This is a genomic window from Bradyrhizobium sp. SZCCHNS3002, assembly GCF_032377435.1.
Lineage (GTDB): Bacteria > Pseudomonadota > Alphaproteobacteria > Rhizobiales > Xanthobacteraceae > Bradyrhizobium.
Genome location: NZ_JAUHHY010000001.1, coordinates 742,129 through 961,342, shown reverse-complemented (window position 1 = coordinate 961,342; position 219,214 = coordinate 742,129). Strand labels below are relative to the sequence as shown.

Here is a 219,214-nt window from a genome sequence, read left to right as displayed (position 1 = left end):
AGCGCGCTCTCGACCTCGCCGGCCTCGATGCGGAAGCCGCGGATCTTGACCTGATGGTCGGCGCGTCCCAGGAACTCGAGCGTGCCGTCGGCGCGCCAGCGGGCGCGATCGCCGGTGCGGTACAGCCGCCTGCCCGGCGGTCCGAATGGATCGGCGATGAAGCGCTCCGCCGTCAATCCGGGACGATTGATGTAGCCCCGTGCCAAGCCCGCGCCCGCGACATAGACTTCGCCCACGACGCCCGGCGGCAGCGGATTGAGGGCGTCATCGAGAATGACGACGGAGCGATTGGCAAGAGTGCGCCCGAGCGGAAGGGGTGACGTGATCGCGGCCACGTCAGACAGAGCATGCCGCGTGACGAAGGTCGTGGTCTCCGTCGGACCATACGCGTTGGAGACCACCGTGCGGCTGTATTCGAGCACGCGGCGCACCACATCCGGCGACACGGTCTCGCCACCCGTCAGCACCTCACTCGCCCCGTCGAAGCAGTCGGGATGCTCCTCCGCGATCGCTGCGAACAGTTGATAGGTCAGGAACAGGCGCGTGACGCCATGCTGACGGATGGCCGTGGCCAGCCGGCGCGCGTCGAATGCGCCGGTTGGTCCGATCGCGATCGTGTGGCCGTGGAGCAGCGGCACGAACAGCTCGAAGGTGCTGGCATCGAAGGCGGGATTGGAATGCAGCAGGATCGTCTGCGGTCCGTCGTCGTGCCAGACCGGGTCGTCCGCGAGCGAGAGGATGTTGCGATGGCTGATGCCGACGCCTTTGGGATGGCCGGTCGAGCCCGACGTGAACATGACATAGGCAAGATCATCGGCCGCGCCGGCGACGCCGGGATCCCGATCATCGAAGGCGTCGGGACGAGGTGAAAGAATGCCGAGGCCGCCATGGCCGGCAAGCTCGGCCACGAGCGCGGGCGCGGCCAGGGCAAAGCGGGCGCCGGTCTCGCGCAGGATGAAATCGCGCCGATCCCTCGGCTGGCCCGGCTCCAGCGGAACATAGGTCGCGCCGGCCTTCAGCACCGCCAGCACGGCAATGACGAATTCGGATGAGCAGGCGAACAGCAGCGCGATCGGGTCCTGCGGCCGGACCCCGGCCGCGATCAGGTCGTGCGCGAGCGCGTTGGCGCGGCGGTCGAGATCGCGATAGGTGAGCGTATGGTCGTCGGTGCGAATGGCAATCGCGTCGGGGATGCGGCGGACCTCGGCCGCGAACCGCGTGGCAAGCGTTTCGCGCGGCGCGACCGCCGTGAGACAGGGGGGCGCGCCGGGACCATCGGCCCGCGCCAGATCGGGGGCGGCCAGCGCCAGCCGTGCCGCCGGGATTGCGGGGTCATCGGCGAGCCCGCGCAGCAGCATCTCGAACGCGCCGGCCCAATGCGCAACCGTCGTCCGGGCAAACAGATCCGGATTGAACTTGAAATTGCCGAACAGCGCCTCGTTCGCCTCATACAGCTCGAGCACGAAATCGAACTGCCCGAGCTGCTGCGGAAACTGGTAGACGCGCGCTGCCAGCCCGCCCCACGTGCTCCAGCCGTCATCCGCCAGCGGCGCGATGAGCCCTTGGACGGCATGCTGTCCGCGCAACTGCAGGAAGTTGAAGCAAGCCTCGTAGACAGGGGTCCGCGCCGGATCGCGCTGCGTCTGCAGCCGCTGAGCGAGCACCGCGAATGGGTAGTCCTGATGCTCCGCCGTTTCGGCGGCCGCCCGTCTCGTGGCGTCGAGAAAGGCGGCGAGGCTCTGGCCGTCCACCAGGCGGGTGCGATGCACGACCGTGTTGACGAAATAGCCCACCGTCGGATCGAAGGCCGGCTGGGTGCGCCCGGCCACCACCGCGCCCAGCAGGATGTCGTCCTGCCCGCTCAACCGGTGCAGCAGCAGGCTGTAGGCGGCGAGCAGCACGACGGACAGCGTGGTCTCGTGGCGTCGCGCCAGCGCCTTGAGCCGTACAAGCAGCTCCGGCGCGATGGCGAGGTCGATCTGCTCGCCGCGCTGGCGGCGCTGCGCCGGCCGCGGATGATCGAGCGGCAGGTCGAGCACGGGAAGCTCGCCGGACAGCAGCCACTGCCAGTACGACCACAGCTGCTCGCCGCGCGCCCCGCTGAGCATCGTGCGCTGCCAGCGCACGAAATCCGCACAGCTGCGCTCCACGCGAGGGAGCTGAGGGACCTCGCCGCGGGCCCGTGCCTGATAGCTGCGTCCGATTTCGTCGAGCAGGATGACGATCGACTGGCCATCGATGACGATGTGATGAGCCAGCGGCAGCAGGACGTGATCCTCGCGTCCGCGGCTGATGAGCACCGCCCGGAACAGCGGGCCGCGCTCGAAGTCGAACGGTTCTTCGTAGGCGTCCTGCACCGCCCGATCGAGCTCAGCCGGGTCTGCGACCTGCACGTGGCGCAGCTCGGCCGCGCGCGGCGAGACGGTCTGGATCGGCGTCCCGCCACGCCAGGCGAAGGTGGCGCGCAGGGCAGGGTGGCGCTCGATCACATCCTGCATGGCCTGCCGCAGCGCTGCGACATCGACCGCACCGCGAAGCCGGATGGGAAATGCGACGTGATAGGCGGTGCTGGTGGCATCCAGCTGATGCAGGAACCACAGCGCCTGCTGCCCATACGACAGGGGATGATGAGCCGCCTCGGTCCCGCGTCGGCGCAACAGCTCGGCCGCGAGTTGCCGCTTGCGCTGGAGTTCGTCGCCGTTGCCGGCGGCCGGAGTCTCGATCGGGCTGTCCTCAGCCGGCAGGCGCTCCGATTCTGCGCGGGATGGATCCCATCGATCGTTCACGATGCGTCACGCTGCAGACGGGTCGGCGGCATCTCGCTGGCGGCGGAGACTGAGCGGCCGCATGTCGGTCCAGGCACCCTCGATGAACGCGAGGCATTCCGCTTTGCCGCCCGTCGGTCCGGTCTGCCGCCATCCAGTCGGGATGTCCTTGAATTGCGGCCAGAGCGAATACTGCTCCTCGTCGTTGACCAGCACGACGAAGACGGTGTTCTCGTCGTCGAATACATTCACCATGTCGACACCAAGGGCATAGAACGGCGTTCCCTGAACCGCGCGGTACGGGTGATGCAGATCAGCGGCCGCAGCAGGCGGCCGTGTGCAAGCGGCTTAAGCGGTCGCCGTCTCGGCGGTCGTACCCTTGCGGGTCAATCCGCGCTTGACCTGCTCCTTCATCGTCTCGAGATCGACCGACAACAGATCTCCGCCCTTTTCGAAATGATTGACGAAGACCCGGCCGATGGCCCAGGTGAGCGCCGAGGCGAATGCCGGCACGACGGCGATGCCGAGCAGTGGACCGATGAACGGAACGTAGCGGGCCGCGCGGATCGCGACGCCGGACAGCGGGCTGACCGGCACGATGCCGCCAATCAAGGCGGCCACGTACGACTTCACGGCGTTCTCGTTGAACGGAATTTCATAGACCTCGGCGAGCTCGCTGATCATCTTGATCTGAATACCTGTCAGCGCGAAAACATCGAGCAAAGGCAAAGGGATGAGTCCGGTGATGGCACCAAACCCGGCGTTGCGCTTGACGATCGCCAGCGCCTGCTTGTGATGCTCGGGGGACACGGGGGCGGGGGAAACAGCTTGGTCGCTAGCAGCCAAATTTGTCATGATGATTGATTCCCAATTATTAGTTGAAAGGTACCATCCTTCCACCTCCCTTGGAAGGGCCGTCCGCTCGCTTCTCGCGGACTGTCACCAGATAATGCCCAGGTGATTGATACGGATGTCGAGAGACCGATCAAAAGAAGCTTAGACTTATCAGGACGTAGCAACGCCGCAGGGGGCTGAGAGGTGCGGGCAATGCACAATGAGGTGCGGATTCATGGGAATCCCCTCGATTGTCCTGTGAGCATCGTCGGCGCGGCCGCATCTGGAGGTGCGGCAGCATCGGCCTGTCATGATAATATGCGACAAATTTGAAGTGGGTTGATCGATGCCTGATCGCTGGCAGCATTCGTTTGCTGATGAGTGGCTTCTTTGTTTCAAGCCGAGACCTGCGGCCCGCCGCCGGCTGGTCTGCTTCGGGCCGGCAGGAGGCGGCGCGTCATTCTATCGGCGTTGGCCCGATCTGGCGCCGCCCGATGTCGAGGTGCTGGCGGTCCAGCTTCCAGGTCGGGAGACGCGCCTTGGCGAGGAGCCGCGTCGCGACATCGTGGAGTCCGCCGAGGAAGTCGTCCGCGCGCTGCTCGCCAGGCCGGATCTGCCGACCGTGCTGTTCGGCCACAGCATGGGCGCGCTGCTGGCGCTCGAAGCGGCTCGGGGACTTCGCCGTGCGGAATATGCGCCCGAGCTCCGTCTGGCGGTCTCCGGCCGGGAATCCCCCGATCTTGCAATGCAAGATACCGGTTTCATGACGCTGGCCGATGATGAGTTTCTGATCGCCGTCGATCGCCGCTACGGCGGCATTCCGCCGGCCGTGATGGAGGTCGCGGAATTGCGCGAGCTGATCGCGCCGGCGCTGCGCGCCGATTTCGCGGCCGTGCTCGGCTATCGCATTCCATCGCCCGATCCGCTCGACATCGATCTCACCGTCATGCGCGGACGCGATGACCCGCAGACGGCGGATGAGCGGATCGCAGGATGGGATCGTGTCTCACTCCGGCCCGTTCGCCGCTGCGATTTTCCGGGCGGGCACTTCTATTTGTCCGATCGTCCTGAGGCGGTGCTGTCGGAGCTGCTGGCCGACCGCTTCGTCGCCGCGCCGTCCTGAGGCGCGGTTCGATCAGGTTGCATATTGTCCGATTGGTTTATTTGTCAGCCTTGCCGTGCCCTCTTTGCCGTGGACGCTGGTTGTGATCAAACACGTTGCAGCAGGATTCGATGTTGCCCGATGTGCCGGACGAGCTTCGTCGTGATCGCCGGCGCTGTTTAGTGGCGGAGTGCTGCGCCCGCCGTCGGCATTGGGGCCTTGAGGGATTTCAGCGTGGACAGAAGGCGGTTTGAACCTTGGACCTGATACGCTTCGTCCTCGCATCCGCGGGTCCCATCCGCTTTCGCCTGATCGCAGGCATGGTGCTGACCAGCTTCGCCATGGGCGCGCTGATGGTCGTCACCAACACGGCCACCGCGCCGGAGTCGAGCGACGGGCCGGCGCTGGAGATGGTGCTGCTGTTCCTGGTCCTGGCGGCGCTCGTGATCGGCTCGCACCGCTACTCCATGCGCATGGTCACGGCCCTCAGCGAGGCCATCCTGCGCCAGATCCGTGACAACTACGTGCTGCTGGTCCGGCGGATCGAGCTCGAGGCGCTGGAGCACACCGGCGTCGACCGGATCTATGACGTGGTCGCGCGCGAGACCATCCTGATCTCCGACGCCGCGCCGCAGATCGTCACCGGGATCATCTCGGCGATGACGTTCCTGCTGCTCGGCGCCTACATCGCCTACCTGTCGCTGTTCGCGATCACGCTGCTGGTGTTCGCCTTCGTCGTGACCGTGTATTTCTACCGCTACAGCCAGCGTGGCTCGCGGGCGGCCCTGGTCGCCGCGAGCGCGCAGGAGACGCGGTTCCTCGACCTGATGGGCCATCTGCTGCACGGCTTCAAAGAGGTGCGTCAGAACGCCGCGCGCGGTTACGACCTGGAGCAGGATCATCTGCTGCCGGCCTCGGAGCAGATCGACGTCAAGAACACGGTCGCGATGGACCACATCGCCTCCGGCATGAGCATCTCCTATATCGGCTTCTACAGCCTGCTCGCCGCGGTGGTCTTCATCCTGCCGGGCTACATCAAGGAGCACCGCACGGTTCTCCAGGTTCTCTACACCGTGCTGTTCATGCTGTCGTCGCTCGACAACGTCCTGCGCTCGGCCGCGGTGCTGGCACGCGCCAACCTGTCGATGGAGCATCTGCTCGACATGGAGAAGCGGCTGCTGGCCGCCGCGCGCGAGCCCGAGCCGTCACCCGATGCCGCGCATCAGGTGTTCGAGCGGGTCGAGCTGCGCGCGATCACCTATTCGCACACCGGCCGCGACGGCAAGCCCAGCTTCACGCTCGGGCCGTGCGACCTCGTCGTTCGACCCGGGCAGATCACCTACCTGATCGGCGGCAATGGCAGCGGCAAGTCGACCCTGATGCGCCTGCTCACCGGCCTCTATGACCCGGCGGGCGGTGTCATCCTGTGGGACGGCGAGCCGGTGGACCATGCCCTGCGCGGCAAATATCGCCAGTTGTTCTCCTGCGTCTTCGCCGACTTCCATTTGTTCGATCGCTTCTACGGCGCGCGCACGATTGATCCGGCCAAGGTGAATGCCATGGTGGCCGACTTCGGACTGGCTGAGAAGACGGCGTTTCGCGACGGCGGCTTCACCCAGCTCGATCTGTCGACCGGACAGCGTAAGCGGCTGGCGCTGATCGTCGCCTTGCTCGAGGACCGGCCGATCTACCTGTTGGACGAGGTCGGCGCCGATCAGGATCCGTCGTTCCGGCACCGCTTCTATACCGAAATCCTTCCCGACTTGCGGGCTCGCGGCAAGGCCGTTATCGTCATCAGCCACGATGATCGCTATTTCTCGATGGGCGATCGCGTTCTCACGATGCGGGACGGCCGGCTCGAGCAAGCCGAGGCTTTGACATGAGCGTGGCCTATCCCGATCGCAGCCTTCGCAACTCGCCGTCTCCGCTCAGGCCGACGCGCGGCAGACTGCGCGATCGCATCGAAGCCTATGTCGTCGGCACCATCGCCTTCGCCGGCCTGCTGGTCCTGTTGCTGTGGCGGACCGTGATCGTCGTGGTTCCCGCAGGCCATGTCGGTGTGCTTTACAGCCTGCTCGGCGGCGGCACCGTCATCAACGACGTCTATCGCGAGGGGCTGGCGCTCAAGCTGCCCTGGAACAGGATGTATCTGTTCGAGACGCGCGTCCAGTCGCTGGCCCTCGACGTCGAGGCGCTCAGCCTCGAAGGCCTGCGCGTCGACGTCAAGGCCAACCTCATCTTCCACGTCGATGCCAACTCCGCGCCCCGGCTCCTGAAGGAGGTCGGCACCGACTACGTCAATCGCCTGGTCATGCCGGTGGCACTCGGCGTCATCAGGCGCGTGATCGGCAAGTTCGACAGCCATCGCCTCTACACGCTCGACAGCGAGCTCCTGACCGGCCAGATGCTGGACGCCCTGCGCGGCGAGCCCAAGAGCACGATCCTGCTCTATGACGACATGGTCGTGACCCGGGTGATGCTTCCCGACGGGATGCGCAAGGCGATCGAGGACAAGCTGACGCAGGAGCAGTACGCCGCATCCTATGAGTTCATCCTTGCACGGGCCCGCTCGGAGGCCGAGCGCCAGCGCATCGAGGCCATCGGCCTGGAGAATTACTATGCGACGGTGTCGCGGTCGCTGTCGAAGGACGTGCTGACCTGGACCGGTATCCAGGCAACGCTGGACCTCGCCCGCTCCAACAACAGCAAGGTCGTCGTGGTCGGCGGCGGCGCCAATCAGATGCCGCTCATCCTGGGCTCGGATATCTCGTCAGGCAGCGCCACAGCGCCGAACCCCTCGATCATGGACTTCGACAGCACCAAGCTCAGCTTCCCCAAGATCCAGCAGCCGCCGCGGGACGTCTTGGAGAATCCGAGCGGCGTCGATCTGCCAGGACAGGCCCGCATGACTCCCCTCGGGTCGCCGCCGGCGCCGGTACGGCAGGGATCCCCCATTCCGGCGGCTCCGGTGCAGAATGCCCGCTAGCTCCGCGCCGCCCACCGTTTTCGCCAGCATGAGGAGCATCGCCTGATGTCTGCCTTCGTCATCATCATCTATGTGCTGCTGTGCCTGTTGAGCGGCTATTTCGGCCGCGACTCCCGCATGGGCTTCTGGGGCTGCGTGTTTCTATCGGCCATTCTCAGCCCCGTGCTGATGCTGCCGGCACTGTTCCTGCTGGGCGGTGGCCGGCGGCCAGCCTGATCCGAGTCGAACCTGCGCGGCGCGCCGCGGCCTCGGCGATCAAGGTCCTGCACCCGACGGGCAGTTGCCGCATGCGTGTCATGTCCGAACAGCCCGTCGTGCCAGTTTGTCGCGCACTTATCACTTGCACCGTCGGGCAAATCACCTCCACATTTCCGCGCATCCCGGCTCGCTGAAGAGGGACGTTTCGCGATCGTCACGAACGTCGAGCCGGGGATGCGATGGGCGTGTCGGTCCGCAGCGTGATCTCGATTGCGCGGACGAACGGAACGATGCGACGGCGAAATCGTGTGGTCCTGGCGCCCCGAAGCTGGCGCCAAGTCGGCGGTCATGATGATCCGTCGGCGACGGGGGCAATCAAGCCGGTCCCCGGGGAGATCACGTATAAGCCGTCAAACCATCGCGCAGGGAAGGCCGGGATGTCCCAGCCGAACCTGTGGTTCCTGCCCCGTGCATTCTTTCCGCACGGGGGCCATGGGGGCGGCAGGCTCCCGGCCTTCCTTGCGCCTCTTCTCGCTGGAGAGGAGGACGAACGGAAGCAAAGCTCGGGCGAAACACGCCGCGAGATCGCGATGTCATGTGGAATCGTTCGAGATCGGTTTCGGAGCAGCCGCGTCGTGTAGAGTGGCGGCCAGCCGATCCGTGTTGGTCAGGGCCGGTCCGCAAGAGAGGCAGCGCGCGTGCAGAGTTGGCGATGAAGGCGATTGCAGAGCTGTTTGACGGTCCGGTCGTGGTTGCGGCATCGAGCCTCTCGCTGGCGGAGGATGAGCTGTTTCCCGAAGAGCGCGCGCATATCCAGGCCGCGGTCGCCAAGCGGCGCGCCGAGTTCGCGACCGCGCGGATCCTGGCGCGCAGGGCGCTGGCGTCGCTCGGAGCTTCGCCGGTCGCGCTCGTTCCGACGCCGGATCGCGCGCCGGTGTGGCCGCCGGGCTATGCGGGAAGCATCTCCCATTGTGCCGATCATTGCGCTGTGGCCGTGGCCCGAAGCAGGGATGTCCCGTCGCTTGGACTGGATGTCGAGGACCTGCGCGAGCTCGATCCGTCGATGCGCGATCTCGTGCTCACGCCGGCCGAGCGGCGATGGCTTCGCGCCCAGCCCGATGCGCTGCAGCCGATGCTGCCGATCGTGATCTTCAGCGCCAAGGAAGCCTACTACAAATGCCAGTACCCGATCACGCGCGGCTTCCTGGATTTCCAGGAGGTCGAGCTCGCGATCGCATGGCCGGCGGGCACGTTCGAGGCGCGTGTCATGAAAGAGGACTGGCCGGCCGCCGTTGCTCGTCTCGCCGGACGTTTCCGCGTCGCTGACGGCCGGGTGAGCTGCGGCGTGACGCTCGCGCAGGCCTGATGGCGCGAACGCAGCCTGGGGTTGGGGTGGGCCGTTGTCGTTGCCGCCGCGCCGGAAAGCTGTGGGGGCGCGATCTCAGGAAATCTTCATCGGATGAGCTGCTTACCGCAGTCGCTAAACAGGATGCGCTGCGAATTGCGAGGAAATGCGCTTGACATGTTTAGTCGTTCGCAATCTACTAAACAAAATACTTAACTCGGACAGTCGATCCGGGACCATGAGGAAACGCTTGCGGCTCGCGCTGTCGTTGTGACGGCGCCTCTCGCCGCGGGCCAACACCGCCGTCATCAGCGCAAAGGCAGGGGCGGCGCCAACAGGGAGGGAGTGCCAGATGAAGTTGCTGCAGACATTTGCACTGACGGCGACGGTCGCCGCCGCGACAGTGCTCGGCGCGTCCGCGCCGGCACGCGCCGAGGGAAAGACGATCACCTTGTGCTGGGCCGCCTGGGATCCGGCCAACGCGCTGGTCGAACTGTCCAAGGACTTTACCGCCAAGACCGGCGTCAACATGAAGTTCGAGTTCGTGCCGTGGCCGAACTTCGCCGACCGCATGCTCAACGAGCTCAATTCCAAGGGCAAGCTGTGCGATCTGATGATCGGCGACTCCCAGTGGATCGGCGGCGCCGCCGAGAACGGCCAATACGTCAAGCTGAACGAGTTCTTCGACAAGGAAGGCATCAATATCTCCGACTTCATGCCCGCCACCGTCGCCGGCTACGCCGAATGGCCAAAGGGCTCGCCGAACTACTGGGCGCTGCCGGCGATGGGCGACGCCAACGGCTGGACCTATCGCAAGGACTGGTTCGCGCGGCCGGAGATCCGCGAGGAGTTCAAGAAGAAGTTCGGCCGTGAGCTCGAGGTGCCGAAGACGCAGGAAGAGCTGAAGGACATCGCCGAGTTCTTCCAGAAGCGGGTGATCGACGGCAAGACCGTCTACGGTGCGGCGATCTTCACCGAGCGCGGCTCGGAAGGCATCACCATGGGCGTCACCAACGCGCTCTATCCGTTCGGCTTCAAGTATCAGAACCCGAAGAAGCCGTATGACATGCAGGGCTTCGTCAACTCCGACGACGCGGTGAAGGGCCTCGAATTCTACAAGGCGCTGTACAAGTGCTGCACGCCGCCCGGCTATTCCAACGGCTACATGCAGGAGGGCCTGGATGCCTTCAAGTCCGGCCAGGTCGCGCTGCAGATGAACTGGTTCGCCTTCTTCCCGGGCCTCTACAAGGACCCCAATGTCGGCGGCGACAAGATCGGTTTCTTCGTCAACCCCGCGCAGAAGGAGAAGGGCTCGCAGCTCGGCGGGCAGGGTATCTCGGTGGTGGCGTATTCGCCGAACCGCGCCGAGGCTTTAGCCTACATCAAGTGGTTCGCCTCGCTCGACACCCAGAAGAAGTGGTGGGCGCTCGGCGGCTACAGCTGCCACAAGGGCGTGCTCAACGATCCCAACTTCAAGAACACCGCGCCGTTCGCCGCCGACTTCCTGGTGGCGATGGACCAGGTGGTCGATTTCTGGGCCGAGCCGTCCTACGCCCAGCTCCTGCTCGCGATGCAGAAGCGCGTCCATGACTATGTCGTCGCCGACCAGGGCACCGCCAAGGGCGCGCTCGACGGGCTGATCGCCGACTGGACCAAGGTGTTCAAGGAGGACGGCAAGCTCTGATGGAAGCAGCGTCTCGCGTGCAAGCGGGATGCGCCACGACGGTCCCTCCGGCGAGCTTCGGCTTGCCGGGCGGACCAGCCAGTCTCACCACCAGCCAGAAGCAGCCAGTGAAGCAGCCCCTCGCATGACCGACCAGACCGGACTGAGCAGCCTCGTCGACCGCGCCGCCCTGGTGACGCCGCCCGCCGTGGCGGGGCGCGTGCGTGGCCTCTCCGAGCGTGCCATCGCCTGGCTGTTCATCACGCCGACCATGCTGCTGCTGCTCGCGATCAACATCTTCCCGCTGATCTGGACCATCCGGCTGTCGTTCACCAATTATCGCGCCAACCGGCCCAATGCGACGGTGCTCGATGTCGGGCTCGCCAACTACCAGTCGATCCTGACCGATCCGGACGTCTGGGCGGCGATGACGGTGACCGCGCGCTTCGTGTTCTGGACCATCCTGATCCAGACCGTGCTCGGTTTCACGCTGGCTTGGCTGATCGACAAGAAGTTCCGTGGCCACGGCCTGTGGACCACCTTGATTCTGCTGCCGATGATGCTGTCGCCGGCCGTGGTCGGCAATTTCTGGACGTTCCTGTACCAGCCGCAGATCGGGCTCTTCAACTACGTCATCGCTGCCGCGACCGGCGCGCCGGCATCGTCTTTCCAGATGCTGGCGCAAGTGCCGCTCGCGCCGTGGGCCATCGTCATCGTCGACACCTGGATGTGGACGCCCTACGTGATGCTGATCTGCCTTGCCGGTCTGCGCTCGATTCCCGACTACATCTACGAAGCAGCCGAGGTCGACCGCACCTCGCCGTGGCGGCAGTTCTGGTCGATCACCCTGCCGATGGCGCTGCCCTTCATCATGCTGGCGGTGCTGTTCCGCGGCATCGAGAACTTCAAGATGTTCGACATGGTCAACCTCCTGACCGGCGGCGGACCCGGCTCGACCACCGAGGTCGCCTCGATCACGCTCAAGCGGGAGGCGTTCGAGAAGTGGCGCACCGGCTATTCCTCGGCCTTCGCGATCATCCTGTTCGTCACCGTGTTCGGTCTCGCCAACATCTACGTCAAGGCGCTCAACCGGGTGAAAAGCCGATGACCGGTCTCGCAACCGCCCATTCCGTTGTCGATCCCTCGCCGCTGACCAAGCGGATCGCGGCGAGCGTGGTGATCGCCTATGCGCTGATCACCCTGGTGCCGCTGCTGTGGATCTTCATGACCGGATTCAAGTCGCCGTCCGATGCGATCGCCTATCCGCCGAAGCTCGTCGCCGAGCCGAGCCTGGAGGGCTATTGCAACCTGTTCACGACCCGGACGCGGCAGACCCCGGAATACATGGCCAAGCTGCCGCCGGCCGCCAATCTGTGCGACCGCATCTCGCGCGGCCGCAACATGGTGGTCGCGGGTCCATCGAACTACATCCCGCGCTACGTGAACTCGCTGGTGATCGCATTCGGCTCGACCGCGCTGTCGGTCGTGCTCGGCACGCTCGCGGCCTATGCGTTCTCGCGCTTCAAGGTGCCGCTGAAGGATGATCTCCTGTTCTTCATCCTGTCGACCCGGATGATGCCGCCGATCGCGGTCGCGATCCCGATCTACCTGATGTATCGCGAGCTCGGCCTGTCCGACACGCGGCTCGGCATGATCCTGCTCTATACGTCCGTCAACATCTCGCTCGCGGTCTGGCTGCTCAAGGGATTCATGGACGAGATCCCGCGCGAATACGAGGAGGCGGCGATGGTCGACGGCTACACCCGCCTGCAGGCCTTCTTCAAGGTCGTGCTGCCGCAGGCCACCACCGGCATCGTCGCCACCGCGATCTTCTGCCTGATCTTCGCCTGGAACGAATATGCCTTCGCGGTGCTTCTGACCTCGGGCACGGCACAGACCGCGCCGCCCTTCATTCCGATCATCATCGGCGAGGGCGGCCAGGACTGGCCGGCGGTCGCTGCCGGCACCACGCTGTTCCTGATCCCGATCGTCGTGTTCACGGTGTTGCTGAGGAAGCACCTGTTGCGCGGCATCACCTTCGGAGCAGTGCGCAAATGAGCCGGTCGATACGAAATAGGCCTGCCGATGTCGCGGTTACGCGCTGGCCACGGGCGCTGCGGCGCGGCCCGATGGAGACGTTGGCGACGATCCTGATTGCCGCCGGCGTGTTGATGCTGCTGCAGCCGTTCGCGTTGGTGCTCTACACCTATTCCTTCATCACCATGCTCGCCGGTGTCGCGATGTTCACCATCGTCTCCAAGTTTCCGGACTGACGCCATGGCCGAGATCCGGATCGAGAACCTGTTCAAGGAGTTCGGCGGCTTCGCCGCCGTGCGTGGCACCAGCTTCACGATCGCCGATGGTGAGTTCTTCTGCCTGCTCGGTCCGTCCGGCTGCGGCAAGACCACCACCTTGCGCATGATCGCAGGCCTGGAGCTGCCGACCTCGGGCACGATCAGGCTTGGCGGCGAGGACGTCACCTTCCGCCGTGCGCGTGAACGCGACATCGCCATGGTGTTCCAGCTGTTCGCGCTCTACCCGCATATGAACGTGCGCAGCAACATCGCCTTTCCCTTGGTCTCGATGGGCGTGCCCAAGGCGGAGATCCGGCGGCGGGTCGAGGAAGCCGCGCGCATCCTGCGCATCGACCATCTGATCGACCGTCCGGTCAGCGGGTTGTCGAGCGGCGATCGCCAGCGCGTCGCGCTCGGCCGCGCCATCGTCCGCGAGCCCAAGGCGTTCCTGATGGACGAGCCGCTCGGCGCGCTCGATGCGGAGTTCCGGCACATCATGTGCGGCGAGCTGCGCGCCTTGCACGACCGGCTCAAGGCCACCACCGTGTTCGTCACGCACGACCAGCTCGAGGCGATGTCGATGGCCGACACGATCGCCGTGATGAATCGCGGCGTCGTGGAGCAGCTCGGAACGCCGCAGGAGATCTATGACCGTCCCGCCACCATGTTCGTTGCGGACTTCATCGGCTCGCCGGCGATGAACTTCATCCGCTTCGCGGGCCGACTTGGCGCCGGCACGAACTGCGTGCGCATCGACGGTGCCGAGATCGGCGTGCCCGAGCTGCGCGAGGATGCCGGGAGCGACGAGCTGGTTCTCGGCGTGCGGCCGGAGCAGGTGACGCTCAGCGCCGAAGGCGGGCTGCGCGGCGAGGTGTTTGGCACCGAATATCTCGGCACCACCCAGATCATCACCGTCACGACGGCGCACGGCACCGTCAAGGCACGCGCGCCCGCGGCGCTCCGCGTGGCGCGTGCGGAGCCGGTCGGGCTCAGCTTCCGCGCCGACCGGCTGTCGCTGTTCGACGCCGCCACGGGCCGTGCGGTCCGCACGGCGCTGTATGAACAGCCGGTGAGAGGAGGACGACATCATGGCTGAGACGCGGCTCAACGCCGTCAGCAAGTCGTTCGGCCCAAAGCCGGCGGTGCGGGATTTGTCGCTGACCATCCGTGATGGCGAGCTCGTGGTGCTGCTCGGGCCGACCGGTGCCGGCAAGACCACGACGCTGCGCCTGGTAGCGGGCCTCGAGCAGCCGGATCGCGGCAGCATCACCATCGGTGGCGTCGACCAGACCAAGGCGACGCCGGCCGCGCGCGACGTCACCTTCGTGTTCCAGCAATATTCGCTCTATCCGCATCTGTCGGTGTACGACAATCTGGCTTTTCCACTGCGCTCGCCGGTGCGCAAGATTGCGGAGGCCGAGATCAAGCGCATCGTCCGTGACGTCGCGGGGATGCTGCGGATCGAGGACAAGCTCGGCAATCGCGCCACTCAGCTCTCGGGCGGCCAGATGCAGCGCGTGGCGATCGGCCGTGCCCTGGTGCGCCGGCCTGCGATTGCATTGCTCGACGAGCCGCTGTCCTCGCTCGACGCCAAGCTGCGTTCGGAGCTGCGTATCGAGCTCAAGCGCATCCAGCAGGATCTCGGCGCCACCATGCTCTACGTCACCCACGACCAGATCGAGGCGATGACGCTCGCCAACCGCATCGGCGTGATCGACCAGGGCCGTCTGGTGCAGGTCGGCAGCCCGCGGGAGGTCTATGAGGATCCGGACAATACCTACGTGGCGACCCGGCTCGGCAGCCCCGGCATCAATCTTCTGCCGCGTCGGCTGTTCCCGGATCTCGCAATGCCGGGCGACGTCGCGACGATCGGCGCGCGCACCGAGCACATGACGGTCCGGCGCGCCGAGACCCGTGCAGACGCGCGGGTGAAATGGATCGAGCATCTCGGCGATCAGAATCATCTGCATATCACGCTGCAGGACCAGACCATCGTCAGCCTGGTGGAGCCGGATACGGAATTGAAAGTCGGCGACTCCGTCGCTATCGAGTTCACCCGGCCGCTGCTGTTCGACCGGGCGGGCCAGCGGGTGAGATAGACAATGGACCAGGCGTTCAAGCGTAAGCTGATCGTGGCGATGGCGGATGCCATGATCGCCCATGCCGAGGAGCTGACCGCGCTGGATTCGGCGATCGGCGACGGCGATCACGGCCTCAATATGAAGCGTGGCTTCGAGGCCGTGCTCGCCGATGCGGACAACATTTCCGCCAAGCCCCTTCCGGAGGCCCTGAAGGCGGTCGGCATGGCGCTGGTGATGAAGGTCGGCGGCGCGTCCGGTCCGCTCTACGGCACGCTGGCGATGGGACTTGGCAAGGCGCTGCCATCAGAGCCCTCTGCCGCCGACGCGGCGGCGGCGCTCGGTCGCGCCATCGCGGACGTCAAGGCACGGGGCAAGTCGGAAGCAGGTCAGAAGACCATGCTCGACGTCTTGATCCCCGTGCAGGCGGCTTTTGCGGCCGGTGGCGACGATCTCGGTTCCCGGCTGCCCGCGATCGCCGCTGAAGCTGCCGATGCGACGGTGCCGATGCTGGCGATCCGCGGCCGCGCCTCGTTTCTCGGCGAGCGTTCGATCGGGCACATGGATCCCGGCGCGCGCTCGTCCAGCCTGCTGGTGCAGGCGATCTGCAGCGTCTTCAATGAGGCCTGAGCATGAGTGAGCAGAAGAATGTCGGCATCGTCATCGTGTCGCATTCCGCCAAGGTGGCGGAGGGCGCGGCCGACATGGTCCGGCAGATGGTCGGCGACAGCGTGCCGCTCGCAGCGGTCGGCGGCAATGCCGATGGCGGGCTCGGCACCGATGTCGGCGCCATCATGGGCGCGATCGACAGGGCGTGGTCGGAGTCGGGCGTTGCGATCCTGGTCGATCTTGGCGGCGCCGAGACCAACAGCGAGATGGCGGTGGAGATGATGCCGGAGGAGCGGCGCGAGCGCATCGTGATCTGCAATGCGCCGCTGGTCGAAGGCGCCGTGATGGCGGCGACGGAGGCCTCCGGCGGCTCGCCGCTCGATGCGGTGCGCGCGACCGCCGAAGAGCTGATGGGCGGATGAGCAGGAACGACGATGGCTGACGGTGGAGAGATCGGCATGCAGGAAGCGAAGGCGCATGCGCTGCTGACCAACGAGGTCGGGCTGCATGCGCGGCCCTCGGTCAAACTGACCCAGCTCGCGAAGCGCTTTGCGTCGAGCATCGAGGTCGCGATCGCCGCCGACGGGCCCTGGACCGATGCCAAGAGCCCGGTGAAGATCATGCGCGTCAAGGCGGCCAAGGGTGAGACGCTGTTCCTTCGCGCCAACGGAACCGATGCCGAGGCGGCCATCGCGGCGCTCGTCGATCTGGTCGACCGCAAGTTCGACGAGGAGTGACGATGGAGCGGCGCGTTTTCGGGCGTGGGGCATCGGACGGGTTGGCCATTGGGCCGGCCGCGATCCTGCGTGCGCTGGAGGGTGCGAGCCGGAGGAAAGGGGCGATCGCCGAGGAGCATGCAGCGCTCGCCACAGCGGTCGCGCATGCACGCGAGGCCGTGGCCGAGCTGATCGGCAGGCTCGAGGGAGACGCGGCCGAGCTAATCGGCTTTCAGCTCGCGCTGCTCGAAGACGATGCGCTGACGGAGGCGGCTTACGTTCAGATCGAGGGCGGTGTCGCTGCGGATGCGGCCTGGCGCGCGGCGATGGCGGAGGAGATCGCGGGCTACGAGTCCGCTGACGACGAGTATTTTCGTGCTCGCGCCAGCGACCTCGGCGACATCCGGGACCGCGTGCTGCGGCACTTGTTTGGCCTGCCGCAGAACGGCGAAGTGCCGAAAGGAGCGATCGTCGTCGCGCATGATCTGGCGCCATCGGCGTTTCTCGCCATCGACTGGACCGGGGGCGGCGGCGTCGCGCTCGGCGATGGCAGCCCGACCAGTCACGTCGCGATGCTGGCGCGCGGCCGCGGCGTGCCGATGGTGGTCGGGCTCGGCGGCGATTGGGAGACGCTGGCAGGGGATCTGCTGGTCGATGGCGGTCGCGGTGTCGTCATCGTCGATCCCGGCGCGCACATTGTCGCCGCCGCGCGGGCGGAGGACGAGACGGTCTCGCGCCGCAGGGCGGAGGCAAGGGCGCGGCAGCACGAACCGGCACTGACGCGCGACGGCACCCGCGTCTCCGTCCTCGTCAACATCTCCGGCCCCGCCGACATGACGCTGCTTCCGGCGGCAGCCTGCGACGGCATCGGTCTGGCACGCACCGAGTTTCTCACCGGCAACCTGCTTCACGACGAGGAGGCGCAATATCACGCCTATGCCGAGCTCGTGCGCTGGGCCGAAGGCCGGCCGGTCACGATCCGCACGCTCGATGCCGGCGGCGACAAGCCGATTCCGGGCTACACGATCGATGGCGAAAGCAACCCGTTTCTTGGTCTGCGTGGCCTCCGCCTGTCCTTGCGTCATCCCGAGATCTTCCGCGTCCAATTGCGCGCGCTGGCCCGCGCCGCTGCGCTCGGACCGCTCAAGGTGATGTTGCCGATGGTGACCAATGCAGCGGAACTGGACGTGGCCCGTGACCATCTCCGCGCCGTGCTCGCCGAATTGGCCGGCGGCAACGTTGCGTTCGCCGCGCCGGCCTTCGGAATGATGGTCGAGGTCCCGGCCGCTGCGCTGGCAGCGCACGACTTCGCTGCGGACTTCTTCTCGATCGGCACCAATGACCTGACCCAATATGCGACCGCTGCCTCGCGCGACGGCGCCGAGGTCGCCGACTATGCCGACGTGCTGCATCCCGGGGTGCTGGCGATGATCGCCCATGTCGCGCGCGCTGGTCGCGCACGGGGCGTGGACGTCTCGATCTGCGGCGACGCCGCCGGTGATGTCAGGGCGATTCCCGCCTTGCTCGAGGTCGGTATCCGCGCGCTGTCGGTGTCGCCTGGCCTGCTGCCGCAGGTGAAGGCCGCGATCCGTGAGCTCGACCTCGCCAAGTCAGCAGAGGGCGCATGAGCGAGCCGGACGCATCGGGGGCTGCAAGCCCGCTCGCCGAGTACAAGGCGATCCTGCGCGCGGTCATCGACAGCCGTCCCTCCGGCACGCGGCAGCGGCTGGCGGAGGCAATCGGCAAGAACCGCAGCTTCATCTCGCAGATCGTCAATCCGGCCTATGCGACGCCGATCCCGCTGCAGCATCTCGAGACCATCTTCCACATCTGTCACTTCTCGCCGCATGAGCAGCAGGCGTTTCTGACCGCCTACCGCGCCGCGCATCCGGGCCGGCTGGACGAGGCCGAGGCGCAGCGGCCGATGCGGCGGCTCGTGGTCGAGCTGCCGGACTTCGGCGATCCCGCGCTCAACGCCCATGCCGACCGCATCATCACCGGCGTCGCGCGCGGCATCACCGCGCTGATCTCTGCCAACGAAAACCAGGACGAATCCGAGCCGGGAGGGAAGCCATGAAGAAGCTGATCAACGCCGTCGACGACGTGCTGACCGAGAGCCTGCAGGGATTTGCCGCCGTGCATGGCGACATCGTCACGCTTGGTGAGGACAACAAGTTCATACGCCGCAAGAGCCTCAAGCCGGGCAAGGTCGCATTGATCTCCGGCGGCGGCTCCGGCCACGAGCCGCTGCATGCCGGCTTCGTCGGGCCGGGCATGCTCGATGCCGCCTGTCCAGGCCAGGTCTTCACCTCGCCGACGCCGGACCAGATGCTGGCGGCCGCGCAGGCCGTGGACACCGGCGCGGGCGCGCTGTTCATCGTCAAGAACTACGAAGGCGACGTGATGAATTTCGCGATGGCCGCGGAGATGATGGAGGGCAAGGTCGCGACCGTGATCACCGACGACGACGTCGCGGTCGAGACCTCGACCTATTCGACCGGCCGCCGCGGCGTTGCCGGTACGCTGGTCGTGGAGAAGATGCTCGGCGCCGCGGCCGAGCAGGGCCGCCATCTCGACGCGCTGAAGGCGCTCGGTGACGACGTCAACAGGCGCACCCGATCGATGGGCGTGGCGCTGACGTCCTGCACGGTGCCGGCCGCCGGCAGGCCGACCTTCACGCTCGGCGAGGACGAGATGGAGATGGGCGTCGGCATCCATGGCGAGCCCGGCCGCCGCCGGGTCAAGCTGGCCTCCGCGGACGCCATCGCCGAGGAGATGATGGGCGCGATCCTAACCGATCTCGCAGCGAAGCCGGGAACGCCGTGCCTGCTGCTGGTCAACGGCTTCGGGGCCACGCCGGCGATGGAGTTGTACGTGATGGCCCATGCGGCGCGGCGCATCCTGGAAGGGCGCGGGCTCGCCATCGCGCGCGGGCTGGTCGGTTCCTACGTCACGTCGCTCGACATGGCCGGCTGCTCGCTCACCGTGACCGCGCTCGATGATGCGTCGCTGGCGCTGTGGGACGCGCCGGTGCACACCGCGGCGCTGCGCTGGGGCTGCTGACGCGATGCGTGCTCAGCGGATCTCGTTCGAGTAGTAGTGCTGCGCCGTCGTGGCGCGGTGCTGGCTGAGGATCGCCAGCGCGCCGGTCTGGTCGTAGGCTTCCTCGTCGATCACGAGCACGGCGCTCGGAGAGGGCAGGCCGAGCAGCTTGCGGTCCTCCTTGGTGGCGACCTCGGCTGTCACCTTCTCGCGCACCGCGGCGATCCGGATGCCATAGGCCTCGAGCAGATGGCGGTAGATCAGGGCAGGGACCTTCTTCGGCTCGCGCGCAAATCCCGGCACGCGGCTCCCGACCATCGAGATCCGCGAATGCAGCACCGGTGCGCCGGCGACGCGGCGGATGCGATGAAGATGCAGCAGCGGCTCGCCATCGGCCACCGCGAACAGCGCCGCTTCGTCCCGTTCGGCGGCGCGTGTCGTCACCGACAGCACCTCGGCCTCCGAGTGCAGCAGGCTGCCGTCCGCGCCGAGCAGGCGGAAGTACTGGAAGAAGAAGCTGAGCCCATGCTGCGACGCGCGGCCCGTCACCACCGTGCCGGTCTTGCGCCGGCGCATCAGCATGCCGCCCGCGGTGAGATCGGCCAGCGCGCGGCGGATGGTGCCGACGGCGACGCCATATTGATTGGCGAGCGCGACCTCGCCGGGCAGCACCGTGCCGGGCGGCATGTCGCCGATCAGGATCGCCTCGGCGATCTGGCGCTTGACATGCTCGTAGAGCGGCACCGGAAGGGCGCCCGGACCCGCGCCGACCCCGTCTGCCGCTTTGCTGGCCACAGCTGCCTTTTTCATGGAATTGACAAATGCCGCGTCGTGAATTCTATTTCTATATAGAATATAGGATTGAGCAGACCGCAAATGATTTCTGAGGGCATTCCAGCGGACCGGGGCGCGCGCAGTCTCGCCGGCGCTTTTGCCGCGATCGACGCCATGGCCGAGACGGCGGTCGAGGACCTGCGGAAGATGGTGGCGGTCGACACCAGCTTTCCGCCGGGGGCCGGCTACGATGCCTTTGCCGACGTGATGGAACAGCTTGCTTCGCCGCTGGCGCTGAATTGCGAGCGCGTGATCGTTCCGGAGGAGCTGTGGCGCGCACCGGGTTCGCACGGATCGCGCACCAATCTGGTCGCACGGCGTCGCTCCGGCAAACCGGTGCTCGGGCTCTATTTCCACGTCGATACGGTGCCGCCTGCGCCAGGCTGGGCCACCGATCCGCTGCAACTGGGCCGTGACGGTAATCGTCTGATCGGACTCGGCGCAGCCGACATGAAGGGATCGATCGCGGCGGCGCTGCTCGCGCTCCGCGGCGCGCAGCAGACCGGATTGCCGCTGGCCTATGATCCGATGTTGTTGCTGTGCACCGACGAGGAGGCAGGGCTTTATCCCGGCGTGCGTTACCTTGCCGAGCAGGGCCGTCTCGAAGGTCACATCCTCAACTTCAACGGCAGCGCCATGCCGCGGATCTGGGCCGGCTGCTTCGGCCTGTTCACGCTCACGGTGCGGGTTCACGGCAAGCCGGCGCATGCCGGCGAGCAGCGCCGCTCCGGCGCCAACGCGATCGAGGCGGCGCTGCCGATCCTCAATGCGCTCGCGGCCCTCAAACCGGTCATCGCGCAGCGGACGTCGGCATTGCCGCCACCGCCGCAGGCAGCCGGACCTCTCGCGGGGAGCCTGGACATCTCAGCCATTCATGGTGGCCAATGCGGTGGACAGATCCCTTCGCTGGTCGAGATTCTCGTGTGCCGCCGCTATGCGCCCGAGGAGGACTTCGCCACCGCACGCCGCGAGATCGAGGCGGCAATCCAGCGGGCCGCCGATGTCCTCGACGTCGAGATCATCCTCACCGGCCATCTGATGCCGACATCCGATCCCGGCGGGCCGCATTGGCCGCGCTGGCAGCAGGCGCTGTCGGCCGGCTTCGGCTACGCGGCGGAAGACTTCGCGCGCTGGGGGGCGTCCGGTTGCTCCGATTTCGGCTGGGTGCAGCAGGCCACGGGCGTGCAGGAGGTGCTGCTCACGGGCCTGGGAAAGCCCGATAGCCGCATTCATGCGCCAGGCGAATCCACGACGCTCGCCGACATCGTCGCATTGGCAAAGTCGGTGCTCGCCTATCTTGCAGCCGAGTTCCGTCCCGAGCTCTCTCCCGAAGCCATCACGCCTGAAAAGGACTTCGCCTGATGCCGTCCGTGACCCGTCGCCATTTTCTTGCCGGCTCCGCGCTCGTGCTTGGTGCTCTGCCGCAAGTCTCTCTCTCCGCCGAGGCGCCGAAGCGCGGCGGCGTGTTGCGGATCTCGGTCGATCAGGGCGCGGCGGTCATTCATCCGCTGCTCGCGCGTGTCAATCCGGAATACCTCATCACCGAGCTGCTCTATTCCAACCTGACCCGGTTGAAGCCGGACATGTCGGTCGAGCCGGACCTCGCCTTGTCCTGGCAGGCCGGCGCGGGGCTCACCGAGTGGACGTTCAAGCTGCGGCCCAATCTCAGCTTCCACGACGGCTCGCCGCTGACGGCGGAGGATGTCGTTTCGACCTTCAAGGCAATCCTCGATCCGAAGACCGCGTCACCGGCGCGCACCAATGTCGGCCCGATCAAGGACGTCGTCGCCGTCGATCCGTCGACCGTTCGGTTCACACTGTCGGTTGCCTTCGCCGATTTTCCGGTCGCGCTCGCCTACAACAATGCGCGCATCGTGCCTGCGAAGGTCGTTGCCGCTGATCTCGCCAGCCTTGCCACCAAGGCGAATGGTTCGGGGCCGTTCAAGCTCGTGTCCTACGAGCCGGACCGCAAGATCGTCGTCGAGCGCAACCCGGCCTATTACGATCCCGCGCGACCCTCACTCGATCGCGTCGAGATCCTCGTCTATCCCGACCGTACGGCTGAGGCGTCGGCTCTGATTTCGGGCGACATCGATCTCATGTTGTCGACCACGCCCGGCGAATATGACCGGCTCGGCAAGGCCAGTGGCGTCAAGGCGGTGCGGATTCCCTCGGGGCAGTTTCTGAACGTCAACATGGGCTGCGACCAGAAGCCCTTCAACGACGTTCGCGTGCGCCAGGCGCTGGCGCTGACTATCGATCGCGAGGCCATGGCCGGCTTCGTGGCCGGCGGCTATGGCACGCCCGGCAACGATACGCCGCTGAGCCCCGCCTACCGCTTCTATCAGGACAGCAAACTGAAGAAGCCCGACATCGCCAAGGCCAAGCAACTGCTCGCCGATGCCGGCTATCCCTCCGGGATCGACCTGACGATGGTGGCGTCCGACAAGCCGGACACGCGCACGCAGCTCGGTGTTGCGATCCGTGAGATGGCGGCGCCCGCGGGCTTCCGTATCAACGTTCAGACGATGCCGCACGCAACTTATCTCGACCAGGTCTGGAAGAAGGGCAATTTCTACGTCGGCTTCTACAACATGCAGTCGACCGCCGACGCGATCTTCAAGCTGCTCTACACTTCGGATGCGGCCTGGAATGAGACGCGCTGGAACAATGCGCGCTTCGACGAGATCGTCAATGCGGCGCGCAGCGAGACCGACGATGCCAATCGCGCCGCGCTCTATGCGCGGGCCCAGACGATGATGAGCGAGGAGGTGCCGTCGGTGATTCCGGTCTTCTTCGACATCCTGGCGGCGCAGCGCGCCTATGTGGAAGGATACCAGCTGCATCCGCGCGGGTCGGTGTTCCGGCTCGATCTCGTCTCGCTCGGCGCAGGCGCGCCCAAGCGCAGCTGAGGCGGGATCCGAGCGGTGTCATTCGCCTGGCTGCTGCGGCGGCTGCTCCTGATGGCCTACACGGTCGTCATCGTCAGCGTGCTGGTGTTCGCCATCACGCAGGCGCTGCCGGCTGATGCCGCGCAGACGCTGCTTGGCGAGAACGCCTCGCCGGAGGCGCTGGCCGCCGTTCGCGGCCGGCTCGGGCTCGACGACCCGGTCTGGCTGCAATTCGCGCATTGGGTCGCGCACGCGGCCATCGGCAATTTCGGCGTCTCCATGCGCACCGGCCTGCCGGTCGCGCCGGAGATGCTGACGGCGCTGTCTCGCTCGCTGCTGCTGGCAGCCGGCGCACTCGTCGTCACCCTTCTGATCGCGGTCCCGCTCGGAATCTTCGCGGCGCTCCGCAGGGGGCGGCCGGCGGATACGGCCGCCAGCGTGGTCGCCTATCTCGGGGTCTCCCTGCCGGAGTTCGTCACCGCAACCGTGCTCGCGCTGCTGCTGACCGACATCCTGCCATGGCTGCCGGCGACCGGCTACGTGTCGCCGCTGGAGGATACCGGGCTGGCGCTCCGCCACCTGATCCTTCCGGTCCTGACGGTGTCGGTCATTCTCGTCGCGCATGTGATGCGCATGATGCGGTCGGAGACGCTGGACGTGCTGCAGTCCGACTACGTCCGCGCGGCGCGGCTGAAAGGCCTGCCCGAGCGGACGGTGCTGGTGCGGCACGTGATGCGCAACGCGCTGCTGCCGGTCATCACCATCGTCGCGCTCGACGTCGGCTATCTCTTGGGCGGCATCATCGTCATCGAGGAGATCTTCGCCATTCCCGGCATCGGCCGCGCATTGATGATCGCCATCACCACCCGCGATCTGCCGTCGATCCAGGCCGGCGCGATGATCATGGCGGTCACCTATGCCATCACCAACACGCTGGCGGACGTCGTCTACGCGCTGCTCGACAGGCGGATCAGCTATGACTGAGCTGCTCGGCCGCATGATCCGGAAGCCGCAGGGCGCGATCAGCGTGACGCTGCTCGTTGCGCTCGCCGTCGTCTGCATTCTCGGCCCGTGGCTCGCGCCCTATGGGGCGGAGAAGATGGATTTTCTCGGCCGCTTCCGCGCACCGGGATGGCAGAACTGGCTGGGGGCCGACCAGTTCGGCCGCGACGTGCTGAGCCGCCTGTTGTCCGGAGCGCGCGCCACCGTTCCGATGGCGCTGGCGGCGACGCTCGCCGGCAGTGCGATGGGCGCCGTGATCGGCGTCGCATCGGCCTATCTCGGCGGCAAGGCCGACGAATTCATCATGCGCACCAACGATGCGGTGATGGCCATTCCAGGTCTTCTGATGGCGCTGCTGCTGGTCAGCACGCTAGGCAATGGGGCTATCAACGCGGTGATCGCGATTGCCTTTGCGTTTGCGCCGGGCATGGCGCGGGTCACGCGCTCCGTGGCGCTTGCGGTACGCAATCAGGACTACGTCAAGGCTGCCATCGCGCGCGGCGAGGCGGCCTCGCAGATCATTTTCCGCGAGATGCTTCCGAACGTGATGGGCCCGATCATCATCGAGGCCACCATCCGCGTGTCATTCGCGGTGATGCTGTTCGCGACGCTCAGCTTCCTTGGCCTGGGCGCGCAGCCGCCGGCGTCGGAATGGGGGCTCATGGTCGCCGATGCGCGCCAATACATGCGCCGGGCGCCGTGGCTCCTGATCGCGCCCTCGGCCGCGATCGCGCTGTCGGCGATCGCCTTCAATCTCGTCGGCGATGCCCTGCGCGACGCGCTGAATCCGCGGGACGATCGATGAAGCCGGCGCTCGCCATCACCAATTACGGGCTGGACTATGTCACCTCGGCGGGCGCCGTCGAGGTGCTGCGCGACGTGTCACTCGAGATCGCGCCCGGCGAGGTGCTCGGCCTCGTCGGCGAATCCGGCTCCGGCAAGAGCTCGCTGGCCTGGGCGTTGATGCGGCATCTGCCGGCCAATGCCCTGGAAGTCTCGGGTTCGCTGCGTCTGGGCGACCTCGACCTGCGGTCCCTCAGCCCGAAGCGACTGACCGCGGTCCGTGGCCGCCGCATCGGCATGGTGTTCCAGGACCCGTCGACAGCGCTCAATCCGACATTGACCATCGGCCGTCAGATCACCGAGGCGCTGATGCGTCATCGCGATTTGAATGCGCGGGCCGCCAGGGATCTCGCGATCGATCTGCTCGGCCATGTCGAGCTCCGCAATCCCGCGGCGGTGCTGCGGCGCTATCCGCACGAGATCTCGGGCGGAGAGAAGCAGCGTGTGATCATCGCGACGGCCTTCGGCTGCCGGCCCGATGTCATCCTGTTCGATGAGCCCACGACGGCGCTCGACGTCATCACCGGCGCCCGCATCATCGAGCTGTTTGCGCGGTTGCGGGCGGAGACCGGTGTCGCTGCGCTCTACATCTCGCACGATCTCGCGATGATGACCCGCGTCGCCGATCGCGTCGCAGTCATCCAACACGGCCGCATCGTCGAGCAGGCGCCCGCGTCCGATATCTTCCGCACGCCGCGGCACGACTACACCAAGGCGCTCATCGCCGCGGTGCCGCGTCCGGAACGGCGGCTCGTGAACGATCAGCCGGGCGCGGCCCTGGTGCTCGACGCACGCGGCATTGAGGTTCACTACGGCCGAGGCGGGCTGTTCCGTGCGGCGCCGCCGCCGGCGACCAAGGCCGTCGACGTCCACGTCCGCGCCGGCGAAATCGTCGGCCTCGTCGGTGAATCCGGTTCGGGAAAGTCGTCAGTCGCTCGCGCCCTCACCGGGCTCGCCCGCTTCGACGGCACGATCAGCTTCGACGGCCGGACGCTGCGCGGGGCTGGCGACATGAACCGGGCCTATCGTCGCGATGTTCAGATCGTGTTCCAGCACCCGGATTCCTCGCTCAATCCGCGCCATCGGATCGGTGAGATCCTGTCGCGTCCCCTGAAACTCTATGGCGGCGACGTCGCCGCCGTGCCGCGGCTCCTGGAGCAGGTGCGACTGCCGGCCTCCTATGCGATGCGCTGGCCGCACCAGCTCTCCGGTGGCGAGAAGCAGCGCGTCGCGATCGCGCGCGCGTTTGCGGCACGGCCGCGGCTCGTGATCTGCGACGAGATCACGGCGCCGCTCGACGTCTCCGTCCAGGCCCGGATCATCGAGCTGCTGCTGGCGTTGCGCGCCGAGACCGGCGCGGCCTATCTGTTCATTACCCACGACCTCAATCTGATCCGGCAGATCGCGCACCGCATCTTCGTGATGCGTCATGGCCAGCTCGTCGACAGCCGCGCCGCTGATGCTTTCGGCGCCGAAGACGTTCACCCTTACACCCGCGAGCTGATGGCGGCCTCGCCAGCGCCGGTTGGCTGACCGCAAGGATTGACCCGATGGACCGCAACGACCTGCTCGCCCGCATCGATATTCCCGCCTCGCTCGCGCTGCTGTCGCGCATGGTACAGCACAAGAGCTATTCGAAGACCGAGGGCGAGAAGCAGCTCGCGGCCTTCATGGCCGAACAGATGAGCGCGATCGGCCTGGATGCCGCCCTCGCTCCGTTCGGGGCCGAGGGCCGGGTCAACGCGGTCGGCCGCTGGCACGGCACCGGCGGCGGCAAGAGCCTGCTCTTCAACGGCCATGTCGATACAAATCCGGTGACCGAGGGCTGGACCGTCGATCCCTGGGCGGGGAAGGTCGACGACGACTTCATCTACGGCATCGGCGTGTCAAATATGAAGGCCGGCGACGCCGCCTATTTCTGCGCGGTCAAGACGCTGATCGAGGCCGGCGTGAAGCTGCGGGGCGATGTCATCCTGACGTATGTGGTCGGCGAGCTGCAGGGTGGAGTCGGCACCTATTCGCTGCTGGAGCAGGGGCTGCGCGCCGACTATTTCATCAATTCGGAGCCGACCGACCTCAAGGCGATGACGATGCATGCCGCGGCCTTCATGTTCATCATCGAGCTCGTCGGCAACACGCGGCATCTGTCGAAGCGCGAGGAGGCGGTGGACGCGATCACCGCCGCCTGCGATCTCATTCCGCGTCTCAACGCGATGCGGTTCTCCGGCGCGCGTTCGCCGGCACATGAGGCCATCAACCGCGTCCATGTCGGCGTCGTGCACGGCGCGCTCGGTCGTGAGTTGCACGAATGGCGCACGCCGCAGGTCGCGGATTTCGTCCGCATCAAGGGTTCCGGCCGTTACGCTCCAGGGCAGACCGAGCAGGGCGCGCTCGCGGACATGCGGCGCGAGCTCGATGCGCTGGAGGGGCGTTTTCCCGGCCTGAAGGCCCATCTGATGTCGGAGGACCGCGCCGGCGTGCCGACCATGCCGCCGTTCGAGGTCGCGCCGGACAGCCCGATCGTCCGTGCCGTCAACAATGCCTATCGCGTCGTGCGTGGCGCCTCCCAGCCGACCGGCCCGGTGGCGCCGAGCTGCTTCTACGGCACCGATGCCGGCCATCTCTATACGTATGGCGGCATGGAGGGCATCGTCTGCGGGCCGGGCGGCCGCTACAACACGATGCCGGACGAGCGCGTCGACATTCCCGATTATCTCGACATGATCCGCATCTACATGCTGGCCATTCTCGATATCTGCGACTGAACCTGCGCTCAGGCGGCGGTCGTCTGTTGCTGGAATTGCTCGAACGCCGCAATCGCATCGGCGGCATACATCAACGACGGTCCGCCGCCCATGTAGATCGCCATGCCGAGCGTCTCCTCGACCTCCTGCCGGCTTGCACCGAGACGGACGAGCGCCTCCGCGTGGAAGCCGATGCAGCCGTCGCACCGGACGGCGACCCCGATCGCCAGCGCGATCAGCTCTTTGGTCTTCTTGTCGAGCGCGCCATCAGCGGCGGCGGCCCTCGCCAATGCAGAGAAGCCCTGCATCACGTCCGGAATGTCCTTGCGCAGCGTCTTCAGGTTACCCGAGATGTCCTTGCAGATCTCGCTGTACAGTTTGGTCATGATAGCTCCTACGACATCTTCGTGGTGGGTTTGCCGGGCTCGCGCAGCGCGATGTAGATCGCGGGGATCACGAGCACGGTGAGCAGGGTGGAGGAGGCCAGACCGAACAGCAGCGAGATCGCCAGACCCTGGAAGATCGGATCGAGCAGGATCGTCGCAGCACCGATCATCGCCGCCAGCGCCGTCAGCAGGATCGGCTTGAAGCGCACGGCGCCGGCCTCCAACACGACGTCGCGCAGGGTCTTGCCCTCGCCGCCGCTGTGGCGGATGAAGTCGACCAGCAGGATCGAGTTGCGGACGATGATGCCGGCCAGCGCAATGAAGCCGATCATCGACGTCGCGGTGAACGGCGCGCCCAGCAACCAGTGGCCGAGCAGGATGCCGATCAGTGTCAGCGGGATCGGCGTCAGGATCACCAGCGGGAGCCGGAAGCTCTTGAACTGCGCCACGACCAGAACGTAGATGCCGAGGATGGCCGCGCCGAATGCGGCGCCCATGTCGCGGAAGGTCACGTAGGTGATCTCCCATTCGCCATCCCACAGCAGCGTCGGACGGGACTCGTCCGCCGGCTGGCCGTGGAAGCCGATCACCGGCTTCGGCAGCTTGCCCCAGTCATGGGCGTCGATCCGGTCGGCGACCGCGAGCATTCCGTAGAGCGGCGCCTCGAAGCGGCCGGCGAGTTCTGCCATCACCATGTCGGCAAAGCGGCCGTCGCGGCGGAAGATCATCGGCGACCCCTCTTCCATGGTGGCCTTCACCACCTGGCCGAGTTCGACGACAGTCTTGCTGCCGGGCAACGTGTTGGCGGGCACCGGCGTCGATGCCAGGGCCTGACTCCAGCTCTTGTCGTGCTTCGGCAGACGCACGGCGATCTCGATCGGATTGCGGTCTTCGCCGCGATGCGAGTAGCCGACCGAGACGCCGCCGAACAGCGTCTGGATCGTGTCGTAGACGTCTCGCTGCTCGACACCGAAGAACTCGAGACTGTCCTGGTCGATCGACAGCCGCAGCCGCGGCCGGCGCTGGCCGATGGAATCGTCGATATCGACGATGAAGGGAACGTCGGCGAAGACCTTCTTGAGTTCGGTGGTGACGGCGCGCCGGGTCGCCGCGTCCGGACCGTAGATCTCGGCGAGCAGGGTCGCGAGCACCGGCGGCCCGGGCGGCACTTCGACCACCTTGATGCTGGTGCCGGCAGGCACAGGGATGCTCTTCAGCCGCTGCCGCAACTCGAGCGCGATGTCGTGGCTCGCGCGCTTGCGGTCGCCGCGCGCGGCGAGATTGACCTGGAGCTCGCCGAGCTCGGGCCGTTCGCGCAGATAATAGTGCCGGACGAGGCCGTTGAAGTTGAACGGCGCCGCCGTACCGGCATAGCTCTGCACATTCGTTATCTCGGGCAGCCCATGCGCGATATCGGCGGCCGCGAACAGCGTGCGCTCGGTATCCTCCAGGCTCGCGCCCTCGGGGAGATCGACCATCACCGCGATCTCCGACTTGTTGTCGAACGGCAGCAGCTTGACGGTGACGGACTTGGTCGCGAACAGCGTCATCGACAGCAGTGTGGCGATGCCGACGCCGAGCAGGAAGATCCAGGCGGAGCGCTTGCTGGCGACGATCGGGCGCGCGACGCTGCGATAGATGCGTCCGAGACGGCCTTCGCCATGCGCGTCATGAGAGTCCGCAGAGGCGCTGGTCGACCTCGGCGCCAGCCGCAGCATCAGCCACGGCGCCACCACCATGGCGACGAAGAACGAGAACAGCATCGCCGCCGAGGCGTTGGCCGGGATCGGCGCCATGTAGGGACCCATCAGTCCCGACACGAACAGCATCGGCAGCAGGGCGGCGACCACGGTCAGGGTCGCGACAACGGTCGGATTGCCGACTTCGGCGACGGCCTCGATGGTGGCCTGCAGGCGCGGCCGGCCGTCATGCATGCCCCAATGGCGGGCGATGTTCTCGACCACGACGATGGCGTCGTCGACCAGGATGCCGATCGAGAAGATCAGCGCAAACAGGCTGACCCGGTTGATCGTGTAGCCCATCAGATTGGCGGCGAACATCGTCAGCAGGATCGTGGTCGGAATCACCACGAAAGTGACGAGGGCCTCGCGCCAGCCGATGGCGACCGCAATCAGCACGACGATCGAGATCGTGGCGAGGCCAAGATGGAACAGCAGCTCGTTGGCCTTCTCATTGGCGGTCTCGCCGTAGTCGCGCGTCACCGTGACGGCGACGTCGCTCGGAATGAGACTGGCCTTCAGCCCTTCGAGGCGCTGCGCGATGTCGTGCGACACCACCACGGCATTGGCGCCGGCGCGCTTGGCGAGCGCAAGACTTACCGCCGGCACCCGGTGCCAGTCGCCCTTGTCGTTGCGGGCGTCGTCCCAGACGCGGTGCTCGGCGAGATTGGGGCCGATGACCACGGTGGCGACGTCGCGCACATAGACGGGACGACCATCGCGCGTCGAGATCAGCAGCAGGCCGATATCCGGGATGCCCGTGAGCGTCTGGCCCGCGGCGACATTGCGCACGATGCCGCCGTCGCGAACGTCTCCGGCCAGGAACGAGCGGTTCGCGTCCTTCACCTTGGCGACGAGCTGCTGCAGGGTCACGCCGAACAGCGACAGCTTTTCCGGATCGGGCTCGACCCGGATCTGCTGGGCGCCGCCGCCGGAGATATAGGTCAGGCCGATATTGTCGACCTTGGTCAGCTCCGCCCGCAGCTTGTCGGCGAGCTCGTAGAGGTCCTTGTCGGACCAGCGCCCGGCGGCCTCCGGCTTCGGCGACAGCGTCAGCACGGTGACGGCGACGTCGTTGATGCCGCGGCCGACGATCAGCGGCTCGGGAATGCCGACGGGGATGCGGTCGAGGTTGGCGCGCAGCTTCTCGTGGACGCGCAGGATCGCGTCCTCGAACTTGGTCCCCACCAGGAACCGCGCGGTGACCATGACACGGTCGTCCTCGGTCTGGCTGTAGACGTGTTCGACGCCGTCGATCGCCTTGACGATGGTCTCCAGCGGCTTGGTCACGAGCTCGACGCCGTCGGGCGCACGCAGGCCGTCGGCGTTGACACGGATGTCGACCATCGGCACGCTGATCTGCGGCTCTTCCTCGCGCGGAATCACGACGACGGCGATGAGGCCGACCACGAGCGCCGCGAGCAGAAACAGCGGCGTCAGCGGCGAGGCGATGGTCGCCTGGGTAAGCTTGCCTGAGAGTCCGAGTTTCACGGCTGCACCAACTGGTCGCCGGCGCGCAGGCCGGACAGGATTTCAAGTCCATCGGGGAGATCGGCGCTCGGCAGAGCGCGTCCGCGCTGCACCGGAACGCTCACCTTCTGCGTCCCTTGCTGCAACTGGACATAGTCGATGCCGAACCGGGTCGTGACGTAGCGGGACGGAATCACGAAGGCGTCGCGCTGGCCGCCGGAGATCCAGACCCGCAGCCGGTCGCCGACGAAATACTGGCCGAGACCCGAGACGATCGCGTCCGCCACGACCCGGCCTTCCTCGATCTGCGGATAGACGAGGTCGATCACGCCCCATTTGTCGGAGCTGTCGCCGAACTCGGCGCCGTCGACCCGGACCTTGTCGCCGGCCTTGAGAAAGAGAGCGTGGCGCTCGGGCACGCGCAGTCGCAGCTTGAAGTTCTGCTGCGCCACCGTGACCACGGGATCGCCGGGCAGCACCACCGACCCGACGGCAACCAGCTTCTTCAACACGCGGCCGTCATCGGGAGCCAGCACCTGGCCTTCGCTCATCTGCTGGTTGACCACGGCGCGCTCGGCCGTCTTGGCCCGCAGCGCGTTCTCGGCGACGTTCAGCGCGGTGCGCGTCTCGTCGAGCTTGACCCGGGGCAGGGTGCCGCGCTCGACGAGGCCCTCGGTGCGGGTGAAGTCGATCTGCGCCTGGTTGGCTTGCGCCTGCAGCGCTTCGATCTGGGCGTCGAGCGATTTGATCTGCAGGGCCAGTTTGTCGTCGCCGATCAAGGCGATGGGCTGGCCGCGCTTGACCGGGTCGCCTTCGCGCACCGAAAGCTGCACGATGGTGCCGCCGATGCGGCCGCGGGCAGGGACCACGCTGATGCTCTCCACCGTCGCGAACACCGCCTTCTCGTCGGCGACCTGCCGCGGCGCCACCGTCAGCGTCTCCGCAAGGGCCGGCGCTGCCTGCCACGCCATCGCGGCGACCAAGCTCAGGACCGATAATCTGCGCATCCGCCTATTCCTGTCTGGTTTGATTCGATTTGTGAGATTGGGCGAGCCGTCCGCGGTCGGCTGCAGACATCTCACCTGGATGGGGGTTCCCGTTTGATATTGGTCAAGATGCCGGTCCGGCATCCTCATAGTCTCGGTCGCGGTCTCGGCCCGCAGTACACCTGATAGAGCGTCTTGAGGACCTCGCGGGCCGGATCGCTTGTGATCGAATAGTAGATCGTCTGCCCCTCGCGCCTGGCGGTGACCAGGCCGTCCTTACGCAGGAGCGCCAGGTGCTGCGACACGGTCGAATCGCGCAGGCCGAGAAACTCGGCCAGTTCTCCAACCGACCGCTCGTCGTCGACCAGCTGGCAGATGATCAGGAGGCGATGGCGGTTCGACAGCGCCTTCAGGAGGTCGCTGGCCTGGTCCGCCGCCGCTTCCATGATGTCAGCATCAATTTTCATAGTTGCGTATATACAGATATTCGAATATATAGTCAAGGCCGGCGGCGGCGCCGCGGTGACATGAAGCAAGAATGAATCAAGTGCGGATGGAGGATCCCAATGGCGGAAATCGTGGTGATCGGGGCGGGGCTGAGCGGCTCGCTGATGGCTTATGAAATGTTGCCGCAACTGAGGAGGGAGGATCGCGTGACCGTTGTCTCGCAGGGATCCTCCTATCATTTCGTGCCATCCAACCCATGGGTGGCCGTGGGCTGGCGCAAGCGCGACGAGATCGAGATCGATCTGGTCGACGTCATGCAGCGCAAGGGCATCCGGCTGCTGACGCAGGGCGCCAAGCGCGTGCATCCAGCCGAGAACCAGGTCGAGCTGACGGATGGCGGCATGGTGGCATACGATTATCTCGTCGTCGCCACCGGTCCCGAACTCGCCTTCGACGAAATCCCGGGACTTGGACCCGATGGGCATACGCAATCCGTGTGCCATGTCGACCACGCCGCTCATGCCAAGGCCGCCTTCGACAGGCTCGCCGAGAAGCCCGGGCCGGTGATTGTCGGTGCGGTACAGGGCGCCTCCTGCTTCGGCCCCGCTTACGAATTCCTCTTCATCCTGGAAACCGAGCTGCGCCGGCGCAAGATGCGCGACCAGGTGCCGATGACCTTCGTGACCTCCGAGCCCTATATCGGCCATCTCGGCCTCGACGGCGTCGGCGACACCAAGGGCCTGCTGGAAAGCGAGATGCGCGAAAAGCACATCAAGTGGATTACCAGCGCGCGCGTCACCAAGGTCGAGGATGGCCGCATGTTCGTGGAGGAGGTCGCCGACGACGGCACCGTCCGTAAGACGCACGAGCTGCCGTTTGCCTATTCGATGATGCTGCCCGCCTTTCGCGGCGTGGGAGCCGTCCGCGGCATCGACAAGCTCACCAATCCCCGCGGCTTCGTCGTCGTCGACAAGCATCAGCGTAATCCGACCTTCCCCAACGTGTTTGCCATCGGCGTCTGCGTTGCGATCCCGCCGATCGGGCCGACGCCGGTGCCGGTCGGCGTGCCCAAGACCGGCTTCATGATCGAATCGATGGTGACGGCGACGGCCTTGAACATCGGGGCGCTGCTGCGCGGCCAGGAGCCAAAAGCCGAGCCGACCTGGAACGCGATCTGTCTTGCCGATTTCGGTGATTCCGGCGTCGCGTTTCTGGCCCAGCCGCAGATCCCGCCGCGCAACGTCAACTGGTCGTCGAAGGGAGAGTGGGTGCATTACGCCAAGGTCGCCTTCGAGAAGTACTTCCTGCGCAAGATGAGGCGCGGGACGCCCGAGCCGTTCTACGAGAAGTTCCTGCTCGACCGGCTCAACATCGCCAAGATCAAGGAGGTCAGGACCGGGACATGAGCAACGGTTTGCAGATCGTGTGCGGCCATTGCGGGCAGATCAACCGTCTGCCCGCGGACCGGGCGCCGACGCAGGGGAAATGCGGCAAGTGTCATACGCCGCTGTTCGGCGGCCATCCGATCGAGGTCGACCAGGCCGCGTTCGAACGTCATGTCGCGCATAGCAGTTTGCCGCTGCTCATCGACGTCTGGGCGCCGTGGTGCGGTCCATGCCGTGCGATGGCGCCGATGTTCGCGCGCGCGGCCCAGGAGCTGGAGCCGCGTGTTCAACTCTTGAAGCTGAACTCGGACGAGGCGCCGGAGGTGTCGGCACGGTTCGGCATCTCCGGAATTCCGACCATGCTGCTGTTGCAGCAGGGGCGGGAGCTGGCGCGGATCTCGGGTGCGATGGACTCGCAACGAATCGTCGCCTGGGCACTGTCCGGCCTGCGGCAATAGCCGTACCGCCGGGCAATCACTTGCTTGATTACGCTCAAATGCAACCATGAAGGAATATGTCATGAACGTCGACAAAGCGGTTCTCACCTTCGCAGGGATCGTCGTCCTGCTCAGTCTGGCGCTGGGTTGGTACGTCAGTCCCTACTGGTTCTTGCTGGCGGCCTTTGCTGGCGTGAACATGATCCAGGCCTCGTTCACGGGCTTCTGCCCGGCAGCGATCGTCTTCAAGAAGCTGGGGCTCAAGAGCGGCAACGCGTTCTCCTGAACCGATCGGAAGGACGGCAAGATGAAGCGGGGATATCATGGCTGACTCGGACGACACCTATATTGTCGGGCCGCTCTACAAGGCGCGCGACAAGGTCTATCCGGCGGCCGTGCACGGCCGCTTCCGGCGCATCAAGTGGACGATCCTGTGCATCACGCTCGGCATCTACTACCTGCTGCCCTTCGTCCGCTGGGATCGCGGACCCGGCATGCCGAACCAGGCGGTGCTGGTCGATTTCCCGCACCGCCGGTTCTACTTCTTCTTCATCGAGCTGTGGCCGCAGGAGGTCTACTACTTCACCGGCCTGCTCATCATTGCGGCGGTCGCCCTGTTCCTGATGAACGCGGTCGCCGGCCGGCTGTGGTGCGGCTATCTCTGTCCGCAGACGGTGTGGACCGACCTGTTCTACGCCGTCGAGCGCTGGGCCGAGGGCGACCGCCGTGAGCGCATGCTCAGCGACAAGCGCGGCTGGACCTTCACCCATATCCGCCAGGTTGCGCTCAAGCACTTCCTCTGGATCATGATCGGCTGGTGGACCGGCGGCGCCTGGGTGCTGTATTTCGACGATGCGCCGACCCTGGTGAAGGACCTTGCCACCTTCCAGGCGCCGTTCACCGCCTATCTCTGGATCGGCATCCTGACGGCGACGACCTACGTGTTCGCCGGTCACGCCCGCGAGCAGGTCTGCATCTATATGTGCCCGTGGCCGCGCATCCAGGCGGCGCTGACCGACGAATGGGCGCTCAACGTCACCTACAAGGGCGACCGCGGCGAACCGCGCATGTCGGTCAAGAAGGCGGAAGCCGCACGGCTGCAGGGCGCACCCGCCGGGGACTGCATCGACTGCCACCAATGCGTCAACGTCTGCCCGACCGGCGTCGACATCCGCCACGGCATCCAGCTCGGCTGCATCCAGTGCAGCCTGTGCATCGATGCCTGCGACAGCGTGATGACCCAGATCGGCCGTCCGACCGGCCTGATCGGGTACGACACCGACATCAACGTCCAGCGCCGCAAGGAAGGCAAGCCCGAGATCTACCGGATCATCCGGCCGCGCACGATCATCTATGCGAGCTTCATCGCGATCGTCGGCGGGATCATGCTGTACTCGCTGGCGACGCGCGGCACGATGGGCATCAACGTGCTGCATGAACGTAACCCGCTGTTCGTGCAGTTGTCGGATGGCGGCGTCCGTAACGACTACACGGTCCGTCTGCTCAACAAGCGCGGGCCGCGCGACTTCGTGCTGGACGTCGTGGGGCTTCCGAACGCGAAGGTGACGGTGGCCGGGGAGACGCGCGAGCAGGACGGTCGCATGGTGATCGATGTCGGTCAGGATCAGACCCGCGAGATCCGCATGTCGATCGAGGCCAAGGGGGCCGACCTTCCCTCCGCGCCGGTGGACATCGAGATCAAGATCACGGATCCGGCGACCGGGACGTCGGTCAGCAAACGCGATCACTTCGTTCCAGCGACACGATAGAGCAGTGTCGTTCGATCGCCGACCGCGAGGCATCGCCGACAGTCCGTCGGCTCATCGGGACTGATCGAGGGAGGAGCGGTCGCTCCTCCCTCGATTGCTGAGTCCGGTTGTTCCAAATCAATGCCGCCTGGAGGCCGCAGGCAGAGCATTCTCGCGTCAAGGGATCGAAAGCTTTCCTACTGGCGGAGAAGGACAGATGTTCAAGGTCGCAATTCTCATCTGGGTCATGCTGGGCACGGTGCTGGCCGGCAGCGCGGTGACGGCATTGTTGACGGTGCAGGGGCTGGTCGCGAGTCCGATGAAAGACCTGCCGTTGGCGGCGCTGGTCGGATTCGTCGTCGCCATGCCGCTATCGTATCTCGTCGCCGCGAAGATCAAGGGCGGGCGCGGCCGGACGGCGTGACGGTCATCGACGATGGGCCGGATCATCGTAATGGTCCGGCCTGATCGTCGTGCAGCAGTCGCGGGAGTGCCAGTCTGGCGCCGTCCATGAAGAGGTCGATCGCATCACGGACGGTCTGCTCGAGATCGGATGGAACGGGTGTTTCGTAGATGAACTTTCGGATCGCGAGATAGAAGATGCGTCCGTGCAGTCCCCAGAACATCTCCGCCTCGCGGCTGCCGAGGGGGTGGGTCGCGGTGTCCGGAAGCTGCAGTTCATGCCGCAGCTCGATCGCGGCAGGCTCGATGATCTCGCGCCGGACGAGGTCGAGATAGCGGCCGGTGATGCCGAACGACTTCATGCCGGAGAACACGAAGATCCGCACCCAGTTGTATTCGAACACGCGCGCCACGTAGTCGAGATAGAAGCCGGTCAGTCGCGCCTTGAGCGGATGGCTGCGATCGCGGATCAGCGGGCCCCAGTCCTGCGACCAGCGGCTCAGATAGACCTCCTGATAGACGCGTTCGATGAGGGCTTCCTTGCTGGGGAAGTGCCGGTAGATCACCGAATGCGCGATGCCCATGCGCTTGGCGAGTTCCCGCGTCTGGCCTTCGAAGCCGCGCTCGGCGAAAAAGCGGATCGCTTCATCCACGATCAGGCGCTCGCGGTCGGCAGCGCGCATGTTGCGGCGCCTCGCCTGTGGGCGGCCGTCGGTTTTGCGCGGGCGTCCACCAATGCGGCCCTTCGTCTCAACGCTCGCTGTCTTCGGAGTCCTGGCCATGGTCTCAATCGATTGTGGCGACAAGCCTGTCTGATACCCGAAAGCAGATTTGTGACCAATCGTTCGTTTCTGGTTGACCGCACTGCCGCCGCGTGCAATTCTTTTGAGACCAGATGGTTACAAATCTGGAATTTCGGGCTGGCGAGCCCTGGCGGCGAGGAAACGGATGAAAGCGAGGGCTTTCAGCTATTTTCGTGCACACACGATCGGCGAGGCGCTCGAAGCTCATGCGAGCGCCGGCGACGATGCGCGATTCATTGCCGGTGGCCAGAGCCTGGTTCCGGCGCTGGCGTTGCGTCTCCAGGCCCCGCGAACTCTGATCGATATCAACCACATTGCAGAGCTGCGCGGCATCACGCGGGACGGCGAATGGTTGCGGATCGGCGCCTTGACCCGACACTGCGAGATGCTGACCGATCCCTTGATTGCCGAGTTTGCCCCGCTGTTGCGTGCCGCGGCGCCGTTCGTCGCGCATCCTGCCATCCGCAATCGCGGGACCTTTGGCGGCAGCGTCGCGCTGGCCGACCCGGCCTCCGAATTTCCGGCGATGGTGCTGGCGCTCGACGCCGAAATCGAGATTGCCGGCGCGTCCGGCCTGCGCCGCGTCAAGGCCGACGACTTCTTCACCGACCTTTTTGAGACTGCGATCGCGCCCGGCGAGCTCCTCGTTGCGGTTCATGTTCCTCTCTTCAAAGCCGGTCAGCGCATCGCGTTCGATGAGCTGGCCCGCCGGCGCGGCGACTATGCACTGGTCGGTTGCGGTTTGCTCGCGACCTGCCGGGGCGATCTGATCGAGCGCCTCCGCATCGCGTTCTTCTCGGTCGGCAATATCCCGACCCGTGCGAGACGGGCGGAGGCAGTCCTCACGGGCAGCCGGATCGATGCGGCACGGATTGCGGCCGCGCAGGCCGCGCTCGACGACGATCTCGCGCCTGCTGACATCGACGATGTTCCGGCGGCGATGCGCCTGCATCTGGCGCGCGTTCTGCTCGGCCGGCTGCTGGGACGGATCGGAGAAGCCGCATGAACGCGCCGGTCGACGTCGAGACCGAGGAGCAGGTCCGTATTCGCCTCATCGTCAACGGCCGCAAGGTCGCGTGTGACGTCGCGCCCCGCGACACGCTGGTGGATTGTCTTCGCCAGCAGCTCGAATTGACCGGCACGCATGCCGGTTGCGAGATGGGCGCCTGCGGCGCCTGTCTGGTTCAGCTCGACGGCGCTGCCGTGCATGGTTGCCTGATGTTTGCCGTGCAGGCCGATGGTGCGCGCATCGAGACCATCGAGGGGCTCTCGGAGAGCGGCGTGATCGCCGACCTGCAAGCCGAGTTTCATCGGCGCAATGCGCTGCAATGCGGGTTCTGCACGCCGGGCATGCTGATCACCGCTCATGAGCTGTTGACCCATTCGGCACAGCCGAGTCGCGAGAGCATCCGCGACGCGCTTTCGGGCAATTTCTGCCGCTGCACCGGATATGAAGCGATCGTTGACGCCATTGCCGCGGTCGCCGAGGCACGGGCGGCAACGGCATCGCAGGGCGCGGAGGGCTCGTCGCCATGACCGCGCCGCTGACCTCGCTCGACCGTCCGAATTCCTATATCGGCCGCTCCGTGCCGCGTCCGAATGCGAAGCGGCTGCTCGCCGGACGCGGGCACTATGTCACCGACATTCGCCTGCCGCGCATGCTGTACGCCGCCTTCCTGCGCAGCCCTTATGCTCATGCACGCATCACCGGCATCGAGGTCGATGCGGCGCGGGCGTTTGCGGGCGTTCATCTGGTCGCGACCGGCGCTGATCTGGCGAAGATCTGTACGCCATGGACCGGAACACTCGATCATTTCAAGGGCATGACGTCCGAGCCGCAGCTGCCGTTGCCGCCCGATCGCGTCGTCTGGGCCGGCCAGGCCGTGATTGCCGTGGTTGCCGAGAGCAGGGCGATCGCGGAGGATGCGCTGGAGCTGATCTCGGTCGGTTACGAGGAGCTGCCGGCGGTGGTCGATCTCGACGCCGCGCGCCAGCCGGGGACACCGCGGGTCAATCCGGCTTCCGCGTCCAACGTCTGCTTCCGCACGCAGCTCGACAGCGGCGGCGTCGACGAGGCCTTCGCGGCAGCCGCGCACGTGATCGAGCAGGAATTCAGCTTCGGCCGTCATACGCCGGTGACGCTCGAGCCGCGCGCCATCGTCGCGGACTATGATCCCGAGGGCGGTGCGCTGACGGTGCACCATGCGACGCAGACGCCTTATCAGTTCCAGGATCTGTACTCCCGCCATTACGGCATCCCGGAAGCCAGCGTGCGCGTGATCGCACCGGATATCGGCGGCTCGTTCGGCATGAAGCTGCATGTCTATCACGAGGACATGGCGGTCGTCGGATTGTCGATCCTGCTCGGGCGCCCGGTCAAATACGTCGCCGATCGCATCGAGTCCTTCGTCTCGGATATTCATGCCCGCGATCACCATGTCCACGCGCGCATGGCCGTTGGTACCGACGGCAAGATCCTCGCCATGGATGTCCACGATGCCACGGCGATCGGCGCGTTCTCGACCTATCCGCGCACCAGCGTCGTCGAAGGCAACCAGGTCATCCGCCTGATCGGTGCGCCCTATGATTTCAAGTCCTATCGCGCCGCGCTCGAGGTCGTATTCCAGAACAAGGTGCAGACCAGCCAGTATCGCGCGGTCGGACATCCCATCGCCTGCGCGGTCACCGAGCGCATGGTGGATCTCGCCGCTGCCCGCGTCGGGCTCGATCCAATCGCGATGCGCGCCAGGAACGTGATTGCCGACAATGCCTATCCGACGGCGTCGCCGACCGGCTACAGGTTCGAGGCGCTGTCGCACGAAGTCTGCCTGCGGCGGCTGCGCGAGATCATGGACTATGACGCGCTGCGGGCCGAGCAGGCCGAGCTGCGCCGGCGCGGTATCCATCGCGGCACCGGCATCGCGACCTTCGTCGAGATCACGAACCCCAGCCCGGCCTTCTACGGCGTCGGCGGCGCGCGCATCTCGTCGCAGGATGGCGCGACCGTCAGCCTGACGCCGTCGGGCGAGGTGCGCTGCGCGATCTCCGTGACGGAGCAGGGGCAGGGCACCGAGGCGATCATCAGCCAGATCGTCGCCGAGCAGCTCGGCCTCGCCCAGGAGCACGTCAAGATCATCACCGGCGATACCGAGGTCACGCCGCATGGTGGTGCGACCTGGGCCTGCCGCGGCGCGGGCATCGGTGGCGAGACGGCACTGCAGGCCGCGCGGAAGCTCAAGGCAAACATTCTGGAGATTGCCGCGCTGGTGCTGCAGGAGCAGCCCGCCGCGCTCGACGTCGTCGATGGCCAGATCGTCAGTGCCGCGACGGGGCAGCCGCGTCTGCCGGTCGCCGAGATCGCGCGCATCGCCTATTTCCGCTCCGACACCTTGCCGCCGGGCACCCAGGCGCAACTGACGGTCAGCCATCATTTCGCGCCGCAGGGCTACCCCTTCGCCTTCACCAACGGCATTCAAGGCTGCTATCTCGAAGTCGATGTCGAGACCGGCTTCATCAGGCTGCTGAAGCACTATGTCGTCGAGGACTGCGGCCGCATCATCAATCCGATGCTGGTCGACGAGCAGTTGCGCGGCGGTGTCGTTCAGGGTCTGGGCGCGGCGCTGTTCGAGGAATGCCGTTACGGTGAGACCGGCCAGTTGCTCAACGGATCGCTGGCCGACTATCTGGTGCCAATGGCGATGGAGATGCCGGACATCACCATCGATCACGTCGAGACGCCGACGGCGGACACCATTCTCGGCGCAAAGGGCTGCGGCGAGGCCGGCACCGCCGCTGCCTCGGCCTGCGTGCTGAATGCGGTCAATGATGCGCTGATGCCCTTCGGCGCGACCATCAACACCATCCCGATCACGCCCGCGCGCGTGCTCAAGGCGCTCAACCGGTTCTAAGAAAAACGAATGAGGGAGGAGATCATGCCAAGCTACGAGACGAGGCTGCGACGCCCAGGAATATCCCGCCGCACGGCGTTGATGGGAATCTCGGCCGGTGTCGCCACGCTCGCGATGCCGCGCCTGGGACGCGCCGCCGATGACACCATCCGCATCGGCTTTCCGACGCCGCTGACCGGCCCGTTCGCCGCCGAGGCCCGTGACCAGGTCAAGTGCGCCGAGCTCGCCGTGAAGCTGGTCAACGACAAGGGGGGCATCGCCGGCCGCAAGGTCGAGCTCCTGGTGCGCGATGACAAGCTCAACGCCGGCGAGGCCGCGACGCGGACGCTGGAGCTGATCGAGAAGGACAAGGTGCACGCCGTCGTCGGCGCGCTCTCCAGCGCCGTCCAGCTCGCCGTCAACGAGGTGACGCGCGCCCGCGGCGTGATCTACGTGTCGATCAGCCAGTCCGACACCATCAACGAGGCCAAGGATTTCAGCAAGTACACCTTCCACGAGGCGCTGAACCCGCACATGACCACGGCGGCCGTGGCCCGCCAGACCATCAAGAAGGGCATGAAGGTCGCGCATCTCGTGGCCGACTATGCCTACGGCCATGAGATGCTGCGCGGCTTCAAGCGGGCGCAGACCGCTGTTGGCGCCGAGAGCGTCGGCGAGATCCTGCATCCGTTCGGTGCGGCCGACTATTCGACCTTCATGCCGCGGCTGATGTCGCTGCGGCCGGACGTGCTGTGCATCAGCAATTTCGGCCGCGACCAGGCCAACGCGATCAAGCAGGCCGTCGACTTCGGCATCAAGCAGCAGATGAAGATCGTGGTGCCGGTGATCCTGCACAACCAGCGCCTCGCCGTCGGGCCCGACGTATTCGAGGGCGTCGTCGGCGGAGCCAACTATTATTGGGGTCTCGAGACCCAGAACAAGACCGCGGCCGAGTTCAACAAGGCGTTCCGGGCCGCCAATGGCGGCGCGATCCCGACCGATTACGGCGCCTATGGCTACTCGGGCGTCGGCTCGCTGCTGCAGGCGATGCAGGCCGCCGGCGGCACCGGCACCGACAAGGTCGTCGCGGCACTGGAAGGACTGCAATACGACCTGACCAAGGGCCCGCAGCACTACCGCAAATGCGACCACCAGTCGGTGCAGTCGGTGCTGGTGCTGGAGTCCAAGAAGAAGTCGGCGATGGCGAACGAGAACGACCTGTTCGCGATCGTGGCCAGCGATCCCGGCGCGGACGAGATGCTGCGAAGCTGCAGCGAACTGGGTCATCCCACCTGATCCCGATCGCATGGACCTCTCGCTGATCATCATGCAGCTGTTTTCCGGCATCGCCCTTGGGGCGGTGCTGGTTATCACTGCGCTCGGTCTCACCATCGTGTTCGGCATGCTGGGTGTCGTCAATTTCGCCCACGGCGCGTTGTTCATGATCGGGGCCTATGCCGGCCTGTATGTGGCGTCGCTGACCGGCAGCTTCTGGTGGGGCTTGCTGCTCGCGCCAATTCTGGTCGGCGCATTCGGCATGCTGATCGAATACGTCCTGGTCCGTCGCCTGTATGGCCGCTCGATCGATGATCCTCTGCTGCTCACTTTCGGTCTCAGCTACATCCTGGTCGAGGGCGTGCGCATCGTATTCGGCAGCGATGGCATTCCGTTCCCGACCCCGTCGCAGTTGGTCGGCGTCGTCGATCTCGGTGTCGGCTTCTTTCCCAAATATCGTCTGTTCGTGATCGCGCTGGTGGCCGTCGTGCTGCTGGTGCTCTGGCTGATGCTCGAGAAGACCCGGGTCGGTCTGATCGTCCGGGCCGGCGCGCGTGATCCGCTGATCATGCGGGTGCTCGGGGTCGACATCGGCAAGGTGTGGCTCGCGATCTTCGGCCTTGGCGTCGGTCTCGCCGCGCTCGGCGGCGTGCTGGCGGGACCCATGCGCAGCGTCAATCCGGAGATGGGAACGCTGGTGCTGGCGGAAGCCTTCGTCGTCACCGTGATCGGCGGCCTTGGCTCGATCGTCGGTGCTGTCGTCGCCGGGCTGATGGTGGGGATCTGCATCAGCATGGTCGCGCTGTTCGCGCCCGAGATGGCGACGATCGTGATGTTCGCGCTGATGGCGGCCGTGCTGCTGGTGCGGCCGCAGGGTCTGTTCGGCCTCAAGGGGAGAGCGTGATGACGGTGCAGTCGACCGGCGAAGCACCGCCGCTTCCTCAGGCGCAGCGTCTCGTCGCGGTTCTCGCGGATCACCGCGTGCTGGTTTCGCTCATTGCGCTGGCGCTGCTGCCCTGGCTGCTGCCGTCGAAGGCGCTCGCCGTGAACGTCCTGATCTACGGCGTCGTGGTGATGGGCTACAATCTGCTGTTCGGCTACACCGGGCTGCTGTCGTTCGGCCACGCCGCCTTCTTCGGCACCGGCGCGTATCTGACCGGCATCGCCATCGGCCGCTGGGGCCTGCCCTGGTTCGTCGCGGTGCCGCTGGCGATCGCCGCGAGCACCTTGCTCGCCGCGTTGATCGGCACGATCTCGACGCGCACCCGCGGCATCTATTTCTCCATGGTCACGCTCGCGCTGGCGCAACTCGTCTACTACGTCGCGCTCCAGGCCTCCTCCTTCACCGGCGGCGAGAACGGGCTGCGCGGCTTCACGGTCGAGCACATCGGTCTGTTCGGCGCGCAGATCAACTTCCTCGATCCCGTGAACAAATATTACGTGCTGATGGTGCTCGCGGCGATCGCGATCTGGGTGCAGTCGCGCATTCTCAACTCGCCGTTCGGCGCCGTGATCGAGGCGATCAGGGAGAACGAGCAGCGCGCGCGGGCCTGCGGCTACGACGTCGAGCGCTGCAAGCTGATCGTGTTCATGCTGTCGGGCGCGATCTCCGCCGTCGGCGGCTGCATGTCGGCGCTGCATCTGTCCATCGTTCCGCTCGACATCCTGCACTACCAGACCTCCGGCATGATCGTGATGATGGTGCTGCTCGGTGGCGCACGCAGCTTCTTCGGGCCGTTCGTCGGCGCCGCCACCTTCCTGATCCTGGAGGACGTCGTCTCGCTGTGGACGCCGCATTGGCAGATCGTCGTCGGCGCCATCTTCGTCGTGTTCGTGCTGTTCCTGCCCAAGGGCATCTGGGGCACGTTCCTCGATGTGCTACCGATCGCGAGGCAACGCCGATGAGCACCGAACTGCTGCGCGCGGACGGGATCGGCCGTCGTTTCGGGGCCTTCGTCGCGCTGGAAGGCATCTCGGTCGCGTTCGCGGCCGGCGAGCTGACCTCGATCATCGGCCCGAACGGGGCCGGCAAGAGCACCTTCTTCAACATTCTCTCCGGCACGCTGTCGCCGAGCAGCGGCACGTTGCGGTTCAAGGGCCGCGAGCTGAACGGCCTGCCGCAGCATCGCTTCGTGCATCAGGGCATCTCGCGCTCGTACCAGATCACCAACATCTTTCCCGATTTGTCGGTCCACGAGAATGTCCGGGTCGCCGCGCAGGCCAAGCGCGTGAGCTACGACATCTGGCGCAAGCGCGCCGATCTTGCCGAACTCGGCGAACGCGCCGATGCAGCCTTGATGGCGGTCGGCCTGATCGGCCGGCGCGGCGAGCTCGCCAAGTATCTCGCCCATGGCCAGCAGCGCGCGCTGGAGATCGCGATTGCGCTGGTCTCCGAGCCGGAGCTTCTGCTGCTCGACGAGCCGACCGCGGGCATGGGGCCGGAAGAGACCAAGGAGATGGTGGCGCTGCTGGAGCGGCTCGCGGAGAAGCGCACGGTGCTGCTGGTCGAGCACAAGATGAAGATGGTGCTCGGCTTGAGCCAGCGGGTGCTGGTGCTGCATCACGGCCGGCTGCTCGCCGATGGTCGTCCTGAGGACATCCGATCCAATCCGGACGTGCGCCGGGTCTATCTGGGACAGAGTGAGGGCTATGGCTGAGACCGCGTTGCTCGAGCTCGACAATGTCCAGGCCTGGTACGGCGCCAGCCACGTGCTGCACGGCATCTCGCTGCGCGTGAACGAGGGTGAGGTGGTGGCGCTGGTCGGCCGCAACGGCGCCGGCAAGACCACGACCTTGCGTACCGTCATGGGGCTGATGCCGAAGGCCTCGGGCAGCGTGCGCTTCGCCGGCCAGGGCCTGCTGCCGCTGGCCGCGCACAAGCGCTTCCATCTCGGCCTCGCCTATGTGCCGGAGGAGCGTCGCATCGTGCCGGGCCTGTCCGTGCGCGAGAATCTGCGGCTTGGGCTGGTCGCCGCCAAGGCCGACATCGACGAGCGCGTGGCATTCGCCGAGATCGCCGAGACCTTTCCGCGATTGAACGAGCGGCTGGACCAGGAGGGCGTCACGCTGTCGGGCGGCGAGCAGCAGATGCTGGCGATCGCGCGCGCCTTGATCGCGCGGCCGCGCATGGTGCTGCTCGACGAGCCCTCCGAAGGCATCATGCCGGTGCTCGTCGAGGAGATGGGCGTGCTGTTTCGCCGGCTGCGCGACCAGGGCAAGACCTTGCTGCTGGTGGAGCAGAATGTCGAATGGGCGCTGCGGCTCGCCGATCGCGCCGTCATCATTGACCAGGGCGAGGTCGTGCATGAGAGCAGCGCCGCGGCGCTGCTGGCCGACAAGGACATCCAGGATCGCTACTGCGCGGTGTGACGTTGCGCGGTTCGCCGGCATCATGACGGGTCATCTCGGCGGCGGCAGTTGCGGCAGGCGCGCAAGCCCGATGCCCGCGACCCGAGACCATCTCACGGGCTTTCTCAGCGTCAGTTCTGAGCGTCATCATGTACGATATACGCCCGCAATGGATGACCGTTTTGATGCGGAGATCGTCGTCGATCTGCACCGGCTTGCGCCGGCTGCGTCGTTGGCTATGGTCGTGCCAGGCCGGCAAAGCGAGACGAGGGAACACGTCATGGCGCGCATCCGCTGTATCACCGAGATGGGAATGGGCGTCGACGTCCACGGCCGCGACGCCACCAAGGCGGCCAGGCGGGCGGTGTCCGATGCGATCCGTCATTCCAGCCTGGGCTTCTTCCGCATGGTCGGCAAGACGCCGCAGGACATGTTCGTCGACGTCACCATCGGCGTGCCGAACCCCGAGGCGGTGGACACCGCGGCCGTCGCCAAGGAGCTGCCCTATGGCACGGTCACCGTCACCGCCGTGAAGGGCGGGCTGGAGATTCCGGCCGAGGCCGGCAGCGACGCCATCATCATCGCCAATGCGGCGGTGCTGGTGCATCTCGACGATGGCAAGTAGGCTGGGCCAGGACGTGTAGGCAAGCCAGCCGGCGCCTGCATCGGCGCGGGCGTGTCTGATCCAGATGTCAAACAGCGCGATGTGCGGTCGCGATCCCGCGGCGCGTTGCGCGCCCGGGTGATATCAGAACGATGTCCCTCTCCGAAGAAAGGGCGCAGGGAAGACCGGGTATCCGCTGATACCCGCGGCCCCCGTGCGTGAAGAAGTGCACGGGGCAGGAACCACAGGCTCAGCCGGACGACTCCGGCCTTCCCTGCGCAACGGTTGGACGGCTTATACGTGCTCTCCCCGGGGACCGGCTTGGTTGCCCCCGTCGCCAGCCGGTCATCATCTCGGCCGGCTTGACCTCAGCATCGGGAGGCCAGGACCACACGATTTCGCCGGCGCCTTCTGCCGTTCGTCCGCACGGAGAACCATGCTGCGGCAGCCTGCGCCCGTCGCATCACCGCCTCCACGTTCGTGACGATCGCGAAGCGCCCCTCATGGCGAGGCGGGACAGGCGGAGTATTTCATAGAATTCGGAAAAACGAAAGCGAAATTTTCGTGGACGCGGCATGCGAACCCCGATCGCATTGGAAAGGCTGGTGTTTGGCGCCGAAGATCGGCTTCGTCTGGGCGCAGGCGATCTCGCCCGGGCGCGGCCGGATCGCCGTGGAAGTTGCCGGCTGGCCTGCGCCCGGAACCGGGCCAGGCCAGCCGATGCGCATGCTCAGCGTCTTTGGCCTTTGCCTCGGCCGGGTCCCGTCGTGTCGAGAGCCTGGCGGCAATCCGCTGAGACTTTCTCGCGGTTGGTCTCGAGGCAGGCGCGAACCTGGCCTGCGCCGTGCTGCTTGCCGGAGCAGAAGCTCTGGATGTCAGCGGCGCATTGCGTTGCCACCGGCCCGGTTCCCTGAGCGAAAGCGGGCATGGCCGCGGTGGCGGCGATGACGATGGCGAGTTGCAAGGACGTCCTCATTCAAGCCTCCTTGGGGAGTGGTGTAGGCACGGTAGCGAGGTAGCGTGTGTCCTGCGTCCGTTCGTTGCGCAGGATCAAGCCGAAGGGGATCGCGCCGGAGGAACGGCGTCGCGTTCCGGGAATCGTACCTGGACGAGACGGCGTGACTGCCAGGAAGCTGCTCCACGATGATGATATCGCCGACATCGAGAGGCAGTACCAATACCTGCTGCGTCAGCAGCATGACCGCGATGGCTTCGATCTCCTCGAAGGCAGCCGGCACATCGGTGACGATGTCAGCGGCCCTGCGGAAGCTCACCCCCGTCGACCTGAGGCCACCGTCCTACGCTCACCCCGCCGCTCGATCGGCTCGCTCGCACGCCCCTGCGGCTGCGCGCTGCGATGACTAGACGGGTCTCAGAAGCCGGTCCGCGCACTCAAGACAAGCTGATCTCGGTTTCGCCGTCCGGCCCGATGAGCGTCAGCACTCCGGGCGTGCCCTCGCCACCGGAGAGGTAGTGATAGCTATCAAGTGCATGTCCGCTGGGAATGCCGAGAAGCTCAGCGAGGCCCGTCAACCTGTCTTCGGCAAACATGAACGGCCTGGCTGGGGACGGCGTGGCGACGATTGCGGCAGGCCTTGTAGCCATGCGCTTTTCGATGTCGGCGAGATATTGCTCGAGGCTCGGCGGATTCGGCATCTTGGCGGCAATCATCGGATAGGCCTCGATCGCTTTCTTACGGACCGCGTTGCGAGGTGCGGCGTCGCGAACGTGGAGGTTGGTGATGAACGATCCCATGGCTCCCTTCCGCAGTTCGGCTGCCCAAAGTCACGTTTGGCTCGAGAGCGCCCGTCACTGGGCGCCACAACTACGGAGCGTAGGCACCATGGGCGGCTGTGATACTCTCGCAGATGACGTCGACATATTCGTCATAGAACATGATGCGAAAATGTCGGCAGCGGGCAAGATGCCGCTGGGAGAAGCTCATCAGCCAGGCTGATCGTCCCAGGTCCACCACGGCGGCTTGATCGATCGCGGGCCCCCAATCGACGGTTTCACGGGAATAGTCATGGACTTCCTCTGGGGTGACTTGATGCACTTGAGTCTTGTGAAGGATCAAGTGTCGCATATCGTCCTCGGAAGCCCAGTCCGGGTTCAGATAGTCGAGGGCGATCAAGTTCAATCCGTGGCCGAAAAAGTGCGCTCGTCGCAGCTCTGGTCCGCGTCCGTCAGCCCAGATCCAATCGCGCAAGACCGGCTTGTACATCGCAGAAGATCGCCGTGGTTGGTTGTTGAGCGGCTCACAGCCGCGGATCGATCGGCTCGCTCTCCAGTGCCAGAACTGCGAACACGCATTCGTGCACGCGGCGCAGCGGCTCGCGGGCGACGAAGCGGGTCAGCGCCTCGTGGCCGAGCGCGAACTCGCGCAGGGCCAGGTTGCGCTTGCCCTCGAGCTTGCGCTGGCGCAGCCGGACGATGTGCTCCGGCGCATCATATTCCGGGCCGTAGATGATGCGCAGATATTCCGGCCCGCGCACCTTGAGCGCCGGCTGAATGAGGCCCTTCGGTCCGCGCGCGACGAAGTTTTTCGGCTTCACCACCATGCCTTCGCCGCCGCTTCCCGTGAGCTGCTCCCACCACGCGATGGCGTCGGCGACGGCCGTGTCGTCGGCCAGCACAACAGTGCGCCATTGCGTGCGAGTGACGACGGATGCTGATGCGGCGGCCAGCCGATCGGCGAGCGTCATGTGCCAGACGTGGTCCTGATCGAACCAGACCCGGCCCTCGCTGGCGAGCAGATGAAACGGCGCGACCTTGAGATCGTCGATGCCGCCGACCGGCCAGACGTAAGGCGCCCAGGCAGCGCCATAGCGCTTGGCGCGCGCGACACGATCGCGGAAATGGTCGCCGAGCGCGGCGACATCGAGGCCACGCGCGGCGGCGCGCGCCACTGCGTCGGCTGCTGCTTCGAGGCCGGCGACCGATGACGCCGCGACCGGCGCGTACTGGCTCTCGATCAGGCTGCCGGCCTTGGCCGACCAGGGCATGATCTCGGCGTCGAGCAGCAGCCAGTCGGATTGCAGCTCCTGCCACAGGCCGGCGCTGTCGACAGCGTCACGCAGCCGTGCCAGCAGCGCCTCGGTCATCGCGGCATCGTTGAAGAAGGCGCGGCCGGTGCGGGTCCAGATCGCGCCGCTCTCGTCGCCTGCGATGCCGAAGCGGGCCCTGGCAACATCGGCGCTGTTGCATAGCGCAATGACGGCGCGCGAGCCCATGTGCTTCTCCTCGCACACGACCTCGGCAACGTTGCGGGCGCGGAAATGCGCGAACGCCTCCTCGGGCCGTTCCAGCCAACCCTCGCGCGCGCTCGTCTCCGATGGCGACATGGTCGGCGGCAGATAGACCAGCCATTGCGGCGGCAGCGCGAAGCGGCTCATCACCTCCAGCGCGGCGGCCGCGTTCTCCTCGGCCACGACCATGCGGCCGCGCAGCGTGGTGTCGATCCAGCGGCGGCCGCTCACATCATCGATATCGAGCAGCTGATCGGCCTCGGCCTGCGCGGAGGCGCTGCCGGCGCGAGGCGCGAGCGGACGGACCGGCTCGCACCAGACGCGCTCGGCCTCGACCTCGACGAGCTCACGCTCCGGCCAGCGCAGCGCTGTCAGCCGGCCGCCGAACACGCAGCCGGTGTCGATGCACATGGTGTTGTTGACCCATTCGGCTGATCGCACCGGCGTGTGACCGTAGACCACGGTGGTCGGTCCGCGGTAGTTCGCGGCCCAGTCGGCGCGCAAGGGCAGGCCGAATTCGTCGATCTCGCCGGTGGTTTCGCCATACAGCGCGAATTCGCGCACTGCGCCGGAGCCGCGGCCGATCATCTCCTCCTTCAGCCCGGCATGCGCCACCGCGAGCCGGCCGCCGTCGAGCCAGACATGGCTGCGCAGCCCGTCGAGAAAGCCCGGCAGAGTGTCGCGGAAGCTTCGCTCCTCGCTGGCGAGCTGATCGATCGTGGCCTGCAGGCCGTGCGCGATCGTGACCTTGCGGCCCGCCAGCCAGCGCTGGAATTTGCGGTCGTGATTGCCCTGCACGGCATAGGCGGTGCCGGCCGCCACCATGCTCATGACGATGCGCAGCACATCGGGTGACTGCGGGCCGCGGTCGACGAGGTCGCCGACGAAGACGAGCTTGCGGCCCGCGGGCGGCGTCACTGTGACGGCGCGTCGACCCTCTGTGTCGCTCCATGTGACCTGATAGCCGAGCTTCGCCAGCAGCGCCTGCAATTCGGCCGCGCAGCCGTGTACGTCACCGATGTTGTCGAACGGTCCGGCGTCATGCCGCTTGTCGGTCCACAACGGCTGCCGCGCGATGGTCGCGGCCTCGATGCGCGCGACGCTGTCGAGCTTCCACACCTGGCGAAAGCCCTCGCGCTGCAGCCCACCGAGACCACGGCGGATCTCCGAGACCATGCGCTGCACGACGGGGCCGCCGAAGGCGCGCTCGGGACGCGTCCTGTTTCTGTCGATGCAGACGTCGATGCCGGGATCGAACACGATCGCGACCGGCAGCGCATGCCATTTGCGCGCGAGCTCGACCCAGCCCTTCCGGTCGGCAGGGCGCACATTTGTGGCGTCGATGACGGCGAGCCTGCGGTGCTTCAGCCGCTTGCCGGCAATTTCGCGGACGATGTCGAACGCGTCGGCGGAGACGCCCTGGTCGGTCTCGTCGTCGGCGACCAGCGCGCGGCAATGGTCCGAGGAGATCACCTCGGTCGGAAGGAAATGCCTGGCGGCGAAGGTCGACTTGCCGGAGCCGGTCGAGCCGATCAGCACGACCAGCGCGAAATCGGGGATTTCGATGTTCATGGAATTGCTCAGCGAGTGAAGACGGCCATCTGCGTCGGCGCGCCATGGCTCTCGTCGTGATGGCCGATGCCGGAGAAGGCGGCCTGATAGTTGAAGGTTGCGCAGATCCGCTGCGCCCAGTCGGCAAACTCGGCGCGCGACCATTCGAAGCGATGGTCGCGGTGGCGAAACTGTCCGGCGGGCAGGCTTGGAAACAGTGCGTTGTAGTCGGCGTTCGGTGTGGTCACGATCACCGCGCGCGGCCGCGCGGCGCCGAACACCACGCGCTCGAGCATCGGCAGCCGGTCGGGATCGAGGTGCTCGATCACCTCGACCAGAACAGCGGCGTCGGCCTCCGCCCAGCGCGCGTCGCGATAGGTCAGCGAGCCGTGCAGCAAGGTGACGCGGCCCTCGGGCGGGCCACCGGGGAAGCCCAGCTTGAGCCGCTTGGCCGCGCGCTCCAGCTCGCCGGCCGCGGGATCGAGCCCGATCAGTCGTTCGACCCAGCGTTCGCGTACCAGAAGCTGCAGCAGCCGGCCTTCGCCGCAGCCGAGATCGGCGATGGTCTTGGCACCGGTGGTCCGCAGCGCCTCGATGACCGCCGTCATGCGCAGGTCGTTGAGCCGGATCGGCGCCTCCAATTTGTCTTCTGTCAGGCTGCGCGCCTCGGGCTCGGCCGTCTCGTCCTGCGTCTCCGGCGCGAGCCGTGCCAGCGCCGCACGCGCGAGCACGCCGCGGTGGCGCAGATAGCGGCGCACGATCAGCTCCTTGGCAGGATGGGCGTCGAGCCAGCCTTCGCCGCGCTTGAGCAGCTTGTCGATCTCCTCGTCGCCGACCCAGTAATGCTTGGCATCGTCCATCACGGGGATCAGCACGTAGAGATGGTTGAGCAGTGCGCTGAGCCGCGCAATGCCGCGCAATGTCAGTCGCACGTAGCGGCTCATCGCATCGCCCTGTGGTCCCGCAATGGGTGCGAGTTCGACCTGCCAGCCCAACGGCTCGAACAATTGCCGCAGCACGGCTTCGCCGCCGCGCAGGGGCAGGGGTGTCACGACCGCCTCCAACGGAATGGCGCTCTCGGCGAGCGCCTGGCGCGCGCTGCTGACGCCGTTCATCGCGGTCCGGAACGCCTTGTTCAGCGCGACCGACAGGAACGACGACGCGGCATAGGGGCGGTCGTTGACATATTGATCGAGCAGCCCGTCGCCTTGGCCCTTGCCGCGGACGAGGCCGATCGGATCGACGTCGAGCACCAGCGCCGCCTCGCAGCGATCATTGCTGGCCTCGGGATAGAAGATCAGCGCCTTGCCATAGGTGAGCGCGAGCTCGTGCAGCCGCTCCGGATGCTTGTTGAGCAGGTAGCCGAGATCGGTGGCAGGCTGATGGGTCGTGGCGATGGACAGGTACATGGCGTCACTTAAACGGGGGCGCGTGGGGTGGTCCACTGTTTGTGGAAGAAGACCCGGGCGCGTCTGTGGCGCGTCCGGGTCGTTTGTCGTCAGTGCAGGGTCGCGCCGCGCAGAATCTTCTCCTGCGCCGCGATCCAGGCGATCACGGCCTCGGAGAAGCCGTCGACCCGCGTCCAGGGCCCGTAGCCGACCCCGTGCTGGTACGACGCCACGTTGACCACGGTCCCGCGCGCCCTGGGCGGCTGCACCGCATCGTGGCTCTGCTCGTCGGTGAAGACGATCAGGCGGTCGCCCTTGCGGTCGACCTCGCCGACCGCACGGCCGAGATAGGTCCCGGAATGCGGCTGCGACCCGAGGATCGCATCGCGCAGCGCAAAGCCACGCCGCGGCGGCACCTTCACGACCTCATTGCTGAACGTGAAGATCTCCACCTCGTCGCAGACCTCGCGGGCCAGGATCGCCAGCCCGCACGCCGCGTCCGCGCGCGTCATCTCCGACCTCGCGGACAGCGCCGCGAACATCGAGCCGGAGACGTCGATCAGGAGCCGCGTGCGGCCCTTGAGCCGCGCGTAACCCTTGATCGACCTGAACATCGCGGCCTCGAGCTCGGGCTCGAAGGCCGGCGCATGCCGGGCCGCCGTGATGAACCGATACGGCAGCACCCGGTCCGTCCGCATCGTCGCGATCGCCTGTGCGATCGTTGCGCGCGGCACTCCGGCCTGCCGCATCAGGCGCAGGTTGCGCAACAGCGCCAGCGCTCCGAGCCTGTTCTCACCGAGCAGCCGCTCGAAGCTCGCACGCTTGTCCGCACCGGCCGACAGCGCGACCTCCCAGGTGTCGGGCGAGGGCAGCTCGCCATCGACGAGCTGCTTCCACACCGCCTCCTGGACGGCATCCCTGGGCCTGGCGTGAACCAGGAAGAGGACGTCGCGCAGCCGCACCGGCCCCTCGCGGTCATACTTCGCGAGCTGATAGGCGTCGAACTTCGAAAACGCCTTCGCCAGCCCCTTCTTGACCTGCGCCGAGACCGGCTGCCGCTTGCGCTGCTGCTGCGGACCGAGAGCGTCCGCCCAGTAGATCGCGAGCAGCTCGGCCATCTCGTCCGGCCGCTGGATGATGCGCGACAGCGTCTCGGCGACCAGCGCGCGGTGCGACGGCAACCGCGCCATCTCGCGGGCGACGAGCAGCGGCGCGTGCCGCAGCTTCATCTCCTCGCGCGCACGGACCGCGAGCTGAGCCACCTCGCGCGGCTCGACCTGCGGCACCAGCGCCTTGATGCGATCGGCGATCGCGACCCCGTCCTCGTAGAACTGGTCCTCCCAGAGCAGGCAGCTCATCAGCGTGCGCTGCAGCGCCTGTGCCGGCGCGAGCTGTCGGGACGGCGCACCCTCGTGGGTGAAGGCGCGCAGGAACGTGTTGAGCTTGACCATGCCAGGGCCTCCTCTTGGGTTAATGGTCGATGGATAAATGGCCGGGAGCATCGGCCGGCACGCGCGATCTCGTTCGAGATCAGGCGTGATGGGAACCACGCGCCGGGAACGGGCGAATGCTGATCGGCTAGTGCTCTACCGCTGAGCTACCGGCGCATGGAACGCCGGATGGGAGTCGAACCCACGACCTCTCGATTAGCAATCGAAGTATCAGCACTCTTCACCACGGCGCGTGGAAGACGGCGGCACAGCCAGCAGCTGCGCCGTAACGACGTGACCGCCTGTTGGCGGACAGCCACCGGTTGAGATGGATCACGAGCCGGGAACGGGCGATGACTGAGATCCGGGCCACTTGCATGGCCCGGACAGCGCTCTGACCTCTAAGCTACCGGCATGACGCCGGGCGGGATTCGAACCCGCGACCTCTGGCGTGGAAGGCGAAGTAACAGTCATCTTCACCACGGCTCGCGAATGAGTTCGGCGGGGAATGGGTGATGCTGTTGCTGCCCCAGTGGGGCGCTCGGTTTCAACGAAGTAACAGGCATCTTCACCACCGCCTTGGCCGCACGGCTGCGGGATGCGGCCGGGCGGCATTGATGGCGTGCTGGGGAACGGGCGATCACGGCGATACGACGATCGAAACGCAGGCTTGGCATCAGCCTCGCCGCAACCCGCGACTCACCCATCTCGCTTGACGGATTCCACGGTACGATCGATCGAAGGCGGCGCGCGGCCGCATTGGCGCGAAGGAGCCGCGATCTTCACCACCAGCAGCTCCCGGCTGCGAACGGCCGGGAATTCAATTGGCTTGTCTGCGGCGCTGCACGGCGCCGCGTGTTGCGAGCTCCAGGGAGCTCGCTCTGTCATCGGTGTCCGGCGTTGCCGCCTCGTTCCCTCCGACAGGCCCCGCGCGCGCAGGCCACGCGCATCACCTGCGCGAGCCCCGGGATCCGGGTCTCCCGTTCCGGCTCGAGGCCGGGACATCTGGTTGTTCGCCGTGCAGCCGGCTCACGTGAGGGCAACAAAAAACCCTCCGGAGCGGCGGGCTCGGGAGGGTCCGTGTGATGCGGACTGTTGATCTTGCGCTATGCAAGATCGCTCCCCCGAACATGGCGTGCGCCATCCACCGGCATGACGCCGTTGGACGTGCGGATGAAGTGTTCGTAGCCGAAGGACATCGTCTCGCTCATGTTTGTCGCGGGCGCAGTCGCTCGCGAGGCCGCGGGACATACGCCGCTTTGTTGGTGCTGTCAACAGCATGGCGTTGATGTTTTGCCGGCTGCTGCGGCGGCCTTGATCTGCAACAACGCGCCGATGCGGAGCATGCTTATCGTGAGCATATCGAGATGCGGCGAGAATTGCGGGCGCAGAGTCATGAACCGACGGCGGGTCCTGATAGGAGGCGGCAGCGCGCTTGCAGCGGCTGCGCTCGGCGCCGGCTCCTGGCGCGCCGCGACCGGCACGATGCGCGCATATGACGACTATAGTGCCCGGTTGCGCGCGCCGTTGTCGTCCGACATCACCGATGTCATCCGTTACGCGACGCTCGCGGCCAACAGCCACAACACGCAGCCGTGGCGCTTTCGCGTGACGCGGGATGCGATCGAGATCATGCCCGATCCGTCACGCCGCACGCCGGTGGTTGATCCGGACGACCATCATCTGTTCGTCAGCCTCGGCTGCGCGGCCGCCAATCTCGCGATCGCCGCCGATGCGAGCGGCCGTCCGGGCGAGATCAGCAGCGACGGCCGGATGGTGCGGTACAGCTTCACGAACGGCACGGCGCATGACGATGCGCGGCTTGCGGCCATCGTCCGCAGGCAGTCGACGCGCGCGGAGTATGACGGACGAGCGGTGCCGCTAGGCGATCTCGCCGCGCTGCAGGCGGCCTCGGCGATGCCGGGCGTCGATCTTGCGATCATCACGGCTCCCGCCGCAATCGCTGCCATTCGCGATCTCGTCGTCGCCGGCAATGATGCGCAGATGCACGATGCCGCGTTCATGCGCGAGCTGAAGAGCTGGCTGCGGTTCAATCCGCGGAGCGCGATGGAGACGGGCGACGGCCTGTTCGCGCCCGCCAGCGGCAATCCGTCATTGCCGACCGCGCTCGGCGGCCTTGCCTTCGATCGGCTCTTCAATGCCGCATCGGAGAACGACAGATATGCGCGGCAGATCAGCTCGTCGGCCGGTGTCGCCGTGTTCACCGCCGAGCAGGCCGACGCCTCGCATTGGATCAGGGCCGGGCAGGCGTGCCAGCGCTTCGCGCTCGAAGCGACGCGGCTGGGGCTGAAGCTCGCCTTCGTCAACCAGCCGGTCGAAGTCGCCGCGTTGCGGCCAGAGCTGGCGCGCGTGGTCGGAACGACGAGGCGGCCGGATCTCGTGCTGCGCTTCGGCTACGGGCCGGCGCTGCCGTTTGCGCCGCGGCGGCGCGTTGCCGACGTGCTGGGTTCATGAGTCGTTCCTGTCAATCTTGACGGATTTGCGACTCGGTGCATTGCTTCGCTGCATGTTCGAGAACACCCGATTGGCACGCATGAGCGACGGGCATTATTGCCTGGTGCGCGACCTTGGCCTGGTCAAGGGCGGCAAGGGCATGCGCCATCACGAGGTGGTGGTGGATTTCAGCTATCGCGGCATCAAGGTGTTTGCCAGGCAGGGCGTGTCGTCGCTGATGCGCCGCGTCGCGGCCAAGCTCGCGCAGCACGACGCCACCTCGAAGCTGCCGGCACTGCTGCGCGTGCGCCTGCGCGAGCCGCAGTAGCGTCAGCGCTTGCGCCGGAGCTTGCCGCGCTGCGCTGTCGCGATCGGTCGTTTCGGCTCGTAGGGGCTGTCCGGATTGACGTCGAGCTCGACCTCGGCGACGCAATATTGCGGCCGGCGGTGGCTGCGCCCGGAATGCCAGCGCCCCTGGCGCAGCTCGACCTCGCTCATGCCGGTGACATCGAAGCACTTGCATTGGCCGCCCGGCGGCAGGCCGCTGCTCGCGCCGCCCGCGAACTGGAACGCGAGCACGCGCTCGCGGCCGGCGGTGTGGCCGAGGATGATCGGGCAGATCGCGCGGGCGAAGCCGCCATAGATGCACAGAATCTGCTGGCGCGTGAGCATCGCCTGCATGATCAATCGGTAGGTCGGGCTCGGCATGCTGGCCTTCTGCACGATGCAGCAACATAAGATCGCCGGCCGCGGCCAGTTCCGCATCGAACCTTGCAGCGGCGGTTCACGGGCTTAGATTGAGCTCTCAACGAGACAGCGCGAGCAAAAAGCCATCATGTCCGATCTCTCCAGCTTCCCGATCACCGCGCGCTGGCCGGCGCGGCATCCCGACCGCATCCAGCTCTATTCACTGCCGACGCCGAACGGCGTGAAGGTCTCGATCATGCTGGAGGAGACGGGCCTGGCCTACGAGCCGCATGCGATCGATTTCGGCAAGGATGATCAGAAGACGCCGGAATTCCTGTCGCTCACTCCGAACGGCAAGATTCCCGCGATCATCGATCCCGACGGTCCCGGCGGCAAGCCGCTCGGCCTGTTCGAATCCGGCGCGATCCTGCAGTACCTTGCCGAGAAGACCGGGAAATTTCTCCCCGACGATCCGGCGCGGCGGTGGCAGACCATCCAGTGGGTGCATTTCCAGATGGGCGGCATCGGCCCGATGTTCGGGCAGCTCGGCTTCTTCCACAAATTCGCCGGCCGTGAGTACGAGGACAAGCGGCCGTTGCAGCGCTACGTCGCGGAGAGCAGGCGGCTGCTCGGCGTACTCGACAACAGGCTCGACGGCCGGCAGTGGATCATGGACGCCGACTACACCATCGCCGACATCGCGACGCTCGGCTGGGTGCGCAACCTGATCGGGTTCTACGGCGCGCGCGACATCGTCGCCTTCGATGAGCTCAAGCACGTGCCGGCCTGGCTGGAGCGCGGCCTGGCGCGGCCGGCGGTGCAGCGCGGGCTGGAGATCCCGCAGCGGCCGTGATCGTCAGCGAGGCCGATTTCGAACGTTGCATCGCCGAACTGCTGGCCGCGCCGGCGATGCCGGGCGACGCCGTGCTGCCGTCCGACAGCGTGATGTGGCGCGTGCATCGCGAGGCCGCGCTGTTTCTCGGCGCCGGCCGCGCGCTGCTGTTGCAGCTCGCCCATCCCTGGGTGGCGGCCGGCATTGCCGAGCAGTCCAGAGTGTTCGCCGATCCGCTCGGCCGTTTCCACCGCACCTTCAGCATCGTCTACACCATGGTGTTCGGCACGCGCGCGCAGGCGGTCGCGGTGGCGCGGCGGCTGTATAGGCGGCACGCCGCGGTCGATGGCCTGATGCCAGAGACGGTCGGACCGTTCGCCGCCGGCTCGCGCTATCGCGCCAACGACGTCGACGCGCTGCGCTGGGTCCATGCCACCCTGGTCGAGACCGCGATGATGTCCTACGGCCTGCTGTGTCCGCCGCTCGGCGATGCCGAGCGCGAGCAATATTGGCGCGAGGCCATGCGGTTCGCGGGCCTGTTCGGAATTCCACACGAGGCCATGCCGCCGGACTGGACGTCGTTCAAGGTCTATGCGGCCGAGATGATGGCGTCGGAGACGCTCACGGTTGGCACGGCCGCGCGCGACATCGCGCAACGCATCTTCTCGGGCGAGGCGACGTGGATCGCACCGCCGCGCTGGTTCACGGCGCTGACGGCCGAGATGCTGCCGGAGCGGCTGCGCCTTGCTTTCGCGCTGCCCTATGGCGAGCGCGAACGCCGCAGCGCGGCGCGGGCCAAACGGTTTCTGCCACGCGCCTACGCGTTGCTGCCGGAGAGATTGCGTACCGTTGGCCCCTATCAGGAGGCGATGGCGCGCATCGAGGGGACGACGTGTCCGCCGTTCACACGGCTGCTCAACCGTGTCTGGATCGGACAGCCCAGCATGGCGAGCCCGTTCGAGCCGCGTGCAGACCGTGCGCGGAGCGGGACGCTCTGAGTCCGGCGCGCCTGCCGCCGCGACGGCGGATCACGGCCGCGGAGCGAGCTTGAGCGTGACGCCGCGAACCTCCTGCGGCGTCGGCGCGCGGCTGCCGCCGGGTTGGCTGATGCTGAGGCGGATCGACAGCCGTCCGCCCTCGATGGCCTCCTTCGGCACCGGGAGCGCATAGGTCCCGGCCTCCGCACCAGTGCGAAGGCCGAATGGCGAGATGGTCCCGAGCGGCATCCCGGATGCGGTCGTCACCGTCACCTCCTGGCCTCGCCCCAGTGCGCCCAGGCTGATCTCGACGACCGCAGCGTCGCTCGCATCCAATGGCCGCGGCACGACCAGATCGACCGCTCTGAAGGGCTCCGCCGCCAAGGACGAGGCCGGTCGCAGCAAGGTATAGAGCAGCACGGTACAGAGCAGCACGGCGCAGGCCCGCAGCGCGGCGCGCCTGCCGTTCATCGGCGCAGCGGCCCGACCGAGAGCGCTTTCAGGGTCGGCGCGGTGCCGACGCCGCCCGAAGGCACGACGCGGATGCTCAGCGGCTGGTTGGGCGCGGCCCGCAGGGCGGAGAACGCCTCCTGCTTCGTCGGCAGCGGCACCGCGAAGGTCGCATCCATGGTCATGGCCATGCCCGGCATCATCGATCCGAAGAAGGCGATGGTGCCTGCATAATACGGGCTGTCAGCCGTGACCTTGGTGACGTTGGCGGGCGCGTTCACCAGGACGTCGAACTCGCGCACGGTCGAATAGCCGCTCGGGCGGGGCAGCGTGATCTGCGCCATCAGCGGCTGCGGCCGCGTTGCCGCCAGGTGCGCTTCGAGCGCGTCGCCAGGAATCTTCACCGTGCCCGCATTGGCCTTGACCGAGCCCTGCTGCGGCTTGATCTGCGGCGCCGAGGCGACCGCGGGCGGACCCACGATGTCCTCGCCGAAACCCGGCGCATAATCGTAGTCGAAGCGATCGGTCGAGATGTAGTCGCCGGCCTTGCTGGGGCCGACATAGCCGCCCTTGCCATCGGCGTAGAACAGGAACGGCTCGTCCGAGAATGTCTTCAGGTCGGCCCCCTGCGGCAAATAGGGTAGCTTGAGCCGCTGCTGCTTGCGTGTCCAGACATCCCAGAGCCGGTCCATGTTCGAATGATGCAGGAAGAAGATCGGATCGACCGGCGACAGGAAATTGGTCATGTTGCCATAGGGGCCGGGATCGAGCGGGCCGACACCGCCGATGTAGTTGTGGACCTTGTTGTGCGGCAGACCTTCCAAGGTCGAGAACTTGGTCGCGCCATTCGGCTGGGTGTTGTGCGAAGCGGTCTTCGAGCTGGTGAAGCTCAGATAGTTGTCGGGGTTATAGAAGTCGGTCGGCAGCAGGCCCGCCATGATCACGAACGGCGAGACGTCGTAGGTGGTCTTAGCATCGAGCTTCGGATTGTCGCGCGACAGATAGCGTGAGGCGCAGGTGGTCGCAAATGCCTCATTGCCGGAGATGCCGGCATTGGCGGACGGCGAGAAGCCGGTGACGTCGTTCCAGAGATCGTCGATCGACTTGTAGCCGCGGATCTCGAGCTGGCCGCGCTGGTCCTTCGACAGGCCGTTCCAGTAATCCGTCAGCGCCGGCTTGATGAACGAGGTGAAGACCGCGAGATTCCCGGTGAACGGCTGATACGCCTTGTCGGTCGGCGTCAGCACGCCGTCGAACATGCCGGCAGGAATTTCCGGCAGCTCGGTCCAGTCCCAATAGGGCAGGGCGAAACTGTCGTCGCCGCTGAGCGCGCGGATCGATTGCTCGAAATAGCCGAGATAGCCGCGATGCCAGACATAGAACCACCAATTGCCGTGCGGGCAGTCCATCAGATGAATGAACGCGTTGCGGAACCAGTTCTGCGGATGGTTTGCGGGAAGCTGCAGCATGGCGGCGACGCCCTTGGCGTAGCTCGCGAGCATCTTCTGGCCTTCCGCGCTGGTGACGTTGGCGCGGCGATATTTCGCGGCGGCGTGGCCTGGTCTCGGCGAGATGACGGTGCCGGCTGCCGCCATCGCGGCCGTCGCCAGGAACGTTCGGCGGGTCTGTCGCAATCCCATGCTCATCTGAAATGAATCCTGGATGGAAAAACGCCATGTTGCGTTCTCACGATTGCAATCTCAAGTAGCAATTCCGTGTGATGGCCGTATGATGCCGCCCGAGAGGGTTGCCGATGAACGCGCTGACGCTGCTGATCATCCGTCATGCCGAGAAGCCTGACGGCGACACGACAGGCCCGGGCCTGACCCACACGGGCAAGCCGGATTCGAAGTCGCTGGTGATCTTCGGCTGGGAGCGGGCAGGGGCCTGGACCGCGCTGTTCGGCAGCGGGCTGGGCGGCACGGACTATCCGACACCGCAGGCGGTCTATGCCGCCGATCCCGACAGCACCAAGGACGGCTCCGACCCGAGCCGCCGGCCGTACGAGACGGTGCTCGAGCTCGCGGCGCGCATCGGGCTCGACAAGCCGAACACGTCCTTTGCGAAGGGGCAGGAGGCGGCGCTGGCCGAAGCCCTGCTACCGCTGTCCGGCACCGTGCTGGTGGCGTGGGAGCACAAGGCGATCATCTCCGACATCCTGCCGCGGCTGCCGGTGAGCAATGAAGGCCAGTTGCCGACCCACTGGTCCGGCAAACGCTTCGATGTCGTGCTGCGCTTCGACCGCGCCGCGGGCGGGGCCGATTTCAAGTTCACAGAGCTGTATCCCTGCCTGATGCCGGGCGATTCCAACACGCCGTTGAAAAGCGATCCGAAAGACGATTGAGCACCCGATCGCGGTTCGCCTGCTCCAGGGAGATATCCCGCGGACGGGTGCGTTGGAGCGACGTCCGCAGCAGTGGCGTGGGTAGGGTCGATCGCGCGGGCCGTTTCCTTTCGCGGGTCAGGTCAGGCCAGCGCAACCCGCTCGCGGTCGCTGATCTCCTCGACCCAGGCATGGGCGGCGAACCATTCATGGTAGATGCGGCAGTGCGGGCAGTAGGCGCGCGAGAAGAACACGGGCATGCGCTGAAAGCGCGCAGCGTCCATTTCCATCCCCGTCTCGATGCTGCGGCCGGTCTGCGGACAACGTACCATGATCTTGCCCATCGCGGTCTCCTGTTCGTGGGCCAGATACGCCGGGGATGCGAAGAAAATGTAATGCTCAGCCGACAGTTTCGTGGCAAAGGTCGGAGTGAATTCCGACCGCGGAACGCGTGGCCTCCGCCGCATCAAAAGCGGGTGAATCGCACTGCAAAATGCAGGGCCGATTGTCGCAACGTGGGACATCCATCACCGTCGGACACGATTGTTTGAGGACGCGTGGCATGAGCATCACGATCTACGGAATCAAGAACTGCGACACGATGAAGAAGGCGCGCGCCTGGCTCGACGATCACGGCGTCGCTTACGAATTCCACGACTACAAGACCGCCGGAATCGACAAGGCTAAACTCAAGGCGTGGAGCGACGAACTCGGCTGGGAGGTGCTGCTCAACCGCGCCGGCACGACGTTCAAGAAGTTGCCCGACGCGGACAAGGACGGACTCACCGAGAGCAAGGCGATCGCGCTGATGCTGGCGCAGCCGTCGATGATCAAGCGCCCGGTGCTCGATCTCGGCGGCCGGCGCGTGGTGGGCTTCAAGCCGGATCTCTACGCCAGGGACGTGAAGGCCGCGAAGTAGTTGGAGCCGGCGATCGCTGCGCGCGTGCGGGAAAATGCCGGTGGCATGATATTCTATGTCAACGGGAAATACCGGCAGATTTCAACGCAAGGTCCGCCGGCCGCCTTGCGACGTCGTTGCCCAGCTTTCCGCCTTGCCTAACTCACTCGATTGACGGCATATTCCGCCGCGAAGCGGTCGCGGGTGGCGGCGAGGAATCGTTCAGCCGTCCAGCAGAGCCGTCGTACAGGAAGAAGCGAGGGCCAGGCACTGAAGGCGCCGGCTTGGGGGGAATCTTTGGCTGACGAGTTCATTCTCGAGACCCACGGATTGACGAAGGAATTCGCGGGATTTTTTGCCGTTCGCGATGTTTCGCTCAAGATCCGCCGGGGCACCATTCACGCGCTGATCGGCCCGAACGGGGCCGGCAAGACCACGTGCTTCAACCTGCTGACGAAGTTCCTGACGCCGTCTGCCGGCAAGATTCTCTATAAGGGTCAGGACATTACGGCGACGGCGCCGGCCGACGTGGCAAGGCTCGGCCTGGTCCGCTCGTTCCAGATTTCGGCCGTGTTTCCGCATCTGACCGCGTTGGAGAACGTCCGCGTCGCTCTGCAGCGGCAGCATGGCTCGTCGTTCGACTTCTGGCGCTCCAAGAGCGTTCTGAACCGCTTCAACGGCCGGGCGCTCGAGCTGCTCAACGACGTGGGCCTGAGCGAGTTCGCCAATATTCCGGCGGTCGAAATGCCCTACGGACGCAAGCGCGCGCTGGAGATCGCAACCACGCTGGCGCTCGATCCGGAGATGATGCTGCTGGACGAGCCGATGGCCGGCATGGGCCACGAGGACATCGACAAGATCGCCGCGCTGATCAAGCGCATCTCCGCCAAATACACGATCCTGATGGTCGAGCATAATCTCAGCGTCGTCGCCAACCTCTCCGACACCATCACCGTGCTGACGCGCGGGCAGGTGCTGACGGAAGGGCCGTATTCGGAGCTCTCCAAGGACGAGCGCGTCAAGGAAGCCTATCTGGGAGCCGGACATGCCTGAGGTGATGACGGCCACGAAGCCAGGCGCGGCGGCTGCGACCAGCACCATTCTCGACGTCAACAACCTCGAGAGCTGGTACGGCGAATCCCACATTCTCCATGGCATGAACTTCAATGTGAATGCCGGCGAGGTGGTCACCCTGCTCGGGCGCAACGGCGCCGGCAAGACCACGACGCTGAAGTCGATCATGGGGATCATCGGCAAGCGCACCGGCTCGGTTCAGTTCAACGGTCAGCAGCTGATCCGCATGACCTCGGACAGGATCGCGCGGCTCGGCATTGCGCTGTGCCCGGAGGAGCGCGGCATCTTCGCGAGTCTCGACGTGCGCGAGAACCTGCTGCTGCCGCCGGTGGTGCGGCCGGGCGGGCTGACGCTCGATCAGATCTTCGAGCTGTTCCCGAATTTGAAGGAGCGGCTGAAGAGCCAGGGCACCAAGCTGTCCGGCGGCGAGCAGCAGATGCTGGCGATCGCGCGCATCCTGCGCACCGGCGCCAGCTTCCTGATGCTGGACGAGCCGACCGAGGGTCTCGCGCCCGTGATCATCCAGCAGATCGGCCACACCATCGCGCGGCTGAAGAAGGAAGGCTTCACGATTCTCCTCGTCGAGCAGAACTTCCGTTTCGCCTCGACGGTCGCTGACCGCTACTACGTGGTCGAGCACGGCAAGGTTATCGACGGCTTCGCCAATGCCGATCTGTCGGCCAACATGGACAAGCTGCATACTTACCTCGGCGTCTGACCGGCGCCGGCGATGTCGGCTCGACGGTTTGATCGTTAGTGTTGCGGCAGTTTTCTCGGCAGTTGTCTTGGAAAGTTCTGGAAGTTGGAAATGAAGAGCAAATTCATCGCGTCGCTGCTGCTGGGAACGGCACTCACGCTCGCCGCTGGCAGCGTCGCTTCGGCCGGCGACAAGACCATCAAGATCGGCGCGCTGTCCGATCAGTCGGGTCTTTATGCCGATCTGGGCGGTCCCGGCTCGACGCTCGCGGCGCAGATGGCGATCGAGGATTCCGGTCTCACCGCGAAGGGCTGGAAGATCGACGTCATCTCCGGCGATCACCAGAACAAGCCGGATATCGGCACCTCGATCGCGCGGCAGTGGTTCGACGTCGACAAGGTCGACGTCATCGTCGACGTGCCGAACTCGGGCGTGGCGCTGGCGGTGAACAACGTCGTCAAGGAAAAGAACGGCGTCTACATCAATTCGGGCGCTGCGACCTCGGATCTCACCAACGCGCAGTGCTCGCCCAATACGGTGCACTGGACCTACGACACCTACATGCTCGCGCACACCACCGGCCAGGCGCTGGTCAAGGCGGGCGGCTCGACCTGGTATTTCCTGACCGCCGACTACGCCTTCGGCGCGGCGCTGGAGCGCGACACCACGGCGGTCGTGACCGCCAATGGCGGCAAGGTGATCGGCAGCGTCAAGCACCCGCTCAACACCTCCGACTTCTCTTCCTTCCTGCTGCAGGCGCAGTCGTCGAACGCCAAGGTCATCGGCCTCGCCAATGCCGGCGGTGACACCACCAATTCGATCAAGCAGGCGGCCGAGTTCGGCATCACGAAGGGCGGCCAGAAGCTCGCGGCGCTGCTGTTGTTCCTGACCGACGTCAAGTCGATCGGGCTCGACATCGCGCAGGGCCTCAACTTCACCGAGACCTTCTACTGGGACATGAACGACCAGACCCGCGCGTTCTCGGACCGCTTTGCCAAACGGATGAAGAACGGCGCGCCGCCGACCATGGTGCAGGCGGGCGTCTATGCCGGCTTGATGCATTACTTCAAGGCGTTGGAGGCGCTCGGCGAGAACCCGCATGACGGCGTCAAGATCGTCGACAAGATGAAATCGATCCCGACCGACGATGCGCTGTTCGGCAAGGGCGAGATCCAGCCGAACGGCCGCACCATCCACACTGCGTATCTGTTCGAGGTCAAGAAGCCCTCGGAGTCCAAGGGCCCGTGGGATCTCTACAAGCTGGTCGGCTCGGTACCGGGCGACCAGGCCTTCACACCGCTCGACAAGAGCGCGTGCGCCTTGTTGAAGAAGTGAACCGCTGCCGTCCCGGCGGCTGATCCCGCCGGAACCGCTGTCTTTAGGAAACGCCGAGAGAAAACAGAAACAAGACGATGCAGGCCCTCTACGCACAGCTCCTGGTCGGACTGATCAACGGCTCGTTCTACGCGCTGCTCAGTCTCGGGCTTGCCGTCATCTTCGGCATGCTCAACATCATCAACTTCGCCCATGGCGCGCTCTATATGATGGGCGCGTTCTGCGCCTATTTTCTGCTCAACCTCGGCGGCATCAATTATTGGTGGGCGCTGCTGCTGGCGCCGATCATCGTCGGCGCCTTCGGCATGATCCTCGAGCGCACCATGCTGCAATGGATTGCCGGGCTCGACCATCTCTACGGACTGCTGCTGACGTTCGGACTGGCGCTGATCATCCAGGGCGTGTTCCAGAACTTCTTCGGCTCGTCCGGCCTGCCTTACGCGATCCCGGATCAGCTCCGTGGCGGCATGAACCTCGGCTTCATGTATCTGCCGGTCTATCGCGGCTGGGTCGTCATCTTCTCCCTGGTCGTCTGCCTGGCGACCTGGTTCCTGATCGAGCGCACCCGGCTCGGCGCCTACCTGCGCGCAGCCACCGAGAACCCGACCTTGGTGCGGGCCTTCGGCATCAACGTCCCGCGCATGATCACGCTGACCTACGGCCTTGGCGTCGGGCTTGCGGCGCTGGCCGGCGTGCTGTCGGCGCCGATCAACCAGGTGCGGCCGCTGATGGGCGAGCACATCATCATCGTGGTGTTCGCGGTGGTTGTGATCGGCGGCATGGGTTCGATCATGGGCTCGATCATCACCGGCTTCCTGCTCGGCGTGATCGAGGGACTGACAAAGTATTTCTACCCCGAGGCTTCCAACACCGTGGTCTTCGTTCTGATGGTCCTGGTGCTGCTGGTGAAGCCGACGGGTCTGACCGGACGGGCGGCCTGACATGACATCCATCACCGACGCGACCCTGCCGATCACCCCGCGCGCGATGCGCGACGAGATGATCGTGTTCGTCATCATGGCAGCGCTGCTGGCGATCGTGCCGTGGACCGGGCTGTACCCGTTCTTCGTCATGCAGGCGCTGTGCTTCGCGCTGCTCGCCTGCGCCTTCAACCTCCTGATCGGCTATGGCGGCCTGTTGTCGTTCGGCCACGCGATGTTCCTGGGAACGGCCGGCTATTGCAGCGCCCACGCGTTGAAAGTGTGGGGGCTGCCGCCCGAGCTCGGCATCCTCACGGGCGTTGCCGGATCGTTCGTCCTGTCGGTGATCACCGGCTACATCTCGATCCGCCGGCAGGGCATCTATTTCGCGATGATCACCCTGGCGCTGTCGCAGCTCTTGTACTTCATCTATCTGCAGGCGCCGTTCACCCATGGCGAGGACGGTATCCAGGGCATTCCGCAGGGGCGGATGTTCGGCATCCTCGACCTGTCCAAGCCGACGGTGCTGTATTACGTCGTGCTGGCCGGTTTCCTCGCCGGCTTCCTGCTGATCTTCCGCACCATCAACTCGCCGTTCGGCGAGGTGCTGAAGTCGATCCGCGAGAACGAGCAGCGGGCGATCTCGCTGGGCTATAAGACCGACCAGTACAAGCTGCTCGCCTTCATCCTGTCGGGGACGCTGGCTGGCCTCGCCGGTGCGCTGAAGGTGTTCGTCGCCCAGAATGCCTCGCTGACCGACGTCGAGGTCGGGATGTCCGGCCAGATCGTGCTCATGACCCTGGTCGGCGGGCTCGGCACCGTGTTCGGCCCCGTCGTCGGCGCCTTCGTGATCGTCGGCATGCAGCAATATCTGTCCGGCTTCGGCCAGTGGGTGACGGTGATCCAGGGCGGCATCTTCGTCGCCTGCGTGCTCACCTTCCGCCGCGGCGTGGTCGGAGAAATCGCCCATCTGTTCAAGCGATCCCTCTAAGCTATTGATCTGTAAAGAGATTGTCGAAAGGGCAGAAAGCGGTGGATGAACCGGCCACCGCTTCTGCTGGTGCGCGATCCGGAGTATGACAGTTCTGTGACGGGCCGGCCCTGGCCCGTTTCGGAATGGATGGATCTCGTCCCATGCTGCACTGGTTTCGCGCCGTTCTCCCGCGGGAGGAGCGGTTTTTCGATTTGTTCGCCCGCCACAACAAGGTGGTGATCCAAGGCGCGCATGCGCTGCAGGACATGCTTAAGGGCGGTGACGACATCCTCAGGCACTGCCAGCGCGTCAGCCAGCTCGAGAACGAGGCCGACAACATCACGCGGGAGGTGCTGACCGCGGTCCGCCGCACCTTCATCACCCCGTTCGACCGCGGCGACATCAAGAACCTGATCACCTCGATGGACGACGCCATCGACCAGATGCAGCAGACCGCCAAGGCCGTGGTGCTGTTCGAGGTCAAGGAGTTCGAGCCGACCATGCGCGAGATGGGCACCTTGCTGGTCGATTGCGCCAATCTGATCGGGAAGGCGCTGCCGCTGCTGCAGGCGATCGGCCAGAACGTGCCGATGATCACCGCGATCACCGAGGAGATGACCAAGCTCGAGGGCCGGGTCGACGACCTCCACGACATCGGGCTGAAGGAGCTATTCCTCAAGCACCGCAACGCCAACACGATGGACTTCATCGTCGGCGCCGAGATCTACGACCATCTGGAGAAGGTCGCCGACCGCTTCGACGACGTCGCCAACGAGATCAATTCGATCATGATCGAACAGGTCTAGGGTAGGGCCGCGCCGTGGACGCTCAACTCGGCCTTCCGATCCTGGTTGGCCTCATCGCCGTCGCACTCGCCTTCGATTTCCTGAACGGCCTGCACGACGCCGCCAACTCGATCGCGACCATCGTCTCGACCCGCGTGCTCCGGCCGCAATATGCGGTGTTCTGGGCCGCGTTCTTCAATTTCGTGGCGTTCAGCGTGTTCGGACTGCATGTCGCGCAGACCATCGGCACCGGGATCATCGATCCCGCGATCGTCGACGCCCACGTGATCTTCGCGGCCCTGGTCGGCGCGATCGTCTGGAACCTGGTCACCTGGGCGGCCGGCATTCCGTCGTCGAGCTCGCACGCGCTGATCGGCGGCCTGGTCGGGGCAGGGGTCGCCAAGGCCGGCATCTCGGCCACCGTGTGGAGCGGCCTGTCCAAGACCGTGCTCGCGATCGTGCTGTCGCCGCTGGTCGGGCTGGTGCTGGCGATGATCCTGGTTGCGATCGTGTCCTGGGCCTCGGTGCGCTCGACGCCGTTTGCCGTGGACCGGGCCTTCCGCATCCTGCAATTCGCTTCGGCCTCGCTGTATTCGCTCGGCCACGGCGGCAACGACGCGCAGAAGACGATGGGCATCATCGCGGTGCTGTTGTACTCGCAGGGCCATCTCGGCGAGCAGTTCACGGTGCCGTTCTGGGTGGTGCTGTCGTGCCAGGCCGCGATGGCGCTGGGCACGCTGATGGGCGGCTGGCGCATCGTCCGGACCATGGGCCTGCGCATCACCAAGCTGAATCCGATGCAGGGCTTCTGCGCCGAGACCGGCGGCGCCATCACGCTGTTCCTGGCGACGTTCCTCGGCGTGCCCGTCTCGACCACCCACACCATCACCGGTGCCATCGTCGGCGTCGGCGCCGCCCGCCGCGCCTCGGCGGTGCGCTGGAACGTCGCCGGATCGATCGTCTATGCCTGGATCTTCACGATTCCGGCCTCGGCCATCGTAGCGGCACTGAGCTTCTGGCTGGTGTCGGTGCTCAGGCACTAAAGACGGCGGGACCGTCCTGAAACGTTGGGGCCTCATGGTTCGAGACGCGCCGCAAGCGCGGCGCTCCTCACCATGAGGGTTTGGGGCTGGATCTGGTCCGCAAAACGGACTCCGCTACAGATTCAGACCTCGTCCTGAGGAGCGCGCCGCTTGGCGCGCGTCTTGAAGGACGGCCGTGGGCGGGATGCGGGGTCCGGGCGGGCCACGGTCAGGCCGGTTAACTCCCCGGTTGGAGTTGCGGTGCAAAACGCCTATATGGAGGGCGCGCGGCGGCCGTGATCCCGCGCCTTTTCATCACATAGCGCTCTCTCTGGCCTCAAAACGACGTCCGCCGCCTCATGTCCGATTCCGCCGTCACCACTGAACAGCCGTCCCGCTCCGCGCTCTCCGATGAGGTCGCGCGCCGGCGCACCTTCGCCATCATCTCGCATCCGGACGCCGGCAAGACCACGCTGACCGAGAAGCTCTTGCTGTTCGGCGGCGCCATCAACCTCGCCGGCCAGGTCAAGGCCAAGGGCGAGCGCCGCAACACCCGCTCGGACTGGATGAAGATCGAGCGCGAGCGTGGCATCTCGGTCGTCACGTCGGTGATGACCTTCGAGTTCGAGGGCCTCGTCTTCAACCTGCTGGACACGCCGGGCCATGAGGACTTCAGCGAGGACACGTATCGCACGCTGACCGCAGTCGACTCCGCCGTCATGGTGATCGACGCCGCCAAGGGCATCGAGGCGCGCACGCGCAAGCTGTTCGAGGTCTGCCGCCTGCGCGACATCCCGATCATCACCTTCATCAACAAGATGGACCGCGAGAGCCGCGACACCTTCGACCTGCTGGACGAGATCGAGAAGACGCTGGCGCTCGACACCACACCGATGACCTGGCCGGTCGGCCGCGGCCGCGACTTCATCGGCACCTATGACGTCAGAGACGGCGGCGTGCGCCTGCTCGAAGGCGGTGGCGCCAAGACCGGCGCGGCGCAGCAGATCGCGATCTCCGAGCTCGGCAAGCTCAACGCCAATCTCGACATGGGCCAGATCACCGACGAGCTTGAGCTGGTCAAGGAAGCCTGCAAGCCGTTCGACCTGGAGGCGTTCCGCGAGGGCCATCTGACGCCGGTCTATTTCGGCAGCGCGCTGCGCAATTTCGGCGTCGGCGATCTCCTGGAAGGTCTCGGCCGCTACGCGCCGTCGCCGCGCGCGCAGGAGTCCAACCTGCGCAAGGTCGACGCCGCCGAGCCGCGCATGAGCGCCTTCGTCTTCAAGATCCAGGCGAACATGGACCCGAACCATCGCGACCGCATTGCGTTCGCGCGGCTGTGCTCGGGCAAGCTCAACCGCGGCATGAAGGCCAAGCTGGTGCGCACCGGCAAGACCATGCCGCTGTCGAGCCCGCAATTCTTTTTCGCGCAGGACCGCTCGGTCGCGGACGAGGCCTTCGCCGGCGACGTCGTCGGCATTCCCAACCACGGTAGCTTGCGCATCGGCGACACGCTGACCGAGGGCGAAGACCTGACCTTCGTCGGCGTGCCGAGCTTCGCGCCGGAAATCGTCCGCCGCGTCCGCCTCACCGATGCGATGAAGGCCAAGAAGCTCAAGGAAGCCTTGCAGCAGATGTCGGAGGAGGGCGTCGTGCAGGTGTTCCGTCCGCGCGATGGCGCGCCGGCGCTGGTCGGCGTGGTCGGACCGCTGCAGCTCGACGTGCTCAAGGCGCGGCTCGATGCGGAATATTCACTGCCGGTCGAGTTCGAGATCTCCGAGTTCTCGCTGGCGCGCTGGATCTCCTGCGACGACAAGAAGAAGCTCGAGGCGTTCATCGCCGCCAACAATTCCGGCGTCGCCGACGACGTCGATGGCGACCCCGTGTTCCTGGCCAAGAACGAGTTCTATCTCGGCTACACCAAGGAGCGCGCGGAGGGCATCGTGTTCTCCAACGTCAAGGACGTGAAGAAGAAGGCGTGAGGGCTGGCTCCGTTGTCAGCCGTCATTCCGGGGCATCGCGCAGCGATGAACCCGGAATCCATCTTGCCTCTGGTTCTGTCGCCCGATGGATTCCGGGCTCGCCCTGCGGGCGCCCCGGAATGACGTGGGGAGAGAGTTCCCTGCAAAACTCGGGGCTGCTCACAGCTCGATGATGCCGCGCCTTGCCGCGTGCGCCACCGCATCCGTTCGCCCGGTGGCGTCGAGCTTGTCGAGCAGCGAGCCGACGTGGAATTTCGCGGTATGCACGGAGATGCCGAGGCTGCGGGCGATCTCCTTGTTGGAGCGGCCCTCGGCCATCAGCGCCAGCACGTCGCGCTCGCGCGCGGTGAGCTGAAAATCACCGATCGCCTGGCCGTCGATCCTGTCGTCGCCGCTGCGCGCCTCGTCACTGCCATGCAATGGCGCGATGGCGACGTCGGCGCTCTCGCCGGGCGCGACCAGCGTCAGGCCCGTGACATCGCCGAGCAGCGCCGCCAGCCGGTCGGCGAGCTCGGCATCGTCGACCGCGATTGCGATCCTGATCGGCCCGCGCGCCTCCTCGCTCACGCCGGCCTCTCGCCGATGGACAGGGCGAACTGCACCGGCTCGCCGGCACGCAGCGCTGCGACCTCGACGACGGCGCCGACGCTGTCCGGACCGAGTTCGCGCATCATCGCGCGCATGCCCCTGAACGGCTCCTTGTTGAGAGCGGTGATGACGTCACCCTGGCGCAGGCCGGCGGCCGCGGCCGGGCCGCTCTTGTCGAGGCTCATGATCATCGCACCGAGCCCGTCATCGAGCCGGACCGGCTGCAGGCCGGCGCCGAGATAGCCGCGCGCGATGCGACCATGCGTCTCGAGCTTGCTGGCGACCCGCTCGATCGTGGCCGCGGGTATCACGAGCGTCCGGCGCGGGCCGCGCACGGCCATTCCGATCGCGTGGCCTGCAGCGTCGAGCACGAGGCCGCCTTCGGAGCTGTGGCGCAGCCGGGTGTCGAGCTCGATCCGCGCATCGATGTCGCCGCCGCGCAGGCTGCGCCACGGGCCGGCGGATTTCGAGACCATGGCGAGCGCTGCGACCGGCGTGCCCTGGTCGGCGGCGGCGATGACCGCGAGCGAGCCGAGCGCGGGCACCTCGCCGGAGAGTTTGACTGGCGCCGCCGCGCCGCCATCGAAGCGGAGCAGGGCGATGTCGGTGGTGTGATCGCGGCCTGCCATCCCGGCGGGACGTGTGGTGCCGTCGGCGAAGACGATAGTGACGTCGCCTTCATCGGCCAGCGCCTCATCGGCGGTGACGATGAGGCCTGATTTCCGGACGAAGCCGGAGGCGCGCAAGCGGTGCGAGTGGACCGAGACCAGAGACGGTGCGACCGCGGCGACGGTCGTCGAAAGCGCTGATGAGAGCGAGGAGAGGGTGGACAGATCGGACATCGCGGGCTCCATAGGTTGATCCCAATGTGGAGCGTCGGTCGGCGTTTCGGAACTCCCCGGATGGGCAGGCTATGAGTTGAACTCAGAGCGTCTTCCGCGACTTCGGCAGCGGAAACGCGAGATCGCCGTGTTTCGACGTCTTCAGCCCCAGCCCGACCAGCGCCTCGGCGAAGCGCACGGCGGCGGCGACGCCGTCGATCACGGGAATGCCGAGCTCGGTCGAGAGATCGCGCGCCAGATCGGCCATGCCGGCGCAGCCGAGCACGATGGCGCCGATCCCGTCCTCGCGCAGCGCCGCCCGGCATTCGCCGAGCAGCGTGCCGCGCACATTGGCCTCGGGCTTGTCGAGATCGAGCACGGCGACGTCGACCGCGCGCACCTTGCGGCAATGCTGCTCCATGCCGTAGTTGCGCACGAGGTGCTCCGCGATCACCTTGGTGCGCGACAGCGTGGTCACGATGCTGAAATGGGTGGCGACGAAGCTCGCCGCATGCATCGCGGCTTCCGCGATTCCGAGCACCGGCACGCCCGACAATTCGCGCGCGGCGAGCAGGCCGGGATCGCCGAAGCAGGCGATCACATGGGCGTGGCAGCCCTCGGCGTCGCCGGCTTCGATCTCCTTGAGCATGCCGACCGCGGCAATCGCCTCGTCGTAGTGCCCCTCGATCGAGGCGGCGCCGAACCGCGCGGTGCGGCCGACGATCCGCGTCGACGGGCTTGCGCTGGCCTGGGCCGCCTTGGCGATCAATTCGGTCATCGTCACCGTCATGTTCGGGTTGATGACGTTGATCACGGTCTCGCTGTGGCTCATCGTCGCGTCCGTCCGTTGTCGCATCCTGCCGTGTTCTAGCCGAGTTCCGCAGGCACGGTCGAGGGCCGTTCGCGATGCGGGAACGCGCAGACGTGAACGGGATTGAGCTTGCGAATTCTGCGATCGGATCCAGCTTGGAGTCCATTCCAGCCCGAGAGTCCCATGCTCCGTGTCGTCGTGCTCGTCCTGTTGATGGTGGCCGCTCCGGCCACCGCCGACGCGCGCCGCCAGCAGATCAATCCGGTGCCGTTCGCGCACACACCGTGCAGCGTGCTCGACGAGGGACCATGCACGCCGTCGTTCTGCAGCGTCTACGGGCCGTGGCCGTGCATTCCCGAGATGAACTATCCCTATGGCCAGAACCTGCAACTGACCATCGAGAGCCGGCCCGCCAAGGATCAGGAAGCCAAATATCAGAAGCCGGATCACGATCTCGACACGATCGGCGATCTGTTCGCAGCGCTGCGTGCATGCTGGACGCCGCCGCCGGAGGACAACGCCCGCGCCGGGATGCAGATGACGGTGCGCTTCAGCTTCAAGCGGACCGGCGAGATGATCGCGCCGCCGCGCGTGACCTTCGCAACATCAGGCGCCCCGGCCGACACGCGTGCGACCTATCTGAAGACGATCAATGCCTCGCTCGACGGCTGCCTGCCGCTGAAGTTCACAAAAGGGCTGGGCGGCGCGCTCGCCGGCCGGCCGATCGCGATCCGCTATGTCGAGAATCGTGATCTGAAGAACACGTCGGAGCGGTGATGGCTTCGCCCGCTGGGCACGACCTCTCGACCGCCCCGTGTCTCGCGCCCATCGTCATTCCAGGGCGACGCGTTCGCGTCGAACCCGGAATTTCGCGATTGCCTGCAAGAACGCAAGCCAATCTCGAGATTCCGGGTTCGGCTCTGCGAGCCGCCCCGGAATGACGGCTGAGGCGCTTGGCGCCTCACCTCGAAAATGCAGGCCACGTTGCGAGGCCGCCCCCGGAAATGATACCGGTGCCCACGCACAGGTCGCGTGCAAGCGAAGGGGGATGCCGTGGGACTTCTGGTGATGGTGGTGGGGCTGGTGCTGTTTCTCGGCGCCCATGTGTTCACGACCCGGCGCGAGGCGCGCGCGCAGGTCATCGCGCGGCTGGGCGAGGGCACGTACAAGCTGGTCTACACGGTCGTGGCCCTTGCCGGCCTCGTCCTGATCGTGTGGGGCTTTGCCGATTACCGCAGCGGCGGCTGGATCCAGGTCTGGACGCCGCCGAAGGCGCTCAAGCACATCAATCTCGCGCTGATGCTGCCGGCCGTCATCATGGTGGTCGCCGCCTACATCCGCGGCCGCATCTACACCGTGCTGAAGCACCCCATGCTGGCGGGCGTGAAGCTGTGGGCGTTCGGGCATCTGCTCGCCAATGGCGACCTCGGCGGCATCATCCTGTTCGGCTCGATCCTGGCCTGGGCGGTGTTCGACCGCATTTCGCTGAAGCGGCGCGCTGACGCCGGCGGCCCGCCGATCCCGGTCGGCGGCGTCGGCAACGACGTGATCGCGGTGGTGGTCGGCATCGTCGTCTATCTGGCGCTGGCCTTCGCGTTCCATCCCGTCGTGCTCGGCATTCCGGTCATTGGGGGGTAGCGATGTCGGTGCAGTCGACGGTCCGCCGAAAGACGGCTCCCGAGATCCGCGCCCGCAAGGGCGGCGAGCCGATCGTGATGCTGACGTCCTACCACGCCCATACCGCGGCGCTGGTCGATCGCCATTGCGATGTGATCCTGGTCGGCGATTCCCTTGGGAACGTGATGCACGGTTTCGAGACCACCGTGCCGGTGACCCTGGAGATGATGATCCTGCAGGGCCGCGCCGTGATGCGTGGTTCGCGTCAGGCGCTGGTGGTGGTCGACATGCCGTTTGGCTGCTACGAGGCGTCGAAGGAGCAGGCGTTTCATGCGGCGGTGCGGATCCTGAAGGAGACGCAATGCGGCGCGGTCAAGCTCGAGGGCGGGGTGCGGATGGCCGAGACGGTGGCCTTCCTCAGCGAGCGCGGCATTCCGGTGATGGGCCATGTCGGCCTGACGCCGCAATCGATCAACACGCTCGGCTCGTTCCGCGCGCAGGGCCGCGACGAGGCGGATTGGGCCGCGATCGAGAGCGACGCTGCGGCGATCGCGCAGGCCGGCGCGTTCTCGGTTGTGATCGAGGCCGTGGCCGAGCCGCTGGCGCGCAAGATCACGCAGCAGATCGCGATCCCCACCATCGGCATCGGCGCCAGCGCCGCCTGCGACGGCCAGGTGCTGGTGCTGGAGGACATGCTCGGCCTGTCGCCACGGGCGCCGAAATTCGTCCGCCGCTACGGCAATCTCGGTCCGGCGATCGACGAGGCGGTCGAGCGTTACGCGGCCGACGTGCGTAGCCGTGTGTTTCCGGCGGCGGAACATATCTACGGCATGAAGTCCAGGACCTGACGGGCGCCTTGCGCTTGGTCGTCGCGTTGCAGCCGTGATGCGCGGGGCGGCACGGCGCTCTCTCCGGCGCTGCCGGAGATAGCCAAGTGCATCGTCCGATGGTTATGCTTGGGCCAGCCCGCATCGCGGCAAACAACGACAAAAAAGCCAAGCTCGGGGAAATGCCATGGACTGGTCGACCTATGTGACGCCGCCGATGCGGCGCGAAGCCCGTTTTGGCGATCGCGTGGTGCCGCTGTTCACGGAGCGGCCGGCGAACATCTGGGCCATGGTCGAGGAGGCCGCGGCGCGCAACGGCGACGGCGAGGCGGCACTGGTCTGCGGGGCCGTGCGGCTGTCATGGCGCGAGGTCGCCGAGGCCGCCGCGCGGATCGCCGGCGGGCTGCAGGCGAGGGGCCTGCGCCAGGGCGATCGGCTGGCGCTGCTGCTCGGCAACCGCATCGAGTTCGTGCTCACGCTGTTCGCTGCCGCCAAGCTCGGGCTGATCACGGTGCTGCTGTCGACGCGGCAGCAGACCCCGGAAATCGCCTATGTGCTGAAGGATTGCGGCGCCAAGCTGCTGCTGCACGAGGCGGCACTGGCGGACCGGTTGCCGGCTGCTGCAGAGACGCCGGAGCTGGCGGGGCGCATTGCCGTCGATGATCGTCCAGCGCGATCGGATTTTGCAGCGCTGGCCGATCATGCCGCGCACGAGGCTCGGGTCGAGGTGGCGGAAGAGGACACCGCGATGATCCTCTACACCTCCGGAACCACCGGTCGGCCGAAAGGCGCGATGCTCGCCCATTGCAACATCATCCACTCCTCGATGATCTACGAGGCCTGCCTGGGGCTGACGCCAGCCGACCGCTCGATCGCCGCGGTGCCGCTCGGCCATGTCACCGGCGTCGTCGCCAACATCACCAGCATGGCGCGCTGCGCCGGCACCTTGATCATCATGCCGGAGTTCAAGGCCGGCGAGTATCTGAAGCTCGCCGCGCGCGAGCGCGTGACCTACACGGTCATGGTCCCGGCGATGTACAATCTCTGCCTGCTGCAGCGCGACTTCGACAGCCACGATCTCTCGTCGTGGCGGATCGGCGGCTTCGGCGGCGCGCCGATGCCGGTCGCGACCATCGAGCGGCTGGCCGCCAAGATCCCGGGTCTGCGGCTGGTCAATGCCTATGGCTCGACCGAGACCACCTCGCCGGCAACGTTGATGCCCTCGGATCTGACCGCGCGCCATATCGACAGCGTCGGGCTGCCGTGTCCAGGGGCCAGCATCCTGGTCATGGACGGGGAGGGGCGGGAGCTGCCGCGCGGCGAGATCGGGGAGATCTGGATCGGCGGCGGCCAGGTTATCAGGGGCTACTGGAACAATCCCAAGGCCACGGCCCAGAGCTTCACCGCCGGCTATTGGCATTCCGGCGATCTCGGCTCCGTCGACGCCGACAATTTCGTCCGGGTGTTCGACCGGCAGAAGGACATGATCAACCGTGGCGGGCTGAAGATCTACTCGGCCGAGGTCGAATCGGTGCTGGCGAGCCATCCGGCGGTGGTCGAGAGCGCGATCGTCGCCCGGCCATGTCCCGTGCTCGGCGAGCGCGTGCACGCGGTGGTCGTGACCCGCGAGCCGATCAGCGCCGAGGCGCTGCGCAGCTGGTGTGCCGAGCGGGTCTCGGATTACAAGGTTCCGGAAACCCTGACCGTGACCGCGGACCCCCTGCCGCGCAACGCCAACGGCAAGGTGATGAAACGGCAGTTGCGCGAAGCCTTGACGGCGTGATAGCCGCGTTCGGACCCTGTGGCAGAACCGGGGAGTAACGCCTTGATTCGGCTGGACTCGCCTTGCCACCGCCATGCCGATGCGGTATCGGCGCCGGCGCGTGGGCAACGGGCCGCTCGCGCGGCCCTTCGAAGCCATGCGCGCGCGTTCGCAGCGAACCTGACGGGATGTCCTTAGGTGTCTGATTTTATTGATGAAGTAGACGAGGAGGTCCGCCGGGAACAGCTCAAGAAGCTGTGGGACCGCTACTCGATCTTGATCATCGCCCTGGCCGTGCTGATCATCGCCGGCGTTGGCGGCTGGCGCGGCTACCAATACCTGGAAGGCAAGAAGGCGGCCGAGGCGGGCTCGGCCTTCAACAAGGCCCTCGAGCTCTCCGAGCAGAACAAGCATGCCGAGGCGGAAAAGGCCTTTGCGGATGTCGCGGCCACGGCCCCATCGGGATACCGCACGCTGGCCCGCTTCCATCAGGCCGCAGAGGCCGCCATGCGCGACAAGGCGGCGGCCGTGAAGCTCTATGACGAGCTTGCTGCCGACCGCAGCATCGGGGCCGAGCAGCAGTCGATGGCGCGGCTGCGCGCGGCAGGCCTGCTGGCCGATACGGCACCTTACGCGGACCTCAAGCAGCGCCTCGAAGGCGAAACGGCGCCTGGTGCGCCGTTTCGCCACGCGGCCCGCGAATTGCTGGCGCTGTCGGCGTGGAAGGCCAACGATGCCGCCGCGACCCGTCAATGGCTCGACATGATTGCGCTGGATGGTGAGACCCCGCCGGGCCTGCGCTCGCGCGCCGAAGCGCTGCAGGCGCTGTTGCCTGCAGTCGCCAAGAGCTGATCGCGGATCGCGCGACGGCGAAACCGAGTTGATTGGAACGACGATCATGCGCCGCGCCCAACGTGCCATTGCCCTCACGGTCCTCATTGCGCTTTCCGGCGTGCTGGGCGGCTGCGCGAGCGGGGGAAGCTTCGACCCCTCGGACATGCTCGACTTCCTCGACACCAAGAAGAAGCTGCCGGGCGACCGCAAGCCGGTGTTCCCGGAGGGCGTGCCGGGTCTCGAGCAGGGCGTGCCGAAGGAGCTCTACAAGGGCGCGCAGCAGCAGCCGATGACCGATCCAGGCGCCCAGGAGGCGATGCCGGCGCCCCCGGCCGAGGAGCCCAAGGGCAAGAAGGGCGCCAAGGGCCGGCAGCAGGCCGCCGTGAGCAACCCGACCACGGCCGATCCGCAGGACGGCGAGGCCGCTGCGGTCGAGCAGGGCGCCGCCGGCGTTCCGCCGGCGCCGAAGCCGAAGAAGATCGTGCGCCGCCGCACCACCGCACCGCCGGCGGATGACACGGCCCCGGCGCAGCCGCCGGCCGCCCAGAGCTCGGGCGGCGGCTTCCCGGCGCCGATGCCGAGCGGCTCCTTCAGCCGTTAATCTCAGTCGCGAATCGACTGATCGCCCGTTCGGTTTTGCGGCCGAATGCGCTAAAGCTGCGCGCTCACGCGCACGGATCATCATGCCTTTCACCATCGCCATCATCGGCCGGCCCAATGTCGGCAAGTCGACCCTGTTCAACCGTCTGGTCGGGCAGAAGCTGGCGCTCGTCGACGACATGCCGGGGGTCACGCGCGACCGCCGCGAGGGCGAAGCGAAGCTCGGCGATCTCCATTTCACGATCATCGACACGGCCGGCCTCGACGAGGGCCCGAAGGGCTCGCTGACCGCGCGCATGCAGGAGCAGACCGAGACCGCGATCGCGCTCGCCGATGCGCTGTTCTTCGTCATCGATGCCCGCATCGGCCTGACGCCCGCCGACCGCGCCTTCGCCGATTTCGCCCGCCGCGCCGACAAGCCGGTGCTGCTGCTCGCCAACAAGAGCGAGGGCAAGCATGGCGAGCTCGGCGCCATGGAGTCGTATGCGCTCGGCCTCGGCGATCCCATCCAGATCTCGGCCGAGCACGGCGAGGGCATGGGCGAGCTCTACGACGCCGTCAGCAAGCTCGTGCCGCCCACGGACGACGAGGACGACGAGCGCGAGGAGACCGACGAGGAGCGTGCCGCACGTCCGATCCGCGTCGCGATCGTCGGCCGTCCTAATGCCGGCAAGTCGACGCTGATCAATCATCTGCTCGGCGAGGAGCGGCTGCTGACCAGCCCCGAGGCCGGCACGACGCGCGATTCGATCGCGGTCGAGATCGAATGGAAGGGCCGCGGCTTCCGCATCTACGACACCGCAGGCCTGCGCCGGCGCTCGCGCATCGAGGAGAAGCTCGAGAAGCTGTCGGTGGCGGATGCGCTGCGCGCCGTGCGCTTCGCCGAGGTGGTCGTGCTGATGATGGATGCGCAGAACCGCTTCGAGGAGCAGGATCTGCGCATCGCCGATCTGATCGAGCGCGAGGGTCGCGCGCTCGTCATCGCGGTCAACAAATGGGACCTGATGGAGGCCAAGTCGGGCCAGATCTCGATGCTGCGCCGCGATGCCGACCACTGGCTGCCGCAGGTCGCTGGCGCGCCGATCGTGGCGGTGTCGGGCCTGATGGGCGAGGGCATCGACCGGCTGATGCAGGCGATCGTCGAAGCCTACGCGGTCTGGAACCGGCGCGTGCCGACCGCGGCGCTGAACCGCTGGTTCGAGGGGGCGATCGCCGACAATCCGCCGCCGGCGGTGTCGGGCCGCCGGCTCAAGCTGAACTACATCACCCAGACCAAGGCGCGGCCGCCGAGCTTCGTGCTGTTCTGCTCGCGCGCCGACGCGATCCCGCAATCGTACTTGCGGTATCTCACCAACTCGATGCGCGAGACCTTCGAGCTGCCGGGCACGCCGGTGCGCATCACCCTGCGCGAGAAGGCCAACCCGTTCGCGCACAAGCGCAAGCGGCCGAACTGATCGGTCGCGGTAGCGGAAGCGGTCCGGCCATGGAAGCAAGCCCGCCGAGCGTCGCGACCGAAAATGCGCCGGCCCCGCGCCGCGGCGCGGTCGCCTTCATCTTCGTCACCATCCTGCTCGACATGCTCGCGCTCGGGCTGATCATGCCGATCCTGCCGAAGCTGATCGAGAGCTTCGTCGGCAACGACACCGCGCAGGCGGCACGCATCTTCGGGCTGTTTGGCACCGCGTGGGCGCTGATGCAGTTCGTGTTTTCGCCGGTGCTCGGCAGCCTGTCCGACCGCTTCGGCCGGCGGCCGGTGATTCTGCTGTCGAACTTTGGCCTCGCCGCCGACTATGTGCTGATGGCGCTGGCGCCGTCGCTCGCCTGGCTGTTCGTCGGGCGGCTGATCTCCGGCGTCACCTCGGCCAGCATCTCCACTGCCTTCGCCTATATCGCCGACCTGACGCCGCCGGACCGCCGCGCCGCGATCTTCGGCCGCATCGGCGCGGCGTTCGGCGCGGGCTTCGTGCTCGGGCCTGCCACCGGCGGGCTGTTGGGCGACATCGATCCGCGGCTGCCGTTCTGGGCGGCCGCGGGGCTCAGCTTCGCCAACGCGCTCTACGGCTTCCTGGTGCTGCCGGAGTCGCTGAGGCCGGAGCGGCGCAGTCCATTCCGGTGGCGAACGGCCAATCCGCTCGGGGCGCTGCGGCTGCTGGCATCGGACCGTATTCTCGCCGGACTCTCGACCGTGAACTTCATCACCCAGCTCGCCCATGTCGTGCTGCCGTCGACCTTCGTGCTGTACGCGACCTATCGCTACGGCTGGGACACGCGCACCGTCGGCCTCACATTGGCGATGGTCGGCGTCTGCGCGATGATCGTGCAGGGCGGCGCGGTCGGGCTGATCGTGCGCGTGTTCGGCGAGCGCGGCGCGCTGATGCTGGGGCTATCCGCGGGGCTGGTCGGCTTCTTCATTTTCGGCGTGGCGCCGACCGGACCGCTGAGCTGGCTGGGCATTCCCGTGATGGCGCTGTGGGGCGTCTCGGGCGCGGCGCTGCAGGCGCTGATGACCCGGCTGGTGGCGCCGGACAAGCAGGGCCAGCTCCAGGGCGCGACATCGAGCGTGCAGAGCGTGGCCCAGCTCACGGGGCCGTTCCTGTTCACGCTGAGCTTCGCCTATTTCATCGGGGCCACTGCGCCCGTGCATCTGCCCGGCGCGCCGTTCCTGCTGGCCTCGGGGCTGATGATCGTCGCGATCGTGATCGCGCTGCGGACGCTCGCAAAAGCGAAGGCCGCCTCCTGACATCATCCCGATGCGCGCGACGGCGCATCGGAAATGGGCGTGAGTCCGGACTGATGCTGGCGCGCCAGCCCGGACCGATGCGGGACGATTACTTCTTCACCAGCGGGCACTCGCTGGCCTCGAGCGGCTTGGCGGCGTCCTCGGCCGGGATCGTCGCGATCAGCTTGTAGTAGTCCCACGGATATTTGGACTCTTCCGGCTTCTTGACCTCGAACAGATAGGCCGGGATCAGGCGGCGTCCGTCGGCGCGCAGCGGGCCCTTGCCGAACAGCGGATCGTCGGTCGGGATCTCCTTCATCTTGGCCACGACCTTGGCGCCGTCATGCGGATTGCCGCCCATCGCGTCCAGCGCCTTGAGGTAATGCAGCGTGCCGGCATAGACGCCGGCGACCGTCATCGACGGCATCGTGCCCTTTGGCGACACCTTCTGGAAACGCTTGGACCATTCGCGGGTCTTGTCGTTGAGATCCCAGTAGAACGACTCGGTGAAGGTCAGGCCCTGCGCCACCTTCAGGCCCAGCGCATGCACGTCGTTGACGAACAGCAGCAGCGCGGCGAGCTTCTGGCCACCCTGGACGATGCCGAATTCGGCGGCCTGCTTGATCGCGTTGGTGGTGTCGCCGCCGGCATTGGCAAGGCCGATGACCTTGGCCTTGGACGACTGCGCCTGCAGCAGGAAGGAGGAGAAGTCGGCGGTGTTGAGCGGGTGCTTGACGGAGCCGAGCACCTTGCCGCCATTGGCGGTGACGACCGCCGAGGTGTCGCGCTCCAGCGCATGGCCGAACGCGTAGTCGGCGGTGAGGAAGAACCAGCTGTCGCCGCCGGCCTTGGTCAGCGCCTTGCCGGTGCCGTTCGCCAGCATGTAGGTGTCGTAGGTGTAGGAGATGGTGTTGGCGTTGCAGGCCTTGCCGGTGAGGTCGGCGCTCGCGCCGCCGGAATTGATCAGGACCGAGTTCTTCTCCTTGACCAGATTGGAGATGGCCAGAGCAACGCCGGAATTCGGCGTGTCCATGATCACGTCGACCTTCTGGGTGTCGATCCACTGCCGGCCGATATTGACGCCGATGTCGGGCTTGTTCTGGTGGTCGCCGCTGATGACCTCGATGGTCCAGCCCTTGGCCTTCATGCCGGAATCTTCGACCGCCATGTTGACGGCTGCGACCGAGTTCGGTCCGCCGATGTCGGCATAGAGGCTGGACATGTCGTTGAGCACGCCGATCTTGACGACCTTGTCGTCGGCGAAGGCGGAGCCGGCAAAGCTGAGCGTGGTGGCGGCAAGCAGCGCGGCCATCCGCCGCGCCTGAGACGTCGTCATCAAAGTCCTCCCTGGTGTCGTGTCACGGCGAGGCTTCTTGGGCGCCCCTTGCCGTCTGTCTCCCTGGATAGCCGGTCTTGTGAGTTGCGGCAATGTGCCAAAAGGCGCGAGGCGCGCCCAAGGTTTGTGCGTTTCGCTTGAGCGTTAACGCTGGGCGTACAGGCCCTGCAAGAATACCGTTGCTCATCATGAGGCCCGTGACCGACGCCTTCCATGATCAGGTCATGCTCGGCTGAGCACGGCGCGGTAGCTCATGAGGGCTCGACGATGGGCGTCGAGCCGCGGGCCTTTCTGGTCTTGTCGCCGACCGGCGAGGGGGCTGCGGGCGGCCGCAGGAAGCGCGTCAGCATGATGCGCAGATGTGCGGTGCTCTTCTTGATGTCGACGTTCGGATTCCGGATCGGCAGCGCGCGTGCGCCGTCGACGATCGCGAACAGAATATTGGCGGTCGATTCGGGATCAAGGCGGGGATCGACGTCGCTGCGCCGCTGCGCCTTGATGAGAAAATCGACCAGCAGCGCCCGCATCGCGCGCGCATGGGCGTGGACGATGGCGGCAAAATCGGCATTGCGGCAGGCCTCGGCCAACGCCTCGGCGCTGAGGACCTGGGCCTGCGGCTGATGAATGCTGGTGCTCTCGAGCTCTTGCACCAGGGCGTCGATCACGTCGGGTGAGGCCAGGATCGCCTGGAGGCGCGCTGCGGCGTGGCTCAGGTTCTGGTCGACCAGCGCCTGGATCATCGCCTCCTTGCTGGGGAAGTAGTGGTAGAGGTGGCCTGGGCTGATCTTGGCGGCGGCGCAGATGTCGGTGGTGCTGGCGCCGTGAAAACCGTTCCGGACGAAGCACGACAACGCCGCCTGGAGAATCTCCCGGCGCTTCTGCTCGTGCTTGACCGGATCGACCTTTCTCATCACGCGTCTCTCATCACACGTCCTGTCGGGCCAACTCTCGCCACATTCGCGGTTTCCGCCAACTGCTTGTAATATAAAATAATATTTCGCGCCGCTCTAATCTAGAGAATTTGATCTAGTTTAGTTGGACAAGCGTTTCGGCTTGTGAGACTTAATTAGAGTGAGCTATCTATCAATGGGTCTCGCCGGTAAGATGCGCCTCGCCCCGCTGAAGTCGACGGCCCTGATTTCCCTGGCGCTGGCAACGGCCGGCTGCGCCACCGCTCCGCTGGAGCGGGCCGGCTCGCTCAAGAATTACGATCGTCTCGCCGACGCCAATGGCCTGGTGACGCGCGCGCAGATCAAGGCGAACAAGAAGGAGCTGCTCGAGGCCAGGACGATCCGGATCGAGCCGACCGCGTTTCCGCCGCGTCCCGACATCGCCTTCGACGAGAACGAGCGCAAGCTGGTCGCCAACGCCATCAGCCGGGAAATGTGCCTGCGGCTCAGCGAGCGCTTCCGCATCGTTGCGCTCGGCGAGGAGGCGGATCTGACGATCAAGGCGACCGTCACTCACGCCACGGCGACCAACGCGACCGCCTCGGCCGCCTCGCAGGCGGCGTCGATCGCCAAGAGCGTCGCGCTACCGGGCGTCCCGGTGCCGGTGCCACGGTTGCCGGTCGGGCTCGGCACGCTGTCCGTCGAGGCCGAGGCGCGCGATTTCGCCGGCTTCCAGAAGGCCGCGATGGTGTGGGCGCGCGGCGCCTCCTCGGTGTCGACCGCCCGCATGGCCAATGACGGCGACGCCTACGACCTCGCTTCGGAGTTCGGCGCCGATTTCGCCAGGCTGGTATCGACCGGCGAGTCGCCGTTCTCCGGCGTCCCGTCGCTGGCCTCGCTGCCTTCGGTGTCGAGCGTGCCCGCCAAGCTCGGCGGCGCTCCCAAATATGCCGCATGTGAGCAGTACGGACGCTTCCCCGGCCTGAAGGGCTTCGTCGGTGCCGGTCTGGGCCTGCCGCCGGGCTGGACCGACAAGGGGGCCGACGAGGTCAAGCCCGGCGTGCCGCCGCCGGCGCCGGAGATCGCAAGCGTGGAGCAGCAAGCGTCGCGATGAAGTCTGCCGCCTCCTTCCGCGCGATGGTTCCGCGTATCCTGCTCGCATGCGCCGCGTCGCTGCTGCTGGCGGCGTGCGCAGCCGTCATGCCGCGCAACGCGCTGCCGGAAGCGGCTGCCGTCAGCGCCGACCCGGTCGGCTTCCGCAACGTGCGCTACTGGGGTGACGAGCCGGCGCCGCGCTTTGCCGAGGCCGCGATGTCGCGCGCCTCGGCCGAAATCCCGATCTCGCGTCCGCTGAATTTCCTCGCGATCTCCGGTGGCGCCGAGAACGGTGCATTCGGCGCCGGGCTGCTGGCCGGCTGGGGCGAGTCCGGCAACCGGCCGTCGTTCGACATGGTGACGGGCGTCAGCTCCGGCGCGCTGATCGCGCCGTTCGTCTTCCTGGGGCGCGAGCACGATGACAAGCTGCGCGAGATCTTCACCGCCTACGAGCGCAAGGACATCTTCACGGTCAACATTCCCGGCCTGCTGCAGGGCTCGGCGCTGGCCGACAACACGCCGCTGTCGCGGCTGATCGAGAAATATGTCGATCGCGAGTTCCTGCGCGATGTCGCGCGCGAGAGCAGCAAGGGCAGGGTGCTGCTGGTCGGCACCACCAATCTCGACGCGCAGCGGCCGGTGCTGTGGGACATGGGCCGCATCGCGGCCGCCGACACGCCCGAGGCGATCGCGCTGTTCCGCCAGGTGCTGCTGGCGTCCGCGACCGTGCCGGGCGCTTTCGCCCCGGTTCGCATCAAGGTGCGGATCGGCGACAAGGATTACGACGAGCTGCATGTCGATGGCGGCGTCACCCGGCAGGTCTTCATCGGCCCGTCGGTGCTGCGTCTCGTCTCCGGCCGCGGCCCGCGCCGGAGCGTGAGCGGCGCGCATCTCTACGTCATCCGCAATGCCCGCATCGATCCGCAATGGGACAGCGTCGGCGCCGACGTGCTCTCGGTGACGCAGCGCTCGCTGTCGACCCTGATCAAGAACCAGGGCATCGGCGACATCTACCGCATCTACTCGGTGGCGAGGTTCAACGGCATCGACTTCAACTTGGCCAGCGTGCCAGCCGATTTCCAGGCCAAGGCCGACGGCCCGTTCGATCGCACCTACATGACCGCGCTGTTCGATCGCGGTTACGACATGGGCCGCCGCGGCTATCCCTGGGTGAAGAGCCTGCCTGGGCTGCAATCCAACGAGCATGGCATCACGGCGCAGGGGACCACGCGCACGATGGCGGCGGCCGCGCGATGAGGCATGCGAAGGGCCATTTGGGCGTGAGGGCCTGTGCGCGCGTGCTGCTGGCCGGCGCGGCGCTGCTGATGATCTTGCCGCTCGGCGGCTGCGCGACGTCGAGCACGCCGGCGCCGGAGGCCACCTCGCAGTTTCACAACACCTACAACTATCTGCCCGTCAACGATGTGCCGCACGATGATCCGCGGCCAGTGCTGTCGGCGGAGCAGCAGGAGAAGCTGCGCAAGGAACTCGCCGCCGTGCGTGACCGCCAGCTCCCTGCCGCGGCCAAGGCGGCTGCCGCGAAGCCTGCGGCGACGGGCTCTGTCAGTTCGGCTGCAAAATAGCCGCGTCGGGAGCAGCGGCGTTTGTCGTTGGAGTCGACGCTCTCGACCGCCGTTGGACACGATGCTCTTGGCGTCGTGAAACGCTCACGCCGGCGGCTGGAAGCTCTTCAGCGTGCGAGTCTTGTACTCGTAGAGCTTGCCGGTCTCCGTCCACGACGGCAGGCACATCGGCACGATGAACTCGGCGACCTGCTCGGGCGTCTCGAGCGTCATCGGGTCTTCGCCGGGAAACACCGTGGCGCGCATGCGGGTGCGGATCGGGCCCGGGCTGAACAGGTTGACGCGGAGCGGCGTGCGCTCGGTCTCGTGCGCCCATACCCGCGCCAGCGTCTCCAGCGCGGCCTTGGTGACGGCGTAGGGCCCGAGATAGGCCTGGGCCTTGTGGGCGGCGCCCGAGGTGAGGAACACCGCGCGGCCGGCGTCGGAGGCCTTCAGCAGCGGCTCCATGCAGCGGATCAGCTGGAAGTTGGCGGAGAGGTTGACGGCGACGACGTCGTTCCACGGCTTGAGGTCGATATGGCCGAGGGGGGAGGAGGGGCCGGGCACGGCGGCATTGCCGACGAGGATGTCGAGCTTGCCATGGCGCTCATGCAGCGCGGCACCGAGACGGGCGATGCCGTCGCTGTCGGTCATGCTGAGCGGCACCAGGGTGGCGCCGTTGCCGGTCTCTTTCCGGATCTCGTCGTCGAGCTCCTCCAGCCCGCCCTGGGTGCGTGCGACGGCGACGACATGCGCACCGGCGCGCGCCAGCGCGCGGGCAGTCGCATGGCCGATGCCGCGCGAGGCGCCGGTGACGAGGGCAATCCGATTGGCGAGGGGAAGGGTGGTCATGGTCGCATATCTCTCAGACGTCGTCCGGGCCAGGCGCACGATTGCGCGCCTGGAACCGGGACCCGTACTCCTCGGCGGTTATGAGGGAGTTGGACGGTCGTGGCTAGTCCTAGCCGCCCAACGATCGCTGGTGGCTATGGTCCTGGCATTCGCAGAGACGACGGGCAACCGCGCATCGCCCCGGAACGACGGCGTGTGGAAAGAGCCTCAGCTCGCTTCCGCCAGCAGCGAGAGCTGCTGCTGGGGCGGCTCGACGAGTGACTGGTCGGTGAGATGGGTCGGATAGCTGCCGGTGAAGCAGTGGTCGGAATATTTCGGCGCTGCCGGGTCGCGGGCGGGCTCACCCATCGCGCGATACATGCCGTCGATCGACAGGAAGGCGAGCGAGTCCGCGCCGATCAGCTGGCGCATCTCCTCGAGCGAATGCGTCGCCGCGAGCAGGCCGCCGCGATCCGGCAGGTCGATGCCGTAATAATCAGGGTAGAGGATCGGCGGCGACGCCAGGCGGAAATGCACCTCGGTGGCGCCGGCGTCGCGCATCATGCGCACGATCTTGCGCGAGGTGGTGCCGCGCACGAGCGAGTCGTCGATCAGGATGATGCGTTTGCCTTCGATCGCGGCGCGGTTGGCCGAGTGCTTCATGCGCACGCCGGATTCGCGGATCGCCTGGGTCGGCTGGATGAAGGTGCGGCCGACATAGTGATTGCGGATGATGCCGAGCTCGAACGGCACGCCGGAATGCTGGCTGTAGCCGATCGCCGCCGGCACGCCGGAATCCGGCACCGGCACGACGACGTCGACTTCGGGATGGCTTTCGCGCGCGAGCTGCGCGCCGAACGCCTTGCGCACCTCGTAGACCGAGCGGCCGCCGACCACGGAATCGGGACGGGCGAAGTAGATGTATTCGAACACGCAGGGACGTGCCGGCTTCGGCGGGAACGGCTTGTGGCTGTGCGCCCCGGTCTCGTCGAAGATCACGACCTCGCCGGGCTCGATGTCGCGGATGTAGCGCGCGCCGATCATGTCGAGCGCACAGGTCTCCGAGGCCAGGATCGGGCAGCCTTCGAGCTCGCCATAGACCAGCGGACGGATGCCCAGGGGATCGCGGGCGCCGATCAGCTTCTTGTTGGTCATGCAGACCAGCGAGTAGGCGCCTTCGAGCGCGCGCAGCGCCTCGATGAAGCGGTCGATGAAATTGGTGCGGCGGGAATGCGCCACCAGATGCAGGATCACCTCGGTGTCGCTGGTCGACTGCATGATGGCGCCGGCGCGCACCAGCTCGCGGCGGAGCGTGAGCCCGTTGGTGAGGTTGCCGTTGTGGCCGACCGCGAAGCCGCCGGCATTGAGCTCGGCGAACAGCGGCTGCACGTTGCGCAGGATAGTGGCGCCGGTGGTGGCATAGCGGACATGGCCGACCGCGGCGTTGCCGGGCAGGCGCTCGATCACCTCGCGGCGGGAGAAGGTGTCGCCGACCAGGCCCAGGCGGCGCTCGCTGTGGAAGCGCGCGCCGTCATAGGAGACGATGCCGGCGGCTTCCTGGCCGCGATGCTGGAGCGCATGCAGGCCCAGCGCAGTGATCGCGGCGGCATCGCTATGCCCATAAATGCCGAACACGCCGCACTCCTCGCGCAGCGTGTCTCCGTCCAGGTCTGGGTCTCTGAGGTAGGCTTGAGGTCCGAAGTCCAGATCCGCGTGAGTATCCGCTTGGGCTTCGCCGGAAGAATCGTGGTGCAGGTCCATCGCGCCTCTCTTCTGGGCTGAGCTCACTTGGCCGCGGGTTTCTCGATCAGCTTCTTCAAGCTGTCGCGGGCAGGCTTGCTGTACCCATCGCCGCCCGCTCCGGGCGACTCGGTGTCAGTCTGGTCGTCGTCCGGCTTGTTCTTCTTGAATTTCTTTAAAATGGTGTTCTCGGGATCATCAGGCAAGAGCGACATCAGCCAATCCCCGGTTCCCTGCAGGACGACGCGGGATTTGGCGCCGGTGACCCAGTCCGGGCGCTGCTTGTCCGGCACCAGCCAGCTGAAGAACAGGAACGCGACCACGACGATCAGCAGGCCGCGGCCCAGTCCGAACAGAAATCCGAGGGTGCGATCCAGCGCGCCGATGCGCGAATCGAGGATCATGTCGGAGATCTTGACCGTGATCACCGAGACGATGAGCAGGGTGCCCACGAAAGTACCGGCGACGACGACGACGCTGGCGACGGTATCGTTGTTGAAATAGGTCTTCGCGGTCGGCAGCAGCTTGGAGAATGAATAAAGCGTGACCAGGGCGGCCGCGCCCCAGGCCGCGATCGACAGCACCTCGCGCATGAAGCCGCGGACCATCGCGAGCAGCCCCGACACCAGCATCACGCCCAGCAGGATGAGATCGAGGATCGTTATCGGCATCGGCTGCTCAGGTCCGCTTCACAGGTCCAAGGTTCGCTTCGAATCGACGGAGGACCGCCCCTCCAGGTGGAGGACAGCGAGGTTCCCCGGCAAGTCCGGACGCTGCACGATCCCGTGTGGGCGACCGGTTGCGGCGTTGTATAGCGGCGAGTCACGCGAACGTCACGGTCCGGCTAGCCGTCCTGGCGGCGGAATCTCGCTGGTGTGGCATTTTTTTCGGCAGGGCGCGGTCCGCGGCGGCCGTGGTCGCCGTCATCGTCGTCCTGCCGGGTCGTCTCATGGCGGGCACGAGGCGTGCCGCGCGCGGCGATGTCGGCCACCAGGCTGGTCAACCCGCCGACGGTATTGAGGCTGAGCCCGGCGTCGCCGCCGGCCTCGCCGCGGGCGCGCTCCGGCAGCACCACGCGCAAAAAGCCGAGCTTGGCGGCCTCCTTCAGCCGTGCCGAGGTCTGCGCCACCGGTCGGACCGCGCCCGACAGCGAAATCTCGCCGAAATAGACCGCATCGGGCGGCAGCGGCGCGTTGACCAGTGACGAGACCAGAGCTGCGGCCGCGGCGAGATCCGCCGCCGGCTCGTTGATGCGCAGGCCGCCGGCGACGTTGAGATAGACGTCGTGGCCCGACAGCTTGACGCCGCAATGCGCCTCCAGCACGGCCAGCACCATCGACAGCCGGCTCGGATCCCAGCCGACCACGGCGCGGCGCGGCGTGCCGAGCGAGGTCGGCGCCACCAGGGCCTGGATTTCGACCAGCACGGGGCGGGTGCCCTCGATGCCGGCAAAGACCGCCGTGCCGGGGCTGCCGAGATCGCGCTCGGACAGGAACAGCTCGGAGGGGTTGGTGACCTCGCGCAGACCCAAACCAGTCATCTCGAACACGCCGATCTCATCGGTCGGGCCGAACCGGTTCTTGACCGCGCGCAGGATGCGGAACTGCTGCGAGCCCTCGCCCTCGAACGACAGGACCGCATCCACCATGTGCTCGACGACCCGGGGGCCGGCGATCTGGCCGTCCTTGGTGACGTGGCCGACCAGGATGATGGCCGCGCCGGATTTCTTGGCGAACCTGATCAGCTTCTGCGCCGAGGCGCGCACCTGGGTCACCGTGCCCGGGGCCGATTCCACGGTGTCGGTCCACATCGTCTGGATCGAATCGATCACGATCAGCCGCGGCACGCCGCCCTCGGACAGGGTCGCGATGATGTCCTCGACCGAGGTCTCAGCCGCCAGTTGTACCGGCGCATCCGCAAGCCCGAGGCGCTCGGCGCGCAGCCGCACCTGGGCGACAGCTTCCTCGCCGGAAATGTAGACCGCGCGATGGCCCGCGCGCGCCAGCATCGAGGTCGCCTGGGTCAGAAGCGTCGATTTGCCGATGCCGGGATCGCCGCCGACCAGCAGCACCGAGCCGCGCACGAAGCCGCCGCCGGTGACGCGGTCGAGCTCGGTCATGCCCGACGACAGCCGCGGCGCGTCGATGGTCTTGCCGGTCAGCGATTCCAGCTGGAAGGTGCGGCCCTTGCGCTTGGAGCGCAGCGACACCGGCGCCGAGGTTGCCCCCGTCGTGTCTTCCTCCGCCAGCGTGTTCCACTCGCCGCAGGCCTCGCATTTGCCCTGCCAGCGCGAATAGGCCGCGCCGCAGTTCTGGCAGACGAAGGAGAGCGTGGTCTTGGCCATGAGGTGAGAATCGGTGCGGTCAGGAGTGGTTGGCGTTCCATAACATACTTAGGCCGGCGGCCAGCATGATGCCATCCATCACCACGCGGAACACGTCCGGCTTCATGTGCAGCACGAAGCGCTTGGCGACGAAGGCGCCGGCCATCAGCGAGCCGCCGGCGATCAGACCTTTCAGCAAAATGTCGGGCGTGAGGGCGCCGAAACGCTGGAAGGTGATCGATTTGCTGACATACAGCCCGAGCGAGCTCGCCGCCTCGGTGGCGAGGAAGGCGCCTTTCGACAGGCCGTAGAACAGGAACAGCGGCACGCTCAGCGGTCCGGTCGAGACCACGATGCCGGTCAGATATCCGATCACCGCACCGCCGATCGCGAGGTGCCAGAGGTTGGCCTTGAGGTCGTGCCGCGCAAGCACGTGGCGCAGCGGCACCATCGCCATCAGGAACAGCCCGATGGTGATGTCGACGGCGTGCGACGGGAGGATCAGCAGCGTCCGCGCGCCGAGCGCCGCCGCCGGAATGCCGGTGACCGAATAGGCCGTGCAGGCGCGCCAGTCGACCTCGCGCCACCACGCCAGGATGCGCGACAGGTTCGCCATCACGGCGGCGACCGCCATGATCGGCACGGCCTCCTTCGGCCCGTATTCATAGGCGAGGACCGGCATCAGCATGATCGACGAGCCGGTGCCGACGATGCCGGACAAGGTGCCGGCCACGAGGCCGACCGCGAGGACGAAGAGGAAGCCCAAGAAGATCGTCTCCGCGCTCGGACGAGATCTCTCTCCGCGTCGTTGCGAGCGAAGCGAAGCAATCCAGGCTGTGCGTGCCCCTGGATTGCGTCGTCGCGGAGCCTGCCCTCGGGCTCGCCGCAGGCGAGACTCGAGGGGCTCCTCGCAATGACGGAGCCGGAGAGATGCGTCCCGTGGTTAACGGCTCGTTCGAGCCGACTCGAAATCGGCGATGATTGTGCGTCCGCATCATTAAAAGTTGAAGCGTATTCCTCGCAGGTCCGCTGATGTTCTCGGACGATGACGATGAGCAAAACGCCAATGTCCTTGCAGATGCGGCCGTCCATGACGGCAACCGCCGATGCGGAGTTCCCCTGGTTCACGGCTGCGATGCTGGCCATGGAAGCCGGCGAGGTCATCCGGCTCCGGCTGGAGAAGTTCGCGCGCGGCGAAGCCGATGCGGGCGAGGAGGCTGAGCTGATGGTCAGCGAAAAGATCGCCGCAGCCCTGGAGGCGACGGCGAAGCTGATGGCCGGCGCGAGCCCGGCGGCAGTCGTCGATCTCTATCGGGACTATGTCGCGGCCAACGCCGAGCGGCTGTCGGCCTAAGCCCTGCGCAGTCCGATTGCGTTGGACTGCGGATGTCGAGCCACCGAGCGCGGACGAGCTGGTCGAAACGCCGCCGGCTGGGCCGTTTCATGCGTTCAGGTGCGGTGTGTTGCCATTGTGATGAAGATCGGACACCTTCCCGAAACCACCGACTGCCGCTCACTTCTTTCGCCGGACCGATCGAGTGCGACTGCTCATACGCCTCATGCAACGCGTGCTGGTCGCCGGGCTGGGGATCTTCACGGTCTGGCTGATCGTCTTCGTGGTGTTCGAGACCGCGAACCGCAGGCTGCCCTGGATTGCGGCAGTCGGCGTCAGCTACGCGTTCGCGGCCTATGTCGTTCTGCCACGCGTGATCCGGTTGAGCCTCAGGATTCTTCAGAAGCGGCGAGTGCCCAGCTACACGATCACGGGGGATGGATTGCCTGGCGACCCCGTCAATCTCGCCCTGGTCGGGACGCTCCAACAGCTTCGCGCAAGCTTTGCTGCGGTCGGTTGGTCTGAAGCGGACCGATTGGGCCTGACGAGCTCCTGGGCCATGATCCGCGCCTTTGTCCTCGATGCGCCTTACCCCGCCGCTCCGTTCAGCACGCTCTATCTGTTCGGGCGCGGCCAGGATATCGGCTTTCAGAAAGCCATCGGCAACAGCCCGCGAAAGCGCCATCACGTCAGGTTCTGGGCTGTTGGCCTGGCACACGCAGAGCAAACGTGGAATGCAGGCGATTTCTGGTCCAACGCCGATCAGCCGGCGGTCGATGAATCCGCTCTGTGGGTCGGCGCCGGCACGAAGGACACCGGCCTGTCGTTCACCCGATTGACGTTTCAGGTCACGCACGCCACCGATCCGGATGTCAACGCCGAGCGGGACTACATCATGGCCGAACTGATCAGGACACGATCGATCGAGACCGTGGAGCTGTACAAAGCTGGCGAGAGCCTCCCCGAGCGGGTCAATCACTACGTGACGGACGGAGACATTGCGTTGGCGAGCCTGTTGGTCTCCACCACGGACGACGGCTCATGATTGCCGTGGCTTCTAATGGACACGCTGACGAGCCTCTGTCGATGTCGTCCGTTCTGCCCGGGGCCGGACCAGGAAGGCGGTTCCGAGCAGGACGAGCATCGCCACGGTGACGACCGTCAGGAACGCCTGATCGAAGGCGCGATGGGCGTGCGAGGTGACGATGGCAGCGAGCTCGGTCGGCAGCCGCTCGGCTGCGATCAGCGCCTCGTCGATGCTGTCGCGCGCAGCGGCGGGAATGCCGAGGCCGTCGGGCAGAACCATGAAGGCCGTATAGACCCCGGACAGGATGCTTCCGAAAATGCTGATGCCGATGGTGCCGCCGAGCTCGAACGACACTTCCTCGATCGAGGCGGCCATGCCTTCGCGGCCTTCGGGCGCGTGGTTCATCACGGCGTTGGAGGCGGCCGCGATGGATGCCCCGAGCCCAAGTCCGTTGATCGCGATGCAGATCAATTGCAGCACCAGGCTGGCGTTGTAGCAGAGCAGGTAGCCGGCCACGCCGATGCCGGCGATCGCCAGCGCGCCGGACATCGTGGTGGCGGCTCCCACGCGACGGAGCATGAGGCTCGCGAGCGGCCCGCCGATGAATGCCCCGAGCGGGGCCGGCAGGATGTACAATGCCGCCTGCAGCGGCGAGTAGCCGAGGACGAGCTGCAGGCGCTGGCTGATCGCGAGCTCCGTGCCCGCAATGGCAAGTGAAGCCACAATCGCGGTGATCACGCTGAGCGTGAACTCGACGTTTCGGAACAGGGTGAAGTCGAGCAAAGGATCCTCGAGACGCAATTGACGGCGCACGAACACCGTCAACATGATGACTGTCGCGACGGCCGTGCCGGCAAGGACGACATAGGACGACTGGCGACTGCCGAGCTCCTCGACGACGTAGGCGAAGCCGATCAGTCCGGCCATCACCTGCACTGAACCGAGGAGGTCCCAGTCGCGCTCAGCACGATCTCGCGGCGCAGGAATCAGCAGCAGGCCGGCGGCCAGCGCCAGGACGACGAGCGGCACGTTGATCAGAAAGACCGAGCCCCACCAGAAATATTCCAGCAGGACGCCGCCGACCAAGGGGCCGACCGCCGCCCCGCTGGACGCAACGGCTCCCCAGATCGCGATGGCGAGCGCCCGTTCGTGGTCAACGGAGAAGGTGATGCGAATGATCGACAGCGTCGCCGGCATCATCAGCGCGGCGCCGATCGCGAGCAGGACGCGTCCGCCAACCAGGATCGTGGCGGTCGGCGAATAGGCGGCGACGACCGAAGCCAGTCCGAAGACGATGAGGCCGGCGATGAATGTCCTCTTGTGCCCGACGCGATCGCCGAGCGAGCCGAAGCCGGGAAGCAGGCCGGCGACGACGAGCCCGTAGGCCATGACGATCCACAATTTCTCCGAGGCGGTTGCTCCGAGCTCATGGGTCAGGCTGGGCAGCGCCGTATAGAGCACCGTCATGTCGATGACGACGAGCGCCAGCGCGCCGGAGACGGTCAGGAGGATCAGCCAGCGAATGCGCTTCGACATCGGCGAATCCGCCGGCGGAAGACTCTGGTCAGTCCGCGCATTCGCCATCTCGTGCACCGTCATCATTCCCGTTCAGAGTCCGTCGCGATGTGTGATCCGGCCGTTCATCATCGTCAGCTGAACGTTCAGCTTGCCGATCTCGTGCGGTCCGACATCGAACAGGTTCTTCTCGAGCACGATCAGATCGGCCAGCTTCCCGACCTTGATGGAGCCGATCTTATCCTCCATGCGCATCTGATAGGCTCCGTTGATCGTGTAGCCTCGAATGAGCTCCGGCAGGCTCAGGCGTTCGGTCGCGGGCGGATGGACCAGGCCGTCGGGCTTGCCGGGCTCCTGACGCGTATGGCCGGCCTGCACCGCCTCGAGCGGCTTGACGACGACCTTGGAGCCGGTCGCCAGGGCATCCATTCCGAACGACACCGTGACGCCTTGGTCGATGAACGTCTTGAAGGTGTACATGCGGCTCCAGCGTTCCTCGCCGTAGAGCTCGCGGATGCGACGCTGGCTCGTGTCCGGCACGCCCCACTGGATCTGGGTGTTCGCGATCACGCCGAGCTTTCTGAAGCGCGCAATGTCCGAGGGCGCAGTGAGGAACGCGTGGCAGATGGTATGGCGGCGGTTGCCCGGGCCATGCTCGCCAAACGCGGCGTCGTATGCATCCAGGCTCATGCGGACTGCGGCGTCGCCGACGGTGTGAAGATGCGTGTCGATTCCCTCCGCATGGGCCTGGCGCAGGATTCGGTTCAACACGGGCGCTGGCAGCAACGGTTCGCCGCGCCAATCCGGACTTCCGGCATAGGGATCGAGCAGATAGGCGGTGCGGGTCAGCTCGGTGCCGTCGACGAGCAGCTTGAGCACCTCGGCCTTGACCAGCGGAGTGCGATAGCGCTTCCGGTACGCCCGAATGATCGGCAGCGGATCGACGTTGGGATCATTGTGATAGAGGCAGCCGATCACGCGTTGCAGCAGCTTGCCGCGCCTCTCGAGGTCGACCAGCATGTCGAAACCGTGATGCTGCTCGGTCGGCCAGGCGCTGAAGCCGGCATCGAAGAAGGTAGTGATGCCGGCGGCCGCCAGCTTGGGCTGCCATTCCTCGATGGCGGCGGCGGTCGACTTGAGGCCGAACGGTTCGATGCCGTGCTTTTCGAGCGTCTTCAGCACCGCGAACAGCGCGGGCACTTCCAAAATGAAGCCGGTCGGCGCGCCATTGGGATCCTTTTCGTACCAGGAGGAGCCGGGTACGACGTCGCGTGGGGTGGCCTTCGTGATGCCGGCCATCTCCAGCAGCTTGGAATTGACCCAGTAGCTGTGCAGATCGCAACTGACGAGCAGGACCGGCCGGTCAGGGAAGATCGCGTCCAGCGGTTCCTTGCGCGGACCCGAGGCCGGAAACGCGCCCGCGATCCATCCGAAGCCGAGAATGAACTTCTCGTCGGAATGCGTCTTGGCGTAATCACGCAGAATCTCGTAGATGCGCTCGGGATCTTCCTCGTTGACCCAGGCGCCGCGGGCAAATGCCAGCGTGCAAAGATGCCAATGCGCTTCGACGAAGCCCGGCATCAGCATACGGCCCTTGAGGTCGATGACCTCGGCCCCGCGTCTGCCAAACTTCATCGCTCCGGCATCGTCGCCGACATAGACGATCTTGTCTCCCTTGACGGCGACGGCCGCCGCCCAGGGCTGCGAGTCTTCCACCGTGTAGACGCGCCCGCCGCGAAACACGGTCGTGCGGTCGGAGGCGGCCCAGGCCGGGATCGACCCAGCGGCCGCGAATGCTGCGGCGGCAGCCGTGGTTGCAACCATCCGGCGACGGGTCAGTCCGCCGCCCTCCGGCTTCGACGCCGCAAACAGCGAACCGATGGCTGAGCCGCATGCAATGCACATCGTCCTGCTCCGAAAAGCCTGCGCTCCGCGTGAGCTGCATCATCTTCCAATCGAACGTTAAACTACGTCTCTCCGCGCCTTCCAGGATTGACCGCGATCAAGTCGGACTCAAGCGAGGGCGAGCGTGCGTACGCAAGCCGAAGTTCTGTTTGCTGATGGCGAAAATTCAAATCGAATGCCTTCAGACCGGATCGCAGACCGGATCACTACTCACGGCCACAGCGGCCGTTCGATCCGAGCAGAATCATTTTGGAAACAGGATAGCCAGACTCGCCCGAAACTGCCAATGCGATGCCTGGTCCGGCTTCAGCAGGTTGTAGTAGACGCCCACCTCGGCATTGATCGGCTGCTTGTCGACCATGAAGAGCTTGCCCACGCCGACGCCGATCGGGACGACCCAGCGATCATTGCCCTTCGCGAGCCAGTTCGCCGTGATGATGGGACTCGAGCTGATGTAGGACCCGTCGGAGAAGTTGTAGGTCACGAAGTACTGCAGCATCATCTGGTTCACCGGCGAGCGGTCGCTCGGACCGGCAAACGACCAGATGTTGTTGGCGAGTACCCCAAGCACCCACGGACCCGGCATGGTCAGCGCGACGAGTGTCGGACCTGCGCTCCATTTTCCCGAACCGAGGGCGGGATCGGTCGCCGACGGATAGGAAAAGGTCGGGCCGACACCCCAGATGAGGGCGCCCGAATGCGACGGGGTGAGCGCGAAGATCTGGTTGATGTCGCCGACCCCGCCGATCCGGCCCTGCTCAGGGGAGAAGCGCACCTGGGCGATGCCGGGAATGGTCGTGCGCGTCACCAGATTCCAGTCGGCATTGAGCTCGAACGGGATGACCGGCTCGATCTTGAAGACGTCGGCCGTCTGCCGGTACGGGCCCGTATTCGGCATCGCGATGTTCTCGAGGCCGACGCTGATCGTGTCCGCGATCGGGTTCTGCGCCGCCTTGGCCAGATCTTCGAGCGACGGCGCCCTGGCCTGCTGTGCCAGGGCGCCGGAGTCATGGCAGAGCGCCGCGATCAGGAGCGACAGAACCACACGTCGAAAAGCTCTCGGAATCCTTGTCGACCTCGCTGTCGAAGCGCTGCTCTGGCAGCCATTGTCTCGCGTCCGCACCGTATGGCCCCGCTTGCATCAGGTGAAGGTCGGGAAACGCTCGCCCGCGAACAGGGAGCGCCGAAGACGGGACCAGTTGGACGCGAACTGGAACGTGTCGAGATCGGTGTAGGTCTGGCCGATCACCTGCATGCCCGCGGGCATGCGGTCCTCGACCAAGCCGAGCGGGACCTCGACGACGGGATAGCGGTTGAGCAGGTTCCAGTGCCACGTCAGCGCCAGGTTCAGGCCGGTGCCCACCCACGGGTCCACCTTGTTGTCCTTGCTCTTGAACATGTCGGCCCCGACAAGAGGCGTTGCCATGGTCGGCATGAGCAGAATGCGGTAGCCCTTCCCGAACACGCGCTGCTGGACCTGGCGGTGCAGCCGCTGCAGCAGCTCCTCGGCGTCTTCGGCCTGGCGCGGTCCGACCGGGCCGACCTGGTCGAGCATTTCGGTCATGTAGGGCGAGAGCTGATCGCGATGCGCATTCGAGATCTCGATCGCGGTGCCGATGGACGTCGACATCAGCCCACGGATGAAGACCATCTTGTGGGCTTTCGTGAAGCCGCCATCGACCTCGTCCACCGTGCAACCCGCGGCGCGCAGCGCCGCGATGCCTCCCAGCATCGCAGCCTTCACGGAGGGTATGACCTCCGCAATGCCGGCGCCCCAATCCACGGCGATGCGCCACCCGGAAAGGCGCGGATAACGGGTGGGATAGTCGAGGCGAGGGCGCATCGCGGCCATCATCCGCTCGGACGGACCGACGATCGCGTTCTGGAGGCGGACGAGGTCGTCGAAGCGCCGCGCCATCGGGCCTGAGGTCGCGAACGGGATTTCCCCGCCGGCCACGCGTCCGAACGGCGGCCTGAAGCCATAGAGACCACATTGTGAGGCGGGAATTCGGATCGAGCCGCCCATGTCCGAGCCCATGGCGAGCGTCGCGAAGCCTGCGGCCAGCGCCGCGCCCGATCCCGCCGACGACCCGCCCGGAGAATATTCGAGATTCCATGGGTTGCGTGTCGTGCCCCAGGCGCGGGTGGACGCGCCGAGGAAGAGGTAGAATTCCGGCACGGTGGTCTGGAACGGCATCACGGCGCCGGCCGCCTCGAGCAAGTCGGTGATGGCCGAGTTTTCCGTTGCCGGCGGCGAGTCCTTGTAGATGAGCGAGCCTTGTGTGGTCCGCCAGCCCGGTCTGGAGAATTCGTCCTTGATGGCCACCGTGATCCCTTCGAGCGGCCTCGGGTTGCCGCGCCGATAACGGTCTTCGGACTGCTTGGCCTCCTTCATCGCCTGGTCGAAGTGCTCGTAGGTGATGCAATTGACCTTCGTGTTGTAGGCTTCGATCCGCTTGATCTGCGCCTTCAGGAGATCGACCGGCGACGCCTTGCGGGCCCGGAACATGGCGGTGAGATCGGCGACCGATGCGTAGCAGAGCGGATCGGCGGACTCGGCCCGCGCGGCCGGCAAACCGAGTTCGGACGCGACCAACGCCGCTCCCGCGCCTTTGATGAGCATTCGTCTGTCGATCATATACGCCTCCGTATTTCCGGGAATCGGTCCGAGTATTTCGATCTGATCGTGAGGTGACGATCCGAGAAAGACGCAGGATTCAGCTTCGCTGTTCGTGGCTACTGGCCGTTCATGACGGTCATCAGCACCTCAATGTTGGGCCGGCATCGGCCGCGGCGAACGCCGCGCCTGTCTGGAGGAGCGGGAGTCGTGACAGTCCGGCCCCGTTGGCGGAGTCTCAAGCTGGAGCAGACCGCGAAATCTCGCCCCGTTGCATGCGACGCGCATGAATTCACCTCTGCTCGCTCTGCGGGAAACACACTATTCCCGATTCCGCAGTTCGTATGAACTCGGGGGAACTACGTAGTCGATTGCGTGCGAAGCGTTCGCATGAGCTGCTCGCGTTCGAGACGAATAGGTTAGAATGATTGTCAATTCGGAATAACTCCGCGACTTCGAAGCGGAATAGCCATTTCGAAGCAAGCAGGCCGCATCACATTGTGAGGGACGCCGGCCGGCGCATCGTCCAGATTGCGATTAGGTCGCGAACTCATCCGACCGGCAGAGTTCAGCTCCTGGCAACGAAGTCGATGTAACCTGCAGTTGCGCGATTCGCGCGGCTCTGCGAGCGCGGCCCCTGATCTGGCTGCATCCGAGTAGCACCCGGCGGTCCCGCTTCGCTCGGCAACGTGCTCTCATGATCTTGCTGCTGGCCGTGATGCTCCAACCGAAGTGCAACGGCAGACCGATGGAGTGAAAGAATGTTCACACTGGTACATGCAGGGACTTGGCTCGTCGTCGGCTTGATTGGTGGCGGCCTTGCCGGAATCCTGGTGAAGCGCCGCCGGGCAGGTTTCGGGCTCCTCACCAACATCGGATTGGGGTGCGTCGGCGCCCTCATCGGCGGTGTCCTGTTCAACATGTTCGGGTTGTTTCCAGGCATGGGCAGCATCGTCATTTCGCTGCGCGATGTCGTCGCGGCGTTCGTCGGCTCGCTCGTCCTGCTGGCGGCAATCTGGCTGTGGGGCGTAGCCCGCGAACCGAGTCCGCGCTGAGCCGGCGGGGCTGTCAGCCCGAGTGACGCGCGGTCTCCGCGCGCCAGTCGCGCGGGCGCATGCCGAAACGCTGCTTGAAGCGGCGCGTGAAGTGCGACAGATCCGAAAAGCCCCAGTCGAAGGCGATGCGGCCGATGTCGCGGCCGCATCGGGCGGGATCGCGCAGATCGCGCGCCGCGCCATCGAGCCGGCGCTCCATCACCAGTTCGGAGAAGCTGGTGCCGGCGCGGGCCAGCAGCTTGTGCACATAGCGCTCGCTGATCCCGACGACAGATGCGATGGTCGCCACCGTCAGGCCGGGCTCGCGCACCCGCTCGTGAATGGCGCGGCGCAGCGCCAAGGTCGTTGCATCGGCAAACGCGGTGGTCGCATGCGTCTCGCGGCGGCCGCGGCGGGCCAGGCTCAGCGCCACCAGATCGAGCAGCACGCCGAACAGCGCCGACGCATCGTCCGGCGCGAGCCGCAGCGCATTGGCGTTGAGGGAGCGCGCCGTCTCCACGATCAGTGCGCCGACGCACGGGTCGTCGGACAGCCGCGTCGGCGCGATGTCCGGCACCGCCGGCAGGCGGCTGAACAGCGCATCGGCGGGGACACGGAATGAGATCACGCCGAGCGACGGCCCGCGATCGTGCTGCAGCACGAAGGTGCGGTCGCTGTCGAAGATGCCGACCTGTCCGGCGGACAGGCTGACATCGCATTCGTCTTGCAGGATGGTGCAGCGGCCGGCGAGCTTGAGGTTGAGATAGAAGCAGCGCTGGGTGGAAGCGGCGATGTCCGCGCGCGAGCGGCGGACGATGTGCTCGGGAAAGCTGACACGGTTGATGGCGCCGCTCCCGACGCTGATGCTCTGCACTTCCGCGGCGAAGCCGATGCCGCGCGCCGGCTCCGGCGTCAGGTTCATGAAGGCCTGGCAGATCGCCTCGCGATAATACGAGAACTGCTCCTCCGGCCGCACCGCTGCCGTATTCCAGCTCCGCTGCCGTTCCGGCTCGGCGCCCATCGGTTCACTCCGAGACCAATCGGGTTCAGTTGCAGCCAAGCGCCGCGGGCGCGGTCCGGCCCATAGTCCTTGCACCGCCTTCCATCGTGCAAAGGAACGTGATCATGTCAACCTACGTCCTGGTCCATGGCGCCTGGCATACCGGCGCCGAGCTCGAACCGGTCGCAGTGCCTATTCGCGCCGCCGGCCACACGGTGCATCTGCCGACCATCCGCGGCAACCGCCCCGGCGACGCCAAGACCACCGGACTCGACGAGGCGATCGCCTCGATCTGCGACTACTTCACCGAGCACGACATCACCGACGCCGTGCTGATGGGGCACTCCTATGGCGGCATGGTCATCACCGGCGTCGCCGACCGCATCGCTCAGCGCATCCGGCGCCTGGTCTACTGGAACGCGTTCGTGCCCAACGACGGCGAGTGCCTCAACGACATGGTGCCACCGCACTATGTTGCGCTGTTCGACGCCGTCGCCGCGGAGCGCGGCGACGGCTCGGTGGTGCTGCCGTTCCCGGTCTGGCGCGAGGCCTTCATCAACGACGCCGATCTCGCCACCGCGACGCGCACCTATGAGATGCTCAATCCGCATCCCAACAAGACCTTCACCGACAAGATCACGCTGCGCACCAATCCCGCCGAGATGGCCATCGCGAAATCCTACATCAACTGCACCGAGGACACGGCGCTGCCGCACAGCCTGCCATGGCATCCGCGCCTGTCCGGCAAGCTCGGCCTGTTCCGGTTGGTCCAGGTGCCCGGCAGCCATGAGCTGTGCTTCTCCGATCCCGGCCGGCTCGCGCAAGCGATCATGGATGCGGGCCGGGACTGACGGTCCGCCGTCACGCTCTCGGTGTGACGCCACGCGGTGATGATTCCAGGTTGTGATCGGCGTCACATTCGCCGGGAGCGCGATCGGCCAGACTGATCTCCGATGATTGCAGCTCGGCGGGGCATCCATCCTCGCCGCACCATCGGAGAACGCGTCATGGCCCAGCTCCACCTGACGTCCCCTCGGGGTCTTGCATCCAAGACATCAGCCGCGAAAGCGCCCGCGCGGCCGGCCGCGACCAGGGCCGGCTGGCTCGCGATGGCCGCCGGCGTGATCACGACCGTGTTCGCCGCGATCGGCGCGGTGAACAGCGTCATTCCCGCGGCGTCGAACGTCGGCGCGGCCGTGCTCGACGCGCTGAACGTGCCGGCCTGCCTGTCCTATGCCGATCGCTATGACGGCACGCAGAGCAGCTTCCGCAAGGAAGGCCAGCTGTGGCGCGAATATCCGCGCGGCTCGGAGACCTTCAGCTACGAGTTCAGGGAGATCCGGCGCACGCGCCAGGAGATCATGCTGTGGAACGTGACGCCGCGCCCGAACGTGCCCGACGCCGCGAGCCTCGTCGTACACCTGCCGGTGTGCGGCGGCATGGCGGTGCTGACCGAGGGCCTGCCGGAGCGGGCGACCAACCTGCAGCAGACCTGGCCGGACCGCGGCTGAAGCTCCGACGCGCGCGACCTTCGGACTATGTCAGCACGATCCACGCCGGCGCGTGATCGCTCGCGCCGTCCTCGCCGCGAATGGCGCGGTCGATGCCGGCCTTGGCAAGGCGCGGCGCGAGTTGCGGGCTCAGCAGCAGATGATCGAGCCGCAGGCCGGCATCGCGCGGCCAGCGGTTGCGCTTGTAGTCCCAGAACGTGAACATCGGCGCCTTCGGATGCAGCGTGCGGATCGCGTCGCACCAGCCTTGATCGACCAGCGCGTGAAAGGCGGCGCGGCTCTTCGGCTGGATCAGCGCGTCCTTGTCCCAGGATTTTGTCGGGTAGATGTCGAGCGTATCAGGCGCCACATTGTAGTCGCCGGCGAGCACGACCGGCAGGTCGTCCTTGATGAACTTGGCCGCGTGCCTGTGCAGCCGCTTGAACCAGGCGAGCTTGTGGTCGAATTTCGGCCCCGGCTGCGGATTGCCGTTCGGCAGATACAGACAGCCGACGACGATGCCACGCACCGCGGCCTCGATGTAGCGCGCCTCGTGATCCCCGGGATCGCCGGGCAGGGCGGTGCGCGTCAGCACCGGCTCGGCCTTGCGCGCGAGGATCGCGACGCCGTTCCAGGTCTTCTGCCCCTGCCACACCGCGCCGTAGCCGGCCTTGGCGATCGCATCGACGGGGAAATCGGCCTGGGGGCATTTCAGCTCCTGCAGGCAGACGATGTCGGGTTTGGCCGCGCGCAGCCAGCGCAGCAGATTCGGGAGCCGCCGCCGGACATTGTTGATGTTGAAGGTCGCGATCTTCATGATGCCCGTTGCCGCGGGGATGGTCCGGATGACCAAGCTCGCAATCGGCTTTTGGTTCACGCTGCAGCGTCGATGCAGCCAGGACTGCCTACGAAAGCCCGGCCTATCGGGCAATCCGCGCACCTATTTCGGTCGCGACATCACCAGCGCGCGGATCTTGTCCGCATCCTTCGGCGTCGCTGGATTGTAGATCACCATGGTGAGGTCGGGCCGGCCATCGACGGCGAAGCCCGAGAATTCCAGCGAGAGCGGCCCGGCGAGGGGATGGTGCAGGACCTTCACGCCATCGCCATGGCGCCCTTGCACATCGTTGTCGCGCCACATCGCCGCGAAGTCCGGACTCGTCGCGCAGAGCTCATCGACCAGCGATTGGACATTGCGGGCCGCGCCGGCGCGCGCCACGTCGGCGCGGAAGGAGGCGACCACATAGCGCGCCACAGCCTGCCAGTTGGGCTGTGCGGCGCGGACGCGGCTGTCGTGGAACATCATGCGCAGAACATTGCGCTGGCCCTCGGGCAGGGTGCCGTAGTCGGTAAGAACGACCGTGGCGGCTGTGTTCCAGGCGACGACGTCCCATGTCGCCGTGCGAACGAAGGCGGGGCTGTAGTCCAGCGTGTCGAGCACACGCTGCAGGCGGGGTGAGACGCCGTCGATGGCGTGATAGCGGGCTTCGGGCGGCCGGCCGAGACCGAGCAGGAACAGATGCTCGCGCTCGGCGTCGGTCAGCATCATGGCGCGCGCGATGCGGTCCAGCACGTCGGCGGAGGGCGCGCCGCCGCGCCCTTGCTCCAGCCAGGTGTACCAGGTGGCGCTCACATTGGCGCGCTGCGCCACCTCTTCGCGCCGTAGCCCCGGCGTTCGCCGCCGCTGCAGCGGCAGGCCGAACGCGGTCGGATCGAGCTTGGCGCGGCGATCCCGGAGATAAGTCCCGAGCGAGTTGCTGTCCGTCATCCTGTTAGCGATTATACCCGTATAATGTCACGACTTTACCCGCATGAGCAGCGTAGCAATATCCCGGCGATCTGAACAGGGAGTGTGTCTCATGCGTGTCTTCGTCACCGGCGCCGCCGGCTTCATCGGCTCCGAAACCACCAAAGAACTGATCGCCGCCGGACATCAGGTCATCGGTCTCGCGCGCTCCGAAGAGAACGTCCGCACGCTCGAGCAACTGGGCGCGCAGGTTCATCGTGGCTCGCTGCAGGACCTCGACAGCCTCAAGCGCGGCGCGAAGGACGCCGACGGCGTGATCCATCTGGCCTTCATCCATGACTTCGCGAAGTTCGCGGAGAACGGAGCGATCGACAAGGCCGCCATCGAAGCCATGGGTGAGGTGCTGGTGGGCACGAACAAGCCGTTCATTGTCACCTCCGGAACGGGGCTCGTGGCGGCCAATGTGGTGGTCACCGAAGACATGCGGCGCGAGTCGTCAGCGCATGTCCCGCGCGTGTCCGAGCAGACGGGTCTCGCCTATGCGTCGCGTGGCGTGCGCGCGATGGTGATCCGCCTGCCGCAGGTGCACGGCGCACCAGGAAAAGCCGGGCTGATTTCCTATCTGGTCGAGCTCGCACGGCAGAAGGGCCGCGCCGCCTATGTCGGCGCGGGCGCCGAGCGCTGGGCCGCGGCGCATCGATCGGATGTCGTCCGCCTCTACCGGCTCGCCCTGGAGAAAGGTACGGCCGACGCGATCTACCACGCCGTCGGCGAGGAGGGCGTCCCCATGCGCGAGGTCATCGAGGCGGTCGGCCGCGCGCTGAACGTGCCGGTCGTCTCGATCAGAAAGGAGGAGGCTGGTGACTACTACGGGCCGCTGGCGATGTTCGCGGGCCTGGACATGCCGGCCTCCAGCACCCTGACACAGCAGCGCCTGGGCTGGACGCCCGAGGGCATCGGCCTGATCGCCGACATCGGCCAGCCGGACTACTTCAAGCCGAGCTCTCGGAGTTGAAGGATTGCCTGGAGCGGATCGTCTCAAATTTCATGCTTGTCACCGGAGTTGCGCAGTCGAGTTCAATCCGTTGCAAGCGCCGCCGTCGCGGCCGCGATGACTTCGTCCTGTAGCGGCGAGGCGCCGAGCGCGCGGGCCATGACGACAGTACCGATCAGCATCGTCAGTGTGCGGATCGCTTCCGCGCGCGCGTCATGCTCTGCAACGCCGCGCGCAATCAGGCCGGCTGCAACGCGCGTGATCAACTGCTCGGCGCCGACGGTGAATTCCGTGCCGAGCACGTCCGGCATCCGCCCGGCGTCGGCACCGAAGCCCGCCGCGGGACAGCCCATCCCGGGATGGGCGATGTGCTCGCGCGACAGGTAGCGCGCCACGTAGGCGGCGAGCGCCGCTTCGGCGCCGCCTGTGTCCATGTCGCGGTCGATGCCGCCGGCCATCGCGGCGAAGGCGTGCCGCGTGGCGGCAGCGAGCATGTCGTTCTTCGACGCGAAGTGCCGGTAGAAGCCGCCCTGCGTCATGCCGGCGGCGGCCATCACGTCAGCGATGCTGGCCCCCGCGACTCCGCGCTCGCGCAGCAGGCGCGCCGCCGTATCGACGATTTTCGCTTTGCTCTCAGCGGTTTGTTCCCTGGTCTTGCGCATGTGATCGAACCTGTCTCGTGTCGCTTGACAATTTAGCGGTCGTTCGACATCTTTGCAATTAGAGTTCGATCGAAATCTAAATAGGAGCTGACCATGACCAGCCCATCCCTGCGTCCGCTGACCGAGGCCGAGCGCCTCCGCCGGGCCTATGGCACCTATGCGGTCGTGACCGGCGCCTCCGATGGGATCGGCCGCGCGGTGGCTATGCGGCTGGCGGAGGCCGGCTTCGGCCTCGTACTGGTCGCGCGGCGCCGCGCCGTGCTGGAGGCGCTCGCCGCTGAGCTCGAACCGCGCACGCCCATCCGCCCGGTCGTGATCACAGCCGATCTCTCGGTGCCGGACGATGTCGACCGGATCGCGCAAGAGACCGCTGATATCGATGTCGGCCTGCTGGTCGCGGCCGCCGGCTTCGGCACTTCGGGGCCGTTCGTCGACGGCGATCTCGCAGCCGAGCTGAACATGATCGACGTCAATTGCCGCGCGCTGGCGCAGCTCACGCATCTGTTCGGGCGCCGCTTCGCCGCGCGCCGGCGCGGCGGCATCGTGCTGATGAGCTCGCTCGTCGCCTTCCAGGGCGTGGCGCGCGTCGCCAACTACGCGGCGACCAAGGCCTTCGTGCAGAGTCTCGCCGAAGGTCTCGCGCCGGAGCTCAAGCCGTTCGGCGTCGACGTGCTGGCCTCGGCGCCGGGGCCGGTGATGAGCGGCTTCGGGCAGCGCGCCCACATGACAATCCGCAGCGGCCAGACACCGGACGAGGTCGCCGTCGGCACGCTCAACATGCTCGGACGGCGCACCACGGTGCGGCCCGGCTTCCTCGCCAAGGCCCTGGAGGCGAGCCTGATGCTGCTGCCGCGCTCGGCCCGTGCCGCGATGCTGGCACGCGTGATGGCCGGCATGACGCAGGCGGCGTGAGCCGATCCCTCCCGAAGCCCGGAGTGCGCTGCCATGATGACCGACACGCCGTCCCCCGTCGCCGTCCCATCGCCTCCGCCGTCGCGGCTTTCGGCATCGGAACTGCTCGATCTTGCGCGCACCTGCGGCGCCGATGATTGCGGCCTTGCCTCGATCGACGATCCCGGCCTTGCCGAGGATCGGCCGCATATTCTCGCAGCCTTTCCCAAGACGCGCACGCTCTTGGTGCTGGTCGGACGGATGCATCGCGAGCCGGTCCGCTCGCCGGCGCGCTCGGTCGCCAATCTCGAATTTCACCGGTCGGGCGACCACATCGACGAGGTCGCGCGCGGCATCGTCCGCGTGCTGGAGGACCGCGGCATCCGCGCGCTCAATCCGGCGATGGCGTTTCCGATGGAGATGGACCGTTTTCCGGAGCGCGGCTGGATCGTGTCGCACAAGCGCGCCGCCGAGGCCGCCGGGCTCGGCCGCATGGGTATCCATCGCAGCGTCATCCATCCGCGCTTCGGCAGCTTCATCCTGCTCGGCACGGTGTTGATCGCTGCCGAGGTCGATGCGGTCGCTGCTCCGCTCGACCACAATCCATGCCTCGAATGCAAGCTGTGCGTCGCCGCCTGTCCGGTCGGGGCGATCAAGCCCGACGGAGCCTTCGACTTCTCCGCCTGCCTCACCCACAATTATCAGCAATTCATGGGCGGCTTCGTCAACTTCGTCGAGGACATCGCCGAGTCGCGCTCGGCCAGCGATCTCCGCAGCCGCGTGAGCTACGCCGAGACGGTGACGCGCTGGCAGAGCCTGTCCTACGGGCCGAACTACAACGCCGCCTATTGCCTCGCCGTCTGCCCCGCCGGCCACGACGTCATCGGTCCCTATCTCGCCGATCGCAAGCAGCACGTGACGGACGTGCTCGAGCCGCTGACGCGCAGGACCGAGCCGGTCTATGTCGTGCCCGGCAGCGACGCCGCCGACTACGTCGCGCGGCGCTTTCAGCACAAAAAGGTCCGCTTCGTCCGGTCGGGCGCGCGGGCAACCTCGATCCGCGGCTTCCTCCAGGGCATGCCGCTGACCTTTCAGCCCGGCAAGTCCAAAGGCCTGGAAGCGACCTATCACTTCACCTTCACCGGCCAGGAGGCGGCGCAGGCCACCGTCACCATCCGCGACCGCCGACTGACGGTGCAGCCGGGCCATGTCGGCCGGGCCGACCTCAGCATCACCGCCGACGGCAAGGCGTGGCTGCGCTTCCTCGCCAAGGAGATCTCGGTGGCGCGACTGATCCTGACGCGCGCGCTGAAGCTGAAGGGGCCGGTGCGGCTGATGGCGGCGTTCGGGAAATGCTTCCCGTCGTAGCCGGCCCCATCCTCATGGCGAGGAGTACCGCCCTTGCGGTGCGTCTCGAACCATGAGGTCTCATTCGACGACAGCACAAGGCGAGTTGTGTGCAGCGTCACCGAATTGCTGTGTGATGACAGGAGAACTCGATGGTTGTCCGCATCGATGCGTTTAGTACCTATTGCTATTTGTGGGTCGCTCCGGGCCCGTATGAGCGGGATGTGAAGGGCTCTTGTATATCTCAGTGCAATCCTAGCGGTCTAGGGAGCCGGTTTCTTCCGCTTCGGCACTCCATCGGCAAGTTTTTGAGCTTCGTCCCAATGGGCAAACATAGGCGCTAAGACACCCTCGATGATCTCAAGCGATAGGATCAAATCCTTCTCCGTTGGCATATGACCTCGATGCATCGCCGCATGCCCGACCTCCAGCGCGGCGTTCAGCGCGTCGCGCTGTACCAAGGAAATAAAGCCCTGCTGTTGGAGCGCACTGAGCTTCTGAGGGAATGATGGCAGATCGCCTACAGTCATTACCATGAGCTGTTCTATCACTGCCCGTATGCCCATGGCAGCGAGTCGGTGCTGCTCATTGGCTATCGCACAGTAGACCTCGCTCAAGAGTGCGGCCAGCGCTGCTCGCTCGGTATTTCCAAACAGAATGAGGTCCAGCACCCAGGACGGTCGCTGCCGTGTGATTGGCGCTGGATAGAATTCGATGTCAGTCCCACTTCCGTCTTTCCAGATGCGCTTGTAGCCCAACGATACCCGACCACAACCGCCGCATTGGAGCATCGCATACTGCTCGATCGTCTCTTGTTCGTGCAGCGAGGTCTCAAAAAGAACCTCATGCCTTCTTTCGCCTAAGCAATTCGAGCATGGCGCCGGAACGAATCCTTTGTCGGTCATAGCTCTTATACTCTTCAGTAGCAGGATGCTCTTGGGTTCGGGTCCTTTGTGGGAAACATAGCCAGTCCGCATTTCAGTATCCGCCAGACTCTAGGCTTGTAGGCTGAGAGAGACAAATGCTGGAAATTGAATTTAGTGGTTTGGGAATCGGAAAACCCGATGAACGGATCTGCCCCACTGCCGGAAAAATGCCCCAAAACACGCGTGCCAAAACACGAATTTCTCCAGCAGTCCCAACACGACTCACCCTGTCCAGTCCTTCCGCGAAAAATATTGTACTTCCGTTTATCAGAAAATTGTGGTTCACTCCCTCCGTCCCGCCTCGACACGAGGGGCGTATCGCGATCGTCATGACACGCGGGGTGGGATGTGGTGGGCGCTTCGGGTCGCAGCATGGCTTGACGTCGTGCGGACGAACGGCACTGGGCGCACGTCGAAGACGTATGGTCCTGGCATCTCGACGCTGATGCTACGCTGGCGGTGATGATCCGCCGGTCACGGGGGCAAGACAGCCGATCCCCGGGGAGAGTACGCATAAGGCGTAAAGCCATCGCGCGGGGAATGCCGGTTGACCGGCTGAACCTGTGGTGACTGCCGCCTGCTTTTTTTCTGCAGGCGGGCCATGGGTGAGGCCTTCACCCGGCATTCCCTGCGCCCTCGTTGAAGAGGGTGAAAACGAGATGCAAGCCTCGGGCGTTATGGGCCGCGAGAACGAAGGCGCATGTGTGGACACCGTCATTGCCAGTGCAGCGCCGATCTCGTAGCCCGGATGAGCGCAGCGATATCCGGGTTCACCGAGATGGCGCGTGGGACCCCGGATGTCGCTGCGCTCATCCGGGCTACGGCAGCGGGCGTTGACGGACGATCAGCTCTCCGCGGGCGTCGCGCCGCCCTTGTAGATCCGGTGATAGCGCCGGCCGAGATTGGTCAGGACCTCGTAGCCGATGGTGCCGAAATGATGCGCGAGCTCGTCGACGGTGATGCCTTCGCCGAGCAGCGTCGCGAAGTGGCCGCGGCGTGCGGCCTTCGGCGGCAGGTCGGTCACGTCGACCGCAATCAAATCCATCGAGATACGCCCCGCGATCGGGCAGCGCTGGCCGGCGATGATGACGTCGGCGCCGCGGGTGCCGTCATTCGAAGAGGCGGCGCGGAAGTAGCCGTCGGCATAGCCGGCCGAGAGGATCGCAAGCTTGGTCGGCCGGCGCGCGCTCCAGGTGCCGCCATAGCCGACCGTGTCGCCGCGCGCGAGGTCGCGCAGCTGCACGATGCGCGCCTTGATCTCGGCGACCGGCTGCATCGGGTTGTCGGCCTCGGGCGTGGGGTTGACGCCATAGAGTGCCGCGCCGGGACGCACCATGTCGAACTGGAAGGCGGCGCCGAGGAAGATGCCGGAGGAGGCGGCGAGCGCTGCGGGCACGCCGGTGAAGACGCCGGCGACCTCGCGGAACGCCGCGAGCTGGCGCGCGTTCGACGGGCTGTTGATCTGCTCGGCGGAGGCGAGATGGCTCATCACCAAGGTGATGCCATGGTCGCCGCTCTGGATGCGCGGGATCATGCTCTGCGCATCGATCAGGCTGAGGCCGAGCCGGTTCATGCCGGTGTCGACATGGATGGCCGCGCCACCCTTCCAGCCGGTGCGGCGGCAGAACATGTCCCATTCGGCGAGCTCGTTGAGATCGCCGATGACAGGCCGGCAGTTGATCGCGGCGTAGTCGTCGCCGGTGTTCTGGAAGAAGCCGTCGAGCACGTAGAGCGCGGCCGAGTCGGGCAGGGCGGCGCGGGCGACCCTGGCCTCGGCGAGCGTGGCGACGAAGAAGGTCTTGCAGCCGGCGGCGGCGAGCGTGCGCGCCACCTGGGGAATGCCGCAGCCATAGGCGTCGGCCTTGATCACGCCGGCGCATTCGGCCGGCACCGCGGTCTTTTCCAGCTTGCGCCAATTGGCGGCGAGCGCGTCGAGATCGATGGTCAGCACGCCGGTGGCGCTGGCCGGGACAGCGTCATCGACCGCCGAGACAGGCTGTTCGGCGGGTTTCTGTTCGGGAACACTCATGGGGCGCTTTTACGCGCCACGGCGTCACGGTTCAACCGCGTCAGGTCAATAGTCGTGATGCTGCGGCGGCAGACCGTCATGCGCGAGATCGCCGAACCGGGTGACCGAGGCGTCGAAGTGCAGCTCGACCGTGCCGGTCGGGCCGTGACGCTGCTTGCCGATGATCACCTCGGCCTTGCCGAGCGCCAGATCCATTTCCATCTGCCACTTCTGGTGCTCCTCGGTGCCGGGGCGCGGCTCCTTGGCGGCGAGGTAGTACTCGCCGCGATACACAAACAGCACCACGTCGGCGTCCTGCTCGATCGAGCCGGATTCACGCAGGTCCGACAGTTGCGGCCGCTTGTCCTCGCGGTTCTCGACCTGGCGCGACAGCTGCGACAGCGCGATGATGGGAACGCTGAGCTCCTTGGCCAGCGCCTTCAGGCTGGTGGTGATCTCGGTGATTTCCTGGACGCGGTTGTCGTTGCCGCGCTTGCCCGAGCCCGACAGCAGCTGGATGTAGTCGATCACCAGGAGGTCGAGGCCCTTCTGGCGCTTGAGGCGGCGGGCGCGCGCCATCACCTGCGCGATCGAGATGCCGCCGGTTTCGTCGACATAGAACGGCAGCGACTGCAGCTCGATCGAGCACTCGCGCAGCTTCTCGAAATCGGCCTCGGTAATGCCGCCGCGGCGGATGTGGCTCGAGGGAATGCCGGAGCGCTCGGCGATGATACGGGTGGCGAGCTGCTCGCCGCTCATTTCGCACGAGAAGAACCCGACGACGCCGCCCTGGGCGGCGCGATAGGTGCCGTCGGGCTGCAATTCGGGAACATAGGCCTGGGCGACGTTATAGGCGATGTTGGTCGCGAGCGAGGTCTTGCCCATGCCGGGACGGCCGGCGAGGATGATCAAGTCCGAATGCTGCAGGCCGCCCATCTTGGCGTCGAGATCGCGCAGGCCGGTGGAGATGCCGGACAGCTTGCCGTCGCGCTGAAACGCCTTGGCGGCCATGTCGAGCGCGGTCGTCAGCGCCTGCGAGAATTTCTGGAAGCCACCGTCATAGCGGCCGGACTCGGCGAGCTCGTACAGCCTTCGCTCGGCGTCCTCGATCTGGTTGCGCGGCGCGAAGTCGACCGGCGCGTCATAGGCGACGTTGACCATGTCCTCGCCGATGCCGATCAGGTCGCGGCGCAAGGAGAGGTCGTAGATGGTGCGGCCGTAGTCCTGGGCGTTGATGATCGTGGTCGCCTCGGCCGCGAGCCGCGCCAGATATTGCCCGACCGTCATGCCGCCGATGTCGACGTCGGCCGGCAGGAACGTCTTCAAGGTCACGGGAGTCGCGACCTTGCCCATCCGGATCAGGCTCGACGCGGTCTCGAACACGGTCTGATGCAGCGGCTCGAAGAAATGCTTCGGCTCGAGGAAGTCCGAGACGCGATAGAACGCGTCGTTGTTGACCAGGATCGCGCCGAGCAGACCCTGTTCCGCCTCGATGTTGTGAGGAGCGCTGCGATAGGCCGGCGTCGCTGCGTCAGCCGGCGCCAGCTTGTGAACGTTCGAATCGGTGAGTGCCATGACCGCGTGTTTAGCAGCTTTGAAGGGGAGGGGATAAAGCGCCAGTCGCGCGCGAAGCGGAAGCGAAAGCTGAGCGCAATTCACCGTCTGGTAAATCTGGTGGATGAATCCGGACTCGCCAGATGCCGTGCTTGACGGAACCGACAGGACTCAAGGCCGCGCGAGCGCGAGCGACATGCCGGTGCACTCAACCGGCGCGATCGTTCGACATGTCCGCGAGGCGGGAACGAGAGTCGGTACGGCAGGGCGTGCGAGGGCCGCGCGTGGATCCGCGCCCGGCGTCAGACCAGCAGCAGATAGAGGAGGGCGATCAGGGATGCCCCTACGCCCGCGGCGATCAGCGCGTAGTCGGTGCTGAAGTCGGTCTGGGGTTCCAACATGGCTCTGGCGGGGCTCTGGGACACGCCGGGACACTACGGCCGGGCTTACCCGGGGTCTGTGAGCCAGTTCACAGACCGCACGATTTGTTTGAAAATTTGAGTCGGATGGGCATGATCTCACGCTTGGGACGCGATCCGTTATCTACGCATCTCAAGATTGAAGTCGGGCCCGCGGCGCGGCCGCGCGAATCCGGGCGTCCGTCTCTGCAGGACCATTGCACTGACGCCGCCTTCCGCCTTCGTCGCGGGCCGCGCGCGCTACTCACCCGCCATCTGCAGCGCCGGGCGGCTGCCGCGCTCGCGCGCCCGCAGCCGCGTCTCCTCGCGGTGGACGTAGTCACGCGTCATCGGCACGACGCCCTGGCGCTTCGTCAGCTGGATCTGGACATTCATCAGGTTCTGCTTGCGGAACCCCATTTCCGCGGCCGCCAGGTAGAACTCCCACATCCGCGCGAAGCGCTCGTCATAGAGCTGCACGGCCTCGTCGCGCCGGGCCATGAAGCGTTCGCGCCACGCCTTCAGGGTCTCCGCGTAGTGCAGGCGCAGGATCTCGATGTCGCAGACGAGGAGCCCGGCGCGCTCGATCGCCGGCAGAACCTCCGAGAGGGCTGGGACGTAGCCGCCGGGGAAGATGTATTTGGCGATCCAGGGGTTGGTCGCATCAGGGCCCTCGGAGCGTCCGATCGAATGCAGCAGCATGACGCCGTCGTCCGCGAGCAGCTCGGCGCAGCGGCGAAAGAAGGTGTCGTAGAAGGCGACCCCGACATGCTCGAACATGCCGACCGAGACGATGCGCTCGAACGTACCTGGCACGTCGCGGTAATCCTGCAGCAGGAAGCGGGCGGCATGGGACAGGTGCCGTTCGGCCGCGCGGGCCTCGGCGACCTGCAACTGCTCGGCCGACAAGGTCACGCCGGTGACGTCGGCATCACACATCTCAGCCAGGTAGAGTCCGAGCCCGCCCCAGCCGCAGCCGATGTCGAGGATGCGATGGCGGCGGCGGATCAGCAGCTTGGCCGCCAGATGACGTTTCTTGGCGAGCTGGGCATCGTCCAGCGTCGCATCCGGCGTCTCGAAATAGGCGCAGGAATATTGCCGGTCGGCATCGAGGAACAGCGAATACAGCCGCCCGTCGAGATCGTAATGATGGGCGACGTTGCGGCGCGCGCGTGCCCGGATGTTGAGCTGGTGCAGGTGCCGGACGAGGTAGCGCAGCCACCATTGCGTCTTGGCCCAGTCGGGCACCGCGGCCGGCTGGCTCATCACGATCGACAGCAGATCCGCGATCGATCCTCGTTCGACGACGAACGAGCCGTCCATATAGACCTCGCCGAGCGCGAGCTCGGGATTGGCCAGAATCCGGCGCTCGGCTTCACGAGTCAGAAATCGTGCCGCCACGGGGACACCGGTTCCATCCCCGCAGCTGAACGACGTGCCGCTGGCCGTCGTAAAGCTGATCGACCCACGGCAAATGAAGCCACTCAACAGACTTCGCAGCAAACGGTCCATCCACACCACCCAACGAGCTATTCCCGTGAGTTGCTGACTTTCCCGGCCGTCGCACTCGACGCGTTGAGAACCGATTGGTTCCCAGTCATCACGTTGTTATGTTACCCAGCGGGCACACGCCGATGCCACTGCCATGAACACAAAGCCGATATTCAGAACGGTCATTGTCATTGATCGATGGACATCTCGGCGCAGGAACATCTGTGCGCTTTCATTCGCTCCGCAATCCGTTAAAAAGGCCGCGGCCGCCGGCCTTTTGGCCGGTGTCCGGCATCTGACCGCCGGACGAGGTCTGAAGGGATCGCCGTCGACGGCGTGGAGCGACCGCAATGTCCGCTGTCACGTTCGGCTGATAGCGAGAGGAAACACGGCAGCGGATGTCGCGCGGGGCGGCGCCGTGTGGGCGAAACCATAGCTGGAGAATGAGAATGGTGGGCCGAGCGCTCAATTTGGCGGCGGTGGTGGCGGTGTTCTGCATGGGCTTTGCGGGGGCCGCCGTTGCGCAGGAAAATCTCGATGCGGGCAAGAGTCCTGCGCAGATCTTCAACGGGACCTGCGTGGTGTGCCACAAGTCGCCGCGCGGTCTGGCCAAGAACACCTCGGCCGGCTCGCTGCCTGGGTTTCTGCGCCAGCATTACACGACGAGCCCCGAGATGGCCGGCGTGCTCGCCAATTACCTGATTGCGAACGGCGCCGCTGATGCGCGATCCACGGGCCATTCCGGCAAGGAGACGCGGTCCGAGCGTCGCGCCCGGTCGGCCACCACCGAGCCGTCCGAGGCGAAGCCGGCGGCTGCGGATGATGCTGCCGGCCCGGGCGAGCCGCGCCGCCGCGGTCATCATTCCAGGCGCTCCGCGCCGGCCGAGGCGAAGCCCGACGCGGCAGCGGAGCCCGCGGCTGCACCGGCCGACGGCGAGGGGAGCGCGCCCGCGAAGAAGGGCCGGGTCGGCAAGCGCAAGAAGCCGGCCCAGGAGGGCGCGGCCGCGGAGGAGACGCGCGGCGAGTCGACCGGTGCGACCCAGCCGTCTCCGTCGCGCGAGGAAAGCGCGGCCGGCTCCGAGCCGCCGCGGGTCGAGCCGGCAAGATCGAGCGACGCCGCCCCGGCGCTGCGCGCCGATCCGGTCCCGCCGGTGACGCCGGCACCGGCCACGACCCAGTCGGTGCCGTCGGATCCCTCGGTTCCGTCCTCGCCCTCGCGGTGAGACGGCAATGAAAAAAGCCCGGCTCGTTGAGCCGGGCTTTTCCGCAGATGGGCTGGCGCGCTTACTGCTGCGCAGGCTCGCCGGCAGCGCCCTCGTCCTGGGCCTCCGGATCGAAGAACTCGCCGGCGGCGGCGATCGCTTCGGCGGCGGCGTCGCGGTCCTCCTGGCGGGTCGAGATGTCCTCGCCGCGCTTGATGCGCTCGGCCTCGTCGGCGCTGCGGGCGACCGTCACGGTCACCGAGGTCTCGACCTCCGGATGGATCGCGATGGTGATCGTCTGCTTGCCGATCGTCTTGATCGGGGCGTCGAGCCAGACCTGCGGTCGGCTGACGGTGATGCCGTCGGCGGCGAGGGCGGCGACGATGTCGCGCACTGAGACCGAGCCGAACAGCTGGCCGGATTCGGAGGCCTGGCGGATGATGACGATGTCGCGGCCGTCGATCTTCTCGGCGACCTTGGACGCCTCGCCCTTGGCCTTGATGTTGTTGGCCTCGAGCTCGGCCTTCATGCCCTCATACTTGGCCTTGTTCTCGGCGGTGGCCCGCAGCGCCTTCTTGCGCTTGAGCAGGAAGTTGCGGGCGAACCCGTCCTTGACCTTCACGATCTCGCCCATCTGGCCGAGCTTGGCGACACGTTCCAGCAGAATGACTTCCATCGATGTTCTCCTTGTGATGTTTGAAGCGGTTGGTTGAGGTGAAGCTTCTACGGCACCGGCAACGGCGGCGGCTGCCGCGGGCCGAAGCGGTGGCGGAGGTCGAAGGCGGCGTCGGCGAGGCCGAGGACGATCATCGCCAGCATCGGGATCGGCCAGATGAAGGTCAGCATCAGCGCGTAGGCGAGGCCGAGCCAGAGCGGCCGGGTGCGCAGCGGCAGGGTCAGCGTATGCAGGACCGCGAAGCCGGTGAGCGCATAGGCGGTCAGCAGCGCTGCGGCGGCGATTCGCGCGAGCATGCCGATCAGCCCGCCCGGGAAGCAGAAGGCGATGATCGCAAACAGCGCCGGCAGCGTCATCAGCGGCAGCTTGGTGTCGCGCAGGCGTGGCCATGGGCGCATCAGCCGGCCGGAGATCGCCGTGATCTTTGCAGCCGCCAGGACGTTGAGCGACAGGATCGTGGTCATGATCACCGCGGCCATGGGCGGCGCCATGAAGACCAGGAGCTCGACCAGCTGGGGAATGTCGACCGCGTCGGACGACGCGACGGTATTGCCGAGCACGCGCGACAGCAGCCGCCTGAGACCCTGATTGGTGGCCGTCATGTCGGTGCCGAAGGAGAATGCGGCAATCAGCGCGGCGATCACCGCGATCCACAGCAGGATGTTGCCGGGCGGATACCATTCGATGCCATCCTGGCCGGATGGGCTGGTCGTCGGCCGGCCGAGCAGGACGAGGTGGCCGAGCCACCAGGCCGGCAGCGTCACCGAGACGGCAAAGGCGAGCGCGCGATCGAAGCCGAAGATGGCCAGCACGCAAGCGGTTGCCACAAGACCGCCAATGACAGCGCAAAGCCGGCCCCAGGCGATTGCGGCGACCAGCAGCGGCACGGGCGCGAGCAGCGCAAGCACGAGCGCCGTCATTACGCCCGACGCCGTCGAGGCGAACATGACGGCGGAGGCAGCGCCTGCTGCGAGCGCGATGAGAAGCGTTCCGATCATCAGCTGTCCCGCTCCCTTCGAGCGGTTAGAGGCGCCTTCGCCCCAACCATCGGCGACCGGACGACCCGGAAGCCTTATGAGAATTCAACGGAAGGAGCCGGCGGCGCGGGGCCGCCGGTCCGAGGTCCGCAATCAGCGGATGACGTAGGGCAGCAGGCCGAGGAAGCGGGCGCGCTTGATGGCGCGCGCGAGCTCGCGCTGCTTCTTGGCGGACACGGCGGTGATGCGGCTCGGCACGATCTTGCCGCGCTCGGACACGTAGCGCATCAGCAACTTGGAGTCCTTGTAATCGATCTTCGGCGCGTTCGGCCCGGAGAACGGGCAGGTCTTGCGGCGGCGGAAGAACGGGCGACGTGCGGGGGCTTCAGCCATTGATCTTACTCCTCGTCCGTCGTTTCTTCGTCACGGGGCCGGCGCGGGCCACGATCGCCACGGTCTCCGCGATCGCCACGGAAGCCGCCGCCATCGCGCTCACCACGGAAGCCGCCGCCGCGGTCGTCGCGCTCACGGTCGCGATCGGCCTTGCGCATCATCGCCGACGGGCCTTCCTCGAGCTCCTCGACGCGGACGCTGAGGTAGCGGATCACGTCCTCGCTGATCCGCTCCTGGCGCTCGATCTCGGCGATCGCCGCGGACGGCGCGTCGATGTTGAGCAGCACGAAGTGCGCCTTGCGATTCTTGTTCATGCGGTAGGTGAGGGAGCGAACGCCCCAATTCTCGGTCTTCGTGACCTTACCGCCGAGACCCTCGACGATACCGGTCATCTGAGCCGTCAGTTCTTCCACCTGCTGGGTGCTCGCGTCCTGACGCGCGAGGAAAACATGCTCGTAAAGCGGCATGGCTGTCCTTTCCAAGTTGGCGCAAATCCCGGCGTCAAGCCCTTCGAGCCCTTGTGGAAAGGACTCGCAGACGTCAGCTCAGAAGGCGGGAACACGGGACGACGGGCCGACTGGCCCTGCCACATCAAATCGCCTGGACAGCTTGGAGAGGGTACATCCCCAAGGTTGAGCAAGGTGAATTTGCTGGGACCGTCCGTTCAGCTCCCGGCTCGGGATCCACGGATGGCGGGCCTTATACCGATTTTCGGCGCCAAGGCAAGGGAAAGTGGTCGAAATGCGCCCGTCACGCGCTTGACATCCCGGCCTTTGCCAGTGTCTTTCCGGCCAAAGTTACTCAATTCCAGGGATTTTGGAACGTTCAGGGGGCGGCCATGACGGCAGCATTCACTTTTCCGGGGCAGGGGTCCCAGGCCGTCGGCATGGGCAAGGCGCTCGCGGACGCCTTCCCGGTGGCCCGCGCCGTGTTCGAGGAGGTCGACGCTGCCCTCGGCGAGAAGCTGACGACCATCATTTGGGAAGGTCCGGCCGAGACCCTGCAGCTGACCGAAAATGCCCAGCCCGCCCTGATGGCGGTGTCGATGGCGACCTTGCGGGTGCTGGAGGCCGAGGCGGGGTTCTCGGTCGGGCGGGACGCGGCCTTCGTCGCGGGTCACTCGCTGGGCGAATATTCGGCACTGGCGGCCGCCGGCAGCCTGACCATCGCCGACACCGCCCGCCTGCTGCGGACGCGCGGTCTCGCGATGCAGAAGGCCGTTCCGGTAGGCGTCGGCGCCATGGCCGCGCTGCTCGGGATGGATTACGAGGCAGCCGTGGCGGTCGCCGAAGAGGCGGCTCAGGGCGAGGTCTGCCAGGCCGCCAACGACAATGGCGGCGGTCAGGTGGTGGTGTCCGGCAACAAGGCCGCCGTCGATCGCGCCGTCGAGATCGCGCGCGCCAAGGGCGCCAAGCGCGCCATGCTGCTGCCGGTCTCCGCGCCGTTCCACTGCAAGCTGATGCAGCCGGCGGCCGACGTCATGGCGGAGGCGCTCTCCAAGGTCACCATCAAGGCGCCGGCCTCGCCGCTGGTCTCGAACGTGCTCGCGGCCCCGATCAGTGATCCCGACGAGATTCGCCGTCGCCTGGTCGAGCAGGTCACGGGTACGGTGCGCTGGCGCGAATCGATCGCCTACATGGCGAGCCAGGGCGTGACGCGCTTCCTGGAGATCGGCGCGGGCAAGGTGCTCAGCGGCCTGGTCAAGCGGATCGCGGATGGTGCAGTCGGTGTCGCCGTCGGCGGACCGGCGGACATTGCGGCCGCCAAGGATGCGCTGGCCGCGGTCAAAACGTCGTAGAGCGTCGCGTATAGCGGCATTGAGGAGAGTTTGATGTTCGATCTGAGTGGCAGGACCGCGCTGGTCACCGGCGCGACCGGCGGCATCGGCAATGCGATCGCCAAGGCCTTGCATTCCCAGGGAGCGACCGTGGCCGTTTCCGGCACCCGGCGCGAGGTGCTCGAGACCCTCGCGGGCGAGCTGGGCAGCCGTGTGCATGTGCTGCCTTGCAATCTGTCTGACGCGGCCGAGGTCGAGGCGCTGGTGCCGGCCGCCGAGCAGGCGATGGGGCAGGTCGACATTCTCGTCGCCAACGCCGGCATCACCCGCGACAACCTGTTCGTGCAGCTCCGCGACGAGGATTGGGACGAGGTGATCAAGGTCAACCTGACCGCGACATTCCGCCTCTCGCGTGCCGCCACCAAGCTGATGATGCGCAAGCGCTTCGGCCGCATCATCGCGATCACCTCGATCGTCGGCGTCACCGGCAATCCGGGGCAGGGCAATTACACGGCGTCCAAGGCCGGCATCATCGGCATGATCAAGACGCTCGGCGCCGAGTACGCCAAGCGCGGCGTGACCGCCAACTGCATCGCACCGGGCTTCATCAAGACACCGATGACCGACGCTCTGAACGAGAAGCAGCGCGAGTCGATCCTCGCCAAGGTGCCGGCGGCGCGGCTGGGCACGCCAGAGGACATTGCTGCAGCTGCGGTGTACCTCGCCTCCAACGAGGCGGCGTATGTCACGGGCCAGACCATCCACGTCAACGGCGGCATGGCGATGATCTAGGCCCTGCCGCGGCTCGGAATGCGGCGAAAAGACGTCGCGACCAGCATACCGGGCCGTGTGGTCAACGATTCGCGTGTATGGTAACCGGGCAGCTGATGGGGGCACGAAGAACGCCATTGCAGGATTTCCAAACCCTGTATATTGGCGGGGCGAGCTGCCATCGTTCGCCGGGCCTCCGTCGGCTGGCGCTGCTGATCCGGGTCCTGTTTGAGCGCTCTGGATCGGAGGCGTACCGGCCTCATGGAGAGTGTGGATTGGAGTTTGTGAGTGGCCCCGTTTCCGAAGTTTTCGGACCGCAAGTCGTCCGCCAAATTTCGGTAAAGGGGCGCTGCGGGGCAAATCTGGTTTTGCGCGATCGCGAAGGAAGTTTAGCGGCCGGGGTGATGCGGATCATCCGGGGGTCGGGTCTTAAAGGAACAAGCACGAGGTTGAACGATGAGTGAGATTGGCGAGCGGGTTAAGAAGATCGTGGTCGAACACCTTGGTGTCGAGCCCGAGAAAGTGGTCGACAACGCGAGCTTCATTGACGACCTCGGTGCTGACAGCCTCGACACGGTCGAGCTCGTCATGGCCTTCGAGGAAGAGTTTGGTTGCGAGATTCCGGACGACGCCGCCGAGACGATCCTGACCGTCGGCGACGCCACCAAGTTCCTCGAGAAGAACGCCAAGAGCTGACGCTCCGGCGAAGTTGCGCGAAACCGGCCGATCCGTCTTGTGCGGTCGACCGGTTTCTTGCTGTTGGCGGCGTCGTGATGAGCCGTCATCTGGCGGCCGGCGACAGACGATTCGGTCGCGCTGCCTGGCCAGACCGTGTTACTCGAACAATTGACCCGAGATGCGGCGACGGCCGTCAGCCGATCCACAAGCGCTCAAAATCGGGTCTGGAGAAACGAACATGAGGCGGGTTGTCGTCACTGGCCTTGGCATGGTTTCGCCGCTTGGCTGTGGTGTGGAAACGACCTGGCAGCGCATCCTTCAGGGCAAGAGCGGTGCGCGCTTGATCGAGTCGTTCGAGGTCTCCGATCTTCCCGCCAAGGTGGCCTGTCAGGTGCCGCGCGGCGATGGCTCCGACGGCACCTTCAATGCCGACCAGTGGATGGAGCCCAAGGACCAGCGCAAGGTCGACGATTTCATCATTTTCGCGATGGCTGCGGCGCGTCAGGCGCTCGATGACGCCAACTGGCATCCTGCGACGGAAGAGGACCGCTGCGCCACCGGCACGCTGATCGGGTCCGGCATCGGTGGCCTCTCGGGCATTGCCGACACGGCGATCCTGCTGAAGGAGCGCGGTCCGCGCAAAGTGTCGCCCTTCTTCATTCCGGGACGTCTGATCAATCTCGCCTCGGGCTATGTCTCGATCGAGCACGGGCTCAAGGGCCCCAATCATTCGGTCGTCACCGCCTGCTCGACCGGCGCGCATGCGATCGGCGACGCCAGCCGCCTGATCGCGCTCGGCGATGCCGATGTCATGGTCGCCGGCGGCACCGAATCGCCGATTTGCCGAATCGGCATGGCCGGGTTCTGCGCGGCCCGCGCACTGTCGACCGGATTCAACGAGACGCCCGAGCGCGCGTCGCGTCCTTACGACAAGGACCGCGATGGCTTCGTGATGGGCGAGGGCGCCGGCGTGGTCGTGCTCGAGGAGTATGAGCACGCCAAGGCACGCGGCGCGCGGATCTACGCCGAGGTCTGCGGCTACGGACTGTCCGGCGACGCCTATCACATCACATCGCCATCGCCGGATGGCGACGGCGGCTTTCGCAGCATGAGTGCGGCGCTGAAGCGCGCCGGCATCACGGCCGCCGACCTCGACTACATCAACGCGCACGGCACCTCGACTCAAGTCGGCGACGAGATCGAACTCGGCGCGGTCGAGCGCCTGCTTGGCAATGCCGCTTCGAAGATCTCGATGTCGTCGACCAAATCGTCGATCGGCCATTTGCTCGGCGCGGCCGGCGCCGTCGAAGCCATCTTCAGCATTCTCGCGATTCGGGATAACATCGCGCCGCCGACGATCAATCTGGAGAATCCGTCGGTGGAAACCGCGATCGATCTCGTGCCGCATGCACCTCGCAAACGCGAGATCAACGTGGCGCTGTCGAACTCCTTTGGTTTCGGCGGCACCAACGCGTCGGTGGTTTTGCGGCGCGTGGTGACCTAGTGCGGAAGGACGGAATGCCGCTCGGGCCGATTGTCGCTTGGTCACGCGGATATCCGACTGCAGCCACACTAGAACCCAAGACTTCGCGTGTCTTTAACTTCGCGTGTCTTTCGCAGGTCGGCCTTCGGCGCCGATGCGGTAAGTGGATGCGCATGGCGGTGAGGCCCGGCGAAAACACCTTTTCGCCGTATTCGATGACGAGATGACGAATCGTTAAATTGGGCGTGGACTTCAGGTCGCTTGCGTTGGGGAGCGCACGGCCACGACGAGAGCGACAGGACTGAAGGTTGCATCGATGAGTGAACGGCCGCCCATCTCGCCCCGCAGCCCGCGCGCAGCGCTGGAGCCGGAACGCGTGCCGCCGCCGCCGCGCCGCTCCGACCGCGCCCGTAATCCGTTCGTGGTGGTCGGCAATGCGATCATCACCTTGCTCATCCTGGCCATGCTCGGCGTGGGCGCGGCCTACTATTATGGACGGCAGATCCTCGAAGCGGCAGGACCGCTGCAGGAGGACAAGGTCGTCAACATCCCGCAGCGCGCGGGCAAACGCGATATTGCCGACGTGCTCGCGCGTGAAGGTGTGATCGACGTCAATCCGTGGATCTTCATCGGTGGGGTCTATGCGCTGAAGGCCAGTTCCGACCTCAAGCCGGGCGAGTATGCGTTCCAGAAGAATGCATCGTTGCGCGACGTGATCGGCGTCATCGTCGAAGGCAAGGTCGTGCAGCATTCGGTGACCGTGCCCGAAGGCCTGACGTCAGAGCAGATCGTGGCGCGCCTGTCCGAGAACGAGATCTTCACCGGCAGCGTCCGCGAGATTCCGCGCGAAGGCACGTTGTTGCCGGAGACCTACAAGTTCCCGCGCGGGACCAGCCGCGATCAGGTCGTGCAGCGCATGCAGCAGGCGCAGAAGCGCGTGTTGGCCGAGATCTGGGAACGGCGCAGTCCGGATCTGCCGGTCAGGACGCCGGAGCAGCTGGTGACGCTGGCTTCGATCGTCGAGAAGGAGACCGGCAAGCCCGACGAGCGCAGCCGGGTGGCCGCGGTGTTCGTCAACCGGCTGAAGCAGAGGATCAAGCTGCAGTCCGATCCGACCATCATCTATGGTCTGGTCGGCGGCAAGGGCACGCTGGGCCGTCCGATCAAGCGCAGCGAGATCACCCAACCGTCGCCCTACAACACCTATGTGATCGAGGGCCTGCCGCCGGGACCGATCTCCAACCCCGGCCGCGCCTCGCTGGAGGCGACGGCCAATCCGGCGCGCACGCGCGATCTCTATTTCGTCGCCGACGGCACCGGCGGCCACGCGTTCACCGAAACCTACGACCTTCACCAGAAGAACGTCGCCAAGCTCAGGGCGATGGAGCGCCAGACCCAGAACGACACCGTCGAGCCCGACGAGGCGCCGCCCGCCGTTGCCGGCGGAGCGGCGGATCCGGCGGCCGGGGCAGCAGCCGCGCCACGGGCGCCGGCCGGTGCGAAGAGGCCGCCCGCCAACCGCGCCAACGGCGGTGTTGCACCCGGCAACGGGGCGCGGCAGGGCGCTGCGCAGCCGACCCCGCCGGTCGTTCAGCAATAATTTCCCACGCATGTCGGCCGCGCAGAACCGGGCTTAACATTTGCCCAAAAGGCCGTAAGGTTCGCGCACTTTTGGCGGAGCGAGTCTGTCCCGCCATTCCCGATATGCCGGAGACATGGACGAAATGGCGCTGTCGAGCATGACCGGCTTTGCCCGTAGCCACGGGGCAAGCGGTCCCTACTCGTTCGAGTGGGAGTTGAAATCGGTCAATGCCAAGGGATTGGACGTCCGGGTGCGGCTGCCGCAGGGCTGGGACGAGGTCGAGGCCTTCGCCAAGAAGCGCGCCACCGAGGTGCTGTCGCGCGGCACCGTCTACGCCAATCTCACCGTCAAGCGCACCGAGACCGGGTCGACGGTACGAATCAACGAGGATGTGCTGGCGGCCGTCGTGAAGGTGGCGAGCCAGCTCGCGGGCCGGATCGACGCGGTCGCGCCCAGCATCGATGGGCTGCTGTCGATCAAGGGCGTGATCGAGGTGGCGGAGCCGGAGACCGACGAGGCCGAGGACAAGGCCGCCAAGGAGGCGGCGATCGCGGCGTTCGAGACCGCGCTGAAACATCTCGTGGAGATGCGTCGGCGTGAGGGCGACACGCTCGGACAGATCCTCAACCAGCGCGTCGACGAGATCGAGGCACTGGCGAAGAGGGCCGAAACATCGCCGGGCCGCAAGCCAGAGGCCATCAAGGCGCGACTCGCCGAGCAGGTCGCGGCCCTGCTCGACACGTCGGACCGCTTCGATCCTGACCGCCTGGCGCAGGAGGCGCTGCTGATCGCGGCCAAGGCCGACGTGCGCGAGGAACTCGATCGCATCGCCTCCCACATCGCGCAGGCGCGCGAGATGCTCGGCAAGGGCGGGCCCGTCGGCCGCCGGCTCGACTTCCTCGCCCAGGAATTCCATCGCGAGGTCAACACCACCTGCTCGAAGTCGAACGACATCGAGCTGACGAACATCGGCCTGGAGCTGAAGACCGTGGTCGAGCAGTTCCGCGAACAGGTTCAGAATCTGGAGTGATCCATGGCGGCTCACGACGGAAGCTTCGATGGGGTCGAGCGGCGCGGCCTGATGTTCGTGCTGTCATCCCCTTCGGGGGCGGGCAAGACGACGCTGTCGCGCCTGCTGATCGAGCGCATGTCGGGCCTGCGGATGTCGGTCTCGGCGACGACGCGCTCGATGCGGCCAGGTGAGGTCGACGGCCGCGACTATCACTTCGTCGACCGCGCGCGCTTCGAGGACATGGCCAAGCGCAACGAGCTGCTCGAATGGGCGACCGTGTTCGACAACCGCTATGGCACGCCGCGCGCGCCGGTCGAAGCGGCGTTGTCGGCGGGCCAGGACGTGCTGTTCGACATCGACTGGCAGGGCACGCAGCAACTGCGCGAGAAGGCGCGGCAGGACGTCGTCAGCGTGTTCATCCTGCCGCCGTCCGCCGCCGATCTGGAGAAGCGTCTCCACACCCGCGCGCAGGACTCCGATGAGGTCATCCGCGGGCGCATGAGCCGCGCCAGCCACGAGATGAGCCACTGGGCGGAGTACGACTACATCGTCATCAACCGCAACGTCGACGACGCGTTTGCCGAGGTGCAGTCGATCCTCAAGGCCGAGCGCCTGAAGCGCGAGCGCCGCACCGGCCTGACGACCTTCGTGCGCGAGTTGCAGCGCCAGCTCGAGGGCTGAAACGCCTTCCGTCTACGCCCGCCGGCCGAGGCGCGCCAGGATGTCCTGGATGCCGTCGAGCTCATCATCGTGCTGAATGTTGCGCGGCCGCGGGCGCAGCGCCGGAGGCCGCGGAATAAAGTCGAGCGGCGGGGTCGCCGGGTCCTCGAACTGGCTCGGCACGAACAGGGGTCGCTGCTGCGGCGGCCGCTGCGGTTGCTGCGGCGCCTGCGGCCTGTCGATGATCGGTGGCGCGGCGGGGATCGACGACCGCGATTCCAAGAGACTCATCAGTCGGGCCGCGGGATCATCATGCATATGCGCGACGTCCTGCGGAGCCTCGACGGAGAACTCCTCCTGCTGCGGCTCCGCCTCCAGCTCGTCTTCGGGCAATGAAAAGCGCGACTGCAGAAGGTTGATCAGCGCCGCCGCAGGATCGTCGAGCTCGTCGTCTTCGGCGGCAGGGGCCTCCGACATCATCCCGGGTCCGGCCCTCGCGATGTCATCGTCAGGCTGAGGGGCCGGCTGTCGTGCCGCATGCGCGCGAAGCGTCTCGATCAGCGCGGCCGCTGGATCGGCTGGTGCCGTTGACGGCGCGCGCGGGGGCGCGGGCTGATCGGGCATCGCGGGAACGGGCTGAGCGGCCGGCTGGCCGCCACGCAATTGGTTCGTCAGGGGTTGCGACGCCTGCGTGGTCCGGTGTGCAGCGTCCGCCTGCGCTGGCGGAGCCGTCTCAGCGAGGGCCGCTGCAGCCGGACCGTCGCCAGCCTCGCCGGGTTGCGGGGTACGCCGCTTGGCCGCGCGCGACACCAGCAGCGCGGCAATCACCTTGGCGGCGTCGATCGGCGCGCCGGCAGCGGGGGACGTGGCATCGCTGTTGCGGGCCCTGCGCAGCGCCGACACGATTTCGCTGACGTCGACAGGGGCGGGTGGGGCGGCGGTCGCGGCAGCCTGCGTCGGTGGCGGGGCCGATGGCGGCATTGGTGCGCCCACCTGGATACGGGCGGGATTCGCTGGTTCAACCCGCTGCGCCGCCGGCCAGGGCTCGGCGGGTGCCGTCGGTGCCGCATAGGTCGGCGAGCGCGGCGAGGCGTCTGCAGCAGCAGCGCTCGCCTGGGCTGCTGCAATCTTGGCGGCAGCGGCCTGCGCCGCGGCCATCTGGGCAGCCGTCAGTTGTGCCTGCGCCGGAGCAGTAGGCGATGGGGCAGTTGCGGCAACCGGCATTGGCTGCGCGTTGGTCGCAGCGGTCTGTGCCCCGGAAGGCTCGGCCCGGCGTACTGCTGCGCGATCGACCAGCTCATCGACCGCCTGCCATACCGCGTCGGTGGACTGCGATCGTTGCATCGCCGCAGCCGCGTCCCGGTCGCGTCGGCGTGCGGCTACGGCCGGGTGATCCTGCTGCTGGGGAGACGGCGCCGGCCGCTGCGGACGGGGCTCGACCTGGTCCGGCGAAGCCGCCAGCCGCGCGCTCGCGAGGTCGAGCGCCGAAGCCGGCTGAGAGCCGCGGCTGCCGCCTGAATGGGAGGGTGCTGCCGGCATGCTGCCGCGGCCCGCACGCATCCCGCCCTGCGGCGCCTTGGACCGTGGTTTGATGCGACTACGGCGCATCCGGACTGCGTCCGCGTGCCAGCTGCCGTTGCGCCGTTGCCGCCGTCCCATCCGGCTGAGCCGATAGAGCGCGCTCGCCAGCAGTCCTGAAATCGCGAGGGCGCCGATGACCACGAGCATGAGCACGTGGATGGGCGCTTCGGGCTTGCTTGGCTTCGGTGCGATGATCGGCCCGTCGGCAGCCGGCGCCGCATTCGTGTCCGGCTCCGCATTGCCGTCGTCGGCCATTGCCGGCGGTGGCGCATCGGCAGCGATCGGCTCCGCCTGTTGTGGCGGGGCAGAGGGCCAGGGCGAGGTATCGAGGCTGCGGGGCAGGCTGGTGTCGGATGCGGTCAGCGTCGTCGGTGTGGCAAGAGTCTGCGGCTTCGGGGTGCCCCGCACGGCGAGATCGGCACGCAGCCGCGGCTGCGGCGCTTCTGCGAGGGCGTCGCTGGTGCGAGCGACCGGGCCATCGGTGCGTCTTGGCGTCAGTTTGGGTGGAGCGGGCTGGGCGAAGTCCCACGGAGCCGGCTGCTGCGTCGCCCGTATCGGTGCCGCGGCGTCACGGGTGTTGCCGTTGGCGTCTTTCAGATACCAGCAACGCCGATTGGTGCCACGATCGAAACGATAGTACCAGCGTTGCGCGTCGGACTTCTCTCCCGTCGGCTCGGTCAGACATTCCTCCGCCGCCAACACGACGCGCGGCAGCACGAGCACGACGGTGCCAAGGATTCCGGCTGCAATGGCAAACGCAACTCCTGCCGTTCGGCTTGCCATTGAAGACTCCGGATACGCTTACGCAACGGCGCGTTCTCGGAGAGAAGTTGGGTGGCAATGAGCCGCAATTCCGGATTAATTCTGTCGCGATCCTTTCGTGCCCGAGTGCGGCTTTTTTCCCACAAGAAGCTCCGCATCACGCCGCGATTTTGGCCGCGCTATCGCGCCAAATCGGTCACATCGGTGACGATGGACCTGGCTTTTCACCCTCAGGGGTCAGAGGCGTCGCGCCGACAACCTCTGCGTTTGTGGACAAATGATGGGCCGCAGTGGCGGCGAGCGGCGGCGGTACAGCACCGTCGCCGCGCGCGATGTCGCAACGGCGAGGGATCAGTTCGTCAGCACCACGCGTCCGACCACATGGCCGGCGCGCAGCGCATCGATCCACTTCTGTACGTCAGCCATCGGCTCCTCGCGCATCGGCGGCGGCTTGATCTTGCCGGCGCGCGCGAGCGCCATCAGTTCGTGCGCCTCGGCCAGAGTGCCGACCATGAAGCCCTCGATGGTCATGCGCTTGTACACCCATTGAACCATCGGCAGGGTGAACTGGCCGCCCATCAGTCCTGATACGACGATCTTGCCGCCGCGCGCTGCGACGGAGACCGCAAAGGCCATCGACTTCTCGTTGCCGGCGAAATCGACGATTTCGTCGAAGCCGCCCTCGGTCTCCTTGAGGATGCGCTTGATCACATCCGGCTCGGCCGGATCGTAGGCCGTCGCGGCGCCATTCTGCAGCGCGGTTTCGCGCGCGGCCGCCGAGAGGTCGGCCACCGAGATCGGCTGCTTGAACATAGCCTGCGCGAACGACAGGCCCATCATGCCGACGCCGCCGAGTCCGATCAGCAGCAGATTGCGCTGGCGAGGCCGATCCACGAGGCGCTTGAGCGCGCCATAGGCCGTTACGCCGGAGCACATCAGCGTCGCGGCCTGGTTGACCGGCAGCGGATCGTATTCCAGCAGATACTTCGCATCCGGCACCAGCACGTGGGTGGCGAAGCCGCCGTCGATCGAGACGCCGAGGAAGCGCTGCTTGGCGCACAAATTCTCGTCGCCATTGGCGCAGTCGCGGCACTGGCCGCAGCCGATCCACGGAAACACCGCGCGCCGGGCGCCGATCAGCTCCTTCGGCACGTCGGCTCCGACCTCGTCGACAACGCCGGCGATCTCATGGCCGAGCGTGAAGGGCAGGGTCATGCCGCGCGTGGTGTCCAGGCGCTTGCCGCCGCCGAGATCGGCATAGCCGTCCTGGATATGCAGGTCGGAGTGGCACAGGCCGCAGCGCTCGATGCGAACCAGAACTTCCCGGCCTTGCGGCTTCGGCGTCTCGACGATGGTTTCGCACAGCGGTGCGTCGAACTTGACGAGCGACTGACGGCGCATCAACGCCATGATGAAACTCCCTGAAATGCTTGTTGATTACGACTTGTTCTCGTCGCGACTATTGGTCAATTCGCGGGCCATGGCAACAAAGCCCGACACCGGAATGGTCTCGGCGCGGCGGGTGGGATCGACGCCTGCGGCGGCTGCGAGCCGCGCGGGATCCGCCGGCAGCGACTTCAGGCTCTGCCGCAGCATCTTGCGGCGCTGGCCGAAGGCGGCGGCGGCGACCTGCTCGAGCGCGCGGCGGTCGCAGGGTTCGGGCGACGGGCGCGGCACCAGCCGCACCACGGACGACGTGACCTTCGGCGGCGGCACGAAGGCGGATGGCGAGATGTCGAACAGGATCTTGGTCTCGCAGCGCCAGTTGGCGAGCACGCCGAGCCGCCCATAGGCGTCCTCGTTCTCGCGCGCGACGATGCGCTCGGCGACCTCGCGCTGAAACATCAGCACCATCATGTCGTACCAGGGCGGCCACGGCTCCGCGGAGAGCCAGCCGATCAGGAGATGCGTCGCGATGTTGTAGGGCAGGTTGGCGACGATCTTTGCTTTGGTGCTGCCGAGGTAGGGCCGGACGTCGAAGGTGCGGGCGTCGGTGCAGACGATTTCGAGCCGCCCCGGATAGCGCGCGGCGATCGCCTGCAGCGCCGGGATCGCGCGCTCGTCGTGCTCGACCGCGATCACGTGGCGCGCGCCGAGCGCGAGCAGCGCCCGCGTCAGGCCGCCCGGGCCTGGGCCGATCTCCACCACCGTGGCGTCCTCGAGCGGACCCGCGGCGCGCGCGATCCGGGCGGTGAGATTGAGATCGAGCAGGAAGTTCTGGCCGAGCGCCTTGCGCGCCGACAACTGATGATCGCGGATGACCTCGCGCAGCGGCGGGAGGTCGTCGATCGCGCTCATGATGATTGCTGGACCATGCGTGCGGCGAGTCGCAACGCTGCGATCAGGCTCGCCGGATTGGCGCTGCCCTTGCCGGCGATGCCGAACGCCGTGCCGTGGTCCGGCGAGGTGCGGATGAACGGCAGGCCGAGCGTCACGTTGACGCCGTCGTCGAACGCCAGCGTCTTGATCGGGATCAGCGCCTGGTCGTGATACATGCAGATGGCGCAGTCGTAGGTCTTGCGCGCGGCGTCATGAAACATCGTGTCGGCGGGCAACGGTCCCTGCACGTCGAGGCCGGCATTGCGCAAGGTTGCGATCGCGGGCGCGATGATCGTGTCCTCTTCGGTGCCGAGCGTACCGTCCTCGCCCGCATGCGGATTGAGTCCCGACATCGCAATGCGCGGCCGCGACACGCCGAAATAGCGGCGCAGGCTCGCCGCGACGATGCGCGTCGTCGAGGTGATCAGCGGGCTCGTGAGCTGCTCGATCGCGTCGCGCAGCGCGACGTGGATCGTCACCGGCACGACGGCGAGCATCGGTGACCACAGCATCATGACAGGCTGCGGGACCGCGCCGCCATCGGCGGCGAGCTCGGCGAGAAATTCGGTATGGCCGGGATGCGAGAAGCCGGCACGGTAGAGCACGGCCTTGGCGATCGGGTTGGTCACGACGGCGCTGGCGCGTCCGGCCCTCACGTCGGCCACCGCCTCACGGATCGAGCCGATGGCCGCCGCGGCACTCGTCGTGTCCGGACGGCCCGGCAGGGCCGTCACGGCGTGTCCGGTGGAGACCACGGGCAGCACGGTCCCAAACGCCTGTGCCGCCTGTTCGGGACGAACTTCGTCCACGGTGACGGGAAGGTCGAGCAGCCTGGCGCGCTGCGCGAGAAAGACAGGATCGCCGCGCACGTAGAAGGCGGGGAGTCCGAGCTCGGTGCGGCGCAGCCACGCCTGCAGGGTGATGTCGGGTCCGATGCCTGCCGGTTCCCCCAGGGTCAGCGCGAGCGGCTTCGTCATCAGCGATATTCGATCATCGCCGCCTTGCGGACTTCCTGCAGATAGGCCTTGGAGGTGGCCTCGTATTTCTTGGTGTACATCTGCTCCTTGATCTCCCGCTTCTTCGGCGTGTCGATCGTGGTCGGAGTCCGCGAGCAGAGGGCCACCATCTGGATGCCCTGCCGCGTCGCTTCCGGCGGAGTCAGGTGGCCGATCGGCGTGTCATCGAGCAGCTTGCGCAGATTCGGCGGGATGTCGGCGGACGTCTTGACGACGATCTCCTTGATGACCGCATTCGCCGTCGTCTTGAAGATGTTGTTGGCTTCGGCGCAGGTCTGCACCCGTGCGCGCAAGGCCTCGGCCTCCTTGTGCCGCGCTTCCATCAGACCCTGGTTCGAGGAGTTCGACACGATCAGCACGATCGGCTGCATCTTGTACTCGAACGCCTGGCCCTGCTGATCGCCATCGCCGCCCGCGGCGGCGACAGCCGCGGCCACGTCCTTGTCGGAGACGATCAGGCGTTCCTTGTAGCGGCCGCGCACCAGGCTGCTCCAGACGATCTCGGCCTTGATGCGCGCCTTCAGCGTCTCCGGCCGCACACCCTGGCTCTCCAGCGATTTGGTCAACTGTTCCGGGTTGAGCCGCATGCGAGAGCCCATGCCGGCAAACGACTGGTCGACGTCGGAGGCGGTCGGCTCGACGCCAAACTTCTTGCCTTCCTTGATCTTCACCTTGTCGTCGATCAGCTCGTTGATGATCTCCTGGCGAGTCTGATGCTTGCGAGTGCTCAGGAAGTTCAGCTTGGTGCGCTGCTCGATGTCATAGTCGGTGATGGGATCGCCATTGACCATGACGACGATGCTCTGGGCGCGAGCCGACATCGTTCCGATGCCGCAGACGAGTGCGGCAAGAGTGCAGATGGCCAGGGCCCGAAGGCGAGGAGAGAACGCGATCGTCATGACCAAGCTTCGTTGTCGCTATTGATCCAACTGGAAGCGGCGCCACGGCTCCCAACGAGGGACTTTCGACCCCCACGGAGCGGCCCGTCGGAGACTGGCGCGCGCTACTGCAGGCCCCCAGCCCCGGTTCCCGTGGACGAGGAATTAGCCAGCGTCCGGAGTCCGATCTGGAGCATATAGGCATGGCTCAGAACGGGGGGAGTGGTGCCCGCCGTATAATTATACGACGTTACATAGTTGGCGGCCAGCACGAAACAATCGTCCACATAGCCGGCGCCGATCACATACTGGTTGATCTTGTTGGCTGCCAGATCCCAGCGCGCCGCACCCGTGACGACCCAGTTCGGCGCCACCTTGACCGAGCCGCTGCCGAGGATGCCCTCGCGACGGTCGAGGTAGCCGAGCGCCGGATCGGCGGCATAGTTGCCGTAGGTCAGGGCCACCGACCAACGATCGAAGTTCGCCTTGGCTTCCGCCTCGAAGCGCTGGATGTTCAGGGTCTGCTGGTCGAACCGGCTGCGCATGCTGAACGTGTAGGTGCGGTTCGGCGAATAGTCGACGCGCGCCACGTAGTCCGAGGCGTTCTTGTCCAGGCCGGAACCGATGGCGGTGTTGTTGGCGTCCTGCACCGCGAACGAGTTCATCCCGAACAAATGGTAGGACTGGCCGAACAGCACGTTGATGGTGCCGCCGCGGTCGAACTGCGTCGTCGCCTGGACACCGACATTGGCGCGGCCGCCGCCCTCGACGCGGTCATAGCCGGAGAACTTGTCGACGCTGAACAGGTTGCTGGCGTCGAACACCATGCTCTGGGCGTCTTCGTTCGGCAGCCGGCCGGCATAGGTCTCGTTCGGCCGGATGATCACTTGCGCGATCGGCTCGATCGTCGTCGTGCCCCATGGCTGAACGTTGATGAACGGATAGCGATATTCCAGGCCGACCGTCGGCATCAGGCGCAGCGCCTGGGTGTCCCCGGTCTGCAGGAAGTTGCCCACGCCCGGCTGGTTCGAGACGTTGGCGTTGATCGCATCCGCGCGCAGGATCGCGAACGGCGTCCAGATCTGGCCGTAGGGATCCGTGAACGACCGCCGCCACTCCGCCTGCGCGGTCAGGCGGGTGTAGGTGCCGGGCGTGGCGCGCAGCAGGCACTGGGTGGGCAGGCGCGCCCGCGGATCGGCAGACACCGTCGTGCACAGCCCGGCGGTGTTGGCCGTGGTCGTGATCGGGTCGAACACGGCCGTCTGGCGGCTCAGATTGACGAAGTTGGTCTTGTAGCTGAACTCGCCGCCGAACACGGGATAGTTCAGCACGTTCGAGTAATCCAGCACCGGATAGACCACCGGCACGGTCTGCTGGTTGCCCGAGAAGCTCAGATAGTGGATCGCCCGGACGTCGAAGAAGCTGCGGCTGCCGACGCCGGTCAAGTAAAGCTGCGAGATCGCCTCGGTCGGGAGGCTCATGAACGAGTTGAACGGATCGCGATACTGCGCCAGCCGGTAATCCGACAGGAACATGTAGTCGGACAGCAGGATGCCGTCCCAGCCCCAGACCCATTTGTCGTTGAGCGCGAACTGGCCCTTGGTGTCGACGCCGCCGCGGAACTGGCGGTCGCCCGGCTGGCCGGCGAAGGCCTTGCGGTCGAGCTGATCGATGCCGTACAGGCGCACCTGATAGCCGCCATTGCTGAGGCGCTGGCGGAACTCGGTCTGCAGCAGCACGCCCTGCTTGGAGGTGATGCGCGGCGTGAACGTCGCGTCGTAATCCGGCGCGATCGCCCAGTAATAGGGGATGTCGACGCCGAAGCCGTAGCCGCCGGTCTGGGTGACGCCCGGCATCAGGAAGCCGCTCTTGCGCTTCACCGTCGGATCGGGCGTCGAGAAATAGGGGATGTAGGCCAGGGGAACGCCGAAGAATTCGAGCTGGGCGTTCTCGAAATACAGCATCTTCTCGGTCTGGTCGTGGATGATGCGCGCACCCTTGACCTGCCACAGCGGCGGCTTCTTCGGATCGTCCTTGCACGGCGCGCAGGCGGTGTATACGCCGTTCTCGAAGACGGTGTAATTGCCCTTGGAGCGGTCGGCGCGGGTCGCCGCCATCCGCGTCTGGTCCTCGGTCTCGACGCGCAGCGAATCGACGAAGCCGTCGCGATAGTCGTCCGACAGATCGAGGCTGTTGGCGTAGGTGATCTTGCCGTCGGCGTCGGTCATGCGGATGTTGCCTTCCGCATGCAGGCGCTTGGTCTTCTGGTCGTAGATCACCCGGTCGGCCTCGACCGAGGTGCCGTTGTAGAACAGCTGCACGTTGCCGACCGCCGACACGCGCGAGTTGTTGTAGTCGTAATCGACCTCGGTCGCCTGCACCAGCATCTGGTTGTCGTTGGCGACGCGCGGCGGCGGCGCCTTGGGCGGGCGCGGATTGTAGGTGAAGCCCTGCGCGACGGCAGGGGTCGGCGCCACGACCGCGGTCGCAGCAGCAACCATCAGGCCGAGCCCGCAGGCCAGAACGAATCCAAGTACGCCAGACCCGGCGCGACGCACGCGCGCGCAACCGGCGCGCGCAACGGCATGCTGCCGAAGCGCGGCGAGCGCTGTCTGACGGACGGCAACGAACGACACTAGCCGTCCTCCTGGTAGAGCAAAGCCATGAAACCGGTGAGGCCGCCGACGAACACCGGCAGCCACGCCGCAGCGATCGGATTCATCAACTCAGCCTTGCTCAAATCTTCAGTTACTTTCGACAGAACGTAGAGCAGAAACCCGGCGCCCACGCCACTCAAAACCATTTTCTGTACGCCACCCATTCGGAAGAACCTGAGCGACACGGACGCAGCCAGCATGACCATCGCAGCCAGCAAAAACGGCTGCGCGATCAGCTTATGATACTGCAGTCGGTACCCCGCGGTCGCGAAGCCTGAGCTCTCCGACGAACGGATGTATGTCGGCAGTTGCCAAAACGACACAGTTTCGGGGGTGGAGAAGCTGTTTCGGACCTGCGCCGGCGTCAGGCTGGTCGGAAGAATGTACGTCGGTTCGTCGACCGGTGGGGCATCGAGGGAGAATCGGCGCACGGACCGGAAGACCCACCGGCCTTCTTCCAGGGTCGCCTCGCGCGCTTCGATTCGCTCCTTGAAGTGCTTGTCCGTATCAAAACGGAACAGGGTCAGTCCGGTCAGGCGGACGCCCTGCTGCTCGCTGCGCGCGGCATTGATGATGACCGAGCCGTCGGGGTTGATCTGGTTGAGCCAGAAGCCGGCCGCATCCTGCACGCCGCCGCCGGGCGCTGCGCCGAACAGCTCGGCCTCCATGCGCTTGGAGAGCTCGCGCAGATTGGCCGACATCGGATTGTAGAGGGTCGTGGCCATCAGCCCGAGCACGATGGCGCTTGCCAGCGCCGGCGCGATGAACTGCCAGGCGGAGACCCCGGCTGCGCGCGCCACCACGAGTTCGAGCCGGCGCGACAGCGCGAGATAGCAGGTCATGGCGCCGATCAGGACGCAGAACGGCATCATCTTCTCGAGCAATTGCGGCACCCGGAACAGCGACGTCTCCGCCACCATCAGCGCCGAGGCGGAGGCAAGCCCGGAGGTCTTGCGCACCATCTCGATGTAGTCGACGAGCACGAGCAGGATGAAGATGCTCGCGAACACGCCGACCGCCGAGACCAGGAAGCGGCTGGCGAAATAGCGCCCGAGCGTGTTGGTGACCATGCTCATGCGGTGGCCGGCCTCCCGAACAGCCGTGCGATCCGCGCGTTCGAGCGGTTGATGGCTTCCATCAGCCGCGCCGGCGGCTCGACCACCACGCCGCCGATGATGATCCAGATGCTGAGGCCGAGCACGCCGAACAGCATGAGGTACTGCACCAGCGCCGCCATCGGCGTCTTCACGGTCATGACCGAGCAGGCGAAGCCCGCCATGCGCACGCCGAACACGGCGAGAATGGCGCTGCCGAACGAGAAGTTGCGGCTCTGGCGTGTCGTCCGCGGCGCGCCCAGGAACGCGAAGGTGAGGGCAGCGAAGGCGAACGGATAGATCGGCGCCAGGAAGCGGTCGTGCAATTCCTGGCGGAATTGTCCGGGGATCTGCTTGTAGATCGGATCGTTCTCGGCGGGCGCCATCAGCTCCCACAGATAGCGCTCGCGGATGCCGAGCGTGACGTCGCGGCCCTGGTTCGAAAACTTCGACATGTCGAAGGCGTAGCGGGCGAACGCGACCATCGCCGGCTCGCGCTTGCCGAGCTCGAAGCGTTCCAGATTGCCGTCCTCGAGCACCAGGAACGAGCCGTCGGCATTCTTCACGACGGTGCCCTTCTCGGCGATGATCGTGATTCGCTCCTTGGGGTCGCGGCGGTCGTCGATCAGGATGCCGGACAGCTCGCCGCCGGGTTGGCGCTCGCGGATCCGGATGGTCAGGTTCTGGTCGAGCTGCGCGAACCGCCCGGGCTGCAGGATGTTGGCGAGCACGTCGGCGGTGATCTCGGCATCCCACTGCTTGATCCGGCGCAGGCCGTCGGGGGCGAAAAAGGCGGCGATCAGCGTCACCAGCACGGCCACCGCGCAGGTGGCATAGGCGAACGGCACGAACAGCCGGATCGGCGACATGCCGGCCGCGTTCATGACGATGATCTCCGAATCGGTCGCAAGCTTGTTCAGCGTGTGCGAGACCGCGATCATCAGCGCGATCGGCGCGATGACGCCGAGCAGGGAGGGAATCACGAGGCCGGTGATGCCAAGGAAGGTCAGGATCGTCTGGCCCTGGCTGGTCATCAGGTCGATGCCGCGCAGCGCCTGCGTAATCCAGATCACGCCGGTGAGGCTGACCAGGACCAACGCGAACGACGCCAGCGTCGTGCGAAAGATGTACCTGTCGATGGACCCCATCGTCTGCGCTCGATCCCCAGTCATCTGTGCCGGAACGCGCGCTGCAGCCAACCCTCGCAACGGGCCCCCCAAGGCTGCAGTCGCCGTCACGTTCCGAAGGCGGTGAATATCTGTACCATCCCTTTGATCCGTCGACAAAATGGCTGTGGCATGGCGCCACGAAAATACGGTTAAAATTTCATCATTGTGACCGGTCCGCCACGCGACCCTTGGCAGCCCGGGCCCGGGCAGGCCATACTGCTGCCAAGTTGGGTTCCGAACTGCCGCCATCCTGGTCTGGCCGTTGAGGTTTTCGGTCGGACGTGGCTGCTCATCACGTCGAAATTTGGAGGATTGCTTGATGTCCGACGCCGTCAAGGTCGGCTTCGTCCCGCTGTCGACCGCCCCGCGCGGCATCGTGGTGGCGTTCTGCGATGACACCCTGCGACTTGGAGGCGCGACCGAGAAGGCGCTCGGGGGAGCCTCGGACCTCGTCAAGCGCGCGGCCGGTGCGGCCCGGTTCAAGGGCAAGGATGGCGCGGTGCTGGACCTGCTGGCTCCAGAGGGAATCAAGATTCAGCGCTTGATCGTCATCGGCATCGGCAAGGGGACGGACCTCAAGGACAAGGATTTCCTCAAATACGGCGGGACCTTAGCCGGAAAGCTGAACGCCGGAACTGAAGCGGTGACGGTGCTGGCCGAATTGCCCGCCGGGCCGCTGCTGCCGGATCAGGTCAGCTCGCTGGCTGCCGGGATCCGGCTGCGGGCCTATCGGTTCGACCGCTACAAGACCAAGAAGAAGGACGAGGAGGGCGCCGTCAGCGCCAATGTCTCGATCGCCGTGGCCGACGTCGCGGCGGCCAAGAAGGCCTTCGCGCCACGGTCCCATGTCACCGACGGCGTGATCCTGGCGCGCGATCTGGTCAACGAGCCGCCGAACGTCCTTTACCCGGAGGAGTTCGCCAAGCGCGCTGCCGCCTTGCGCAAGCTCGGCGTCACCGTGGAGATCCTCGACGTGCCCGCGATGAAGAAACTCGGGATGGGCGCGCTGCTCGGCGTCGGCCAGGGCTCGGCACGGCCGAGCCGCACCGTCGTGATGCACTACAATGGCGGCAAGCGCGGCGAGCAGCCGGTCGCGTTCATCGGCAAAGGCGTGTGCTTCGACACCGGCGGCATCTCGATCAAGCCGGCCGGCTCGATGGAGGACATGAAGGGCGACATGGGCGGCGCGGCCTGCGTGGTCGGCCTGATGCATGCGCTCGCCGCCCGCAAGGCCAAGGCCAACGTGATCGGCGCGATCGGCCTCGTCGAGAACATGCCGGACGGCAACGCCCAGCGTCCGGGCGACATCGTGACCTCGATGTCGGGTCAGACCATCGAGATCATCAACACCGATGCGGAGGGCCGCCTCGTGCTCGCGGACGTGCTCTGGTACGTCGCGACCAAGTTCAAGCCGAAATTCATGATCGACCTGGCGACCCTGACCGGCGCGATCATGGTCGCGCTGGGCACCGAGCATGCCGGTCTCTTCACCAACAATGATGATCTCGCCGACAAGCTGCTCAAGGCGGGGCAGGAGACGGGTGAGAAGGTGTGGCGGATGCCGCTCGGCCACGAATACGACAAGCTGATCGATTCGCAGTTCGCCGACATGAAGAATACCGGCGGACGCCATGGCGGCTCGATCACCGCCGCGCAATTCCTGCAGCGCTTCGTCAACGACACGCCGTGGGCGCATCTCGATATCGCCGGCACCGCGATGGGCGCGCCGAAATCGGAGATCAACCAGAGCTGGGGATCGGGCTACGGCGTCCGGCTGCTCGATCGGCTGGTGTGGGATTCCTACGAATCCAAATCCGACTCCAAGGCTGAAAAGGCTGAAGCCAAATCCGGCGCCAAGGCGTGACGTCGGGCGATGACTGAAGTCCTGTTCTACCATCTGCAGAACATGACCCTGGAAGGCGTGCTGCCGCCGCTGCTCGAGAAGTCGCTCGAGCGCGGTTGGCGCGTCGTGGTGCAGTCGACGTCCGAAGAGCGTGCGGATGCGCTCGATGCGCATCTGTGGACCTATCGCGACGATTCGTTTCTGCCGCACGCCACCTGGCGGGTGGCCGACGTGGCCGACCAGCCGATCGTGCTCGCGGTGGAAGAAAGCAATCCCAACCGCGCGAACGTCCGGTTCCTGGTGGATAACGCGCCGCTGCCAGCGGACTCGCACAGCTACGAGCGCATGGTGCTCGTGTTCAATGGGGATGATCCGGACGCGCTCGCGGCTGCGAGATCGGCGTGGACCGATTGCAAATCGCGGGGATTCGAGGTCACCTACTGGCAGGCGGATGAACGGGGCCGCTGGCAGCGCCGACAGTGATACGGAAGCCCGTGAAGCGCCGATGATGGCAGCGCCGCGTGATTAATGATAATCTGCCGATTTGCCGGCAGAGCGTTGGCAAAGCCACGAACGTGCCGCAAAGTGATGTTGGGACAACACGTTAGAGTGTCCACAGGTTGCAATTCAGCAAGGTTCATCGTGCGAGACCACACCAAACAGCTGACGCGCGCTCTGGCGTTCCTTGTGCTTGCCCCGGTCGTCGCCGGATGCTCGAGCACGCCCGATTTCCTGTCCAAGGACGCCGAGTGGTTCAACCGGCCGCAGCGCCTGTTCATCAAAAACATCTCGATCGACGCGCCGCCGCTGACGCCGGACAAGCCGGTCTCCGCTGAGGATCTTGTGAGCGCCGAAGGCGCATGCCCGGGCATGGCGCCTGCGGCCGGTGCTGCGGGCGCGAACGCGCTGGCGAATGATCCCGCCACGGCCGCGCCGGCTGTCGGCGGCACCGTTGCGCTCGGTCATACCGAATGCGACGTGGTGCGCGGCATCGGTGCACCCGACAACGTCAACATCTCGAGCAATGGCGGCGAGCGCGTGGCCACCGTGACCTGGCTGCGCGGCGCGCGCGCCGGCGTCTACACGTTCAGCTCGGGCCGCCTGACCTCGGTCGAGCGGGCGCCCGATCCGGGACCGGCGCCGAAGGTGGCGAAGCCCAAGGCGAAGAAGCGGGCGACCTGACGGAGGAGGCGGCCATGCAAATCACCGGCCTCCGTCGCGAGTTGGAGGAGGCCGGGTATGGGGTGCGCCGTGGTTTTCTTCCTCGCGAGTTGCTCGAGGCCGGCGATCGAATCAAGTCGCGAGCCGGTCGTGAGGCGATCGCGGAGCCTCATCTCGGATCCGTTGTCTCAGTCGGCTCGTCGGCCGATTTCGCGCCGATCATTCTGTTCGATGCACAGTATGAACTGTTGGAGCGCGCCGGATACCGGGATGCACGCTTTTTTGCCGGCTTCCTGATCTCCAAGCCGGCCGGATGTCCGAGGCTGCACTGGCACCAGGATTGGTGGGGCTGGTCGAGCGCTGCGAGCTACGCCGCCACGCCTCCAATTCTCTACTTCATGTACTACTTGACCGATACGAGCGCTGCGAACGGATGCTTGCGCGTGCTTCCCGGCAGCCATCGGCGCAAGAACGATCTCCATGCCTTGATCAAGGACCGGCCGACGCATCCCGATCGGATTCTGCCTGTCGACGACGTGCTGGTTTCCACACGACGCGACGAAGTCGATGTGACCGTTCGGAGGGGGGATCTGATCGTTCGCGACGGCAGGCTTCTGCATGCATCCCATGCCAACAATTCGAGCGAAGACCGCGCCTTGATCGTGTTGTCCTTCGTGCCCTTCTGGTCCGACCTGCCGGAGGAGCTGCAATGCGCCTTCGACAGGAAACGACCCAAGATCGAAAAATCCTGGCCGCCCGTAGAGGCCGAGCGCGTGCTGGCTCGAGCGACGGTCTACAACGGCGCGTCCTCGCCGATCCGTCTGCAGCGAACCCCGGACTTGAGCGACTGATCAGGCCGCTGCGTCCTCCGCATCCAACTCCATGACGACATCGGTCGCGCTCAACGTCTCGCCCGCACCGCGCCGGACCTGACTGATTGTCCCGGAATAGGGAGCTTTCACCGACAGCTGTGATTTGGCCGCCTCGATGACGTAGAGGACCTCACCGGTCTGCACCTTCTGACCCGCCTTGACGCAGACGTCGTAGAGCAGGCCGTCAAGTCGAGCGTAGAGCTGCTTGTTCATGTTTCGTCCTCCTGAAATCGCTTCAATCGAACCTCAACATCAACGTTGTCTACCGAAAGTAGAGCAATTTTGAACCTGCCACAATGGCGCTTTCCAGCTTATGGATGTATGTAGGCATCATTGCTACCTCCAGCTCCGGGCATAGCGAGGCGCGCCATGAAGTGGTTCTTCAGCAAGTATCTTTTTGCAGCGATGATTGTCGTAGTTTCGTCGATTGCTGCGCGTGCCGACGTTCTGCCGGCGCCGTCGAGATGGACAAATCAACGAGGCTCGGTGCTCGAGATCTGGTCAGTCACCGATGGACAGGTGCGAGGACAATTCACCAACAACGCGCCAGGATTTGCGTGCCAGGGCATTCCCTATCCGGTATCCGGCAGATCGGCCGGCAGCGCCGTCATGCTGGTCGTGACGTTTGCTCAGTGCAATTCGATCACGCGGTGGAGAGGCCAGGTCGGCGGCAATCTACTCCGGACGAATTGGAATCTCTTCTACATTCAGCCCAACGGCGATCTCGGCAACCTGCCGGGTGCGGACCTGTTTCAGCGGACCAACTGATCCGGCCGCTCGCGCCGACCACGCATTCATCCGCGCGAGCCGCTGAGCGCGAGGGCATTCCGCGAAAGCCGAGTTGTCTGCGACTTTCCGCCGAATGCCCGATCCGAGGCTCGGGGCGCTTCAGCTCCCCGCCTCGTCATACAGCGTGCTGGCCTCCAGCCATTGCTCCTCGGCGCGCGCCAGCGCGTCGGCGGCATTGGCGCGCGCCTTCGACAGTTGCGCCGCCTGCTTCGGGTCGCGCGTGAAGATGTCGGGTAGCGCCAGCGCGCCGTCGATCTTGGCGATGATCTCGGTGATGCGGGCGATCTCGGCTTCGGCCGCGGTGATCCTCTGCTTAAGCCCGCTCCGCCGGTTGTCGCCGCGCGGCCGCTCGGCCTTCTCGGCGGTCCCCTGCGGACGCTCAGTGTCTCGCGTGCCGGCACCGCTGCGTGACGACAGCACCATGCGCCTGTAGTCGTCGAGGTCGCCATCATAGGTCTTCACGGTGCGGTCGGCGACGACCCAGAGGCGGTCGGCGCAGGCCTCGATCAGATAGCGATCGTGCGACACCATGATCACGGCGCCGGGAAAGTCGTTGATCGCCTCGGCGAGCGCGGCGCGGCTGTCGATGTCGAGATGGTTGGTCGGCTCGTCCAGGATGATCATGTTGGGGCCGAAGAAGGTCGCGAGCCCGAGCAGCAGCCGCGCCTTCTCGCCGCCCGACAGGCTCTTCACCAGCGTGTCTGCCGCCTTGCCGGAAAACCCGATCGCGCCGGCGCGCGCGCGCACTTTCGATTCCGGCGCATCGCCCATCAGCTTGCGCACGTGACTATACGGCGATCCGGTCTCGTCCAGCTCATCGAGCTGGTGCTGGGCGAAATAGGCGATCGACAGCTTGTCGGCGCGCGTGACCTTGCCGGAGAACGGTGTGAGCCGGCCGGCGAGCAGCTTCACCAGCGTGGACTTGCCATTGCCGTTGGCGCCGAGCAATGCGACGCGGTCGTCATTGTCGATGCGTAGGGTGACGCGGTTGAGCACCGGTTGCGCGGGGTCGTAGCCGACGGAAGCGTTGTCGACCGCGATGATCGGCGGCGACAGCAGTCGCTCCGGTGCGGGGAACGTGATCTCGTGCACGTCCTGGGTGACGAGCGCGGTGATCGGCTTCATCCGCTCCAGCATCTTGACGCGGGACTGCGCCTGGCGCGCCTTCGAGGCCTTGGCCTTGAAGCGCTCGACAAAGGCCTGCAGCCGCGCACGCTCCGCTTCCTGGCGCTTGACCGCCTTGGCATCGAGCATCTCGCGCGTGGCGCGCTGTTCTTCGTAGGAGGAGTAGCTGCCGCGATACAGCGTCAGCTTGCAACGGTCGAGATGCAGGATCTGGTCGACGGAGGTCTCCAGGAGATCGCGGTCATGGCTGATCACGATCACCGTGCGCGGATAGTGTGCCAGGTGATCCTCGAGCCACAGCGTGCCCTCGAGGTCGAGATAGTTGGTCGGCTCGTCCAGCAGGAGCAGGTCTGGCGCGGCGAACAGCGTGGCCGCCAGCGCAACCCGCATGCGCCAGCCGCCGGAGAATTCGGCGCAGGCCCGCGCCTGGTCCGTGGCGGAAAATCCGAGGCCGCTGAGAATCGCGGCCGCGCGCGCTGGCGCCGAATGCGCGTCGATGTCGACGAGGCGGGTCTGGATCTCGGCGATACGGTCTGCGTCATGGGCCGTCTCGGCCTCGTGCAGCAGCGCGTGCCGCTCGAGGTCGGCCCGGAGAACCACCTCGATCAGGCTTTCGGGCCCGCTCGGGGCTTCCTGGGCCAGGCTGCCGATGCGCCACCGCGGTGGCACGCTGATGCTGCCGGTCTCCAGCGACAGTTCGCCGCGGATCGCCTTGAACAGGGTCGACTTGCCGGTGCCGTTGCGGCCGACCAGTCCGACGCGGGCGCCGGGCGGAATCTGCACCGAGCTCTGGTCGATGAGAAGCCGTCCGGCGAGGCGGATGGAGATGTCGGTGATGGAAAGCATGCGCGCCTTGTCACCGCGCGCGCGGCCAAAGGCAACCGCTTTGTCGCGTCTCAGCGGCCGGATCGGCTCGTCCCGGCCTCGTCGCGCTTGCGCAATTCGTTCATCAGCTCCGCGAGGGGAGCTGGCAGGTGAGAGCCGTCCGGCGGCAGGCTGCGTTGCAGGCGCTCGCCGACGGCCTCGCAGATCGACCGGCTGGTCTTGCGATCGAGCGCGTCGCTGAAATCGGCGGTGCGGCCAGACATGACGGTATTCCACGGGCAGTTGCAGGACGATGCTGTAACAAGTCGTGGCCGCTCGATTTGTTTCCGGCTCCCGACCGGAATACCCCGAAATGAGGTTGAAAGTGCACAAAAAAAAGCCCCGGCGTGGGGGAGACGCCGGGGCAATGCGAGTTCGGTGCGGCGGGGGGCGGGTGCCGCGCCGAGGCTCGTATCAATAGCAGCGGTTGATCAACCGCCAGCGCGGTCCCCACGGGGTCGGAACCACGCGGCGCACGTAGCAGCCGCCATAGCCGTAGCTGTAGACCGGGCCGCCGACGAAGAAGCGCGGGCCGTAGAACGGACGGTGCCATCCGCCATAGCCGCCGTGCCAACCGCCCCCATGCCAGCCGCCGTGCCAATGAGCCGAGGCGGCGGTCGGGGCGAGGGCGGCTGCGCCGAGGGCAATTGCGGCCGCCGCGATGAGGGAGAGTTTGCGCAACATGATCGTCTCCTGGATGACAGCGCTGGTGGCGCCGAAATTGTCCGACGGATGAGGCTGGGAGAGGGCGGCCACCGGTCGTGCTGCTGGCTCGTCCCCGCCCGATAGCCACGACCTTAAGGCCCCTGAGCTGAACACGGGTGGCACGGACCCTTCAGACTATGTTCAGAATCGTGAAATTGTCGTAAGGCGTCCCGCCTCCGGCAGGGTCCCGGTCGCTTGCCGTCGGCCGATCGCGTCGATATAAGCCCGCAACTCACCCAAATCCCGCACCTCCAAGGACGACATCATGGCGATTGAGCGCACCTTTTCGATCATCAAGCCCGACGCGACCGAGCGTAATCTCACCGGCGCGATCAACGCGCTGATCGAGAAGGCCGGCCTGCGCATCGTGGCCCAGAAGCGCATCCGCATGACGCGCGATCAGGCCGAGACCTTCTATGCCGTGCACAAGGCGCGGCCGTTCTTCGGCGAACTGGTCGATTTCATGATCTCCGGGCCGGTCGTGGTCCAGGTGCTCGAGGGCGAGGGCGCCATCCTGAAGTACCGCGACGTGATGGGCGCCACCGATCCGTCGAAGGCGGCCGACGGCACCATCCGCAAGCTGCATGCGAAGTCGATCGGCGAGAACTCGGTGCACGGTTCCGACGCGGCGGAAACGGCTGCGATCGAGATCGCGCAGTTCTTCTCCGGCAACGAGATCGTCGGTTGATCGATCCTCGTGCGGCGGAGGGCGCCCTCCGCCGCACGACCTTCGTGTTCTACGCTGAACTTGTCTGAAAGGCCCGGCCGTGAACTGGCTATCGCAACTCGCCGATTCCGCCAGCTTCGGCCACATGCTCGCTCAATTCGAGGCCGACCTGCAGAGCCCGGGCTTCTGGCTCGCGCTCGGCAAGATCGTCTGGATCAACGTGCTGTTGTCGGGCGACAATGCGCTGGTCATCGCGCTCGCCTGCCGCGGCCTGCACGGCAAGCATCGCTTCTGGGGCATGGTCGCCGGCTCCGGCATTGCCGTCGCGCTGCGCATCGCCTTTACCGGCATCGTCGCCACCCTGATGGCGTTGCCGTACCTGAAGCTGGTCGGTGGGCTGGCGCTGCTCGTGATCGCTGCCAAGCTGCTGGTGCCCGAAGACGAGAACGACGAGATCGCCGCCGGCACGACGCTGTGGCATGCGGTCCGCATCGTCGCGCTCGCCGACCTCGTGATGAGCCTCGACAACGTGATCGCGGTGGCTGCGGCCGCGAACGGCCAGGCGTCGCTGCTGATCATCGGCCTCGCCATGAGCATCCCGCTGATCATCGCGGGTGCCGCGCTGATCATGCTGGTGCTCGATCGCTTCCCGCTGCTGGTCTGGCTCGGCGCGATGCTGCTCGGCTGGGTGGCCGGCGAGGTGATCGCGACCGATCCCGCGATCGAGCCGATGCTGCACCATCTGCTCGACGGCACCGTCGTCATCAACATCGAGGCGACCTCGGCGCTGCTCGCCGGCAAGACCACTCTCGCGAGCCATGTCGATGTCATGGAGACGCTGATGTCGCTGATCGGCGCCGGCGTGGTGCTGCTCGCCGGCTCGATCTGGCGTGGCCGCGCGCTGCAGCGTCAGGGCCAGCTGGAGCCGGTGCCGGCGCGGGGCGTCGATCTGCCGTAGCGGTCGTCTGCGCCAGCGGATCCGACCGCACGCGCCGTCAGGCTTCGGCGTCCAGCCGATCGAGGAACTCGCGCACGGTGTGAACCGAGCCCGTGTCGGCCGGCTGATAGCCGGGCAGGGCGGCGATGGCGCAATGGAAGTCGTCGCCCTTCATCACATCGAGGATGCGCCGCATCGGATCGCTCTCGAGAAACGACTGATGGCAGGCGAAGAAGTAGTCCTCGGTCAGGATACGGATGAAGTCCAGCCCGAACTGCCGCGCAGCCGCCTCGACGCCGAAGCAGGCGTCGGCCATGTCGCTCGCGACATAGGCCGCGACGGCAGCGTGGGTGAACTCGATCTGCTGCGCGCCATTGATGCGCGCCTCGTCCAATCCGTGCGAAGCGAGCAATTGATCGAACAGCAGGCGGGTGCCTGAATCATGATCGCGGTTGACGAAGCGAATCTTGCCATCCGCGATGTCCGCCAATGATCGGATCGACAGCGGATTGCCGCGCTTGACCATCAATCCCATCTCGCGGGTCACGAAGCTGATGACGCAGTCCTGCCGGGGATCGAGCCAATCCCGGCAAGCCTGGATGCTCTGTGCGCGCAGTTCGCCGCGCGGCAGATGCAGACCGGACAGGTCGCAGGCGCCTTGCGCGAGCGACACCAGCGAATGCTGGCTGCTGACATAGCGCAGATCGACGCCGACGCCCGGCTCGCGATCGAGCAGCTCGCGCAACTTGGCGACGGCGAAGCCGTGGCTTGCATGCACGCGGACTACGGTGGGATGCGGCTGCAGGAACGGCTTGATCTCGGTCACCAGCTCCTGCGCCAGATTGTCGAGCTGCGGGCCGAGACGGGCCTGCATGCGCTCGCCGGCCCAGACCAGCTTGTCGCCGAACGCCGTGAGCTTCGATCCTTTGCCGCGCTGGGTCTCCACCAGCGGCACGCCGAAGAATGCGGACCATTGCTCGATCAGATTCCAGACATGACGATAGGAGAGGTGCGCGTCATGGGCCGCGCTGGTGATCTTGCCGGTTTTCCTGATTTCGCTGAGCACGCTGAGCATCACGACGATGCTCTGCGGTCCGTCATCCCAGTGGAAGCGCCAGACGGGTTCGATCGCGATGCGCAGCATCGGACCTGCTTGTGAAGTCGGCTTCATATGATGGCCCGCCATAGGCAACAGATATCATATTTACGAACTCATATTTGCTCCTACGCTGGCATACAAGAAGCGGAGGAAATATGATGTCCATTGCATATGACTACGAACGCGGCTCCAGCGCGTCGCGCTATCTGGCGAAGCCGCTGCAGCTCCTGGTCGACGGCCGGCACGTTCCCTCCGTCTCGGGGCGCTCGTTCGTGTCGTTCAATCCTGCCACCGAGCAGCCGATCGCGACGATCGCCGAGGGCAACGCCGAGGATGTCGACCGTGCCGTCGCAGCGGCGCGGCGTGCTTTCGAAGGGCCGTGGCGCACGATGCGCGCAGCGGAGCGTGGCGCGATCCTGCTGAGATGGGCGCAGCTGCTGCGTGATCATGCCGACGAGATCGTCGAGCTAGAAAGCCTCGATGCCGGCAAGCCGGTTGCGGCCGTGCTGCGCCAGGATCTGCCCGCAGCGATCGATACACTCACATATTACGCCGGCTGGGCCGACAAGATCAGCGGTGAGGTCGTGTCCACGCGCGACGATGCCCTGACCTACACGGTGCTCGAGCCCGTCGGCGTCGTCGCTGCGATCGTGCCGTGGAACTTCCCGCTGATGATCGGGATGTGGAAGCTCGCGCCGGCGCTGGCCTGCGGCTGCACCGTCGTGATGAAGCCCGCCGAGCTGACCTCGCTGTCGGCGCTGCGGATCGGCGATCTCGCGCTCGAAGCCGGTCTGCCGCCCGGCGTTCTCAACATCGTGACCGGTCCCGGGCGCACGGTCGGCGAGGCGCTGGTCAATCATCCCGATGTCGACAAGGTTACGTTCACCGGCTCGCCCGGCGTCGGCCGCGGCATCATGAAGGGCGCGGCCGGCAACTTCAAACGGGTGTCGCTTGAGCTCGGCGGCAAGTCTGCCAACGTCATCTTCGATGATGCGAACATCGAGGCGGCTGCGAAGGCCGCGGCCAGCGGCATCTTCTTCAACACGGGGCAGGTGTGCTCGGCCGGCTCGCGCGTGCTGGTGCAGGAGCGTGTCTATGACGAGGTTGTCGAGCGCCTGACCGAGCGGGCGAGGGGCTTACGGATCGGCGATCCGCTCGATCGTGCCACCTCGCTCGGACCCGTCATCTCCGAGCGGCAGATGAAGACGATCCTCGATTATGTCGAGATCGGCCGCAACGAGGGCGCTTCGCTGGTGACCGGCGGGGCGCGTGCCGCACCGCGTGGCTACTTCGTCAGCCCCGCCGTATTCGCCGGCGTCACGCACGAGATGCGGATCTCCCAGGAGGAGATTTTCGGACCGGTCGTCAGCGTGATCAAGTTCAGGGACGAGGCCGACGCGCTGCGCATGGCCAACGGCACCGCCTACAGCCTGGCCGCCGGCGTCTGGAGCCGCGACATCGGCCGCGTCCAGCGCCTCGCCAAGCGGCTGCGCGCGGGCACGGTGTGGATCAACACCTATGGCTACACCGATGTGCGGTTGCCGTGGGGTGGCGATCGCGACTCGGGACTGGGCCGCGAGCATGGCACGGCCGCTCTGGACAATTTCACAGAGCCGAAGGCCGTCTGGATGAATCTTGCGGTGTGAGCCAGGCGTCGGTTGACGCGGACGGCCGCCATTCGCATCGGCGGTCGTCTGCGCGATCCAACGGATCAGTCGGCCTTGGCGCCGGTCGTGATGATCGAGCCGACGTGGTGGCCACGCAGCGCCGCCGTCAGCCGTCCCGGCACTAGGCCGTTGACGACCTGGACCTGCGAGATGTGGCGTGCGTTGGCCATCACCTCGAGCAGCGTGCGGTCGAACGGCAGCGTGCCGTCCTGCCTGGCCAACGCATCGAAGCTGGTCTGACCCAGCAGTCTTGCTTTTGCCGCGTCCGGCCCGTTCGGGTCGACCGTGTAGACGCCATCGACGTCCTCGACGATCGTCAGTCCCGCGGCGCCGAGCGCATCGGCGATCAGGAAGGCGCCGGTGTCGGCCCGATGCGTCGGAATGCGCGAGGTCGGGAATTCGTGGTGGTGATAGGGCGGGAAGGCACTGCCGACCACTGCGCGTGCCGCGGTGAGATGAATCGCGAGCTGGTTGGCGATCGTCGGATGCTCGATGTAGGACACGCCTTCGCAGGCCAGCAGCGCCGCCAGGATGTGGCCGTTCTGGCCGGCCTCGCTGGCGGCGAGCGGTGCGAGCGAGCCGACCGGCAGGCCGAGATCGAGGCCGACGCCGTAGAGATGTCGGGCGCGGATACCTGCGCCGGTGAGGATCAGCAGGCGGTGCTCCGGCAGCAGCTTCCTGATCTCCGCGACCAGCGGCAGGATTGCCTCGGCGCCGCGGTCCATGATCGCGCGGCCGCCGATCTTGACGACCTGCAGCCAGGGCAGCAGCGCGATAGGGCGTTTGCCGGCGACAGGACGGGTGAGCTTGTCGTCGAGCAGCGTCTGGCGCGCGAGCGGCGAGGCGACGTGCTTGATGGTGTTGGTGTCAGCCATGGCGGTGGGGCCCTCAGCTCGCGGTGATGATGGTGCCGACGTGCTCGCCGGCGAGCGCACGGGTCAGATTGCCGGGCACGAGTCCGTTGACGATCTGGACCTCGCGGACGTGGCGCGAGGCTTCGAGCAGGTCGAGCATCGGGAACTCCAGGATGGAGTCCGCCAGACCCTTGGCCTTCATCTCGGGCACCGAGATCTTGGGAATGAAGGTGGCATTCTTTTCGGTCTTCGGATTGGCGGTGTAGAGGCCGTTCTCGTCCTTCACGTAGATCATCGCCTTGCAGCCGAACTGCTCGGCGACCAGGAAGCAGCCGGCGTCGGTGCGGTAGGGCGGGATGACATCATCGGCCGAAGGGCGCATCCACAGGCCGTAGGGCGGCATGCCGCTGAAGACGACCGCGTTGACCTCGGCGAGATAGAGCGGCACGGCGGAAAGACCCGCGCCTTCCACCGCCGAGATGCCGTGCTTGGCGAGCAACTGGCCCAGCATTGCCGCGTTCTGGTCGGCAACGGAGGCGCCGAGCTGCGACAGCACGCCGGCCGGCAGATTCAGTCCGGCGGCGATCGAATAGAGGTGGCGCGCGCGGGTGCCGGCACCGGTCCCGATCAGCATCTTGTGCGCCTTGCGGGCGGCGACGATCTCCTCGACCAGCGGATAGACGGCGGCACGGCCGCGATCGATCATGCTCTGGCCGCCGATCTTGATCACGGTGGCGTCGGGAAGGATGCGGAAGTCAGCCGCCGTTTCCGCCGCCGCAATCAACTGGGCGTCGGTGAGCGAGCGCTGCATCAGAAGCTGCTCGAGCCCGGCCGTCGTGGTTGCCATTGAAAAACGTTCCTTTCCTCGTGGATGTCCGGCCGGCGTGCCGGATTGGCTGCGCCGTCCACCCGCTCCTGACCGTTTCCCTGAGATGTCCTGGCAGCCGGCTCAATGGCCGGCTATCGATCGCATATTGCCCGTGGAATACACGACCGTTCGTGGCCCCGACAATCGTCTGCGGAGCAGGTTGGCCCACGCTGTCATGCGCGAATATCGATCGCGCCGATCCCGCGGGTCCATCCAGTCAGAGAAAATCCCTTGGTATTTCAATTAGCTATATCGAGAATCATATAGCTTCACCCGAGCGGTTTGCAGGGTTTCCGACAATGCACAAAGTTTCGGCATAATCGAGCCGACTGCGGCCTGGCCCGATTGATCGCAGCGCCAGGTTGCCGGTGAACGGCAGCCGCGATCATTTGAGAAGCTCGCAGATCGTGGGTCGATTCTTGTCGAATACGGCGCAGCGCCGCGACACGCTCCACCACCACTGGTCCAGCGCGCAACGCGTGCAGGGCAGCCTCACGCTCATGCCCTGCGCGAAATTGATCCACTCGGCGAACCTGAAGCAGGGGACGGCGATCAGGACAGGGACATCCGCGGCCAGTGCCTGCTCGATCAGATAGGTCAGGCCTCCGCCTTCGCTTTCCTGGCGGCCGAAGCGGTTGACGATGAGAAGATCGGCGCCCTCGCTCAGCGCCCCCGCCACTGCTGAGCCCGCCTGCAGCAATTGGCCGACGTCGAGGCGGCAGCCGCCGGCTTGGCGCCCAAGCCGCTGCAGCAGAGAAATCTCGACACCGCTGTGCACCAGCGTCGCCGCGATCTCGTGCGCGTCGAGAGAGCGCTGGACACGCTGCACCAGTCCGACGGCACGAACGCCGCGAGCCCGAAGACGGTCTGCGAACTCTCGTAACAGCTGATCCGGCTCGTCGCCCTGATCATACACCAGGGCAGCGAGGTCGCATTCGGCGTCGAACATCACGCGCTCCGGAGTGAAAATGACGGTGGACCCGTTTGCGGGAAGGCCGCGGACAACTGTCCGCGGCCTTCATGTGGCTCAGGCCGTGAGGCCCGGTCCGTTGATGATCTGCAACTGGGTGAACTCGGCGAGGCCTTCCTCGGCGAACTCGGTGCCGATGCCCGATTGCTTGGCGCCGCCGAACGGGATGTGCGGCGCCATGTCCAGGTGCTTGTTGATCCACACCGTGCCGGCCTCGATCTGGGTGGCGATCTCATGCGCGCGTTTCGGATCGGACGACCAGACCGATGCGCCCAGGCCGTAGCTGGTGCCGTTGGCGCGGCGGATGACGTCGCTCGGGTCGGAGTATTTGATCACCGGCAGCACCGGTCCGAATTGCTCCTCGTCGACCAGCTTCGAGCCTTCCTTGATGTCGCGCACGATCGTCGGCTCGATGAGGTAGCCGGGACGATCCATCGCAGCACCTCCGGCGATGACCTTGCCGTTCTTGTGCGCGTCGTCGAGGAACGCCTTCACTTTCTCGTATTGCATCCTGTTCTGCAGCGGCCCGAGCTTGGTGCCCTGTTTGGAGCCGTCGTCGACCACGGTGTTCTTGGCGATCGCGACCAGCTCGTTGCAGATGTCATCATAGACGCTCTCGTGCACGTAGAGCCGCTTGATCGCTAGGCAGACCTGCCCGGAGTTCTGGAAGGCGCCCTCGAAGATACCGGGCGCGACGGTCTTCGGATCGACGTCGTCGAGCACGATGCCGGCGTCGTTGCCGCCGAGTTCGAGCGTGATCCGCTTCAAGGTCTGCGCGGCGCTGGCCATCACCTTCTGTCCCGTCGCGGTCGAGCCGGTGAACGAGATCTTGCGGATGTCCGGATGCCCGGTCATGCGGTCGCCGAGATCGTTGGCGTCGGTGATCACGTTGAGCACGCCGGCCGGCAGCACGTCCTTGACCAGCTCGGCGAATTTCAGGGTCGAGAGCGGCGTGGTCGGGGCCGGCTTGACCACCAGCGTGTTGCCGGCGAGCAGGGCAGGCGGCAGCTTGAAGCCCAGGATCAGCAGGGGATAGTTCCAGGGAATGATGGCGCCGACCACCCCGAGTGGACGGCGATAGGCTTCGACCTGGCGGTCGCCCGAACTCTCGATCACGCGCATCGGCAGCTCGAGCGTCGCGAGATAGCGGAAGAACGCGGCCATGCCGAGCACCTCGCCGGTGGCGTCGGTGAGCGGCTTGCCCTGTTCGCTGGTCAGGATCCGGGCCAACTCGCCCGAATTGGCTTCGATGATGTCGGCCATCTTGCCAATGAGCCGGCGACGCTCCTCGATCGCAGTCGCGGCCCAGGCGGGGAAGGCCGCCTTGGCGGCGGCGACCGCCTGGTCGAGCTGGGTTTCGGAGGCCCGCGGACACTGCGCGAGCACCTCCTCGGTCGCCGGATTGATCACCGGCATGGTCGCGGCGCCCGGCACCAGCGTGCCGCCGATCAAGAGATGATAGTCGCTCATCGGCATGACTCTCCCTGCAAGATGTGGCACTTCGGCCACGTTATATCTGAAGCTATATCACGATGAATACAGCAGCGCCACCGCGGCATTTCCGCTGCCGCGCTGGACGCGATGGCATTTTTCGCTATAGTCATACGGAAATAACGGTGAATTGATGTGGAGCCATCATGGAGCTGCGGGCTAAGGCGCTGACGGTCTGTGAGGTCGTCGACGACGGTGAGACGATCTCGCTCGGGTTCGAGGACGCGGCCGGCAATGCGGCGGCGCTCAGCCTCTCGGTCAGCCAGGCCGGCGCGTTGGTCATGACGCTGCCCGGCCTCCTCGAGCTGGCGCTGCGTACGCGTTATGGCGACCAGGCACTGCGCTACGCCTATCCGCTGGCGTCCTGGACCATCGAGCAGTCGACGGATTCGACGAAGCGCATCATCACGCTCGCAACGCCCGACGGCTTCAGCGTCCGGTTCGCGATTCCCGACGATCAGCAGAACGTGCTCGGCGAGGCGCTGCTGATGCGATACCCGTCGGCACCGGCGATCCGGCCGAACTGATCGCGCGGGGACCGATCCGAACGTTGGTCAGGCCAGGGATTTCCTGCCTGTTTCGAGGGCGGCGGCCGGCGCGTCGGCGTCCTCCGATGCCCTGCGAGAAGCACGATGGCCGTCATATGTGTTGCCGTTACCGTCTCCGATCACTGGGTCGGTCAGCAACCGTCGCGGCCGGATCACAAGCCGCTCCACAATGCTGCGGCACGGTGCCGCGCCTTTGACAAGTACCTCAGGGCGCGATCGTCTGTTTCTTATAATCTTGAACCCGTTCGCGCCGCCGCGACACCACCACGTCGAGCTCCACTGGTCGGGCCCTGATTGGAATTGTTTCGAATTGGACTTGCGCATGTTGACTGCTGATGAGATCGTGCACGTCAGGTCGTCGTTCGACTTGGTATTTGCCAATGCTACACAGATGACGACGACGTTCTATGACCGCATCTTCGAGCTCGCGCCGGAATGTCGGACGATGTTTCCCGCCGACATGGACGTGCTGAAACGGGACTTCATCGCGACCCTGGCGGTCCTCGTCGGCAGCCTCGATCAGACGACTGGTCTGTTGTCCAGCACCGACATCCTCGGCCGCAATCATGCGCGCTATGGCGTCAGGCCGGAGCACTATCCGGTGGTCGGCGAAGCGCTGCTGTGGACCCTCGCCAAGGGACTTGGTCCGCAATGGAATGATGAGGTCGAGCAGGCCTGGCGCAAGGTCTACGGCATCATCGCCCAGCGCATGATCGCCATCTCGGCCCGCGCGCGGCGGCCCTGATCATGATCTAGCTGCGCACGATCGAGCCGGAGCGGCCGACGAGACGCGCGAGCTGCTTGAAGCGTCCGCCGACGCGGTCGGCGACGAGGTCGACCATCTGGTGCTCGAACACCAGCATCAGCTTGCGGTCCTGGGTGCGGAAATGCGTCGCTGGCAGCACGCCGGGCCGCGCCGCCGAGATCAGATGCGCGACGCGAAACGCGGTGCCGAGCAGGCGCGCACGATCGATCTGAGCCGGGCTCAGCTGCTCGGTGAGAGCAGGCGGCTTCGCCTCGTTGCCCAATCCCTCGTAGCGGAAGAACACCGACAGCGCGGCGAAGATGCGGCCCTCATGGCTGATCGAGCCGAAATTGCCGTTGAGAATGATGCCGTAGGTCTGCTCGCCGCGATGGTCCGGATGCATGCGCCAGCCGATGTCGGACAACAGGCAGGCCGCGTGCCGCAGCCGGCGCTCGTCCTCGGTCTCGCGGATGTGCATCACGCGGAACAGGCGGTCGGTCCAGTCGATCAGCTCGCGGGCATGCTGGGCCGAGCGCGACAACAGCTCGTTGAGGCCCTGCGCCGCGCAGAGCAGCCCGTCCTTGGCGCGCTCGGCGTCGGGAAGCTTGGAGTAGAGCAGGCCCTCGCGCACGCCGAAGGTCGAGAACACGACGGTCGTCGGCCTGGCGACGCGGATGATGTGCTCGAGCACCAGCGCGGCATAGGCGAGCAGCGGGCGCCGCGCCTCGGCGATCGCTTCGATGTCGGCCAGCATGTCGGCGGCGACGAGACGGCGCAGCCGGCGCACGAAGGCCAGCGCGTCGGCCGCCGGGATCGCATAGCCGTGCATCACCCCGAGCGGATAGCCGCTCTGGATGATGTGGATGCGCGCCAGCGCGCGCCAGGTGCCGCCGACCGCGTAGAAGGTGCGGCCCTCGCCGGCCAGCAGCTGCGGCAGGTCGGTCAGCGCCTCGCTCGCGATGCGCTGCGCCTTCTTCAGCGATTTCTCGGCAAGATCCTGCAGCGCAAGGCTGCCGAGCGGCAGGGTGACGCCGCTGCGGACCTGGTGCCCGCGCACGTCGATCAGCTCGAGTGAGCCGCCGCCGAGATCACCGACGATGCCGTCGGGCTTGTGAATGCCGGAGATGACGCCGAGCGCCGAATAGCGCGCCTCTTCGGCGCCGGTGAGGATCTGGATCGGGGCGCCGCAGATCTTCTCGGCCTTGGCGATGAAATCGGGGCCGTTCGAAGCATCCCGGCAGGCGGCGGTCGCGATGGCATGAACCTGCCCCACCCGCTGCACCTTGCACAGCGCACGGAAGCGCTTCAGCGCGGTCAGCGCCTTGTCGACGGCATCAGATGCGAGAAGGCCGGTGGTCTGGACCTCGCGACCGAGCCCACACAGCGCCTTCTCGTTGAACACGGTGACGAGACTACGTTCCATCGCCTGGTAGACGACGAGACGGACCGAATTCGAGCCGATGTCGATGACACCGACGCTCGTGGCCCTCGTGCGGGGCGGCTTCACCACGGCATATCCCGGCGCAGAAGGCCCCGATGCAGACAGCCCCTATGAAGGAGAGCGTTCATTCCGGCGCGTGAGCCGGCGCGGCGATGATTCCTTGAGCGACTTTCCACGGCCGGACAGACTCGGATTCGTCATGAAGTAATTGTGCAGGTTGAACGGCTCCTCGCCCTTCGCGGCCTTCATACGCGTTGACGACCCATCCGGCAACAATTGCCAGCTCTGCTCGGTATCCTTCAGGTTCGCGACCATGATCTGTTCCAGGACCTGCTGATGCACGGTAGGGTTCTGAAGCGGGCACAGCACCTCGACGCGGCGGTCGAGATTGCGCGGCATCATGTCGGCCGAGGAGATGTAGACGGCGGCCTTGGCGCTCGGCAGGCCCTGACCCATACCAAAGCAGTAGATGCGGCCATGCTCGAGGAAGCGGCCGATCACCGATTTGACGCGAATGTTCTCCGACAGTCCGGGGAGGCCGGGACGCAGGCAGCAGATGCCGCGCACGATCAGCTCGATCGACACGCCGGCCTGCGAGGCCTCGTACAGCGCGTCGATGATGTCGGGATCGACCAGCGAGTTCATCTTCATCCAGATCACGGCCGGCTTGCCCTGGCGGGCGAAGCTGGTCTCGCCGTGGATGTGCTCGATGATGCGCTTGCGAAGCGTGAGCGGCGACACCGCCATCTTCTCGATGTCGATCGGCTCGGCATAGCCGGTGATGTAGTTGAACACCCGCGTGACGTCGCGGCCGATCACCGGGTCCGACGTGAAGTAGGACAGGTCGGTGTAGATGCGCGCCGTCACCGGATGATAGTTGCCGGTGCCGGTGTGGACATAGGTGGTGAGGCTGCCGCCCTCGCGGCGCACGACCATCGACAGCTTGGCATGCGTCTTCAGCTCCAGGAAGCCGTACACCACCTGTACGCCCGCGCGCTCCAGGTCGCGGGCCCAGCGGATGTTGGCCTCCTCGTCGAAACGCGCCTTGAGCTCGACCAGGGCCGTCACCGACTTGCCGGCCTCGGCGGCCTCCACCAGCGTGCGCACGATCGGCGAATTGTTGGAGGTCCGGTACAGCGTCTGCTTGATCGCAACGACGTCGGGATCGCGCGCCGCCTGCTGCAGGAACTGCACGACGACGTCGAACGACTCGTAAGGGTGATGGACGATCAGGTCCTTCTGCCGGATGGCGGCGAAGATGTCGCCGCCATGGTCGCGGACACGCTCGGGATGGCGCGGCACGTAGGGCGCGAATTCGAGGTCGGGCCGGTCGACCCGCGTCAGTTGCGACAGCTCGTTCATCGCCAGCACGCCGTCGACGACGAACACCTCGTCATCCGTCGTGGACAGCGCATTCTGCACGAAGCGGCGCAGCTCCTCCGGCATGTTGGCCTCGATCTCGAGCCGGATCACCGAGCCGCGGCGGCGCCGCTTCAGCGCTGTCTCGAACAGCCGCACCAGGTCTTCGGCTTCTTCCTCGATCTCGATCTCGCTGTCGCGGATGATCCGGAAGGCGCCCTGGCCCTTCACGGTGTAGCCCGGAAACAGCCGGCCGATGAACAGTCCGGTCGCCTGCTCCAGGGTGATCAGGCGGATCACGCCATCCTTGGAGCCGGGGAAGCGGATGAAGCGGTCGATCTTGCCGGGCATGCGAATGAGGGCGTTCATCGGACGCCCGTCCGCGGAGCGGATCAGCTGCAGCGCCACCGTGAAGCCGAGGCTCGGGATGAACGGGAACGGATGCGCCGGATCGATCGCGAGTGGCGTCAGCAGCGGGAAGATGTTGGCGAGGAAATGGTCCTCGATCCAGGCGCGCTCGCTCCTGGTGACGTCCTGACCGTCGACCAGCACGATGCCGAGCTCGCCGAGAAACTTGCGCAGGTCGCGCCAGATCGCCTGCTGGTCGATGGCGAGCTGCGACACTGTCTCGTTGATCAGCTTCAGCTGCTCGGTCGGCGTCAGCCCGTCGGGGCTGCGCTCGGCGATGCCCTCGCGGACTTGGGCGCGGATGCCGGCGACGCGCACCATGAAGAATTCATCAAGGTTGTTGGCGGAAATCGACAGGAAGCGCACCCGCTCCAGGGCGGGATGGCGCGGATTGACCGATTCCTCCAGAACGCGGCGGTTGAAGTGAAGCCAGGACAGCTCCCGATTGATGAATCGCTCGGGGCTCGAGGCAATCTCGATGGACGGCGCCGAGACCGGTGCTTTCTCTGAAATTTCAGTAACTTGCTCGGTATCCATAGGGAATTCGATCCATATCCGTCCAGTCGCGAATGGTCGACCGTAGCCCAATCTGGGTGACCAGGGGATGACGTTGCCGGCACCATTGAGGTTCCGTCATCAACCGCCGTCAAGATGGCCGCCGGTCACGCCGGGCGGAGCAGCTCCGCCGCCAGCGCCCGGGTGACGGGGCGTCCGAGCCGCAGCGACTCGTTGTCCAGCAGCGCGATGGTCTGGCGTGCCGCCGCATAGGACCGCTCGATGTGGCTGGCGAGATAGCTGACCACGGTTTCGTCGATCGCCATTTGCCGGTCGGCGGCCAGCTTGACGATCAGGGCCCGGAACAGCTGGTCGTCGGGCGGCAGCAGCGTGACCACTGGGACGGCACGCAGCCGCGACCTCAGATCGGCCAGGGCGATCGGCAGGGCCGCCGGGGCCTCGCGTGCCGTGATCAGCACGAAGGCCTCGTCCTGGCGGGCCAGGTTCAGCAGGTGAAACAGCGCCCGCTCGTCGAGACCGGTTGCGGTCAGATCCTCCAGCACCAGCGCGCCGGTGGCGAGCGCCCCGGGGACCACGCCTGCCTCAAGGGCATGCGCGGACAGCGATCGGGCGCCTGCCTGCTCGGCCCAGATCGCGGCGAGGTGGCTCTTGCCGGAGCCGTCGGGGCCGACCAGGAACATGGTCCGCGCCGGCCATTCCGGCCAGGCGTCGACCAGAGCGAGCCCGGCCGCGTTGCCTGGACCTTCGAAGAAATTGTCCCGCGTCAGGCTCTCCGCATGCGGCAGCGCGAAGGCCAGCTGACGAGGGGGGATATGGCCGGCCAAGATCGAATTGCTCCGTATCGTGTGGTGCGTGAGGTCAGGACGGGCCCTCCGCGGAGGATCACCGGACCTCGATGGTGCTCATGTGGCGCACCCAGTCGACGAGATACAGCCCGACCGACACGAGGGTAAAGACGGTGACCAGCACCATCAGCACCACATCGTAGGGCCTGGGCTCGAAGCCGAAGCTGAGCGAGGCCAGCACAAGCGCCGCGAATCCCACCTGGGCGACCGTGTTCAGCTTGGAGACCATCAATGGCTTCATCGCGACCGGCCTGTCGAACAGCCAGGACACGATCACCGCCGAGACGATCATGATGTCGCGCGAGACCACCAGGATGACGATCCAGCGCGGGATCGCGCCCCAGATGCCAAGCGTGACGAAGATCGAGACCAGCAGCGCCTTGTCGGCGAGAGGATCGAGCAGCGCTCCCAGCTCGGACCGCAGGTTGAAGCGCTTGGCCAAGAAGCCGTCCACGGCGTCGCTCACCCCCGCGACCACGAAGACCAGAAACGCGATCTCCATCTGGCCGGCCGCAATGGCCCAGACGACGATCGGAACCAGCAGGATTCGACCCAGCGTGATCAGATTGGGGATACTGTGGGGAATGGTCACGCAGCGGGTCCCGACGACGACTCGATCAAAAGACAACCCGATTCCGAAACAGGGCGAACCGGTACGGTTCCTAGATAGTGTGGGGACGAGCCCCTTGCGAGCCATTGCGCGCGGCCGGATTCCGACGTAACCAGCGGCCAGATTAGGGGTTTTTACCATGACCGAGCGCAAGAACGGGCTCACTTATGCAGATTCGGGCGTCGATATCGATGCCGGAAACCGTCTGGTCGATCTGATCAAGCCCATGGTGCGCGCAACCGCCCGCGCCGGTGCGGATGCCGAGATCGGCGGCTTTGGCGGCCTGTTCGACCTCAAGGCCGCTGGATTCAAGGATCCGGTGCTGGTCGCGGCGACCGACGGCGTCGGCACCAAGGTGAAGATCGCGATCGAGACCGGGCTGCATGGCGGCATCGGCATCGACCTGGTCGCCATGTCGGTCAACGATCTCGTCGTGCAGGGCGCCGAGCCGCTGTTCTTCCTTGACTACTTTGCGTGCGGCAAGCTCGACCCGGAGGCGACGGCGTCGATCGTGGCCGGTATCGCCGAAGGCTGCCGGGAATCCGGCTGCGCGCTGATCGGCGGTGAGACCGCGGAAATGCCGGGCCTCTACAAGGACGGCGACTACGATCTTGCCGGTTTCGCGGTCGGCGCGGCGGAGCGTGGCACGCTGCTGCCGTCTCCCGACATCGCGGCCGGTGACGTGGTGCTGGGGCTCGCATCCTCCGGCGTCCACTCCAACGGCTATTCGCTGGTGCGCAAGATCGTCGCCCAGTCCGGCCTCGGCTTCGATGCGCCGGCGCCGTTCGCGCCGGTCCTGACTCTCGGCGCGGCGCTGCTGACGCCGACCCGCCTCTATGTGAAATCATGCCTTCGCGCCATCCGCGAGACCGGTGCGGTGAAGGGGCTCGCACACATCACGGGCGGCGGCTTCACCGACAACATTCCACGCGTGCTGCCGAAGCATCTCGGCGTTTCGATCGACCTGACGGGCCTGCCGGTGCTGCCGGTCTTCAAATGGCTGGCGGAGCAGGGCGGCATTGCCGAGCGCGAGCTCTTGCGCACCTTCAATTGCGGGATCGGCATGATCGCGATCGTCAAGGCCGAGGCCGTCGATGCCGTCATCGAGGTGTTCACCGCGAATGGCGAGCACGTCGCGCGGCTCGGCGAGGTCGTTGCTGCGACAGGCGACGAGCGGGTGATCTACACCGGCGCCCTCGATCTGGCTCTGTGAGACGAGTGTGCCGATGAAGCGCCGCGTCGCCATCCTGATCTCGGGCCGTGGGTCGAACATGGCCGCGCTGATCCACGCGGCGGCGCAGCCGGAATTTCCGGCCGAGATCGCCGTCGTGATCTCCAACCGGGCCGATGCGGCCGGGCTGCAGAAAGCGCAGGAGAGCGGCGTCGCGATCGAAATCATCGAGAGCAAGCCGTTCGGCAAGGACCGCGCAGGGTTCGAAGCCAGACTGCAGCAGGCGCTCGATGCACGCGGCATCGAGATCATCTGCCTGGCCGGTTTCATGCGCCTGTTCACGGCGGAGTTCGTGCAGCGCTGGTATGGCAGGATGCTGAACATTCACCCGTCGCTGCTGCCATCATTCCCCGGCCTCGATCCGCATGGCCAGGCGCTGCGCGCCGGCGTCAAGCTGTCAGGCGCCACCGTGCATTTCGTCATCCCGGAGACGGATGCAGGTCCGATCGTGATGCAGGGCGCGGTCGTGGTCAGGGACGACGACACGCCGGACACGCTGTCGACGCGCATTCTCGGCGTCGAGCATCGGATCTATCCGGAAGCGCTGAAGCTGTTGGCCAAGGGCTTGGTGCGACTCGAAGGCGATCTCTGCCGGACGTCGTCCGTGGAGCAAGGCGATCATACGCTGATCTGGCCGGTCGTCCGCTAGCTGTCGCGGACAAAAAAATCCCCGGCGGGGCCGGGGGCACATCAAGGCTGACGAAGTCTGATCATCGGCGGCGAGCGAACCTGACGCGGAGCTCGTGAGTTGGTTTACGAACCCGCGCTGTGGCGCCCTCCGCCGGGACGATGCTCACGAGAGCTTCAGGTTCTCTGCCGACGTCTTGCCGCGGCTCTCCACCAGATCATATTCGATCGTCTGGTTCTCGTTGAGCGTGGTCAGTCCAGCACGCTCCACGGCCGAGATGTGGACGAACACGTCCTTGTCTCCGCCAGTCGGTTTGATGAAGCCATATCCCTTGGTCGGGTTGAACCACTTCACGCTGCCCTTGTAGGTCGGCATCGCTGTCTCCTCGTCTAGACGAAAAAAAGACGCGGCCACGCTCACGCGTGCCACGCCACAAACGGGCTTCCCGGGATCTGCTCAATTTCCAAAGTCGCGAAACGCACAGTCGAACGGCCAATCCGATTGTACGGGAGATTGCAACACGATTTTCCGCCGATATCAAGGTTGGCGGACTGATGAGAACGCGTCGCGACGTCGCGTCGCCGGCTGTTGCTGCAATTGCGAGGCTTGTGGTGCTGGAACCACAAATCCCTGCAGGGAAGCCGCGGCACGGGCAATCCTCATTGACCGCGATCGGGAACTGCGGGCAAATCATCGCGGCAATATTGAAGCGAATTTGAGCGGCGGTGAAACGGGGCATCGATGCGCGGGGCATCTCAAGCCAGGCCGGATCGGCGAATGCGTAGTGGTGCGTCGGGCGCGATGCTGCTCATCGTCGCGCTCGGCACGGCCGCCGCGTCTTCGCCGTGCGTCGCGCAGGCCAGCCTGCCGAGCATCGCCGCCAGCCCGACGCCGACACCAACGCCGACACCAACGCCGAGCCCACTGCCCAGCCCTGCGCCAGGCGCGATCAGTTCCGAACGTTCGGCCGGCCGAGCCGTGCTCGATCTCGGCTCGAGCTTCCTCGAACGGCTCGGGACTCAGGCCACGCAGGGCGTCACCCGGCTGCAGCGGAGCAATCCCGGGGGCGGCGGCGCGCCGGAGGCTTCGGAACAGCCTCGGTTCCGGACTTGGGGCGAGATGTATGGCGTCACCGTCCGTAGCGATGCGCAACGCGACTTCGTCGGCGACAAGAGGACGACTGGGGGCGGCGTCGCCGGTATCGGCATGCGCCTCGTGCCGGGCGTGAATGTCGGACTATCCGTCGACCAGAGCCGGACCTGGGTCGATGTGCCGCTGGCGCTGCAAGCGGCGACGCTCGATCTCACGCAGTTTGGCTTCAACGCCTCGGTCGACCAGGGACCCTGGACCTGGGCGATCGCGGTCGTCCATGGCGTCGGCGGGATCAGTGCGCGGCGCGACACCAGCCTCGGTGCGGCGACGTCGGTCTACGGCGCCCACATCACGGGCGTGCTGAGCGAGCTCGACTACTACTGGAGCATCGGGGAGAGCCGGATCGTTCCGAAGCTCGCCTTCGAATACACGCGCGCCACGACGGCGGCATTCCAGGAAGCGGGCGGGCTCGACCCGCTGTCGGTCAGCGGCACCTCGCTGGAGCGCGCCCGCGTTCTCGTCGGCGCCGAGTTCGGCCGCTACTTCATCGTCGACGGCAAGATCCTCGACGTCTCGGCCTATGGCAAGCTGGTCGACAATTTCAGTCAGAATCTCGGCGCGCTGACCGTCAGCCTCGGTCCGCAAAGCATCACGCTGCAGGGCCTTGGCGAGGGCCGCTACGGCGCCGACGCCGGCGCGGCACTGTCGCTATCCCTGAACCGAACGGCACGCCTCTATCTCAACTACGATGCAAAGCTTCGCTCGGTGCTGCAATCGCATCAGGGCACGCTCGGCGTCGAGCTCAAATGGTAGCCCGTCATACGGGTTTCGGCGCGACGTAGCCGTTGAAGCCGACGACATCCCGGGCGGGCGCCATCAGAGGCACGAGATTCAGCGGATGGATGAACTCGTCCCGGAAGCAGGCATGGACCTTCGGATCGAAGATGCGCTTCAACCAGTCGATGACGACCTTGTGCCGGTCGGAGTTGCGAAACTCCTTGTGATAGGTCAGCCACAGATCCATGTGGTAGTTGATGCCGAGATCGACAGGAACGAGCGGCGCCCCGAGCGCGACTGCCGATGTCGGCAGAAAGCCGATGCCGGCGCCGCGCTCGACCGCGTAGAGCACGGCAACGCTCGAATTGGTTGAGATGCCGACGATGCCTTCGAGGGAGTCCAGGCCGAGGATGCGCGCATAGCCGGTCTCGTCGAGCTGCACGCCGTGCTGCTTGATGATGCGGTGGTTCTTGAGATCCGCCAGCGAAGTCGGCAGTCCATGCGCGTCGCGATAGGCCTCCGACACGAAGCCGTAGATGTGCAGACGGCCGAGCTTTGCAACGATCACGTCGGGGTTGGTCGGCCGTTCGAACTGGATCGAGATGTCGGCCTCCAGCCGCGACACGTCGGCCTGCTGCATCGCGCAGCTCAGATCGACGGTGATCCTGCGATAGGTCTTCTGGAAATCGATCAGTCGCGGCAGGATCCAGAAATTGCCAGGGCCTTCGGTCACGGCGACGCGCACCGACCCCTGCGTGTCGGTCGACAGCGAGGCACGCCGGAAGATGTTGAAGCTCAGCCGCTCCATCTGCTCGACGTCGAACAGCAACGATCGTCCCTCGTCGCTGAGCGACAGGCCGGATTGATCACGGATGAAGAGCTTGCATCCGAGCTCGTCCTCGAGCCGGTCGATCTTGCGCATCAGGGTTGTGCCGGTCAGTCCGAGCACATCCGCCGCGTTGCGGAAGCTGCGGTGACGCGTACAGAGCAGAAATGCTCTCAAATCCTCCCACGAAGGGTTAAGCGTTTCGTCCGACTTCCTGCGCTGCGTAGATGCAGCACCCCGATGCAAATGTTGCCGCATACACTCCAGCCCCGACAAGTATGATGACGTCATCAAAGCCAAGCTGGAAACATAGATGCAGAACCCCTACCGCGGAAGCACAGAATTCACGCCGCGACATCAGCTCGACGCGCTGCCGCGGACGGATCGGGTCGCGGCGCGGGCGGTCACGCTCGATCGGCTCGGTGAGCTCGCGGCGCTCGCACGCCGGGAAATACCGGGCGTTCGTGCCTCAGAACACGAGCTTGCGGAGTTCTTGCGGCACGATCCGGACTCGATCTTCGCGCTCTACCGCGGCAGGAACCTGCTCGGCGGCATCGCCTTCCTCTATCTCAACTGCTCAGGCCTCGATGCTTTGCTCCTGGATGAGTTCAATTTGAATGATCCGCCGCGCAGATTTCTGGCGCGGCCGGACGAAGACGTAGCCGCCATCTATGTCTGGGCGCTCGTCGCGCAAGGGCGGGGAGCGATCGGTCTCGGCAACGTCGCGCAGGCGCTGCAAGGCGCGAGATTTCGCGCCGCCGATTACTACGCGCAACCATCGAGTCCGGAAGGGCGCGCCTTTCTCGGCGCGCTCGGCTTCACGCCGGTGCCGAGCTTTCAGCCCGATCTCTGGTGGTATCAGCGGCCGTGGAACCGGATGCCCGAGATGATCGCGCCTTCGATCCAGTCGATGAAGGGTTTCGAACAAGGGAGCATTGCGGATGCACAGCATTAGTTCGGCCAGGACAGCAAAGACGAATCCCCGCGCGATCACCGTGCGCATTGCGCGCGATCCGAATGACCTCATGCTCGTCACCGCGATCCGCTCGGCGGTCTACCTGACCGAGCAGGATTGTCCCATGGAGGAGGAGTTCGACGGCAACGATCTGGTTGCAGCCCACTTCCTCGGTTTCGTCGGCAAGGAGCCGGCTGGATGTGTGCGTGTGCGCTTCTTCGGCGACTTCGCCAAGGTCGAGCGGCTCGCGGTGCGCCATCAGTACCGGCGCTCGCGGCTGTCGTTCAAGCTGGTTCGCGAGGCGCTCGACTATTGCAGGCGCAAGGGCTTCAAGAAGGCCTATGGCCACGCGCAGGATCGTCTCGTCGATTTCTGGGCGCATTTCGGCGCCAAGCCGCTCGGCCATAATCGCAAGCTCACATTCTCCGATTTCTCCTACACGGAGATGGTGCTGGACCTCGAGCCGTGCGACGATGCGATCACGCTCGACAGCGATCCCTACATGATCATTCGTCCGGAAGGCGACTGGGATCGGCCGGGCGTGCTCGATCTCTCGGCTGGCCGGCCGGCATCCTCGCCCTTGCACGACTTCGCCGCAGCGAGACCATGATGCCGGGCCGAGATCTGTTCGGTGCCACCGAGGCGGATCCGCCTGTTCTCGTCTGCGCCGATCTGCAGTGCGAATATCTCGCCGAGGGACGCAGGCATCTGATCGCCGATGGCGACGTCGTCATGGCGCGCTGCCGGCAGTTGATCGCGCTCTGGCGTGACAACCTGTGGCCGGTCGTCCATCTCAAGCGGATCGCACAGGCAGCCTGGTTCAACCCGGCTTCCAACCTGACGAACTGGCTTCCGGACTTCAAGCCGACCCCGGGGGAGCTCGCGTTCGAGCATCCGCTGCCGTCCGCCTACAGTTCGGCCCGGTTCGCCGAGTACATGGCGAACATGCGCAGCATGCGCTGCGTGCTGCTCGGCTTCTCGCTGGACGAGACGATCCTCTCGACGGTGGTGGACGGCTTTCACCGCAGTCACCGCTATCAGGTGATCGGAGACGCCGTCGCCTGCCGGCAGGCCTGCGCCGGCGACGCCGCCTTGTACAAGTTGGTTGTAACCAAGGTGATCGGCAATTTTGCCGGTGTCCTCGACGGCGCCGAGCTTATCGGCGCTGGCGGCCGGCTCGCGGTGTGACCGCGGCGGCTATTGGCGGTATCATCCTGAGGCGAGTCGTTCGGCCAGATCGATAATCATACGACGATCGGCCGGATCACTGATCTTGTTGAACGCGACGACGAGGCGAAGGGCCTCGACGACGTGCAGGTCGACCGGATTCTCGCTGAGCAGCCGCAGCAGCTTCTGTTCCGGCGGTTCGCAATTGTCTTTGCTCACGCGGCAGCTCCAGGACCGAGACCACGACATGACCCGAGAGGAAGAGCTCAAAGAGCTGGCGAGCAGCCTCCGGGCAGCCATCGCGAAGGCGCGCCAGCTCAATCTGCCGACCAGCGTCTACATTCTCTCGATGGCTCTGGTTGAGGTGTCCCAGACAATCGAGGCGGAGTTGAGGGGGCAGACCAGCGCCGAATGATTGGCGAGATCATGGACACCCGTGCCGCCTGCTGCAATCAACTCGGCAGACTCGGGGAAGACGCGGCCGGCCATAGCCGCTGCGACGCCCATCAGGCCCGGTCGACCCGGACGACGCGGCCCTTCTCGATGGCGAGCGCGAGCTTGCCGTGCTTCAGCGCCAGCGCGGCCTCGCCGAACAGTTCGCGGCGCCATCCCTGCAGCGCAGCGACGTCGGCATTGTCATCGCCGGCGATCTGCTCGAGATCATCGACGGTGGCGATGACCTTGCTCGCCACGGCGTGCCGTTCCGAGGTCATGCGCAGGAGGACCTTGAGCAGCTCGACGATCGCAGCGCCATTGGAGTTGTTGCGCGGCTTTTCCAGCTTGGGCAGGGCGGCGAGATCGCGCGCCAGTCCGCGCTGCACGGCGGCAACGATGTCGGAGCCCCATTTGGAGCGCTCGAAGCCCTTGGGCAGCGAGCGCAGATTGCCGAGCTTCTCGATCGTTGTCGGGGCATGGGTGGCGATGTCGCCGACGGCGTCGTCCTTCATCACGCGGCTGCGCGGCACGTCGCGGCTCTGCGCCTCCTGCTCGCGCCAGGCCGCGACCTCGATCAACACGGCCAATTCCTTCGGCTTGCGGACGCGGGTCTTCAGCCGCTCCCAGGCGCGCTCGGGGTGGAAGTCGTAGGTCTTCGGCGAGGTCAGGACCTCCATCTCCTCGCTGACCCAGTCGCTGCGTCCGCGCTTCTTCAGGTCGGCATCGAGCGCGGCGAACACGTCGCGGAGATGGGTGACGTCGGCCTCGGCGTAATGCGCCTGCTCCTTGGTCAGCGGCCGGCGCGACCAGTCGGTGAAGCGGTGGGTCTTGTCGGGGCGGTGGCCGGTGATGCGCTCGACCAGTTGGTCGTAGGCGATGCTGTCACCGTATCCCAGCACCATCGCAGCGACCTGGGTGTCGAAGATCGGGTGCGGCACGATGCCGGCGCGGTGCCAGATGATCTCGATGTCCTGGCGGGCGGCATGAAAGACCTTCAGGACCTTCTCGTTCGCCATCAGCTCGAAGAAGGCTTTGAGATCGATGCCCTCGGCCAGCGCATCGATCACCACGGCCTCGTCCGGGCTCGCCATCTGCACGACGCAGAGCAGGGGATAGTAGGTGGTTTCCCGGAGGAACTCGGTATCGACGGTGACGACCGGGTGGCGGGCGAGGCGGGCGCAGGCGGCTGCGAGGTCCGCGGTGGTGGTGATCAAGTCCATGAACGATCCATGACGAGGCTCTTACGCCGTCGTCCGAAAACGCTGACAAGTCAAGGGTGTCGGCAAAGGGTAAGGGACGAAATTCGTCTCCGCTTGTCGGCCCAATCCGCCCCGAACGCAAGCGCCAGTGTCTCGGCCGATCGCTCTATGGTTGATGATGGGCGGGCAGGGGGCCGGTCAGTGATGCCGGACGCGGCCCGCGGGCCGGCGCGCCGAGGGCACAGCGAGCACGATCAGGCACAAGGCGATCATCGCCAGACCCATGAATTCGAACACCAGCGCGTCCACGTCTCAGACCTCCCCGACTTGTTGGTTCAACTTGTCGGGGCTGCGTTGATCGTTTCTTAAGGACCCGGGCGCTGTCAGGGCGATGGTGGACGCGAGGTTAAGACTGCGTGTCAGGTGCCGCAGAACGTCTGCAACACCTGCTCCTCCGGCTGCGGCGGATCGGCATAATCAGCCCGGTCCGGCTGGTCGTCATAGGGCCGGGCCAGCACCGCATGCAGCTCCTCGAACGGCGCGTAGTCGTCGTTCTCGACCGCCGCCGTGATCACCGCCTCGATGCGGTGGTTGCGCGGGATGAAGGCCGGATTGACCTTGCGCATGGCCGCGCGCCGCTCGGCCGGGCTCTGCGGTTCCTCGGTCAGGCGCTGCTGCCAGCGCGCCGCCCATTCCTCGAACCCGGCGGGATCCGCGAACAGCGAACGGACCTCGTCGAGATCGCCGTTGCCGGCGGCGTCGCTGAGACGGCGGAACGTCAGCGTGAAGTCGGCCTTGGCCGCGGCCATCGCGTCGAACAGCGCCTGCGCCAGCGGCTGGTCGCCCTCGCGTTGCGTGAACAGGCCGAGCTTGCGCCGCAGTCCCGCCTGGTGGGCGTCGGTGAACTCCGCGGCGAAGCCGTCGAGTGCAGCCTCGGCCTCCTTGATCGCCTGGTCCTTGTCGTCCCCGAACAGCGGCAGCAGGCATTCGGCCAGCCGGGTCAGGTTCCACAGCGCGATGCGCGGCTGGTTGGCGAAGGCGTAGCGGCCGAACTCGTCGATCGAGGAAAACACCTGCTTGGGGTCGTAGGCGTCCATGAAGGCGCAGGGGCCGTAATCGATGGTCTCGCCGGACACCGAGGTGTTGTCGGTGTTCATGACGCCATGGATGAAGCCGATCAGGAGCCAGTCGGCGATCAGCTTGGCCTGCCGCGCGATCACGGCGTCGAGCAGGGCGTGGTAGGGCCGCTCGGTGCCGGCGAGATCCGGATAGTGCCGGTGGATGACGTGGTCGGCGAGCCGGCGCACGGCGTCCACGTCCTGGCGGGCTGCGAAGTACTGGAACGTGCCGACCCGGATGTGGCTGGTGGCGACCCGGGTCAGCACCGCGCCGGGCAGGGCCGTGCCGCGATAGACCTGCTCGCCGGTGACGACCGCCGCCAGCGACCGGGTGGTCGGGATTCCCAGCGCCGCCATCGCCTCGCTGACGATGTATTCGCGCAAGACCGGCCCCAGCGCCGCGCGGCCGTCGCCGCGGCGCGAAAATGGCGTCGGGCCGGAGCCCTTGAGTTGGATGTCGCGGCGGACGCCGTTGCGGTCGACGACCTCGCCGAGCAGGACCGCCCGGCCGTCGCCGAGCTGCGGCACGAAATGCCCGAACTGGTGGCCGGCATAGGCCATCGCGATCGGCTCGGCGCCCTCGGGCACGGTCTTGCCGGCCAGGATCGCGGCGCCCTCAGGCGTCTCCAGCTCCGTCGGGTTGAGGCCGAGCTCCTCGGCCAGCGGCCGGTTCAGCTTGATCAGGCGGGGCGATGCGACGGGGGTCGGCGCCACCCGGGCAAAGAAATTGTCCGGCAGCGCGGCGTAGGAGTTCTGGAAGGGGAAATGCACGGTCATGGCTCCAAGATAGGCGCAAGGAGGCCGTTTTTCGAGCCCAAACGGCCGTCAGATGAGCGTTTCAGCGCCAGCTCAATTCGACATATGCGCCGACGTTGCAGTGAGGGCCGGGGCGAGCTGGCCTTTTCCGCCGCGAAGCCGAAAAGGGACCGTTCCTGCGGTTGCCGCGCCGGGGCGGCTCGGCTAAACCCTGCGCGCATTCGGCAATGCGCCCTTGCGGCTGCGCCGATTCCCTTTTCCTCACGACGACCATTCAGGACGACCATGCATCGCTACCGGACCCACACCTGCGGCGCGCTCCGCGAGAGCAACATCGGAGAGACGGTCCGGCTGTCCGGCTGGTGCCATCGCATCCGCGACCATGGCGGCGTGCTGTTCGTCGATCTGCGCGACCATTACGGCATCACCCAGTGCGTCGTCGACCCGGACTCGCCGGCGTTCAGCCTCGCCGAGAAGCTGCGCTCGGAGTGGGTCGTGCGCATGGAGGGCAAGGTGCGCCGCCGCCCGGCCGGCGCCGACAACAAGAGCACCGACAATGACGATCTGCCGACCGGCAAGATCGAGCTCTACGTCTCCGACATCGAGGTGCTCGGCCCCGCGGACGAGCTGCCGCTGCCGGTGTTCGGCGAGCAGGACTACCCCGAGGACATCCGGCTGAAGTACCGTTTCCTCGATCTGCGCCGCGAGAAGCTGCACCAGAACATCATGACGCGCGGCGCGATCATCGATTCGATGCGCCGGCGCATGAAGGAGCAGGGCTTCTTCGAATTCCAGACCCCGATCCTGACCGCGTCCTCGCCCGAGGGCGCGCGCGACTTCCTGGTGCCGTCGCGCATCCATCCCGGCAAGTTCTACGCGCTGCCGCAGGCGCCGCAGCAGTACAAGCAGCTGCTGATGATGTCGGGCTTCGACCGCTACTTCCAGATCGCGCCGTGCTTCCGCGACGAGGACCCGCGCGCCGACCGCCTGCCCGGCGAGTTCTATCAGCTCGACGTCGAGATGAGCTTCGTCGAGCAGGAGGACGTGTTCGCGGCGATGGAGCCGGTGATCACCGGCGTGTTCGAGGATTTCGCCAAGGGCAAGCCGGTCACCAAGGGCTGGCCGCGCATCCCATTCGCGGAAGCGATCCGCAAATACGGCTCCGACAAGCCCGACCTGCGCAACCCGATCGAGATGGCCGACGTCTCCGAGCACTTCCGCGGCTCAGGCTTCAAGGTGTTCGCGCGCATGCTCGAGGACCCCAAGAACCAGGTGTGGGCGATTCCCGCACCGGGTGGCGGCAGCCGCGCGTTCTGCGACCGCATGAACTCGTGGGCGCAGGGCGAAGGCCAGCCAGGCCTCGGCTACATCATGTGGCGCGAGGGCGGCGAGGGCGCGGGTCCCCTGGCGAACAACATTGGCCCGGAGCGCACCGCTGCGATCCGCAGCCAGATCGGCACCAAGGAGGGCGACGCCGCCTTCTTCGTCGCCGGCGATCCCGACAAGTTCTGGAAGTTCGCAGGCCTCGCCCGCAACAAGGTCTCCGACGAGCTGAACCTCGCCGACAAGGATCAGTTCAAGCTGGCCTGGATCGTCGACTTCCCAATGTACGAGTACAACGAGGACGACAAGAAGGTCGACTTCTCGCACAATCCGTTCTCGATGCCGCAGGGCGGCCTGGAGGCGCTGCAGACCCAGGATCCGCTGACGATCAAGGCGTTCCAGTACGACATCACCTGCAACGGCTACGAGATCGCCTCCGGCGGCATCCGCAACCACAAGCCGGCGGCGATGGTGAAGGCGTTCGAGATCGCAGGTTACGGCGAGCAGGAGGTGGTCGACCGCTTCGGCGGCATGTACCGCGCCTTCCAGTACGGCGCCCCGCCGCATGGCGGCATGGCCGCCGGCGTCGACCGCATCGTGATGCTGCTGTGTGGCACTACGAACCTGCGCGAGATCTCGCTGTTCCCGATGAACCAGCAGGCCATGGACCTGCTGATGGGTGCCCCGTCCGAGGCTTCGACCAAGCAGCTTCGCGAGCTGCACATCAGGACCAATCTGCCGAACAAGTAGTTCGGCAGGGCTCGATGTAGGGTGGGCAAAGCGGCCGCCGTCAAGCGGCGGCGTGCCCACCATCCATCGGCGCATCCGCCGCGAGATGGAGGGCACGGCGCTCCAGCAGATTGCCGTGAGGAGAGAGCAGGGCACCGCCTTTGCCCACCCGACGGCAGTGTTCTCCCTTATGCCACATGCCACCGAACGGCCCGGCGGCATCCGCGTCAGGACGTCGTCGCGGCGGACGGCGTGATGAAACAGTGCGGCGGCGACGTGCAGGGCCACCACGACCCACGCGATCCATTTGCCGACAAAATGGTGGATCGCGTCGACCGGCGGCTCGAACGCCTCTCAGGCGATCCCCGAGCGCGTCTCGATCCAGCTGAACAGCGCAATCCGTCTCGGCTCGTCGTTATCGGCCCCGAGCTGCGGCATGTCGTCGCCGGTTAGGACGTCACGCCGGTGCAAGATGACCCAGCCTTGAAGGCGTCGCTCCGTATTTGATGTTCTCGCGTTAATGCTGGTTAACACTGCGAACAACTTCGTCCGGGCCTTCGATTGCGTCGAGGCGGCTCCGGATGCGCTCTCGCGCATCGCGCCGAGCTCTTCGAACGGTCACAGGATCCGGCCGTCGTGCCCCGCGGCAAAGTGTTGATTCTGAGAACTAATCGATGGTGCCGGCTGTTAGTTCGGCGCGTTGCGAGACCCAACGCAAAACGCGATCGAGCGGTGTGGCTCGCTATGAGTTCCAGGCGGTACCGATCAGTCGAATGGCGGTTGCGGTGTTATGCAACCTGTCCTTAATAGAAGCCTGTCTGACTCATGTAGTGAACATAGCCAACCAATCACAAGAAGACGGATAGTTCAAAATGACCGTTCGCTGGTGTGCGCTCCTTCTCGGAACTTGCTTCTTCATCCCTGCCGCCTCTGCTGTCCCCATTTCCCCCGATGTCGTTCGTGATCTCGCCGCCCGCGTCGGTCCTGTCGTCGGTCAGGCCGCGACGTGCCGCGAGATCGCCCAGGGACGCGTCCAGACCATCATCGATCAATTCAGCGAAGTGATCCGCCAGGGCTCTTCGAACGGCGGCGAGCGCGATGGGCTCATCCGCACCTTCAACAGCTACATCGCCGAGGGCCGCGGCCGGGTCGCGTCCTCGCAGGTGAACTGTCAGACCGCAGAGCGCCAATTGGCAGAGCTGGAGCGGTCGCTCAGCCAGCAGCAGTCGGCGGCTCCCTCGCTGTCCTTCGCGCTGGCTCCCTCGACCGCGGCCGCGTCGACGCAGCCCACGGCCAACCTGCCGCCTCCGCTTCCGCACGGCGTCAGCGATACTGAGATCCGGTTCGGCACCGTCATCCCGTTCTCCGGAGTCCGCAAGGAGTCCGCGCGCCAGATGAAGCTCGGCATCGAGACCGCGTTCGCGCGCGCCAACGATGCCGGCGGCATCAACGGCCGCAAGCTGCGGCTGATCGCTGCCGACGATGGCTATGATCCGACGCGGACGCTCGGCGCCATGACGCAATTGTACGAGAAGGACCAGGTGTTCGGCTATATCGGCAACATGGGCACTGCGAACAACGCGGTGGCGATTCCCTACGCGCTGGAGCGCCGCGCGCTGTTCTTCGCGCCCTATAGCGGCTCCGCCGTCGTCCGCCGCGATCCGCCCGACCGCTACGTCTTCAACTATCGTGCGAGCTACGCCGAAGAGACCGCGGCGATCGTGCGCTACCTGATGAAGGTCAAGCGCATCCCGGCGAAGCAGATCGCCGTGTTCGCGCAGAACGACGCCTATGGCGACGACGGTGCCAACGGTGTCGCCAAGGCGTTCCGCGCGAACGGCATCAACGATCCGATCATCCGCTACGGTTTTCCGCGCGGCACGCTGGACGTCGACGAGGCCGTCGGCAAGCTGAAGGCGCAGACCAAGCCGCCGATCAAGGCCGTGATCATGATCGCGACCGACCGCGCGGCGGCGAAATTCATCGAGAAGACCCACGAGGCGGTTCCAGGGCTGATCTACGCCAACATCTCGGCGGTCGGATCGTCGTCGCTCGCGGCCGAGCTGAAGCTGCTCGGCTCGAAATACACCAACGGCGTCATCGTCACGCAGGGCGTTCCCTCGGTCGCAGGCTATTCGAGCCTGGTGCTCGACTACAAGACGGCGCTGGAGAAGTACTTCCCGGGCGAAGCGCCGGACTACACCTCGCTCGAGGGCTTCATCTCGGCGAGCATCCTGATCCAGGCGCTGAAGCAGACCACGCCGCTCGAGACCGAGCGGCTGGTCGATACGCTGGAGTCGATGCAGAGCATCGACCTCGGGCTCGGCAGCAAGCTCTCCTTCGGACGCGCCGAGCACCAGGCCTCGCACAAGATCTGGGGCACCGCGCTCGACGAGACCGGCACCTACCAGGCGATCGAGCTGGAATGAGGCGCGGAGGGGGGCGCGGCAAGACGGCCATCGCCGGGCCTTGCCGCGTCGCCCACGCTTCCCGCTGACTTCCGGTGCCGCTGCGATGAGTTCGGGCGGACGAGGCTGCGGCCTGCCGTACTGAGCTCATGGTGAGGCGGAACAGTTGGCCGGATTTCGGGTTTGGATTGCATGCGCAACAACTGTGGGCGACTGCAATGTCCGTGCGAACACAGATTTCGGCGATGATCTTCATGATGGTTCAGGCTGTGCTGTTCGGCGCGGGAGTCCTGACCATTCTCCTCACGCCGCTGAGCGATCACGCGATGATCGCGATGCCGGTCATGATCGCATCGAGCGTGGCGCTGGCCGCCATTCTCTCCTGGCAGATCGCACCGCGGCTGCGTGCGAGATACTGGCGGCGGCGTGGAACCACCCACGACCTGATCTCGGGTTGACGCGGGACGCCGGGCTCCGGACGGCAGGTGCAACGCTGCTTTCGGACTGGTGTGCCTGGCCTTCGCCGCGGCCACGGCAACAAAGAACGGCTGCGGAATACTCAAACCGGCGTCGTTCGCCCACGATTTCACTCCGCCGCATAGGGCGACACAGCGGCGCCGCGACGGTCGTTGCGGCGCAATATCGAAAGCCGGCAGTTCGTTAGAACCAACCCTGAGCCGCACGGTTAGAGAGCATTCTCATGGAGGATGAACCATGCGCGTTTCAGCAGCAGCGACCGTTCTGTTCCTGTCCTCTTGTTTCGTGTCCGCCGCAGCTCTGGCTGAGCAGGCCGACACCACGCCTCGAACGGGCCAGTCCCAAGCCGTTCCTGTGCAGCCCGAACGCACGCCCCAGCAGGCGGACCAGGCCCGGGAGCGCGAGCGGCAGAGCGCCGAAGATACCAAGGTGAACCGCGATTGGACCACGCAACAGCGCGACGACGATCGGATGGGCATGGATCGCATGCGCCAGCACCGCATGGGCCGCATGATGGACCAGGACATGGACCATCGCACCACGGGAAGGAGTTCGCGCATGCAGCGCGACGACGACATGGATCGCCGTTCAAGCAGCTTCGACGAGGACCGGCCGTATCGCCGTATCAAGATCTGCTACGAGTACGAAAATGGCGACGAGTTCTGTCGCTACCGTGACTAGGTGAGGGCGATTGCGACAGCATCGGCTGATGAGGCACCGACCGCACCGCTGCCCGCGGGCTCGCTTCCTGACAGCGAACGAGCTGCTGGTTTGCGTCAGCTTGCGCGGCGTGCAAACAGCAGCGCGCCGCCGAGGCCGCACATGACGGCGCCCGACGCCTGCCGCATCCGCGTCACGAGGCTCGGGTGCGTGACGAGACCGTGCCGTGCTCTGGCGGCCCAGAACGTCACGACCAGGTCGACGCTGGTGTTGAATGCGACCGAGATCAGCCCGAACACGATGGATTGCGCGGCGACGTGGCCCGTGGGATCGACGAACTGCGGAATGAAGGCGAGGAAGAACGCCGCCGTCTTCGGGTTCAGCGCCTCGACGACGATGCCCTCGCGGAAGGCGCGCCGGCTGCCGGTCGTCGTCACCTCGGCCGGCCCTGCGACCCGCGCTTCCCGCCATGTCTTGATGCCCAGCCAGATCAGGTAGAACGCGCCCGCGATCTTCAACACCGCGAACGCCTCAGCGCTCGCCATCACCCGCGCCGACAGCCCGACGGCGCCGGCGGTCACGTGCACGAGCCCTCCGAGCCCAAGCCCGACGCTGGACGCCAGCCCCTCGCTCCGCCCGCCGGCCAGCGTCCGCGCCACGATATAGAAGATGCCGGGGCCGGGCGTCAGCGCGACGATGAGTGCGGCGGAGAGGAACAGGAGGAAGGTGGGGAGGTCGGGCATGACGTTCGTATTATCACCGCAGGCGGCCCTTTTCAGCAGAAGGCTGATGCGATTGATCATCCTTCGGTGCGAGTGGCGCGCGTAGCCGGCTCACCAGGCCGCGGTCGAGCGCCAAACACAACTGTCGTCTCGGCGAACGCCGGGACCCATAGTGCGTGATTTGTCGAGGAACGTGACTGATAGTTGCCGATCGTGCCGATGCCAGCCCGACGGGCAATCTCCGCATCTCACTCATGCGCAAACTGCCCGTCGTGTTAGTTTGTCGCAATCATTCCGCTTGCACCGTCGGGCAAATCACCTCCACATTTCCGGCCATCCCGCCTCGATGAAGAGGGACGGTTCGCGGTCGTCACGAGACGTGAGGCGGGGAGGCGGTGGCTGCAGTCTGTCGCAGCGCGCGTGGCGCGTGGACGAAAGGCAGGGTGCAGACGGTCAAGTCGTGTGGTCCTGACACCCCGATGCTGGTGTCAAGTTCGCGGCGGATGCCTTCCGGCATCGCGCGGATGACGGGGGCAAACAAGCCGGTCCCCGAGGAGAGCGCGAAGCAGCCGCAAAGCCCACCGCGCAGGGAATGCCGGATGTTCGGCTGAACCTGTGGTACCTGCCGCCTGCATTTTTTTTCGCAGGCGGGCCATGGGTTGCGGCCAGCACCCGGCATTCCCTGCGCCCTCTTCATCTGAGAGAGGGCCGAACGACCGGACAACTCGGGCGCTCGCGCCGCGGGATCGGGGACGCGCGTGGCTCGCGAGTTGACTTGAATGAGGGATGCGAAGAACGCGGACGTTCATGGGACAAAGGCCGTCCTCGCCATCGTACCGATGTCAGCCCCGTGCACAAATCCCATCGTTGTCATTCCGGGCTCGCGCTGCGCGCGCCCCGGAATGCGTAATGACGGAGGAGAGAGGCGGGGACTCACTCTCCCCTCACATCGCGGCTCAAGTCACGGCGCGGTCTGGGCCTCGATCTTGAACTGCGCCAGCGCGCTCGGCGGGTCGATGGCGATGAGCTGGGCGAGCTGCAGGGCTGGGACCTTGGCGCGCGGCGAGAGCTTCAGCGTGAAGGTCTGGCGCGGGATCTGGACGAAACGGCTGATGGCCTCGACGGCGCTGGCGACATCGATGTTGTCGGCGGCGACCTGGGCACCGATCGCCTTGATGCTGTCGACCAGCGCCTTGCGCGCGGCATCGCGCGTGATCGCATGACCGCGCGCGTAGTTGGCGACGAGCACGTCCACCGCGCCGAGATCGCGCAGGGTCAATTCCAGCCCGCTGGCCTCGATCTGCTCCGCTGCCGTCGTGGCCTGCTGCAGGTCGATGGTGAACACGTCGCGCGGCACCTGCGACAGCGAGACATTGGCCGAGGCTGCGATGAGGTTGCTGACCTCGAGCTTGAAGGGCTGGAGCGCGAACGCACCCGAGCTCTCGGTCCAGCCGAGGCCGAGATCGGCGTCGAACGCGGCGGTGTCGATGCCGGCGACGAGGAGCGGCAGCAGCGCCGGATTGGACGCATCCAGAGGTCCGGCCATCTTGGCCACCAGGTGCGCCTGGGTCGGGATGGGGCCGACGAACTGGCCCCAGTCGAGGCTGAAATTGTCGATCTGCACCGGCTTGGTGCTCGCCTTGTAGGAGGTCGTCAGCCCCTTCAGCTCGATGCCGCCGATCAGCTTGAACAGCGCCAGGGCTTCGGCCGCACCGGGCTTGGCGCCGGGCACGGCGAATTTGGCGGTCTGGCGCAGCATACCGCCCATGTCGAAGCGCTTGACCGCGAAGCGGCCGAGCTTGACCGGTCCGTTCGGGGTCCGTCCGTCGAAGCCCTCGAACGCGACGTCGCCCTTGCCGTCGTCGAGGTCGAACCGCGTCAGCGCGACCTTGACCGGGCCGTCGGGAGTCTCGACCGCCAGACCTCGGACCTCGACGTTCTTGAACAGGACGCCGTCATAGATGCTGGCCACCTTGTCGATGAGGTCGGGCGTCATGGCGCTCGTTCGCGGCGAGGTCGGCGTCAGGGCAGCGACCAGCGCGGGCAGCTGGATGCGCGACGGCCGCACGCCGAACTCGTCCATCGTCAGGCTGTCGATGTGCATGCGCATGCCGAGATCGGACGTGATCTCGTAGAGGCCCATCCCGGCGGAGCCGCTCAGGCGGATGGCACGATCGTCCTTGGCGGACTCGGTCGCGAACAGGGCGACGATGGCGTTGACGTCGATGTCCTTGGTCACGATGTCGAGCATGCGGCCGTGCACCGTCTCGACCTTGCCGTTCGGCGGCTGCGCCGCCGTGCTGAAGGTGACTTCCTGGATCTTGTAGTTGTCGATGCGGCCGCCCTTGATGCCGTCCACCACCAGCCCGGAATAGCCGAATTCGGTCGGCCCGACCGCGGCGCCGCCTTCCATCGTGCCGGTGACCCGCGGCACCGTGGCCGAGGTGGCGCTGACGGTGGCGAGCTGTTGGGCGAGGGCGCGGGTGGTCTCGAGCGCACCCGCCCCGGCCGGGATCGCCGCGAACCGCGCCGGGCCGGCGTAATCCTTCACCACCAGTTGCGGCAGCTTGTAGCTCAGGCGCAGCGGCGAGGGGCCGGGGATCTGGCCGGCCACGGCGATGTCGCTGATCTCGATGCTGGCGGCCGTGACATGCTCGGAATCAGGCTGGCTCAGGCCGGTCGCGGTGACGGTGCCAAGCGTGACGCTGGCCGGCGGCTGGGTCGCCGATTCCAGCTTGACGTCGGCGATTGTCAATTTGCGGCTCCACAGGTCGAAGGCGACCTTGCCATGGGTCGCCGTGGCGCCACTCTGCCGGATCTGGGCAAAGCTCGCCTCGACCTCGCGCTCGGCGCGGCTCTGGGCGTACCAGGGCACGCCGACGAGGCCAGCGACGGCCAGCGCGACAGCCGTGAGAATTCCGATCACGATACGGGTCATTTGATGTGCTCCGCCCAAGGCTTAGGCAGCAAGTGGTGATGGTCTCAATGAAATCGATGGAGTAGGGATGTGCTTCTGCGAATTGGGGAATCGCTGGCCCGGGATGCCGGCGAGCATGGTTTCGGATGTTGCATGAAAGCCGCCCAGCGTGCATCACATGCGCTTCCACCGGCCGGAAAAACCGACGTCTGACCGAGACTCAAGAGACCAAAAATCCGGGTCGGAAACGCTGGAGCACGTATGTCGTCGTCCTATTCTGAAGATCTTCGTTCCGCAGCCCTGGCCTATCACCGCCTGCCGCGGCCCGGCAAGCTGGAGATCCAGGCCTCCAAGCCGCTCGCCAACCAGCGCGACCTGGCGCTGGCCTATTCGCCGGGCGTCGCCGCTGCGTGTACCGAGATCGCCAACAACCCGGCAGAGGCCGCCTCGCTGACCGCGCGGGCCAACCTGGTGGCCGTCGTCTCCAACGGGACCGCCGTGCTCGGCCTCGGCAATATCGGCCCGCTGGCCTCCAAGCCGGTGATGGAGGGCAAGGCGGTCCTGTTCAAGAAATTCGCCGGCATCGACGTGTTCGACATCGAGATCGCGGCCGACACGATCGACCGGGTGGTCGAGACGGTCGCGGCGCTGGAGCCGACCTTCGGCGGCATCAACCTCGAGGACATCAAGGGACCGGAGTGCTTCGAGATCGAGGCGCGGCTCAAGGAGCGCATGAAGATCCCGGTCTTCCATGACGACCAGCACGGCACCGCGATCATCGTCGGCGCCGCGATCAAGAATGCGCTGTCGCTGGCCGGCAAGCAGCTCTCCGAGGTCAAGATCGTGACGTCGGGCGCAGGCGCGGCCGCCATCGCCTGCCTCAATCTGCTGGTGTCGATGGGAGCGCAGCGCAAGAACATCTGGGTCTGCGACATCGACGGCGTCGTCCATGAGGGCCGCAACACGCTGATGGATCCGTGGAAGGCGGTCTATGCGCAGAAGACCGACAAGCGGACCCTGGCCGATGTCATCGGCGGCGCCGACATCTTCCTCGGGCTGTCCGCCGGCGGCGTGCTGAAGCCGGAGCTGTTGAAGCAGATGGCCGAGAAGCCGCTGATCATGGCGCTCGCCAATCCCAACCCAGAGATCATGCCGGAAGAGGCGCGCGCGGCGCGGCCCGACGCGATGATCTGTACCGGGCGTTCGGACTTCCCGAACCAGGTCAACAACGTGCTGTGCTTCCCGTTCATCTTCCGCGGCGCGCTCGACGTCGGCGCCACCGCGATCAACGAGGCGATGAAGCAGGCCGCGGTCGATGCGATCGCGCAGCTCGCCCAGGACCCGCCGTCCGACGCGGTGTCCCGCGGCTTCGACACCGGCGAGACCCAGGGGTTTGGCCCGGGCTCGCTGATCCCGTCGCCGTTCGATCCGCGCCTGATCCTGCGCATCGCGCCGGCGGTGGCGAAGGCGGCGATGGAGTCCGGCGTCGCGACGCGGCCGATCACCAATTTCGACGAGTACACCGCGCTGCTGGAGCGTTTCGCGTTCCGCTCCGGCCTGGTGATGAAGCCGGTGTTCGCCAAGGCAAAGACGCAGCCGGTCCGCGTGATCTATGCCGAGGGCGAGGACGAGCGCGTGCTGCGCGCCACCCAGGTGGTGCTGGAGGAGAAGCTGGCGCGGCCGATCCTGGTCGGTCGCCCCAGCGTTGTCGAAGCCCGCATCAAGCGCTTCGGCCTGTCGATCAAGGCCGGGCGTGATTTCGACCTCGTCAATCCCGAGGACGATCCGCGCTACCGCTCCTATGTTCAGAGCTATATCGAGATTGCGGGACGGCGTGGTGTGACGCCGGATGCAGCGCGCACGGTGGTGCGGACCAACGCCACGGTGATCGCGGCGCTTGCCGTCGTCAGGGGCGAGGCGGACGCGATGATCTGCGGCGTCGAGGGCCGCTACATGAGCCATCTGCGCCACGTCCGCGAGATCATCGGCTTCATGCCGGGGGTCAGCGACTACGCGGCGCTGGCGCTCACCATCACCAGCAAGGGCGCCTATTTCATCGGCGACACCCAGGTGCGCCCCGATCCGACCGCCGAGGAGCTCGCCGAGATGGCCTCACTCGCGGCCAACCACGTCACGCGCTTCAACATCAAGCCGAAGATCGCCTTCGTCTCGCACTCCGATTTCGGCGGCTACGACACGGAGTCGTCGCGCAAAATGCGGCAGGCGACGGCGCTGTTGAAGCAGCATCGTCCCGACCTCGAGGCCGACGGCGAGATGCAGGGTGACACCGCGCTGTCGGCGACCGCGCGCAAGGCGATCCTGCCGCATTCCAATCTCGAGGGCTCGGCCAACGTGCTGATCATGCCGAACCTCGATGCCGCCAACGTCGCCTATCAGATGATCAAGGTGCTGGCGGATGCCGTGCCGGTGGGGCCGATCCTGATCGGCCCTGCCAGGCCCGCGCACATCCTGACGCCGTCGGTGACGGCGCGTGGCATCCTCAACATGACGGCGGTGGCCGCGGTCGAGGCCCAGGAGCGGGCCGGGAGAGCGCAGCCGACGCTGTTCGCGTAAGCGGGTTGGCGTGATCGAAGTGTGGCGGAATTCGTCCGGTTTCGGTCGTATTCCGCCCGCCTTTATTGTTGAAAAGCGTTCGCGACGTCACATATCCGGCCCGGTGGGCCGGCGACACATCGTTTGAAGTTGATCCGTGAGGGCGAGAATGCCGGGTTTCATTACATTCGGGCGCGTTCTGTTCGCCGTGATCTTCATCTACACGGGCGCGACCAAGCTGTTCGGCATTGCCGCCACCGCCGATCTGATCGCCGCCAAGGTCACGATTCCCACCATGCTCGCGCCCTACGCGGCGCAGCTCGAGGCCGCTGCCAAGATGCCGATGCCGCAGATCCTGGCGATCGCGGCCGGCGCGTTCGAGGTGCTCGCCGGCGTGATGATCGCGCTCAACTTTCTCGGGCGTTTCTTCGCGGCTCTGATGATCCTGTTCGTCGGCGCGACCATCTTCTACTTCCATGACTTCTGGAACCAGACCCCGCCCGACAACGCCAAGACCCTGATCGACGCGCTGAAGAACCTGTCGATCATCGGCGCGCTGTTCATGATCTTCGGCTACGGCAAGGGCCCGAAGGCACCGGAGCAGAGCGCCTACGGAGATATCTAGGAGGGAGCCTTAAGCGGATCGCTTCCAGGCGGTGACGCTGACGTCGTCGGCGGGATCGAGCATCAGCTGATTGGACGGCGTGTAGCCGTGGGCCGTCAGCACCTGCTGCGGCGATCGGTTGGGACCGACGCCTGGAAAGCACGGCGCGCCGCCGGGCAGGGAGACGTGGGGCGCCAGCGACAGGAAGAAGCTGTCGTAGCTGTCCATGAACATCTCGAACACGACCGGACCGCCGATCACGGCCACCGTGCCAGAGCTGACGCCCGCGGCTTCACAGGCGGCTTCGAAGGAGGCGCCCGCCGGATTCCAAAGGGTAGAGAGCGGCTTCTCCGGATCCGGCGCCAGCCCCGCGACCTTGCGGGTCACGACGATGCGCCGGCGCTTCGGCGAGTTCGGCTGGTCCTCATAGGAGTTGCGGCCATGGACGATCAGATCGGCGCCATCGAGGGCCTGGGAAAAGAATGCGGCGTCGCCGGGGAATTTCAGGGCGGGCGGCATCGCATTGTGCGCGTCGGCCAACATCCCGTCGGCCGACACGATCACGTAACCTTCGATACGAAGCTTGGTCACTGACGAAAGGAATCCTGTCTCATTCGGACACTGTCGTCACAACGCTCGAGACCGGCCTTTGGCTCACCGTCGGCAGCTTCGCGACCTTGGCGAGCTGCTCGTCATATTGCGGCAGCGACTGCACCGGCGCCTTGGCGCGCATCGCGACCACCTTGTAGCCGCCGGCCTTCAGGCGGCGCAGCATCTCGGGCAGGGCCTCGGCGGTATGCTTGTGGAAGTCGTGCATCAGGATGATGCCCTTGCCGAGCTTGTCGAGCTTCTTGAAGGTGACGTCGAGCACCGCCTGCGCATTGCGCGCCTTGAAGTCGAACGAGTCGAGATCGCAGGAGAAGATTCCGATGTTGCGGGTGCCGAGATAGGTCACCATCTCCGGCGGATGCTGCAGGGCCGGGAAGCGGAAGAACGGCGCCGGCGAGTTGCCGCCGAGCGCCCACTTCACGGCGCTGATGCCGAGCTCGATCTCTTCCTTGCGCTGATCCTCGGTCAGCTTCTTGTTGGTCAGCGCCGCATGCGACCAGGTGTGCGTGCCGACCGTATGGCCGGCATTGTAGACCTGCTTCAGGATCTCCGGATAATAGGTCGCATGCTTGCCGATGATGAAGAAGATGCCGGTGGTGCACTGGTCGGCAAGCGCCTTGAGCACGCTGGGCGTGTTCTCCGGCCACGGGCCGTCGTCGAAGGTCAGCACGACCTCGTGATCCTTCAGGAAGTCAAGGTCCTTGAAGTGCTCGAAGCCGAAGCCTGGACCGCCGGTCGTGTCGATTTCGACGGTGCGGCCGACGCCGAGCGCCTCGGGGTTCATGCAGGGCGCGCGCGGCGGCTGGGTCTGCACCGCAGCGGCCGGAGCGGGTACGGGTGCGGCAGCAGCCGGGGTCGGTGCCGCCGCCGTGCGCTGCGCCTGCGACCACGCCACGCCAGACGTCAACAGCGAAGCCGCCAAAGAGCTCGCGAACACCAATCCTGCTGCAATCCGCATCGTGTTTCCTCGGGGTTGTTGCAACGGGAGCGCCAGTGCCGAGAGTCGCTCCGTCATCCGGCCGGGATATTAGCCCAGCAGCCGGAGTGGCGCCAAAAGGAAACAAGGCAAAAACACGGGGAAGTTGCCGGCTTCCGCCGCATTCCTGCCGAGTGTTGCTCAGCCGTTCGCCAGCAGCCGGGCGACCGCGGTCTTGACCCGCGTCTCCGTCGGCTCGACCGAGGAGGCGAACACGTCGGCGATATAGCCGTCACGGCCGATCAGATATTTGTGAAAGTTCCAGCGCGGCGTCTCCTTGGGCCGCGCCTCGGCGGCCCAGCGGTAGAACGGGTGGGCGTTGGAACCGGTGACCACCGCCTTGGCGGTCATCGGGAAGGTCACGCCATAGTCCTTGTTGGCCAGCTCGGCGATGTCGCCGGCGATTCCGGGCTCCTGGTTGAAGTCGTTGGACGGCACGGCAATGATCGTCAGCCCGCGCTCATGGAACTCGCTCCACAGCTTCTGGAGGCCGGTGTATTGCGGGGTGTAGCCGCACTGCGAGGCCGTGTTGACGACCAGCACCGGCTTGCCGGCGAAATCGGCGAGCCGAATCGGCTCACCGGCCAGCGCCGGGAAGGAGAAGCGGTAGGCGGTCATCTTGCTCACCGCATTGTCGGCATGAGCCGCCTGCGACGTGAGCGCCGCGCCCGACAACGAGGCGCCGATGCCGAGAACAACCATCCTGCGATTGATCATGTGAATCTCCCTGAGCAGAGCCAGCCCCGTCAGCATGAATGTGCCCGCGCTCGACCTGCCGATGCGTGAACGGCTTCGGCGTTGCGCTGGATCAGACTGCGTTGCGGCACGGGATACCCTTGCCGTAGGGCGGAAAGAGGGACGGCGTCGGTCTTCAGCGCAGCGAAAGGATGAAGTCCGTGCCCTCGCCGGTTTCGCCCTGGTTGATGCCTTGATCGGAGACGATCAGCGAACTTCCGGTCGACAGGGCTTCGCCGAGCCACGCCATGACATCGGCGGGAATGGTGATGCGATCGAGCGCCTCGGCCGCGCTGCTCAGCGGAACGACCTGTTTCAGCTCGGCATCGGCGCCCGCAGACTTCTTACCGCGCCGGACCGCCTTGGCGGCGCCATCGTTCGCCGCGGTGCTCCGCGCCGAGGAGGGCAGCGAGACGACCGACCAGCGCATCGTCGCCGGATCGGCCTTGTCAGCCGTCGCGGTGAACACGTGGGTGCCGAGCGGCTTGTCGCCCGGTGCGATGGTGACCGGGATGTTGAACACCGGAGCGAAGTTCTGCCGCACGTACAGCTTCGAATCCTTGCGGCTGATGAAGATCGCGATCTGGCTGTTGCGCTTCAATTCGGGCTTGGGCGCAATCGGCTTGTCCGGCGCGGCAACACGCGACTGATCCTTGGCGAGATCGTTGGGATCGACCGCCTTCGCCGGTGCCTCTGCCGCCGGTGTGGACGGCGACGCAGGCTGGTCCGCGATCGGGGCGTCGGCGGGCTTGGACTCTACCGACTTGGACTCAGCCGGCTTAGACTCGGCAGGCTGGAGTTCGGTCGAACCGGTGGCTTCGGCATTCGATGCCTCAGCCGGCTTCTCGACAGCCGGAGCGGCCACCTGCGCAGCATTCGTTGGCTCGCTCGCCGGAGCGACGTCGCCGGGGGCAGACTTGGCCTCAGCGTCGGCGGTCGCAGGCCCAATCTTGGTCTCGGCGACACTGGGCTTCAGATCGGCAGTATCGCTTTGAACCTCCACCGGTGGCGAGCGCGATGGTTCGACGCTTGGGGAAGCATCCGAGACCATCGGTGGGAGTCCGTTGGCGTTGGCGGCGTCGGCGGTCCGCACCTGGCGCGACGCGGCGGGCGATCCTTCGCCGGAGCGCGGGCTCTCGGCATGGCCGATCGTGGCGCGCAGATCCGTCGTCGCGACTGTGATCGCGGTGGTGACGGCGGCGCCCTTGTCCGACTTGATCGCCGCCGGCGCAGTCGCATCGGGTTGCACCGATGCGCTCGGCTGCGGCGCCTTCAGTGCAGCGAGCATGGGATGCGAGAAGCTCGCAGGAGCCACCTCGTTCGGCGTGACCAGGACTCGGGATCCCATCCGCGTCCAGCCATAGAAGCGGGTTGCAAAGCTTGGCGGCATGCGGATGCAGCCATGCGAGGCCGGGTAGCCGGGCAGTACGCCCGCATGGAGCGCGACGCCCGACCAGGTGATGCGCTGCATGAACGGCATCGGGGCGCCGCTATAGATGTTGGAGCGATGGAATTTCTGCTTCTGAATGACGCTGAACACGCCCATCGGGGTGGAATGTCCCTTCATGCCGGTCGAGACCGGCGCTTCCGCGAACAGACCGTTTGCGTCGTAGACCTTGAGCTGCTGCTTGTTGATCGACACCGCGATCGTGAGCGGCCCTTGCGGCTTGGCAGCCTCCTTCTCGGTCTTCAGCTTGTCGAGGTGGCGCGCCTTGGGCTTGCGCGGCGCGGCCGGGCGTATGGTCGGAGCAATGGCGACGGGCTGAGAGTCGTTCCAGTAGTAATAAGACGTTGCGTCAGCCTGTGAAGTCGCTGCGAGGGCAAGCGGAACTGAAACGATTGCTGCACAATAGAACCGCCCCCTGGCGGCCGCACGAACGCAGAGCATTCCGGCAAATCCTCAAGAACCATCTGGTCTTTAGTGTCGCAGACGGAGTCTGCGTTCACCAGCTTGGGGCTTCTGCCCTGCGTGATTTCGTTCCAATCGTAGCAGAAAAGCCTCACATCCCGTTAAACGGGTAGGGGAAGGTCACGGGCTGGAGCGCCTTCCTTGCAGGCATTTGTGTCCCTACATGGGCGGTATGCCGAGCATCGGCGGTATAACGGAGACCGACATGTCGTTCAGAGCCACCAAACGGTTTGATCTGTGGCTGAAAACCCTCGCTTGCCTGCTGCTTATCGGATTGTCCTCGCCTGTCATCTCAGCATACGCCGCAGACGAGCCGGATCTGATCTTCCGTCGGTCGACCGTGTTCAAATTGCTCAGCCCGAATGACAAGCTCGCGACCTATGGCGTTGATGATCCAGAGGTCGAGGGCGTCGCCTGCCACTTCACGGTGCCGCAGAAGGGCGGATATGCCGGCTGGCTGGGCCTGGCCGAGGAGGTCTCCGACATCTCGCTCGCATGTCGGCAGATCGGCCCGATCAGGTTCAAGCGCAAGCTCGAACAGGCCGACGACATGTTCCGGCAGCGGCGGTCGCTGTTCTTCAAGAAGATGCAGATCGTTCGCGGCTGCGACGCCAAGCGCAACGTGCTGGTCTACATGGTCTACTCGGACAGGCTGATCGAGGGCTCGCCGAAGAACTCGACCTCCTCCGTCCCGATCATGCCTTGGGGCAAAGCCGATGACGGCGCAGTCCAGAAGTGCGGCGATTTCATTCAATAAGGGACGTGCCAAGAGATCGGCTGCCGAAAGCCTGGCTGGGCGGTTGCTGCTTGGCAGGATCGTGGCAGCCGATCAGCCGCACCAGGCTCTGTGGGGCCGAGGCGGCGTAGCTCTCGGTCCGCTGCTGCGCCATCGGCGTAGCCAGGGAGCTGCGGCGAGACACTTTCGGCTTGGGTATGGGCAAGCGCTCGTCCATGGTGACCCTGAGGGGCAACTTCGTCCCCCAGCGCGCCGCGCTGCCGGATCGCTGTGGTGGCCTGGGAGGTTCTCCCTGGCGGCCACGGTTAACGCAAGGTCGTTAAGAAGCTCTCCATCGGGAGATTGACGATTGCCCCGGATGGCGCTGGCGCAGCGAAAGCAGGTGGTGCTTAGATCACTCTCGGTTTGATTGTACTTTGTGTCGTCGGGTGGGTCGCGATGAAACGAAGCGGAGGGGCCATGAAACCATTTTGTGCCCGTGCCGCAGGCCGCTTGAAACCTGAAGCGGGTAAGAAACCATCAGCGACATGCGAATCCTGTCGTTCCGGCCCGCGTGGATGACATGACGAAAAACAAGCACCAGCGGTCCACCATGCGTTTTCGGCTGGGCGCTGCGGCGCTTGCCGTGCTGGTGTGCCTCTTCTGGCCCTGCGTCGAGGCGCGGACGACGACCCGATTGCCAGATCTGCGCGGCGAGTTCGTCCGGCAGTGTGCGCCTCATATGCTCGACCGGTGGACGCATCCCGAAGCTGTCTGCTCCTGCCTGCATGATCATGCGGCCGCGATGGTGGAGGATGCCGACTTGCGTGAGGCGCTACTGCGCGGGATCAGTGAGACCGGCGTGCCGACCATAGAGACCGATTGGGTGCCCGCACCGAAGCGAGCGGAGATCGGTCCCACGTTCACCAAGATCGCGAAACCCGCGCTGCAGTGCATGTTCGATCCGGCCAACTGATCAGCCGCTGGGCCTGATCTCGATCAGCGTCCATCGTCTGGCGGTGCTCGTTGTCAGTCCAGGCCATATTGCGACATCAAGGACTGCACGTCCGGCCGGCGCATGATGCGCGAGATCCGGGTACTGATGGCAACCTCGTCGCTGTGTCTCGACGATCTCGCAGCAGGCTTGGGCGCAGGGCGGGCCGCTGCCGCGCTGGCGCGGGTTGGCTGATGCCGCGCAGGAGCAGGCTTTTCGGCGGACGACGAGGCGGCCGGTTGCGTCCCCGTGGTCTGGGTGGCCGCCGCCGCCGGCAGGCCGGACTGGGGCGGCGCGGCGACAGGAGCGGCCGCGCGGACGAGGGCCGGTGAAGCCGCGGCCGTGACCGGCGGCGTCGCGAGCGCTGGATTCGACGTCTTGGTAGCTTCAGCAACGGGCGCGGCGGCCGTGAGCGAGTTGGTACGCGTCTGCGACGAAGCTGCCTCAGGCGCCGGGACGGGCGCAGCCAGTGCGGTGAGCGCCGGGGCTGGCGGCGAGATCGGCGCCGGCGGCTCGATGATCGGAAGCGGGGCGGCGATGGCGGCATTGCCTGCGGAGGCGGCCTCGCTGGTGATCTTTTCACTGCGGTCCAACTCGGGCTTCCTGATATCGCTGGGGACATTGAGCGCCTGGGTCTGCGCGTGAGCCAGCATCTGCCGCGCGGTCATCGGCGTCTCCGCCGCAGCCGAGATCGGCAGCAGGACGGCGGTCGCGAAGGCCAGCCGCAGGGTCCTCGTTGACGATGTGAACTTGATCATGGCCGGCTCCTTGCGGTGTGCGATCTGCACTGGGTTCGTTCAGGCCGCGGCGCTGGCGGTCGCCCGGTCGTGGGCGACGACGACACGCTGGCCGCGCATCTTGGCGATCACCTCGTCGCGCGGGCCGAATGCCAGCGTCTTGCCGAAGGCCATCACCATGATGCGGTCAACATGCGCCAAAAGCTGCGGACGGTGCGTGACGACGATCACGGTGCGGCCGGCGGCCTTCGCCTGGGCCAGGGCGTGCGCCAGCGCCCGCTCGCCGTCCTCGTCGAGGTTCGAGTTCGGCTCGTCGAGAATCAAGAGCCGCGGATTGCCGTAGAGCGCGCGGGCGAGGCCAACGCGCTGCCGCATGCCGCCGGACAGTGCCACGCCGCCTTCGCCGATCGGCGTATCATAGCCGTTCGGCAGGCGCAGGATCACCTCATGGGCGCCAGCGGCCTTGGCGGCCGCGACAACGGCGGCCTCGTCGACCTTCGCAAGCCGGGCGATGTTGTCGGCGACGGTGCCTGAGAACAGCTCGATGTCCTGCGGCAGGTAGCCGATGTGCTTGCCAAGCCGGTTTGGGTCCCATTGGCTGTAGGCGGCGCCGTCGATGCGGATCACGCCTTCGCGTAGCGGCCAGACCCCAGCCATGGCGCGCGCCATGCTCGACTTGCCGCTGGCGGAGGCGCCGACGATAGCGAGGCTCTCGCCGGCCTTGAGCGAAAAGCTGACGCCCTTGACCGAGGGGCGGCCGGCCGCCGGCGGCCACACCACGGCGTTCTCGACGTCGATGTCGCCGCGCGGCGTCGGCAGCGCCGTCGGCGCAGCCGTGACTGGCAGGGCCTGGAACAGCTCCTCCAGCCGGCGATAGGCGGAGCGGAATGCGATGATGCGCTTCCACTGCCCGACGACCTGCTCGACCGGCGCCAGCGCGCGGCCCATGATGATCGACGTAGCCATCATCGCGCCGGGCGAGATCTGCTGCTCGATCGCGAGCCAGGCGCCGATGCACAGCAGCGAGGTCTGCACCGCCATGCGCGCGAACTTGGTCACGGAATGCATCGCCGCGCCCCGCTCGACGAGGGTGCTGTGGGCATCGACCATCGCCGACTGACGGCAACTCCAGCGGTCCATGACGATGTCGCCCATGCCGAGGCCGCGCACGACCTCGCCATTGCGCAGCGCCGCCGCGACGAAGCGCGAGGCCTCGTTGGCCAGCGCGTTGGTGCGCTCGACGCTGGCGCGGGTGTAGAATTCGGTGAGCAGCGCCAGCGAGAACAGCACCGTCGCGCCGAGCAAAGAGAGGATTCCGAGATAGGCGTGCTGCAGAAAGCACAGCGCGACGAACACCGGCGTCCACGGCAGATCGCAGGCAATGGCGGCGGTGCCGCTGGAGATGCAGTCGCGGATGGTCTCGGCGTCACGGATGATCTGCTGGCCGAAGCGATGCCGCGGCGACAGCTCCGCCTTCATCATCGTCTCGAACAGCGGGTGGCGCAGCGTGCCTTCGAACTGCACGCCGGCACGGGCCAGAACGCCGGAACGGGCGAATTCGAGGACGCCATACAGCACGAGGAAAACACCGACGATGAGCGTCAGCATGACCAGCGTGCCGAGATTGCGGCTGGTGAGCACGCGGTCATAGACCTGCATGGAGTAGAGTGGCGAGGCGAGCATGCTCGCATTGATGAAGAGGCTGAGCACGAAGGTCGCGGTGAGCGCGGGAAAGCAGGCGCGGAGCGCGGTTCCCAGCGGGCTTCGGGTGGTGCTCGTCATGTCGGATCCCCTTGCGATGGTGCTGGGGAGCTTGGCCTGGGCAGCCGTCGTCGACCGTGACTGACCTCACATAGCTCGAGGCGGATCTGCCGGCGCTTGAGTTGGCCGGTTGCAGCCGCTACCGGATGGATCAGCCGTGCCCAGATTTCGCACTTGCCTGAATCACAGTGACCTCATGCCTGCCGTAACCTCCCAGAACATCCGGCTCGTGTCGGGCCTCGTCCTGTTTGCCTTCGCTGCGACGCATTTTCTCAACCATGCGGTTGGTCTGTTCAGCCTCGAGGCGATGGACGAGGTGCAGGAATGGCGATTGGTCGTCACCCGATCGTGGCCGGGAATGATCGTGCTGGCGGCGGCGCTGCTCGCCCATGCCGTGCTTGCGTTCACCAAGACGGTTCAGCGCGGCACGTGGCGGCTGTCCTCGTGGGAGCTTGTTCAGATCGCCACCGGATTTGCGATCCCACTGCTGTTGCTGCCGCATGTCATCGAGACCCATATCGCGCATGCGCTGTTCGGCGTTCAGGACGGCTACCTTTATGCGCTGGCGTTGTTGTGGCCCAAGGCGGCCTGGATTCAGACCGCGCTGCTGCTGCTGGTCTGGATCCACGGCTGCATCGGCCTGCATCATTGGCTGAAATTCCGGAGCTGGTACCGCCTCGTGCCGCCGCTGCTGGTTGTCCTCGCCGTCGCGGTGCCGATGGCGGCGCTGATGGGCTTCGTGGTGTCCGGACGCTCCGTCGCCGGCTTGCTCGGCAATCCCGGCATGGCCGAGCAGATGCGCGAGGTCACCCATTGGCCGAGCGAACTCGACGCCAAGTGGATTGCCCTGCTGCAGGTTTCGGCGCAGATCGCGGCCGTCGCGCTGCTCGTTGCAGGCGTGACGATCATCGTGTTCCGCCACGTCGCATCGCTCGCAGCGCCGAAGATTGCCGTTGCCGTCACGGGCGGCGCGACGGTGCAGGCCGCGGTCGGTCCGACGCTGCTGGAGATCGTCGGCAGTCATGGGCTGTCGCTCCAGGCCGAATGCGGCGGCCGCGCCCGCTGCGGTCTCTGCCGCGTCCGGGTCGATGAAGGAGCGGAGACGTTGGCGCCACCCGGCCACGCGGAGCGTGCCATGCTCGCCGAATTGGCGGCACCGGTGAATGTGCGCCTGGCCTGCCAGATCCGCCCTGGGGCGCCGCTGACGATCACGCGTCTCGTCGGCGGCCAACGAGAGGAGAGGGTGCCCGCCGTCGACGGCCTCCAGGCTGAGCGCCGCGCGGTGTGTCTGGTTCATGTTCGGGTCCGCGCGATGGCGACCATCGCGCGCGATCGGTTGCCCTCCGACCTCGGCTTCATGATGAACGAGATCTTCGGCGCCATTGGCGGAGCCATCGAAGCCCGGTCCGGGCGCATCGATCGTTTCCTCGGCGACGGCGTGCTCGCCGTCTTCGGCGAGGAGCAGGGAGCAGAACAAGGCTGCCGCGATGCGCTGCAGGCGATCGGCGCCATGGACGTGGTCATGGACCGCGTCAACGAAAAGATCGCCGCGGAGATCGGTCGGCCCGTGGAGCTGGCGATTGGTGCTCACCTTGGCGACATCGTTGTCGGGCAACTGACCCTTGGACGCACCTCGCAGGTGGCTGTGCTCGGACTTGGGACGGAGTGGCCGGCGCTTCTGGCTGAATTGGCGGAGACCAGAGGCTGGCAGCTCGCAATGTCCGGGGGCGTGGCGACAGCTGCCGGCCTTGTTGATCTGGATGGAGCGATGCGTGAGAGGCTTGCCGATCCCGAACAGGGTCGCGAACTGGACGCCATCGGCGTGCGGCGTGCCCGCGACCTTGCAGTCGTTGCGGGCACGCCACCGGCGCGGTCGGTATAGGTGCTCTCGGCTCATTTCTCACGGAACGTCTTGGCGAGCGTGTTGAGCAGCGGGCCGACCAGATATTCGAGCACGGTGCGCTCTCCCGTGGAGATGATGACGTCGGCCTGCATGCCCGGCAGGATTTTCTCGGCGATCTCGGGCGGGATGGTCGAATAGTCGATCACCACGCGCGCCGAATAGTAGCTCTGTTTGCTCGCCTCGTCGGACATCGCGTCCGCCGAGACGCTCGTGACCTTGCCGAAGATCGTCGGCGTGGTGCGCGAGGAGAAATTGGAGAAGCGCACCTCGGCCCTCTGGCCGATCGCGACGCTCTCGATGTCGCGCGGCGAGACGTGCGCCATCACGTCGACGCCTTCGCCGACCGGAACGATCTCGGCGAGCGTATCGCCGGGCTTCACGACGGCGCCGACGGTGTGGACTTTCATGTTCATGACGATGCCGTCGCGCTCGGCGCGGATGTCGACCCGGCGCAGCACGTCCTCGGCGATGACCAGCTTCTCGCGCAGGTCCGACAGCTTGGCCCGGGTGCCGTCGAGCTGCTGGCCGACCTCGGTCAGATATTTCTGCAGCGTCTGATCGATCTGCAGGCGCGTCTGTGCCGCCGTCTGCGTCAGCCGCGCGACGTCGGCCTGCGCCTGGCCGAGGTCGCCTTCGACGCGGGCGCGCTCGCGTTCCAGCTCAAGGAACTTGTTGCGCGGATAATAGCCTGCGGCGACGGCCGGGCGCACATTGTTCATCTGCGTCTCGAAGCTCGCGAGCTGCGCGGAGAGCGCTGCGCGCTGGCGGTCGCGGCCGGCGAGCTCCTGCTGCTGCTGGGCGATCTGCGAGTTGAGGATGTTGATCTGGCTGATCAGGCCATTGCGACGCTCGACGAACAACCGCTGCTGGTCGGCGATGGCAAGCGCCGCCTCCGGCACGTTCTGGCGGTTGAGCAGCGCGTCGGGAAATGTGACCATCCGCGCATTGCCGCGCTCGGCGAGCAGGCGCGCCTCCTCGGCCAGCGCCGCGTCCATCTGCTTGCGCAGGAGGTCGGTGTTGGCCTGGGCCTCCGTCGGCTGCAGCCGAAACAGCAGGTCGCCGCGATGCACGGCGTGAGTTTCCTTGGCCAGAATCTCCCTGATGATTCCGCCCTCACGGTGCTGAACCACCTTGTGATCGCCGGAGACGGACACGGTGCCCGGTGCGATCGCCGCACGGTCGAGCGGCGCATAGGCCGCCCACACGCCGAAGCCGCCGAACACCAGCGCAATCGACAGATAGCCGAGCAGGGCGTAGCGGCTGAAATCGGCCTTGACCGGCTGCGGCCGGTCGGCCGCTTCGAAGAAGCCGTGATCCTGCACCGCTGACATCGACATGCTGCGTCCCCGAGATTGTCCGTGGGGCAGGAGCATCGTCGATGCACAGATTCAGGACTGTGCGGAAGGTCACGTGCCGGAGGCCGGCTACGTATGACGGCCCAATCGAACGAGATCAGCTACTTCCTTTTCGGCCCGAACCGCGGCACGCATTTCGTGGTGCGGACAATACCGGTTTCGGCCATCTTGGAGCCCAAGACCTCCTTCACCTGGCCGGCGGGGCAGGTGCCGTCATCGACCAGCACCCGCTGGCCGAGCCGGAGATCCGTGATGTCCTGCTCGCGCCCGACATATTGCGCCTGCGCGGGTGCGGCAACCAAGAGCAAGATACCGAGGACGCCGAGAGGGCAGGCTGCGACGTCCGCGAACGCGAAGATTTGAGAACGCATCACTTCCCTTCGATCTTCAGGCCTTTGGGCCCGAGATTGATCTGGACACCCTCGGGCTGCTTCTTGGCCTGATATAAATTGTAGCCGAGCACGATGATCGCCGCGCTGAGAATGCCGAGGAGGAAATAGAGGATATTGCGGTGGTCCGACATGCCAAAATCCAAAGTATGTTACCGTCGTTCGTATGCGCGAATGTACGAGCGGCCTTGCGATTCTGAAAGCAGCGGCGAATCCGGTGCAACTATGCATCAGATTGTGATTTGGTGCGGTCATCGGCAATTGGAACCGCGACAGGCATGATCACCCAGGACACTACGCAGCGCATCGTCGACGCCGTCGATGCCCATTTCGACCGGCAGCTTGCGACCACGAGCGACTTCGTCGCCATCCCCTCGACCCGCGGCGCCGAAGGGCCGTGCCAGGACATGTTCGGCGATCTCCTGCGTGTGCGCGGCTACGAGGTCGACGACTGGCACATCGATCTCGACGATCTAAAGGACATGCGCGGCTACGGCCCGATCGAGCACGACTTCTCGAAGGCGCGCAGCGTGGTTGGAACCTACCGGCCGGCCACGTCGGCCGGGCGATCGCTGATCTTGCAGGGGCATTGCGACGTGGTACCCGCCGGCCCGCTCGAGATGTGGGAGACGCCGCCGTTCTCGCCGGTGATCCGCGACGGACGAATGTATGGCCGCGGCGCCTGCGACATGAAGTCCGGGACGATCGGCGCACTCTATGCGCTCGATGCCATCAAGGCGGCCGGCTTCAAGCCGACGGCGCGCATTCATGTCCAGTCCGTGATCGAGGAGGAGAGCACCGGCGTCGGCGCACTGTCGACCTTGCAGCGCGGCTACCGCGCGGATGCCTGCTTCATCCCCGAGCCGACCAGCGGCAAGATGGTGCGCTCTCAGGTTGGCGTGATCTGGTTCCGCCTCAAGGTGCGCGGCTTTCCCGCGCATGTGTTCGAAGCCGGCGTCGGCGCCAATGCGATCCAGGCGAGCTATCATCTGATCCATGCGCTGGAGAAGCTCGAAGCGGACTGGAACGAGCGCGCCAAGGGCGACCATCATTTCAAGACGCTCACGCATCCGATCAACTTCAATCCAGGCATCATCAAAGGCGGCGACTGGGCCTCGAGCGTGCCGGCCTGGTGCGACGTCGATTGCCGCATCGCCATCCTGCCGGGCTGGTCGGTCAAGGACTGCCAGAACGAGATTCTCGCCTGCGTCGCCGCGGCTTCGCGCGATCACCGCTTCCTCTCCAACAATCCGCCGGTGGTCGAGTGGTCCGGATTCCTGTCCGAAGGATACGAGTTGACCAATTCGGCTGAGCCGGAGGCGGCGTTCGGCAAGGCCTTCACCGCCGTCTACGGCGGGGAGGTGCAGGACCTCGTCTTCACGGCGCTCACGGATACCCGCTTCTACGGGCTCAACTACAACATCCCCAGCCTCTGCTTCGGCGCGACCGGCGCCGCCATGCACGGCTTCAACGAATATGTCGATCTCGACTCGCTGCGCCAGGCGACCAAGACCATGGCCTTGTTCATCGCCGAGTGGTGTGGAGTCGAGAAGGCGTGAGCGCAAGGCCGTCGCGGCAATGACCTCGGAGGTCATTGCCGCGCGGTCTGGGCTTGGCGCATCCAGGGTGCGGTGAAGGCACGGGGAGACGTGTCGTCCGTGCGCAAGGATCGGAACGGTATGACGCCGCTGGACAAGATCAATGCGATGAAGATGCCGTTCGCGGACTTGAAGGGCGTCACCTTCACCGAGGCCAGCGCCGATCGCGTCGTGGCGCAGATGCTGGTGCGGCCGGATCTGTGCACCCTGCATCACACCATCCACGGCGGCGCCGTGATGGCGCTCGCTGATTCCGTCGGCGCGGCTGCGACCGTGATCAACCTGCCGCAGGATGCCAAGGGCACCACAACCATCGAGAGCAAGACCAACTTCATCGGCGGCGCCAAGGAGGGGACCGTGGTGACCGCAACCGCCACGCCCGTGCACCGCGGCCGCCGCACTCAGGTATGGCAGACGCGGGTGGAGACCGAGGACGGGCGCCTGGTCGCGATCGTGACCCAGACTCAGCTCGTGCTGTGATGATTCGTACACAAACGAATTGTTAACGCACGCGATCCTTGCATGGCCGCATGTTCTCTCCGTAGAGCGCGGGGCTTGCAATGAATGTTGCGATGCACAATATAGCTTCTGTCTAGGGAAAGACGTCTGTGTGCGAGGGCTCTCGAGAGGAGTCTCAGGCAGTGTCACAGGTAGATACTTTTCGTCCCCGGCCGGGCTTCGGCTATGTGCGGACGCTCAGCCAGCACGAAGAACTGCCGTTGCTGCGCGATCATCTGTTGCGGCTCGATGCGGACAGCCGGCACGATCGATTCAACGGCTTCCTCGATGACAGTTTCATCGAACGCTATGCCGCCCGCTGTGCGGCCGATGGCACGATCGTCGTCGCCTACATGGAAAACGGCATGGTGCGCGGCGCCGCCGAGTTGCATCCGCCGGAGCAGTCCGAGGACGGGCTTCCGGAGATTGCGTTCAGCGTGGAGGCTTGCGTGCGCCGCCGCGGCGTCGGCAGCCTGCTGTTCCAGCGCGTGATCTCGGAAGCGCGGTGGAAGGGCTATCGCAAGCTTCGCGTCACGACCGGATCGCAGAACCATGCGATGCGGGCGCTCGCGGCCAAGTTCGGCGCGCATCTGGCGTTCCGTCACGGCGAATCGACCGGCACGATCGATCTGAGCGAGCAGCCCCAGGATGAGCTCGCGAAGCTCGTGATCGATGCGCCGATCGCGGCCGCGCGTGCGTTCTTCACCCTCAACCGGGCCTGCTGGAAGCTCGTGACCCGGATGTACGGCGACAAGCGCGCGGCCTGATCCGAGCCGTTGCTGCAACGACAAAGGCGCGACAGCGATCACCGCTGCCGCGCCTTTTCGTTTGATTGCATTGGCCGATGCGCCCCGGAAGGCGTTCAGGTGCCGGTGCGCTTGTCGAAATTGAAGCGGCGCACGGTGCGGCGCTCGACCACGACGGCACGCTGCTGCGTGCCCTGGTCGGCCGTGATGACGCGCGTGTTGGTGCGCGCGGCAACGCGGACTGCCTTCTTCACCTCGGGCAGCACCTGCTCGAGCGGCAGACCCATCAGCGCCGACGCGATCTCGGCCTGGGCCTGCACGTCGTCGGTAATGCCTGACGCGGCGAAGATCGCTTCCTCCAGAGTCGGGGGATCACGCCTGACGCGACGCGGACCGTACTTGGTGTTCCAATCTTCGCTCATGGGGGCCTCGTGAATCGTCCGGGATACCTAGAAGCAGGTTTGTTGCATTGCAATATATATTCCGCGGGGCAGCCCAGCTATGCGTTCACCATGTCGCGATTGGGCAACGGTACCTGCGTCATGTGGATATCCTGGGGCCAGCGGCGCAAGGCCGCGAGGCCGGCTTTTGTGAGGACATAGACACCGCGCTCGGCGCGGTCGAACCAGCCGTAGACGTTACGCTGCAGAATCTTCGGCGCATCCGGAATCTCCGCGCGGAGGTCGCGGACGCGCTTCGGCCCGCCCGAGAGCGCCGAGGCGCAGGCCAGCGCCTGCTGCCGATAGGCCGTCATGATGGGAGCCCGGGTCGAGCCGCCAGCGACGGGGTCGCCCTTGCGCCGCTGATGCTCGATCACGAGACGCGAACGCTTCTTGGGGTTCTTGCGCGGCGCGGTGGTAGGCGGCCGCACCAGCACTTCGATGTCTCCGGCTGAGGTCACGGCCAGCATGCCGAAGCCGAGCCGGCGGCACAGATTGCGGTAGCGGGAGTCGCTTTCACGACCCTTGCCACGTGCTGACAGATTTGCTGCGACCCAGACCTCATCGCAGGCCCCAGCCCGATCGACCGCCTGCAGCAGCAGTTCAAGGTTGAAGACCTGCTTCAGCTCGCAGACGACGACCACCGGCGGGTCGTCGCCCTTGAGCGCCACCACGTCGCAACCGCCGATTTCCCCCTTGACCGAGAAGCCAAGGTTTTCGAGGAAGCGTTTGACGGGAAGGTAGAGCGCGGTTTCCAAGGGACTGCCCGATGTGTGCGACTCAGAGCGCGCGCGAGTCTAGCCCGCCCACTCCGGTGATGTCAGCGCCAAGTCGGGGTGACCGGCTGGCTTCGCTACACCCGGCCGACAACCGGTATCAGTGCGCCGGTCACGCCGCTCGCGGCGTCGCTGGCGAGAAACAGAATGACCTCCGCGAGTTCCTGCGGCGTCACCCATTTGTCGAAATCGGCCTTGGGCATGCTGGCGCGGTTGGCCGGCGTATCGATCGTCGACGGCAAAACGGCGTTGACGGTGATCTTGCCCTTCCATTCTGCCGCGAGCGCTTCCGTCAGGCGATGCACGCCCGATTTGGACGCAGCATAGGGGCCCATGCCGGCACCGGCCTGGAGCGCGCCCATGGCGCCGATGTTGACGATGCGGCCCGTGCTGGAGCGGACGAGATGCGGGATCGCCGCGCGCGAGGCGTGCAGCGCGGTCATCAGGTTTCTTGCATGCATCGTCTCCCAGACGGAATCGTTGCCGTCGGCCGTGGTCTCGAACGCGAACGCGCCGGCGATGTTGATCAGCGCATCCAGAGTGCCGAAGTGGGCGGCGACGGAGTCGATCGCGACCTTTGCCTGCCCGGGGTCGGAGAGGTCGACGCCTCCGAGCTCAATGCGGTCGTCACTCGCCGGGATCTCGGCCTGGGCATGATCGATCCCGGCCACATGCGCGCCCCGTGCGAGCGCGAGATCGGCCACGCTGCGTCCGAGCGCCCCTTGCGCACCCGTAATGACAATCACTGCTCCGTTCATTCCGTCCCTGGTCTCCGTTGACGCGCCCCACAGCGCCGCTTGTTATACTATGGCCCTGCCGATGAGTTGCAATGGCCGGACGGCCGGGGCATGCAATTGCAATCAGAAAGCGTGGTTCGTCAGAGGTGACCATGACGGCGACAGACTCTCTCGAATTTCCCGACGTCGCCACCGGTTTTGTCCGTCCGATCAGACAGTTCAGGCAGAGTCTGGATGCGCAGCGCAAGACCCGGATCGTGGCGCTTGGCTCATCTTCCACCGCCGGCACCAACGGAATTGTCGCTTTCCCGGCCCGGATCGAGCAGGCGCTGCGCAAGACCAATTTCGGCTGCCTGATCGACGTCCTCAATCGGGGTGTGGGCGGACAGGAATCCCCGGAGGAGCTCTCGCGCTTCGAATGCGACGTGATTGCGGAGCAGCCCTCGCTGGTCATCTGGCAGGTCGGCACCAACGCCGCCTACAGGCCTGAGGTCTATAGTCCCGATGAGGTCGAGGCGGCGCTGCGCGTCGGCCTTCGATGGCTGGCGGGGCTGGCCATCGACGCCATCGTGATGGACCTGCAATATACGGCGGCGATCGTGACGGTGCCGAACAGGCTGGCGCGTGCCGAGGACATTCAGCGACGGATCGAGAAGGTCACGTCTGCGGCCAACGTCAATCTCTTCAGGCGCTGGAATTTGATGAAGAGCTGGCATGAGGCTGGCCAGATTCCGTTGTCGGCGCTCGACGACGGGCACGGTGACCGCTTGCATGTGAGCGAGGCCGCCACCGCGAAGATCAGCGACGTTTTGGCCAGCGCCATCATGACGGCGCCTGCCGCGCTGGCCTGATCGATAAAATTAGCCGGACTTTCGTAAGTGGATTGCCAGCGCCGCCCGCTAGCCTGTCGCTATGCCGCTTGAGGGGCGTTGGAGCTTTGACATGATGAGACATCTGCCGGACCACGGTTTGCCGCTGGTGCAACTGAAGGAGCAGCGGCGGGATCTGGTGGTCGCCTTGCAGAACCGTGCAGGTCCGGTGACGGGCTGGGAATTGATGCAGATCGCGGCGGTTCAACAGGCGATTTCCGCATTCGAGGAGGTGATTGCCGATCTCGACGCGATGGAAGCCGCCGAGACAGCCGATATCGAAGCGGCCTGATCGGGCTCAAGCGTATTCGCGCCGCCCTGGCTCACAGCGTGAGATAGCGCGCCTGTAACGTCTTTCGTGCTGCGCCGTCGATGCCGAGACCGTCGCGCAGGTAGGCGTCGACGTCGCCGAAATCATCACGCATGGCGTCGAACGCAGCGGCGAGGAACGAGGCCTGGACCGTCCCGATCGCCTGGACCACATCAGCGGGAAGATCCGCGTGAGCTGCAGTCTCGCGACGATAGAGCTGGTTCGTGAGCAGGTAGTCTTCCAGGATGACGTTGCCGGGAACGTCGAGCGCGTGCAGGACCAGTGCACAGGCCACACCGGTGCGATCCTTGCCAGCCGTGCAATGGATCACCAACGGTGCATCCCCATTGAGAACATGTTCGAACAGCGTGCGGAAGCGCGGCGTATATCTGCGGATGTAGTTGCGGTAGGATTCGCGCATCAGCTCCAAGGCATGGTCGGTCGTGAGCCGCCCTCGCGCCGCCAAGGTTCGCAGCGCGGGCACGACGCTCGGCTCGATCGGCACGGAATGCACGGTGATCTCGGCGATGGTGCAGAGGCCGCTCGCGCGCTCCTCGCGACCGCGGAAATCGAACGCTGCGCGAATGCCGAGCTCCCGCAGGACCGCGAGGTCGGGCTCCGTCAACTGACCGAGATGGTTCGACCGAAACAGCTGCCGCCATCGCACGTGCCGGCCATCCCTGCTGGGATATCCGCCGAGATCTCTGAAGTTGCTGGCACCGTGAAGTCCGAGATGGCGGAGCGGATGGGCGGGCATGAACGCATTCTAGGGAATGCGGGCTTGATGTGAAGCATCGTTTCGCCTGCGCGACGGCAAGGCAGGGGAGAGCATGAAGCGGCTCAGGACGGCGGAACGTATGCACCCGCCACGTCGAGCCCGTCGGTGACCGCCAGCAGTAGACATGGTTGACAGCGGGCAAGAAAAAGGGCCGGAACCTTGTCGGTCCGACCCTTCAGCAAAGGCGCGTGAGCGGCACGGTACAGTCGGACATCAGCGGTCCCACGCCGGCTTGGCTTCCTGGATCGCCTCGTCGTGATACCAGCTGCCGCTGTAGATCGTCGGCTGGATCGAGGGCGCGATCGGCCGCGCCGGCGATGCCGCGGATTGGCGAGGCGCAAGACCTGCCCGCCCTCCGCGCGGAAATTGATAGATCCTTGCGGACCCCTCGTGCACGTTAGTGTCCATTCCTCAGTCTCCTTCCATCGGGCCACACGTCATGCTGCGCCCGACTCGTTCTCTTGTGGTTAGCGGTCTCGATATCGGCTCTGCCCGGAGGGAATGCAACGTGACCAAAATCAAATCACATGTTGCGCGTTTTGCGGGCATTTCTGTCTTTGCTTCCTCCGCAGCAACGTGCAGCTGACCAACACTTGGGCTGGACCAAAGGTTGCGGAAAGAGGCTCAGGTCTTTTCAAAAATGTCCCGGACTTGCTGAGAGCTTGTTCGGACGTTTTTGCGCATCGCCGCAAATGCCACGGAATCAAGCGGGTTTTGACCAGCTTCTGATTTCCGCCATGCGTTCCGTGCAATCCCGGTCGCGCTGCTTTGCCGCACCCCTGACGTGCAAAAACCAGCGCCAGCTCCGCCCTGATTGGCCTTCGTCCATGCGACGGGACGTCGCGGGACTTGGCACGTTCCATGCTTAAGAGTGCGCTGGCCGATCGTGGCCGGGTAAGCGGGGAGCCTTCGATTGCTGGGCTCCCACCTTTCGATAAGACAGAGAGGCTCAATGACGAAGTACAAGCTCGAGTACATCTGGCTCGACGGCTACAAGCCGGTGCCGAATTTGCGCGGCAAGACACAGATCAAGGAATTTTCCTCGTTTCCGACCCTGGAACAGCTGCCCCTTTGGGGCTTCGACGGCTCGTCGACGATGCAGGCCGAAGGCCATAGCTCCGACTGCGTGTTGAAGCCGGTCGCCGTGTATCCCGACGCCGCCCGCACCAATGGTGTGCTGGTGATGTGCGAAGTGATGATGCCGGACGGCAAGACCCCGCATCCGTCGAACGCCCGCGCCACCATCCTGGACGATCCGGACGCGTGGTTCGGTTTCGAGCAGGAGTACTTCTTCTACAAGGACGGCCGTCCGCTCGGCTTCCCGGAATACGGCTATCCGGCTCCGCAGGGTCCGTATTACACCGGCGTCGGCTTCAAGAACGTCGGCGACGTCGCCCGCAAGATCGTCGAAGAGCATCTCGACCTCTGCCTCGCGGCCGGCATCAACCACGAAGGCATCAACGCCGAGGTGGCGAAGGGCCAGTGGGAATTCCAGGTGTTCGGCAAGGGCTCGCGCACGGCTGCCGACCAGATGTGGATGGCCCGCTACCTCATGCTGCGCCTGACCGAGAAGTACGGCATCGACATCGAGTTCCACTGCAAGCCGCTCGGCGACACCGATTGGAACGGTTCGGGCATGCACTGCAACTTCTCGACCAAGTATATGCGCGAGGTCGGCGGCAAGGAGTACTTCGAGAAGCTGATGGACGCCTTCAAGGAGGCGCGCGCCGACCACATCGCCGTGTATGGTCCGGACAACCACATGCGCCTGACCGGCAAGCACGAGACCGCTTCGATCGACACCTTCAGCTGGGGTGTGGCCGACCGTGGCGCCTCGATCCGCGTGCCGCATTCCTTCGTGAACAACGCCTATAAGGGCTATCTGGAAGACCGCCGTCCGAACTCCCAGGGCGACCCCTACCAGATCGCGTCTCAGGTCCTGAAGACGATCGCGATGGTTCCGACCGGCGCGAAAGCCGCAGCCTAAGACGCTGAACACATTACCCCGGGGCCGGGGCTGACATGATGATCCGCCGGAGCAGCCGCTTCGGCGGATCATTCGTTTGGCGGGCTGGCGTGATCGGGGAGGCGCCGCCTTGATCAATCGCAAGTCCGTCTCCGATCGCAGCGGTATGTCTTTCTGGAAGCGGTTTATGGAAGCGGGGCGTCGAATGAATTATCGCAAGTGGGTTTCAGGCGTTCTGATCGCCTGTTCGGCCATCTCCCTGGCGGCGGCACAGTCGCAGTCCAATGCAGAACAATATCTGCCGCGGCTCGGCGACATCATGAATCTGATCCAAGTCAGGCATGCGAAACTGTGGTTCGCGGGACAGGCCAAGAACTGGGATCTCGCGTCCTATGAGCTCGCGCAACTGAGGCAGAGCCTGACCGACGCCGCGGTGTTCTATTCGGGACTGCCGGTGGACAACGTCACCACGCTGGGCCAGCCGATTCAGTCGATCTCGGACGCCATCGCCGCCAAGGATGGCAAGCGCTTCGCCTCCGCCGTGACCGAGCTGACGTCGGGATGCAACGCCTGCCACGCGACCATGGATCGCGGCTACGTCGCGATCCGCATTCCGACCGACAAGCCGTTCGGCAACCAGGATTTTCGGCCTCAGGGCCGCTGACCGGGATGGGGCGGACAGAGCGGCGGAGGGCGCCTAAATTGCGCCTTCCACCGGCGGCGCGCATCGACTAAGAGCGGCGGCAACCTGTCCATGTCCTGAGACCTCATGATCCGCCTCGATAACGTCAGCAAGCAAGTCGGCCACCAGATTCTCTTCATCGAAGCCTCCGCCGCCCTCCAGCGTGGCGAGAAGATCGGCCTGGTCGGTCCGAACGGGGCCGGCAAGACGACGCTGTTCCGGATGATCTCGGGCCGCGAGCAGCCCGACGAGGGGCAGGTCTCGATCGATCGCGGCGTCTCGATCGGCTATTTCAACCAGGATGTCGGTGAGATGTCCGGCCGCAGTGCCGTGGCTGAGGTCATGGATGGGGCTGGGCCGGTGTCGTCGGTCGCCGCCGAGCTCAAGGAGCTCGAGGCCGCGATGGCCGATCCGGACCGCGCCGACGAGATGGACGACATCATCGCGCGCTATGGCGAGGTGCTGGCGCGGTTCGAGGAGCTGGACGGCTATGCGCTCGACAGCCGGGCCCGCGAGGCACTGGCCGGCCTCGGCTTCTCCGAGGAGATGATGGACAAGGATGTCGGCCTGTTGTCCGGCGGCTGGAAGATGCGCGTCGCTCTGGCGCGCATCCTCCTGATGCGTCCCGACGTGATGCTGCTCGACGAGCCGTCCAACCACCTCGATCTCGAGAGCCTGATCTGGCTGGAGCATTTCCTGAAAGGTTACGAGGGCGCGCTGCTGATGACCTCGCACGACCGCGAATTCATCAACCGCATCATCAACAAGGTGATCGAGATCGACGCCGGCCAGCTCACGACCTATTCCGGCGACTACGATTTCTACGAGCAGCAGCGGGCGCTGAACGAGAAGCAGCAGCAGGCGCAATATGAGCGCCAACAGGCGATGCTCGCCAAGGAGATCAAGTTCATCGAGCGGTTCAAGGCGCGGGCCTCGCATGCGGCGCAGGTGCAGAGCCGGGTCAAGAAGCTCGACAAGATCGAGCGGGTCGAGCCGCCGAAGCGGCGCCAGACCGTCGCGTTCGACTTCCTGCCGGCGCCGCGCTCGGGCGAGGACGTGGTGGCGCTGAAGAAGGTGTCGAAGAGCTATGGCAGCCGCCGCATCTACGACGGGCTGGACTTCATGATCCGGCGCCGCGAGCGCTGGTGCGTGATGGGCGTCAATGGCGCCGGCAAGTCGACCCTGTTGAAGCTCGTCGCCGGTAGCGCGGAGCCCGATGACGGCTCGGTGACGATCGGCGGCAGCGTCAAGATGGGCTACTTCGCGCAGCATGCGATGGACCTGCTCGACGGCGACGAGACGGTGTTCGAGTCGCTCGAGCATTCGTTTCCGCAAGCCGGTCAAGGCTCGTTGCGGGCACTGGCGGGCTGCTTCGGCTTCTCCGGCGACGACGTCGAGAAAAGATGTCGGGTGCTGTCGGGGGGCGAGAAGGCACGGCTCGTGATGGCCAAGATGCTCTACGATCCGCCGAACTTCCTGGTGCTGGACGAGCCGACCAACCATCTGGACATGGCGACCAAGGAAATGCTGATCGCGGCCCTGTCGAACTTCGAGGGGACCATGCTGTTCGTCTCGCACGATCGTCATTTCCTCGCCGCGCTCTCCAACCGCGTGCTGGAGCTGACGCCCGACGGCCTGCACCAGTATGGCGGCGGCTACACCGAGTATGTCGCGCGCAGCGGCCACGAAGCGCCGGGCCTGCGCGGCTGATCGAGGGCAAGACGGCGGCGATCACGCATTCAGCTCTCCACCATCTCGCCGACGCGGGCGGCCAGCGCCTCGACGTCGAACGGCTTGGTCAGCACCTGCATCCCCGGCGCGAGCTGGCCGCTGCTCAGGATCGCGTTCTCGGCGTAGCCGGTGATGAACAGCACCTTGAGATCCGGCCGCGTCGCGCGCGCCGCATCGGCCAGCTGGCGGCCGTTCATGCCGCCGGGCAGACCGACATCGGTGATCAGCAGATCGATGCGCGCGTCTGATTGCAGAGCCGCAAGGCCGGTCGGTCCGTCCTTGGCTTCGACCACCGCGTAGCCGCACTCGTCGAGCACCTCCATCACCACCATGCGCACCGTCGGCTCGTCGTCGACAACGAGGATGGTCTGGCCGGTGCGGGAAGACGGCGCCGCGCCGGCGCGCACGGGATCGCTGGTCTCAACGGCACCGGCATAATGCCGCGGGAAATAGAGACACATCGTGGTGCCCTGACCGAGCTCGGAATAGATCCGCACCTGTCCGCCGGACTGCCGGACGAAGCCGTAGACCATCGATAGGCCGAGGCCGGTGCCCTGGCCGATCGGCTTGGTGGTGAAGAACGGATCGAACGCGTGCTCGATCACGTCGGGTGTCATGCCGGTGCCGGTATCGGTCACGCACAGCGAGATATATTGGCCGGGCGGCAGGTCGCGCTCGCGCGCGGCGCGGTCGTCCAGCCATTTGTTGGCGGTCTCGATCGTGATCCGGCCGCCCTCGGGCATCGCGTCGCGGGCATTGATGCAGAGGTTGAGCAGTGCGCTTTCGAGCTGCGACGAATCGATCAGTGCCGGCCAGAGCCCTCCGGCCGTCACGACCTCGAGCGCGATCTGCGGGCCGACGGTGCGGCGAACCAGCTCCTCCATGCCCATGACGAGCCGGTTGACATCGGTCGGCTTGGGATCGAGCGTCTGCCGGCGCGAGAAGGCGAGCAGGCGATGGGTCAGCGCGGCGGCGCGCTTCGAGGCGCCCTGGGCGGCCGCGACGTAACGGTCCACATCGGCAAAGCGGCCCTGGCGCAGGCGGGTCTGCAGCATCTCGAGCGAGCCCAGGATGCCGGTCAGCAGATTGTTGAAATCATGGGCGATGCCGCCGGTGAGCTGTCCGACGGCCTCCATCTTCTGCGACTGCCGCAACGCCTCCTCGGCCTCGTGCAGCCGGGTCTGTTCGCGCAGCCGGTCGGTGACGTCATAGGCGAACTGATAGGCGCCGATCTGTCGGCCCGCGGCGTCGCGCAGCACCGAGAAGCGCATTTCGTAGAAGCGGCGGTCGCGGCCGGGATCGCCGAATTCCTCGACCGCGACGAACTCCTCGCCAGCCAGCGCGCGGGACCATACCGCGCGAACCGCCGCCCGATGCTCCGGTAGATCCTTGAACAGCTCCAGCATGTCGTCGCCGATCTTGGGCTGGAGGCCGAAGACACGTCCAAACTCCTGCACGGCTGCGCCGTTGATCGCGATCAGGCGGTATTGCGCATCGACCACCTGCACGAAGGCGTTGGTGCCTTCGACGATGTCGGCGAGCAGCTTGCGCTCGGCGAGCGCGGCGACCACGCGGGCCTCCAGCGTGTCGTTGATCTCCTGTAGTGCAGCCTCGGCGCGCTTGCGCGCGGTGATGTCCTGGAACAGCACCGCGACCTGTCGACGTTCGGCCGGCTCCACCCGGAACGCCGCGAGCTCGAGATAACGTCCGGTGGCGACCAGCTCGCGCTCGAACCGGATCGGCTCGCCGGTGCGCAGCACGCCGCCATAGAGCTCGACCCAGCCGTCGGCCTCGCCCGGCACCATCTCCCAAACCTTCTGTCCGACCACGTTCGGAATGCCCGCATGCAGCGCGTAGGCCGGGTTGGCCTCGACATGGACGTAGTCGCTCAGCGGGCCGTGCGGGCCGTCGAAGAACTCGATGATGCAGAAGCCTTCATCGATCGAGTTGAACAGCGTCCGGTACCGCTCCTCGCTCTCCGCCAGGGCTGTCTCGGCGCGCGCGCGCTTGCCGGCATCGGCGGCGAACAGGGCCTGAAGACGGGCATTTTCGCTTTCGAGCTCCCGCAGCCGCTGCCGGAGCGCATCGATCTCTGAGGGACTCACGCCGCCTCGCGCAGATGAGGAGGCGGGGCAGGCAAAGCGGAGAACATTGAAGCGCCTATGCAGCTCGATGTGGAGATCACTTGACGTCATAACATGTCAACGATCGTCCGTCAGGCCGCTGCCGATGGAACCCGACGATCATCGAGCGGCCCCGCCCACCCATGGCGGGGCCCAGATGTCGTCCAGCCCGGCGTCCGGTCAGCCGCCGGCCTCGCATTTCTTCATGAAGCTGGTCTTGGCGGCGCCGGCGAGCTTCTTGCCGTCGGAGCCGACCGCCTTGGTTTCACACGTCTCGGCCATGCACTTCTTCATGAAAGAGGTCTTGGCGGCACCGGCCAGTGCCTTGCCGTCCTTGCCGACGGCCTTGGTCTCGCAGCTATCCTCGGCGAAGGCGGAGCCGGCGGCGAAGGTCGCGAGCGCGGCAATCAGGAACAACTTCTTCATGAGTGTGTCTCCTTGGGACAAACAATGCGGCGGATGGGAGCCGCAAATCTTGGCGTGATCAAGTTTCCTGTTCGGCCTATCACCCGAAATCCGGCCGGGTCGGCCGGCGAACTCATCAGCATGCTACCGATGACGCGGACGAGACGCGCTTTGCAGCGAGTGGTCATCCCATGCCGCGCTGCAGAAACGCCAACGTCTGGCGATCCCGCACCCCGTCGCAATAGCGATCGAGCGCCTGCGCGAAGATCCCATTCGGGCTGATCGAATCGAACAGCGTCATGCATGAGCGGAATTTGGCATCGTCCGGCACACCCAGAATGTCGCGCAGTGACTTGCCTTGCACCGCGAGCACCAGTCGGGTGCATTCGACGAGTCGCGGGCCGAGCAGGGGATGCGCCAGATAGGCCTCGGCCTCGGCGCGGGAGCGGATCGCGTAGCGCTGCGCCATGGCGGAGCTGCCGAGCCCCTCGACCTGGGGAAAGATGAACCACATCCAGTGGCTTTGCTTGGCGCCGGCCGCAAGTTCGGCGGTCACCCGTGAATAAATCGAACTTTGTGCGTCGGCAAATCGGCCGAGATCATCCCATTCGGCGTTCATCCATTCCTCCAACCGGCTGATTCATCGATGTAATCGGCTTTCTGGGACGGTCGCGGCGCGGCCCTGCGAGGCTTGGATCCCGGTCCATTCCCCATCACTCCGGGCTGGCGTTTGTCTAGATTATGCCGCACTCTTGCCATCCTATGTCATGACGGGTCGAATCGTACCCCTTGGGGTCGGGCACCTTTCCCGGGTGGTCCGAAAAGGGGGGTATATCGGGGACGTGATGGCTTCCAGTGAAGCAAGCGTAGACGTTCTGTTGTCGCAAGGCCGCTTCGGGCGCTCCGAAGCGATCGCACTCGTGCTTGCAGCACTTGCGGTCGCAGCGGGCGCGGCCGCATGGGTCGGAGCCAACAGCGATGAGACGCCCCTTGCGAGCGCGGCGATTCCGGCCGCCGCGCCGTCCATGACCTTCGAAACACGTTTCGCGCCGGCCTCCGCATCGGCCACGGCGTATTCGGAAAAAGACGCGGTTCGCGCGCTCGACCGTTTCGCCCTTCGCGGCGCGATCGACCGCCAACTGCTCGATGCCCGGGCCGCGCTGGTGAAGGGCATGGAAGCGCGCGATTCGGGCGCACGCGACCCCAGCAACAGCGATTGGCGGCCGATGTTGACGGAGGGCAATACCGTCACGATGCCCGCACCGGGCGTGCCGCTGCCGCGACCGCGGCCGTCCGTTGCCAACCTGCCGACCAGTCTGGTTTCGGCCAGTGCGCCTGAAGCCGTCGGACGCGTCGACGATCGCTCCATCCTGCAGAAGCTGTCCGACCTGTTGCCGAGCCCGACCAAGTTCGCCTCGCTCGGCCCGGATAGCGGCATCGTGCGCTCCGGGATCGATCTCGGTGCGCTCGGCTACGACAAGACCGCCGTCTACGACATCAAGGCCAAGATGGTGTATCTGCCGTCGGGGATCGGGCTCGAGGCCCATTCCGGCATGGGCAGCCTGCGCGACGACCCCGAGCACGTCAATCAGCGCATGGTCGGCGCGACCCCGCCCGCCACCTATGACCTGAAGCCGCGCGAAAAGCCGTTTCACGGCGTGCGCGCCCTGCGCATGAACGTGGTGGAGGGATCGACCCTCGGCCGGAGCGGATTGCTGACCCACCCCTATATGCTGGGGCCGGAGGGTGATTCGAACGGCTGCGTCTCGATCAAGAATTACGATCGCTTCCTGAAGGCGTATGATGATGGCGAGTTCAACCGACTCGTTGTCGTCGTCGGGCTCGAGGCTGGCACCCCGACGCGGACCGCGCAAAAGACCGAGTGACGTTTTGTTGCTGGGCCTCGGCGCGACCTCGGCGGTGACGCCCGTCGCATCTTCCGGAAGGTCCCCATGATTGATCCCGCAAACTCGGAAACGCGTCTGCGTACCACCTTCAACATCAAGGTGAACGGCAAGCCGGTCGTGATTTCGACGGTCGGGCAGGCCCATCAGTTCCTCACCAGCCTCAACGCCGTCGAGTGGATGGAGTTCAAGTCGCTGCACGACCAGGCCATGGCCGCGCTGCAGGCCGCGGCCGACAACGCGATCATGACGGTCCAGGCCACCACGGCGGTGCGCACGCTGTTCGTGAGCGCGAAGCTGTTGTGAGAAACCTGGTCCGAGACGGCTGCCGTGTCGGGCCATGCCGCGCGTGTTGCTCGCGTCACTGTCCGCCCCTTCACACTTGGTGTCATCGCCCGGCTTGCCGCCTCCGCTAGAGCTGCGGCGCGCCCTGGCGCTCGTTGCCGCGTCGAAGCCGACAGGCGAAGACGGGACTGGGCGATCCAGCACGCCGAGGCCGTCGTGATTGCGCGAGCGGCCGCGGCGCACCGGATGCCCCGCCGGAGCCTGTCCTCGGGCTCGCCGAAGGCGAGACGCGGGGGCGGGGCATGACAGCGGTGGGAGGAGCACCATCTCGCCTCATCGTCATGCAGGGGCGCGTGCAGCGCGAGCCCGGCATCCATAACCACGAGCGGCCGTGTGAGGCATGTTGGCCGCTCCATCTCGCTCAATCATTCCTGCCTGTGAGTATGGATTCCAGGCTCGCGCTGCGCGCGCCCAGGAATGACGGTGAGTCTGTGGAAGCGCTGCTCCGCTCATGACCTCACCTTTTCGCAGACTTCGAGATGTTCACGCATGCGCTCGCGCTCTCGCGACGCTCCGCGCCCGAGGGATCCGTCCGTCTTGCCCTCTCCATAAAAAGAGGGCGCGGGGAATGCCGGGATGCTGGCCGCAACCCATGGCCCGCCTGCAGAAAAAAGCAGGCGGCAGTCACCACAGGTTCAGCCGGGCAACCGGCATTCCCCGCGCGATGATCTTAACGGCTGCTTCGCGCGCTCCCCGGTGCGCCGGGCGTTCTGGTCACCGTGCACGATGACGCGCTTTGGGCGCGCCACCGCGGGGGCATCAGCGTCGGGATGCCAGGACCACGCGACTTGACCGTACGCGACACCAGCGTTCGTCGGCGCAAAGATGCGCTGCGCTGCCATCGCGTTCACCGCTCCTCCCGCTCCACGTCCGTGACGACCGCGAACCGCCCCTCCTGCGAGCGGGAGATGGCGCGACAAAAGCACTGAATTCGATTTAGGAAAAGCAGAATATTTTCGACGAAGGGACTGGACAGGCCAAATCAGCTTGATGGGCCTGCGGAAAATCGTTTCCGCGCGCACCGCCGTTGTTGCCGATTCAAGCCCCGGAGGTGACGCCACCAGATGGACATGCGCCTTGATTTGCCCGGCGGGCAGGCGTTCGCGTCGTTCCGATGATCGTTGTTCGGCCGAGAGCCGCGGCGTGAACATGTTTGTTAGTTGCCCGGCGCACGCTGATCGCGCGAGGAAGCGAAGGCAGGCTGAAGCACGCTCGATGCGCGCCACGCGAAGCGACCGGGGATGGTCTTCGCGTGCATGCCGCGATGCACGCGTGGGGCCGTCCAACGCCATTGCGCGGGAGTGGATCGGCAGGGCCAAGGCCCAGATCGAGCTGCCGCTGGAGCGGTTCGACGACGGCGGCGACTGAAGCCCGCCGATGCTGCGGCGCGGCGGCCGTATCAGTTGGCCATCTCGGCGGCGTCGAGCGCGATCTCCTCGCGCTCGGCCTTCTCGGCCGCCGGAGCGTTGGCGGTCTCGGCCGTTTCGAAATCGTCCTCGGCGATCTCCTGGACCGCAGCCTCCTGGACTTCTGCCGTCTCGACCTCGGCCGTCTCGACCTGCTCGGCGGCGAGTGCGGCGGCCACGACGGCCTCCGGCTCGGCGTCGTCATTGGCCGGCGTCGCGAACAGGTTGGGGGCGGGGATCGTGGTCGGCACCACCGGCCGCTGCTTGGCCTTGTACCAGGACGAAAATTTCTGCGACAGGCCGGCTTCGAACTCGGCGAGCGGCAGGCTGTTGCCGTCCTCGTCGGTGATGACGACCTGCCAGCCTTCGGCCTCCATCACCTGTGCGTTGGCGAGAACGATGAGGGCGCTTTCGCGCTGCTTGCGGATCGTCTGCTGCTCCCGCTCAGCCACCATCGTGTACGCCATGAACCTGACTCCCACACCTGAACTCGGGACACGTGATGGTCCGAAGCACCATCAGGACGCCGCCAGTACGCCGTGAGAGTGTGAGCGCGGCTGGGCCGGATTGCGTTCGCCTAATGACAATTTGGCGGCGTCTCACAGGTTCCGGTCGGCCAAGGGGAGTCGAAGATGCAACAGGCCGCAAAATTGTGGTGCAGGACCGAGAGCGCTTGTTGAAGGCGCGCCGCGACGTGTCATCATTTGATTCTGCGGCGGCAACTGCTTCGCGACATCAGCGAAGGCAGCGGGTGAACCGGACAAACAGCGGGCGAATTGGGGACGGCGATGCGAACTCATCTGTTCAGGATGCGGAATTGGAATGTGGCAATGGCAGGGCTTGCGCTGGCGATGGTCGCCAGCCCGCGCGCGGGCCATGCCTTCACGGAGGACGACCAGCGGCGGCTGTGCACGGGCGACGTCTTCCGGCTGTGCTCATCGGAGATTCCCGATCGCGACCGCATCATTGCCTGCATGATGAAACAGCGCGCCAGCCTCAGCGACGGTTGCCGCAGCGTGTTCGGCCGGCCATCGGAACGCTCCGCTTCGGCCACCGTGACGCGCTGAGCGTGCCACGCCTCGTTTCCGCCAGCCACGCGCCGCCGGTCCTTCGATCTGCGGCGTGACCAGAACTACCTCGATGACATGACGGCGTGTTAGCTTGGCGCGGATTGTACGGCCAGGAGTTGACCCGCCATGAGCTTCCGCATCCTCGTCCTCTACGGCTCCTATCGCTCCGACCGGATGGGCATCCGGCTCGCGCAATTCGTCGTGGACGGGTTGCGCGCCAGGGATCAGGTCGTCGAGCTGATCGACGCCAAGGCGGTCGGCCTGCCGATGCTCGACCGCATGTACAAGGAATATCCGCCCGGCCAGGCGCCAGCAGCCATGGCCGAGCTTGCGGCCAAGATCCGTGCCGCCGACGGCTTCGTGTTCGTCACTGGCGAATACAACTGGGGCATGCAGCCGGGACTGAAGAACCTCACCGACCACTTTCTCGAGGAATGGTTCTGGCGTCCGGCGGCGATCGCGAGCTATTCCGCCGGCCGCCTCTCCGGGGCACGGGCCGCCACGGCGTGGCACGGCACGTTGTCGGAGATGGGCATGGTGGTGGTGTCGAGCACGCTTGCCGTCGGCCCGATCGGTCAGGCGCTGTCCGCCGACGGCAAGCCGACCGGCGATTCCGGCCAATCGCTCGAGCACGCGTTTCCGCGCTTTGCCGACGATCTCTTGTGGTGGGTCGAGGCGGGCAGGGAGCAGCGGGCGCGCAGGGCGCCACCTTACTGAGTGCGGGCATCAGCGCAGGCCGGAGCGCAAGCGCTCCAGCTCTTGCGCCAAGTCCGCTCCAAGTCCGCTAACGTTGTTCCGCGCTGCCGGTCCCGTTGGTGACCGCGCGCTGACGCGCCGGGGCGCTTGCGCTCTGCCCCTGACAGGGCCGCTCCATCCAGCTCCCGTCCGGGGCCTGCTGGTAGGCGCGGCACGGCAGGGACGACGTGGCCTGATCATCCGGCTTGGATGCCTGGGAGCTTTTCGCCAGTGCGGGGGCGGCCGTCGCGACGAGGGCTGCCAGCGAACCGACGTAGATCATTTGGCTGATCCGCATCTTGGGGGTTCTCCTGCTCGAAGCACCCCCGATTCAAAGTCGAATTGTGGAAACTTTGAGGCAAATCCCGCCTGTCGTCGCAGGACGCTTAAGGATCGCTTGCGACGTCGCCTGCGGCGTTAAGACAAATGCGCGGTCCGGCGAGCGTGGCTTTCTCAAGGCTGGCGTTGCGCCCATGCTGACGGTAAGAGCGGCATGACGCGCGAAAGCGCCCTCGTGATCCGCGATGCGGGTGCTCCGCCCGGAGCGTCCTGTGCGGTCAACGGACGCCGGCATGGCCGCCGGCGCTCCCGACATCAGCCGCGCGATCGACGGATCGTGGCGGTTCCGCTTCAGGGCGGGGAGGGAGACCGCGCAGGCTGAGAACTGTGCGAGCATGACGAGACCCCGGTTGCCCTCCCTGATCGCGCTGCGTGCCTTCGAGGCCGTCGGCCGCAAGGGCAGCGTGCGCGCCGCCGGCGACGAGCTCGCGGTCAGCCACACCGTGGTCTCGCGCCATCTGCAGAATCTGCAGCGCAGCCTGGGCGTGGCGCTGGTGCGCGCCGAGGGACGGGGCCTCGCGCTGACCGATGCCGGACGTCAGTTCCATGCCGAGGTCAGCCAGGCCTTCGACATCATCGCCCGCGCGACGATGTCGGTGCGGCCCGTGGCGCGTCCGACCCTGAACATCTGGTGCATTCCGGGCCTCGCCAATCGCCGCCTGCTGGCGCGGCTGCCCGAGCTGAGCGGCCCGCCACGCAACTGGGACATCAATCTGCAGCCGACGCTGGCGCACCCCGACCTGCAGCGCGGCGAAGCGGATGCGGAGATCGTCTATGCCGAAGCGATCGACCGGAGCGGCGGCGTGGTCGCCGAGGAGCTGGTGTGCCCACGCGTATTCCCGGTCGCAAGCCCGGCCTATCTGGCAAGGTTTCCGGCGATCGCGACACTCCCGGGCCTCGCCAGGGCCTCGCTGATCCACGAGGAGTCCACCGCGCAATGGGAGCAATGGTTCGAGCTGGCGGGGTATCGCGAGCCGGTCACGTTGCGCGGGCAGCGGCTGTGGCACGCGCATCTCGCCATTGAAGCCGCCCGCTTCGGCCAGGGCGTCGCGCTCGCCAACGAGGTGCTGGTCGCCGATGATCTGCGCAGCGGTGCGCTGGTCGAGGTGATCCCATCGGCACTCCACATGGGAGCCTATCAGCTCGTCGCGCTCCGGGAGCGCTGGGACGAGCCCGCGATCGTGGCGCTGCGGGCGTGGCTGAAGAATGTGCTCGCCGCGTAGCTGCGCGCTCATCCTGCTGGGTCTGGTGCATTGCAGGCACCTGTCGTCAGGAACAAGCTGATTGATCGCGACGGCTCGCGGCTTAGCCTTCTGCTCGATTTTCCGACGAGGAGTTGAGCCATGGTTGCGAATTTGGCTGCGAATTTGCCTGCGAACGAAGAACTGCTGGCGCGACGTCATGAGGCCGTCGTCCGGGGCGTGAGCTATGCGACGCCGCTGTTTGCCGACCGCGCCCTCAACAGCGAGGTGTGGGACGTCGAGGGCAAGCGCTACGTCGACTTCGCCGGCGGCATCGCGGTGCTCAACACCGGCCACTGCCATCCGCATGTCGTTGCCGCGATCCGGGCGCAGCTCGACCGCTTCACCCACACCTGCTTCCAGGTGCTGCAATACGAGCCCTATGTGCGGCTGAGCGAGCGGCTCAACGCGCTGGCGCCGATTTCGGGGCCGGCCAAGTCGATCCTGCTGACGACCGGCGCGGAGGCGACCGAGAACGCCATCAAGATCGCACGCGCCGCCACCGGCCGCAGCGGCATCATCGCCTTCACCGGCGCCTTCCACGGCCGTACCGCGCTCGCCAATGCGATGACCGGCAAGGTGATGCCGTACAAGAAGCATTTCGGGCCGCCGCTGCCCGGCGTCTGGCACGCGCCGTTTCCGATCGCCGGCAGCAACGTGACGGTCGAGGACACGCTGTCCTACATCAACTTCATCTTCAAGGCCGACATCGACGCCTCGCAGGTCGCGGCCATCATCATCGAGCCCGTGCAGGGCGAGGGCGGTTTCCACCAGGCGCCGCCGGAGCTGATGCGGGGCCTGCGCCGGATCTGCGACAGCCATGGCATCGTGCTGATCGCCGACGAGGTGCAGACCGGCTTCGGCCGCACCGGCAAGATGTTCGCGATGGAGCACTACGACGTGCAGCCGGACCTGATCTGCGTCGCCAAGAGTCTCGCCGGCGGCATGCCGCTGTCCGGCGTGATCGGCCGGGCTGCGATCATGGACGCCGCCGAGCCGGGCGGTCTCGGCGGCACCTATGGCGGCAATCCGCTGGCCTGCGCCGCGGCGCTTGCCGTGCTCGATGTGTTCGAGCAGGAGAAGCTGCTCGACCGCGCCAATGCGATCGGCGAGCGGCTGCGTGCGGCGATCGCGCGCTTCTCGCGCGCCAACACGCTGGTTCCGGTTTCCGGTCCGCGCGGTCCTGGCGCAATGGTTGCATTCGATATCCTGAAGCAGCGCGGCAGCGACGAGCCGGATGCGGAAATGACCAAGCGCGTGACGCGCGTGGCGCACGAGAACGGCCTGATCCTGTTGTCGTGCGGCGTCACCGCGAGCACCATTCGCATCCTGGTGCCGCTGACGGCATCGGACGAGATCGTGGACGAAGGGCTCGCGATCCTGGAGAAGTGCCTGGCCGCCTGACGTGCGGCCGAGGTGAACGGGAAGGCTGGAGGTTTGCAACGTGACTGAAGCTGCGGCGGCTGTGCCGAATGACGTGATGGAGCGGCTCGCCGCCGCCGTCGATGCCAACTTCGCCAAGCAGGTCGCCTTCCTGCAGCAGCTCGTGCAGTTCCGCAGCCTGCGCGGCGAGGAAGCGCCGGTGCAGGACTGGCTGGCGCGCGAGCTCGCGAGCCGCGGCTATCAGGTCGACCGCTTCAGCCTGGGCGATGTCGACCTGATGCACCATCCCAAGGCGGCGCCGATGGACGGCATCGCACTCGACAGCTCGCAGCAGGTGGTGGCGACGCTCGACGGAGCGGGCAAGGGCCGCAGCCTGATCCTGCAGGGCCACGTCGACGTCGTGCCGGAAGGGCCGACCGATCTCTGGAACGACCCGCCCTATGAGGCTGTTGTGCGCGACGGCTGGATGATCGGGCGCGGTGCCCAGGACATGAAGGCCGGCGTCTCCGCGATGATCTTCGCGCTCGATGCGATCAAGGCGGCCGGCTTCGTGCCGGACGGACGCATTCACCTGGAGACGGTGACCGAGGAGGAGAGCACCGGCAACGGCGCGCTCTCGACTCTGTTGCGCGGCTACACGGCTGATGCTTGCCTGATCCCGGAGCCGACCGGCCACACGCTGACCCGCGCCCAGGTCGGCGCGATCTGGTTTCGCTTGCGCGTGCGCGGCACGCCGGTGCACGTCGCCTACGCCGAGACCGGCACCAATGCGATCCTGTCGGCGATGCACCTGATCCGCGCGTTTCAGGAGCACACCCGGGAGATCAACGCGCGCGCCAAGTCGAACGCGTGGTTCGCCGCGGTCAAGGATCCGATCAAGTTCAACGTCGGCATCATCAAGGGCGGCGACTGGGCCAGCTCGACGCCGGCGTGGTGCGACCTCGATTGCCGGCTCGGCGTGCTGCCCGGCGAGACGCCGGCGCAGGCCATGGCCGGCATCGAGCAATGTCTCGCCATAGCGCAGGCCGCAGACAGCTTCCTGTCGGAGAATCCGGTCGAGCTGGTGTGGAGCGGCTTCCAGGCCGATCCCGCCGTGTGCGAGCCCGGCAGCGCCGCGGAGGCCGCGCTCGCCGACGTGCATGCGCGCGTGTTCGAGCAGCCGCTGGACGTGCGGCTGTCCACGGCGGTCAACGACACCCGCTACTATCAGGTCGACTACG

At 66.1% G+C, this 219,214-nt stretch carries 212 protein-coding genes and 1 tRNA gene (1 of these 213 cut by a window edge); 120 read left to right on the top strand and 93 right to left on the bottom strand.

Translation table 11 applies throughout. The annotated features are described in order from the left end of the window. The 3 genes from QW845_RS04435 to QW845_RS04425 all read right to left on the bottom strand — a co-directional run. The coding region (locus QW845_RS04435) for an amino acid adenylation domain-containing protein (protein WP_315800409.1) at positions 1-2,786 on the bottom strand (2,786 nt) is incomplete at its 3' end. 6 nt (positions 2,787-2,792) lie between these two features. After that, positions 2,793-3,020, bottom strand: a complete 228-nt coding sequence (locus QW845_RS04430; RefSeq protein ID WP_315800408.1) for an MbtH family protein — start codon at positions 3,018-3,020, stop codon at positions 2,793-2,795. 93 nt (positions 3,021-3,113) lie between these two features. Continuing rightward, entirely contained in the window at positions 3,114-3,665 is a 552-nt protein-coding gene (locus QW845_RS04425) for a YcjF family protein (protein ID WP_315800407.1), read from the bottom strand. A gap of 280 nt (positions 3,666-3,945) precedes the next feature. Between QW845_RS04425 and QW845_RS04420 the strand changes: the two genes are divergently transcribed. The 17 genes from QW845_RS04420 (at position 3,946) to dhaK (ending at position 19,653) form a co-directional block, all read left to right on the top strand. Further along, a complete protein-coding gene (locus QW845_RS04420; protein ID WP_315800406.1) occupies positions 3,946-4,722 on the top strand; it encodes a thioesterase II family protein in 777 nt (258 codons plus the stop codon). A gap of 236 nt (positions 4,723-4,958) precedes the next feature. Beyond that, complete coding sequence (locus QW845_RS04415; protein ID WP_315800405.1) at positions 4,959-6,584, top strand: cyclic peptide export ABC transporter; 1,626 nt, start codon at positions 4,959-4,961, stop codon at positions 6,582-6,584. Then, entirely contained in the window at positions 6,581-7,687 is a 1,107-nt protein-coding gene (locus tag QW845_RS04410; protein WP_315800404.1) for a prohibitin family protein, read from the top strand. The genes QW845_RS04415 and QW845_RS04410 overlap by 4 nt, the downstream gene beginning before the upstream one ends. A gap of 45 nt (positions 7,688-7,732) precedes the next feature. Continuing rightward, positions 7,733-7,903: a hypothetical protein gene (locus tag QW845_RS04405; protein WP_315800403.1), complete on the top strand. Its 171-nt coding sequence runs from the start codon at positions 7,733-7,735 to the stop codon at positions 7,901-7,903. A 694-nt stretch (positions 7,904-8,597) separates the two neighbouring features. Continuing rightward, a complete protein-coding gene (locus QW845_RS04400) occupies positions 8,598-9,251 on the top strand; it encodes a 4'-phosphopantetheinyl transferase (RefSeq protein ID WP_315800402.1) in 654 nt (217 codons plus the stop codon). 331 nt (positions 9,252-9,582) lie between these two features. Further along, complete coding sequence (locus tag QW845_RS04395; RefSeq protein WP_315800401.1) at positions 9,583-10,914, top strand: ABC transporter substrate-binding protein; 1,332 nt, start codon at positions 9,583-9,585, stop codon at positions 10,912-10,914. 124 nt (positions 10,915-11,038) lie between these two features. Continuing rightward, positions 11,039-12,001, top strand: coding sequence for a sugar ABC transporter permease (locus tag QW845_RS04390; protein WP_315800400.1), 963 nt, complete (start codon positions 11,039-11,041; stop codon positions 11,999-12,001). Further along, positions 11,998-12,951 (top strand): carbohydrate ABC transporter permease, encoded by a 954-nt coding sequence (locus QW845_RS04385; RefSeq protein ID WP_315800399.1) that lies wholly within the window; start codon positions 11,998-12,000, stop codon positions 12,949-12,951. Before QW845_RS04390 ends, QW845_RS04385 begins: the two co-directional genes overlap by 4 nt. Next, positions 12,948-13,166 (top strand): hypothetical protein, encoded by a 219-nt coding sequence (locus QW845_RS04380; RefSeq protein ID WP_315800398.1) that lies wholly within the window; start codon positions 12,948-12,950, stop codon positions 13,164-13,166. Before QW845_RS04385 ends, QW845_RS04380 begins: the two co-directional genes overlap by 4 nt. A 4-nt stretch (positions 13,167-13,170) precedes the next feature. After that, entirely contained in the window at positions 13,171-14,283 is a 1,113-nt protein-coding gene (locus QW845_RS04375; protein ID WP_315800397.1) for an ABC transporter ATP-binding protein, read from the top strand. Continuing rightward, positions 14,276-15,286, top strand: coding sequence for an ABC transporter ATP-binding protein (locus QW845_RS04370; protein WP_315800396.1), 1,011 nt, complete (start codon positions 14,276-14,278; stop codon positions 15,284-15,286). Before QW845_RS04375 ends, QW845_RS04370 begins: the two co-directional genes overlap by 8 nt. Positions 15,287-15,289: 3 nt before the next feature. Next, on the top strand, positions 15,290-15,895 hold the full coding sequence (gene dhaL / locus QW845_RS04365) for a dihydroxyacetone kinase subunit DhaL (protein ID WP_315800395.1): 606 nt from the start codon (positions 15,290-15,292) through the stop codon (positions 15,893-15,895). 2 nt (positions 15,896-15,897) lie between these two features. Further along, entirely contained in the window at positions 15,898-16,296 is a 399-nt protein-coding gene (dhaM, locus tag QW845_RS04360) for a dihydroxyacetone kinase phosphoryl donor subunit DhaM (protein WP_315800394.1), read from the top strand. A 12-nt stretch (positions 16,297-16,308) separates the two neighbouring features. Beyond that, positions 16,309-16,611 (top strand): HPr family phosphocarrier protein, encoded by a 303-nt coding sequence (locus tag QW845_RS04355; protein WP_315712559.1) that lies wholly within the window; start codon positions 16,309-16,311, stop codon positions 16,609-16,611. Positions 16,612-16,613: 2 nt separating this feature from the next. Then, positions 16,614-18,218, top strand: a complete 1,605-nt coding sequence (ptsP, locus tag QW845_RS04350) for a phosphoenolpyruvate--protein phosphotransferase (RefSeq protein ID WP_315800393.1) — start codon at positions 16,614-16,616, stop codon at positions 18,216-18,218. Continuing rightward, entirely contained in the window at positions 18,215-18,667 is a 453-nt protein-coding gene (locus tag QW845_RS04345; RefSeq protein WP_315800392.1) for a hypothetical protein, read from the top strand. The genes ptsP and QW845_RS04345 overlap by 4 nt, the downstream gene beginning before the upstream one ends. Beyond that, on the top strand, positions 18,664-19,653 hold the full coding sequence (gene dhaK / locus QW845_RS04340) for a dihydroxyacetone kinase subunit DhaK (RefSeq protein WP_315800391.1): 990 nt from the start codon (positions 18,664-18,666) through the stop codon (positions 19,651-19,653). Before QW845_RS04345 ends, dhaK begins: the two co-directional genes overlap by 4 nt. Before the next feature lie 12 nt (positions 19,654-19,665). On the opposite strand, the gene QW845_RS04335 is transcribed toward dhaK, so the two are convergent. Beyond that, the gene (locus QW845_RS04335) at positions 19,666-20,442 is read right to left on the bottom strand and encodes a GntR family transcriptional regulator (protein WP_315800390.1); all 777 of its coding nucleotides are present in this window, start codon (positions 20,440-20,442) and stop codon (positions 19,666-19,668) included. 66 nt (positions 20,443-20,508) lie between these two features. On the opposite strand from QW845_RS04335, the gene QW845_RS04330 reads away from it, so the two are divergent. From QW845_RS04330 to QW845_RS04305, 6 genes are read left to right on the top strand one after another with little or no spacing between them, the layout of a single operon-like run. Continuing rightward, positions 20,509-21,828 carry a M20 family metallopeptidase gene (locus QW845_RS04330; RefSeq protein WP_315800389.1) on the top strand — a complete coding sequence of 440 codons (1,320 nt, stop codon included), beginning with the start codon at positions 20,509-20,511 and terminating at the stop codon, positions 21,826-21,828. After that, positions 21,828-23,378, top strand: a complete 1,551-nt coding sequence (locus tag QW845_RS04325; RefSeq protein WP_315800388.1) for an ABC transporter substrate-binding protein — start codon at positions 21,828-21,830, stop codon at positions 23,376-23,378. Before QW845_RS04330 ends, QW845_RS04325 begins: the two co-directional genes overlap by 1 nt. 15 nt (positions 23,379-23,393) lie before the next feature. After that, positions 23,394-24,341: an ABC transporter permease gene (locus tag QW845_RS04320; RefSeq protein ID WP_315800387.1), complete on the top strand. Its 948-nt coding sequence runs from the start codon at positions 23,394-23,396 to the stop codon at positions 24,339-24,341. Beyond that, complete coding sequence (locus tag QW845_RS04315) at positions 24,334-25,164, top strand: ABC transporter permease (protein WP_315800386.1); 831 nt, start codon at positions 24,334-24,336, stop codon at positions 25,162-25,164. The genes QW845_RS04320 and QW845_RS04315 overlap by 8 nt, the downstream gene beginning before the upstream one ends. Further along, entirely contained in the window at positions 25,161-26,735 is a 1,575-nt protein-coding gene (gene nikE, locus QW845_RS04310) for an ABC transporter ATP-binding protein (protein ID WP_315800385.1), read from the top strand. Before QW845_RS04315 ends, nikE begins: the two co-directional genes overlap by 4 nt. A gap of 17 nt (positions 26,736-26,752) precedes the next feature. Continuing rightward, entirely contained in the window at positions 26,753-27,967 is a 1,215-nt protein-coding gene (locus tag QW845_RS04305; RefSeq protein ID WP_315800384.1) for a M20 family metallopeptidase, read from the top strand. An 8-nt stretch (positions 27,968-27,975) separates the two neighbouring features. Here QW845_RS04305 and QW845_RS04300 read toward each other — a convergent pair whose 3' ends face one another. The 4 genes from QW845_RS04300 to QW845_RS04285 all read right to left on the bottom strand — a co-directional run bounded on the left by QW845_RS04300 (position 27,976) and on the right by QW845_RS04285 (position 32,973). Next, the gene (locus QW845_RS04300; protein ID WP_315800383.1) at positions 27,976-28,332 is read right to left on the bottom strand and encodes a carboxymuconolactone decarboxylase family protein; all 357 of its coding nucleotides are present in this window, start codon (positions 28,330-28,332) and stop codon (positions 27,976-27,978) included. 8 nt (positions 28,333-28,340) lie between these two features. Then, the gene (locus QW845_RS04295; protein ID WP_315800382.1) at positions 28,341-31,562 is read right to left on the bottom strand and encodes an efflux RND transporter permease subunit; all 3,222 of its coding nucleotides are present in this window, start codon (positions 31,560-31,562) and stop codon (positions 28,341-28,343) included. Then, positions 31,559-32,548, bottom strand: a complete 990-nt coding sequence (locus QW845_RS04290) for an efflux RND transporter periplasmic adaptor subunit (protein WP_315800381.1) — start codon at positions 32,546-32,548, stop codon at positions 31,559-31,561. The genes QW845_RS04295 and QW845_RS04290 overlap by 4 nt, the downstream gene beginning before the upstream one ends. A gap of 125 nt (positions 32,549-32,673) precedes the next feature. After that, the gene (locus QW845_RS04285; RefSeq protein WP_315800450.1) at positions 32,674-32,973 is read right to left on the bottom strand and encodes a metalloregulator ArsR/SmtB family transcription factor; all 300 of its coding nucleotides are present in this window, start codon (positions 32,971-32,973) and stop codon (positions 32,674-32,676) included. A 120-nt stretch (positions 32,974-33,093) separates the two neighbouring features. Between QW845_RS04285 and QW845_RS04280 the strand changes: the two genes are divergently transcribed. From QW845_RS04280 to QW845_RS04260, 5 genes are all read left to right on the top strand, one after another. Then, positions 33,094-34,380, top strand: coding sequence for an FAD/NAD(P)-binding oxidoreductase (locus QW845_RS04280; RefSeq protein ID WP_315800380.1), 1,287 nt, complete (start codon positions 33,094-33,096; stop codon positions 34,378-34,380). Continuing rightward, positions 34,377-34,817: a thioredoxin TrxC gene (gene trxC, locus QW845_RS04275; protein ID WP_315800379.1), complete on the top strand. Its 441-nt coding sequence runs from the start codon at positions 34,377-34,379 to the stop codon at positions 34,815-34,817. The genes QW845_RS04280 and trxC overlap by 4 nt, the downstream gene beginning before the upstream one ends. Positions 34,818-34,878: 61 nt before the next feature. Then, a complete protein-coding gene (locus QW845_RS04270) occupies positions 34,879-35,082 on the top strand; it encodes a DUF2892 domain-containing protein (protein WP_315739305.1) in 204 nt (67 codons plus the stop codon). Between the two features lie 37 nt (positions 35,083-35,119). Then, the gene (gene ccoG, locus QW845_RS04265) at positions 35,120-36,565 is read left to right on the top strand and encodes a cytochrome c oxidase accessory protein CcoG (RefSeq protein ID WP_315800377.1); all 1,446 of its coding nucleotides are present in this window, start codon (positions 35,120-35,122) and stop codon (positions 36,563-36,565) included. 196 nt (positions 36,566-36,761) lie between these two features. Continuing rightward, positions 36,762-36,968 (top strand): hypothetical protein, encoded by a 207-nt coding sequence (locus QW845_RS04260; RefSeq protein WP_315712536.1) that lies wholly within the window; start codon positions 36,762-36,764, stop codon positions 36,966-36,968. A gap of 22 nt (positions 36,969-36,990) precedes the next feature. Here the strand turns inward: QW845_RS04260 and QW845_RS04255 are convergent, their stop codons facing one another. Then, positions 36,991-37,629: a TetR/AcrR family transcriptional regulator gene (locus QW845_RS04255; protein WP_315800376.1), complete on the bottom strand. Its 639-nt coding sequence runs from the start codon at positions 37,627-37,629 to the stop codon at positions 36,991-36,993. 265 nt (positions 37,630-37,894) lie between these two features. Between QW845_RS04255 and QW845_RS04250 the strand changes: the two genes are divergently transcribed. From QW845_RS04250 to QW845_RS04210, 9 genes are all read left to right on the top strand, one after another. Next, complete coding sequence (locus QW845_RS04250; protein ID WP_315800449.1) at positions 37,895-38,755, top strand: xanthine dehydrogenase family protein subunit M; 861 nt, start codon at positions 37,895-37,897, stop codon at positions 38,753-38,755. Beyond that, entirely contained in the window at positions 38,752-39,285 is a 534-nt protein-coding gene (locus QW845_RS04245; RefSeq protein WP_315800375.1) for a (2Fe-2S)-binding protein, read from the top strand. Before QW845_RS04250 ends, QW845_RS04245 begins: the two co-directional genes overlap by 4 nt. Next, positions 39,282-41,657 carry a xanthine dehydrogenase family protein molybdopterin-binding subunit gene (locus QW845_RS04240; RefSeq protein WP_315800374.1) on the top strand — a complete coding sequence of 792 codons (2,376 nt, stop codon included), beginning with the start codon at positions 39,282-39,284 and terminating at the stop codon, positions 41,655-41,657. The genes QW845_RS04245 and QW845_RS04240 overlap by 4 nt, the downstream gene beginning before the upstream one ends. A 24-nt stretch (positions 41,658-41,681) precedes the next feature. After that, entirely contained in the window at positions 41,682-42,932 is a 1,251-nt protein-coding gene (locus tag QW845_RS04235) for an ABC transporter substrate-binding protein (protein ID WP_315800373.1), read from the top strand. A gap of 10 nt (positions 42,933-42,942) precedes the next feature. After that, on the top strand, positions 42,943-43,815 hold the full coding sequence (locus QW845_RS04230) for a branched-chain amino acid ABC transporter permease (RefSeq protein ID WP_315800372.1): 873 nt from the start codon (positions 42,943-42,945) through the stop codon (positions 43,813-43,815). Continuing rightward, positions 43,815-44,816 (top strand): branched-chain amino acid ABC transporter permease, encoded by a 1,002-nt coding sequence (locus QW845_RS04225; protein ID WP_315800371.1) that lies wholly within the window; start codon positions 43,815-43,817, stop codon positions 44,814-44,816. Before QW845_RS04230 ends, QW845_RS04225 begins: the two co-directional genes overlap by 1 nt. Further along, positions 44,813-45,568, top strand: a complete 756-nt coding sequence (locus QW845_RS04220; RefSeq protein WP_315800370.1) for an ABC transporter ATP-binding protein — start codon at positions 44,813-44,815, stop codon at positions 45,566-45,568. Before QW845_RS04225 ends, QW845_RS04220 begins: the two co-directional genes overlap by 4 nt. Further along, complete coding sequence (locus tag QW845_RS04215) at positions 45,561-46,280, top strand: ABC transporter ATP-binding protein (RefSeq protein WP_315800369.1); 720 nt, start codon at positions 45,561-45,563, stop codon at positions 46,278-46,280. Before QW845_RS04220 ends, QW845_RS04215 begins: the two co-directional genes overlap by 8 nt. Positions 46,281-46,539: 259 nt before the next feature. Continuing rightward, positions 46,540-46,884: a Lin0512 family protein gene (locus tag QW845_RS04210; protein WP_315800448.1), complete on the top strand. Its 345-nt coding sequence runs from the start codon at positions 46,540-46,542 to the stop codon at positions 46,882-46,884. A 709-nt stretch (positions 46,885-47,593) separates the two neighbouring features. On the opposite strand, the gene QW845_RS04205 is transcribed toward QW845_RS04210, so the two are convergent. Continuing rightward, positions 47,594-47,827 (bottom strand): cysteine rich repeat-containing protein, encoded by a 234-nt coding sequence (locus tag QW845_RS04205; protein WP_315800368.1) that lies wholly within the window; start codon positions 47,825-47,827, stop codon positions 47,594-47,596. Positions 47,828-47,981: 154 nt separating this feature from the next. Between QW845_RS04205 and QW845_RS04200 the strand changes: the two genes are divergently transcribed. Next, positions 47,982-48,224: a hypothetical protein gene (locus QW845_RS04200; protein WP_315800367.1), complete on the top strand. Its 243-nt coding sequence runs from the start codon at positions 47,982-47,984 to the stop codon at positions 48,222-48,224. A gap of 31 nt (positions 48,225-48,255) precedes the next feature. Here the strand turns inward: QW845_RS04200 and QW845_RS04195 are convergent, their stop codons facing one another. The 6 genes from QW845_RS04195 to QW845_RS04170 form a co-directional block, all read right to left on the bottom strand. Next, the gene (locus QW845_RS04195; RefSeq protein ID WP_315800366.1) at positions 48,256-48,618 is read right to left on the bottom strand and encodes a hypothetical protein; all 363 of its coding nucleotides are present in this window, start codon (positions 48,616-48,618) and stop codon (positions 48,256-48,258) included. 70 nt (positions 48,619-48,688) lie between these two features. Continuing rightward, complete coding sequence (locus tag QW845_RS04190) at positions 48,689-49,087, bottom strand: hypothetical protein (RefSeq protein WP_315800365.1); 399 nt, start codon at positions 49,085-49,087, stop codon at positions 48,689-48,691. 34 nt (positions 49,088-49,121) lie between these two features. Further along, entirely contained in the window at positions 49,122-51,683 is a 2,562-nt protein-coding gene (locus QW845_RS04185; protein ID WP_315800364.1) for a polynucleotide kinase-phosphatase, read from the bottom strand. Between the two features lie 8 nt (positions 51,684-51,691). Continuing rightward, positions 51,692-53,071 carry a 3' terminal RNA ribose 2'-O-methyltransferase Hen1 gene (locus QW845_RS04180; protein ID WP_315800363.1) on the bottom strand — a complete coding sequence of 460 codons (1,380 nt, stop codon included), beginning with the start codon at positions 53,069-53,071 and terminating at the stop codon, positions 51,692-51,694. A gap of 89 nt (positions 53,072-53,160) precedes the next feature. After that, positions 53,161-54,501: a TROVE domain-containing protein gene (locus QW845_RS04175; RefSeq protein WP_315800362.1), complete on the bottom strand. Its 1,341-nt coding sequence runs from the start codon at positions 54,499-54,501 to the stop codon at positions 53,161-53,163. Positions 54,502-54,658: 157 nt separating this feature from the next. Then, positions 54,659-54,733: transfer RNA gene (locus QW845_RS04170), tRNA-OTHER, on the bottom strand. A gap of 1,142 nt (positions 54,734-55,875) precedes the next feature. Here QW845_RS04170 and QW845_RS04165 point away from each other — a divergent pair. Together QW845_RS04165 and QW845_RS04160 are read left to right on the top strand one after the other, a co-directional pair. Continuing rightward, positions 55,876-56,955, top strand: coding sequence for an Acg family FMN-binding oxidoreductase (locus tag QW845_RS04165; RefSeq protein WP_315800361.1), 1,080 nt, complete (start codon positions 55,876-55,878; stop codon positions 56,953-56,955). Positions 56,956-57,034: 79 nt separating this feature from the next. After that, entirely contained in the window at positions 57,035-57,262 is a 228-nt protein-coding gene (locus QW845_RS04160; RefSeq protein WP_315800360.1) for a hypothetical protein, read from the top strand. Between the two features lie 2 nt (positions 57,263-57,264). Here QW845_RS04160 and QW845_RS04155 read toward each other — a convergent pair whose 3' ends face one another. After that, a complete protein-coding gene (locus QW845_RS04155) occupies positions 57,265-57,642 on the bottom strand; it encodes a hypothetical protein (protein ID WP_315800359.1) in 378 nt (125 codons plus the stop codon). A gap of 127 nt (positions 57,643-57,769) precedes the next feature. Between QW845_RS04155 and QW845_RS04150 the strand changes: the two genes are divergently transcribed. Then, the gene (locus QW845_RS04150; RefSeq protein WP_315800358.1) at positions 57,770-58,474 is read left to right on the top strand and encodes a glutathione S-transferase N-terminal domain-containing protein; all 705 of its coding nucleotides are present in this window, start codon (positions 57,770-57,772) and stop codon (positions 58,472-58,474) included. Next, positions 58,471-59,451 carry an oxygenase MpaB family protein gene (locus QW845_RS04145; protein WP_315800357.1) on the top strand — a complete coding sequence of 327 codons (981 nt, stop codon included), beginning with the start codon at positions 58,471-58,473 and terminating at the stop codon, positions 59,449-59,451. Before QW845_RS04150 ends, QW845_RS04145 begins: the two co-directional genes overlap by 4 nt. Positions 59,452-59,481: 30 nt before the next feature. Here QW845_RS04145 and QW845_RS04140 read toward each other — a convergent pair whose 3' ends face one another. Further along, the gene (locus tag QW845_RS04140) at positions 59,482-59,901 is read right to left on the bottom strand and encodes a hypothetical protein (protein ID WP_315800356.1); all 420 of its coding nucleotides are present in this window, start codon (positions 59,899-59,901) and stop codon (positions 59,482-59,484) included. Further along, positions 59,898-61,526, bottom strand: coding sequence for a tyrosinase family protein (locus QW845_RS04135; protein ID WP_315800355.1), 1,629 nt, complete (start codon positions 61,524-61,526; stop codon positions 59,898-59,900). Before QW845_RS04135 ends, QW845_RS04140 begins: the two co-directional genes overlap by 4 nt. A 107-nt stretch (positions 61,527-61,633) precedes the next feature. Between QW845_RS04135 and QW845_RS04130 the strand changes: the two genes are divergently transcribed. After that, a complete protein-coding gene (locus QW845_RS04130; RefSeq protein ID WP_315800354.1) occupies positions 61,634-62,224 on the top strand; it encodes a histidine phosphatase family protein in 591 nt (196 codons plus the stop codon). 122 nt (positions 62,225-62,346) lie between these two features. Here the strand turns inward: QW845_RS04130 and QW845_RS04125 are convergent, their stop codons facing one another. Then, positions 62,347-62,547 carry a hypothetical protein gene (locus QW845_RS04125; RefSeq protein ID WP_315800353.1) on the bottom strand — a complete coding sequence of 67 codons (201 nt, stop codon included), beginning with the start codon at positions 62,545-62,547 and terminating at the stop codon, positions 62,347-62,349. Between the two features lie 218 nt (positions 62,548-62,765). Between QW845_RS04125 and QW845_RS04120 the strand changes: the two genes are divergently transcribed. The 9 genes from QW845_RS04120 (at position 62,766) to QW845_RS04080 (ending at position 71,886) form a co-directional block, all read left to right on the top strand. Beyond that, entirely contained in the window at positions 62,766-63,122 is a 357-nt protein-coding gene (locus tag QW845_RS04120; protein ID WP_315800352.1) for an ArsC family reductase, read from the top strand. A 276-nt stretch (positions 63,123-63,398) separates the two neighbouring features. Continuing rightward, complete coding sequence (locus tag QW845_RS04115; protein ID WP_315800351.1) at positions 63,399-64,154, top strand: ABC transporter ATP-binding protein; 756 nt, start codon at positions 63,399-63,401, stop codon at positions 64,152-64,154. Continuing rightward, a complete protein-coding gene (locus QW845_RS04110; RefSeq protein WP_315800350.1) occupies positions 64,147-64,893 on the top strand; it encodes an ABC transporter ATP-binding protein in 747 nt (248 codons plus the stop codon). Before QW845_RS04115 ends, QW845_RS04110 begins: the two co-directional genes overlap by 8 nt. Before the next feature lie 90 nt (positions 64,894-64,983). Continuing rightward, entirely contained in the window at positions 64,984-66,207 is a 1,224-nt protein-coding gene (locus tag QW845_RS04105; RefSeq protein ID WP_315800349.1) for an ABC transporter substrate-binding protein, read from the top strand. Positions 66,208-66,284: 77 nt separating this feature from the next. Beyond that, positions 66,285-67,148, top strand: a complete 864-nt coding sequence (locus QW845_RS04100; RefSeq protein WP_315800348.1) for a branched-chain amino acid ABC transporter permease — start codon at positions 66,285-66,287, stop codon at positions 67,146-67,148. A 1-nt stretch (position 67,149) separates the two neighbouring features. Then, positions 67,150-68,118 (top strand): branched-chain amino acid ABC transporter permease, encoded by a 969-nt coding sequence (locus QW845_RS04095; RefSeq protein WP_315800347.1) that lies wholly within the window; start codon positions 67,150-67,152, stop codon positions 68,116-68,118. A gap of 143 nt (positions 68,119-68,261) precedes the next feature. Beyond that, positions 68,262-68,906: a DUF47 domain-containing protein gene (locus QW845_RS04090; protein WP_315800346.1), complete on the top strand. Its 645-nt coding sequence runs from the start codon at positions 68,262-68,264 to the stop codon at positions 68,904-68,906. Positions 68,907-68,920: 14 nt separating this feature from the next. Continuing rightward, positions 68,921-69,928, top strand: a complete 1,008-nt coding sequence (locus tag QW845_RS04085) for an anion permease (protein ID WP_315800345.1) — start codon at positions 68,921-68,923, stop codon at positions 69,926-69,928. Positions 69,929-70,266: 338 nt separating this feature from the next. After that, a complete protein-coding gene (locus tag QW845_RS04080; protein WP_315800344.1) occupies positions 70,267-71,886 on the top strand; it encodes a peptide chain release factor 3 in 1,620 nt (539 codons plus the stop codon). A gap of 159 nt (positions 71,887-72,045) precedes the next feature. Here the strand turns inward: QW845_RS04080 and QW845_RS04075 are convergent, their stop codons facing one another. The 3 genes from QW845_RS04075 to QW845_RS04065 form a co-directional block, all read right to left on the bottom strand. Beyond that, entirely contained in the window at positions 72,046-72,453 is a 408-nt protein-coding gene (locus tag QW845_RS04075; protein ID WP_315800343.1) for a helix-turn-helix transcriptional regulator, read from the bottom strand. Beyond that, a complete protein-coding gene (locus QW845_RS04070; protein ID WP_315800342.1) occupies positions 72,450-73,316 on the bottom strand; it encodes a S1C family serine protease in 867 nt (288 codons plus the stop codon). Before QW845_RS04070 ends, QW845_RS04075 begins: the two co-directional genes overlap by 4 nt. A gap of 82 nt (positions 73,317-73,398) precedes the next feature. Next, positions 73,399-74,127 carry an aspartate/glutamate racemase family protein gene (locus QW845_RS04065; RefSeq protein ID WP_315800341.1) on the bottom strand — a complete coding sequence of 243 codons (729 nt, stop codon included), beginning with the start codon at positions 74,125-74,127 and terminating at the stop codon, positions 73,399-73,401. Between the two features lie 162 nt (positions 74,128-74,289). Between QW845_RS04065 and QW845_RS04060 the strand changes: the two genes are divergently transcribed. From QW845_RS04060 to QW845_RS04025, 8 genes are all read left to right on the top strand, one after another. Next, a complete protein-coding gene (locus QW845_RS04060) occupies positions 74,290-74,883 on the top strand; it encodes a hypothetical protein (protein ID WP_315800340.1) in 594 nt (197 codons plus the stop codon). A gap of 276 nt (positions 74,884-75,159) precedes the next feature. After that, positions 75,160-75,744, top strand: a complete 585-nt coding sequence (locus QW845_RS04055) for an NnrU family protein (protein ID WP_315800339.1) — start codon at positions 75,160-75,162, stop codon at positions 75,742-75,744. A 2-nt stretch (positions 75,745-75,746) separates the two neighbouring features. Further along, positions 75,747-76,571 (top strand): 3-methyl-2-oxobutanoate hydroxymethyltransferase, encoded by an 825-nt coding sequence (panB, locus tag QW845_RS04050; protein ID WP_315800338.1) that lies wholly within the window; start codon positions 75,747-75,749, stop codon positions 76,569-76,571. 166 nt (positions 76,572-76,737) lie between these two features. Continuing rightward, positions 76,738-78,333, top strand: coding sequence for a class I adenylate-forming enzyme family protein (locus tag QW845_RS04045; RefSeq protein ID WP_315800337.1), 1,596 nt, complete (start codon positions 76,738-76,740; stop codon positions 78,331-78,333). Positions 78,334-78,510: 177 nt separating this feature from the next. Then, entirely contained in the window at positions 78,511-79,164 is a 654-nt protein-coding gene (locus QW845_RS04040) for a tetratricopeptide repeat protein (RefSeq protein WP_315800336.1), read from the top strand. Positions 79,165-79,210: 46 nt separating this feature from the next. Further along, a complete protein-coding gene (locus tag QW845_RS04035; RefSeq protein ID WP_315800335.1) occupies positions 79,211-79,747 on the top strand; it encodes a hypothetical protein in 537 nt (178 codons plus the stop codon). Between the two features lie 82 nt (positions 79,748-79,829). Next, on the top strand, positions 79,830-81,200 hold the full coding sequence (der, locus tag QW845_RS04030) for a ribosome biogenesis GTPase Der (protein ID WP_315800334.1): 1,371 nt from the start codon (positions 79,830-79,832) through the stop codon (positions 81,198-81,200). Between the two features lie 29 nt (positions 81,201-81,229). Continuing rightward, positions 81,230-82,486, top strand: a complete 1,257-nt coding sequence (locus QW845_RS04025) for a TCR/Tet family MFS transporter (RefSeq protein WP_315800333.1) — start codon at positions 81,230-81,232, stop codon at positions 82,484-82,486. An 88-nt stretch (positions 82,487-82,574) separates the two neighbouring features. Here the strand turns inward: QW845_RS04025 and QW845_RS04020 are convergent, their stop codons facing one another. Both QW845_RS04020 and QW845_RS04015 read right to left on the bottom strand, forming a co-directional pair. After that, positions 82,575-83,801, bottom strand: a complete 1,227-nt coding sequence (locus QW845_RS04020) for an ABC transporter substrate-binding protein (RefSeq protein WP_315800332.1) — start codon at positions 83,799-83,801, stop codon at positions 82,575-82,577. 251 nt (positions 83,802-84,052) lie between these two features. After that, a complete protein-coding gene (locus tag QW845_RS04015) occupies positions 84,053-84,712 on the bottom strand; it encodes a TetR/AcrR family transcriptional regulator (protein WP_315800331.1) in 660 nt (219 codons plus the stop codon). Positions 84,713-84,872: 160 nt separating this feature from the next. Here QW845_RS04015 and QW845_RS04010 point away from each other — a divergent pair, with 160 nt between their 5' ends. Genes QW845_RS04010 through QW845_RS04000 form a run of 3 tightly spaced genes read left to right on the top strand, consistent with a single transcriptional unit; the run spans position 84,873 to position 87,369 of the window. After that, positions 84,873-85,805, top strand: coding sequence for a DUF3313 family protein (locus QW845_RS04010; RefSeq protein WP_315800330.1), 933 nt, complete (start codon positions 84,873-84,875; stop codon positions 85,803-85,805). Beyond that, a complete protein-coding gene (locus QW845_RS04005) occupies positions 85,802-87,043 on the top strand; it encodes a patatin-like phospholipase family protein (protein WP_315800329.1) in 1,242 nt (413 codons plus the stop codon). The genes QW845_RS04010 and QW845_RS04005 overlap by 4 nt, the downstream gene beginning before the upstream one ends. After that, positions 87,040-87,369, top strand: coding sequence for a hypothetical protein (locus QW845_RS04000; protein WP_315800328.1), 330 nt, complete (start codon positions 87,040-87,042; stop codon positions 87,367-87,369). Before QW845_RS04005 ends, QW845_RS04000 begins: the two co-directional genes overlap by 4 nt. An 84-nt stretch (positions 87,370-87,453) precedes the next feature. On the opposite strand, the gene QW845_RS03995 is transcribed toward QW845_RS04000, so the two are convergent. From QW845_RS03995 to QW845_RS03975, 5 genes are all read right to left on the bottom strand, one after another. Beyond that, positions 87,454-88,200: an SDR family NAD(P)-dependent oxidoreductase gene (locus tag QW845_RS03995; RefSeq protein WP_315800327.1), complete on the bottom strand. Its 747-nt coding sequence runs from the start codon at positions 88,198-88,200 to the stop codon at positions 87,454-87,456. Positions 88,201-88,407: 207 nt separating this feature from the next. Beyond that, complete coding sequence (purF, locus tag QW845_RS03990) at positions 88,408-89,940, bottom strand: amidophosphoribosyltransferase (protein ID WP_315800326.1); 1,533 nt, start codon at positions 89,938-89,940, stop codon at positions 88,408-88,410. Positions 89,941-89,963: 23 nt separating this feature from the next. Then, positions 89,964-90,590: a CvpA family protein gene (locus tag QW845_RS03985; protein WP_315712460.1), complete on the bottom strand. Its 627-nt coding sequence runs from the start codon at positions 90,588-90,590 to the stop codon at positions 89,964-89,966. A 173-nt stretch (positions 90,591-90,763) separates the two neighbouring features. Further along, positions 90,764-92,263, bottom strand: a complete 1,500-nt coding sequence (gene radA, locus QW845_RS03980) for a DNA repair protein RadA (protein WP_315800325.1) — start codon at positions 92,261-92,263, stop codon at positions 90,764-90,766. A gap of 19 nt (positions 92,264-92,282) precedes the next feature. After that, a complete protein-coding gene (locus QW845_RS03975; RefSeq protein WP_315800324.1) occupies positions 92,283-93,008 on the bottom strand; it encodes a sulfite exporter TauE/SafE family protein in 726 nt (241 codons plus the stop codon). Positions 93,009-93,293: 285 nt separating this feature from the next. Here QW845_RS03975 and QW845_RS03970 point away from each other — a divergent pair, with 285 nt between their 5' ends. Next, positions 93,294-93,596, top strand: coding sequence for a hypothetical protein (locus QW845_RS03970; protein WP_315800323.1), 303 nt, complete (start codon positions 93,294-93,296; stop codon positions 93,594-93,596). Positions 93,597-93,801: 205 nt separating this feature from the next. Further along, a complete protein-coding gene (locus tag QW845_RS03965) occupies positions 93,802-94,620 on the top strand; it encodes an LssY C-terminal domain-containing protein (RefSeq protein WP_315800322.1) in 819 nt (272 codons plus the stop codon). A 12-nt stretch (positions 94,621-94,632) separates the two neighbouring features. Here QW845_RS03965 and QW845_RS03960 read toward each other — a convergent pair whose 3' ends face one another. The 4 genes from QW845_RS03960 to QW845_RS03945 form a co-directional block, all read right to left on the bottom strand. Continuing rightward, positions 94,633-96,138: an MFS transporter gene (locus QW845_RS03960; protein ID WP_315800321.1), complete on the bottom strand. Its 1,506-nt coding sequence runs from the start codon at positions 96,136-96,138 to the stop codon at positions 94,633-94,635. 72 nt (positions 96,139-96,210) lie between these two features. Further along, positions 96,211-98,022, bottom strand: coding sequence for an amidohydrolase (locus tag QW845_RS03955; RefSeq protein WP_315800320.1), 1,812 nt, complete (start codon positions 98,020-98,022; stop codon positions 96,211-96,213). Between the two features lie 244 nt (positions 98,023-98,266). After that, positions 98,267-99,067: a hypothetical protein gene (locus tag QW845_RS03950; protein WP_315800319.1), complete on the bottom strand. Its 801-nt coding sequence runs from the start codon at positions 99,065-99,067 to the stop codon at positions 98,267-98,269. A 96-nt stretch (positions 99,068-99,163) separates the two neighbouring features. Further along, on the bottom strand, positions 99,164-100,660 hold the full coding sequence (locus tag QW845_RS03945) for an amidase (protein WP_315800318.1): 1,497 nt from the start codon (positions 100,658-100,660) through the stop codon (positions 99,164-99,166). A gap of 740 nt (positions 100,661-101,400) precedes the next feature. On the opposite strand from QW845_RS03945, the gene QW845_RS03940 reads away from it, so the two are divergent. Then, positions 101,401-101,694 carry a GlsB/YeaQ/YmgE family stress response membrane protein gene (locus QW845_RS03940; protein WP_315800317.1) on the top strand — a complete coding sequence of 98 codons (294 nt, stop codon included), beginning with the start codon at positions 101,401-101,403 and terminating at the stop codon, positions 101,692-101,694. 13 nt (positions 101,695-101,707) lie between these two features. On the opposite strand, the gene QW845_RS03935 is transcribed toward QW845_RS03940, so the two are convergent. Then, positions 101,708-102,694: a helix-turn-helix domain-containing protein gene (locus tag QW845_RS03935; RefSeq protein ID WP_315800316.1), complete on the bottom strand. Its 987-nt coding sequence runs from the start codon at positions 102,692-102,694 to the stop codon at positions 101,708-101,710. A 104-nt stretch (positions 102,695-102,798) separates the two neighbouring features. Here QW845_RS03935 and QW845_RS03930 point away from each other — a divergent pair, with 104 nt between their 5' ends. After that, a complete protein-coding gene (locus QW845_RS03930) occupies positions 102,799-103,524 on the top strand; it encodes an alpha/beta hydrolase (protein ID WP_315800315.1) in 726 nt (241 codons plus the stop codon). A 156-nt stretch (positions 103,525-103,680) separates the two neighbouring features. Then, positions 103,681-104,184: a hypothetical protein gene (locus QW845_RS03925; RefSeq protein ID WP_315800314.1), complete on the top strand. Its 504-nt coding sequence runs from the start codon at positions 103,681-103,683 to the stop codon at positions 104,182-104,184. A 25-nt stretch (positions 104,185-104,209) separates the two neighbouring features. On the opposite strand, the gene QW845_RS03920 is transcribed toward QW845_RS03925, so the two are convergent. Both QW845_RS03920 and QW845_RS03915 read right to left on the bottom strand, forming a co-directional pair. Beyond that, positions 104,210-104,980 (bottom strand): exodeoxyribonuclease III, encoded by a 771-nt coding sequence (locus tag QW845_RS03920; protein WP_315800447.1) that lies wholly within the window; start codon positions 104,978-104,980, stop codon positions 104,210-104,212. A 123-nt stretch (positions 104,981-105,103) separates the two neighbouring features. Beyond that, on the bottom strand, positions 105,104-105,931 hold the full coding sequence (locus tag QW845_RS03915) for a helix-turn-helix transcriptional regulator (protein ID WP_315800313.1): 828 nt from the start codon (positions 105,929-105,931) through the stop codon (positions 105,104-105,106). A 91-nt stretch (positions 105,932-106,022) separates the two neighbouring features. On the opposite strand from QW845_RS03915, the gene QW845_RS03910 reads away from it, so the two are divergent. Further along, positions 106,023-106,925: an SDR family oxidoreductase gene (locus QW845_RS03910; protein WP_315800312.1), complete on the top strand. Its 903-nt coding sequence runs from the start codon at positions 106,023-106,025 to the stop codon at positions 106,923-106,925. Positions 106,926-106,987: 62 nt separating this feature from the next. Here the strand turns inward: QW845_RS03910 and QW845_RS03905 are convergent, their stop codons facing one another. Beyond that, a complete protein-coding gene (locus tag QW845_RS03905; protein ID WP_315800311.1) occupies positions 106,988-107,566 on the bottom strand; it encodes a TetR/AcrR family transcriptional regulator in 579 nt (192 codons plus the stop codon). Positions 107,567-107,659: 93 nt separating this feature from the next. On the opposite strand from QW845_RS03905, the gene QW845_RS03900 reads away from it, so the two are divergent. Then, positions 107,660-108,478, top strand: a complete 819-nt coding sequence (locus QW845_RS03900) for an SDR family NAD(P)-dependent oxidoreductase (RefSeq protein WP_315800310.1) — start codon at positions 107,660-107,662, stop codon at positions 108,476-108,478. 33 nt (positions 108,479-108,511) lie between these two features. Continuing rightward, complete coding sequence (locus QW845_RS03895) at positions 108,512-109,825, top strand: SCP2 sterol-binding domain-containing protein (protein WP_315800309.1); 1,314 nt, start codon at positions 108,512-108,514, stop codon at positions 109,823-109,825. Positions 109,826-110,067: 242 nt separating this feature from the next. On the opposite strand, the gene QW845_RS03890 is transcribed toward QW845_RS03895, so the two are convergent. The 4 genes from QW845_RS03890 to QW845_RS03875 all read right to left on the bottom strand — a co-directional run bounded on the left by QW845_RS03890 (position 110,068) and on the right by QW845_RS03875 (position 116,202). Next, a complete protein-coding gene (locus QW845_RS03890; RefSeq protein ID WP_315800308.1) occupies positions 110,068-110,709 on the bottom strand; it encodes a DUF4145 domain-containing protein in 642 nt (213 codons plus the stop codon). Positions 110,710-111,574: 865 nt separating this feature from the next. Beyond that, positions 111,575-112,759 (bottom strand): alanine racemase, encoded by a 1,185-nt coding sequence (gene alr, locus QW845_RS03885; protein ID WP_315800307.1) that lies wholly within the window; start codon positions 112,757-112,759, stop codon positions 111,575-111,577. 45 nt (positions 112,760-112,804) lie between these two features. After that, entirely contained in the window at positions 112,805-114,313 is a 1,509-nt protein-coding gene (locus tag QW845_RS03880; protein WP_315755750.1) for a replicative DNA helicase, read from the bottom strand. Positions 114,314-114,951: 638 nt separating this feature from the next. Further along, positions 114,952-116,202: a cyclopropane-fatty-acyl-phospholipid synthase family protein gene (locus QW845_RS03875; protein WP_315800306.1), complete on the bottom strand. Its 1,251-nt coding sequence runs from the start codon at positions 116,200-116,202 to the stop codon at positions 114,952-114,954. A gap of 428 nt (positions 116,203-116,630) precedes the next feature. On the opposite strand from QW845_RS03875, the gene QW845_RS03870 reads away from it, so the two are divergent. After that, positions 116,631-117,404, top strand: coding sequence for a hypothetical protein (locus tag QW845_RS03870; protein ID WP_315800305.1), 774 nt, complete (start codon positions 116,631-116,633; stop codon positions 117,402-117,404). Positions 117,405-117,465: 61 nt separating this feature from the next. On the opposite strand, the gene rplI is transcribed toward QW845_RS03870, so the two are convergent. The 4 genes from rplI to rpsF form a co-directional block, all read right to left on the bottom strand. Continuing rightward, positions 117,466-118,059, bottom strand: coding sequence for a 50S ribosomal protein L9 (gene rplI, locus QW845_RS03865; RefSeq protein ID WP_315800304.1), 594 nt, complete (start codon positions 118,057-118,059; stop codon positions 117,466-117,468). A gap of 47 nt (positions 118,060-118,106) precedes the next feature. Beyond that, positions 118,107-119,057 carry a hypothetical protein gene (locus tag QW845_RS03860; RefSeq protein WP_315800303.1) on the bottom strand — a complete coding sequence of 317 codons (951 nt, stop codon included), beginning with the start codon at positions 119,055-119,057 and terminating at the stop codon, positions 118,107-118,109. Positions 119,058-119,189: 132 nt separating this feature from the next. After that, positions 119,190-119,429, bottom strand: a complete 240-nt coding sequence (gene rpsR, locus QW845_RS03855; protein WP_008963441.1) for a 30S ribosomal protein S18 — start codon at positions 119,427-119,429, stop codon at positions 119,190-119,192. Positions 119,430-119,434: 5 nt separating this feature from the next. Beyond that, positions 119,435-119,896 carry a 30S ribosomal protein S6 gene (gene rpsF, locus QW845_RS03850; RefSeq protein ID WP_315800302.1) on the bottom strand — a complete coding sequence of 154 codons (462 nt, stop codon included), beginning with the start codon at positions 119,894-119,896 and terminating at the stop codon, positions 119,435-119,437. 371 nt (positions 119,897-120,267) lie between these two features. Here rpsF and fabD point away from each other — a divergent pair, with 371 nt between their 5' ends. The 7 genes from fabD (at position 120,268) to gmk (ending at position 127,413) form a co-directional block, all read left to right on the top strand. Then, the gene (gene fabD, locus QW845_RS03845; protein WP_315800301.1) at positions 120,268-121,227 is read left to right on the top strand and encodes an ACP S-malonyltransferase; all 960 of its coding nucleotides are present in this window, start codon (positions 120,268-120,270) and stop codon (positions 121,225-121,227) included. A 33-nt stretch (positions 121,228-121,260) separates the two neighbouring features. Continuing rightward, positions 121,261-121,998, top strand: a complete 738-nt coding sequence (gene fabG, locus QW845_RS03840) for a 3-oxoacyl-[acyl-carrier-protein] reductase (RefSeq protein WP_315800300.1) — start codon at positions 121,261-121,263, stop codon at positions 121,996-121,998. Positions 121,999-122,433: 435 nt separating this feature from the next. Beyond that, complete coding sequence (locus QW845_RS03835) at positions 122,434-122,673, top strand: acyl carrier protein (RefSeq protein ID WP_006610957.1); 240 nt, start codon at positions 122,434-122,436, stop codon at positions 122,671-122,673. Between the two features lie 220 nt (positions 122,674-122,893). Next, positions 122,894-124,159, top strand: a complete 1,266-nt coding sequence (gene fabF / locus QW845_RS03830) for a beta-ketoacyl-ACP synthase II (RefSeq protein ID WP_315800299.1) — start codon at positions 122,894-122,896, stop codon at positions 124,157-124,159. Between the two features lie 295 nt (positions 124,160-124,454). Next, complete coding sequence (gene mltG, locus QW845_RS03825; RefSeq protein WP_315800298.1) at positions 124,455-125,738, top strand: endolytic transglycosylase MltG; 1,284 nt, start codon at positions 124,455-124,457, stop codon at positions 125,736-125,738. A 124-nt stretch (positions 125,739-125,862) separates the two neighbouring features. Beyond that, positions 125,863-126,750, top strand: coding sequence for a YicC/YloC family endoribonuclease (locus tag QW845_RS03820; RefSeq protein ID WP_315800446.1), 888 nt, complete (start codon positions 125,863-125,865; stop codon positions 126,748-126,750). A 3-nt stretch (positions 126,751-126,753) separates the two neighbouring features. After that, the gene (gene gmk, locus QW845_RS03815; RefSeq protein ID WP_315800297.1) at positions 126,754-127,413 is read left to right on the top strand and encodes a guanylate kinase; all 660 of its coding nucleotides are present in this window, start codon (positions 126,754-126,756) and stop codon (positions 127,411-127,413) included. Positions 127,414-127,425: 12 nt separating this feature from the next. Here gmk and QW845_RS03810 read toward each other — a convergent pair whose 3' ends face one another. From QW845_RS03810 to lptF, 8 genes are all read right to left on the bottom strand, one after another. After that, positions 127,426-129,756 (bottom strand): hypothetical protein, encoded by a 2,331-nt coding sequence (locus QW845_RS03810; RefSeq protein ID WP_315800296.1) that lies wholly within the window; start codon positions 129,754-129,756, stop codon positions 127,426-127,428. Between the two features lie 330 nt (positions 129,757-130,086). Beyond that, positions 130,087-131,145 carry an alcohol dehydrogenase gene (locus QW845_RS03805; RefSeq protein WP_315800295.1) on the bottom strand — a complete coding sequence of 353 codons (1,059 nt, stop codon included), beginning with the start codon at positions 131,143-131,145 and terminating at the stop codon, positions 130,087-130,089. 27 nt (positions 131,146-131,172) lie between these two features. Then, entirely contained in the window at positions 131,173-132,033 is an 861-nt protein-coding gene (gene rsmA / locus QW845_RS03800) for a 16S rRNA (adenine(1518)-N(6)/adenine(1519)-N(6))-dimethyltransferase RsmA (RefSeq protein ID WP_315800294.1), read from the bottom strand. Beyond that, on the bottom strand, positions 132,030-133,031 hold the full coding sequence (gene pdxA, locus QW845_RS03795; RefSeq protein WP_315800293.1) for a 4-hydroxythreonine-4-phosphate dehydrogenase PdxA: 1,002 nt from the start codon (positions 133,029-133,031) through the stop codon (positions 132,030-132,032). Before pdxA ends, rsmA begins: the two co-directional genes overlap by 4 nt. Beyond that, the gene (locus QW845_RS03790; protein WP_315800292.1) at positions 133,031-133,969 is read right to left on the bottom strand and encodes a SurA N-terminal domain-containing protein; all 939 of its coding nucleotides are present in this window, start codon (positions 133,967-133,969) and stop codon (positions 133,031-133,033) included. Before QW845_RS03790 ends, pdxA begins: the two co-directional genes overlap by 1 nt. A 104-nt stretch (positions 133,970-134,073) precedes the next feature. After that, on the bottom strand, positions 134,074-136,584 hold the full coding sequence (locus tag QW845_RS03785; protein WP_315800291.1) for an LPS-assembly protein LptD: 2,511 nt from the start codon (positions 136,582-136,584) through the stop codon (positions 134,074-134,076). Continuing rightward, entirely contained in the window at positions 136,584-137,681 is a 1,098-nt protein-coding gene (gene lptG, locus QW845_RS03780; RefSeq protein ID WP_315800290.1) for an LPS export ABC transporter permease LptG, read from the bottom strand. The genes QW845_RS03785 and lptG overlap by 1 nt, the downstream gene beginning before the upstream one ends. Then, on the bottom strand, positions 137,678-138,847 hold the full coding sequence (gene lptF, locus QW845_RS03775; protein ID WP_315800289.1) for an LPS export ABC transporter permease LptF: 1,170 nt from the start codon (positions 138,845-138,847) through the stop codon (positions 137,678-137,680). Before lptF ends, lptG begins: the two co-directional genes overlap by 4 nt. A gap of 340 nt (positions 138,848-139,187) precedes the next feature. Between lptF and QW845_RS03770 the strand changes: the two genes are divergently transcribed. The 4 genes from QW845_RS03770 (at position 139,188) to QW845_RS03755 (ending at position 142,723) form a co-directional block, all read left to right on the top strand. Continuing rightward, positions 139,188-140,732 (top strand): leucyl aminopeptidase, encoded by a 1,545-nt coding sequence (locus QW845_RS03770; RefSeq protein ID WP_315800288.1) that lies wholly within the window; start codon positions 139,188-139,190, stop codon positions 140,730-140,732. Between the two features lie 9 nt (positions 140,733-140,741). Beyond that, entirely contained in the window at positions 140,742-141,194 is a 453-nt protein-coding gene (locus tag QW845_RS03765; protein WP_315800287.1) for a DNA polymerase III subunit chi, read from the top strand. A 204-nt stretch (positions 141,195-141,398) separates the two neighbouring features. Continuing rightward, a complete protein-coding gene (locus QW845_RS03760) occupies positions 141,399-141,893 on the top strand; it encodes a hypothetical protein (protein WP_315800445.1) in 495 nt (164 codons plus the stop codon). A gap of 14 nt (positions 141,894-141,907) precedes the next feature. Beyond that, the gene (locus QW845_RS03755) at positions 141,908-142,723 is read left to right on the top strand and encodes a phytanoyl-CoA dioxygenase family protein (RefSeq protein WP_315800286.1); all 816 of its coding nucleotides are present in this window, start codon (positions 141,908-141,910) and stop codon (positions 142,721-142,723) included. On the opposite strand, the gene QW845_RS03750 is transcribed toward QW845_RS03755, so the two are convergent. Continuing rightward, positions 142,724-142,957 (bottom strand): acetyl-CoA carboxylase biotin carboxyl carrier protein subunit, encoded by a 234-nt coding sequence (locus QW845_RS03750; protein ID WP_315800285.1) that lies wholly within the window; start codon positions 142,955-142,957, stop codon positions 142,724-142,726. Positions 142,958-143,113: 156 nt separating this feature from the next. Between QW845_RS03750 and QW845_RS03745 the strand changes: the two genes are divergently transcribed. Beyond that, positions 143,114-143,512, top strand: coding sequence for an avidin/streptavidin family protein (locus tag QW845_RS03745; RefSeq protein WP_315800284.1), 399 nt, complete (start codon positions 143,114-143,116; stop codon positions 143,510-143,512). A 120-nt stretch (positions 143,513-143,632) separates the two neighbouring features. On the opposite strand, the gene QW845_RS03740 is transcribed toward QW845_RS03745, so the two are convergent. From QW845_RS03740 to QW845_RS03730, 3 genes are all read right to left on the bottom strand, one after another. Further along, positions 143,633-145,504 (bottom strand): ABC-F family ATP-binding cassette domain-containing protein, encoded by a 1,872-nt coding sequence (locus QW845_RS03740; protein ID WP_315800283.1) that lies wholly within the window; start codon positions 145,502-145,504, stop codon positions 143,633-143,635. Positions 145,505-145,554: 50 nt separating this feature from the next. Next, positions 145,555-145,746 carry a hypothetical protein gene (locus QW845_RS03735; RefSeq protein ID WP_315800282.1) on the bottom strand — a complete coding sequence of 64 codons (192 nt, stop codon included), beginning with the start codon at positions 145,744-145,746 and terminating at the stop codon, positions 145,555-145,557. Positions 145,747-145,936: 190 nt separating this feature from the next. After that, positions 145,937-146,206 carry a sulfur globule protein precursor gene (locus tag QW845_RS03730; protein WP_315800444.1) on the bottom strand — a complete coding sequence of 90 codons (270 nt, stop codon included), beginning with the start codon at positions 146,204-146,206 and terminating at the stop codon, positions 145,937-145,939. A gap of 286 nt (positions 146,207-146,492) precedes the next feature. Here QW845_RS03730 and ndk point away from each other — a divergent pair, with 286 nt between their 5' ends. Both ndk and QW845_RS03720 read left to right on the top strand, forming a co-directional pair. Next, complete coding sequence (gene ndk, locus QW845_RS03725) at positions 146,493-146,915, top strand: nucleoside-diphosphate kinase (protein WP_315712380.1); 423 nt, start codon at positions 146,493-146,495, stop codon at positions 146,913-146,915. 79 nt (positions 146,916-146,994) lie between these two features. Beyond that, positions 146,995-147,852: a TerC family protein gene (locus QW845_RS03720; RefSeq protein WP_315800281.1), complete on the top strand. Its 858-nt coding sequence runs from the start codon at positions 146,995-146,997 to the stop codon at positions 147,850-147,852. 37 nt (positions 147,853-147,889) lie between these two features. Here QW845_RS03720 and QW845_RS03715 read toward each other — a convergent pair whose 3' ends face one another. After that, positions 147,890-148,975, bottom strand: coding sequence for a substrate-binding domain-containing protein (locus QW845_RS03715; protein WP_315800280.1), 1,086 nt, complete (start codon positions 148,973-148,975; stop codon positions 147,890-147,892). Between the two features lie 113 nt (positions 148,976-149,088). On the opposite strand from QW845_RS03715, the gene QW845_RS03710 reads away from it, so the two are divergent. Then, a complete protein-coding gene (locus QW845_RS03710) occupies positions 149,089-150,576 on the top strand; it encodes an aldehyde dehydrogenase family protein (protein WP_315800443.1) in 1,488 nt (495 codons plus the stop codon). A gap of 65 nt (positions 150,577-150,641) precedes the next feature. On the opposite strand, the gene QW845_RS03705 is transcribed toward QW845_RS03710, so the two are convergent. The 4 genes from QW845_RS03705 to QW845_RS03690 all read right to left on the bottom strand — a co-directional run bounded on the left by QW845_RS03705 (position 150,642) and on the right by QW845_RS03690 (position 154,759). Further along, positions 150,642-151,472 (bottom strand): molybdenum storage protein subunit alpha, encoded by an 831-nt coding sequence (locus QW845_RS03705; protein ID WP_315800279.1) that lies wholly within the window; start codon positions 151,470-151,472, stop codon positions 150,642-150,644. 13 nt (positions 151,473-151,485) lie between these two features. After that, positions 151,486-152,298, bottom strand: a complete 813-nt coding sequence (locus tag QW845_RS03700; protein WP_315800278.1) for a uridine kinase — start codon at positions 152,296-152,298, stop codon at positions 151,486-151,488. Positions 152,299-152,704: 406 nt separating this feature from the next. Continuing rightward, entirely contained in the window at positions 152,705-153,268 is a 564-nt protein-coding gene (locus tag QW845_RS03695) for a DUF2478 domain-containing protein (protein ID WP_315800277.1), read from the bottom strand. Positions 153,269-153,346: 78 nt separating this feature from the next. Further along, on the bottom strand, positions 153,347-154,759 hold the full coding sequence (locus tag QW845_RS03690) for an aldehyde dehydrogenase family protein (RefSeq protein WP_315800276.1): 1,413 nt from the start codon (positions 154,757-154,759) through the stop codon (positions 153,347-153,349). Positions 154,760-154,926: 167 nt separating this feature from the next. Between QW845_RS03690 and QW845_RS03685 the strand changes: the two genes are divergently transcribed. Further along, positions 154,927-155,307 (top strand): hypothetical protein, encoded by a 381-nt coding sequence (locus QW845_RS03685; protein ID WP_315800275.1) that lies wholly within the window; start codon positions 154,927-154,929, stop codon positions 155,305-155,307. Between the two features lie 343 nt (positions 155,308-155,650). Further along, positions 155,651-156,073, top strand: coding sequence for a globin family protein (locus QW845_RS03680; protein ID WP_315800274.1), 423 nt, complete (start codon positions 155,651-155,653; stop codon positions 156,071-156,073). 7 nt (positions 156,074-156,080) lie between these two features. Here the strand turns inward: QW845_RS03680 and ppx are convergent, their stop codons facing one another. From ppx to QW845_RS03660, 4 genes are all read right to left on the bottom strand, one after another. Then, entirely contained in the window at positions 156,081-157,580 is a 1,500-nt protein-coding gene (ppx, locus tag QW845_RS03675) for an exopolyphosphatase (protein ID WP_315800273.1), read from the bottom strand. Positions 157,581-157,622: 42 nt separating this feature from the next. Continuing rightward, entirely contained in the window at positions 157,623-159,818 is a 2,196-nt protein-coding gene (locus QW845_RS03670) for an RNA degradosome polyphosphate kinase (protein WP_315800272.1), read from the bottom strand. Positions 159,819-159,943: 125 nt separating this feature from the next. Beyond that, positions 159,944-160,621 carry a DnaA ATPase domain-containing protein gene (locus tag QW845_RS03665; RefSeq protein ID WP_315800271.1) on the bottom strand — a complete coding sequence of 226 codons (678 nt, stop codon included), beginning with the start codon at positions 160,619-160,621 and terminating at the stop codon, positions 159,944-159,946. A gap of 58 nt (positions 160,622-160,679) precedes the next feature. Continuing rightward, positions 160,680-161,234: a CDP-alcohol phosphatidyltransferase family protein gene (locus QW845_RS03660; protein ID WP_315800270.1), complete on the bottom strand. Its 555-nt coding sequence runs from the start codon at positions 161,232-161,234 to the stop codon at positions 160,680-160,682. A gap of 157 nt (positions 161,235-161,391) precedes the next feature. Between QW845_RS03660 and purM the strand changes: the two genes are divergently transcribed. Both purM and purN read left to right on the top strand, forming a co-directional pair. Then, entirely contained in the window at positions 161,392-162,465 is a 1,074-nt protein-coding gene (gene purM / locus QW845_RS03655; protein WP_315800269.1) for a phosphoribosylformylglycinamidine cyclo-ligase, read from the top strand. 13 nt (positions 162,466-162,478) lie between these two features. Next, positions 162,479-163,132: a phosphoribosylglycinamide formyltransferase gene (purN, locus tag QW845_RS03650; RefSeq protein WP_315800268.1), complete on the top strand. Its 654-nt coding sequence runs from the start codon at positions 162,479-162,481 to the stop codon at positions 163,130-163,132. Between the two features lie 144 nt (positions 163,133-163,276). Here purN and QW845_RS03645 read toward each other — a convergent pair whose 3' ends face one another. After that, the gene (locus QW845_RS03645) at positions 163,277-163,486 is read right to left on the bottom strand and encodes a cold-shock protein (RefSeq protein WP_284423192.1); all 210 of its coding nucleotides are present in this window, start codon (positions 163,484-163,486) and stop codon (positions 163,277-163,279) included. A 402-nt stretch (positions 163,487-163,888) separates the two neighbouring features. Here QW845_RS03645 and QW845_RS03640 point away from each other — a divergent pair, with 402 nt between their 5' ends. Continuing rightward, entirely contained in the window at positions 163,889-165,016 is a 1,128-nt protein-coding gene (locus QW845_RS03640; RefSeq protein WP_409997865.1) for an autotransporter outer membrane beta-barrel domain-containing protein, read from the top strand. A 4-nt stretch (positions 165,017-165,020) separates the two neighbouring features. Here QW845_RS03640 and QW845_RS03635 read toward each other — a convergent pair whose 3' ends face one another. Next, a complete protein-coding gene (locus QW845_RS03635) occupies positions 165,021-166,064 on the bottom strand; it encodes a LysR family transcriptional regulator (RefSeq protein ID WP_315800266.1) in 1,044 nt (347 codons plus the stop codon). 55 nt (positions 166,065-166,119) lie between these two features. Here QW845_RS03635 and QW845_RS03630 point away from each other — a divergent pair, with 55 nt between their 5' ends. The 3 genes from QW845_RS03630 to QW845_RS03620 are packed head-to-tail and all read left to right on the top strand — an operon-like array spanning position 166,120 to position 167,949. Next, positions 166,120-166,761 carry a hypothetical protein gene (locus tag QW845_RS03630; protein ID WP_315800265.1) on the top strand — a complete coding sequence of 214 codons (642 nt, stop codon included), beginning with the start codon at positions 166,120-166,122 and terminating at the stop codon, positions 166,759-166,761. Then, positions 166,748-167,371 carry a GNAT family N-acetyltransferase gene (locus QW845_RS03625; RefSeq protein ID WP_315800264.1) on the top strand — a complete coding sequence of 208 codons (624 nt, stop codon included), beginning with the start codon at positions 166,748-166,750 and terminating at the stop codon, positions 167,369-167,371. Before QW845_RS03630 ends, QW845_RS03625 begins: the two co-directional genes overlap by 14 nt. After that, positions 167,368-167,949, top strand: coding sequence for an isochorismatase family protein (locus QW845_RS03620; RefSeq protein ID WP_315800263.1), 582 nt, complete (start codon positions 167,368-167,370; stop codon positions 167,947-167,949). The genes QW845_RS03625 and QW845_RS03620 overlap by 4 nt, the downstream gene beginning before the upstream one ends. Positions 167,950-167,970: 21 nt before the next feature. Here QW845_RS03620 and QW845_RS03615 read toward each other — a convergent pair whose 3' ends face one another. After that, complete coding sequence (locus QW845_RS03615; protein WP_315800262.1) at positions 167,971-168,147, bottom strand: hypothetical protein; 177 nt, start codon at positions 168,145-168,147, stop codon at positions 167,971-167,973. A gap of 28 nt (positions 168,148-168,175) precedes the next feature. On the opposite strand from QW845_RS03615, the gene QW845_RS03610 reads away from it, so the two are divergent. Then, positions 168,176-168,343: a hypothetical protein gene (locus QW845_RS03610; RefSeq protein ID WP_315800261.1), complete on the top strand. Its 168-nt coding sequence runs from the start codon at positions 168,176-168,178 to the stop codon at positions 168,341-168,343. Between the two features lie 91 nt (positions 168,344-168,434). On the opposite strand, the gene rnd is transcribed toward QW845_RS03610, so the two are convergent. Together rnd and QW845_RS03600 are read right to left on the bottom strand one after the other, a co-directional pair. Further along, positions 168,435-169,583, bottom strand: a complete 1,149-nt coding sequence (gene rnd, locus QW845_RS03605; protein ID WP_315800260.1) for a ribonuclease D — start codon at positions 169,581-169,583, stop codon at positions 168,435-168,437. A 398-nt stretch (positions 169,584-169,981) separates the two neighbouring features. Beyond that, positions 169,982-171,457 carry a protein adenylyltransferase SelO gene (locus QW845_RS03600; RefSeq protein WP_315800259.1) on the bottom strand — a complete coding sequence of 492 codons (1,476 nt, stop codon included), beginning with the start codon at positions 171,455-171,457 and terminating at the stop codon, positions 169,982-169,984. A gap of 264 nt (positions 171,458-171,721) precedes the next feature. On the opposite strand from QW845_RS03600, the gene aspS reads away from it, so the two are divergent. The 4 genes from aspS (at position 171,722) to QW845_RS03580 (ending at position 177,054) form a co-directional block, all read left to right on the top strand. After that, positions 171,722-173,509, top strand: a complete 1,788-nt coding sequence (gene aspS, locus QW845_RS03595) for an aspartate--tRNA ligase (protein WP_315800258.1) — start codon at positions 171,722-171,724, stop codon at positions 173,507-173,509. Between the two features lie 851 nt (positions 173,510-174,360). Then, positions 174,361-175,917, top strand: a complete 1,557-nt coding sequence (locus QW845_RS03590) for an ABC transporter substrate-binding protein (RefSeq protein ID WP_315800257.1) — start codon at positions 174,361-174,363, stop codon at positions 175,915-175,917. A 197-nt stretch (positions 175,918-176,114) separates the two neighbouring features. Continuing rightward, on the top strand, positions 176,115-176,354 hold the full coding sequence (locus QW845_RS03585; RefSeq protein ID WP_315800256.1) for a hypothetical protein: 240 nt from the start codon (positions 176,115-176,117) through the stop codon (positions 176,352-176,354). Between the two features lie 256 nt (positions 176,355-176,610). Further along, complete coding sequence (locus QW845_RS03580) at positions 176,611-177,054, top strand: hypothetical protein (protein WP_315800255.1); 444 nt, start codon at positions 176,611-176,613, stop codon at positions 177,052-177,054. Positions 177,055-177,149: 95 nt separating this feature from the next. Here QW845_RS03580 and QW845_RS03575 read toward each other — a convergent pair whose 3' ends face one another. Then, positions 177,150-177,776 (bottom strand): LysE family translocator, encoded by a 627-nt coding sequence (locus tag QW845_RS03575; RefSeq protein WP_315800254.1) that lies wholly within the window; start codon positions 177,774-177,776, stop codon positions 177,150-177,152. A gap of 940 nt (positions 177,777-178,716) precedes the next feature. After that, positions 178,717-180,693, bottom strand: a complete 1,977-nt coding sequence (locus QW845_RS03570; RefSeq protein WP_315800253.1) for a hypothetical protein — start codon at positions 180,691-180,693, stop codon at positions 178,717-178,719. Between the two features lie 240 nt (positions 180,694-180,933). Here QW845_RS03570 and QW845_RS03565 point away from each other — a divergent pair, with 240 nt between their 5' ends. Next, entirely contained in the window at positions 180,934-183,246 is a 2,313-nt protein-coding gene (locus tag QW845_RS03565) for an NADP-dependent malic enzyme (protein WP_315800252.1), read from the top strand. A 148-nt stretch (positions 183,247-183,394) separates the two neighbouring features. Beyond that, positions 183,395-183,850: a DoxX family protein gene (locus QW845_RS03560; protein ID WP_315800251.1), complete on the top strand. Its 456-nt coding sequence runs from the start codon at positions 183,395-183,397 to the stop codon at positions 183,848-183,850. A gap of 9 nt (positions 183,851-183,859) precedes the next feature. On the opposite strand, the gene QW845_RS03555 is transcribed toward QW845_RS03560, so the two are convergent. From QW845_RS03555 to QW845_RS03540, 4 genes are all read right to left on the bottom strand, one after another. Continuing rightward, positions 183,860-184,420 carry a dihydrofolate reductase family protein gene (locus tag QW845_RS03555; RefSeq protein WP_315800250.1) on the bottom strand — a complete coding sequence of 187 codons (561 nt, stop codon included), beginning with the start codon at positions 184,418-184,420 and terminating at the stop codon, positions 183,860-183,862. 19 nt (positions 184,421-184,439) lie between these two features. Further along, positions 184,440-185,396, bottom strand: a complete 957-nt coding sequence (locus tag QW845_RS03550; protein WP_315800249.1) for a polysaccharide deacetylase family protein — start codon at positions 185,394-185,396, stop codon at positions 184,440-184,442. 159 nt (positions 185,397-185,555) lie between these two features. Continuing rightward, the gene (locus QW845_RS03545; protein ID WP_315800248.1) at positions 185,556-186,131 is read right to left on the bottom strand and encodes a glutathione peroxidase; all 576 of its coding nucleotides are present in this window, start codon (positions 186,129-186,131) and stop codon (positions 185,556-185,558) included. A 154-nt stretch (positions 186,132-186,285) separates the two neighbouring features. Beyond that, entirely contained in the window at positions 186,286-188,037 is a 1,752-nt protein-coding gene (locus tag QW845_RS03540; protein ID WP_315800247.1) for a L,D-transpeptidase, read from the bottom strand. A 226-nt stretch (positions 188,038-188,263) separates the two neighbouring features. Here QW845_RS03540 and QW845_RS03535 point away from each other — a divergent pair, with 226 nt between their 5' ends. Further along, positions 188,264-188,815, top strand: coding sequence for a CreA family protein (locus QW845_RS03535; protein WP_315800246.1), 552 nt, complete (start codon positions 188,264-188,266; stop codon positions 188,813-188,815). A 571-nt stretch (positions 188,816-189,386) separates the two neighbouring features. Then, positions 189,387-189,749, top strand: a complete 363-nt coding sequence (locus QW845_RS03530) for a hypothetical protein (protein WP_409997867.1) — start codon at positions 189,387-189,389, stop codon at positions 189,747-189,749. A 53-nt stretch (positions 189,750-189,802) separates the two neighbouring features. Here the strand turns inward: QW845_RS03530 and QW845_RS03525 are convergent, their stop codons facing one another. Together QW845_RS03525 and QW845_RS03520 are read right to left on the bottom strand one after the other, a co-directional pair. Further along, positions 189,803-190,525 carry a hypothetical protein gene (locus QW845_RS03525; protein WP_315800244.1) on the bottom strand — a complete coding sequence of 241 codons (723 nt, stop codon included), beginning with the start codon at positions 190,523-190,525 and terminating at the stop codon, positions 189,803-189,805. 39 nt (positions 190,526-190,564) lie between these two features. Then, complete coding sequence (locus QW845_RS03520; protein WP_315800243.1) at positions 190,565-192,286, bottom strand: type I secretion system permease/ATPase; 1,722 nt, start codon at positions 192,284-192,286, stop codon at positions 190,565-190,567. 175 nt (positions 192,287-192,461) lie between these two features. Between QW845_RS03520 and QW845_RS03515 the strand changes: the two genes are divergently transcribed. Next, on the top strand, positions 192,462-194,147 hold the full coding sequence (locus QW845_RS03515; RefSeq protein ID WP_315800242.1) for an adenylate/guanylate cyclase domain-containing protein: 1,686 nt from the start codon (positions 192,462-192,464) through the stop codon (positions 194,145-194,147). 11 nt (positions 194,148-194,158) lie between these two features. Here the strand turns inward: QW845_RS03515 and QW845_RS03510 are convergent, their stop codons facing one another. From QW845_RS03510 to QW845_RS03500, 3 genes are all read right to left on the bottom strand, one after another. Next, complete coding sequence (locus QW845_RS03510) at positions 194,159-195,505, bottom strand: HlyD family type I secretion periplasmic adaptor subunit (protein WP_315800241.1); 1,347 nt, start codon at positions 195,503-195,505, stop codon at positions 194,159-194,161. A gap of 119 nt (positions 195,506-195,624) precedes the next feature. Then, positions 195,625-195,894 (bottom strand): DUF6719 family protein, encoded by a 270-nt coding sequence (locus QW845_RS03505; RefSeq protein ID WP_315800240.1) that lies wholly within the window; start codon positions 195,892-195,894, stop codon positions 195,625-195,627. Then, on the bottom strand, positions 195,894-196,046 hold the full coding sequence (locus QW845_RS03500) for a hypothetical protein (RefSeq protein ID WP_315800239.1): 153 nt from the start codon (positions 196,044-196,046) through the stop codon (positions 195,894-195,896). The genes QW845_RS03505 and QW845_RS03500 overlap by 1 nt, the downstream gene beginning before the upstream one ends. A gap of 144 nt (positions 196,047-196,190) precedes the next feature. Here QW845_RS03500 and QW845_RS03495 point away from each other — a divergent pair, with 144 nt between their 5' ends. From QW845_RS03495 to QW845_RS03485, 3 genes are all read left to right on the top strand, one after another. Continuing rightward, positions 196,191-197,471 (top strand): ArgE/DapE family deacylase, encoded by a 1,281-nt coding sequence (locus tag QW845_RS03495; RefSeq protein WP_315800238.1) that lies wholly within the window; start codon positions 196,191-196,193, stop codon positions 197,469-197,471. 120 nt (positions 197,472-197,591) lie between these two features. Continuing rightward, entirely contained in the window at positions 197,592-197,990 is a 399-nt protein-coding gene (locus tag QW845_RS03490) for a PaaI family thioesterase (protein ID WP_315800237.1), read from the top strand. 128 nt (positions 197,991-198,118) lie between these two features. Next, the gene (locus tag QW845_RS03485) at positions 198,119-198,775 is read left to right on the top strand and encodes an N-acetyltransferase family protein (protein ID WP_409997864.1); all 657 of its coding nucleotides are present in this window, start codon (positions 198,119-198,121) and stop codon (positions 198,773-198,775) included. 95 nt (positions 198,776-198,870) lie between these two features. Here QW845_RS03485 and QW845_RS03480 read toward each other — a convergent pair whose 3' ends face one another. From QW845_RS03480 to QW845_RS03470, 3 genes are all read right to left on the bottom strand, one after another. After that, a complete protein-coding gene (locus QW845_RS03480) occupies positions 198,871-199,176 on the bottom strand; it encodes a hypothetical protein (protein WP_172109527.1) in 306 nt (101 codons plus the stop codon). Between the two features lie 77 nt (positions 199,177-199,253). Continuing rightward, complete coding sequence (locus tag QW845_RS03475; protein WP_315800235.1) at positions 199,254-199,952, bottom strand: DUF2161 domain-containing phosphodiesterase; 699 nt, start codon at positions 199,950-199,952, stop codon at positions 199,254-199,256. A 95-nt stretch (positions 199,953-200,047) separates the two neighbouring features. Beyond that, entirely contained in the window at positions 200,048-200,728 is a 681-nt protein-coding gene (locus QW845_RS03470) for an SDR family oxidoreductase (RefSeq protein ID WP_315800234.1), read from the bottom strand. Between the two features lie 131 nt (positions 200,729-200,859). Here QW845_RS03470 and QW845_RS03465 point away from each other — a divergent pair, with 131 nt between their 5' ends. Both QW845_RS03465 and QW845_RS03460 read left to right on the top strand, forming a co-directional pair. Then, entirely contained in the window at positions 200,860-201,558 is a 699-nt protein-coding gene (locus QW845_RS03465; RefSeq protein WP_315800233.1) for an SGNH/GDSL hydrolase family protein, read from the top strand. 91 nt (positions 201,559-201,649) lie between these two features. Beyond that, positions 201,650-201,868 carry a hypothetical protein gene (locus QW845_RS03460; protein ID WP_012044361.1) on the top strand — a complete coding sequence of 73 codons (219 nt, stop codon included), beginning with the start codon at positions 201,650-201,652 and terminating at the stop codon, positions 201,866-201,868. Between the two features lie 31 nt (positions 201,869-201,899). Here the strand turns inward: QW845_RS03460 and QW845_RS03455 are convergent, their stop codons facing one another. After that, entirely contained in the window at positions 201,900-202,643 is a 744-nt protein-coding gene (locus QW845_RS03455; protein WP_315800232.1) for a tyrosine-protein phosphatase, read from the bottom strand. Positions 202,644-202,877: 234 nt separating this feature from the next. Beyond that, entirely contained in the window at positions 202,878-203,072 is a 195-nt protein-coding gene (locus QW845_RS03450) for a DUF2735 domain-containing protein (RefSeq protein WP_315800231.1), read from the bottom strand. A gap of 544 nt (positions 203,073-203,616) precedes the next feature. On the opposite strand from QW845_RS03450, the gene QW845_RS03445 reads away from it, so the two are divergent. The 3 genes from QW845_RS03445 to QW845_RS03435 all read left to right on the top strand — a co-directional run bounded on the left by QW845_RS03445 (position 203,617) and on the right by QW845_RS03435 (position 207,022). Then, on the top strand, positions 203,617-204,651 hold the full coding sequence (locus QW845_RS03445; RefSeq protein WP_315712320.1) for a glutamine synthetase beta-grasp domain-containing protein: 1,035 nt from the start codon (positions 203,617-203,619) through the stop codon (positions 204,649-204,651). Between the two features lie 184 nt (positions 204,652-204,835). Beyond that, the gene (locus QW845_RS03440) at positions 204,836-205,294 is read left to right on the top strand and encodes a hypothetical protein (protein ID WP_315800230.1); all 459 of its coding nucleotides are present in this window, start codon (positions 204,836-204,838) and stop codon (positions 205,292-205,294) included. A 105-nt stretch (positions 205,295-205,399) separates the two neighbouring features. Further along, a complete protein-coding gene (locus tag QW845_RS03435) occupies positions 205,400-207,022 on the top strand; it encodes an ABC-F family ATP-binding cassette domain-containing protein (RefSeq protein ID WP_315800229.1) in 1,623 nt (540 codons plus the stop codon). 29 nt (positions 207,023-207,051) lie between these two features. Here QW845_RS03435 and QW845_RS03430 read toward each other — a convergent pair whose 3' ends face one another. The 3 genes from QW845_RS03430 to QW845_RS03420 form a co-directional block, all read right to left on the bottom strand. Next, entirely contained in the window at positions 207,052-209,148 is a 2,097-nt protein-coding gene (locus QW845_RS03430; protein ID WP_315800228.1) for a PAS domain-containing protein, read from the bottom strand. A gap of 198 nt (positions 209,149-209,346) precedes the next feature. Further along, positions 209,347-209,592: a hypothetical protein gene (locus tag QW845_RS03425; protein ID WP_008961253.1), complete on the bottom strand. Its 246-nt coding sequence runs from the start codon at positions 209,590-209,592 to the stop codon at positions 209,347-209,349. A gap of 163 nt (positions 209,593-209,755) precedes the next feature. Further along, entirely contained in the window at positions 209,756-210,190 is a 435-nt protein-coding gene (locus QW845_RS03420; RefSeq protein ID WP_315800227.1) for a DUF1810 domain-containing protein, read from the bottom strand. Between the two features lie 226 nt (positions 210,191-210,416). Between QW845_RS03420 and QW845_RS03415 the strand changes: the two genes are divergently transcribed. Then, positions 210,417-211,457, top strand: a complete 1,041-nt coding sequence (locus QW845_RS03415) for a DUF2778 domain-containing protein (RefSeq protein WP_315800442.1) — start codon at positions 210,417-210,419, stop codon at positions 211,455-211,457. A 66-nt stretch (positions 211,458-211,523) separates the two neighbouring features. Further along, positions 211,524-211,781: a hypothetical protein gene (locus QW845_RS03410; protein ID WP_315800226.1), complete on the top strand. Its 258-nt coding sequence runs from the start codon at positions 211,524-211,526 to the stop codon at positions 211,779-211,781. A gap of 1,438 nt (positions 211,782-213,219) precedes the next feature. Here QW845_RS03410 and QW845_RS03405 read toward each other — a convergent pair. Further along, positions 213,220-213,693: a hypothetical protein gene (locus QW845_RS03405; protein ID WP_315800225.1), complete on the bottom strand. Its 474-nt coding sequence runs from the start codon at positions 213,691-213,693 to the stop codon at positions 213,220-213,222. 363 nt (positions 213,694-214,056) lie between these two features. Between QW845_RS03405 and QW845_RS03400 the strand changes: the two genes are divergently transcribed. After that, positions 214,057-214,293 (top strand): hypothetical protein, encoded by a 237-nt coding sequence (locus QW845_RS03400; protein WP_315712310.1) that lies wholly within the window; start codon positions 214,057-214,059, stop codon positions 214,291-214,293. Between the two features lie 129 nt (positions 214,294-214,422). Then, entirely contained in the window at positions 214,423-215,013 is a 591-nt protein-coding gene (locus QW845_RS03395) for an NAD(P)H-dependent oxidoreductase (RefSeq protein WP_315800224.1), read from the top strand. A 67-nt stretch (positions 215,014-215,080) separates the two neighbouring features. Here the strand turns inward: QW845_RS03395 and QW845_RS03390 are convergent, their stop codons facing one another. Further along, entirely contained in the window at positions 215,081-215,329 is a 249-nt protein-coding gene (locus QW845_RS03390) for a hypothetical protein (protein WP_315800223.1), read from the bottom strand. Between the two features lie 376 nt (positions 215,330-215,705). Between QW845_RS03390 and QW845_RS03385 the strand changes: the two genes are divergently transcribed. From QW845_RS03385 to QW845_RS03375, 3 genes are all read left to right on the top strand, one after another. Further along, positions 215,706-216,593: a LysR substrate-binding domain-containing protein gene (locus QW845_RS03385; protein WP_315800222.1), complete on the top strand. Its 888-nt coding sequence runs from the start codon at positions 215,706-215,708 to the stop codon at positions 216,591-216,593. A 120-nt stretch (positions 216,594-216,713) separates the two neighbouring features. Further along, positions 216,714-218,015, top strand: a complete 1,302-nt coding sequence (gabT, locus tag QW845_RS03380; RefSeq protein ID WP_315800221.1) for a 4-aminobutyrate--2-oxoglutarate transaminase — start codon at positions 216,714-216,716, stop codon at positions 218,013-218,015. 40 nt (positions 218,016-218,055) lie between these two features. Next, positions 218,056-219,214, top strand: the 5' portion of a protein-coding gene (locus QW845_RS03375) for an ArgE/DapE family deacylase (protein WP_315800220.1). 140 nt of this gene lie beyond the right edge of the window; 1,159 of the gene's 1,299 nt are visible here — the first part of the coding sequence; its start codon is at positions 218,056-218,058; its stop codon lies beyond the right edge, outside the window.

What these genes read in the sequence shown, in the direction of transcription:
- QW845_RS04430 (WP_315800408.1), bottom strand. Translation starts at nt 3,020, where the DNA reads ATGGTGAATGTATTCGACGACGAGAACACCGTCTTCGTCGTGCTGGTC.
- QW845_RS04420 (WP_315800406.1), top strand. Translation starts at nt 3,946, where the DNA reads ATGCCTGATCGCTGGCAGCATTCGTTTGCTGATGAGTGGCTTCTTTGT.
- QW845_RS04410 (WP_315800404.1), top strand. Translation starts at nt 6,581, where the DNA reads ATGAGCGTGGCCTATCCCGATCGCAGCCTTCGCAACTCGCCGTCTCCG.
- QW845_RS04405 (WP_315800403.1), top strand. Translation starts at nt 7,733, where the DNA reads ATGTCTGCCTTCGTCATCATCATCTATGTGCTGCTGTGCCTGTTGAGC.
- QW845_RS04400 (WP_315800402.1), top strand. Translation starts at nt 8,598, where the DNA reads ATGAAGGCGATTGCAGAGCTGTTTGACGGTCCGGTCGTGGTTGCGGCA.
- QW845_RS04395 (WP_315800401.1), top strand. Translation starts at nt 9,583, where the DNA reads ATGAAGTTGCTGCAGACATTTGCACTGACGGCGACGGTCGCCGCCGCG.
- QW845_RS04390 (WP_315800400.1), top strand. Translation starts at nt 11,039, where the DNA reads ATGACCGACCAGACCGGACTGAGCAGCCTCGTCGACCGCGCCGCCCTG.
- QW845_RS04385 (WP_315800399.1), top strand. Translation starts at nt 11,998, where the DNA reads ATGACCGGTCTCGCAACCGCCCATTCCGTTGTCGATCCCTCGCCGCTG.
- QW845_RS04380 (WP_315800398.1), top strand. Translation starts at nt 12,948, where the DNA reads ATGAGCCGGTCGATACGAAATAGGCCTGCCGATGTCGCGGTTACGCGC.
- QW845_RS04375 (WP_315800397.1), top strand. Translation starts at nt 13,171, where the DNA reads ATGGCCGAGATCCGGATCGAGAACCTGTTCAAGGAGTTCGGCGGCTTC.
- QW845_RS04370 (WP_315800396.1), top strand. Translation starts at nt 14,276, where the DNA reads ATGGCTGAGACGCGGCTCAACGCCGTCAGCAAGTCGTTCGGCCCAAAG.
- dhaL (WP_315800395.1), top strand. Translation starts at nt 15,290, where the DNA reads ATGGACCAGGCGTTCAAGCGTAAGCTGATCGTGGCGATGGCGGATGCC.
- dhaM (WP_315800394.1), top strand. Translation starts at nt 15,898, where the DNA reads ATGAGTGAGCAGAAGAATGTCGGCATCGTCATCGTGTCGCATTCCGCC.
- QW845_RS04355 (WP_315712559.1), top strand. Translation starts at nt 16,309, where the DNA reads ATGGCTGACGGTGGAGAGATCGGCATGCAGGAAGCGAAGGCGCATGCG.
- ptsP (WP_315800393.1), top strand. Translation starts at nt 16,614, where the DNA reads ATGGAGCGGCGCGTTTTCGGGCGTGGGGCATCGGACGGGTTGGCCATT.
- QW845_RS04345 (WP_315800392.1), top strand. Translation starts at nt 18,215, where the DNA reads ATGAGCGAGCCGGACGCATCGGGGGCTGCAAGCCCGCTCGCCGAGTAC.
- dhaK (WP_315800391.1), top strand. Translation starts at nt 18,664, where the DNA reads ATGAAGAAGCTGATCAACGCCGTCGACGACGTGCTGACCGAGAGCCTG.
- QW845_RS04335 (WP_315800390.1), bottom strand. Translation starts at nt 20,442, where the DNA reads ATGAAAAAGGCAGCTGTGGCCAGCAAAGCGGCAGACGGGGTCGGCGCG.
- QW845_RS04330 (WP_315800389.1), top strand. Translation starts at nt 20,509, where the DNA reads ATGATTTCTGAGGGCATTCCAGCGGACCGGGGCGCGCGCAGTCTCGCC.
- QW845_RS04325 (WP_315800388.1), top strand. Translation starts at nt 21,828, where the DNA reads ATGCCGTCCGTGACCCGTCGCCATTTTCTTGCCGGCTCCGCGCTCGTG.
- QW845_RS04315 (WP_315800386.1), top strand. Translation starts at nt 24,334, where the DNA reads ATGACTGAGCTGCTCGGCCGCATGATCCGGAAGCCGCAGGGCGCGATC.
- nikE (WP_315800385.1), top strand. Translation starts at nt 25,161, where the DNA reads ATGAAGCCGGCGCTCGCCATCACCAATTACGGGCTGGACTATGTCACC.
- QW845_RS04305 (WP_315800384.1), top strand. Translation starts at nt 26,753, where the DNA reads ATGGACCGCAACGACCTGCTCGCCCGCATCGATATTCCCGCCTCGCTC.
- QW845_RS04300 (WP_315800383.1), bottom strand. Translation starts at nt 28,332, where the DNA reads ATGACCAAACTGTACAGCGAGATCTGCAAGGACATCTCGGGTAACCTG.
- QW845_RS04290 (WP_315800381.1), bottom strand. Translation starts at nt 32,548, where the DNA reads ATGCGCAGATTATCGGTCCTGAGCTTGGTCGCCGCGATGGCGTGGCAG.
- QW845_RS04285 (WP_315800450.1), bottom strand. Translation starts at nt 32,973, where the DNA reads ATGGAAGCGGCGGCGGACCAGGCCAGCGACCTCCTGAAGGCGCTGTCG.
- QW845_RS04280 (WP_315800380.1), top strand. Translation starts at nt 33,094, where the DNA reads ATGGCGGAAATCGTGGTGATCGGGGCGGGGCTGAGCGGCTCGCTGATG.
- trxC (WP_315800379.1), top strand. Translation starts at nt 34,377, where the DNA reads ATGAGCAACGGTTTGCAGATCGTGTGCGGCCATTGCGGGCAGATCAAC.
- QW845_RS04270 (WP_315739305.1), top strand. Translation starts at nt 34,879, where the DNA reads ATGAACGTCGACAAAGCGGTTCTCACCTTCGCAGGGATCGTCGTCCTG.
- ccoG (WP_315800377.1), top strand. Translation starts at nt 35,120, where the DNA reads ATGGCTGACTCGGACGACACCTATATTGTCGGGCCGCTCTACAAGGCG.
- QW845_RS04260 (WP_315712536.1), top strand. Translation starts at nt 36,762, where the DNA reads ATGTTCAAGGTCGCAATTCTCATCTGGGTCATGCTGGGCACGGTGCTG.
- QW845_RS04255 (WP_315800376.1), bottom strand. Translation starts at nt 37,629, where the DNA reads ATGCGCGCTGCCGACCGCGAGCGCCTGATCGTGGATGAAGCGATCCGC.
- QW845_RS04250 (WP_315800449.1), top strand. Translation starts at nt 37,895, where the DNA reads ATGAAAGCGAGGGCTTTCAGCTATTTTCGTGCACACACGATCGGCGAG.
- QW845_RS04245 (WP_315800375.1), top strand. Translation starts at nt 38,752, where the DNA reads ATGAACGCGCCGGTCGACGTCGAGACCGAGGAGCAGGTCCGTATTCGC.
- QW845_RS04240 (WP_315800374.1), top strand. Translation starts at nt 39,282, where the DNA reads ATGACCGCGCCGCTGACCTCGCTCGACCGTCCGAATTCCTATATCGGC.
- QW845_RS04235 (WP_315800373.1), top strand. Translation starts at nt 41,682, where the DNA reads ATGCCAAGCTACGAGACGAGGCTGCGACGCCCAGGAATATCCCGCCGC.
- QW845_RS04230 (WP_315800372.1), top strand. Translation starts at nt 42,943, where the DNA reads ATGGACCTCTCGCTGATCATCATGCAGCTGTTTTCCGGCATCGCCCTT.
- QW845_RS04225 (WP_315800371.1), top strand. Translation starts at nt 43,815, where the DNA reads ATGACGGTGCAGTCGACCGGCGAAGCACCGCCGCTTCCTCAGGCGCAG.
- QW845_RS04220 (WP_315800370.1), top strand. Translation starts at nt 44,813, where the DNA reads ATGAGCACCGAACTGCTGCGCGCGGACGGGATCGGCCGTCGTTTCGGG.
- QW845_RS04215 (WP_315800369.1), top strand. Translation starts at nt 45,561, where the DNA reads ATGGCTGAGACCGCGTTGCTCGAGCTCGACAATGTCCAGGCCTGGTAC.
- QW845_RS04210 (WP_315800448.1), top strand. Translation starts at nt 46,540, where the DNA reads ATGGCGCGCATCCGCTGTATCACCGAGATGGGAATGGGCGTCGACGTC.
- QW845_RS04195 (WP_315800366.1), bottom strand. Translation starts at nt 48,618, where the DNA reads ATGGGATCGTTCATCACCAACCTCCACGTTCGCGACGCCGCACCTCGC.
- QW845_RS04190 (WP_315800365.1), bottom strand. Translation starts at nt 49,087, where the DNA reads ATGTACAAGCCGGTCTTGCGCGATTGGATCTGGGCTGACGGACGCGGA.
- QW845_RS04185 (WP_315800364.1), bottom strand. Translation starts at nt 51,683, where the DNA reads ATGAACATCGAAATCCCCGATTTCGCGCTGGTCGTGCTGATCGGCTCG.
- QW845_RS04180 (WP_315800363.1), bottom strand. Translation starts at nt 53,071, where the DNA reads ATGTACCTGTCCATCGCCACGACCCATCAGCCTGCCACCGATCTCGGC.
- QW845_RS04175 (WP_315800362.1), bottom strand. Translation starts at nt 54,501, where the DNA reads ATGGTCAAGCTCAACACGTTCCTGCGCGCCTTCACCCACGAGGGTGCG.
- QW845_RS04165 (WP_315800361.1), top strand. Translation starts at nt 55,876, where the DNA reads ATGAACCGACGGCGGGTCCTGATAGGAGGCGGCAGCGCGCTTGCAGCG.
- QW845_RS04160 (WP_315800360.1), top strand. Translation starts at nt 57,035, where the DNA reads ATGAGCGACGGGCATTATTGCCTGGTGCGCGACCTTGGCCTGGTCAAG.
- QW845_RS04155 (WP_315800359.1), bottom strand. Translation starts at nt 57,642, where the DNA reads ATGCCGAGCCCGACCTACCGATTGATCATGCAGGCGATGCTCACGCGC.
- QW845_RS04150 (WP_315800358.1), top strand. Translation starts at nt 57,770, where the DNA reads ATGTCCGATCTCTCCAGCTTCCCGATCACCGCGCGCTGGCCGGCGCGG.
- QW845_RS04140 (WP_315800356.1), bottom strand. Translation starts at nt 59,901, where the DNA reads ATGAACGGCAGGCGCGCCGCGCTGCGGGCCTGCGCCGTGCTGCTCTGT.
- QW845_RS04135 (WP_315800355.1), bottom strand. Translation starts at nt 61,526, where the DNA reads ATGAGCATGGGATTGCGACAGACCCGCCGAACGTTCCTGGCGACGGCC.
- QW845_RS04130 (WP_315800354.1), top strand. Translation starts at nt 61,634, where the DNA reads ATGAACGCGCTGACGCTGCTGATCATCCGTCATGCCGAGAAGCCTGAC.
- QW845_RS04125 (WP_315800353.1), bottom strand. Translation starts at nt 62,547, where the DNA reads ATGGGCAAGATCATGGTACGTTGTCCGCAGACCGGCCGCAGCATCGAG.
- QW845_RS04120 (WP_315800352.1), top strand. Translation starts at nt 62,766, where the DNA reads ATGAGCATCACGATCTACGGAATCAAGAACTGCGACACGATGAAGAAG.
- QW845_RS04110 (WP_315800350.1), top strand. Translation starts at nt 64,147, where the DNA reads ATGCCTGAGGTGATGACGGCCACGAAGCCAGGCGCGGCGGCTGCGACC.
- QW845_RS04105 (WP_315800349.1), top strand. Translation starts at nt 64,984, where the DNA reads ATGAAGAGCAAATTCATCGCGTCGCTGCTGCTGGGAACGGCACTCACG.
- QW845_RS04100 (WP_315800348.1), top strand. Translation starts at nt 66,285, where the DNA reads ATGCAGGCCCTCTACGCACAGCTCCTGGTCGGACTGATCAACGGCTCG.
- QW845_RS04095 (WP_315800347.1), top strand. Translation starts at nt 67,150, where the DNA reads ATGACATCCATCACCGACGCGACCCTGCCGATCACCCCGCGCGCGATG.
- QW845_RS04090 (WP_315800346.1), top strand. Translation starts at nt 68,262, where the DNA reads ATGCTGCACTGGTTTCGCGCCGTTCTCCCGCGGGAGGAGCGGTTTTTC.
- QW845_RS04080 (WP_315800344.1), top strand. Translation starts at nt 70,267, where the DNA reads ATGTCCGATTCCGCCGTCACCACTGAACAGCCGTCCCGCTCCGCGCTC.
- QW845_RS04070 (WP_315800342.1), bottom strand. Translation starts at nt 73,316, where the DNA reads ATGTCCGATCTGTCCACCCTCTCCTCGCTCTCATCAGCGCTTTCGACG.
- QW845_RS04065 (WP_315800341.1), bottom strand. Translation starts at nt 74,127, where the DNA reads ATGAGCCACAGCGAGACCGTGATCAACGTCATCAACCCGAACATGACG.
- QW845_RS04060 (WP_315800340.1), top strand. Translation starts at nt 74,290, where the DNA reads ATGCTCCGTGTCGTCGTGCTCGTCCTGTTGATGGTGGCCGCTCCGGCC.
- panB (WP_315800338.1), top strand. Translation starts at nt 75,747, where the DNA reads ATGTCGGTGCAGTCGACGGTCCGCCGAAAGACGGCTCCCGAGATCCGC.
- QW845_RS04045 (WP_315800337.1), top strand. Translation starts at nt 76,738, where the DNA reads ATGGACTGGTCGACCTATGTGACGCCGCCGATGCGGCGCGAAGCCCGT.
- QW845_RS04035 (WP_315800335.1), top strand. Translation starts at nt 79,211, where the DNA reads ATGCGCCGCGCCCAACGTGCCATTGCCCTCACGGTCCTCATTGCGCTT.
- der (WP_315800334.1), top strand. Translation starts at nt 79,830, where the DNA reads ATGCCTTTCACCATCGCCATCATCGGCCGGCCCAATGTCGGCAAGTCG.
- QW845_RS04025 (WP_315800333.1), top strand. Translation starts at nt 81,230, where the DNA reads ATGGAAGCAAGCCCGCCGAGCGTCGCGACCGAAAATGCGCCGGCCCCG.
- QW845_RS04020 (WP_315800332.1), bottom strand. Translation starts at nt 83,801, where the DNA reads ATGACGACGTCTCAGGCGCGGCGGATGGCCGCGCTGCTTGCCGCCACC.
- QW845_RS04015 (WP_315800331.1), bottom strand. Translation starts at nt 84,712, where the DNA reads ATGAGAAAGGTCGATCCGGTCAAGCACGAGCAGAAGCGCCGGGAGATT.
- QW845_RS04005 (WP_315800329.1), top strand. Translation starts at nt 85,802, where the DNA reads ATGAAGTCTGCCGCCTCCTTCCGCGCGATGGTTCCGCGTATCCTGCTC.
- QW845_RS04000 (WP_315800328.1), top strand. Translation starts at nt 87,040, where the DNA reads ATGAGGCATGCGAAGGGCCATTTGGGCGTGAGGGCCTGTGCGCGCGTG.
- QW845_RS03995 (WP_315800327.1), bottom strand. Translation starts at nt 88,200, where the DNA reads ATGACCACCCTTCCCCTCGCCAATCGGATTGCCCTCGTCACCGGCGCC.
- purF (WP_315800326.1), bottom strand. Translation starts at nt 89,940, where the DNA reads ATGGACCTGCACCACGATTCTTCCGGCGAAGCCCAAGCGGATACTCAC.
- QW845_RS03985 (WP_315712460.1), bottom strand. Translation starts at nt 90,590, where the DNA reads ATGCCGATAACGATCCTCGATCTCATCCTGCTGGGCGTGATGCTGGTG.
- radA (WP_315800325.1), bottom strand. Translation starts at nt 92,263, where the DNA reads ATGGCCAAGACCACGCTCTCCTTCGTCTGCCAGAACTGCGGCGCGGCC.
- QW845_RS03970 (WP_315800323.1), top strand. Translation starts at nt 93,294, where the DNA reads ATGAGCAAAACGCCAATGTCCTTGCAGATGCGGCCGTCCATGACGGCA.
- QW845_RS03965 (WP_315800322.1), top strand. Translation starts at nt 93,802, where the DNA reads ATGCAACGCGTGCTGGTCGCCGGGCTGGGGATCTTCACGGTCTGGCTG.
- QW845_RS03960 (WP_315800321.1), bottom strand. Translation starts at nt 96,138, where the DNA reads ATGTCGAAGCGCATTCGCTGGCTGATCCTCCTGACCGTCTCCGGCGCG.
- QW845_RS03955 (WP_315800320.1), bottom strand. Translation starts at nt 98,022, where the DNA reads ATGTGCATTGCATGCGGCTCAGCCATCGGTTCGCTGTTTGCGGCGTCG.
- QW845_RS03945 (WP_315800318.1), bottom strand. Translation starts at nt 100,660, where the DNA reads ATGATCGACAGACGAATGCTCATCAAAGGCGCGGGAGCGGCGTTGGTC.
- QW845_RS03940 (WP_315800317.1), top strand. Translation starts at nt 101,401, where the DNA reads ATGTTCACACTGGTACATGCAGGGACTTGGCTCGTCGTCGGCTTGATT.
- QW845_RS03935 (WP_315800316.1), bottom strand. Translation starts at nt 102,694, where the DNA reads ATGGGCGCCGAGCCGGAACGGCAGCGGAGCTGGAATACGGCAGCGGTG.
- QW845_RS03930 (WP_315800315.1), top strand. Translation starts at nt 102,799, where the DNA reads ATGTCAACCTACGTCCTGGTCCATGGCGCCTGGCATACCGGCGCCGAG.
- QW845_RS03925 (WP_315800314.1), top strand. Translation starts at nt 103,681, where the DNA reads ATGGCCCAGCTCCACCTGACGTCCCCTCGGGGTCTTGCATCCAAGACA.
- QW845_RS03920 (WP_315800447.1), bottom strand. Translation starts at nt 104,980, where the DNA reads ATGAAGATCGCGACCTTCAACATCAACAATGTCCGGCGGCGGCTCCCG.
- QW845_RS03915 (WP_315800313.1), bottom strand. Translation starts at nt 105,931, where the DNA reads ATGACGGACAGCAACTCGCTCGGGACTTATCTCCGGGATCGCCGCGCC.
- QW845_RS03910 (WP_315800312.1), top strand. Translation starts at nt 106,023, where the DNA reads ATGCGTGTCTTCGTCACCGGCGCCGCCGGCTTCATCGGCTCCGAAACC.
- QW845_RS03905 (WP_315800311.1), bottom strand. Translation starts at nt 107,566, where the DNA reads ATGCGCAAGACCAGGGAACAAACCGCTGAGAGCAAAGCGAAAATCGTC.
- QW845_RS03900 (WP_315800310.1), top strand. Translation starts at nt 107,660, where the DNA reads ATGACCAGCCCATCCCTGCGTCCGCTGACCGAGGCCGAGCGCCTCCGC.
- QW845_RS03895 (WP_315800309.1), top strand. Translation starts at nt 108,512, where the DNA reads ATGATGACCGACACGCCGTCCCCCGTCGCCGTCCCATCGCCTCCGCCG.
- QW845_RS03890 (WP_315800308.1), bottom strand. Translation starts at nt 110,709, where the DNA reads ATGACCGACAAAGGATTCGTTCCGGCGCCATGCTCGAATTGCTTAGGC.
- alr (WP_315800307.1), bottom strand. Translation starts at nt 112,759, where the DNA reads ATGAGTGTTCCCGAACAGAAACCCGCCGAACAGCCTGTCTCGGCGGTC.
- QW845_RS03880 (WP_315755750.1), bottom strand. Translation starts at nt 114,313, where the DNA reads ATGGCACTCACCGATTCGAACGTTCACAAGCTGGCGCCGGCTGACGCA.
- QW845_RS03875 (WP_315800306.1), bottom strand. Translation starts at nt 116,202, where the DNA reads ATGGACCGTTTGCTGCGAAGTCTGTTGAGTGGCTTCATTTGCCGTGGG.
- QW845_RS03870 (WP_315800305.1), top strand. Translation starts at nt 116,631, where the DNA reads ATGGTGGGCCGAGCGCTCAATTTGGCGGCGGTGGTGGCGGTGTTCTGC.
- rplI (WP_315800304.1), bottom strand. Translation starts at nt 118,059, where the DNA reads ATGGAAGTCATTCTGCTGGAACGTGTCGCCAAGCTCGGCCAGATGGGC.
- QW845_RS03860 (WP_315800303.1), bottom strand. Translation starts at nt 119,057, where the DNA reads ATGATCGGAACGCTTCTCATCGCGCTCGCAGCAGGCGCTGCCTCCGCC.
- rpsR (WP_008963441.1), bottom strand. Translation starts at nt 119,429, where the DNA reads ATGGCTGAAGCCCCCGCACGTCGCCCGTTCTTCCGCCGCCGCAAGACC.
- rpsF (WP_315800302.1), bottom strand. Translation starts at nt 119,896, where the DNA reads ATGCCGCTTTACGAGCATGTTTTCCTCGCGCGTCAGGACGCGAGCACC.
- fabD (WP_315800301.1), top strand. Translation starts at nt 120,268, where the DNA reads ATGACGGCAGCATTCACTTTTCCGGGGCAGGGGTCCCAGGCCGTCGGC.
- fabG (WP_315800300.1), top strand. Translation starts at nt 121,261, where the DNA reads ATGTTCGATCTGAGTGGCAGGACCGCGCTGGTCACCGGCGCGACCGGC.
- QW845_RS03835 (WP_006610957.1), top strand. Translation starts at nt 122,434, where the DNA reads ATGAGTGAGATTGGCGAGCGGGTTAAGAAGATCGTGGTCGAACACCTT.
- fabF (WP_315800299.1), top strand. Translation starts at nt 122,894, where the DNA reads ATGAGGCGGGTTGTCGTCACTGGCCTTGGCATGGTTTCGCCGCTTGGC.
- mltG (WP_315800298.1), top strand. Translation starts at nt 124,455, where the DNA reads ATGAGTGAACGGCCGCCCATCTCGCCCCGCAGCCCGCGCGCAGCGCTG.
- QW845_RS03820 (WP_315800446.1), top strand. Translation starts at nt 125,863, where the DNA reads ATGGCGCTGTCGAGCATGACCGGCTTTGCCCGTAGCCACGGGGCAAGC.
- gmk (WP_315800297.1), top strand. Translation starts at nt 126,754, where the DNA reads ATGGCGGCTCACGACGGAAGCTTCGATGGGGTCGAGCGGCGCGGCCTG.
- QW845_RS03810 (WP_315800296.1), bottom strand. Translation starts at nt 129,756, where the DNA reads ATGGCAAGCCGAACGGCAGGAGTTGCGTTTGCCATTGCAGCCGGAATC.
- QW845_RS03805 (WP_315800295.1), bottom strand. Translation starts at nt 131,145, where the DNA reads ATGGCGTTGATGCGCCGTCAGTCGCTCGTCAAGTTCGACGCACCGCTG.
- rsmA (WP_315800294.1), bottom strand. Translation starts at nt 132,033, where the DNA reads ATGAGCGCGATCGACGACCTCCCGCCGCTGCGCGAGGTCATCCGCGAT.
- pdxA (WP_315800293.1), bottom strand. Translation starts at nt 133,031, where the DNA reads ATGACGAAGCCGCTCGCGCTGACCCTGGGGGAACCGGCAGGCATCGGA.
- QW845_RS03790 (WP_315800292.1), bottom strand. Translation starts at nt 133,969, where the DNA reads ATGACGATCGCGTTCTCTCCTCGCCTTCGGGCCCTGGCCATCTGCACT.
- lptG (WP_315800290.1), bottom strand. Translation starts at nt 137,681, where the DNA reads ATGAGCATGGTCACCAACACGCTCGGGCGCTATTTCGCCAGCCGCTTC.
- lptF (WP_315800289.1), bottom strand. Translation starts at nt 138,847, where the DNA reads ATGGGGTCCATCGACAGGTACATCTTTCGCACGACGCTGGCGTCGTTC.
- QW845_RS03770 (WP_315800288.1), top strand. Translation starts at nt 139,188, where the DNA reads ATGTCCGACGCCGTCAAGGTCGGCTTCGTCCCGCTGTCGACCGCCCCG.
- QW845_RS03765 (WP_315800287.1), top strand. Translation starts at nt 140,742, where the DNA reads ATGACTGAAGTCCTGTTCTACCATCTGCAGAACATGACCCTGGAAGGC.
- QW845_RS03755 (WP_315800286.1), top strand. Translation starts at nt 141,908, where the DNA reads ATGCAAATCACCGGCCTCCGTCGCGAGTTGGAGGAGGCCGGGTATGGG.
- QW845_RS03750 (WP_315800285.1), bottom strand. Translation starts at nt 142,957, where the DNA reads ATGAACAAGCAGCTCTACGCTCGACTTGACGGCCTGCTCTACGACGTC.
- QW845_RS03745 (WP_315800284.1), top strand. Translation starts at nt 143,114, where the DNA reads ATGAAGTGGTTCTTCAGCAAGTATCTTTTTGCAGCGATGATTGTCGTA.
- QW845_RS03740 (WP_315800283.1), bottom strand. Translation starts at nt 145,504, where the DNA reads ATGCTTTCCATCACCGACATCTCCATCCGCCTCGCCGGACGGCTTCTC.
- QW845_RS03735 (WP_315800282.1), bottom strand. Translation starts at nt 145,746, where the DNA reads ATGTCTGGCCGCACCGCCGATTTCAGCGACGCGCTCGATCGCAAGACC.
- QW845_RS03730 (WP_315800444.1), bottom strand. Translation starts at nt 146,206, where the DNA reads ATGTTGCGCAAACTCTCCCTCATCGCGGCGGCCGCAATTGCCCTCGGC.
- ndk (WP_315712380.1), top strand. Translation starts at nt 146,493, where the DNA reads ATGGCGATTGAGCGCACCTTTTCGATCATCAAGCCCGACGCGACCGAG.
- QW845_RS03715 (WP_315800280.1), bottom strand. Translation starts at nt 148,975, where the DNA reads ATGCTGCGCATCGCGATCGAACCCGTCTGGCGCTTCCACTGGGATGAC.
- QW845_RS03710 (WP_315800443.1), top strand. Translation starts at nt 149,089, where the DNA reads ATGTCCATTGCATATGACTACGAACGCGGCTCCAGCGCGTCGCGCTAT.
- QW845_RS03705 (WP_315800279.1), bottom strand. Translation starts at nt 151,472, where the DNA reads ATGGCTGACACCAACACCATCAAGCACGTCGCCTCGCCGCTCGCGCGC.
- QW845_RS03700 (WP_315800278.1), bottom strand. Translation starts at nt 152,298, where the DNA reads ATGGCAACCACGACGGCCGGGCTCGAGCAGCTTCTGATGCAGCGCTCG.
- QW845_RS03695 (WP_315800277.1), bottom strand. Translation starts at nt 153,268, where the DNA reads ATGTTCGACGCCGAATGCGACCTCGCTGCCCTGGTGTATGATCAGGGC.
- QW845_RS03690 (WP_315800276.1), bottom strand. Translation starts at nt 154,759, where the DNA reads ATGAGCGACTATCATCTCTTGATCGGCGGCACGCTGGTGCCGGGCGCC.
- QW845_RS03685 (WP_315800275.1), top strand. Translation starts at nt 154,927, where the DNA reads ATGGAGCTGCGGGCTAAGGCGCTGACGGTCTGTGAGGTCGTCGACGAC.
- QW845_RS03680 (WP_315800274.1), top strand. Translation starts at nt 155,651, where the DNA reads ATGTTGACTGCTGATGAGATCGTGCACGTCAGGTCGTCGTTCGACTTG.
- QW845_RS03670 (WP_315800272.1), bottom strand. Translation starts at nt 159,818, where the DNA reads ATGGATACCGAGCAAGTTACTGAAATTTCAGAGAAAGCACCGGTCTCG.
- purM (WP_315800269.1), top strand. Translation starts at nt 161,392, where the DNA reads ATGACCGAGCGCAAGAACGGGCTCACTTATGCAGATTCGGGCGTCGAT.
- purN (WP_315800268.1), top strand. Translation starts at nt 162,479, where the DNA reads ATGAAGCGCCGCGTCGCCATCCTGATCTCGGGCCGTGGGTCGAACATG.
- QW845_RS03645 (WP_284423192.1), bottom strand. Translation starts at nt 163,486, where the DNA reads ATGCCGACCTACAAGGGCAGCGTGAAGTGGTTCAACCCGACCAAGGGA.
- QW845_RS03640 (WP_409997865.1), top strand. Translation starts at nt 163,889, where the DNA reads ATGCGTAGTGGTGCGTCGGGCGCGATGCTGCTCATCGTCGCGCTCGGC.
- QW845_RS03635 (WP_315800266.1), bottom strand. Translation starts at nt 166,064, where the DNA reads ATGCGGCAACATTTGCATCGGGGTGCTGCATCTACGCAGCGCAGGAAG.
- QW845_RS03630 (WP_315800265.1), top strand. Translation starts at nt 166,120, where the DNA reads ATGCAGAACCCCTACCGCGGAAGCACAGAATTCACGCCGCGACATCAG.
- QW845_RS03625 (WP_315800264.1), top strand. Translation starts at nt 166,748, where the DNA reads ATGCACAGCATTAGTTCGGCCAGGACAGCAAAGACGAATCCCCGCGCG.
- QW845_RS03620 (WP_315800263.1), top strand. Translation starts at nt 167,368, where the DNA reads ATGATGCCGGGCCGAGATCTGTTCGGTGCCACCGAGGCGGATCCGCCT.
- QW845_RS03610 (WP_315800261.1), top strand. Translation starts at nt 168,176, where the DNA reads ATGACCCGAGAGGAAGAGCTCAAAGAGCTGGCGAGCAGCCTCCGGGCA.
- rnd (WP_315800260.1), bottom strand. Translation starts at nt 169,583, where the DNA reads ATGGACTTGATCACCACCACCGCGGACCTCGCAGCCGCCTGCGCCCGC.
- QW845_RS03600 (WP_315800259.1), bottom strand. Translation starts at nt 171,457, where the DNA reads ATGACCGTGCATTTCCCCTTCCAGAACTCCTACGCCGCGCTGCCGGAC.
- aspS (WP_315800258.1), top strand. Translation starts at nt 171,722, where the DNA reads ATGCATCGCTACCGGACCCACACCTGCGGCGCGCTCCGCGAGAGCAAC.
- QW845_RS03590 (WP_315800257.1), top strand. Translation starts at nt 174,361, where the DNA reads ATGACCGTTCGCTGGTGTGCGCTCCTTCTCGGAACTTGCTTCTTCATC.
- QW845_RS03585 (WP_315800256.1), top strand. Translation starts at nt 176,115, where the DNA reads ATGTCCGTGCGAACACAGATTTCGGCGATGATCTTCATGATGGTTCAG.
- QW845_RS03580 (WP_315800255.1), top strand. Translation starts at nt 176,611, where the DNA reads ATGCGCGTTTCAGCAGCAGCGACCGTTCTGTTCCTGTCCTCTTGTTTC.
- QW845_RS03575 (WP_315800254.1), bottom strand. Translation starts at nt 177,776, where the DNA reads ATGCCCGACCTCCCCACCTTCCTCCTGTTCCTCTCCGCCGCACTCATC.
- QW845_RS03570 (WP_315800253.1), bottom strand. Translation starts at nt 180,693, where the DNA reads ATGACCCGTATCGTGATCGGAATTCTCACGGCTGTCGCGCTGGCCGTC.
- QW845_RS03565 (WP_315800252.1), top strand. Translation starts at nt 180,934, where the DNA reads ATGTCGTCGTCCTATTCTGAAGATCTTCGTTCCGCAGCCCTGGCCTAT.
- QW845_RS03560 (WP_315800251.1), top strand. Translation starts at nt 183,395, where the DNA reads ATGCCGGGTTTCATTACATTCGGGCGCGTTCTGTTCGCCGTGATCTTC.
- QW845_RS03550 (WP_315800249.1), bottom strand. Translation starts at nt 185,396, where the DNA reads ATGCGGATTGCAGCAGGATTGGTGTTCGCGAGCTCTTTGGCGGCTTCG.
- QW845_RS03545 (WP_315800248.1), bottom strand. Translation starts at nt 186,131, where the DNA reads ATGATCAATCGCAGGATGGTTGTTCTCGGCATCGGCGCCTCGTTGTCG.
- QW845_RS03540 (WP_315800247.1), bottom strand. Translation starts at nt 188,037, where the DNA reads ATGCTCTGCGTTCGTGCGGCCGCCAGGGGGCGGTTCTATTGTGCAGCA.
- QW845_RS03535 (WP_315800246.1), top strand. Translation starts at nt 188,264, where the DNA reads ATGTCGTTCAGAGCCACCAAACGGTTTGATCTGTGGCTGAAAACCCTC.
- QW845_RS03530 (WP_409997867.1), top strand. Translation starts at nt 189,387, where the DNA reads ATGCGTTTTCGGCTGGGCGCTGCGGCGCTTGCCGTGCTGGTGTGCCTC.
- QW845_RS03525 (WP_315800244.1), bottom strand. Translation starts at nt 190,525, where the DNA reads ATGATCAAGTTCACATCGTCAACGAGGACCCTGCGGCTGGCCTTCGCG.
- QW845_RS03520 (WP_315800243.1), bottom strand. Translation starts at nt 192,286, where the DNA reads ATGACGAGCACCACCCGAAGCCCGCTGGGAACCGCGCTCCGCGCCTGC.
- QW845_RS03515 (WP_315800242.1), top strand. Translation starts at nt 192,462, where the DNA reads ATGCCTGCCGTAACCTCCCAGAACATCCGGCTCGTGTCGGGCCTCGTC.
- QW845_RS03510 (WP_315800241.1), bottom strand. Translation starts at nt 195,505, where the DNA reads ATGTCGATGTCAGCGGTGCAGGATCACGGCTTCTTCGAAGCGGCCGAC.
- QW845_RS03505 (WP_315800240.1), bottom strand. Translation starts at nt 195,894, where the DNA reads ATGCGTTCTCAAATCTTCGCGTTCGCGGACGTCGCAGCCTGCCCTCTC.
- QW845_RS03500 (WP_315800239.1), bottom strand. Translation starts at nt 196,046, where the DNA reads ATGTCGGACCACCGCAATATCCTCTATTTCCTCCTCGGCATTCTCAGC.
- QW845_RS03495 (WP_315800238.1), top strand. Translation starts at nt 196,191, where the DNA reads ATGATCACCCAGGACACTACGCAGCGCATCGTCGACGCCGTCGATGCC.
- QW845_RS03490 (WP_315800237.1), top strand. Translation starts at nt 197,592, where the DNA reads ATGACGCCGCTGGACAAGATCAATGCGATGAAGATGCCGTTCGCGGAC.
- QW845_RS03480 (WP_172109527.1), bottom strand. Translation starts at nt 199,176, where the DNA reads ATGAGCGAAGATTGGAACACCAAGTACGGTCCGCGTCGCGTCAGGCGT.
- QW845_RS03470 (WP_315800234.1), bottom strand. Translation starts at nt 200,728, where the DNA reads ATGAACGGAGCAGTGATTGTCATTACGGGTGCGCAAGGGGCGCTCGGA.
- QW845_RS03465 (WP_315800233.1), top strand. Translation starts at nt 200,860, where the DNA reads ATGACGGCGACAGACTCTCTCGAATTTCCCGACGTCGCCACCGGTTTT.
- QW845_RS03460 (WP_012044361.1), top strand. Translation starts at nt 201,650, where the DNA reads ATGATGAGACATCTGCCGGACCACGGTTTGCCGCTGGTGCAACTGAAG.
- QW845_RS03455 (WP_315800232.1), bottom strand. Translation starts at nt 202,643, where the DNA reads ATGCCCGCCCATCCGCTCCGCCATCTCGGACTTCACGGTGCCAGCAAC.
- QW845_RS03450 (WP_315800231.1), bottom strand. Translation starts at nt 203,072, where the DNA reads ATGGACACTAACGTGCACGAGGGGTCCGCAAGGATCTATCAATTTCCG.
- QW845_RS03445 (WP_315712320.1), top strand. Translation starts at nt 203,617, where the DNA reads ATGACGAAGTACAAGCTCGAGTACATCTGGCTCGACGGCTACAAGCCG.
- QW845_RS03440 (WP_315800230.1), top strand. Translation starts at nt 204,836, where the DNA reads ATGAATTATCGCAAGTGGGTTTCAGGCGTTCTGATCGCCTGTTCGGCC.
- QW845_RS03435 (WP_315800229.1), top strand. Translation starts at nt 205,400, where the DNA reads ATGATCCGCCTCGATAACGTCAGCAAGCAAGTCGGCCACCAGATTCTC.
- QW845_RS03425 (WP_008961253.1), bottom strand. Translation starts at nt 209,592, where the DNA reads ATGAAGAAGTTGTTCCTGATTGCCGCGCTCGCGACCTTCGCCGCCGGC.
- QW845_RS03420 (WP_315800227.1), bottom strand. Translation starts at nt 210,190, where the DNA reads ATGAACGCCGAATGGGATGATCTCGGCCGATTTGCCGACGCACAAAGT.
- QW845_RS03415 (WP_315800442.1), top strand. Translation starts at nt 210,417, where the DNA reads ATGGCTTCCAGTGAAGCAAGCGTAGACGTTCTGTTGTCGCAAGGCCGC.
- QW845_RS03410 (WP_315800226.1), top strand. Translation starts at nt 211,524, where the DNA reads ATGATTGATCCCGCAAACTCGGAAACGCGTCTGCGTACCACCTTCAAC.
- QW845_RS03405 (WP_315800225.1), bottom strand. Translation starts at nt 213,693, where the DNA reads ATGGCGTACACGATGGTGGCTGAGCGGGAGCAGCAGACGATCCGCAAG.
- QW845_RS03400 (WP_315712310.1), top strand. Translation starts at nt 214,057, where the DNA reads ATGGCAGGGCTTGCGCTGGCGATGGTCGCCAGCCCGCGCGCGGGCCAT.
- QW845_RS03395 (WP_315800224.1), top strand. Translation starts at nt 214,423, where the DNA reads ATGAGCTTCCGCATCCTCGTCCTCTACGGCTCCTATCGCTCCGACCGG.
- QW845_RS03390 (WP_315800223.1), bottom strand. Translation starts at nt 215,329, where the DNA reads ATGCGGATCAGCCAAATGATCTACGTCGGTTCGCTGGCAGCCCTCGTC.
- QW845_RS03385 (WP_315800222.1), top strand. Translation starts at nt 215,706, where the DNA reads ATGACGAGACCCCGGTTGCCCTCCCTGATCGCGCTGCGTGCCTTCGAG.
- gabT (WP_315800221.1), top strand. Translation starts at nt 216,714, where the DNA reads ATGGTTGCGAATTTGGCTGCGAATTTGCCTGCGAACGAAGAACTGCTG.